General features: G+C 64.9%; 213 protein-coding genes, 4 tRNA genes and 2 pseudogenes (2 of these 219 only partly in view). 163 read left to right on the plus strand and 56 right to left on the minus strand.

The window, feature by feature from the left end; genetic code table 11:
* The 12 genes from JOF48_RS09750 to JOF48_RS09805 form a co-directional block, all read left to right on the plus strand.
* A protein-coding gene (locus tag JOF48_RS09750; RefSeq protein WP_209680187.1) for a DUF4190 domain-containing protein crosses the window boundary here: on the plus strand, positions 1-469 show its 3' portion. The gene continues 104 nt to the left of window position 1, outside the view; 469 of the gene's 573 nt are visible here — the last part of the coding sequence; its start codon lies beyond the left edge, outside the window; it ends in the stop codon at positions 467-469.
* A 581-nt stretch (positions 470-1,050) separates the two neighbouring features.
* Positions 1,051-2,811 (plus strand): nitrite/sulfite reductase, encoded by a 1,761-nt coding sequence (locus JOF48_RS09755; protein ID WP_209680189.1) that lies wholly within the window; start codon positions 1,051-1,053, stop codon positions 2,809-2,811.
* Positions 2,808-3,545, plus strand: coding sequence for a phosphoadenylyl-sulfate reductase (locus JOF48_RS09760; protein ID WP_209680190.1), 738 nt, complete (start codon positions 2,808-2,810; stop codon positions 3,543-3,545). The genes JOF48_RS09755 and JOF48_RS09760 overlap by 4 nt, the downstream gene beginning before the upstream one ends.
* Complete coding sequence (gene cysD / locus JOF48_RS09765) at positions 3,542-4,492, plus strand: sulfate adenylyltransferase subunit CysD (RefSeq protein WP_209680192.1); 951 nt, start codon at positions 3,542-3,544, stop codon at positions 4,490-4,492. The genes JOF48_RS09760 and cysD overlap by 4 nt, the downstream gene beginning before the upstream one ends.
* Positions 4,492-5,883: a sulfate adenylyltransferase subunit 1 gene (locus JOF48_RS09770; RefSeq protein ID WP_209680194.1), complete on the plus strand. Its 1,392-nt coding sequence runs from the start codon at positions 4,492-4,494 to the stop codon at positions 5,881-5,883. Before cysD ends, JOF48_RS09770 begins: the two co-directional genes overlap by 1 nt.
* A gap of 225 nt (positions 5,884-6,108) precedes the next feature.
* Entirely contained in the window at positions 6,109-6,780 is a 672-nt protein-coding gene (locus JOF48_RS09775; RefSeq protein ID WP_342591209.1) for an SDR family oxidoreductase, read from the plus strand.
* Between the two features lie 114 nt (positions 6,781-6,894).
* A complete protein-coding gene (locus tag JOF48_RS09780; RefSeq protein ID WP_209680196.1) occupies positions 6,895-7,350 on the plus strand; it encodes a VOC family protein in 456 nt (151 codons plus the stop codon).
* Positions 7,351-7,561: 211 nt separating this feature from the next.
* Positions 7,562-8,215: a nicotinamide riboside transporter PnuC gene (pnuC, locus tag JOF48_RS09785; protein ID WP_209680197.1), complete on the plus strand. Its 654-nt coding sequence runs from the start codon at positions 7,562-7,564 to the stop codon at positions 8,213-8,215.
* 2 nt (positions 8,216-8,217) lie between these two features.
* Positions 8,218-9,318, plus strand: a complete 1,101-nt coding sequence (locus tag JOF48_RS09790) for an AAA family ATPase (RefSeq protein ID WP_209680198.1) — start codon at positions 8,218-8,220, stop codon at positions 9,316-9,318.
* A complete protein-coding gene (locus tag JOF48_RS09795) occupies positions 9,315-10,052 on the plus strand; it encodes an NUDIX hydrolase (protein ID WP_342591210.1) in 738 nt (245 codons plus the stop codon). The genes JOF48_RS09790 and JOF48_RS09795 overlap by 4 nt, the downstream gene beginning before the upstream one ends.
* 9 nt (positions 10,053-10,061) lie before the next feature.
* Entirely contained in the window at positions 10,062-10,616 is a 555-nt protein-coding gene (locus JOF48_RS09800) for a DUF6882 domain-containing protein (protein WP_209680199.1), read from the plus strand.
* A gap of 166 nt (positions 10,617-10,782) precedes the next feature.
* Positions 10,783-11,769 (plus strand): GTP pyrophosphokinase, encoded by a 987-nt coding sequence (locus tag JOF48_RS09805; protein WP_209680200.1) that lies wholly within the window; start codon positions 10,783-10,785, stop codon positions 11,767-11,769.
* A 672-nt stretch (positions 11,770-12,441) separates the two neighbouring features.
* Here the strand turns inward: JOF48_RS09805 and JOF48_RS09810 are convergent.
* Positions 12,442-12,957, minus strand: coding sequence for a VOC family protein (locus tag JOF48_RS09810; RefSeq protein ID WP_209680212.1), 516 nt, complete (start codon positions 12,955-12,957; stop codon positions 12,442-12,444).
* Positions 12,958-13,048: 91 nt separating this feature from the next.
* Between JOF48_RS09810 and JOF48_RS09815 the strand changes: the two genes are divergently transcribed.
* From JOF48_RS09815 to JOF48_RS09845, 7 genes are all read left to right on the plus strand, one after another.
* A complete protein-coding gene (locus JOF48_RS09815) occupies positions 13,049-13,837 on the plus strand; it encodes a helix-turn-helix transcriptional regulator (RefSeq protein WP_209680215.1) in 789 nt (262 codons plus the stop codon).
* An 86-nt stretch (positions 13,838-13,923) separates the two neighbouring features.
* Complete coding sequence (locus JOF48_RS09820) at positions 13,924-15,102, plus strand: ABC transporter substrate-binding protein (protein ID WP_209680218.1); 1,179 nt, start codon at positions 13,924-13,926, stop codon at positions 15,100-15,102.
* A 188-nt stretch (positions 15,103-15,290) separates the two neighbouring features.
* Positions 15,291-16,457 carry an ABC transporter substrate-binding protein gene (locus JOF48_RS09825; protein WP_209680221.1) on the plus strand — a complete coding sequence of 389 codons (1,167 nt, stop codon included), beginning with the start codon at positions 15,291-15,293 and terminating at the stop codon, positions 16,455-16,457.
* Positions 16,454-17,239, plus strand: a complete 786-nt coding sequence (locus JOF48_RS09830) for an ABC transporter ATP-binding protein (protein ID WP_209680224.1) — start codon at positions 16,454-16,456, stop codon at positions 17,237-17,239. Before JOF48_RS09825 ends, JOF48_RS09830 begins: the two co-directional genes overlap by 4 nt.
* Complete coding sequence (locus JOF48_RS09835) at positions 17,232-18,128, plus strand: ABC transporter permease (RefSeq protein ID WP_209680227.1); 897 nt, start codon at positions 17,232-17,234, stop codon at positions 18,126-18,128. The genes JOF48_RS09830 and JOF48_RS09835 overlap by 8 nt, the downstream gene beginning before the upstream one ends.
* Positions 18,129-18,419: 291 nt before the next feature.
* A complete protein-coding gene (cobA, locus tag JOF48_RS09840; RefSeq protein WP_209680230.1) occupies positions 18,420-19,700 on the plus strand; it encodes a uroporphyrinogen-III C-methyltransferase in 1,281 nt (426 codons plus the stop codon).
* Between the two features lie 33 nt (positions 19,701-19,733).
* A complete protein-coding gene (locus tag JOF48_RS09845; RefSeq protein ID WP_209680233.1) occupies positions 19,734-21,194 on the plus strand; it encodes an FAD-dependent oxidoreductase in 1,461 nt (486 codons plus the stop codon).
* Positions 21,195-21,415: 221 nt separating this feature from the next.
* Here the strand turns inward: JOF48_RS09845 and JOF48_RS09850 are convergent, their stop codons facing one another.
* On the minus strand, positions 21,416-22,717 hold the full coding sequence (locus JOF48_RS09850) for an MFS transporter (RefSeq protein ID WP_209680235.1): 1,302 nt from the start codon (positions 22,715-22,717) through the stop codon (positions 21,416-21,418).
* A gap of 212 nt (positions 22,718-22,929) precedes the next feature.
* Here JOF48_RS09850 and JOF48_RS09855 point away from each other — a divergent pair, with 212 nt between their 5' ends.
* Positions 22,930-24,243 carry a hypothetical protein gene (locus JOF48_RS09855; RefSeq protein WP_209680238.1) on the plus strand — a complete coding sequence of 438 codons (1,314 nt, stop codon included), beginning with the start codon at positions 22,930-22,932 and terminating at the stop codon, positions 24,241-24,243.
* 100 nt (positions 24,244-24,343) lie between these two features.
* Positions 24,344-25,963 carry a hypothetical protein gene (locus tag JOF48_RS19615; RefSeq protein ID WP_245346480.1) on the plus strand — a complete coding sequence of 540 codons (1,620 nt, stop codon included), beginning with the start codon at positions 24,344-24,346 and terminating at the stop codon, positions 25,961-25,963.
* A gap of 124 nt (positions 25,964-26,087) precedes the next feature.
* Here the strand turns inward: JOF48_RS19615 and JOF48_RS09870 are convergent, their stop codons facing one another.
* Entirely contained in the window at positions 26,088-27,536 is a 1,449-nt protein-coding gene (locus tag JOF48_RS09870; RefSeq protein ID WP_209680247.1) for a PucR family transcriptional regulator, read from the minus strand.
* 140 nt (positions 27,537-27,676) lie between these two features.
* On the opposite strand from JOF48_RS09870, the gene JOF48_RS09875 reads away from it, so the two are divergent.
* Both JOF48_RS09875 and gabT read left to right on the plus strand, forming a co-directional pair.
* Positions 27,677-29,107, plus strand: a complete 1,431-nt coding sequence (locus JOF48_RS09875; RefSeq protein ID WP_209680250.1) for a gamma-aminobutyraldehyde dehydrogenase — start codon at positions 27,677-27,679, stop codon at positions 29,105-29,107.
* Between the two features lie 74 nt (positions 29,108-29,181).
* The gene (gene gabT, locus JOF48_RS09880; protein ID WP_209680253.1) at positions 29,182-30,543 is read left to right on the plus strand and encodes a 4-aminobutyrate--2-oxoglutarate transaminase; all 1,362 of its coding nucleotides are present in this window, start codon (positions 29,182-29,184) and stop codon (positions 30,541-30,543) included.
* Positions 30,544-30,660: 117 nt separating this feature from the next.
* Here the strand turns inward: gabT and JOF48_RS09885 are convergent, their stop codons facing one another.
* Complete coding sequence (locus JOF48_RS09885; protein ID WP_209680256.1) at positions 30,661-31,959, minus strand: D-alanyl-D-alanine carboxypeptidase family protein; 1,299 nt, start codon at positions 31,957-31,959, stop codon at positions 30,661-30,663.
* A gap of 154 nt (positions 31,960-32,113) precedes the next feature.
* Between JOF48_RS09885 and JOF48_RS09890 the strand changes: the two genes are divergently transcribed.
* The 4 genes from JOF48_RS09890 to JOF48_RS09905 all read left to right on the plus strand — a co-directional run bounded on the left by JOF48_RS09890 (position 32,114) and on the right by JOF48_RS09905 (position 36,237).
* Positions 32,114-33,187, plus strand: coding sequence for a hypothetical protein (locus tag JOF48_RS09890; RefSeq protein ID WP_209680259.1), 1,074 nt, complete (start codon positions 32,114-32,116; stop codon positions 33,185-33,187).
* Complete coding sequence (locus JOF48_RS09895; RefSeq protein ID WP_209680261.1) at positions 33,168-34,160, plus strand: hypothetical protein; 993 nt, start codon at positions 33,168-33,170, stop codon at positions 34,158-34,160. Before JOF48_RS09890 ends, JOF48_RS09895 begins: the two co-directional genes overlap by 20 nt.
* 151 nt (positions 34,161-34,311) lie before the next feature.
* A complete protein-coding gene (locus tag JOF48_RS09900; RefSeq protein ID WP_209680263.1) occupies positions 34,312-35,298 on the plus strand; it encodes a hypothetical protein in 987 nt (328 codons plus the stop codon).
* Between the two features lie 117 nt (positions 35,299-35,415).
* Positions 35,416-36,237: a universal stress protein gene (locus JOF48_RS09905; RefSeq protein ID WP_209680266.1), complete on the plus strand. Its 822-nt coding sequence runs from the start codon at positions 35,416-35,418 to the stop codon at positions 36,235-36,237.
* Positions 36,238-36,242: 5 nt separating this feature from the next.
* Here the strand turns inward: JOF48_RS09905 and JOF48_RS09910 are convergent, their stop codons facing one another.
* A complete protein-coding gene (locus JOF48_RS09910; protein ID WP_209680269.1) occupies positions 36,243-37,634 on the minus strand; it encodes a dihydrolipoyl dehydrogenase family protein in 1,392 nt (463 codons plus the stop codon).
* A 36-nt stretch (positions 37,635-37,670) separates the two neighbouring features.
* Complete coding sequence (rarD, locus tag JOF48_RS09915) at positions 37,671-38,636, minus strand: EamA family transporter RarD (protein WP_425353712.1); 966 nt, start codon at positions 38,634-38,636, stop codon at positions 37,671-37,673.
* Between the two features lie 317 nt (positions 38,637-38,953).
* Between rarD and JOF48_RS09920 the strand changes: the two genes are divergently transcribed.
* From JOF48_RS09920 to JOF48_RS09940, 5 genes are all read left to right on the plus strand, one after another.
* A complete protein-coding gene (locus JOF48_RS09920) occupies positions 38,954-40,372 on the plus strand; it encodes an FAD-dependent oxidoreductase (RefSeq protein ID WP_209680275.1) in 1,419 nt (472 codons plus the stop codon).
* A 208-nt stretch (positions 40,373-40,580) separates the two neighbouring features.
* On the plus strand, positions 40,581-40,991 hold the full coding sequence (locus JOF48_RS09925) for a hypothetical protein (protein WP_209680278.1): 411 nt from the start codon (positions 40,581-40,583) through the stop codon (positions 40,989-40,991).
* A gap of 255 nt (positions 40,992-41,246) precedes the next feature.
* The gene (locus JOF48_RS09930; RefSeq protein ID WP_209680281.1) at positions 41,247-43,430 is read left to right on the plus strand and encodes a sigma factor; all 2,184 of its coding nucleotides are present in this window, start codon (positions 41,247-41,249) and stop codon (positions 43,428-43,430) included.
* A 130-nt stretch (positions 43,431-43,560) separates the two neighbouring features.
* Entirely contained in the window at positions 43,561-45,051 is a 1,491-nt protein-coding gene (locus JOF48_RS09935) for an amino acid permease (protein WP_209680284.1), read from the plus strand.
* Positions 45,052-45,149: 98 nt separating this feature from the next.
* Complete coding sequence (locus JOF48_RS09940; protein ID WP_209680286.1) at positions 45,150-46,490, plus strand: anaerobic C4-dicarboxylate transporter; 1,341 nt, start codon at positions 45,150-45,152, stop codon at positions 46,488-46,490.
* A 19-nt stretch (positions 46,491-46,509) separates the two neighbouring features.
* Here JOF48_RS09940 and JOF48_RS09945 read toward each other — a convergent pair whose 3' ends face one another.
* Positions 46,510-47,676: an N-formylglutamate amidohydrolase gene (locus JOF48_RS09945; RefSeq protein WP_209680288.1), complete on the minus strand. Its 1,167-nt coding sequence runs from the start codon at positions 47,674-47,676 to the stop codon at positions 46,510-46,512.
* 165 nt (positions 47,677-47,841) lie between these two features.
* On the opposite strand from JOF48_RS09945, the gene JOF48_RS09950 reads away from it, so the two are divergent.
* Complete coding sequence (locus JOF48_RS09950) at positions 47,842-48,618, plus strand: oxygenase MpaB family protein (protein WP_209680290.1); 777 nt, start codon at positions 47,842-47,844, stop codon at positions 48,616-48,618.
* 5 nt (positions 48,619-48,623) lie between these two features.
* Here JOF48_RS09950 and JOF48_RS09955 read toward each other — a convergent pair whose 3' ends face one another.
* Positions 48,624-49,259 carry a DUF2461 domain-containing protein gene (locus tag JOF48_RS09955; protein WP_209680291.1) on the minus strand — a complete coding sequence of 212 codons (636 nt, stop codon included), beginning with the start codon at positions 49,257-49,259 and terminating at the stop codon, positions 48,624-48,626.
* Between the two features lie 151 nt (positions 49,260-49,410).
* On the opposite strand from JOF48_RS09955, the gene JOF48_RS09960 reads away from it, so the two are divergent.
* On the plus strand, positions 49,411-49,878 hold the full coding sequence (locus JOF48_RS09960) for a Fur family transcriptional regulator (protein WP_209680292.1): 468 nt from the start codon (positions 49,411-49,413) through the stop codon (positions 49,876-49,878).
* Between the two features lie 2 nt (positions 49,879-49,880).
* The gene (locus JOF48_RS09965; protein ID WP_209680294.1) at positions 49,881-51,344 is read left to right on the plus strand and encodes a catalase; all 1,464 of its coding nucleotides are present in this window, start codon (positions 49,881-49,883) and stop codon (positions 51,342-51,344) included.
* Between the two features lie 207 nt (positions 51,345-51,551).
* Here JOF48_RS09965 and JOF48_RS09970 read toward each other — a convergent pair whose 3' ends face one another.
* Positions 51,552-51,938 carry an ankyrin repeat domain-containing protein gene (locus JOF48_RS09970; RefSeq protein WP_209680295.1) on the minus strand — a complete coding sequence of 129 codons (387 nt, stop codon included), beginning with the start codon at positions 51,936-51,938 and terminating at the stop codon, positions 51,552-51,554.
* Positions 51,939-52,054: 116 nt separating this feature from the next.
* On the opposite strand from JOF48_RS09970, the gene htpX reads away from it, so the two are divergent.
* The 4 genes from htpX to JOF48_RS09990 all read left to right on the plus strand — a co-directional run bounded on the left by htpX (position 52,055) and on the right by JOF48_RS09990 (position 55,704).
* Complete coding sequence (htpX, locus tag JOF48_RS09975) at positions 52,055-52,918, plus strand: zinc metalloprotease HtpX (protein ID WP_209684406.1); 864 nt, start codon at positions 52,055-52,057, stop codon at positions 52,916-52,918.
* 155 nt (positions 52,919-53,073) lie between these two features.
* On the plus strand, positions 53,074-53,763 hold the full coding sequence (locus JOF48_RS09980; protein ID WP_209680296.1) for a histidine phosphatase family protein: 690 nt from the start codon (positions 53,074-53,076) through the stop codon (positions 53,761-53,763).
* 13 nt (positions 53,764-53,776) lie between these two features.
* Positions 53,777-55,039: a sensor histidine kinase gene (locus JOF48_RS20025; RefSeq protein WP_209680297.1), complete on the plus strand. Its 1,263-nt coding sequence runs from the start codon at positions 53,777-53,779 to the stop codon at positions 55,037-55,039.
* Positions 55,036-55,704, plus strand: coding sequence for a response regulator (locus tag JOF48_RS09990; RefSeq protein WP_209680298.1), 669 nt, complete (start codon positions 55,036-55,038; stop codon positions 55,702-55,704). The genes JOF48_RS20025 and JOF48_RS09990 overlap by 4 nt, the downstream gene beginning before the upstream one ends.
* A 257-nt stretch (positions 55,705-55,961) precedes the next feature.
* On the opposite strand, the gene JOF48_RS09995 is transcribed toward JOF48_RS09990, so the two are convergent.
* Together JOF48_RS09995 and JOF48_RS10000 are read right to left on the minus strand one after the other, a co-directional pair.
* Entirely contained in the window at positions 55,962-56,735 is a 774-nt protein-coding gene (locus tag JOF48_RS09995) for a VOC family protein (RefSeq protein WP_209680299.1), read from the minus strand.
* A gap of 173 nt (positions 56,736-56,908) precedes the next feature.
* Positions 56,909-57,397: a YajQ family cyclic di-GMP-binding protein gene (locus JOF48_RS10000; RefSeq protein WP_209680300.1), complete on the minus strand. Its 489-nt coding sequence runs from the start codon at positions 57,395-57,397 to the stop codon at positions 56,909-56,911.
* Between the two features lie 216 nt (positions 57,398-57,613).
* Between JOF48_RS10000 and JOF48_RS10005 the strand changes: the two genes are divergently transcribed.
* From JOF48_RS10005 to JOF48_RS10020, 4 genes are all read left to right on the plus strand, one after another.
* A complete protein-coding gene (locus tag JOF48_RS10005) occupies positions 57,614-57,934 on the plus strand; it encodes a hypothetical protein (RefSeq protein ID WP_209680301.1) in 321 nt (106 codons plus the stop codon).
* A gap of 126 nt (positions 57,935-58,060) precedes the next feature.
* A tRNA-Tyr gene (locus JOF48_RS10010) sits at positions 58,061-58,145 on the plus strand.
* Positions 58,146-58,260: 115 nt separating this feature from the next.
* Complete coding sequence (locus JOF48_RS10015; protein WP_209680302.1) at positions 58,261-58,923, plus strand: hypothetical protein; 663 nt, start codon at positions 58,261-58,263, stop codon at positions 58,921-58,923.
* A 106-nt stretch (positions 58,924-59,029) separates the two neighbouring features.
* Entirely contained in the window at positions 59,030-59,974 is a 945-nt protein-coding gene (locus tag JOF48_RS10020) for a sunset domain-containing protein (RefSeq protein WP_209680304.1), read from the plus strand.
* 64 nt (positions 59,975-60,038) lie between these two features.
* On the opposite strand, the gene JOF48_RS10025 is transcribed toward JOF48_RS10020, so the two are convergent.
* Positions 60,039-60,275 (minus strand): hypothetical protein, encoded by a 237-nt coding sequence (locus tag JOF48_RS10025; RefSeq protein ID WP_209680305.1) that lies wholly within the window; start codon positions 60,273-60,275, stop codon positions 60,039-60,041.
* Between the two features lie 208 nt (positions 60,276-60,483).
* Here JOF48_RS10025 and JOF48_RS10030 point away from each other — a divergent pair, with 208 nt between their 5' ends.
* From JOF48_RS10030 to JOF48_RS10040, 3 genes are all read left to right on the plus strand, one after another.
* Complete coding sequence (locus JOF48_RS10030; protein ID WP_209680306.1) at positions 60,484-60,993, plus strand: MarR family winged helix-turn-helix transcriptional regulator; 510 nt, start codon at positions 60,484-60,486, stop codon at positions 60,991-60,993.
* A gap of 60 nt (positions 60,994-61,053) precedes the next feature.
* Complete coding sequence (locus JOF48_RS10035) at positions 61,054-62,283, plus strand: MFS transporter (RefSeq protein WP_342591211.1); 1,230 nt, start codon at positions 61,054-61,056, stop codon at positions 62,281-62,283.
* A gap of 130 nt (positions 62,284-62,413) precedes the next feature.
* Complete coding sequence (locus JOF48_RS10040) at positions 62,414-62,791, plus strand: thioredoxin family protein (protein ID WP_209680307.1); 378 nt, start codon at positions 62,414-62,416, stop codon at positions 62,789-62,791.
* Between the two features lie 102 nt (positions 62,792-62,893).
* Here the strand turns inward: JOF48_RS10040 and JOF48_RS10045 are convergent, their stop codons facing one another.
* Together JOF48_RS10045 and JOF48_RS10050 are read right to left on the minus strand one after the other, a co-directional pair.
* The gene (locus JOF48_RS10045) at positions 62,894-63,172 is read right to left on the minus strand and encodes a putative quinol monooxygenase (protein WP_209680308.1); all 279 of its coding nucleotides are present in this window, start codon (positions 63,170-63,172) and stop codon (positions 62,894-62,896) included.
* A 27-nt stretch (positions 63,173-63,199) separates the two neighbouring features.
* On the minus strand, positions 63,200-64,153 hold the full coding sequence (locus JOF48_RS10050; RefSeq protein ID WP_245346482.1) for a DNA-3-methyladenine glycosylase family protein: 954 nt from the start codon (positions 64,151-64,153) through the stop codon (positions 63,200-63,202).
* A gap of 107 nt (positions 64,154-64,260) precedes the next feature.
* Between JOF48_RS10050 and JOF48_RS10055 the strand changes: the two genes are divergently transcribed.
* The 3 genes from JOF48_RS10055 to JOF48_RS10065 all read left to right on the plus strand — a co-directional run bounded on the left by JOF48_RS10055 (position 64,261) and on the right by JOF48_RS10065 (position 65,963).
* Entirely contained in the window at positions 64,261-65,028 is a 768-nt protein-coding gene (locus JOF48_RS10055) for a hypothetical protein (protein ID WP_209680309.1), read from the plus strand.
* Complete coding sequence (locus tag JOF48_RS10060; protein ID WP_209680310.1) at positions 65,028-65,246, plus strand: helix-turn-helix domain-containing protein; 219 nt, start codon at positions 65,028-65,030, stop codon at positions 65,244-65,246. Before JOF48_RS10055 ends, JOF48_RS10060 begins: the two co-directional genes overlap by 1 nt.
* A gap of 147 nt (positions 65,247-65,393) precedes the next feature.
* Positions 65,394-65,963, plus strand: coding sequence for a hypothetical protein (locus tag JOF48_RS10065; protein WP_209680311.1), 570 nt, complete (start codon positions 65,394-65,396; stop codon positions 65,961-65,963).
* A 238-nt stretch (positions 65,964-66,201) separates the two neighbouring features.
* On the opposite strand, the gene JOF48_RS10070 is transcribed toward JOF48_RS10065, so the two are convergent.
* Complete coding sequence (locus JOF48_RS10070) at positions 66,202-67,185, minus strand: LysR family transcriptional regulator (protein ID WP_209680312.1); 984 nt, start codon at positions 67,183-67,185, stop codon at positions 66,202-66,204.
* A gap of 143 nt (positions 67,186-67,328) precedes the next feature.
* Between JOF48_RS10070 and JOF48_RS10075 the strand changes: the two genes are divergently transcribed.
* Positions 67,329-70,781 carry a bifunctional proline dehydrogenase/L-glutamate gamma-semialdehyde dehydrogenase gene (locus JOF48_RS10075; protein ID WP_209680314.1) on the plus strand — a complete coding sequence of 1,151 codons (3,453 nt, stop codon included), beginning with the start codon at positions 67,329-67,331 and terminating at the stop codon, positions 70,779-70,781.
* A gap of 108 nt (positions 70,782-70,889) precedes the next feature.
* Here JOF48_RS10075 and JOF48_RS10080 read toward each other — a convergent pair whose 3' ends face one another.
* From JOF48_RS10080 to JOF48_RS10095, 4 genes are read right to left on the minus strand one after another with little or no spacing between them, the layout of a single operon-like run.
* Entirely contained in the window at positions 70,890-71,291 is a 402-nt protein-coding gene (locus tag JOF48_RS10080) for a VOC family protein (protein ID WP_209680315.1), read from the minus strand.
* Positions 71,292-71,301: 10 nt separating this feature from the next.
* On the minus strand, positions 71,302-71,817 hold the full coding sequence (locus tag JOF48_RS10085; RefSeq protein WP_209680316.1) for a helix-turn-helix transcriptional regulator: 516 nt from the start codon (positions 71,815-71,817) through the stop codon (positions 71,302-71,304).
* Positions 71,814-72,416 carry a P-loop NTPase family protein gene (locus JOF48_RS10090; protein ID WP_209680317.1) on the minus strand — a complete coding sequence of 201 codons (603 nt, stop codon included), beginning with the start codon at positions 72,414-72,416 and terminating at the stop codon, positions 71,814-71,816. Before JOF48_RS10090 ends, JOF48_RS10085 begins: the two co-directional genes overlap by 4 nt.
* Positions 72,417-72,425: 9 nt before the next feature.
* On the minus strand, positions 72,426-72,866 hold the full coding sequence (locus JOF48_RS10095) for an SRPBCC family protein (RefSeq protein ID WP_209680318.1): 441 nt from the start codon (positions 72,864-72,866) through the stop codon (positions 72,426-72,428).
* Positions 72,867-72,990: 124 nt separating this feature from the next.
* Here JOF48_RS10095 and JOF48_RS10100 point away from each other — a divergent pair, with 124 nt between their 5' ends.
* Positions 72,991-74,376, plus strand: coding sequence for a cystathionine beta-synthase (locus JOF48_RS10100; protein WP_209680319.1), 1,386 nt, complete (start codon positions 72,991-72,993; stop codon positions 74,374-74,376).
* Positions 74,377-74,391: 15 nt separating this feature from the next.
* Complete coding sequence (locus JOF48_RS10105; RefSeq protein ID WP_209680320.1) at positions 74,392-75,555, plus strand: cystathionine gamma-synthase; 1,164 nt, start codon at positions 74,392-74,394, stop codon at positions 75,553-75,555.
* A gap of 230 nt (positions 75,556-75,785) precedes the next feature.
* Here JOF48_RS10105 and JOF48_RS10110 read toward each other — a convergent pair whose 3' ends face one another.
* Positions 75,786-76,010: a hypothetical protein gene (locus tag JOF48_RS10110; RefSeq protein WP_209680321.1), complete on the minus strand. Its 225-nt coding sequence runs from the start codon at positions 76,008-76,010 to the stop codon at positions 75,786-75,788.
* Positions 76,011-76,315: 305 nt separating this feature from the next.
* Here JOF48_RS10110 and soxR point away from each other — a divergent pair, with 305 nt between their 5' ends.
* Together soxR and JOF48_RS10120 are read left to right on the plus strand one after the other, a co-directional pair.
* Positions 76,316-76,822, plus strand: coding sequence for a redox-sensitive transcriptional activator SoxR (gene soxR / locus JOF48_RS10115; RefSeq protein ID WP_209680323.1), 507 nt, complete (start codon positions 76,316-76,318; stop codon positions 76,820-76,822).
* A 293-nt stretch (positions 76,823-77,115) separates the two neighbouring features.
* Positions 77,116-77,832 (plus strand): LysM peptidoglycan-binding domain-containing protein, encoded by a 717-nt coding sequence (locus JOF48_RS10120; protein ID WP_209680324.1) that lies wholly within the window; start codon positions 77,116-77,118, stop codon positions 77,830-77,832.
* Between the two features lie 206 nt (positions 77,833-78,038).
* Here the strand turns inward: JOF48_RS10120 and JOF48_RS10125 are convergent, their stop codons facing one another.
* Complete coding sequence (locus tag JOF48_RS10125; protein ID WP_245346483.1) at positions 78,039-79,460, minus strand: amidohydrolase; 1,422 nt, start codon at positions 79,458-79,460, stop codon at positions 78,039-78,041.
* A 98-nt stretch (positions 79,461-79,558) separates the two neighbouring features.
* On the opposite strand from JOF48_RS10125, the gene JOF48_RS10130 reads away from it, so the two are divergent.
* The 18 genes from JOF48_RS10130 (at position 79,559) to JOF48_RS10215 (ending at position 98,241) form a co-directional block, all read left to right on the plus strand.
* Positions 79,559-80,308 carry an SDR family oxidoreductase gene (locus tag JOF48_RS10130; RefSeq protein WP_209680325.1) on the plus strand — a complete coding sequence of 250 codons (750 nt, stop codon included), beginning with the start codon at positions 79,559-79,561 and terminating at the stop codon, positions 80,306-80,308.
* Between the two features lie 512 nt (positions 80,309-80,820).
* Positions 80,821-80,913, plus strand: a complete 93-nt coding sequence (gene kdpF, locus JOF48_RS10135) for a K(+)-transporting ATPase subunit F (RefSeq protein ID WP_342591212.1) — start codon at positions 80,821-80,823, stop codon at positions 80,911-80,913.
* A gap of 13 nt (positions 80,914-80,926) precedes the next feature.
* Complete coding sequence (gene kdpA, locus JOF48_RS10140) at positions 80,927-82,576, plus strand: potassium-transporting ATPase subunit KdpA (RefSeq protein ID WP_209684415.1); 1,650 nt, start codon at positions 80,927-80,929, stop codon at positions 82,574-82,576.
* Positions 82,573-84,708: a potassium-transporting ATPase subunit KdpB gene (gene kdpB, locus JOF48_RS10145; protein ID WP_209680326.1), complete on the plus strand. Its 2,136-nt coding sequence runs from the start codon at positions 82,573-82,575 to the stop codon at positions 84,706-84,708. The genes kdpA and kdpB overlap by 4 nt, the downstream gene beginning before the upstream one ends.
* 1 nt (position 84,709) lies before the next feature.
* A complete protein-coding gene (gene kdpC, locus JOF48_RS10150; RefSeq protein ID WP_209680327.1) occupies positions 84,710-85,306 on the plus strand; it encodes a potassium-transporting ATPase subunit KdpC in 597 nt (198 codons plus the stop codon).
* Between the two features lie 3 nt (positions 85,307-85,309).
* A complete protein-coding gene (locus JOF48_RS10155) occupies positions 85,310-87,844 on the plus strand; it encodes a DUF4118 domain-containing protein (RefSeq protein ID WP_209680328.1) in 2,535 nt (844 codons plus the stop codon).
* 25 nt (positions 87,845-87,869) lie between these two features.
* The gene (locus JOF48_RS10160; protein ID WP_209680334.1) at positions 87,870-88,544 is read left to right on the plus strand and encodes a response regulator; all 675 of its coding nucleotides are present in this window, start codon (positions 87,870-87,872) and stop codon (positions 88,542-88,544) included.
* A 58-nt stretch (positions 88,545-88,602) separates the two neighbouring features.
* Positions 88,603-89,271 carry an MOSC domain-containing protein gene (locus JOF48_RS10165; protein WP_209680336.1) on the plus strand — a complete coding sequence of 223 codons (669 nt, stop codon included), beginning with the start codon at positions 88,603-88,605 and terminating at the stop codon, positions 89,269-89,271.
* 391 nt (positions 89,272-89,662) lie between these two features.
* A complete protein-coding gene (locus JOF48_RS19625; RefSeq protein ID WP_245346484.1) occupies positions 89,663-89,800 on the plus strand; it encodes a hypothetical protein in 138 nt (45 codons plus the stop codon).
* A 350-nt stretch (positions 89,801-90,150) separates the two neighbouring features.
* Complete coding sequence (locus JOF48_RS10175) at positions 90,151-92,100, plus strand: DEAD/DEAH box helicase (protein WP_425353713.1); 1,950 nt, start codon at positions 90,151-90,153, stop codon at positions 92,098-92,100.
* Between the two features lie 402 nt (positions 92,101-92,502).
* Positions 92,503-92,574: transfer RNA gene (locus JOF48_RS10180), tRNA-Thr, on the plus strand.
* Between the two features lie 64 nt (positions 92,575-92,638).
* Positions 92,639-92,712, plus strand: a tRNA-Met gene (locus tag JOF48_RS10185).
* A gap of 260 nt (positions 92,713-92,972) precedes the next feature.
* On the plus strand, positions 92,973-93,635 hold the full coding sequence (locus JOF48_RS10190; protein ID WP_209680341.1) for an NAD(P)H-binding protein: 663 nt from the start codon (positions 92,973-92,975) through the stop codon (positions 93,633-93,635).
* A gap of 10 nt (positions 93,636-93,645) precedes the next feature.
* Positions 93,646-95,220 carry a Na+/H+ antiporter gene (locus JOF48_RS10195; RefSeq protein WP_209680342.1) on the plus strand — a complete coding sequence of 525 codons (1,575 nt, stop codon included), beginning with the start codon at positions 93,646-93,648 and terminating at the stop codon, positions 95,218-95,220.
* 5 nt (positions 95,221-95,225) lie between these two features.
* Complete coding sequence (locus JOF48_RS10200; protein WP_209680343.1) at positions 95,226-95,783, plus strand: GNAT family N-acetyltransferase; 558 nt, start codon at positions 95,226-95,228, stop codon at positions 95,781-95,783.
* 169 nt (positions 95,784-95,952) lie between these two features.
* Positions 95,953-96,825, plus strand: coding sequence for an HpcH/HpaI aldolase/citrate lyase family protein (locus JOF48_RS10205; protein WP_209680344.1), 873 nt, complete (start codon positions 95,953-95,955; stop codon positions 96,823-96,825).
* A gap of 2 nt (positions 96,826-96,827) precedes the next feature.
* Positions 96,828-97,748 (plus strand): DUF2797 domain-containing protein, encoded by a 921-nt coding sequence (locus JOF48_RS10210; protein WP_209680345.1) that lies wholly within the window; start codon positions 96,828-96,830, stop codon positions 97,746-97,748.
* Positions 97,749-97,974: 226 nt separating this feature from the next.
* The gene (locus JOF48_RS10215) at positions 97,975-98,241 is read left to right on the plus strand and encodes a DUF3188 domain-containing protein (protein ID WP_209680346.1); all 267 of its coding nucleotides are present in this window, start codon (positions 97,975-97,977) and stop codon (positions 98,239-98,241) included.
* An 868-nt stretch (positions 98,242-99,109) separates the two neighbouring features.
* Here JOF48_RS10215 and JOF48_RS10220 read toward each other — a convergent pair.
* Together JOF48_RS10220 and JOF48_RS10225 are read right to left on the minus strand one after the other, a co-directional pair.
* The gene (locus JOF48_RS10220; RefSeq protein ID WP_209680347.1) at positions 99,110-99,712 is read right to left on the minus strand and encodes a recombinase family protein; all 603 of its coding nucleotides are present in this window, start codon (positions 99,710-99,712) and stop codon (positions 99,110-99,112) included.
* A 199-nt stretch (positions 99,713-99,911) separates the two neighbouring features.
* On the minus strand, positions 99,912-100,304 hold the full coding sequence (locus tag JOF48_RS10225; RefSeq protein WP_209680348.1) for a MerR family transcriptional regulator: 393 nt from the start codon (positions 100,302-100,304) through the stop codon (positions 99,912-99,914).
* A gap of 188 nt (positions 100,305-100,492) precedes the next feature.
* Here JOF48_RS10225 and JOF48_RS10230 point away from each other — a divergent pair, with 188 nt between their 5' ends.
* Complete coding sequence (locus tag JOF48_RS10230) at positions 100,493-102,016, plus strand: SulP family inorganic anion transporter (RefSeq protein ID WP_209680350.1); 1,524 nt, start codon at positions 100,493-100,495, stop codon at positions 102,014-102,016.
* Positions 102,017-102,178: 162 nt separating this feature from the next.
* Here the strand turns inward: JOF48_RS10230 and JOF48_RS10235 are convergent, their stop codons facing one another.
* Entirely contained in the window at positions 102,179-105,247 is a 3,069-nt protein-coding gene (locus tag JOF48_RS10235; RefSeq protein WP_209680352.1) for a Tn3 family transposase, read from the minus strand.
* Positions 105,248-105,538: 291 nt separating this feature from the next.
* On the opposite strand from JOF48_RS10235, the gene JOF48_RS10240 reads away from it, so the two are divergent.
* The 3 genes from JOF48_RS10240 (at position 105,539) to JOF48_RS10250 (ending at position 108,023) form a co-directional block, all read left to right on the plus strand.
* Positions 105,539-106,657, plus strand: a complete 1,119-nt coding sequence (locus JOF48_RS10240) for a tyrosine-type recombinase/integrase (protein ID WP_104109090.1) — start codon at positions 105,539-105,541, stop codon at positions 106,655-106,657.
* Complete coding sequence (locus JOF48_RS10245) at positions 106,657-106,989, plus strand: helix-turn-helix domain-containing protein (RefSeq protein ID WP_104109091.1); 333 nt, start codon at positions 106,657-106,659, stop codon at positions 106,987-106,989. Before JOF48_RS10240 ends, JOF48_RS10245 begins: the two co-directional genes overlap by 1 nt.
* 326 nt (positions 106,990-107,315) lie before the next feature.
* Positions 107,316-108,023, plus strand: coding sequence for a hypothetical protein (locus JOF48_RS10250; protein WP_209680354.1), 708 nt, complete (start codon positions 107,316-107,318; stop codon positions 108,021-108,023).
* Here JOF48_RS10250 and istB read toward each other — a convergent pair.
* From istB to JOF48_RS10275, 5 genes are all read right to left on the minus strand, one after another.
* Complete coding sequence (istB, locus tag JOF48_RS10255) at positions 108,016-108,840, minus strand: IS21-like element helper ATPase IstB (RefSeq protein ID WP_209680356.1); 825 nt, start codon at positions 108,838-108,840, stop codon at positions 108,016-108,018. The genes JOF48_RS10250 and istB overlap by 8 nt on opposite strands.
* The gene (istA, locus tag JOF48_RS10260) at positions 108,837-110,690 is read right to left on the minus strand and encodes an IS21 family transposase (RefSeq protein WP_209680359.1); all 1,854 of its coding nucleotides are present in this window, start codon (positions 110,688-110,690) and stop codon (positions 108,837-108,839) included. The genes istB and istA overlap by 4 nt, the downstream gene beginning before the upstream one ends.
* Positions 110,683-111,219 (minus strand): hypothetical protein, encoded by a 537-nt coding sequence (locus JOF48_RS10265; protein ID WP_209680361.1) that lies wholly within the window; start codon positions 111,217-111,219, stop codon positions 110,683-110,685. Before JOF48_RS10265 ends, istA begins: the two co-directional genes overlap by 8 nt.
* A gap of 237 nt (positions 111,220-111,456) precedes the next feature.
* Entirely contained in the window at positions 111,457-111,849 is a 393-nt protein-coding gene (locus tag JOF48_RS10270) for a VOC family protein (protein WP_104109093.1), read from the minus strand.
* 410 nt (positions 111,850-112,259) lie between these two features.
* Entirely contained in the window at positions 112,260-113,015 is a 756-nt protein-coding gene (locus JOF48_RS10275; RefSeq protein ID WP_245346487.1) for a phosphatase PAP2 family protein, read from the minus strand.
* A gap of 177 nt (positions 113,016-113,192) precedes the next feature.
* Here JOF48_RS10275 and JOF48_RS10280 point away from each other — a divergent pair, with 177 nt between their 5' ends.
* The 8 genes from JOF48_RS10280 to JOF48_RS10315 all read left to right on the plus strand — a co-directional run bounded on the left by JOF48_RS10280 (position 113,193) and on the right by JOF48_RS10315 (position 122,617).
* Complete coding sequence (locus tag JOF48_RS10280; RefSeq protein ID WP_104109094.1) at positions 113,193-113,510, plus strand: Rv3488 family transcriptional regulator; 318 nt, start codon at positions 113,193-113,195, stop codon at positions 113,508-113,510.
* Positions 113,507-114,781 carry an APC family permease gene (locus JOF48_RS10285; protein WP_104109095.1) on the plus strand — a complete coding sequence of 425 codons (1,275 nt, stop codon included), beginning with the start codon at positions 113,507-113,509 and terminating at the stop codon, positions 114,779-114,781. The genes JOF48_RS10280 and JOF48_RS10285 overlap by 4 nt, the downstream gene beginning before the upstream one ends.
* 292 nt (positions 114,782-115,073) lie before the next feature.
* Complete coding sequence (locus JOF48_RS10290; RefSeq protein WP_209680363.1) at positions 115,074-116,141, plus strand: hypothetical protein; 1,068 nt, start codon at positions 115,074-115,076, stop codon at positions 116,139-116,141.
* Positions 116,142-116,852: 711 nt separating this feature from the next.
* Entirely contained in the window at positions 116,853-119,426 is a 2,574-nt protein-coding gene (locus JOF48_RS10295) for a choice-of-anchor A family protein (protein WP_209680365.1), read from the plus strand.
* A 78-nt stretch (positions 119,427-119,504) separates the two neighbouring features.
* A complete protein-coding gene (locus JOF48_RS10300; RefSeq protein ID WP_342591213.1) occupies positions 119,505-120,989 on the plus strand; it encodes a SpaH/EbpB family LPXTG-anchored major pilin in 1,485 nt (494 codons plus the stop codon).
* A gap of 168 nt (positions 120,990-121,157) precedes the next feature.
* On the plus strand, positions 121,158-122,012 hold the full coding sequence (locus JOF48_RS10305) for a class C sortase (protein ID WP_245346488.1): 855 nt from the start codon (positions 121,158-121,160) through the stop codon (positions 122,010-122,012).
* 49 nt (positions 122,013-122,061) lie between these two features.
* Entirely contained in the window at positions 122,062-122,208 is a 147-nt protein-coding gene (locus tag JOF48_RS10310; RefSeq protein ID WP_209680385.1) for a hypothetical protein, read from the plus strand.
* Position 122,209: 1 nt separating this feature from the next.
* Positions 122,210-122,617 (plus strand): nuclear transport factor 2 family protein, encoded by a 408-nt coding sequence (locus JOF48_RS10315; protein ID WP_209680387.1) that lies wholly within the window; start codon positions 122,210-122,212, stop codon positions 122,615-122,617.
* 93 nt (positions 122,618-122,710) lie between these two features.
* Here JOF48_RS10315 and JOF48_RS10320 read toward each other — a convergent pair whose 3' ends face one another.
* The gene (locus tag JOF48_RS10320) at positions 122,711-124,258 is read right to left on the minus strand and encodes an MFS transporter (protein ID WP_209680389.1); all 1,548 of its coding nucleotides are present in this window, start codon (positions 124,256-124,258) and stop codon (positions 122,711-122,713) included.
* A 79-nt stretch (positions 124,259-124,337) separates the two neighbouring features.
* Between JOF48_RS10320 and JOF48_RS10325 the strand changes: the two genes are divergently transcribed.
* The 9 genes and pseudogenes from JOF48_RS10325 (at position 124,338) to JOF48_RS10360 (ending at position 132,307) form a co-directional block, all read left to right on the plus strand.
* A complete protein-coding gene (locus JOF48_RS10325) occupies positions 124,338-124,919 on the plus strand; it encodes a TetR/AcrR family transcriptional regulator (protein ID WP_209680391.1) in 582 nt (193 codons plus the stop codon).
* 38 nt (positions 124,920-124,957) lie between these two features.
* Entirely contained in the window at positions 124,958-125,407 is a 450-nt protein-coding gene (locus JOF48_RS10330; RefSeq protein ID WP_209680393.1) for an FAS1-like dehydratase domain-containing protein, read from the plus strand.
* A complete protein-coding gene (locus tag JOF48_RS10335; RefSeq protein WP_209680395.1) occupies positions 125,407-125,838 on the plus strand; it encodes a MaoC family dehydratase in 432 nt (143 codons plus the stop codon). The genes JOF48_RS10330 and JOF48_RS10335 overlap by 1 nt, the downstream gene beginning before the upstream one ends.
* Positions 125,835-127,205, plus strand: a complete 1,371-nt coding sequence (locus JOF48_RS10340; protein WP_209680397.1) for an MFS transporter — start codon at positions 125,835-125,837, stop codon at positions 127,203-127,205. Before JOF48_RS10335 ends, JOF48_RS10340 begins: the two co-directional genes overlap by 4 nt.
* Entirely contained in the window at positions 127,202-128,317 is a 1,116-nt protein-coding gene (locus JOF48_RS10345) for a UDP-N-acetylmuramate dehydrogenase (protein ID WP_209680400.1), read from the plus strand. The genes JOF48_RS10340 and JOF48_RS10345 overlap by 4 nt, the downstream gene beginning before the upstream one ends.
* A gap of 304 nt (positions 128,318-128,621) precedes the next feature.
* Positions 128,622-128,729: pseudogene (locus JOF48_RS20165) on the plus strand (type IV toxin-antitoxin system AbiEi family antitoxin domain-containing protein); the annotation flags it as partial.
* A gap of 291 nt (positions 128,730-129,020) precedes the next feature.
* On the plus strand, positions 129,021-129,623 hold the full coding sequence (locus JOF48_RS19630) for a hypothetical protein (protein WP_245346489.1): 603 nt from the start codon (positions 129,021-129,023) through the stop codon (positions 129,621-129,623).
* A gap of 404 nt (positions 129,624-130,027) precedes the next feature.
* Complete coding sequence (locus tag JOF48_RS10355) at positions 130,028-131,152, plus strand: fatty acid desaturase family protein (RefSeq protein ID WP_209680404.1); 1,125 nt, start codon at positions 130,028-130,030, stop codon at positions 131,150-131,152.
* Positions 131,153-131,167: 15 nt separating this feature from the next.
* On the plus strand, positions 131,168-132,307 hold the full coding sequence (locus JOF48_RS10360; RefSeq protein WP_209680406.1) for a winged helix DNA-binding domain-containing protein: 1,140 nt from the start codon (positions 131,168-131,170) through the stop codon (positions 132,305-132,307).
* A gap of 81 nt (positions 132,308-132,388) precedes the next feature.
* On the opposite strand, the gene asd is transcribed toward JOF48_RS10360, so the two are convergent.
* From asd to JOF48_RS10420, 12 genes are all read right to left on the minus strand, one after another.
* On the minus strand, positions 132,389-133,522 hold the full coding sequence (asd, locus tag JOF48_RS10365) for an aspartate-semialdehyde dehydrogenase (RefSeq protein ID WP_209680408.1): 1,134 nt from the start codon (positions 133,520-133,522) through the stop codon (positions 132,389-132,391).
* 226 nt (positions 133,523-133,748) lie between these two features.
* Positions 133,749-134,207 (minus strand): hypothetical protein, encoded by a 459-nt coding sequence (locus JOF48_RS10370; RefSeq protein WP_209680410.1) that lies wholly within the window; start codon positions 134,205-134,207, stop codon positions 133,749-133,751.
* Complete coding sequence (locus JOF48_RS10375; protein ID WP_209680412.1) at positions 134,201-134,512, minus strand: hypothetical protein; 312 nt, start codon at positions 134,510-134,512, stop codon at positions 134,201-134,203. The genes JOF48_RS10370 and JOF48_RS10375 overlap by 7 nt, the downstream gene beginning before the upstream one ends.
* Before the next feature lie 110 nt (positions 134,513-134,622).
* Complete coding sequence (locus JOF48_RS10380; RefSeq protein WP_281067969.1) at positions 134,623-135,207, minus strand: dihydrofolate reductase; 585 nt, start codon at positions 135,205-135,207, stop codon at positions 134,623-134,625.
* Positions 135,204-136,022, minus strand: a complete 819-nt coding sequence (locus JOF48_RS10385) for a thymidylate synthase (RefSeq protein WP_342591214.1) — start codon at positions 136,020-136,022, stop codon at positions 135,204-135,206. Before JOF48_RS10385 ends, JOF48_RS10380 begins: the two co-directional genes overlap by 4 nt.
* A gap of 9 nt (positions 136,023-136,031) precedes the next feature.
* Positions 136,032-136,427, minus strand: a complete 396-nt coding sequence (locus JOF48_RS10390) for a GntR family transcriptional regulator (protein ID WP_209680414.1) — start codon at positions 136,425-136,427, stop codon at positions 136,032-136,034.
* A gap of 4 nt (positions 136,428-136,431) precedes the next feature.
* Entirely contained in the window at positions 136,432-138,096 is a 1,665-nt protein-coding gene (locus JOF48_RS10395) for a hypothetical protein (RefSeq protein ID WP_209680416.1), read from the minus strand.
* Between the two features lie 90 nt (positions 138,097-138,186).
* The gene (locus JOF48_RS10400; RefSeq protein ID WP_209680418.1) at positions 138,187-139,203 is read right to left on the minus strand and encodes an isopenicillin N synthase family dioxygenase; all 1,017 of its coding nucleotides are present in this window, start codon (positions 139,201-139,203) and stop codon (positions 138,187-138,189) included.
* A gap of 141 nt (positions 139,204-139,344) precedes the next feature.
* Positions 139,345-140,310 carry an NUDIX hydrolase gene (locus JOF48_RS10405; RefSeq protein ID WP_209680419.1) on the minus strand — a complete coding sequence of 322 codons (966 nt, stop codon included), beginning with the start codon at positions 140,308-140,310 and terminating at the stop codon, positions 139,345-139,347.
* Positions 140,310-142,553: an RNA degradosome polyphosphate kinase gene (locus JOF48_RS10410; protein ID WP_209680420.1), complete on the minus strand. Its 2,244-nt coding sequence runs from the start codon at positions 142,551-142,553 to the stop codon at positions 140,310-140,312. The genes JOF48_RS10405 and JOF48_RS10410 overlap by 1 nt, the downstream gene beginning before the upstream one ends.
* Positions 142,554-142,625: 72 nt before the next feature.
* On the minus strand, positions 142,626-143,606 hold the full coding sequence (gene mshD / locus JOF48_RS10415) for a mycothiol synthase (protein WP_209680421.1): 981 nt from the start codon (positions 143,604-143,606) through the stop codon (positions 142,626-142,628).
* Between the two features lie 318 nt (positions 143,607-143,924).
* Positions 143,925-144,623, minus strand: coding sequence for a winged helix-turn-helix transcriptional regulator (locus JOF48_RS10420; protein ID WP_209680422.1), 699 nt, complete (start codon positions 144,621-144,623; stop codon positions 143,925-143,927).
* 146 nt (positions 144,624-144,769) lie between these two features.
* Between JOF48_RS10420 and JOF48_RS10425 the strand changes: the two genes are divergently transcribed.
* From JOF48_RS10425 to JOF48_RS10445, 5 genes are all read left to right on the plus strand, one after another.
* Positions 144,770-145,504 carry a permease gene (locus JOF48_RS10425; RefSeq protein WP_209680423.1) on the plus strand — a complete coding sequence of 245 codons (735 nt, stop codon included), beginning with the start codon at positions 144,770-144,772 and terminating at the stop codon, positions 145,502-145,504.
* Positions 145,505-145,677: 173 nt separating this feature from the next.
* Entirely contained in the window at positions 145,678-146,277 is a 600-nt protein-coding gene (locus JOF48_RS10430; RefSeq protein WP_209680424.1) for a nitrobindin family protein, read from the plus strand.
* Between the two features lie 205 nt (positions 146,278-146,482).
* On the plus strand, positions 146,483-147,580 hold the full coding sequence (ygfZ, locus tag JOF48_RS10435; protein ID WP_209680426.1) for a CAF17-like 4Fe-4S cluster assembly/insertion protein YgfZ: 1,098 nt from the start codon (positions 146,483-146,485) through the stop codon (positions 147,578-147,580).
* 270 nt (positions 147,581-147,850) lie between these two features.
* Complete coding sequence (locus JOF48_RS10440; RefSeq protein WP_209680428.1) at positions 147,851-148,462, plus strand: PadR family transcriptional regulator; 612 nt, start codon at positions 147,851-147,853, stop codon at positions 148,460-148,462.
* A gap of 9 nt (positions 148,463-148,471) precedes the next feature.
* A complete protein-coding gene (locus JOF48_RS10445) occupies positions 148,472-149,977 on the plus strand; it encodes a DHA2 family efflux MFS transporter permease subunit (RefSeq protein ID WP_209680430.1) in 1,506 nt (501 codons plus the stop codon).
* Here JOF48_RS10445 and JOF48_RS10450 read toward each other — a convergent pair.
* Positions 149,916-150,647: a GNAT family N-acetyltransferase gene (locus JOF48_RS10450; protein ID WP_209680432.1), complete on the minus strand. Its 732-nt coding sequence runs from the start codon at positions 150,645-150,647 to the stop codon at positions 149,916-149,918. The two genes, JOF48_RS10445 and JOF48_RS10450, sit on opposite strands and share 62 nt — an antisense overlap.
* Positions 150,648-151,243: 596 nt before the next feature.
* Between JOF48_RS10450 and JOF48_RS10455 the strand changes: the two genes are divergently transcribed.
* From JOF48_RS10455 to JOF48_RS10470, 4 genes are all read left to right on the plus strand, one after another.
* A complete protein-coding gene (locus JOF48_RS10455; protein WP_209679124.1) occupies positions 151,244-153,481 on the plus strand; it encodes a putative transposase in 2,238 nt (745 codons plus the stop codon).
* 52 nt (positions 153,482-153,533) lie between these two features.
* Positions 153,534-155,873, plus strand: coding sequence for a VWA domain-containing protein (locus tag JOF48_RS10460; protein ID WP_209680434.1), 2,340 nt, complete (start codon positions 153,534-153,536; stop codon positions 155,871-155,873).
* A 165-nt stretch (positions 155,874-156,038) separates the two neighbouring features.
* Positions 156,039-157,490, plus strand: coding sequence for a SpaH/EbpB family LPXTG-anchored major pilin (locus JOF48_RS10465; RefSeq protein WP_209680437.1), 1,452 nt, complete (start codon positions 156,039-156,041; stop codon positions 157,488-157,490).
* A gap of 77 nt (positions 157,491-157,567) precedes the next feature.
* Positions 157,568-158,461 carry a class C sortase gene (locus JOF48_RS10470; protein WP_209680446.1) on the plus strand — a complete coding sequence of 298 codons (894 nt, stop codon included), beginning with the start codon at positions 157,568-157,570 and terminating at the stop codon, positions 158,459-158,461.
* Between the two features lie 212 nt (positions 158,462-158,673).
* On the opposite strand, the gene JOF48_RS10475 is transcribed toward JOF48_RS10470, so the two are convergent.
* From JOF48_RS10475 to JOF48_RS10485, 3 genes are all read right to left on the minus strand, one after another.
* Positions 158,674-159,699 carry a 6-phosphofructokinase gene (locus JOF48_RS10475; RefSeq protein WP_209680447.1) on the minus strand — a complete coding sequence of 342 codons (1,026 nt, stop codon included), beginning with the start codon at positions 159,697-159,699 and terminating at the stop codon, positions 158,674-158,676.
* A 124-nt stretch (positions 159,700-159,823) separates the two neighbouring features.
* The gene (locus JOF48_RS10480; protein ID WP_209680449.1) at positions 159,824-160,096 is read right to left on the minus strand and encodes a hypothetical protein; all 273 of its coding nucleotides are present in this window, start codon (positions 160,094-160,096) and stop codon (positions 159,824-159,826) included.
* Positions 160,097-160,161: 65 nt separating this feature from the next.
* Positions 160,162-161,799: a PspC domain-containing protein gene (locus JOF48_RS10485; RefSeq protein WP_209680451.1), complete on the minus strand. Its 1,638-nt coding sequence runs from the start codon at positions 161,797-161,799 to the stop codon at positions 160,162-160,164.
* Positions 161,800-161,913: 114 nt separating this feature from the next.
* On the opposite strand from JOF48_RS10485, the gene JOF48_RS10490 reads away from it, so the two are divergent.
* Together JOF48_RS10490 and JOF48_RS10495 are read left to right on the plus strand one after the other, a co-directional pair.
* Entirely contained in the window at positions 161,914-163,188 is a 1,275-nt protein-coding gene (locus tag JOF48_RS10490; RefSeq protein ID WP_209680453.1) for an ATP-binding protein, read from the plus strand.
* On the plus strand, positions 163,185-163,841 hold the full coding sequence (locus tag JOF48_RS10495) for a LuxR C-terminal-related transcriptional regulator (RefSeq protein WP_209680455.1): 657 nt from the start codon (positions 163,185-163,187) through the stop codon (positions 163,839-163,841). Before JOF48_RS10490 ends, JOF48_RS10495 begins: the two co-directional genes overlap by 4 nt.
* 126 nt (positions 163,842-163,967) lie before the next feature.
* Here JOF48_RS10495 and JOF48_RS10500 read toward each other — a convergent pair whose 3' ends face one another.
* Entirely contained in the window at positions 163,968-165,203 is a 1,236-nt protein-coding gene (locus JOF48_RS10500) for a pyridoxal phosphate-dependent aminotransferase (protein WP_209680457.1), read from the minus strand.
* Between the two features lie 257 nt (positions 165,204-165,460).
* On the opposite strand from JOF48_RS10500, the gene JOF48_RS10505 reads away from it, so the two are divergent.
* From JOF48_RS10505 to rplL, 9 genes are all read left to right on the plus strand, one after another.
* Positions 165,461-165,533: transfer RNA gene (locus JOF48_RS10505), tRNA-Trp, on the plus strand.
* A 119-nt stretch (positions 165,534-165,652) separates the two neighbouring features.
* Positions 165,653-165,943 (plus strand): preprotein translocase subunit SecE, encoded by a 291-nt coding sequence (gene secE / locus JOF48_RS10510; protein WP_203312207.1) that lies wholly within the window; start codon positions 165,653-165,655, stop codon positions 165,941-165,943.
* Positions 165,944-166,032: 89 nt separating this feature from the next.
* Positions 166,033-166,797 (plus strand): transcription termination/antitermination protein NusG, encoded by a 765-nt coding sequence (gene nusG, locus JOF48_RS10515; RefSeq protein WP_209680459.1) that lies wholly within the window; start codon positions 166,033-166,035, stop codon positions 166,795-166,797.
* Positions 166,798-166,924: 127 nt separating this feature from the next.
* The gene (gene rplK, locus JOF48_RS10520; RefSeq protein WP_209680461.1) at positions 166,925-167,356 is read left to right on the plus strand and encodes a 50S ribosomal protein L11; all 432 of its coding nucleotides are present in this window, start codon (positions 166,925-166,927) and stop codon (positions 167,354-167,356) included.
* 161 nt (positions 167,357-167,517) lie between these two features.
* On the plus strand, positions 167,518-168,225 hold the full coding sequence (gene rplA, locus JOF48_RS10525) for a 50S ribosomal protein L1 (protein ID WP_209680463.1): 708 nt from the start codon (positions 167,518-167,520) through the stop codon (positions 168,223-168,225).
* A gap of 155 nt (positions 168,226-168,380) precedes the next feature.
* A complete protein-coding gene (locus tag JOF48_RS10530; RefSeq protein ID WP_245346490.1) occupies positions 168,381-168,944 on the plus strand; it encodes a GNAT family N-acetyltransferase in 564 nt (187 codons plus the stop codon).
* A gap of 18 nt (positions 168,945-168,962) precedes the next feature.
* On the plus strand, positions 168,963-170,036 hold the full coding sequence (locus tag JOF48_RS10535; protein WP_209680467.1) for a GNAT family N-acetyltransferase: 1,074 nt from the start codon (positions 168,963-168,965) through the stop codon (positions 170,034-170,036).
* Between the two features lie 342 nt (positions 170,037-170,378).
* A complete protein-coding gene (gene rplJ / locus JOF48_RS10540; protein WP_209680475.1) occupies positions 170,379-170,945 on the plus strand; it encodes a 50S ribosomal protein L10 in 567 nt (188 codons plus the stop codon).
* A gap of 128 nt (positions 170,946-171,073) precedes the next feature.
* Positions 171,074-171,451 (plus strand): 50S ribosomal protein L7/L12, encoded by a 378-nt coding sequence (gene rplL, locus JOF48_RS10545; protein ID WP_209680478.1) that lies wholly within the window; start codon positions 171,074-171,076, stop codon positions 171,449-171,451.
* A 103-nt stretch (positions 171,452-171,554) separates the two neighbouring features.
* Here the strand turns inward: rplL and JOF48_RS10550 are convergent, their stop codons facing one another.
* Entirely contained in the window at positions 171,555-172,034 is a 480-nt protein-coding gene (locus tag JOF48_RS10550) for an aminoacyl-tRNA deacylase (protein WP_209680480.1), read from the minus strand.
* The gene (locus tag JOF48_RS10555; RefSeq protein ID WP_209680481.1) at positions 172,031-173,230 is read right to left on the minus strand and encodes an acetyl-CoA C-acetyltransferase; all 1,200 of its coding nucleotides are present in this window, start codon (positions 173,228-173,230) and stop codon (positions 172,031-172,033) included. The genes JOF48_RS10550 and JOF48_RS10555 overlap by 4 nt, the downstream gene beginning before the upstream one ends.
* 411 nt (positions 173,231-173,641) lie before the next feature.
* Here JOF48_RS10555 and rpoB point away from each other — a divergent pair, with 411 nt between their 5' ends.
* Positions 173,642-177,160 (plus strand): DNA-directed RNA polymerase subunit beta, encoded by a 3,519-nt coding sequence (rpoB, locus tag JOF48_RS10560; RefSeq protein WP_209680484.1) that lies wholly within the window; start codon positions 173,642-173,644, stop codon positions 177,158-177,160.
* Between the two features lie 142 nt (positions 177,161-177,302).
* On the plus strand, positions 177,303-181,205 hold the full coding sequence (locus tag JOF48_RS10565; protein WP_209680486.1) for a DNA-directed RNA polymerase subunit beta': 3,903 nt from the start codon (positions 177,303-177,305) through the stop codon (positions 181,203-181,205).
* 180 nt (positions 181,206-181,385) lie between these two features.
* Here the strand turns inward: JOF48_RS10565 and JOF48_RS10570 are convergent, their stop codons facing one another.
* A complete protein-coding gene (locus tag JOF48_RS10570) occupies positions 181,386-182,384 on the minus strand; it encodes a patatin-like phospholipase family protein (protein WP_209680488.1) in 999 nt (332 codons plus the stop codon).
* 365 nt (positions 182,385-182,749) lie between these two features.
* Here JOF48_RS10570 and rpsL point away from each other — a divergent pair, with 365 nt between their 5' ends.
* From rpsL to tuf, 4 genes are all read left to right on the plus strand, one after another.
* Positions 182,750-183,124 (plus strand): 30S ribosomal protein S12, encoded by a 375-nt coding sequence (gene rpsL, locus JOF48_RS10575; protein ID WP_038464715.1) that lies wholly within the window; start codon positions 182,750-182,752, stop codon positions 183,122-183,124.
* A 1-nt stretch (position 183,125) separates the two neighbouring features.
* Positions 183,126-183,596, plus strand: a complete 471-nt coding sequence (rpsG, locus tag JOF48_RS10580) for a 30S ribosomal protein S7 (RefSeq protein ID WP_038464713.1) — start codon at positions 183,126-183,128, stop codon at positions 183,594-183,596.
* Positions 183,597-183,668: 72 nt separating this feature from the next.
* Positions 183,669-185,783 (plus strand): elongation factor G, encoded by a 2,115-nt coding sequence (fusA, locus tag JOF48_RS10585; RefSeq protein ID WP_209680490.1) that lies wholly within the window; start codon positions 183,669-183,671, stop codon positions 185,781-185,783.
* A 162-nt stretch (positions 185,784-185,945) separates the two neighbouring features.
* On the plus strand, positions 185,946-187,136 hold the full coding sequence (tuf, locus tag JOF48_RS10590) for an elongation factor Tu (protein WP_209680492.1): 1,191 nt from the start codon (positions 185,946-185,948) through the stop codon (positions 187,134-187,136).
* 156 nt (positions 187,137-187,292) lie between these two features.
* On the opposite strand, the gene JOF48_RS10595 is transcribed toward tuf, so the two are convergent.
* Together JOF48_RS10595 and JOF48_RS10600 are read right to left on the minus strand one after the other, a co-directional pair.
* Positions 187,293-187,739: a hypothetical protein gene (locus tag JOF48_RS10595; RefSeq protein WP_209680500.1), complete on the minus strand. Its 447-nt coding sequence runs from the start codon at positions 187,737-187,739 to the stop codon at positions 187,293-187,295.
* Between the two features lie 41 nt (positions 187,740-187,780).
* Entirely contained in the window at positions 187,781-189,436 is a 1,656-nt protein-coding gene (locus JOF48_RS10600; RefSeq protein WP_209680502.1) for a WXG100 family type VII secretion target, read from the minus strand.
* A gap of 158 nt (positions 189,437-189,594) precedes the next feature.
* Here JOF48_RS10600 and JOF48_RS10605 point away from each other — a divergent pair, with 158 nt between their 5' ends.
* Together JOF48_RS10605 and JOF48_RS10610 are read left to right on the plus strand one after the other, a co-directional pair.
* The gene (locus JOF48_RS10605; protein WP_209680503.1) at positions 189,595-190,158 is read left to right on the plus strand and encodes a hypothetical protein; all 564 of its coding nucleotides are present in this window, start codon (positions 189,595-189,597) and stop codon (positions 190,156-190,158) included.
* A gap of 212 nt (positions 190,159-190,370) precedes the next feature.
* Complete coding sequence (locus JOF48_RS10610; protein WP_209680506.1) at positions 190,371-194,762, plus strand: hypothetical protein; 4,392 nt, start codon at positions 190,371-190,373, stop codon at positions 194,760-194,762.
* A gap of 173 nt (positions 194,763-194,935) precedes the next feature.
* Here JOF48_RS10610 and JOF48_RS10615 read toward each other — a convergent pair whose 3' ends face one another.
* Positions 194,936-196,225, minus strand: a complete 1,290-nt coding sequence (locus JOF48_RS10615) for an MFS transporter (RefSeq protein ID WP_342591215.1) — start codon at positions 196,223-196,225, stop codon at positions 194,936-194,938.
* Positions 196,226-196,652: 427 nt separating this feature from the next.
* On the opposite strand from JOF48_RS10615, the gene rpsJ reads away from it, so the two are divergent.
* From rpsJ to glmM, 39 genes and pseudogenes are all read left to right on the plus strand, one after another.
* On the plus strand, positions 196,653-196,961 hold the full coding sequence (rpsJ, locus tag JOF48_RS10620) for a 30S ribosomal protein S10 (RefSeq protein WP_038464699.1): 309 nt from the start codon (positions 196,653-196,655) through the stop codon (positions 196,959-196,961).
* A gap of 17 nt (positions 196,962-196,978) precedes the next feature.
* A complete protein-coding gene (gene rplC / locus JOF48_RS10625; protein WP_209680508.1) occupies positions 196,979-197,629 on the plus strand; it encodes a 50S ribosomal protein L3 in 651 nt (216 codons plus the stop codon).
* Positions 197,630-197,633: 4 nt separating this feature from the next.
* A pseudogene (gene rplD, locus JOF48_RS10630) lies at positions 197,634-198,287 on the plus strand (50S ribosomal protein L4); the annotation flags it as partial.
* Between the two features lie 21 nt (positions 198,288-198,308).
* Complete coding sequence (locus tag JOF48_RS20235; protein ID WP_483414901.1) at positions 198,309-198,473, plus strand: sunset domain-containing protein; 165 nt, start codon at positions 198,309-198,311, stop codon at positions 198,471-198,473.
* Complete coding sequence (rplW, locus tag JOF48_RS10635) at positions 198,470-198,775, plus strand: 50S ribosomal protein L23 (protein ID WP_209680512.1); 306 nt, start codon at positions 198,470-198,472, stop codon at positions 198,773-198,775. The genes JOF48_RS20235 and rplW overlap by 4 nt, the downstream gene beginning before the upstream one ends.
* A gap of 30 nt (positions 198,776-198,805) precedes the next feature.
* Positions 198,806-199,645, plus strand: coding sequence for a 50S ribosomal protein L2 (gene rplB / locus JOF48_RS10640; protein WP_209680514.1), 840 nt, complete (start codon positions 198,806-198,808; stop codon positions 199,643-199,645).
* A 12-nt stretch (positions 199,646-199,657) separates the two neighbouring features.
* The gene (gene rpsS, locus JOF48_RS10645) at positions 199,658-199,939 is read left to right on the plus strand and encodes a 30S ribosomal protein S19 (protein ID WP_018773666.1); all 282 of its coding nucleotides are present in this window, start codon (positions 199,658-199,660) and stop codon (positions 199,937-199,939) included.
* A 39-nt stretch (positions 199,940-199,978) separates the two neighbouring features.
* Positions 199,979-200,344 carry a 50S ribosomal protein L22 gene (gene rplV, locus JOF48_RS10650; protein WP_209680516.1) on the plus strand — a complete coding sequence of 122 codons (366 nt, stop codon included), beginning with the start codon at positions 199,979-199,981 and terminating at the stop codon, positions 200,342-200,344.
* Positions 200,345-201,187: a 30S ribosomal protein S3 gene (gene rpsC / locus JOF48_RS10655; RefSeq protein ID WP_203312229.1), complete on the plus strand. Its 843-nt coding sequence runs from the start codon at positions 200,345-200,347 to the stop codon at positions 201,185-201,187.
* A complete protein-coding gene (gene rplP, locus JOF48_RS10660) occupies positions 201,188-201,604 on the plus strand; it encodes a 50S ribosomal protein L16 (protein WP_038464683.1) in 417 nt (138 codons plus the stop codon).
* 2 nt (positions 201,605-201,606) lie between these two features.
* Positions 201,607-201,930 (plus strand): 50S ribosomal protein L29, encoded by a 324-nt coding sequence (gene rpmC / locus JOF48_RS10665; RefSeq protein ID WP_203312230.1) that lies wholly within the window; start codon positions 201,607-201,609, stop codon positions 201,928-201,930.
* Positions 201,927-202,223 (plus strand): 30S ribosomal protein S17, encoded by a 297-nt coding sequence (gene rpsQ, locus JOF48_RS10670; protein ID WP_209680517.1) that lies wholly within the window; start codon positions 201,927-201,929, stop codon positions 202,221-202,223. The genes rpmC and rpsQ overlap by 4 nt, the downstream gene beginning before the upstream one ends.
* A 443-nt stretch (positions 202,224-202,666) precedes the next feature.
* Positions 202,667-203,035, plus strand: a complete 369-nt coding sequence (gene rplN, locus JOF48_RS10675; RefSeq protein WP_203312231.1) for a 50S ribosomal protein L14 — start codon at positions 202,667-202,669, stop codon at positions 203,033-203,035.
* A 3-nt stretch (positions 203,036-203,038) separates the two neighbouring features.
* Positions 203,039-203,401, plus strand: coding sequence for a 50S ribosomal protein L24 (rplX, locus tag JOF48_RS10680; protein ID WP_038464677.1), 363 nt, complete (start codon positions 203,039-203,041; stop codon positions 203,399-203,401).
* Entirely contained in the window at positions 203,398-203,982 is a 585-nt protein-coding gene (rplE, locus tag JOF48_RS10685; protein WP_209680518.1) for a 50S ribosomal protein L5, read from the plus strand. The genes rplX and rplE overlap by 4 nt, the downstream gene beginning before the upstream one ends.
* 103 nt (positions 203,983-204,085) lie before the next feature.
* Positions 204,086-204,484 carry a 30S ribosomal protein S8 gene (gene rpsH, locus JOF48_RS10690; protein ID WP_209680519.1) on the plus strand — a complete coding sequence of 133 codons (399 nt, stop codon included), beginning with the start codon at positions 204,086-204,088 and terminating at the stop codon, positions 204,482-204,484.
* 22 nt (positions 204,485-204,506) lie between these two features.
* Positions 204,507-205,043 (plus strand): 50S ribosomal protein L6, encoded by a 537-nt coding sequence (rplF, locus tag JOF48_RS10695; protein ID WP_209680520.1) that lies wholly within the window; start codon positions 204,507-204,509, stop codon positions 205,041-205,043.
* 2 nt (positions 205,044-205,045) lie between these two features.
* Complete coding sequence (gene rplR, locus JOF48_RS10700; protein WP_209680521.1) at positions 205,046-205,417, plus strand: 50S ribosomal protein L18; 372 nt, start codon at positions 205,046-205,048, stop codon at positions 205,415-205,417.
* A gap of 26 nt (positions 205,418-205,443) precedes the next feature.
* Positions 205,444-206,124, plus strand: a complete 681-nt coding sequence (gene rpsE, locus JOF48_RS10705) for a 30S ribosomal protein S5 (protein WP_209680522.1) — start codon at positions 205,444-205,446, stop codon at positions 206,122-206,124.
* Positions 206,124-206,336, plus strand: coding sequence for a 50S ribosomal protein L30 (gene rpmD, locus JOF48_RS10710; RefSeq protein ID WP_209680523.1), 213 nt, complete (start codon positions 206,124-206,126; stop codon positions 206,334-206,336). Before rpsE ends, rpmD begins: the two co-directional genes overlap by 1 nt.
* A gap of 1 nt (position 206,337) precedes the next feature.
* On the plus strand, positions 206,338-206,817 hold the full coding sequence (gene rplO / locus JOF48_RS10715; protein WP_209680525.1) for a 50S ribosomal protein L15: 480 nt from the start codon (positions 206,338-206,340) through the stop codon (positions 206,815-206,817).
* A gap of 221 nt (positions 206,818-207,038) precedes the next feature.
* Positions 207,039-208,364, plus strand: coding sequence for a preprotein translocase subunit SecY (secY, locus tag JOF48_RS10720; RefSeq protein WP_209680527.1), 1,326 nt, complete (start codon positions 207,039-207,041; stop codon positions 208,362-208,364).
* Positions 208,361-208,939 carry an adenylate kinase gene (locus JOF48_RS10725; protein ID WP_245346491.1) on the plus strand — a complete coding sequence of 193 codons (579 nt, stop codon included), beginning with the start codon at positions 208,361-208,363 and terminating at the stop codon, positions 208,937-208,939. Before secY ends, JOF48_RS10725 begins: the two co-directional genes overlap by 4 nt.
* Before the next feature lie 115 nt (positions 208,940-209,054).
* On the plus strand, positions 209,055-209,891 hold the full coding sequence (gene map, locus JOF48_RS10730; RefSeq protein ID WP_209680529.1) for a type I methionyl aminopeptidase: 837 nt from the start codon (positions 209,055-209,057) through the stop codon (positions 209,889-209,891).
* 353 nt (positions 209,892-210,244) lie between these two features.
* The gene (locus tag JOF48_RS10735; RefSeq protein WP_209680531.1) at positions 210,245-211,030 is read left to right on the plus strand and encodes a glycerophosphodiester phosphodiesterase; all 786 of its coding nucleotides are present in this window, start codon (positions 210,245-210,247) and stop codon (positions 211,028-211,030) included.
* A 4-nt stretch (positions 211,031-211,034) separates the two neighbouring features.
* Positions 211,035-211,994: a carbohydrate ABC transporter permease gene (locus tag JOF48_RS10740; RefSeq protein WP_209680533.1), complete on the plus strand. Its 960-nt coding sequence runs from the start codon at positions 211,035-211,037 to the stop codon at positions 211,992-211,994.
* Entirely contained in the window at positions 211,994-212,908 is a 915-nt protein-coding gene (locus tag JOF48_RS10745; protein WP_425353714.1) for a carbohydrate ABC transporter permease, read from the plus strand. The genes JOF48_RS10740 and JOF48_RS10745 overlap by 1 nt, the downstream gene beginning before the upstream one ends.
* Before the next feature lie 86 nt (positions 212,909-212,994).
* Entirely contained in the window at positions 212,995-214,344 is a 1,350-nt protein-coding gene (locus JOF48_RS10750) for an ABC transporter substrate-binding protein (protein ID WP_209680534.1), read from the plus strand.
* 160 nt (positions 214,345-214,504) lie between these two features.
* Positions 214,505-215,491, plus strand: a complete 987-nt coding sequence (locus tag JOF48_RS10755; RefSeq protein ID WP_342591217.1) for a P1 family peptidase — start codon at positions 214,505-214,507, stop codon at positions 215,489-215,491.
* 156 nt (positions 215,492-215,647) lie between these two features.
* Positions 215,648-215,869 (plus strand): translation initiation factor IF-1, encoded by a 222-nt coding sequence (gene infA, locus JOF48_RS10760; RefSeq protein ID WP_009358723.1) that lies wholly within the window; start codon positions 215,648-215,650, stop codon positions 215,867-215,869.
* Between the two features lie 29 nt (positions 215,870-215,898).
* A complete protein-coding gene (rpmJ, locus tag JOF48_RS10765) occupies positions 215,899-216,012 on the plus strand; it encodes a 50S ribosomal protein L36 (protein WP_011775570.1) in 114 nt (37 codons plus the stop codon).
* Positions 216,013-216,200: 188 nt separating this feature from the next.
* Positions 216,201-216,578 carry a 30S ribosomal protein S13 gene (gene rpsM / locus JOF48_RS10770; protein ID WP_038464651.1) on the plus strand — a complete coding sequence of 126 codons (378 nt, stop codon included), beginning with the start codon at positions 216,201-216,203 and terminating at the stop codon, positions 216,576-216,578.
* A 46-nt stretch (positions 216,579-216,624) separates the two neighbouring features.
* Positions 216,625-217,026 carry a 30S ribosomal protein S11 gene (gene rpsK / locus JOF48_RS10775; RefSeq protein WP_038464649.1) on the plus strand — a complete coding sequence of 134 codons (402 nt, stop codon included), beginning with the start codon at positions 216,625-216,627 and terminating at the stop codon, positions 217,024-217,026.
* Positions 217,027-217,160: 134 nt separating this feature from the next.
* Positions 217,161-218,171 (plus strand): DNA-directed RNA polymerase subunit alpha, encoded by a 1,011-nt coding sequence (locus JOF48_RS10780; RefSeq protein ID WP_038464647.1) that lies wholly within the window; start codon positions 217,161-217,163, stop codon positions 218,169-218,171.
* Positions 218,172-218,255: 84 nt separating this feature from the next.
* The gene (gene rplQ, locus JOF48_RS10785; protein ID WP_209680539.1) at positions 218,256-218,771 is read left to right on the plus strand and encodes a 50S ribosomal protein L17; all 516 of its coding nucleotides are present in this window, start codon (positions 218,256-218,258) and stop codon (positions 218,769-218,771) included.
* A 179-nt stretch (positions 218,772-218,950) separates the two neighbouring features.
* On the plus strand, positions 218,951-219,859 hold the full coding sequence (truA, locus tag JOF48_RS10790) for a tRNA pseudouridine(38-40) synthase TruA (RefSeq protein ID WP_209680541.1): 909 nt from the start codon (positions 218,951-218,953) through the stop codon (positions 219,857-219,859).
* A gap of 226 nt (positions 219,860-220,085) precedes the next feature.
* A complete protein-coding gene (rplM, locus tag JOF48_RS10795) occupies positions 220,086-220,529 on the plus strand; it encodes a 50S ribosomal protein L13 (protein WP_209680544.1) in 444 nt (147 codons plus the stop codon).
* 37 nt (positions 220,530-220,566) lie between these two features.
* On the plus strand, positions 220,567-221,079 hold the full coding sequence (gene rpsI / locus JOF48_RS10800) for a 30S ribosomal protein S9 (RefSeq protein ID WP_209680546.1): 513 nt from the start codon (positions 220,567-220,569) through the stop codon (positions 221,077-221,079).
* A 405-nt stretch (positions 221,080-221,484) separates the two neighbouring features.
* Positions 221,485-222,831 (plus strand): phosphoglucosamine mutase, encoded by a 1,347-nt coding sequence (glmM, locus tag JOF48_RS10805; protein WP_209680548.1) that lies wholly within the window; start codon positions 221,485-221,487, stop codon positions 222,829-222,831.
* A gap of 89 nt (positions 222,832-222,920) precedes the next feature.
* Here the strand turns inward: glmM and mscL are convergent, their stop codons facing one another.
* The 3 genes from mscL to coaA form a co-directional block, all read right to left on the minus strand.
* A complete protein-coding gene (gene mscL / locus JOF48_RS10810) occupies positions 222,921-223,328 on the minus strand; it encodes a large conductance mechanosensitive channel protein MscL (RefSeq protein WP_209680550.1) in 408 nt (135 codons plus the stop codon).
* Between the two features lie 64 nt (positions 223,329-223,392).
* Positions 223,393-224,400 carry a M15 family metallopeptidase gene (locus JOF48_RS20030; protein WP_209680552.1) on the minus strand — a complete coding sequence of 336 codons (1,008 nt, stop codon included), beginning with the start codon at positions 224,398-224,400 and terminating at the stop codon, positions 223,393-223,395.
* Positions 224,400-225,368, minus strand: a complete 969-nt coding sequence (coaA, locus tag JOF48_RS10820) for a type I pantothenate kinase (RefSeq protein WP_209680554.1) — start codon at positions 225,366-225,368, stop codon at positions 224,400-224,402. The genes JOF48_RS20030 and coaA overlap by 1 nt, the downstream gene beginning before the upstream one ends.
* 142 nt (positions 225,369-225,510) lie before the next feature.
* Between coaA and glmS the strand changes: the two genes are divergently transcribed.
* The 3 genes from glmS to JOF48_RS10835 all read left to right on the plus strand — a co-directional run.
* A complete protein-coding gene (gene glmS / locus JOF48_RS10825; protein WP_209680557.1) occupies positions 225,511-227,418 on the plus strand; it encodes a glutamine--fructose-6-phosphate transaminase (isomerizing) in 1,908 nt (635 codons plus the stop codon).
* A 165-nt stretch (positions 227,419-227,583) separates the two neighbouring features.
* The gene (locus tag JOF48_RS10830) at positions 227,584-227,931 is read left to right on the plus strand and encodes a holo-ACP synthase (RefSeq protein WP_209680559.1); all 348 of its coding nucleotides are present in this window, start codon (positions 227,584-227,586) and stop codon (positions 227,929-227,931) included.
* Between the two features lies 1 nt (position 227,932).
* A protein-coding gene (locus JOF48_RS10835) for a bifunctional ADP-dependent NAD(P)H-hydrate dehydratase/NAD(P)H-hydrate epimerase (protein WP_209680561.1) crosses the window boundary here: on the plus strand, positions 227,933-229,063 show its 5' portion. It continues 432 nt past the right edge of the window; only the first 1,131 of its 1,563 coding nucleotides appear in the window; the start codon lies at positions 227,933-227,935; the stop codon falls past the right edge of the window.

Below are 229,063 nucleotides of genomic sequence, written 5' to 3' on the forward strand. Positions count from 1 at the left end.
CGCCCAGGTCCCTGACGCGCCCGAGTTTGCCACGCCGCAGTACGGCACGCCTGCGTACGGGGCGCCGCAGCCGGGGGAGCAGCCGTTTGGCACTCCTGCGTATGGAGCCCCGCAATATGGAACTCCGCCGTACGGTGCCCAGCCATTCGAAACCTCTCCGTACGGAGCCCAGAAACCGGGCATGCAGCAGCCCTACTACGGTGTCCCGCCTTATGACGCACCCGCGCCCGGCGGCACCAACACGCTGGCCATCCTCTCGCTCGTTTTTGCCTTTGTCTTCAACATTGCAGGAATTGTCCTTGGCCACATGGCGCTGAAGCAGATCAGCCAAACAAATGAGCAGGGACGGGGGCTGGCCGTGGCGGGGCTCGTCATCAGCTATATCTCGCTGGCCGGCTCCGTCCTGTTCTTCGGGATCATGATCCTCGGCTTCATCGGCACTGTAGTCGGCGAGACCTACAGCTACTAGCCCCACGCCTCCGGGCCAGGCCCATTTTTTTGGCGTCAGCCCCGCAGGCCCGCCGCCAGCTGCCAACCTTCCCGCATGCTCCGCGGCGCCACTCACGCTCCTGCGCTTCGTTAAGCTACAACCATGCGCAACTCCAAGAGCTGCGCATGGTTAACAGATATCCGTGCGCAGGAAGCTGAAGCGGTGGCTGCGTTCGGGGTGCAACGAGCACTTTCAAGCTGTTTTGAGTCACTGGGCCGGCTTTTGCGGTGTGAGCGTGCTGTTCTGCGGAGAGCTGCAGCCTGGCATGGCGCATAACACTGTTCTGCGTCACGCCAGCGCCAAACTCTGCGCAGAACGGCACGGTTGGCCCGGCTTCTTGCTGCCGCCGGAGTTTCGTCGGCAGCATGGAATCTTCCGGACGGCCGCCGTCGGACCTGTTTATGGGCAAATGCCGGGCCGGCAGTCGCACCCCGGACGGGGCAGGAAATGCTGCAAGCACATCTTGGACAAAAACTGGCAGTATGACGAAATGTTGCCCAAGGTGAACAAGCGTTGCAAAGTCGATTGGTGCAAGAAGGGGTGCGCCCTAGGCTCATTCCATGACACAGACAGCTCTAGCCGGAGCGGGCGCCGCCGGCACTGAAACCGACGCCCCTGCCAAGCCGGTCCGCACCGCCCGCCCCCGCCCCGCCGCCAAGCCGCACGGGCAGTGGAAGGTTGACGGCAAGGCACCGCTGAATCCGGTGGAGGCATGGAAGCAGGAGGACGACGGGCTTTCCGTGCGCCACCGCATCGAGACCATCTACTCCAAGCAGGGCTTCGAGTCCATCAGCGACGACGACCTGCACGGCCGCTTCCGCTGGTGGGGTCTGTACACGCAGCGCAAGCAGGGGATCGACGGCGGCAAGACTGCTTCCCTGGAACCGCATGAGCTTGAGGACAGCTACCTCATGATGCGCGTGCGCACCGACGGCGGCAAGCTCACCACCGAGCAGCTGCGCGTGATCGGCCAGATTTCCGTGGACTTTGCGCGCAACACGGCAGATTTGACCAACCGCCAAAACATCCAGTTCCACTGGATTGAGGTGGAGGACGTGCCGGAGATCTGGCGCCGGCTCGAGGCTGTCGGCCTGCAGACCACCGAGGCCTGCGGCGACGTGCCCCGCGGCATGCTCGGTTCCCCTGTGGCAGGCATCGCCAAGGCGGAGATCATCGACCCCACCGATTTCCTGCAGGAAATTCGCGACCGCTTCATCGGCAGCCCGCAGTTCTCCAACCTGCCGCGCAAATACAAGACCTCCATCACCGGCTACCCGGACCACGACACCATCCACGAGATCAACGACATCTCCTTCGTCGGCGTGCGCCACCCGGAACTCGGACCCGGCTACGACCTGTGGGTGGGCGGCGGGCTCTCCACCGCGCCCCGGCTGGCGCAGCGCGTCGGGGTGTTTGTGCCGCCGGAGGACGGGCCGGCCGTCTGGGAGGGTGTCACCAGCATCTTCCGCGACTACGGCTACCGGCGCATGCGCAACAAGGCCCGGCTGAAGTTCCTGGTGGAGGACTGGGGCGCCGAAAAGTTCCGCCAGGTCCTCGAGGATGAATACCTGGGCCGCAAGCTGCCCGACGGCATCGCCCCGCCCAAGGCCACCGTCAACGGTGACCACGTTGGTGTCCACGAGCAGAAGGACGGCAAGTTCTTCATCGGCGCCGCCCCGTTTGTGGGCCGCTTCTCCGGCACGCAGATGCTCGCCCTGGCGGACCTCCTGGAGGCCCACGGCTCCCACCGGCTGCGCACCACCCCGCTGCAAAAGGTCATTGCCCTGGACATCCCCAAGGACGAGGTCGAGGCAGTGGTGGCCGGGCTGGACGAGGTGGGGCTGTCCGCCCGCCCGTCGGTCTTCCGCCGCAACACCATGGCCTGCACCGGCATCGAGTTCTGCAAGCTGGCCATCGTCAACACCAAGGACACGGCCATCGACGTTATCGGTGAGCTCGAGGTGCGCCTGGCCGACCTGGTTGATGCCGGCGCACTCAACGAGCCCATCACCCTCTACCTCAATGGCTGCCCCAACTCCTGCGCCCGCATCCAGACCGCTGACATCGGCCTGAAGGGGATTGTGGTTCCCGCGGACGACGGCGGCACAACAGGAGGCTTTCAGGTCCACCTGGGCGGGGGCTTGTCTTCGCACAACCGTGAAGAGGCCGGCCTGGGCCGCACCGTCCGCGGCTTGAAGGTTGCCATCCACGACCTGGCCGACTACGTGGAACGCGTCATCCGCAGCTACGCGGCCAACAAGCTGGCGGATGAGACCTTTGCCGAGTTCGCCCACCGCGTGGATGAGGAGCTGCTGAAATGACCGAAACCCAAGCCGCCGCCGATCCCGCCACGGGCCTGCGTTCGCACGACCAGCTGAAGGCCCTCGCCGAGGCCGGCGCAGCGGAACTGGACTGGAACGCGTCCGCCAAGGACGTCATCGCCTGGGTGGCGAAAAACTTCGCAACCGGTGCGGCCGCCGTCGCCTGTTCCATGGCCGATGCCGTGCTGCCGGCGCTTGTTGCGGACCAGCTGCCCGGCGTGGACGTCCTTTTCCTGGACACCGGCTACCACTTCCCGGAAACGTACGCCACGCGCAACGAGGTGGCGGAGAACCTGCACGTGAACGTGGTGGACGTGCTGCCGCTGAACACGGTGGCGGAGCAGGACTCGCTGTTGGGCAAGGACCTGTTCGCCCGCGATCCGGCCCAGTGCTGCGCGCTGCGGAAGGTGGAACCGCTGCACCGCACCCTGCAGGGCTACGAGCTGTGGTTCACCGGTGTGCGCCGCGATGAGGCGCCCACCCGCACCAATACCCCGCTGGTGGTGTGGGATGAGAAGAACGGCCTGGTGAAGGTCAACCCCGTGGCGGACTGGAGCTACGAGGACCTCATCACGTACTCGGACGACAACCTCCTGCCCGTCAACCCACTGCTCAGCCAGGGCTACCCGTCCATCGGCTGTGCACCTTGCACCAAGAAAGTGGCCCCCGGCGCCGACCCCAGGTCCGGACGCTGGGCCGGAACCTCCAAGACAGAATGCGGACTACACGTATGAGCACCCAAACCATTGACCAAGACCTGAGCCCCGGGACGGCACCGGCCGGCGATGCAGAGCTGAACTCGCTGGACCTGCTGGAATCCGAGGCCATCCACATCATCCGCGAGGTGGTGGCCGAGTTCGAGCGCCCCGCGCTGCTGTTCTCCGGCGGCAAGGACTCGGTGCTGATGCTGCACCTGGCCACGAAGGCGTTCTGGCCCGGCAAGGTCCCGTTCCCCGTGCTGCACGTGGACACGGGCCACAACTTCCCCGAGGTCATCGACTTCCGCGACCGCACCGTTGAGCGCCTGGGCCTGCGCCTGGAGGTGGGCTCCGTGCAGGAGTTCATCGATTCCGGTGAACTCTCCGAGCGCGCCGACGGCACCCGCAACCCGCTGCAGACCGTGCCGCTGCTGGATGCCATTGCCCGCAACAAGTTTGACGCCGTGTTTGGCGGCGCCCGCCGCGACGAGGACAAGGCCCGCGCCAAGGAACGCATCGTGTCCCTGCGCGACGAGTTTGGCCAGTGGGACCCGCGCAACCAGCGCCCCGAGCTGTGGAACCTGTACAACGGCCGCCACACCGTGGGCCAGCATGTGCGCGCGTTCCCCATCAGCAACTGGACCGAGCTGGACGTGTGGCGCTATATCGCCCGCGAAGGCATCGAGCTGCCGCCGCTGTACTACGCCCACGAACGCGAAGTGTACGAGCGCGACGGCATGTGGCGCGCTGTCGGGCCGGTCTCGCAGCCGCGCCCCGACGAGGAAGTAGTCATCAAGCAGGTCCGCTACCGCACGGTGGGCGACATGTCCTGCACGGGCGCCGTGGCCTCCGACGCCACCACCGTCCACGACGTGGTGCGCGAAGTCGCCGCCTCAACCCTGACCGAACGTGGCGCCACCCGGGCCGATGACCGCATCTCCGAGGCAGCCATGGAAGACCGCAAGAAGGACGGCTACTTCTAATGAGCACCATCACCGAAACCCCGCTTGATGCGGCGCCCCTTGAACAGTCCACGCTGTTCCGCTTCGCCACCGCCGGCTCCGTCGACGACGGCAAGTCCACCCTGGTGGGCCGCCTGCTCCACGACTCCAAGGCCATCCTGGCCGACACGCTCGACGCCGTCACCCGCACCTCGGCGGACCGCGGCTTCGGCGGCGAGAACGGCAGCACCCAGAAGATCGACCTCGCGCTGCTGACCGACGGCCTGCGCGCCGAGCGCGAGCAGGGCATCACGATCGACGTGGCCTACCGCTACTTCGCCACGGACCGCCGCAGCTTCATCCTGGCCGACTGCCCCGGGCACATCCAGTACACCAAGAACACGGTGACGGGCGCGTCCACCGCGGATGCCGTCGTCGTGCTCATCGATGCCCGCAAGGGCGTGCTGGAGCAGACCCGCCGGCACCTGTCCGTGCTGCGCCTGCTGCGCGTCCCCAACGTGATCGTCGCCGTCAACAAGATCGACCTCACGGGCTTCAGCGAGGACGTCTTCCGCACCATTGAGACCGACGTCCAGGCCGTGGCCGCCGGCATCGGGCTGGACGACGTCGTCGTCATCCCCGTCTCCGCGCTGGAGGGCGACAACGTGGTGGAGCGCTCAGCCCACACCCCCTGGTACACGGGCGCCAGCCTGCTGGAGCTGCTCGAAACGCTGCCCACCACTGACGAGCTGGAGCGCGGCCTGGAGCCGTTCCGCTTCCCCGTCCAGCTGGTGGTCCGCCCCCAGGGTGCGCTTGCGCCTGAGCTCACCCTCGCTGACGACGCCGGTGCCTCCTTCCGCGATTACCGCGCCTATGCCGGGCAGGTCGCCTCGGGCGCCGTCGCGGTGGGGGACGAGATCACGGTGCTGCCCTCGGGACGGAAGGCCTCCGTTGTGGGCATCGACTTTGCCGGCCGCACGCTGGAGAAGGCGGTGGCACCGCAGTCGGTGTCGCTGCGCCTGAGCGAGGAGATCGACATTGCCCGCGGCGACGTCATTGCCGCCACCGGCACCTTCGGCGAGGTCAGCCAGGACCTGTACGCCGAACTGTGCTGGCTCTCGGACAAGCCGCTGCGCGAGGGCGCCAAGGTGCTGATCAAGCACGGCAGCAAGACCGTTCAGGGCCTGATCCGCGCCGTCACGGGCAAGCTGGAGCTGGAGTCGTTCGCCTACGGGCAGGCCTCCGGGCTCGGGCTGAACGACATCGGCACGGCGCAGATCCGCCTGGCGTCGCCAGTGCCGATCGAGACGTATGCGCGCCACCGCCGCACCGGCGCCTTCCTGGTGATCGACCCGCAGGACGGCAACACCCTGGCCGCCGGCATGGTCCGCGACCACCCGGGCGACCACGAGGACGAGCGCTACGCCATCTAGCGCCGGCCGGAAATGATCCCGATCCCGCCGGTCCGCCGGAAATGATCCCGATGACGCTTTCTGACCCCGGGATCCGGGGATCAGAAGGCGGGATCGGGATCATTTTTCGCAGGTGGTGCCTTGACCTACGTGCGGCCGGTCGCAACGATGGAAAGGCACGGACACTCCGGCGGTCCAAGGAGGTACTGCGGTGAACTCAGCTTTTCGGGTGAATCAGTCCTGCTGGTGGGTGCCTCCCGGGGCCTGGGGCTGGCCATTGCCAGGGAGTACCTGAGCCAAGGCGCCCGTGTGGTTGCCACGGTGCGGGGGCCGGAGCCGACACCGCTGCACGTGCTGGTGGAAGAATATCGCGGGCTGCTGGAGATTGAATCCGTGGACATCACGGAGCTGGACCAGCTGGCTGCGCTGCACGCACGCCTGGCGGGGCATTCCTTCGGCCTGGTGTTCGTCAACGCAGGCGTCACCAACGACGAAGCGGAGACGATTGCAACCGTCAGCGACGCGGAGTTTTCCCGGCTGATGCTGACCAACGCCCTCGCCCCCATGAGGTTCATCGAGGCGTTTGCCGGGCTTGCCTCGGAACGAGCCACCCTGGCCGTGATGTCCTCGGGCCAAGGCAGCATCGAAAACAACACCCGGGGCGGATTTGAAATCTACCGCGCCAGCAAGTCCGCCTTGAACCAGCTGATGCGCAGCTATGCGGCCCGGACCCAGGATGACGGGCACACCCTGCTGCTGCTGGCGCCGGGGTGGATCAGGGGCACGGGTGTTGGCGGGCCGAATGCGCCGCTGACCATCGAGGAGAGCATTCCCCGTCTGGTGCGCACCATTCAGGGCAGCCATGGAAAAGGCGGCCTGCAGTTCCTTGACTACCGCGGGGAAACAGTCTCCTGGTAGTGCACAGGGATCATTTTTTACGGCGTGATCCATTGACGTGGGTCCCGTGGTTCGCAACGATGGAGGGTGCCGGGAAATCCCGGCACCAGCACTGCCCGAGCCAGGGAGATCACCATGTCCACGCAGGTATTCATCAGTCTTCCCACGAACGACCTTGACCGTTCCAAGGCCTTCTACGAGGCCGTGGGCTGGGCAATCCAGCCGAATTTCACCGATGAGAATGCGGCGTGCATCCAGGCGGACGACAACTTCTTCGTCATGGTGCTGAAGAAGGAGTACTTTGCCACATTCACGGACAAGCCCATTGTGGACCCGGGCAAGTCGATCCAGGTGCAAACGGCACTGAGTCAGGACAGCCGCGCTGCCGTGGATGCACTGTTGGAGAAGGCCCTGGCCGCAGGCGGCACCGAGCCCCGCCCGGCACAGGAACTTGGCTTCATGTACTCCCGCGACTTTGAGGACCCGGACGGCAACCTCTTCGGCGCCATCTGGATGGACCCCCAGGCTGCCGCCGAGGGCCCCGAATCGTTCATGGCGGAACAGCAGGAAGAAGGCCTCGGCCACTCCTGAATGTTGGCAGGATGAATCCAGCGTAAGTTCGCTCGAGCCTGCAAAGGGGCTCCTGAAAGTCATAGCCACGGTCTCCTCCGGACCAGGGTGCCCCTGAGGTCCGCCACGGTCTGCCCCTGCCGGCCTGGCCGGAAGCGCTCTGTCCTGCCCCGTGGCGCCTCTGTGCTACAGTTATTATCAAGTTGATAATAACTACTCAAGAGGAGGCGCCATGAACGCCATCATCGACTGGCTCAACGCCACGGCCTTCACCCTTCTGGACAACCCGGTGAGCTGGGTTGAGGTCATCGGCTTCGCCACCGGCGCCGCCTGCGTGTGGGGCGTGGCCCGGCAGAAGATCTGGAACTGGGGCGTGGGCATCCTGAACAACATTGCCTTCGTGATCCTGTTCCTCGGCGCCGGCCTCTACGGAGAAACGCTCCTGCAGGTCATCTTCGCCGCCATCGCCGTCTACGGCTGGATCAAGTGGAGCCGCGGCGCCAGCGGAACGGCCGGCGCCAACGACCTCCCCATCCGCAGCGCCACCCGCACCGAGGCGCTCACGGGAGCCGCCGCCGTCGTGCTGGCAACGGCAGCCATCGCCTGGCTGCTGCACGCCGGGACCGACTCGGTGGTCCCCATTCCCGACGCCTTCGTCCTCGCCGCCTCGCTCGTGGCCACCTACGCCCAGGCGAAGAAAATCTTCCAGCACTGGTACGTCTGGATCGTGATCGACCTCGTCTCGGTCCCGCTCTACTTCAGCCGCGGCCTGGCGCTGACCGCCATCCTCTACATCGGCTTCCTGGCCCTGTGCCTGTACGGCCTGCTTGGCTGGAACCGCCTCCGCAAAACCGCCGCACCCGAACCCGCACTGGCAGGAGTCTGACCATGGAGAACGCACTCGTCATTGGCAAGTTCTACCCGCCCCATGCCGGCCACCGGCACCTGATTGCCACGGCCGCAGCCGCCGCCCGGCACGTGTACGTGCTGGTCCAGGGGAGCCGCTTTGAGTCGCTCACCGCCGCCCGGCGTGCCGCCTGGCTTGAGGAAGAGTTCGACGGCGGAAACGTCACCATTGTGCCGGTCCGCAACGACTGCCCCGTGGACTACGCCAGTGACGAGATTTGGGCCGCGCAGGTGGAGAACATGCGTTGGGCGCTCAAAGCCAAGGGTGTGGAAAAGGTTGACGCCGTGTTCACGTCTGAGGCTTACGGCGAGCGGCTGGCGGACGCGTTTGGTGCCGCCCACATGGTGGTCGACCCGGCACGCAGCACCCACCGCATCAGCGGCACCGCCTGCCGGGAGGACCTGGCGGGAAACTGGGGCCGGCTGGTTCCGGCGGCACGGCGCGGGCTGGCCGTGCGGGTGATCGTGGTCGGCGCGGAATCGACCGGCACCACCACGCTCAGCGAGGCACTGACGGCGCACTACCGCCGGCAATTCCCGGCCATGCGCGACGTCACCGAGCACGGCCGCTTCTACACTTACGAACTGCTGGAGAAGCTGCAGGTGGAACATCGCGGGGCAACCGTGGAGGACCTGGTGTGGACGGATGCGGACTTTGGCATCATCGCCACCCGGCAGACCGCCATGGAGCAGGCCGCCGCGGAGGCCGCACCACTCGTCATTGCGGACACCGACGCACTCGCCACCACCTTGTGGGAGCGGTACTACCTGGGCGATGGCAGCTACGGCTCGTACGAGGCCCTGACCCACCTGCCCCGCCGCGACGTGTACCTGCTGACCGACTTCAACGGCGTGGACTTTGAAGACGACGGCTGGCGCGAAGGCGAGCACCGGCGCCCCGAAATGACCGAATGGTTCAAGGAGGCGCTGACCGAGGAGGGCCACTCGTGGATCCTCGTGACAGGCAGCCATGAACGCCGCATGGCCACCGCCACCGCCGTCATTGATGCCATGCTGGAACAGCAAAACACGTTCACGGCCCCCGCCTGGGCCGGCCGCACAGTGCTGGAAGGAGCGGCGTGAGCAGCAACGGATCCCAGGAGGCCGAGTTCCTGGCCGGCTACAACCCCGCCGAGTTTCCACCCGTCGCGCTGACCGTCGACCTCGTGGTGTTTGCCGTGGCCAACAAGGAACTGCATGTGGCACTCGTGGAACGCGGCGGGCAGCCGTTCCTCGGCAGACTGGCCCTGCCCGGGGGATTCGTGGGGCCCGACGAGGACGCTCTCGCGGCGGCCCGCCGGGAACTGGCGGAGGAAGCCGGGCTGGACCTTTCCGGCCACCGCGTGGCCGTGGAACAGCTGGCCACCTACAGCGCCCCGGACCGCGACCCCCGGATGCGGGTGGTGTCGGTGGCGCACCTGGTCCTGCTGGCCTCCGACGGCGCAAGCCTGCCGGAGCTGCGGGCAGGCACCGACGCCGCCAAGGCACAATGGCGGCCCGTCCATGCGCTGGACACGGGCGCCCTGGCATTTGACCATGCCCAAATCCTGCATGCAGGCTTGGAACGGTTGGCCGGAAAAATGGAATACACCACCATTGCCGCCGCCCTGGTGCCGGAGGAATTCACCGTCTCCGCACTCCGGGACGTCTACACCGCGGTGTGGCAGGTGGAACTTCCGGCCGGAAACTTCACCCGGAAAATGCGCGCCTGCCTGGCCCCCACGGGAGGCAAGGTGCAGGCAGTGGGGGCTCCGGCGTCGCTCTTCAAGGTGGCGGGGCAATGGATCCTGCCACCTCTCAACCGAACAAAGGGATAAACACCGAACATGGGAATCTTTGCGCCAAGGAAGAAGGCGACGCCCGAGGCATACATTGCCGCCAGTGTTGAGGCGATGGCGGAAGTCCAGCAGATCCACATGAACACGTGGGGCATGAACCGTGCCGACTGCCGGTGGGACGTTGACATGAACCTGGGGAAGGTCTCGTTCATGTTCCCGGACAAGCTGGTCACCGCGGACATCCAGGTGGTGGGGACCCTGTTTGACGGCACCTTCATGTGGGGCTGGGACCATCCGTCGGTGCCGGCCCCGCTGCGGTTCGACGCGCTCGCCGCAAGGGAATGGGGCGCACAGAACTCGCTGCCGCAGTACACACAGTTGCAGGTGCCCGCGGACATGGATGCGGCGTGGGAGTTCACGGCGGTTGCGGCCAGGCAAGGCAATGCCGCCGGAACGTACAGCGGACAGGCCGGAACCGCGCGGGTGTTCCTCACGTTTGGGAAACTCACCATGACGTCGTTGTCGGCTGCAGCCGTGCCGGGGGCCGGGAGCCGGGGGCCGGTGCGGATTGGCGGTCCGGGCACGGCCGGACGGAACCGGTGAGCGGCCTGAACCGGGGCGGCAGTTGGAACCGATTCGCACCCCCGGCCGTTGTGCTGGACAAGCCCTGCAAAGCTGGGAGAATTTGAGATAGGCCGGGAATTGACCGGCCGGAACGCGCCAGGGGGACACCATCGAAAGCCAGACCGTGGAAGATGCGGGGCATGCCATGGACGAATCACGATTCCAACAGGCAACCCTCCAGGAGGCCGCGCAGGCCATCCGGGACACCATAGTGGGCAGGCTCCACGATGACGGGCTGAACCACCACGACGTGGAGTTCCGGGTGAAGTCATCGGACTCCGCGGCGGAGAAAATGTCGCGTCGCGACCACGACGGGCTGCTCAAGTACCCCGGCGGCCTTGAGCGGCTGGACGACCTCATCGGCGTGCGGGTCATCCTGTATGTGGAGTCGGACATCGACGCCGTGGCCATTGCCCTCACCAGCCAGTTCATCTGCCATGACGACGAGGACAAGACCGCCATCATGCGCAAGAATGGCGGCATCGGCTACGCCGGGCGGCACCTGACGCTGGAGGTCCCCACGGACCGGCCGCCCACCAACTGCAAGGACTTCGGCGGGTACCGCTTTGAGGTGCAGATCCGCACGGTCCTCCAGCATGCCTGGGCCGAGTTTGAGCACGACATCCGCTTCAAGGGTTCCAGCGGCGACAATGCCGAGATCAGCCGTGCCTTCACCATGGCCTCCACCCTGATTGAGCTGGCCGACCAGCAGTTCGTGAACATTGCCGACATCCTCAAGCGCCAACAGGCCCACCTGGCAGTGGACACCGGCGCCCAGGAACAGCTGCTCGACGCCGGATCCCTCCAGGGAGTGCTGACCCGCGCCTTCCCGAACTACCGCAGCAGCAAGGAAAACCAGTACGACTGGATGGTGCACGTCCTCGCCGCCAACGGGATCGACACGGTCAATGCGGCCGAGGAGTGGTTCCACTCCATCGATTCGCAGCAGGTGGCCAAGCTCATGGAATACCGCTTCAACCCCGGTCAGGTCCGCGTCGCCGACGACCTCTTGCTGCAGACATTCGGGGAGTCGCACGTGGACGCCACCAAGTCCGTGGGCAGCGACCGCAACCGCGAATCCAAGCTCCGCTCCCGCCTGCGCAAGCTCCGCAACGAGCTCGACGGCCACTGACGCCGGCCGCCGGTCTCGGCCGGGCAGGATGGCTTCAGCCTTGCCTGTCGCCGTGTTCCGGCATCCGTTCATGCATAACATGCGTTTGCATGGTAAAGAATTGGCAACAACTGCTGAGCTGTCCTTTTGGACAATGGCGCCGGGAAAATACTGCCCAATCACGCCGAATCGCCGTTGAAATGCGATGAACGGCGCGGTGGCGGTGCGGCGCCCCTGTCCAAAAGAACAGGCAGGGCAGATGCCGCCCGCAGGGCCCGCCTTGATATGGCCAACATGGCCGCAGGCCCCGGGCAGGGCCCGCCATCGTACTGTTAGGCTCCCTTTTGTCTTCACCTGGTGGGGACAGGAATTGGCAGGCAGCCCACAATTTCTTCGCGTGATCTGCCACCGTAAGAAACGGCCGGCGGCCTGCCCATTCCAGCGCACAGCCTTGCACGGCTGGCCGATTCGCAAGGACGGCCGGAGCGGCAACGGCTGAGTAAAGTACGGTTTGGGGGACTTTGCTCTGCTGTTGCCGGTTCGGCCGGGAACCGGGGGGTGTGCCCGGTTCGCGGCCGTCCGTGCAAGGACCCGGCCCGGCACGCCCCTGTCCCTGGGCGGGCCGGACCGGGAACAACCCGGGAACAGGCCCGGCGCGCCCGGGGCCGCCACTGCCGGGTGCGATGCCCGCCGCTAGCCGTTTTGGGTGGCCGCCCATGCCTCGACGCGGGCAGTGCTCTCCTCCTCGGAAAGGTCCTCGACGCGGGTCATGATGGACCACCGCACGCCGAACGGGTCGCGGATGCTGGCAAAGCGGTCGCCGGAGGCAAAATTGGCCACCGGCTCCCGGACGGCAGCACCGGCCCGGACGGCCCGCTCCACCACGGCGTCAACATCCGGGCAGTAAAAGCCCATGGAGTACACGTCGTCTTCCCCGGCGGGCGGCGCCACCAGGTGGTACTGCGGATTTGGCTCGCCCAACTGCAGCCGGCCCTGGCCGAAGTCCATTTCCGCATGGACCACCACGCCGCCAAACTCCATGCTGGAGATGGTGCGGGCGCCAAAGACCTCGGCGTAAAACGCCATGGCCCCGGCTGCCTGGGGGATGGCAAGGAACGGGGTCAGGCTGCTGAACCCGCCGGGAACGCCGTTGCTGGTGTACCGGCCGTCCGCGGCCGCTGTCTTTTCGATCTCTGCTGGCTTGTTCATGGCCTCAACGCTATGGCCCCGCAGAGGCCGCAGGCTTGTAGATTCGCGACATCCCGGACCGGGGGAGGAGCCTGGACCATAGACTGTCCCCGTGGACCACGAATTCAAGGGAATCCTGTACCCCGCACGCCTGCCCGAGTTCCACCGGCTGCCTGCGCCCGCAGAGGTGGCCGAGCTGGTCCAATGGTTCTGGATCCCGGAGTGGGACATCGAGCCCGGGCGGTCTTCGCGGCAGCAGGTGCTGTCTTTTCCCGCCTCCAACCTGGCAATCCAACGCGACGTGGTGGAGTTCGCCGGCCCCACCACCACGGTCTCAAACCAGGACCTTGCCGGGCGGGGCTGGGCAGTTGGCGCCCTCCTGCAGCCGGCTGCGGTGCCGCTGTTTACCGCCAATCCTGCAGGGCTGCGCGACGCCAGGCTGGAGGTTGCGGCACCCGGGCTGCGCGGCGCCGTCGTGCAGGCCATGGAGATTTCCGACGGCGGGAGGCGGCGCGCGCAGGCGGTTGCCGTGGTCGCGGAATGGCTGGCGGAGCAGTCGCCCAAAGTCTCCGATGAGGCGCGGCTGGCGAACGCCATGGCCGCGCTGATTGCGGGGAACCCGGCACTGGTGCGGGTCGAGGACGTGGCGGAGGGGCTGGCGGTGTCTGTGCGGACGCTGCAGCGGCTGGCGAAGAAGTACGTGGGGCTGGGCCCGGCTGCGCTGATCAGGCGGCGCCGGCTGCAGGAGGCAGCGGACCGGGCCCGCAGTCATCCGGAAATGGACCTGGCCGAGGTGGCGGCGGAGTTTGGCTACGCAGACCAGTCGCACCTGGCCAACGATTTCCAGCGGGTCCTGGGCTTTGCGCCCAGCAGCTACCGGCGGCATTCAGGGCAGGGGTGACGGGCTTTGTGACGGCGCGTGAACGCCCGTGACGTACCGCGTCGATTGGCTTCCGCCCGCGTCCCCGGCGTCCCTAGCCTAGGGAAATGACAAAATACACAGCACCCAAAACGCCCGAAGAACCGACCCCCGGAAGCGCCTCGCCGCTGAAGACAACCCGCGTGGAGGCGGGCGCAAAACCCCGGCGCAAACTGCGCGGACTGGAGATCGCGGCGCTCGTGGCCGTGGTGGCCCTGGTGGGAGCCGGGGCGGCAGTGGCCGCCGTGAACGCCGGACGCAACACTGCGCCTGACCAGCCCGCCGCCGCAGCCCCCGCCGCCGAGCTCCGGCTCGGCTACTTTGCCAACGTCACCCACGCACCGGCCCTGATCGGCGTCAACGACGGCATCCTCGCCAAGCACCTGGGCGCCACCGAACTGAAAACGCAGGTGTTCAACGCCGGCCCCTCAGCCATCGAGGCCCTGAACGCCGGGGCCATCGACGCCGCCTACCTCGGCCCCAACCCGGCGATCAACTCCTTCGTGAAGAGCGGCGGCGAGTCCATCCGCATCGTCGCCGGGGCCACGAGCGGCGGCGCGCAGCTGGTGGTCAGGCCCGAAATCACCTCGGCGGCCCAGTTGCGCGGCAAGGTGCTTGCCAGTCCGCAGCTGGGCGGCACGCAGGATGTTGCCCTGCGGTCCTGGCTGGCCGGGGAGGGCCTGGCCACCACGCCCAGCGGCGGCGGCGACGTCACCATCAACCCCACCGACAACGCCAGCACCCTGAAGTTGTTCCAGGAAGGCAAGCTCGACGGCGCCTGGCTGCCGGAACCGTGGGCCTCCCGCCTGGTGTTGCAGGCCGGGGCCAAGGTGCTGGTCAACGAGGCCGACCTTTGGGAGGACGGCGACTTCGCCACCACCATCCTGATTGTCAGCAAGGCCTTCCTGAAAGAGCACCCGCAAACCGTGGACGCCCTGCTGGAAGGGAACAAGGAGTCCATCGACTGGCTCAACGCCCACCCGCAGGATGCCGCGGCCTCTGTCAACGCAGCCCTCAAGACCGCGGCCGGCAAGGAACTGCCCGCCGACGTCATCGACCGGTCCCTGACCGAACTGAAGTTCTCCCCGGACCCTCTGGCACACACCTTCCCGAAACTGCTGGCAGCCGGCGTCACGGCGGGTGTGGGAAAGGACGCGGACCTGTCAGGAATCTTTGACCTGGCACCGCTGAACAAGATCCTGGCCAAGGACGGGGCGCCGGAAGTCTCCGCCGCCGGCCTCGACTGAGCAGCACCATTTCGGACGGCCGGCACCCGGGCTTCCTGTCCGGTGCCGGCGGCCCGGCCACAGGCAAGGGCGCCGTCCATACAAGTGAAGGCTCGAAATATGTCCCGAATGTGACGCCGCATGAACAACCGTGACCTTGGGAGTCCCGTCCATTGAAGCACAGGCCCGGCTTTCCCTACCGTTTAACCATGACTACACGCGCAGACGCTGCCACACCGCAGCCGGCCCAGCCCTTGCGGCTCAAACGCATCGTTGCCGGGGAGAAGCCCCAGGGCACAATGCGCGGCCTGGAAATCCTGCTCGTGACCGCCCTGGTTGCCTTGATTGGCGCCGGTGCGGCCGTGGCAGGCGTCAACGCACAGGACGGCGGGGAGGCCGGGGCACCTGCCGCAGCCCCGGCCGCCGTCGTCAATCTTGGCTACTTTGGCAACATCACGCACGGCCCGGCGCTGGTGGGCGTGGAGAAGGGCATCTTCGGGGCGGAATTGGGGGCCACGAAGCTGAACACCCAGGTGTTCACCTCGGGCCCGGCCACGGTGGAGGCGCTGAACGCGGGCGCGATTGACGCCGCCTACCTGGGCCCCAACCCGGCCTTGAACTCGTACGTGCAAAGCGGCGGCGAATCGATCCGCATCATTGCCGGGGCGGCGTCGGGCGGGGCACAGTTTGTGGTCCGCCCGGGCATCTCCGACGCGGCCGGGCTCCGCGGGAAGACCGTCGCCACCCCGCAGCTGGGCGGGACCCAGGACGTGGCCCTGCGCACGTGGCTGGACGGGCACGGCCTTAAAACCACCCCCTCCGGCGGCGGCGACGTCAACATCACCCCCACCACCAACGCCCAGACCCTGCGGCTGTTCCAGGACGGAAAGATCGACGGCGCATGGGTCGCCGAACCGTGGGCCTCCCGCCTGGTGCTGCAGGCCGGGGCCAAGGTCCTGGTCAACGAGGCCGAGCTCTGGGACAAGGGCGAGTTCAGCACCACGGTGCTGGCCGTGAACAAGTCCTTCCTGGCGGCGCACCCGCAGACCGTGGAGGCGTTGCTGGCCGGGCACATTGAATCCGTGGCCTGGCTGGACAACCATCCCGGCGAGGCGGCCGGGGTGATCAACGAGGCGCTGGTTGAGGCCATCGGGCAGCCGCTCGATGACGACGTCATTGCCCGCTCGCTCGAGGAACTGGAGTTTACCTCCGACCCGCTGGCGGGAACCTTCCCCACACTGCTGGACCACGGGGTCGAGTCGGGCGTTTCCAAGCCCGCGGACCTGAACGGACTGTTTGACCTTTCATTGCTTAACAAGGTGCTACAAGCTGCCGGCGGGGACACCGTGACGGCGGCAGGATTGGGTGCGGAATGACCGAGCTGCTGATTGCCGAAACTGAAAGCCGCGGGGAAGCCGGCAGCGCAGGCCGGGCACCCGCCGTCGTACTAGAAAACCTGGGCAAGCGCTTTGGCTCCGGCGCCCCCGTACTGGAGGACATCAACGCCACCGTCCGCCAGGGCGAGTTTGTGGCGCTCCTGGGAGCCTCCGGGTGCGGAAAGTCGACGCTGCTGAACATCATTTCCGGGCTCGACGTGCCGTCCGCGGGTGCTCTCGAGGTGCCGGAGGAAGGTGCCGCGTTCATGTTCCAGGATTCGTCGCTGTTTCCGTGGCTCAGTGCGCGCGGGAACGTGGAAATGGCCCTGAAGTTGCGCGGCGTGGGGAAGGCCGAACGCCGGGTGCGTGCCGCGGAGCTGCTTGATCTGGTGAACCTGGGGCACTCGATGGACAAGCGTCCGCACGAGCTGTCCGGCGGCATGCGCCAGAGGGTTGCGCTGGCACGGTCGCTGGCGCAGGACCGGCCGCTGCTGCTCATGGACGAGCCCTTTGCCGCGCTGGACGCCATCACCCGCGACCTGCTGCACAACGAACTGGAACGGGTCTGGAAAGAGACCGGCCGGACCATCATCTTTGTCACCCACAACGTGCGCGAGGCCGTCCGGCTGGGGCAGCGCGTGCTGCTGCTCTCCTCCAGGCCGGGGCGGGTGGTGGCCGAATGGGACGTCTCCGACGAGCACCGCACGGATCCCGGCGCCGCCGGTGCCCTCACCGCCGACATCACCGCCCGATTGCGCCAGGAGATCCGCAAACATGCCTGAAACAGTAACGTCGCCCATGCTCAAGAGCGGCACGGAAGAAGAGATGCGCTCGCTCGAGGCGGGCCTGGATTCGCTGCAGTCAGAGGCCGCTGAACGGCGCAGTGTCGACTGGTCCCGGGTGCTGCTGCCGCTGGCCGCATTTGTTGTGGTGCTGCTGGCCTGGCAGTTCTACGTTTCGCTGGGGCTCCGCCGCCGCGACCTGGTGCCCGGCCCGCTGGACGTGCTGGGGTCGCTCGGCTCCCTGTGGTCCGAGGGCACGGCGTGGGAGGCCGTCTGGACGTCGCTGCAGCGCGGCATCATGGGCTTCGCCATCAGCATCGTGGTGGCCACCCCCATCGGCCTGCTGCTCTCGCAGGTCCGGTTGCTGCGGCGCGCGTTTGGGCCGCTGATTTCCGGGCTGCAGGTGCTGCCGTCGGTGGCCTGGGTGCCGGCCGCCATCATCTGGTTCGGCCTGACCGACGCCACCGTCTACTTCGTCATGTTCATGGGCGCCATCCCGTCCATCATCAACGGGCTCATTGCCGGCGTGGACCAAATCCCGCCGCAGTACCGCCGCGTGGGCCAGATCCTGGGCGCTTCACGCTGGGAGATGGCTACACACGTGGTCCTGCCGGCCGCACTGCCCGGCTACGTTGGCGGCCTCAAGCAGGGCTGGGCGTTCTCATGGCGCTCCCTCATGGCCGCTGAAATCATTGCCATGGGCGGCTCGCTCGGCTTCGGCCTGGGCTCGCTGCTGGAACAGGGCCGCCAGCTCTCCGACATGGGCATCGTCATGTCCGCGATCCTGATCATCCTCTTCGTGGGCATCCTCGTGGAGCTCGTGGTGTTCGCACCAGTGGAAAAGCGCCTCCTGCGCGGGCGCGGCCTGCTCGCCGGCAGCACGCGGTAGCCCCGCCGCCCCTGAACCGGCAATTTATGCCATTGAGGCGTCGCCGGCGCCAACACTGCGGGCCCACGCACGTCGCGCGGACAACGGCTCGCCTCGGCGCGCGGACAAAGGCCCCCTCGACGCCTCGAAACCACAATCATGGCCCCCAAAAAGCTGAATTTTTTTGGGGGTCATATTTGTCTTGTGTGGGCTCGTTGGCACGGCACCCAATTGTGACTCCACATGACGCCGCATGAACTGGTGTAACGCGCCCCTTGTCCGCAGATATTGCACTTCTCTAAGGTCTCTCTTATGGCAATTGTGGATCTTTACCCAACGTCGCTCCGGCTGCTCGGCCGCCCCGTCCTGGTGGTGGGCGGCGGCACGGTCGCGTCCCGCCGCGCCAAGGCCCTGCTCGACGCCGGAGCCCAGGTCACGCTGGTGGCGCCGGTTCTCAGTGCCCCGGCCCGCGCACTGGCCGACGCCGGCCTGCTTACCTGGCACGCCCGCGGCTACGAAAGCGCCGACATGGCCGGCGCCTGGTACGCGGTGGCCGCCACAAACAACAAGGGCGTCGACGCACAGGTCGCGGCCGATGCCGAAGCCAACCGCACCTGGTGCGTCAATGGCTCCGATGCACAGGAATCTGCAGCATGGACCCCGGCCGTTGCGACGGTCCAGGACATCAAGGTGGCCGTCAACGCCGGGGGAGACCCGCTGCGTGCCGTGGCCATCCGCAACGCCATCGCAGCATCACTTGAAACAGGGGAGCTGCCTCTGGGAAGGTTCCGGGACACTCCTGCGGCGCAGCCCAGCCGCAGCCGGGACCGCAGGGGAAGCGTTGCACTGGTGGGCGGCGGCCCCGGCGCCGAGGACCTCATCACGGTGCGCGGGCGCAGGCTCCTGGCCGAGGCCGACGTGGTCGTGGCAGACCGGCTCGGCCCACGCGGCCTGCTGGAAACCCTGGGCGCACACGTCAAGGTCATCGAGGTTGGCAAGACGCCCGGCCACCACCCCGTGCCGCAAACGGAAATCAACGCGATCCTGGTCCGTGAGGCCCAGGCCGGCAACAGGGTGGTCCGGCTCAAGGGCGGGGACCCCTACGTCCTGGGCCGCGGCGGTGAGGAAGCCATCGCCTGCCGTGAGAACGGCGTTGACGTGGAGGTCGTCCCCGGCGTCACCAGCGCCGTCAGCGTCCCGGCCGCCGCCGGCATCCCTGTCACGCACCGCGGCCTGGCCAAGGCGTTCACCATGATCAGCGGCCACGAGGAACTCGAGAACGTCCCGCACGGCAGCGACCACACGGTGGTCCTGCTCATGGGCGTGGGCACCCTCAACCGTTCCATGCCGATCCTCGAGGCGGCCGGCCGCGGCAGGGACTGCCCGGTGGCCATCATTGAGAACGGCTACGCCAAAAACCAGCGCGTCACCATCGGCACGCTCGGCACCATTGCAGCCCTGGCCCAGGCGGCGCAGGTGCGCAACCCGGCCGTCGTCGTCGTGGGCGACGTGGTGCGGGTCAGCCCGCTGGCACCGGCCGAACTCGCGACCGACTTTTACGGCACGCGGGAAACTACCAGAACTCTCTCCTAGACTTATCCCTAAGCCCCTTTGAAACCCAAAGAAATGAGCACAGCTGTGTCATCAACCACTTCAGCAACGCCCGGAACGCAGGACCGCCCGCTGCGCATTGCCGTCATTGGCTCCGGCCCGGCAGGCGTCTACGCGGCGGACATGCTGACCAAGAGCGAGGAAGTGCGCGACGGCCTGGTTGTCAGCATCGATCTCTTTGACCGCTACCCGGCGCCGTACGGCCTGATCCGCTACGGCGTGGCACCGGACCACCCGCGCATCAAGGGAATCGTCAACGCCCTCTACAAGGTGCTGGACCGCGGCGACATCCGCTTCTTCGGCAACGTGGACTACGGCACGGACATCTCGCTTGAGGACCTGCAGCACCACTACGACGCCGTCATCTTCGCCACCGGCGCCATCAAGGATGCGGACCTGAACATCCCCGGCATCGAGCTGGACGGCTCCTACGGCGGCGCCGACTTCGTCTCCTGGTACGACGGACACCCGGACGTCTCCCGCGAATGGCCCCTGACGGCCAAGGAAATCGCCGTGATCGGCAACGGCAACGTCGCCCTCGATGTTGCCCGCGTCCTGTCCAAGCACGCTGATGACATGCTCGTCACTGAAATTCCCGACAACGTCTATCAGGGCCTGTTGGCCTCGCCCGTCACTGACGTGCACATCTTCGGCCGCCGAGGCCCCGCCCAGGTCAAGTTCACGCCCATGGAGCTGCGCGAGCTCAGCCACTCCAAGGACGTCGACATTGTCCTGTACGAGGAGGACTTCGACTTCGACGAGGCTTCCGACGCGGCCATCAAGACCAACAACCAGGTCAAGACCATGGTCAACACGCTCACCAACTGGCTGGTGGAGCAGGAAGACGACGCCGCCAACCCCGCCACGGGTGCCTCGCGCCGCCTCCACCTGCACTTCCTGCACAACCCGGTCGAGATCACGGGCACGGATGGCAAGGTTTCAGGCATCAAGTTTGAGCGCACCGAGCTCGACGGCACGGGCAACGCCCGCGGCACCGGCGAGTTCATCGACTACCCCGTCCAGGCCGTGTACCGCTCCGTGGGTTACTTCGGCTCGGCCCTGCCGGACGTTGAGTTTGACCACCAGCGCGGCGTTGTCACGAACGACGGCGGACGCGTCCTGGGCGCCGACGGAACCCACGTGCCGGGCATCTATGCGACGGGCTGGATCAAGCGCGGTCCCGTGGGCCTGATCGGCAGCACCAAGGGCGACGCACTGGAAACCATCACCCACCTGCTCTCCGACCGCGACGGGCTGCCACTGGCTGCCACCCCGGCCGCCGACGCAGTGGTTGAGCTGCTCGATTCACGCGGCGTGGAATTCACCACCTGGGAAGGCTGGCTGGAACTCGACGCACACGAGAAGGCACTCGGTGCCGCAGCGTCCGAGGACGGCCCCGTGCAGCGCGAACGCATCAAGGTGGTCCCGCGTGAGGACATGGTCAACGTCTCCCGCGGCGCCTCCATCGTCGGCTAGCTTCAGCCGGATCCACCAATGCCGCCCCCAGCGGGCCGTGCCGCCGACATTTCGGCGGCACGGCCCGCCACGGGCGGCATTTTTTATCGACGCCATCGCAGCAATGGCTGGTTTTCCATGGACGCCATCGCAGCAACGGCAATGGTGGCATTTTGCCGAACGCCATCGCACCTGATCTCTCGAAGGGACGCGGCGGGAGTGCCGGGCATTGCCAGGGGCCGTCAGTCCAGCGGAACCGGGGTGACGGCGCCGGTGTTCCGCCCGCCAAGGTCGCGGGATGCGCTGGCGGGTCCGGTGGCCGTCAGCAGCCATGCCAGCACCACCTGCACGGCAGCCACCGCCACCAGCAGCATCAGCGGCACAGTCCAGCCGCCGCTGAGGGTGTGCGCCAGGCCCAGTCCGAACGGCCCCAGCGTCCCCAAAAGATACCCTACCGACTGGGCGACGGTTGACATGGCGGTGGCCTCCGCCGTCGTACTGCCGCTCTTGCTGATGACCACCAGGACCAGCGCAAACACGCCAAAGCCAAATCCGAGCAGCAGCGCCGGGCCCACGGCGGCCTGGGCGGGGAGCACAAGAAGTGCGATGGCGCCGAGCAGGTAGGAGCCGCTGGCGAGCATGAACGCCAGGCGCAGGCCGCCGGGCCGTGCCGCGATGGCGAGCAGTCCGATGTTTGTCACGACGGTGACCACCTGGGCCAGGCCCAGCATCAGCCCGGCGGTGGCGGGGTCGAGCCCGCCGTCGATCAGGATCAGCGGCAGCCAGCTGATGATGGAGTAGGCGGCGATTGCCTGGATGGTGAAGAAGGCGGTGATGAGCAGGCCCTGGCGGGTTTTCAGCAGCTTCCACGGGGAGGTGGCCGGGCTGGGCGCCTGTGCGGGGCGGCGGTGGGCGGCGAGGGCGACAGGGATGAACGCCAGCAATGTGACCACGGAGAGGATTGCCCAGGCGGCCAGGCCCAGCGACGGCGAACCGAGTTTCATGGCGAGCGGGACGCTGACGGCGGCGGAGGTCGTGGCGCCCAGCGACATTGTGATGGTGTAGACGCCGGTCATGGCGGCGGTGCGGCTGGCGTAGTGCTCGCGGATGAACGACGGCATGGCCACATTGCACACGGCCAGGCCGGACATGCTGACCACTGTGCCCAGCAGCAGCATGCCCACGCTGGGGACGGCGCGCAGGGCCAGGCCCGCCGTCAGCGTGGCCAGGGCTATGGCGATGGCCTTCTCAACGCCGACCAGCCGGACCAGCCAGGACGTCGCGGCGCCGGCAATGGCGAAGCTGAGCGTGGGGATTGAAGGAAGGAGTGCCGCGGTGAGCGGGCCGTATCCGAGGACCAGCTGGAGGTCGTGGTACAGGGCCGAGGCGCTGGAAATGCCCGCGCGCAGGTTGAGCCCGATCAGCACAATGGCAACAATTCCGACCACCGCCACGAGCTTTTTTCCGGGTGCGGGAGCCGTTGCGGACTGACCGGTCTTGGGTGCGGAGGAAGCGGGCTGGGGGTGCTGGAAAGGTTGCGACATTGCTTTAACCGTAAGACGTCCCATGTCTAAGGCTCCGGAATTAGTAAAAACAGAAAATTGGTTTTAATGGTGGAATTTCTTGCCAAGGCGTCGTAATGTGGGGCTCAGGTGCCTTTGTGTTGTGATACATGGCACGGTCTCGATTTTTTGGATTGCCGTTGGGGGTGAGCGCGGTGGACAGTGGGCAGGCTACATTGCCGCTGGCCGGTTCCTTGGCGCGCGCAGTCCGCATCGCCTTGGGCGTTTCCCTCTTTCTGGCGTTGTTTGTCCTCCTCGGTTCCACCGGCGCATCTGCCTCGACCACATCGGATCCCCAGCCCGCCCCGCGTCACGGCCTCCTCTCCGGAATCCTGAACCCCGTTGTGGGCGTCGTCGACCAGACGCTGTCGCAGGTTCCCGTGGTCAAGGACATCACCGGCCCCGGCACCGTGGGCAAGATCACCGCACCCGTCACCGGGCTCACGGACCACGTTGAAAACACCCTCACCCAGGTGCCCGTCGTTGAGAACGTTGTGTCCCCGGTCCGTGAGGTCGCCACAACTGTTGTCCCGCCCGTAACCGACGTCGTTTCGGCCGTCACCACACCCGTCCTTGGCGCCGTCGGGCAGGCAACCGCCCCCGTCGTTGAGGTGGCGGCGCCGGTCCTGGACCCCGTCACCACGGCAGTTGCCCCCATCGTTGGCGGCGTCACCGACACCGTGGCCGGCGTTACCGGAGGGACCTCCGGCGTGGTCGTGGAGGTCGTCGACAACGTCGTTGCCCCCGCCATCCCGGCCATCCCCGGCGTGACCGTCCCGCCGGTTTCCCCTGAGAGCCCGACGCCGGCCACTCCCGTCACGCCTGCTGCTCCCGTTGCGCCTGTGGTTCCGCAGGAGCCCGGAACCCCGGGTGCACCTTCGGTCCCTGGGACGCCGGCCAGCCCGGACGCGCCCGCTGCCGTTCCCTCAGCCCCTGTGATTTCCGGCGAGGCCGGTGCTGTTGTGCCTGGCAGTGTCCCGCAGGGTGCCGACGGCCTCACAGGCCAGCAGAATTCTTCCCCACAGCAGGATCAGGCTGTTGATTCCGAGAAACTGCCAAAGGGCAACCGCACCGAGGCCGCTGGCCAGGATGCATCCGCCGAGGCAGTGAGCGTGCATGCTCCGGCCGCACCGAGCAGCCGCGACGTACTGGCCCGGTACTTTGCTCCATCCGCCATGCCGGGCACTTCCACTGCAACAGCGACGCCCGCCCAGACGGTGCTGGCAGTTCCGGGCGGCAGCGCCCCCTCAGCAGTGTGCGGCGCGGATGACAGCCGCACGTCCGTGGGACCGTGCGCGCCTGCCGTGGCCACCGGCCCCGCATCAGCCCCGTCGTCAGGCGTGTCATCGGCCGGTGCCGGCGGTTCAGGCGCCACCGGCGGAGCCGCCGCTGCCCACGAAAACACCTCCGAGCTTTTTCTACTTGCAGGAGGGCCCGCGGCGTTGCCCAACGTCGACTGGCCACTCCCTGCCTCCCAGCCCTCCGACCCGGGCTCAACACCTGACTAGATGACCTCTGCCCTCCCGCCTATTGCCGGGACGGCCACGGTCTTACCTTGGACTGCGCACGCAGACAAGGCCAAAAAATCTTAGTCAGGAGTTGGACATCATGCATGTCATTATTCGTCGATCGCTGTGCTCAGCGGTCTTTGCCGGAGGGCTGCTCGCCCTCGGCGCTGGTGCGGCAAGTGCCGCAGACCAGCCAACCACAGACACCACCCCGGCTGCGCAGTCCGCGGTTTCGCAGACCTCATCACAGGCCGACACTGCCAGCCAAGGCTCCAAGGGCCTGCTGGGCGGGCTGCTCACCGGCGTGGTTGGGGGCGCGCTGGACAACGTCCAGGTTGCGGTGCCCGTGACGGTTCCGGTGAACGTATCGGGCAACGCGGTTGGTGTTGCCGGGAACGCTGTTTCCAAGAACTCTGCGGCAAGCAACACCACCGCGGCGCCTGCCGTTGAGCAGTCGGCGGCACCGGCTCCCGTTCCCGGGCCGGCCGACACCAGCCTCCTCGGCGGGTTGGCCGGCGACATCCTGGGCAACGTCCAGGTCTCGGTGCCCGTGACTGTACCCGTGAATGTATCCGGCAATGCTGTCGGCGTTGCCGGAAACGCCGTTTCCGCGGATTCCGCAGCGAGCAACACCACCGCGGTGCCTGCCGCTGAGCAGTCGGCGGCACCGGCACCCGCTGCACCGGCACCGGCCGACACGAGCCTCCTCGGAGGGATCGTTGGCGATGTTCTGGGCAATGTCCAGGTGGCCGTTCCCGTCACGGTTCCGGTCAATGTTTCCGGCAACGCGGTGGGCGTTTTGGGCAACGCCGTTTCCTCGGATTCGGCAGCAAGCAACACCACCACGGCACCTGCCGTTGAGCAGGTTGCCGCACCGGCACCCGCTGCTCCTTCGCCCGCTGACACTGGCCTGCTCGGAGGGATCGTTGGCGACGTTCTGGGCAATGTCCAGGTGGCCGTTCCCGTCACGGTTCCGGTGAACGTTTCCGGCAACGCGGTGGGCGTTTTGGGCAACGCAGTTTCCAAGGACTCCACGGCAACCAACACCACCACGGCACCTGCCGTGAACCAGGAATCCACAACCGGTGGCGCTGCCGCAGCGCCTGCCGGTGACGGAGGCCTGCTCGGCGGGCTCGTTGGCGACGTTCTGGGCAACGTCCAGGTGGCCGCTCCGGTCACGGTTCCGGTGAACGTTTCCGGCAACGCGGTGGCTGTTCTGGGCAACGCAGTTTCAACCGGATCGACGGCCGTCAACGTGGTGGTCCCCGGGATCCCGGCCACGCCGCTGACTCCGGCAACGCCGGTTGTGCCTGCCACGCCCGTCGTCCCGGCTACGCCAGTAACTCCGGCGACGCCGGTGACCCCGGCTACCCCGGCCACGCCTGCCACCCCTGCCACCCCTGCGACGCCTGCCACTCCCGCGACGCCGGCAACCCCGGCCACGCCTGCGACGCCCGCTACCCCGGCGGTCGTCGTGCCGGTAGGCATCACGGCACCTGCAGGCACAGTGGTTGTTGCTGAAGCAGTTCAGGTGCACCCCATGGGATCGGCTGTCCAGCCCCTGGCATCAGCCGTCCAGCCGGTGGGAGCAGCGCTTCCTGCCCAGCTGGCCTACACCGGCACCGGTTGGTGGCCGATCCTGTGGAGCGTGCTCGCGTTGTTCGCAGGGTTTGTGCTGCTGCGCCTGCGCAAGGTGCAGCCGACAGTCGCCCGCATCTAGGTGACGCGCCACGGTTGGTGCGGGAAGCGGCACAGCAGCCGGTTCCCGCACCAACAGGCATGCCGTCCCTGGACGGGGAGAAGCAATCCCCGTCCAGCGGGGAGAACGATCCGCCCAAGTACTGTCAGGACGGCGGGGAAATCCTGCGCACCGCGAGGGCCAGCCACAATTGGACGCGGTCCGGCGTCAGCGCGGGGTCGTATCCGGTCAACTCGGCAATCTGCGTCAGCCGGTACCTGACGGTGTTCCTGTGCAGGGACATGGCGTCAGCCACGGCGGCCACGGAACCGTTGAGCCGCAGGTACGTTTCCAGGGTGTCCAGCAGCTCGGCGCCATGGGCGGCGTCGAAGGCAGCCAGCGGACCCAGCGCCTCGGCGGCCATGTCTGCCATCGGCACGTCCTCACTGGCCAAAAGGAGGGAAGTCAGGCTCAACCGCTCCGGAACGTTGACTTCCAACCCCCGGGTGGCCGCCTCACGCGCCTCAAAGTAGCTCCAGCGCAGGCCGTTGGCCTGTGAGTAGGCGCCGCCGATCCCTACCGGGGCGGTGACACCGATGTTGTGCATTTGGTGGTTCAGGGCCCTGCCGAGGGCTGCCGGGTCTCCGGCCCCGGTCGGCACCACCAGCAGCAGTTCCTGCCGCCCTTCGGACTGGATGGTGGCAGTAACGGCTTCCTCCAGGCCCGCGGGCAGGCTGATGGTGGCCAGTGTGGCAAACCTGTTCTCGTCGCAGCTTGCCAGCAGCACAAAGTTCTTTGCCGAGGGGGAGATGCCGAGATTTTCCAGCCGGGCGGCGGAGTCGGCCGGTTCCAGCGTGCCCCGGATGACGTCGGAGATGACCTGCCCGGCGATCTGCCGTGCCGCCTGGCGCCGCTGCATCAGGTTGTTCAGCTCGATGCTGATCAGCCCGCGTGCATAGTCAACGATCCCGTCGTCGTGAAACGGCTTGCGCAGCCAGAGCGTGCTGGCATCCCGCTTGCCTGTCGACAGCGCAACCGCATGCCAGGCGCCGTCGTCCGGAATGGTGCCCGGATCCGTGGAGGAGACCACGCCGCCGTACTGGGTGATGAGCAGCTCCGAGCCCACCATCGCCGAGAGCTTGGCCAGCAGCGCCGGCAGCCCGCCGCCGGTCAGCAGCGCCCGCGCCAGCACCTGGTGCTCACGGAGCAGGCGCTCGAGCTTGATGTAGTGGTCGGATGAAAGGGCGTCGGCCACGAGCTTGCCGATGGCGATGAACGGGGTGCCATACGGGACCTCCACCACAGGCACGCCCCAGCGGTTGGCCTCCGCAATGAGGGCAGGCGGCACCGCGGCGTGTTCAAAACCAATGCCAAAGCCAATTCCGACGGCGCCCGCCCGCTTGATCTGTCGGACAAAGGAACGCTGTGCATCGGCGGTGCCCTGCCGGGCCCCCGTGGTCAGCACCAGTTCCCCGCCGCTGAGGAACGATTGCGGATTCTCCAGCTCGGTGACGGCCACCCAGTCAATGGCGGCGGTCAGAGGTGTGCGGCTGGAACCCATGTTCTTGAGCGACAGTGTGGGTGTGCCCAGGAGGTCCGCCAGTGAAAGTGCCATGCATCAACTATACAAACGCACTACAGCGAACGGGTGCGGTGGTGCAGATGGCTATTCGGTTCGACTGGGTGCTCAGCCTAAGCTGTCGCATACGCGGTTCATAGGCCGCACATCACATCTAGCTAAAGAGGTTGAACACTGTGGTCCAGACCTTGCAGAACTTTATCAACGGCGAATTTGTCCCTGTCACGGGCACGGAATCACTGGATATCGTCAATCCCACCAATGGTGAGGTGGTGGCGAAGGCGCCCATCTCCAGCCAGGCTGATGTGGATGCAGCCATGGATGCAGCGGCCACCGCGTTCCAGACGTGGAAGCGCACCACCCCGGGCGAGCGCCAGCGGCTCCTGCTCAAGCTGGCCGACGCCGTCGAGGCCCGCAGCGACGAACTGGTCGAGGCCCAGCACCGCAACACCGGCCAGGTCCGGCAGATGATCGCCGATGAGGAAGTTGGTGCCGGTGCGGACCAGTTGCGCTTCTTCGCCGGTGCCGCGCGCCTTCTTGAAGGCCGCTCGGCCGGGGAGTACATGGAGAACTTCACCTCCTATGTGCGCCGCGAACCGGTGGGTGTCATCGCCCAGGTCACCCCGTGGAACTACCCGTTCCTCATGCTCGTCTGGAAGATCGGCCCCGCGCTCGCGGCCGGCAACACCGTGGTTCTGAAGCCCAGCGACACCACGCCCGAAAGCACGCTCGTCTTCGCCGATATCGCCAAGGACATCCTGCCCGCCGGCGTGCTGAACTTTGTCCTGGGCAATGGCGCAACCGGGGCCTCCATGGTGGACCACCCGACGCCGGCCATGGTGTCCATTACGGGTTCCGTGCGTGCCGGCATCGCCGTTGCCAGCGGAGCAGCCAAGGGTCTCAAGCGTGCGCACCTCGAGCTGGGTGGCAAGGCGCCCGCCGTCGTGTTCGCTGACGCCAACCTGGGCCGCACCGCCCAGGAGATCGCCGAGTACGCCTTCTTCAACGCCGGCCAGGACTGCACCGCCATCACCCGCGTGCTGGTGGAGGAATCCGCCCACAAGGACTTCCTGGCGCTGTTGGCCACCGCCTCCGAAGGCCTGGAGACCGGCAACGAGGACGACTCCAAGAACTACTACGGCCCGCTGAACAACATCAACCACTTCAACCAGGTGGCCGGCGTGGTGGCCAACATCCCCGAGTACGCCACCGTCGTCACCGGCGGCACACAGGTGGGCGACAAGGGATTCTACTTCGCACCCACCGTGGTGGACGGCGTGAAGCAGAGCGACGACATCGTCCAGAAGGAAACGTTCGGACCTGTCATCACGGTCCAGACGTTCAAGACGGAGGAGGAAGCGGTGGAGATGGCGAATGACGTCGACTACGCCCTCGCCTCCAGCGTCTGGACCTCCAACCACGGCGTGGCCATGCGCCTGGCCCGGGACCTCGACTTCGGCGTGGTGTGGATCAACACCCACGTCATGCTGACCGCCGAGATGCCGCACGGCGGTTTCAAGCAGTCCGGCTACGGCAAGGACCTCTCCATCTACGGCGTGGAAGACTACACGCGCATCAAGCACGTCATGAGCAACCTCGACGCCTGAGCCACGCGCGGCCCCACAACCCCTTCGCGCGGTACGACTGATCGCGTTTGAACACCATTGAAAGGAACCCCACCATGAGCGACATCCAGTACCGCCTTGCCCAAAAGCGCGAAATCAGCGGCGCATTCCCCGGCCCCAAGTCACAGGCTTTGAACGAGCGCCGCAAGTCCGTCGTCGCAGGCGGCGTCGCCTCGACCGTGCCGGTTTATGTTGCAGACGCCGACGGCGGCATCATCACCGACGTTGACGGCAACTCCTTCATTGACCTCGGCTCAGGCATCGCCGTCACCTCCGTCGGCGCCTCTGACGCCAACGTCGTTGAGGCCGTCCGCGAGCAGGTCGGCCACTTCACCCACACCTGCTTCATGGTCACCCCGTACGAGAGCTACATCGAGGTCGCCGAGGAGCTCAACGCCCTGACCCCCGGCACCCACGAAAAGCGCACCGTGCTGTTCAACTCCGGCGCCGAAGCCGTGGAGAACGCCGTCAAGGTTGCCCGCCTGGCCACCGGCCGCGACGCCATCGTCGCCTTCGACCACGCCTACCACGGCCGCACCAACCTGACCATGGCGCTGACCGCCAAGGCCATGCCGTACAAGACCAACTTCGGCCCGTTCGCACCGGAAATCTACCGCGTGCCCATGAGCTACCCGTACCGCGAAGAAGCAGACATCAAGGGTGAAGAGGCCGCACGCCGCGCCGTCACCATGATCGAGAAGCAGATCGGCGCAGGCTCCGTCGCCGCGATCCTGATCGAACCGATCCAGGGCGAGGGCGGCTTCATTGTCCCGGCCGACGGCTTCCTGCCCACCCTGGCCGCCTGGGCCAAGGACAACGGCGTGGTCTTCATCGCCGACGAGGTCCAGTCCGGCTTCTGCCGCACCGGCGAATGGTTCGCCACCCAGCACGAAGGCGTTGTCCCGGACATCATCACGATGGCCAAGGGCATTGCCGGCGGCCTGCCGCTCTCCGCCATCACCGGCCGCGCCGACCTCATGGACGCAGTGCACCCCGGCGGCCTCGGCGGCACCTACGGCGGAAACCCCATCGCCTGCGCCGCAGCCCTTGCTGCCATCAAGACCATGAAGGAACACGACCTCAACGCCCGCGCCGCCAACATCGAGCGCATTGTGACCGACCGCTTCAACGCACTCGTCGCCGAAATGGGCGAGGCCGGCATCATCGGTGAAATCCGCGGCCGCGGCGCCATGCTGGCGATCGAACTGGTCAAGCCCGGCACCGCAAACACCACCAAGGAAGTCAACGCCGAGGCCGCCAAGGCCATCGCAGGCGCCTGCCTCCAGGCCGGAGTCATCATCCTGACCTGCGGCACCTACGGCAACGTCATCCGCCTGCTCCCTCCGCTGGTCATCAGCGACGAGCTGCTCAACGACGGCCTGGACGTCCTCGCCGACGCCATCCGCGCAGCAGCCTAAACGCGAGCGCGGGGCCCGCCGCGAACTTGTGAGCGGTGGGAAGGCGTGGTGATGTACGACGGCGGCACCCGGGTTGGCCTTTGGCCCGCCTTGGGTGCCGCTTTTGTCTGCGTTGTGTCAGTAGCTGGGTGCCGCGGCGAGCCCGAAGTACTGCTCGAGGGTCTGGTAGCCGCGGTTGTGCATGTCGGTGGCCGTCCGGACGCCGATGTAGCGCAGGTGCCAGGGCTCGTAGGTGTAGCCGGTGGTCCAGTCCTGGCCCCATGGGTATCGGATGATGAAGCCGTACCGCCAGGCATTGTTGGCGGCGAATTGTCCTGCCGGCGTGTTTTCAAAGCAGGCCTGCAGCGAGCAGGCGCCGTTCGGATTGCCAATGTCCATGACGAGCCCGGTCTGGTGCTCGCTGTAGCCGGGGCGTGCGGAAATGGTGTCTGCGACGGCCTGCCCGTATTGGGAAACGTATGAGTTGTACAGCCCCACCTGCGTGTCATAAGACCGGAAGCCGCTGACAGGGGTGAGTGCAACCCCAGCTGCTGACGCCCCGGCGACCAGCTGTGAGTATTGCCAGGACGCCTCGCTGCGCATGAGCTGGGAACCGACCCAGGCGAGATCCGGCGGTGTCTGGTTGATGGGTGAATTGGGCCGCCTTTTGTTGACCACCACCCCGGTGCTGCCGGCATAGGGGTTGACGCTGACGCCGGCGAACGTGGGCCAGTTGATGGTGCCGCCCTGGAAATACTGGACGCAGCTCAAGGGGGAGCCGCCGCACTGCTCCTCGCTGGTGGGATATCCCAGCGGGCTGCGTTCGTAACCCATCTGGACCCACTTGGCGCCGATGGCGCCGTGGACGGAATGGGAGCCCACCGACGGCTGCCAGTACACGTAGCCGCCCTGGAAGTTTTGCACGCAGCCGCCGGAAACCAGGGTGCAGTTTTCCCCGGAGATGGGGTATCCGAGGACGCCGTGCTCGGCGCCCATTTGGTCCCAACGGGCCCCGATGCCGCCCTTGACCGGATTGGCACCGGCGCTGCGCTGCCAGTACATGCGCCCGCCCTGGTACTTCTGCACGCAGCCGGAACCGGCCAACGTGCAGCTTTCATCCGTGGTGGGGTAGCCCAGGAATCCCCGCTCCCAGTTGAGCGAGCCCCACCGCCCAAGGATGGCGCCGACGGCCATGTGCGCACCTGTTCCCGGCGACCAGTAGATGCTGCCGTTCCGGTAGCCGCGGTAGCAGCCGCCTTGGGCAAGGCCGCAGCGCAGCGGCGTGATGGCAGCCCCCAGTTGTGGATTCTTCGCATACTTCGCGGCAATCGCGTTGTTGTCGGGCGTTGCTGCCGTGGCAGGCCCGGGCCCTGCCGTGAAGACCCCCAGCAGGGAAAACACCGCCAGCACCAGGAGCAATAATCGTCTGGTCTTCATGGCAAAGCCGCCTTGTCCAGTCAACGTTGATTTTTCGACCATAAATCGAATCGCGCGGCAGGACAAGGGGCGGCCTGTCATGGATGCGTGGGGGAGCGCTTCGCTGGGTAAGCTGAAGGGATATTTTCCTTCCGGCACGGCATATTGGGGTGGCATGGGCGAGCAGCAGTTTGATGAACGTTATCCGGCGATGTTCCAGCCGGGCGGCGAGGCAGCTCCAGCCCACCTGCAATGGCCGGTGACGTCGGAAACTGCTCCCACAACCATCCGGGACCACACTGCTTCCGGTCCGCCGGCGGCCGTTGGGGGATTCTCGCCGATCGGCCACGAGAGCCCGAACCGGCCGGCCCTTGCCGACGAAACTGCATCGGAGCCGGTCGCGGCGCCGGCGTCGGCTCCGGCGGCTGCGGGGGCCCGGTTGGCCGGGTGGGTGGCGGCCTGTGTTGCTGTGCTGCTGGTGGCTGCCGGAATCACGATCGCGGCGATTCCTGCGGTGATGTCGCAGTCACAGATGAACTCCCAGGGCTACGACCCGATCATGATGTGGGTGTACACGGCCGGGCAGGCGGGCGCCCCCATGGTTGGGGTGGGGCTGGGCACCCTGGCTGCCATATTGCTCCTGAACATCCTCCTGCATCCGCAACGTGCGGAGGGGCTCCGGCGGCTCTTTGCCATCGCCACAGCGGCTGTCCTTTTTGCCGGATTCTATGCCCAGTTCGCCGTGTTCTTCATGCAGCCGGTGCCGCAGAAGATGTACGACTCCTTCGGCAACGAAGGCTACACGGTCATCTCCACGCCGGTGGCGGCGACGGCCATGTCGTTGGTGGCATTTGGTCCACTGCTGGTCGGTTTGCTGATGTTGGCCGTTGTCGCGGCGGGACGGCAGCTCTCGCCGCTCCGCTTGTCACTTGTGGGGTTGGCAATGCTTGCCGCGGCGGTTGCGGCTCAGTTTGCTCCGGCAATGTTCCCGGATTCATTAATGGCCGCCCAGACATTCGAGCCAGGGGCCCAGCCCATGGTGGCATGGCCGTACTGGCTGCCCGGACTCACGCCGTCGCTGGTGGCAGCAGGGGCGTCGGTCCTTGCCGGGGCCGCGCTGATGCCCGTGCTGGTGGCAGCGCTCCGCCTGACCAAGGCGCACGAGCTGCGCGGCGATGGCCAAGGCTCCACTGAATCCCCAGCCACAGCCCACGAGCAGAAAGCCAACAATGCCCAGCAGCAACTTTGACGAGCGCTACCCCGCGATGTTCCAACCGGGCGGTGAGACGACGGGAATGATCGTTGAGGACCCCACCGCCTACCATTCGGAGCGCGCCCAGACGCTGCACGTCATGCCGGAACCCATCATGCCGGAGCACGTCCCCCCGCTGCATGAGGGGCACGAACCCACCCGCGGCGGGAATGCGGAGGCAGCGCCATGGCCGTTTTTGACATGGCTGGGACCCTTGCTGGTGGCATTCGTCTTGCTGGCCGGGGGAGTGTTCTCCTTGAGCGCTCAGTATTGGCTGCCATCAGCCACGACATTTGACCCGTCGAAGTTTCAGGGTGTGGATCTGCAGCCGTGGGGCTATGCCGTTGTGACGGCCGCGGCGCCCCTTTTCATGGCTGGATGCGGCATTCTGGGCGCACTGGTGTTTCTCGCCTCGCGCCGGGACGCGGACCGAGAGGCCTCCTTCAGGCGTGGCTTCGGGGTGCTGGCGGCGGCGATTGGCGTGGCCGGCTGGGTGGGCATGTTCGCCCCGTCGATGTTCCCGCAGGCCCTGTCCAACTTCGGTGACAACAGCGGCGGCTATGCCGCAATGCCATGGACGTACTTGGTGGGCGGCAGCGGGTTGTGGCTGTTCATCTTGGCACTGTCCATGACAGCGGTGCTCACCGTGCTGCCACCGGGGCAGGGGCGGCCGCGCCCTTTGCGCGGCCTGGGTCTTGGCGCGGTGCTGTCGATGGCCGGAACTTACGCCCTGTTGGCCCCCTACCTGCACCCCACGGCGACGGGCACCGTTATCGTCGAGCTGGCCAACGGCGCCCAGGCCACCAGTCAGGGTTGGGCGGCACTGGCGCCGACGCTGGCCGCCCCGCTGCTGCTTGTCGGGCTCGCAGTCATCGGCTGGGCCGTGCTCTACCTTGCCGCCACTGCCCGCCGCGGCCCGGCAGCGGAAGGTGGGCCGTCCGCCGTCGAGCCTGAAAACGAAGAATCCTAGGCTGCAGCAGGACACATTCCCGCCTCCTCATTGTCATGGCGGGCATGGAGATTTAGCCTTTCAGTAGGAAGGCCCGCCGGCATGCCGGAAGCGCGGCGGGAGCGGGCCTGCCAGGGGGAGAAGGACAACTCCGTCGATGAGGAAGTGGACCATGTCCAGCCGGAACTTTGACGAGCGGTTCCCCGCCATGTTTCAGCCCGGCGGGGAGGACGCCGCTGAAGACTGGCCGCCGCCCGCCATGGAATTTGTCGCCCCGCAGGCGGCCGGCGCGCAGGCGCACATCGCGCAGGGTTCGGGAGGGCAGGACGCCGGCACCGCGCTTGCGGGCACGCCGCAGCGTTCACCGCAATCTTCCCCGGTGCCAGCCTGGCCGCGCCGGGGCTGGCTGGCCCCGATGGCGGCCGCCGTGGCCATGCTGTGCGCCGGGGCGTTCGCCCTGGCGGCGCAGTACTGGATGCCTTCATCCATCGAGTTCGGCAGGGCCGCGTTCCAGGGCGTCGAGCTGCAGCCGTGGGGCGAGATTGTCCATGCCGCGGCGCCGCCCCTGTTGGCAGCGGGCACGGGCATCCTGGCGGCGCTGCTGTTCCTCGCATCCCGCCGCACTGCTGCACGGGAGCGCCCGCTGCGGGTGGTGTTTGCAGCGGCGGCGGTTGTGGTTGTGCTGTCCGGATGGACGGGCATGTTTGCGCCGGTGCTTTTCCAGGACGCGGCGGTGCAGTCGACGGGCGGCGGCACACACGCCTATGTGCGTCCCTGGACCTACATGGTGGGCCCCAGCGGCACCTGGTTGTTTGCGGCCGGGTTGCTGATGCTCGCGGTCCTGGTTGTGGTGCCCACCGGGGGCCGCCCCCTGCCCGTCCGCGGCCTGTGGCTGGGGGCAGCCATGGCAGCCGCGGGACTGTGCGCCCTGTTCGTGGAGTACCTGGCGCCCCTGCTGGCCGGGGTCGTCATTGTTGAAGTCTTTCGGGGGCAGGTGGTCACACACCAGGACTGGGCGTTCCTGGCCCCGTTGCTCGTCGCACCGCTGCTGCTCTCCGGCCTCGCGGTCATCGGATGGGCCCTGCTTTGCCGGGCCGCCTCACCCCGCCGCGGCCCGGCATCGGCAGGCGGGCCGTCCGCCGTCGAACCTGGCCAGTAGCATCCCCGGCCGGGCCCGGAATGCCGCAGCACTGTTCCGCGCACGGCGGCGGGCGGTACAGTCAGTGCTACCAACGCCCCTCACAACGACGTGCCGGGGCCTGCCGAAGGGTGCAGCATGAAATATGTAGTGGGATACAGGCCGGATGAGCGCGGCGCCGATGCCGTGGCGCTGGCGGGTGTGATCGCGTTGACGCAGGGCGCGGCGCTCCACCTGGTGAACGTGGTGCGCGGGAACAAGCCGGCAGATCCGGAGCAGGAACGCCGGGCCCTCGCCATGGTGCCCGACGGCGTGGAGGCCGCCTTCTCCGTGAGAAACGCCGACTCCTTTGCCCACGGACTGATCGCCGCGGCGCAGGAGGACGGTGCGTCGCTGATTGTGGTGGGAGCCGCCAGCAACGGGCTGTTCAAGCGTTTCACGGTGGGTTCGGTGGCCAACGGGCTGCTGCATGCCTCGCCCCTGCCCGTGGCGCTGGCGCCGCGCGGCTACAACCGCCGCGATCCGCTGACCCGGCTCACCGTCATGACCGGCGTGCGGGAGGGCTGGCAGGCCGTGCTCGACGTCGGCACCTCCGCTGCAGCGCGCCGGCATGTTCCGCTCCGGCTGGTGTCGGTGGTGGAGATCGACCAGACCTCGCAGACCGATTTTGAGCTGTCCAACGCGCTGAGCCCGGCCCGCCAGCACGTGAACACGGTCCTGGCGCAGGCGGCGGCGACGCTGCCGGAGAACAAGGTCACCGTCACCCTGGCCCATGGGCGCACCATTGAGGAGGCCATCGACGGGATCGGCTGGAAGTCAGGCGAGCTGGTCATAGTGGGTTCCAGCCGGCTGGCCGAGAACCGCAAGATCTTCCTGGGCTCCACGGCGAACAAGATCCTGCGCTCGCTGCCGGTGCCCATGGTGGTGGTCCCGCGCGACTACACGGAACCGGGCATCTAGCGGCTTCACGCCTCCAGGAATGCGTCGCTGAACAGCAGCTGCAGCCCTTCGGCCATGGTGGGGTGGGCAATCACGGCGTCGCGCACCTGCTGGTACGGCAGCCCGCCCAGCATGGCCATCTGCACCACGGCAATGACCTCGCTTGATTCGTGCCCGAGCAGCGAGACGCCAAGAATCCTGTCCGTGCCGCGTTCCACCACGGCCTTCCACATGCCCTCAAGCTGGCCCACCGTGCGCGCCCGGGGGATGGCCGTGACGGGCATCTTCGCAATCCGGACGTCGTGCCCGGCAGCCCGGGCCTGCGCCTCGGACAGGCCCACGCGGCCCAGCTCCGGCGTGGTGAAAACACAGTACGGGATGAGCCTGTCCCGGGTGCTGTGCAGCGCCACGCCGGGGACGGCGGCAAGGTTGGCCTTCAAGATCCGGTAGTCGTTCCACGACGCATGCGTAAACTGCGGCGTGCCCGCCACATCGCCCGCCGCCCACACGCCGTCCGCCGTGGTGCGCAGGAACTCGTCCACCGCCACCAGCCCGCCCGGGGCAAGATCGACGCCGGCCGCCTCTAGTCCCAGCCCTGCCGTGACGGGTTTGCGGCCCAGCGCCACCAGGACCTCTGCCGCCTCCACCGTGGTTCCGTCCGCCAGTGACACGGTGACCGTGCCGTTGGTGCGGACCACCGATTCCGCAGCGGCACCCAGCCGCACGGACACGCTGTCGGACTCCAGGGCGGACGTGACGGCGGCGGAAACGTCGGTGTCCTCGCGGGGGAGCAGGGACGCGCCGCGCTGCACCAGCGTGACAGCGACTCCCATGATGGACAGCATGGAGGCGAACTCGCAGCCGATGTAGCCGCCGCCCAGGATGACGATGCTTGCCGGCAGTTCGGCCAGGGTCAGGATGCTGGTGCTGGTGAGAGGCTGCGCGGCCCGCAGGCCGGGAATGTCCGGAACCGCAGGCACCATCCCGGTGTTGACCACAACGCCGGTGCCGGACAGCGAGCGGGGAGTGCCGGCGTCGTCCACCACTTCAACGGTGCGCGGGCCGGTGAAGCGCGCCTGGCCGATGACCAGGTCCATCCCGGAGGCCAGGAACGACTTGCGCTGGCCGGCCACCATGGTCCCGACCACGTCTTCCTTGCGGGCGCGGAGGAGGTCGAGGTTGACGGCGGGGGTACCGGCGTCGATGCCGAACTCGGCGGCGCGGCGGGTGGCTGCCAGGAGGCGGGCGCTGTTGACGAGGGTCTTGGTGGGGATGCAGGCGACGTTGATGCAGGTGCCTCCGATCATGCCGCGCTCCACCATGGCCACGCGCTGCCCTGCCGCGGCGAGGTCCATGGCCAGGGACTTGCCTGCCTTGCCGCCGCCGATCACGAGGAGGTCGAAGTGTTCAGTTTCCATGGTGTGCCTTCCGTGTGGGGTGGCGGTTGTGCGGGGTCAGTGGGCCATCTTGCGAAGGCGTGCGGTGCGGCGGTAGCTGATGAGCATGTCGGCGATGAGAAGTCCCAGCGCCGCCCAGACAATGATGAAGCCGATCCAGCGCTCGGTGCTCATGGGCTCGCCGAGGATGGTGATGGCGATGATGAACTGGACCACCGGGGTCATGAACTGGAGCAGGCCGATGCCGGTCATGGACAGCCGGCTGGCCGAGGCGCCGAAGAACAGCAGCGGCACGGCCGTGATGATGCCGGACGCGGCCATGAGCCAGAAGTGGCCGGCGCCCATGCTGAAGAGCGTGGCCTGGCCGGCGAGGGACATTGCCACCATGGCGGCGACGGCGAACGGGGTCAGGACGGCTGTTTCAATGCTGAGGCTGGTGATGGCGTCGACCTTGCCGCCCACCCGGTTCTTGACGAAGCCGTAGCTGCCGAAGCTGAAGGCCAGGACCAGGGCGATCCACGGCAGCTTGCCGTAGCTCATGGTCATCACGACGACGGCGGCGAAGCCCACACCCACGGCTGTCCACTGCAGCGGGCGCAGCTTTTCCTTCAGGACGATCACGCCGATCAGCACGGAGACCAGCGGGTTGATGAAGTAGCCCAGGGACGCCTCGACGGTGTTGCCGGTGGTGACGGCGAAGACATAGGTCAGCCAGTTGATGACGATGAGGACGCCCGCCACGGCCAGGGTGCCGAGAATGCGCTTGTTGCCGGCCGCGGTGCGGATCTTGCCCCAGCCGCGCGCCACGGTGATGATGATGGCGCAGAAAACCACCGACCAGACGACGCGGTTGGCCACGATCTCGATGCTGTTGGCCGGCAGCAGCAGGATGAAGTAGAGCGGCATCATGCCCCACCAGCCGTAGGCGCCGACGCCGTACATCACGCCCTTGGCGCCTTCGGAACGGGCGGGGCGCGCCGGCCTGCCGGTGGACTGCTGTGTCTGCGGGTTGCCTGTGGTCACTACCCCATCAGAGCACTGATGCGACGCAAACGCCATGTCCACCTGCCATCCGGTGGACCGTGGCGGGCGGCGTTGCAGGGCCCAGCCGGTGTGCGCGCCGCCGTGCGCCCCAAGGCCTGCGGGCCGCGCCCGGCCCGCAGGCCTTGGTGAGTGGTTCCTCACTTTCGCCTGCCCGTCGCGCCGGAACGCAATTAGACTAGGAAAGTAGCGCTTAATTTGCGCTGTCGTGTGCAACAGTTGATGTGTCGGGACCATGGAGTGTCCTGACGGATGATGTGTCTTGATGTTGCGATTCACAGTTCGGAAGGACTTCTTTCTTGGCTAACTCGAACGCCGCCCGCCCATTCCGCGTCGCCATCGTCGGCTCCGGCCCGGCAGGCGTCTATGCAGCGGACATCTTGACGAAGTCCCAGGAAGTCGCCGGCGGCGACGTGCAGGTGAGCATTGACCTCTTTGAGTCGCACCCGGCACCCTACGGCCTGATCCGCTACGGCGTGGCGCCGGACCATCCGCGCATCAAGGGCATCATGAACGCCCTGCACAAGGTGCTGGACCGCGGCGACATCCGATTCTTCGGCAACGTCAGCTACGGGCGTGACCTGACCATGGCAGACCTGCGCGCCCACTACGACGCCGTCATCTTCGCCACCGGAGCCACCAAGGACGCCGAGCTGGACATTCCCGGCATCGGGCTGGACGGCTCCTACGGCGGGGCCGACTTCGTCTCCTGGTACGACGGCCACCCCGACGTCCCGCGCGAGTGGCCGCTCAATGCCAAGGAGATTGCCGTGATCGGCAACGGCAACGTGGCCCTGGATGTTGCCCGTGTGCTGTCCAAGCACGCGGAGGACATGCTCGTCACCGAGATCCCGGACAACGTCTACCAAGGCCTGAAGGCTTCACCCGTCACGGATGTCCACATCTTCGGCCGCCGCGGCCCCGCCCAGGTCAAGTTCACGCCGCTGGAACTGCGCGAACTGTCCCACTCCCGCGACGTGGACATTGTCCTGTACGAGGAGGACTTCGACTTTGACGAGGCCTCGGATACGGCCATCAAGACCAACAACCAGGTCAAGATCATGGTCAACACCCTGACCAACTGGCTCGTTGAGCAGGACGACGACGAAGGCCGGGTTCCGGCGTCGCGCCGCCTCCACCTGCACTTCCTCCATACGCCCGTGGAAATCGTGGGCGAGGACGGCAAGGTTTCGGGCATCAAGTTTGAACGCAACGAGCTGGACGGCACCGGGAACGCCCGCGGCACCGGCGAGTTCATCGACTACCCCGTCCAGGCCGTCTACCGTGCCGTGGGCTATTTCGGTTCAGAGCTTTCCGAGGTTGATTTTGATGCCCGCCGGGGCGTCATCCCCAACGACGGCGGACGCGTGCTGGGTGCCGACGGAACCCACGTGCCGGGCCTGTATGCGACAGGCTGGATCAAGCGCGGCCCTGTTGGCCTGATCGGCAGCACCAAGGGCGACGCACTGGAAACCATCGGCTGCCTGCTGGAAGACCGGGCGAACCTGCCCGTTGCCGAGCACCCGGGCGAACAGGAAATTGTGGACCTGCTGGAATCCCGAGGCGTCGAATACACCACCTGGGAAGGCTGGAACAAGCTGGACGCCCATGAGAAGCACCTGGGTGAGACGTACGTTCCGGAGCCCGGGATCGAGGTGGTCCGCGAACGCGTCAAGGTTGTGGATCGCGAGCAGATGGTAAATATTTCCAAAAAGTAGCGGCGCCTGGGAAGGCCGGTCGGCACCTGCCGGCCGGCCTTTTGCGTGCCCAAAAACTTTCTGCAAAAAGTTTCCCGTTTTCGCGTCATGAATCGGGACCTGCCCTCTCTCATCTTGTGTAGGCAAAAAACATATGGTTCAAGGGCAGGTGGGTTTAGTGGTTCGCAGTGCAGCGTTCTTTCAGGGTGAGGCGATTTTGCTGGCAGGCATGCCGTGGGCCAAACCGCCCGTTGCCCTGCCCGGCCTGGCTGTAGCCAGCAGCCATGCCTTGATTGGCGCCGGGGACTTGCTGACGGTCCATGTCTATGTCTTCAACAGCACTGCCAGCCCCTTGTCCGGGCTGGTGCTGCAATCGCAGTCGCTCACGAACGCCGGCATGGAGAACCTTCGCTTTGCCAGCTGCCCGAGCGTGGAGGAACTGGCCCTGCCCGAACTGGAACCAGGAGCCTTCGAGTCCCGGACGTTCACGTATCGGGTGACAGAGCGGGACACCAGCCATGGCGGCCTCATCATCGCGGCTCTTGCCGTCCTGATGGACACCCCGGAGGGGCTGTTCAAGGTGGCCGAAGCGGATGCCCTTGCAGAGGTGCACACCATGGAGTTGGCAGGGTCTAGCTAACACCCTGCCTCTGCCCCTCCCCGGCATTGCCAACCGTCAAATTGGGGGATTTTCCACTCGTTGGGGGAGTGGAAGGTCATTGACGGTTGGCAGTGGCGGGCCATGCACCGGCACCACGTTGAAAGGCTCCCGGCCACGCGGCCGGGAGCCTTTCGGTCCCTCCAGCGCGTCAACGCTGATCTCCGGGTGAACCACTGGAAATTCGCTTTTTCAGCCGGGATATGATGGCAGGCGTGGCAATCTTAAGGAGGGGCGTTGTCAAGACAACCGGCCGATGAGTTGTTGGCGTCGCAAAAGAGCGACGAAGCGCTCATCCTTGAAGTGCGCCACGGATCTTCAGGCGCCTACGGCCTTTTGTATGAACGCCACGTCGACAGTGCCATGGCCACGGCATCACGCTATGCCGGAAACCACAGCGACGCTGCTGACCTTGTGGCGGAAGCCTTCGCCAACGTGCTGCAGGTGCTGCAGAACGGCAAGGGCCCCGACGTCTTTTTCCGGGCCTACCTGCTCACCACCCTGCGCCGCCTGGCCTCAGCCAAGCGAAGTGCAGACGAGAAGCTCTTCGTGCTGGACGACCTTGAACGGGTTGCCCCTGCGGTGCCATCCGCCAACACCGTCGTCGTTGCCTTTGAAAATGAAACTGTCGCCCGCTCGTTTCGCAACCTCCCCGAGCGGTGGCAACTGGTGCTTTGGCACACTGAGATCGATGGATTGGCTCCGGCGGCAGTCGCTCCCATCCTGGGCATGAGCGCCAACGCAGTGTCCGCCCTTGCGGTCCGCGCCCGTGAGGGCCTCAAGCAGGCATACCTGCAAAACCACCTGTCCGGGACCGGCACCCCGGGCTGCGAGAAGTACGCCGACCAGCTCGGTGCGTACGCCCGCCACGGCTTGACCGCCCGACGCACCAAAACTGTCCAAGCCCACGTCGACGGCTGCCTCAAGTGCACCGAGAAGCTGCTGTACCTGGAAGACGTGGGCGTTGGCATGCGCGCCATCATTTTCCCCGCGCTGCTGGGGTTGGCCTTTGCCGGCAAGGGTGCGGCCATTGTGGGCGGCGGCCTTGGCCTCGGACTGAACCTGGGCGCTGCCGCAGACCTTTCCGCTGCAGGTGCCCAGGGAGCGGGGGCCAACGGAGCGGGTGCCGGTGCTGCCGGTGCTGCCGCGGCGGGGCTCGGCCTTCCAGCGGTGAGTGCCCTGGTTGCTGCATCAGTCGCCGCCCTGGTCATGGTGGGCGGCGTGGTCGCCGCAGCCGTAGGGGTGCCGTTCTTTGGCGGGCCGTCGCAGGAGCCTGCCGCTGCGCCCCAAACAGGCAGCGCCGTCACTCAGGTGGCGGGGCAACTGCCCCCGGCCGCCGGCGCAACGCGCAAGGTTGCCGCGTCGGCCACCCCTGCCGCCGTTGCCGCAGACGATCCGGAAAGCCTGCCCCCAGCCGCGGGCCTCCTGCCTCCGGCCGCGGTCCCGTCACTGGACTATGCCGGCGAGCCGGATCCGGGACCCCTGCCTTCCGAGACGACCGGCCAAGTCACGGGGCCGTCTGCCACCGCGGACCCTGGGCAGCCAGCCACCCCGGGCCCCGGCCCGACGCCGGTGCCCACGCGGGCGCCTGCCGTTGCGCCAACAGCAGTCCCGACTCCGACTCAAGCCCCAAGTCACGTGCCGCCAGTTGCTCCCACTTCGAGCGCAACGCTGAAACCAACGCCGCAACCGACCCCAGCGCCGCCCTCGGCTGCCCCCACCTCGATGCCGACGGCCATGCCTTCCCCAACTCCCACCCTGGTGCCGTCGGCCACACCTACGCCGAGTCCGTCGGTCGTCCCCACCCCAACTCCGACGGCCAAGCCGACGTCGGACCCCACGGTGGCTCCAACTCCCACACCCACGTCGTCGGCTGCTCCCAGTGCGGGCCCCACGGGTGAACCCACTGACGAGCCCTCGGTTCAGCCGACCGATGAACCTACGGAAGTGCCCACGGTTGATCCGACTGTGGATCCCACGGCCGAGCCGTCGGCGACCCCAACACCGGAACCGTCTGCGACACCCACTGCGTCACCTACGGCCGAGCCGTCACCGGAACCTCCAGCAGAGAAAACACAATTCTCGGTGGAGACAACTGATTTGTCCGCCAGTGGATACGGCGCCAGGATCCAGATTGATCTGACGGCCTCTGGCCCGGCACAAGTTTCCGCTCCCAGGGTCGCTTTCAGCAGCTCGTCGTGGCTGCTCCATCTGGGGCTTACGGTGCAAGCTCCATCCGGGTGGACCTGCGATAAGTCCGCAATCCTCACGGAACCCGAGTGGGTCTGCACGGTAGAGACATGGGCAGGTGAAACGTCGGCTTTCGTCCTGGCCCGGAGCAAATGGACGAGCGAAGCATCCCTGACAATGACCGTGCAGGCCGACGAATCCGACGACTTCATTAAGAAGCTGCAGTTCTAGCCTCAGTTCATGACGAAAAGTGACGAAGCAAAAATCTCATAATTTGAGACAAACTATTTGAGATTCAAATGATCTGGTAGGGCTTCGCTAGTGTTGTCTGGTTGAAAAACCCCAAGACGAAGTGGCTGGCATGAACCTGTTCCGAACCAAATCCATCGAGCACTCCCTTGCCGATGCTGACGAACCGGGGCGCGGGCTCAAGCGGTCGCTGAGCACGTGGGACCTGATGATCATGGGCATCGCCGTGGCCGTCGGGGCCGGAATTTTCTCCGTGGGTGCCGAGGCTGCTGCCAACCATGCCGGGCCGGCGGTCTCCATCTCCTTCATCCTGGCCGCCGTCACCTGTGCCCTGGCCATCATGTGTTACGCCGAGTTCGCCACGGCCATACCGGTGACGGGCAGCGCCTATGTCTTCACCTACGCCACGGTGGGGGAGTTGCTGGCGTGGATCATCGGCTGGAACTTGATCCTGGAACTGCTCATGGCAGCCTCCGTCATCGCCAAGTACTGGGGCATCTATCTCAGCAACTTCTTTGAGGCGGTCAACCTCGACGTTCCCTCACACTTCGAGCTCGGCCCGCTGACCGTCTACTGGGGCCCGCTCGTGGTTGTTGCGGTGTTCACCTTCATCCTGGTCATGGGCACCAAACTCGCGGCCCGCATCAACAACGTCTTCACGCTGATCAAGATCGGCATCGTGCTGTTCGTGATCGTGGTGGGATTCTTCTACGTCAAGATGGAGAACTACCAGCCGTTCGTGCCGCCGGCCCAGCCGGCACCCGTCACGGACACGGCGTGGCAGGCGCAGCCGTTCCTGTCCCTGCTGACCGGGGCCGAGCCGTCCATGTACGGCTTCGTCGGCATCATCTCCGGTGCGGCACTGGTGTTCTTCGCCTTCATCGGCTTCGATGTGGTCGCCACGAGCGCGGAGGAAGTCAAGAACCCGTCCAAGACCCTGCCCCGGGGCATCTTCGCGGGCCTTGCGGTCACCACCGTGCTGTACATTCTGGTCACCCTGGCCGTCACCGGCATGGTCTCCTATGCTGACCTGGCCAATGCGGATGAGCCTTCCCTGTCGACGGCGTTTGCCCTGGTGGGCGCCGACTGGGCTGTCGTTGTAATCTCCCTGGGCTCCCTGATTGGCCTGACCACCGTCATCATGGTGCTGCTGATGGGCCTGGCCCGGGTCGTGATGGCCATGAGCCGTGACGGCCTGCTGCCGCGCTCGCTCTCCAAGACCTCCGACAAACACGCCACCCCGGCCCGCACCCAGATCCTCAGCGGCGTGTTCGTGGCCGTGCTTGCAGGGTTCACCCCGGTGGAACTGTTGAGCGAAATGATCAACATCGGCACCTTGAGCGCATTCGTCATGGTCAGCATCGGCATCCTGGTCCTGCGCCGCAAGCGCCCGGACCTCAAGCCCGCCTTCCGGGTGCCGCTTGGCCCGGTCATCCCTGTGCTCTCGGCGCTGCTGTGCATCTACCTCATGCTGAACCTGGCCACGCTCACCTGGGTGTTCTTCGCCGTCTGGTTGGCCGCCGGCCTGGTCTTCTACTTCAGCTACGGCCACTGGAATTCACGGTTGCGCCGCGAGGGACCCGCTGGCATCAAGCAGCCGTAGCGGTCCGAACCGCGAACAGCAATTGGCTTAATGAACCCAAATCCGCCGTCCCATCCGGTATCGTTTTGACGAAAATTGGATATCGCTTGGTGGACTAATTGGAGACTGTTCGGTTCATCATTGAGTTGCTGGTGGTCTTGGCCGCCATCGTCATGGGCACCCGGTCCAGCGGCGTCGGGCTGGGCCTGTGGGGCGGTGCAGGTGTTGCTGTGCTCGTCTTCATCATGGGCCTTCCTGTGGGCTCGCCCCCGGTGGATGCCCTGCTGATTGTCATGGCGGTCATCGTGGCCAGTGCCACCATGCAGGTGGCCGGCGGCATCGACTGGATGGTCTCGATTGCCGCGAAGCTCATCGCGGCCAACCCGAAGCGGATCACCTTTGTGGCGCCGCTGGTGTCCTTCCTCTTTGCCGTCGGTGCGGGAACCAGCAACATCCTGTACCCCCTGTTGCCGGTGATTTCAGACCTTTCCTACCGCAACGGGGTGCGGCCATCGAGGCCCCTCTCCCTCTCGGTGGTTGCCACGGGCGTGGCCCTGGCCTGCAGCCCGGTCTCGGCAGCCATGGCCGCCATGGTGACGCTGACCGCCGTGGGGCCCTACAACTTTGAGCTCATCGACATCATCAAGGTCACCTTCCCGGCGGCCCTGATCGGCATTGTTGCGGCCGCGTTCGTGGTCAACAAGCTCGGCAAGGAAATCGAAAACGACCCCGAAATCCAGGCCAAGATTGCCGCCGGCGTAATTGCCGCACCGAGTGCAGGCGGCCAGACGGCCGAGGTCCAGGTGACTGTCACGAAGGAGGGACGCAACGCCGCCATCATCTTCTTCATTGGTGTTGCCGCCATTGTCGTCTTTGGCCTGTGGAAGGGCATCCGGCCCCTCGATGCCGATGGGAATCCCATGGCCATGACGCCCATGATCGAGGTCATCATGCTCCTGGTGGGCACCCTGATCCTGGTCATCTGCAAGCCCAAGATGTCCGAGGTCCCCAGCACCACCGTGTTCAAGGCGGGCATGGTCTCGGCCATTGCGCTCTTTGGCCTGGCCTGGCTGACCGACACCTTCCTGAGCGCGCACACGGAGATGATCGCATCTGGCGTGGGCGCCCTGGTGCAGCAGGCCCCGTGGATCTTCGCCCTGGGCGTGTTCCTGGTCTGTGTGCTCACCACCAGCCAGTCCACGGCCACCAGGACAGTGGTGCCCATTGGCCTGGCCGCCGGCATGGCCCCGGCACTTCTGTCGGGCATGTGGGCAGGAGCCTTTGCCGGCATCTACCTTCTCCCCACCAACGGTTCACAGATTGCCGCGGCAAACTTTGACACCAGCGGATCCACCAAGCTGGGCACCAAGCTCTACGACCACTCCTTCTTCATCCCCACGCTGGTCCTGGCCGTGGCGACGCTGATTCCCGGAGCCATCCTGGGCGCCATTCTCAGCTGAGGCGGGTTCCAGCCCGCGCCTACTCGGGGCGGGCGGCCAGGTAGGAGCGGAACTCATCCCAGCTGGTCTTGCACGAGCGCGCCAGCTGGGCGGTCCAGGCCGTGTCTTCCTCGGGCCAGCCCGTGCCCGGCTGCTGCAGCGCGGCCGTTGCATCAGGGCCCAGCAGGTACTCCCGCAAGAATTCCGCCTGGACCGCACCGAGCGCAACATGGGAGGCCCCGGCGCGCTTGCGGAACGTTGAGTCCGTCAACTCGCGGAACAAGGCCCCCGAAGCGATGATCTCCTGGCTGCCCAGGTATGGCTTGTTCAGCGCAACAGCCGCGGGATCGCCGACCTTGAAGCCCAGCCTGTGGCACTCGGCCAGGATCCGCAGCATTTCAGGATCCATGGTGATGACCTCGCTGCCGCGGGGCTCACCCTTCTGGTCCCCCCGGTTGGACAGCGAAACCACGTCCGGGAGCCTGTCGGCTTCTGCCCGCTCAACGTTGACCGCCCCGTCCCGCGTGGTGGTGTGGTTCATGGTGTCGTGGAACGAGAATGCAAAGACGTGCCCCGGAGTGCCGCTTGCGGCCGCGCGGGCGGACGCGGCCTCGACGACGGCGTCCCGCAGTGAGTCGCGGGTGGACTCGTAGACGCCCAGGCCGCGTTCGGCAACCTCCTCGAAGGCCGCCACCATGCGGTCAAGCTCGGCATCGCTGCCTGGAACCTTGAGCAGGGGGTAGAAGGAGAAGGTGACGGGGCGGATGGTGTCCACCCCGCCCAGGTCCACCTTGTTCCAGGCGCCGGCTTCGCGCATCCGGACAAATGCCTCACGCAGTTGGGCGCCAAGGTCCTCTGGCCGGGCCCGGTTGGGGTCCCGGAGCAGGCGGGGGTGTGGGTTTTCGACGTAGACAATGCGGGGATCCTGTTCCGCCCAGGCCCGGCAGACAGGGGCCGTGGTGCGGTCGCTGTAGTCGAACTGGAGGCGGTGGGTGAATTCCGGGGCCAGAAATTCCACCAGCTCTTCGGGGACGGCGTCACCGGCATGCGGCGTTGACACCACAAGGTCGGCTTCGGCGATGGCCTCCTGCAGGGTCCGGCCGGAGTCCTTGCCCTGGTAAAACGTGATGTCCGAACTGGAGAAGCTGGTCCCGGCCGGAATGACCACGGGTGCGCGATCGGCGTTGGAGGGGGTGTGCGTTGACATGTGCAGTTCCGGGCCTTTCAAGAGGGGCGGGGAGAAATGGTTTGAGCCTACCTGTGCGCCATGGACCGTTGAAGCATTTGGGCATCTCACAGCCTTTTGTGTCAGGCTGGCGTTGCGGGCATGCAGGATGCACGCACAAACAAAGCCAAGAACCAGGGTGGGCGGATGGCGCAGCACAAAGGCATTGGCGACATTGCACCGGAAGCGGTCATGCTGGCCGGGGCCGGCCGCGCCATACTATTGCAGCTGGCCAACCCGGCCGTTGGCTACGGGGTGGCCCGGCATTCCAGTTTCGCCACCGATCCGCTGAAGCGGCTGCATGGCACGCTCAGCTACATCTATGCACTGACCAACGGAACTCCCCAGCAGCGGGCCTCCGTCACGGCCCAGGTTCACAAGGCGCACCGTCCCGTCACGTCGCAGCGGGCGCCGGACCACCCGGCCTATGACGCCCAAGACCCCACGCTGCAACTATGGGTGGCGGCAACCCTTTACGATTCAGCCATGCTCGTCCACCGCGAGGTGTTTGGGCCGCTGCCACCGGAAGATGCCGAGGCCCTTTACCGTGACTACGGCATCCTGGGCATGGCGCTGGGCATGCCCGCCACGCTCTGGCCCGCCACCACGGCCGACTTCGCAGACTACTGGAACCGGCAGGTTCAGCAGCTCAGTGTGGACGACACCATTCGCAAAGTCGCCGGGGAACTCCTAGCCGCAAGAGCCGCACCGTGGTGGATCAAGATGCTCATGCCTGTCGCCCGATTCCTCACCGCCGGACTGCTGCCCGCCAGCGTCAGGGACATGTTCGGCCTGGCATGGTCGCCGGCCAGGGAACGCGCCCTCGCGGTGTTCTTCCGTGCCGCCCGAATCCTGGTCAACGTGCTGCCGAAGCGGATCAGGCATGCGCCCATGCACTTCTACCTCAAGCGCATCCCCGGATAGCACGGCTACGGGGCCGCATGCCGGGTCACCCATTCAACCAGGGGCCGAAGGTGCTCCCAATGGTCCGCAATTTGCTTTTCCGCCCTGCCGGTTTCCAGCCAGTCAGGCCTGCCCAGCTCCAATGAGGCGCTCAGCGTCTTGTGCCGCAACAGCTCCGCCCGGGGGTGGTCCCTGGGGAAGCCGCGCGGGGCGGACTTCAAGTCCGGCGGCGACAGTGCGTAGCCGTCGGCTTCCAGCTGCCGGGCAATCTCCTCCAGGGCTGCGCCGCTGGAAGGGGCATCCACGGCGGCCCGGAACCTGGCCAGCTGGGCCGGGGCTGCGGAGCGATAGCCTCCGCCCACACTGAGGCCGTCGGCGTCCAGGTGGAGGTAGTACCCAACATCCTCGTAGTGCGACAAGAACATGCCCTGCGCCGTCTTGTAAGGCTCGCCGCGGGCGGCAAACCTCATGTCCCGGTTGGGCCGGAAAATCCTCCCCGGGCCAAACCTGGGTTCCAACTCACTGCGGAGGGCGGAAAACGGAGCCAGCACATCGGCGTCGTATTTGTCCTTGTTGGCCAGCCACCACTCACGGTTGTTGTTCTCTTCAAGCGCGGCGTAGAACTCAAAGGCTGCCGCGGGAAAGCCGGTGAAAGTGTCCATGGGCCGAGCATATGGACGCGGAACCCTCTGCGCCAGAACCCCAAACGCAATTGTGGAAAAGCGGCGGTGCCGTGACACCTGTGGAGGGATGAAGGCACGCCCGGAGCGGCCTAAATTGGACTCAGTCCAGTTTAGCTGGCACAATGGACCCATGGACAAGGGACATACAACCGAGGAAATGCTGCGTGCCGTTTCACTGCGCGTGACGCGTCCCCGGGTGGCTGTCCTGAATGCCGTCAGGGCCAACCCGCATGCAGATGCAGACACCGTCATTGGTGCCGCGCGGGCTGTGCTGGGAAGCGTTTCAAAGCAGGCGGTGTATGACGTTCTGGCTGCACTGGTCGATGCAGACCTGGTGCGCCGGATTGAGCCCCAGGGCTCGCCCGCGAGGTTTGAAACGAGAGTGGGGGACAACCACCACCACGTCGTGTGTCGCCTGTGCGGAGACATCGCCGATGTGGACTGCGCCCTCGGTGAAGCCCCCTGCCTGCACGCCTCCAACAGCCACGGATTCAGCATTGATGAGGCCGAGGTCATTTATTGGGGGACCTGCCCTGACTGTGCCGCCAAAAAGCTTGTGACTGACCAAGAACTGACTACACCTAGGAGCGATAAGTAAAGATGACTTTCGAAAACACCGCACCCCTGACCACGGCTGCTGGCGCGCCCGTCGCCAACAACCAGGACAGCCTGACGGCCGGCCCCCGCGGCCCCATGCTCCTGCAGGACGTCTGGTTCCTTGAGAAGCTGGCCCACTTCAGCCGCGAAGTCATCCCTGAGCGCCGCATGCACGCCAAGGGCTCCGGCGCCTTCGGCACCTTCACGGTGACCAACGACATCACCAAGTACACCAAGGCCAGCATCTTCTCCGAGGTCGGCAAGAAGACCGAGCTGTTCACCCGCTTCTCCACTGTTGCCGGTGAGCGCGGCGCCGCCGACGCCGAGCGCGACATCCGCGGCTTCGCCGTCAAGTTCTACACCGAAGAAGGCAACTGGGACCTGGTTGGCAACAACACCCCCGTGTTCTTCTTCCGCGACCCGCTGAAGTTCCCCGACCTGAACCGCGCCGTCAAGCGCGACCCCCGCACCAACATGCGCAGCGCCGAGAACAACTGGGACTTCTGGACCAACCTGCCCGAGTCCCTGCACCAGGTCACGATCGTCATGTCCGACCGCGGCCTGCCGGCCAGCTACCGCCACATGCACGGTTTCGGCTCGCACACCTACTCGCTGATCAACGCCGAGGGAGAGCGCTTCTGGGTCAAGTTCCACCACGTCACCCAGCAGGGCATCAAGAACCTGACGGACGAGGAAGCCGCAGCAGTAGTTGCCGGTGACCGCGAGTCCAGCCAGCGCGACCTCTTCGACTCCATCGAGAACGGCGACTTCCCCAAGTGGAAGCTCATGGTCCAGATCATGCCCGAGGCAGACGCCGAGACCTACAAGTACCACCCGTTCGACCTCACCAAGGTCTGGTCCAAGAAGGATTACCCGCTGATCGAGGTTGGCGAGTGGGAACTGAACCGCAACGCCGAGAACTACCACGCAGATGTTGAGCAGGCCGCCTTCACGCCCTCCAACGTTGTCCCGGGCATCAGCTTCTCCCCGGACCGCATGCTGCAGGGCCGACTGTTCTCCTACGGCGATGCACAGCGCTACCGCCTGGGCGTCAACCACCACCAGATCCCGGTGAACGCAGCCAAGAACCCGGTCAACACCTACCACCGCGACGGCCAGGGCCGAGTCGATGGCAACCAGGGCCGCACCCCCGGCATCGAGCCGAACTCCTACGGCCGCTGGGCCGAGCAGCCCGCCTACGCCGATCCCGCACTGGCTGTCGGCGCCACCGCGGACCGCTTCAACTACCGCGAAGACGATGCCAACTACTTCGAGCAGCCCGGCATCCTCTTCCGCGAGAAGATGACGCAGGAGCAGCGCCAGGTGCTCTTCGAGAACACCGCCCGCGCCATCGACGGTGCCTCACAGGCCACCATCGAGCGCCACATCTACAACTGCACCCAGGCCGACCCGGCCTACGGCGAGGGTGTCCGCAAGGCCATCGAGGCCCTGCAGGCTTCCAAGTAATACCTGAATAACGCACGACGGCGGCACCCGCCTTTCGCATCAAGCGGAAGGCGGGTGCCGCCGCCGTTGGTTGACGACGTCCCGGTCCCGACGGCCCATCACCTAACCGGACCCGACGCCGCATCACTTAAGGCCGTGTTTTTTGGAAACGCTGTCGCACTGGGTGCGGACGCGTTTGGGAAAAGTGGGCGTTATGTGATGCGGCGTTTAGGGGAGGAGGTGTTCGCGGCCGAACATCGCGGCGGCGGCGCGCGCGGTGGGGGTTCCGGCGTCGAGATCGGCGCCTGCGGCAATGAGGAGGCCTGCGATGGTGTCCTCGCCCTTGAACAGGGCGCCGGCCAGCGGGGACTGGTCGCGGCCGTTGCGGATGTCGACGTTGGCTCCGCGCCCGGTGAGCATGGCCACGGTGTCCACTTCGCCATTGTAGGCGGCGAGCATGAGCAGCGTGTTGCCTTCGGCGTCCTGTGCGTCGATGGGCAGGCCGTGGTCCAGGAATTCAGCCAGTTCCGCGGTCTTGCCTGCACGGGCAAGGTCCATGGCGAGGGCAACAACCGCGGCCGACTGGTCTTCATTGAGGGGTGCGTTGGTGGTCATCTCTCCACACTAGGCGATGGCGGCGGACTCAGGAACAACTGGGAATTGCCACACGTTTAATCATTTGCCGGCATGGGAACCGCCGGCATGGAACGACAGACATGAAGGAGACGAACTTGCACAACCATTTCAATGGGCTCAAGACCGTGGCACTCTTTGGGGTGCTGTGGGCGGTGTTGCTGGGCCTGGGCGGCTTGCTGAGCGCCGGAATGAACAGTGCGGCGCCGTTGTGGATCTTTGCCCTCATCGGCGTTGGCACCACGGCATACGGCTACTGGAACAGTGACAAGATTGCCATCCGGAGCATGCAGGCCTACCCCGTGGCAGAGGAGCAGGCCCCGGGCATTTACCGGATCGTCCGGGAACTGTCCGCCAAGGCCAACCAGCCGATGCCGGCCATCTATGTATCCCCGACGCAGTCGCCGAACGCCTTCGCAACGGGCCGAAACCCCAAGAACGCGGCCGTCTGCTGCACCGAGGGGATCCTGAACATCCTGGACGAACGGGAACTGCGCGGCGTGCTGGGCCATGAACTCATGCACGTCTACAACCGCGACATCCTGACGTCGTCGGTCGCGGCGGCAGTGGCCGGGGTCATCACCTCCGTGGCGCAGATGATGCTGTTCTTCGGCGGCGACCGGCGCAGCCAGAACCCGCTCGCCATGATCGCGATGGCACTTCTGGCCCCGCTGGCGGCGTCCATGATCCAGCTCGCCATCAGCAGGACCCGCGAATACGATGCCGACGAAGACGGTGCCAAGCTGACGGACGATCCTCTGGCGCTGGCCTCGGCCCTGCGCAAATTGGAGATGGGTGTCCAGCGGGCGCCCCTGCCGCAGGACCAGAAACTGGTCAATTCCAGCCACCTCATGATCGCCAACCCGTTCAAGTCAGGCGGCGCCGCCAAGCTCTTCGCCACGCACCCGCCCATGGCGGAGCGGATCTCGAGGCTGGAGAAGATGGCCGGCCGGCCGGTCTGACCCCTTGCGGCGTCCGGCTGTGGCAGCTGGCTGCCTCCCCGGCGTCGTCCTCCGGCCGGCCACGGGCCCCGGCCCGGCACCCGGGCCGGGGATTCGCCGTCGGGCATGGGCATTGCCCGCCCCGCACCCGCAGCAAGTAGGGAACAATGGGAACCATGCGATTGATCTTGATTCGACACGGCCAGACACCCAACAACATCCGCGGGCTCCTGGACACGGCGGTGCCCGGTCCGGGGCTCACAACGCTGGGCCTGCAACAGGCTGAGGCCGTCCCGACGGAGATCGGGGGGCAGCGCATTGACGAGCTGTACACCTCGAACCTCACCCGCACCCAGCTGACGGCGGCGCCGCTGGCCGGTGCGCGGACGCTGGAGCCGCTGGTGCGGGACGGCATCCGCGAGATCAGCGCCGGGGACCTTGAAATGAAGGGCGACGAAGCTTCCATCATGGCTTACCTGAAGGTGCTGATGTCGTGGTTCGGCGGTGACCTGTCCGCCCGCATCCCGGGCGCCGACAACGGCTTTGAGGTGCTGGAGCGCTTTGACGCGGTGGTGGAGGAGGCAGCGGCGCACGAGTCGGTGGCCATGGTCAGCCACGGCGCCATGATCCGCTTCTGGGCCGCGCACCGCGCCCGGAACGTGGACTGGACGGACCCCAAGTACCGCATGCTCGGCAACACCGGCATCGTCACCCTGGAGGGCGAACCCACGGGCAGCGATGCACCCGGCGGCTGGTCGCTGCTGGACTGGCATGCGGAGGCAGCTGGCGGGCTGCACGGTGAGGACATTGCCGACCCCACCGGCGGGGCCGCCGAGGCAGCCTTCGGCGGGAAGCCCAATAACTAAGGGCCAGCCTTCCGTGTCCGACGGCGGTGAGCCGCCGGCGCCCTTCAGCACCGTGACCCTGTGGCGGATGAAGGGCATCAGCTGGGTGTGGCTGGGAACTGCGGCCGTGTGCATCGCACTCATGGCCGTGGGCGCGCCGCTGAACATGGTTTTGTACCACATGCCGCTGCCGTTTGCGCTGGGCATGGCCATCCTGCATTCGGCGTCCCTGGGCCTGACGGCCGCGCGGCCCATGGCGGGGACCCTTGTGTCGCTGCTGCCGCTGGCGATCATGCCGCTGGTGTCCAGCCCGGTGGGTGCGGCCCCGATGCCGTTCAGCGTCGTGGCCATGATCACCCAGGTCTTTGTCATCTGTGTGGCCGGGCTCCGGGCCCGCTGGCAGCTGGCCGCCGGCGCCTGGCTGGCCAGCGTGGTGGTGGGCGTGCTGGCGAACTACGTGACGATGCCGGACGGGCAGTCGGAGGGAGCGCAGATCAATGTGGTCATTTTCGCGGCGGTCTCCGGCGGGCTCATGGTGGCGGCCGTGGTGGCGCAGCAGTGGCAGAACCTGCGTGTGGAACTGGCTGCGGAGCGCACCGTCAGCGCCGAGGAGCAGTCCCGGCGGCGCCTCGCGGAGGAACGCACCCGCATCGCCCGCGAACTCCACGACGTCGTGGCCCACGGGATGTCCGTGGTGGTGGTTCAGGCAACCACTGCCAGCTACCGGCACCCGGGCCTGAGCGACGAGCTCAAGCAGGAATTTGACGACATTGCGGCCAACTCGCGCCGTGCCATGACGGAGATGCGCAGCATGCTCGGCTCCCTCCGCAATTCCGGGGCCGGACGCCAGCTGGGACCGCAGCCCGGCCTCTCGGACCTGCCGCAGCTCTTTGCCTCGGCCCGTTCGGCAGGTGTGCGGATCGCCGAACCCGAGCTGTCCGGCGTCGAAAGCCATGACATCGGCGAGGTCATCGCCCTGACCACCTACCGGATCGTCCAGGAGGCGCTGAGCAATGTCATCCGGCACGCGCCGGGCGCCACGGTCAAGGCCGAATTCGTCATTTCGGGCGGGCAGCTGACCATTTCCGTGGTCAACTCCAGCTCTGCCGTGGGCGCGGTCATGGCGCAGCTGGACCGGGGGCAGCACCTCGGCCAGGGGCTGATCGGGATGCGCGAGCGGGCCGTCATTGTGGGCGGTTCCGTGGTGTGCGTTCCCCTGTCCGACGGCGGATTTTCAGTCACAGCTTCGCTGCCCCTGAGTGCGGCGAACCAGGCCAACGGAAGGAGGCAGCCGTGAACATTCGGGTACTTGTGGTGGACGACCAGGCCATGGTGCGGGAGGGGTTTGCCGCGCTGCTGGGTGCGCAGTCCGACATTGAGGTGGTGGGCCAGGCCGAGAACGGCGCCGTGGCCGTGGAACTCGCGGCCGAGCACCACCCTGACGTGGTGTTGATGGACGTGCGCATGCCTGTCATGGACGGGCTTGAGGCGGCGCGCCGGATACTGGCACTGCCGTCCGAGGGGCCCGGACCGCATGTGCTCATGCTGACCACCTTTGATGTGGACGACTATGTGTACGACGCCCTGCGGCTCGGCGCCAGCGGATTCCTGCTCAAGGACGCGCTGGCGGACGAGCTGCTCGCGGCTGTGCGCGTGGTGGCGTCCGGGGATGCGCTGCTCGCCCCGTCCGTGACGAAGCGGCTCATCGAGCAGTTCGCGCAGCAGGGCGTCAGGCCGGCGCTCTCCCGCGGTCCCCTGGAGGGGCTGACGGAGCGGGAGCTGGAGGTCATGACGCTCATCGGCCGCGGCATGTCCAACCAGGAGATCGCGGCGGATCTGTTCATTGCCCAGCAGACGGTCAAGACACACGTCAGCAAGATCCTGGCCAAGCTGGGGCTGCGCGACCGGGTGCAGGCCGTGGTGCTCGCCTACGACACCGGCCTCGTGGAGCCCGGCGGGTAGCTCCGCCCAAGGATGCTGTGCCGGGTCCGGCAGGCAGGTTTGCGCCGGCAGGGACCGGGCTAAGCGTGCTGTTCTGCGCAACGCCACGGTCTGTCCTGGCGCAGGACACTGTTCTGCGTCACGACAGCAGCAAACTATGCGCAGAACAGCACGCTTGCGCGGTCTGGCCCCGCTGGGGCCGCATGCCGGGTCTGGACAGCACGACGGCGCCCGGCCCACCAAGGCGGGCCGGGCGCCGTCGGGCGTGGCAGGAAAGATCAGGCCGGGGGCTGGACCAGCTTGAACATGGCGCCGGTGCAGTCGGTCAGCCCGGCGACCCGGCCGTAGGGGGAGTCCTCGGCCTCGTTGATGATGGTGGCACCCAGGGTCAGGGCCTTCGCGATGGCGGCATCGACGTCCTCCGTCTGGAAATACACCTGCCAGTTGGAGGGTGCGTCCTCGGGGAGCCAGGCGCTGGCATCCATGATCCCGGCCAGCTCGCGGCTGTCCTGCACCAGGTTGGTGTAGCGGAACTCGGGGGTGTCCGACATGACCGAGGTTTGCAGGCCGAAGACGTCGCGGTAGAAGCCGACGGCGGCGGGGTAGTTCTTGCTGTGGAGCTCATGCCAGGCCGCGGCGCCGGGCTCCTCATGCGACTGGAAGCCGGTGTGGCCGCCAAATTCCCACAGGCCGATTGATGCGCCGCTCGGATCGCCAAGCATGGCCATCTTGCCCTGCTCCGGAACGTCCATGGGCTCGAGGTGGACAATTCCACCGGCGTTTCTGGCGGCGTCCGCGGAAGCAGCAATGTCGTCGACGCGCAGGTAGGTGCTCCACACGTCCGGGTAGCCGCTGTCCTCCTGGCTCTGCATGAGGCCGGCGACGGACTTGCCATCCTTGAAGGCCATGACGTAGCCGCCGTACTTTTCCTCGTCCCCGGTTTCATAGGTCCAGCCGAAGAGGGCCGTGTAAAACTCCTGCGACCGGGACATGTTTGAGGTCATCAAGTCAATCCAGCACGGTGCGCCTGCAGGGAAGGTCTGGGCGTTCATGGCAGCTCCAATTCTGGTGGGGGTGGCGACAGGGTTCGTCGGCAGAATACAGGGAAGACTATGCCGGATGCTGCGTGCGGGCAAGAGAAAAAAGCGCCTGCCGGCTGAAAGTTTCGCCATAGTTCTCAGGGAGTTTCAGCGGCAGGCGCTTTTAGTGCGGAAGTGGTTGCGGCCTAGCGCAGGTTGACGAACTGGAGGTCGGCGTCCTCGAACTTGCGCAGCAGGGCCATGACGTCCTGCAGATCATCGCGGCTCTTGGAGCTCACGCGCAGTTCGTCGCCCTGGATGGTGGACTTGACGCCCTTGGGGCCCTCGTCGCGGATGAGCTTGTTGATCTTCTTCGCCACATCCTGGGCGATGCCTTCCTTGATCTCTGCTTCCAGGCGGTACTCCTTGCCCGAGGGGTACGGCTCTCCGGCGTCCAGGGACTTCAGGGAGATGCCGCGCCGAATCAGCTTGGATTCGAAAACATCCATGATGGCCATGACGCGCTCTTCCGAGTTGGCCTTGAGCATGATCTTTTCACCACTGAAATCAATCTCGGCACCGACGTTCTTGAAGTCGTAGCGCTGCGCCACTTCCTTCTGGGCCTGGTTCAGGGCGTTGGCGACCTCCTGCTTGTCGACTTTGCTCACGACGTCGAACGTTGACTCGCTGGCCATGTTTCCTCCATAAACTCAAAAAGTTGGATCGATCGGTTTGGATCTAAGCTTAGCGCCAGGGGTCCCGAAGCGAGCGAAGCGAGGTTCTGGGGGAGGTGGCTAAGCGTTGGCGCCAGGGGCGGTTCGCTCACAGAGTTCTTGGAGGATTCGTGGGGTGCTTGCACAGTTGCGGTTGAAACAGTGGGAGTTGTTGAGACCACCATTTCAGGAGGACCCATGAGCACCGAACCAAACAACGCGCCGGCATCCACAGTTGCGGCCAACATCCGCAGCGGCAGGAAGGCTGTTGGCACTGCCGTGGCCGCAGTGACACTGGCTGCCGTCACGGTGTTGGGTGCCTCAGGCATGACGGGGGGAACCGGGCTTGATGCCGCGAGCATCATCACCTCCCCGCCGAACTCTGCATCGTCCCGCATCGCCGGCGTCCAGGAGGACATGGCCCGCGCAGTCCAGCTTCAGCAGATCACCCCGGAACAGGCGGCATTCCTGGAGAGGCAGCTAGTGCGGCGGATCCAAAACGACACCGGAGCAGTGTGATTTAGCTCCCGTTTTGCCCCTCAAACCCGCTCGATTCGATTCTTGGGCGATTTCCTTGTATTGTTTTACTGCTTCCACATGTTGGGGGCGAAAAGCAGAGTCCGATGTTTGGGCGATGCTGGCCATGGCAGATTACCCGAGTGGCCAAAGGGGGCTGACTGTAAATCAGCTGGCAACGCCTTCACTGGTTCGAATCCAGTATCTGCCACCAACCGGAGACCCGGATCCACACCTGTGGATCCGGGTCTTCTTGGTTTTGTGCGCGGGCGCGGACTGGCTGCGGCCAGTGCGAGCCATCCGTGCCCGCGGCGAACTACAGTTAAGCCATGGAATATGTGGTGCCGCTGGTTATTGTGCTGGTCATTGTCGTGGTTGTCATCGTCGGGTCCCGTCTGCTGGGACGCCGCACGCCACCCACATCGGCGACCGATCCGGCGTCGACCCTGGCAAAAGGCAGGCCTCAGGCGCGCGCCAGCCGGGCCATCACCCGCGAGGCCGCTCAGCAGGCCAGTGCACGGCTCACCCCGGAAACCCACCAGCGCGTCTACTCGTACATTGCCCAGCGGCAGGTCATGAACGCCGTGAAGGAGTACCGCAAGGCCACCCACATGGGCCTCGGCGATGCTGCTGCCGCCGTCGCCGCGCTCGCCGAATTCCCGCAGCCCACGCCCGAGCCTGCGCTCCCGGAGCCCGTCGTTCCGCCCGCCGATGCGCCGCTGACGGTTGAGGACATCATGAAGGCCGCACCCGCTCCCGCCCCTGCACCCAAGCCGGCTCACGGCGCCTACCGATACCGGGCCATCGTCTCGCAGGGAGATGAGGTCCGCGAGGTCGCCAGCACCCGACTCAATGCGGAGATTTACGGCCGGATCCGCCAGCTTGCGCTCTCCGGAAATTACGACGGCGCAGCCCGCCTCCTGCTCGACCACGCCGACATCGGGGCAGCCGAGGCTCACGAGTTTGTGGCCATGATCGGTCCGGAAGACTAACCGCCCGGGCCCGGCAGGGCAAAAACGGCCCGGCACCGATAATCTTGGTTCTTTACGGTCAATCTTCGCCGCGCCTGCCTGGCGGCCGTCACTCTTTGGGGAGAGCATGAACACGTCCCGCACCGCGCCGCAGCTGCGCCGAATCCTACTTGCCGCACTGGCGGCCCTGGCCCTCATGCTGCCCGTGCTTCTGGCGCCTGCCCCTGCACAAGCGGCAGCCACGATCGCCACGCGCGTCAGCGGCTTTGCGGCCGGCCCGGCAACCGTCACCAAGGGCAAGGCAGTCACCTATTCGGGCCAGGTACAGCGCGCGTCCGGCAAGTCCTGGGTGAAGACCGGGGCGGTCTCCGTCCACGTCTACTTTGACCCTGACGGCACGGCGCCGAAGAAGTATGTGCGGACCATCAAGACCAGCGCCACCGGCTATTTCAAGTCCGCCACGGCATCCACGGTTTCAGGCAAGTGGTCTGTGACTGTGCCGGCACGGGGAACCTACAAGGCGTCATCGTCAGTCACCAAATATGTGAAAGTTGTTCGCGCCAAGGTCGCCACGCGGGTGGGCAGCTTTGCGGCCGGCCCGGCAACGGTGACCAAGGGCAAGGCGATCACGTATTCGGGCCAGGTGCAGCGTGCGTCCGGATCGTCGTGGGTGAAGACCGGGGCCGTAACGGTCAACGTGTACTTTGATCCTGACGGCACGGCACCGAAGAAGCTTGTCCGAAGCCTCAAGACCGGATCCACTGGCTATTTCAAGGCATCGGCCACGTCCTCGGTTTCGGGCAAGTGGTCCGCTCACGTGCCTGCCCAGGGCAACTACAACGGCTCCTACTCGGCAACAAAATATGTCAAGGTCGCGGCCGCACCCAAGCCCGCCGTGACCACGCCGATCAACAAGACCACCTGCCCGTCGTGGGCGCCCATCAAGGGAAACCGGTCAAGCATGATCTACCACATGCCGGGGCAGCGCTACTACAACATCACCAATCCGGAGGCCTGCTTCGCCACCGAGACCGCCGCCGTCAAGGCCGGATACCGCAAGGCCAAGGTCTGAGCTTTAGCCCCTGAAGGCGGCAGCGCTGCGATCCGCAACGTCTGAACGCGGGGATGCCGGGCCGTCAGTGTGCGGTGTTCTCCAGAACGAAGCCGTCCTGGTGGTGGATCAGCTGGCGGCCCATGCCTGCATCCAGAAGGATCCACAGGCACTGGCGGTCGTTGGACAGGGTTTCCACCCTGCCGGAAAGGCGCCAGCCCCGGTCGTTGATCAGGGCCACCGGGTCATTCTTGGCCAGCACGGGCCAGACCTGGTGGTTCTCGGGGTTGATGAATGCGTGGTGGTGAACGGGGCGTGCCATGGGATCTCCTTCTATGAAAGTCATCGCTGCTTCCTTTTTACGTTTGGTTGATACGGCTAGCATGCGCGTGCCCGGTTAATTCGCTGTGAACTTCAGGCGTCCGGTTGCCCAAGACCCGGTGAAACCGCGCCCGTGCCCTTGGCGATTGGCAGTGCACGGAGACCTGCAGCTTGACTGTTAGGGCACCTAATAGTTAGGCTGACTAACTATGACAAGTGATATTCAGGAATTGGCCGGTCGGTACCGCGACATCCTCCGCCAGGCCGTGTTCCTGGTCCGGTCCATGGATGCCGAGGGCGAGCTGAGCATCGGCCACCTGAGCACCTTGAACATGGTTGCCGTTGGGCCGATGCGGGTGGGTGCCATCGCCCGCAATGCCGGCATCAAGGTGCCCAGCGCCACCGAGCAGATCATCAAGCTGGAATTGGCGGAACTGGTGGAGCGCGTCCCCGACCCGGCCGACGCCCGCGGAGTCCTGGTCCGGCTCACCTCCAAGGGGCAGGATGTGCGCGAGGCGGCCAACACCCGCCGCAACGGCTCCATGGCGCGGGCACTGCAAACCCTCAGCGGTGAAGAGGTCCAGGCCATCGCCGCAGCCCTGCCCGCGATCGCCAAGCTCAACGAAGCACTGGCCGGCGGGCACGGCACCGGCACGCAGCAGGACCAGCCGGCACAGGGACACAATCCCGCGCCGGCGCCCCAGCCAACCAAAGACTAAAGGCGGCGCGGGGCGCACAAGGCGCGCTCCGGCGTCGAACATCAAAAACAGGAGAAACAAGTGCAGGCCAATGCCGCAGCGGACACACGCCACCAAACGGGCGGGGCGCTCCAAGCCGAAAAGCAGTCCATGCTCAAGCAGCCCAAGGCGGTGTGGGCGGTGGCGTTCGCGGCCGTGTTCGCGTTCATGGGGATTGGGCTGGTGGACCCGATCCTGCCGGCGATCGCCGAAAACCTGAAGGCCACCCCGAGCGAGGTGTCGCTGCTGTTCACCAGCTACTTCCTGGTGACAGCCATCGCCATGCTTGTGACGGGGTTTGTGTCCTCGCGCATTGGCGGGAAGAAGACGCTCCTGATCGGCCTGGGCATCATCGTGGCGTTCTCAGCGCTGTCGGGCATGTCCAACACGGTGGATGCGCTGGTGGGATTCCGCGCCGGCTGGGGCCTGGGAAACGCGCTGTTCGTGGCGACCTCGCTGGCGGTCATGGTGGGCGTGGCGTCCGGCGGCGCGGCAACCGCCATCATCCTGTACGAGGCGGCGCTGGGCCTGGGGCTCTCGCTCGGCCCGCTCATGGGGGCGCTGCTGGGCGGCTGGCAGTGGCGCGCGCCGTTCTTCGGCACGGCCACGGCCATGGCGATCGCGTTCATCCTCGTCATGGTGCTGCTGCCGAAAACGCCTGTCCCGGCCGTCAAGACCCGCCTGCGCGACCCGCTCCTGGCCCTGGGCCACAAGGGCCTGCGCACCACGGCCGGCAGCGCCCTGTTCTACAACTACGGCTTCTTCACGATCCTGGCGTTCGTGCCGTTCATCCTGGGTTTTGACGCCTACGGGATCGGCGCCGTGTTCTTCGGCTGGGGTGTGGCCGTGGCCGTCTTCTCCGTCTTCGTGGCGCCACTGGTGCAGCGCCGCTTCGGTGCCACCGGGGCCCTGACCGCCTCCCTGCTGGGGCTCATGCTGATCTTGGTCGGCCTTGCGCTGGCCGCCGGCCATTCCATAGCTGTGATCGTGGTGCTGACCATCGCCTCCGGCGCGCTGCTGGGCATCAACAACACGCTCTTCACCGAGATGGCCATGTCCGTCTCGGATTCGCCCCGGCCTGTGGCCAGCGCCGGCTACAACTTCGTGCGCTGGATGGGCGGGGCCCTGGCGCCGTTCCTGGCCGCCAAGATCGCCGAGCATTCCTCCGCCTCCGTCACCTTCCTGGTGGCCGCGGCCATGGTGCTGGTCAGCGCCTGTGTGATTCTTGGCGGGCGGAAGTTCCTGGTGGCCCACGAACCCGCCGGCGTGTAGCTTCCTCCCCGGCACCTTGGGCGGGCCGGCGGCGCAGGCTGCGTTCCGCCGTCGTGCACGGCACTATTCCCGCTCACGCGCTCAGCGAAACAGGTAGCCACGGTTTCTGCACTCACGTAGCGTAGAGACCATGGCTACAGTTGAAATCACCACTGAATCTTTTGGACCGACCATTGAGGGCAACGACATTGTGATCGTTGATTTTTGGGCGGGATGGTGCCAGCCCTGCCTGCGGTTTGCCCCCACGTTTGAAGCTGCCTCGGAAAAGCATTCCGACATTGTCTTCGGCAAGGTGGACACGGAGGCGCAGCAGCAGCTGGCCGCGGAAGCCAACATCACCTCCATCCCCACGCTCATGGCGTTCCGTGAAAAGGTCCTGGTCTTCGCCCAGCCCGGCGCGCTGAGCGGCACCCAGTTGGACTCCGTCATTGACGCCGTCAAGGCCCTGGACATGAAGGAAGTCCACGCGGCAGTCGCCGCCAAGCAGGAGGAAACCGCCGCAGAGTAGCCAGTACCCTGAACTCGCAGATATGGCCCCCACATCACTGATGTGGGGGCCATATCCGTATTTTTGCGGTGTCCCCGGTGGGGCCGGCCGCGGGTTCCGCTGTTAGAGGCGTTCCAGCTTGACCGGCTCGGCGAGCAGGGCGCTCAGGGACTCGTTGAGGTCCTGCACGGCGATGCCCTTGCTGTGCTTGTCGAGGTCTTCTTCGGAAGCCCACTGCTCGGTCAGCACAATCTTCTCTTCCGATTCCTCGGTGATTTCGTACTGGATGCAGCCGGGTTCCTCGACGACCTGCTCGATGGCAATGTCCAGGGCGAGCTTCACGCGGAAGAATTCGCCCTCGTTGGGGATGAAGGTGGCTTTTAGGTTGATGATCTCGCTCATGGAACAAGCCTACCGGGCGCGGCCGGTTCAGTGCCCGCGGTGGTCCTGGATGGTCATGCGCGGCCCGAACGAGGGCTTGCGGAATCCGCTCAGCTGCAGCATCCGCACCACGCGCTGCCGGTGCCCGCGCCACGGTTCCAGCAGCTCCAGCATGCCGGCATCATCCACAGGCCTCCCGGCCAGCGCCCAGCCCACATAGGCGGCCAGGTGGTAGTCGCCCACGGCAACCTGGTCGGCGTCGCCGTGCGTGCGCTGCGTGACTTCCGCAGCCGTCCATACCCCGATGCCGGGGATGGATTGCATTTTCCGTCCTGCCTCGTCCGCGGGGAGTTGGCCCAGCCGTTCCAGGCCCGACGCCGAGCGCAGCATCCGCTGCACCGTCGCCGAGCGCTGTGGTCCAACACCCGCCCTGTGCCATTCCCACGAGGGGATGGCGGCCCACTGCTCTGGTGTGGGCGCCACCCTCAAGTCTTCCGGCATGGTCGGATGGGCTCCGGTGCCGGGCGCGCGGGTGCCAAACTTCCGCAACAGCGTGGCGTAGCCCCGCTGGGCCTCAATCGCGGTGACCTTTTGCTCAAGGATGGCCGGCACCAGCGCGTCAACCACCCGCCCGGTGGAAGGCAGGCGCACTGCCGGGTTTCGCCGTCGTGCTTCCCGGATGCGGTGGGGGAGCGATGCGGCAAAGGCGGGGGAGTCAAAGTGGGACCAGTCGTCTTCGATGCCGAGCAGCGCCGGCGCACCGACCAGCGCGTGGTCCGCGCCGGGGCCCCAGACGCGGGCGTGCAGCTCGGCGCCGCGCTGGGTGATGCCCAGGGTGGCTGGGCCGGCGGGGGTGTTGAACGCCAGCCAGGCGGCGCCGGGTGAGAGGCGGATGGTGGTGTCGCCGGGGCCGCGGGCCAGGATGCCCAGTGTTTGGGGGAGCGAGTACGGGCCGCGGGCATCCCAGACCGCGGCGGGTGCGGTCAGGGCTGCGGCTGTCATGGTTCCATGGTCGCATGCGGAGCTGACATCGGGGCTTGGCGGAGAGGCAATGGGATGATAACTTAACGTTTATCGTTATTATCGATCAACGTTAAGGTGTGGGGCAGATGGTCTTTTCAACATGGTGGTCGTGGCTGCTGGTGATTCTTGTTCTTGGCACTGTAGCCATGATCCTGTTCGCCGGGCGCCGCGGCGTCAAGGCTCCCGGGGCGGTTGCCGGCCACGGCATGGTGCGGACCACCCGCCGGATTGCGTGGATCTTTGTGGCGGTTTCTGCCATCGCGGGGTTGGCCGAGATCATTCGCACCATCTGGCAGGACGTTGTCACGGTGAAGCTGCCCGTGCAGCAGTTTTGGCCCACTTTGCCAGACAACGTGACCATGGAGACGCCGCTGGCTCCTGTGGAATACGGCGGTTTCACCTGGGCAATGGTTGGTGTCAGCGGCCTCGAGCTGGATGCCAGGCTCATGTTGGCCGGCGCAGTGCTGTCACAGGTGGCCCTGGCCGTGGTTGTGGGCCTTACGGTGGTGCGGCTGTGCAGCAGCCTCCTTTGTGGCACGCTTTTCGCGCCACAACTCGTGCGCACCATGCAGCAATTGGCCGGTGTGACCTTGCTGGCGGGTATTGCGTGGCAGGTTTTTCAGATCATTGGAGGCTCAATCGCTTCTGAGCAAGTCCTTGGCGCCGCGGGATGGCGGCTCAGCAGCGAAACAATCACGTACACGGACATCCAAAGCATCATCGGCCTGCCCTCGGTCTCGTACGCGTGGGAATTTAACTTCTGGCCGGTCGGGGCCGCGCTGGCGCTCATAGTTCTGGCCGAACTGTTCCGCCAAGGCAACAAGGTGCAAAAAGACACCGCGGGGTTGGTCTAATGCCCGACGAAGAAGAATCCGGCATCCACTGCCGTCTCGACGAGCTCCTCGCCGAGCGTGGAATGACGTTGACCCGGTTGGCTGAGTTGGTGGACATCAGCATCGTGAACCTCTCCGTGCTGAAAAACGACCGCGCGAAGGCCATCCGCTTCTCTACCCTCCTGGCCATCTGCCGGGCCCTCGACTGCGAGGTGGGGGAGCTGCTGGAGCTTGCGTAGCGCGCCGATCCAGCAGCAGCCTGGACCTCTATCCAAAGTTAGACGGCGGACCTAGGCTGGGCGGAACAGGGGCGCGAAGAGAACGGGAAAGTCATGCAACGGGTTGGGACCTTGTGGGGCAGGAAGGCGGCTCCGGCAAGTTGGCAAATGGGTGAGGAACTGTCGTGGCCGCTTACCGTGGCCCTGTACATTCGTGACGTGTTGAAGCTGCCGGCCACCGATCCGTTCTTCATTCCGCCGCTGGTTCCGCCGGTGCCCGAGCGCATTCCGGTAACCGGGCCCGAGCTCGACATCGTGTTGGCCGGTGAATGGACGGCCTGGTTCTCGGGCCTGCTGGCGGACCCTCATGCCATTCCGCGCGGCGGGTCCATCGACTACTTTTCGCTCGAGGGCCGCGCCCCGAGCTTCCGTGACATGGCAGCCCGGTATTTTGATGAGGCAGTGGCGGCGGCCGACATCGCGCACGATGGCCACTTCAAGCATTTCCACAACAACCTCAAGGCGGAGGGCGGCTACCCGGCGAAGCTGGTGCGCTCGATTGAAAAGGAGCTTGGCCGGAAGGCGGCCCCTTTCACGCTGAACCTGGCGATCCTGCCGGTGGAAGGGTTCTGGCTGTACCGGACAGCGCCGACCGAAGTGCTCATGAGCGCAGCTGCCCGCCGAGATCCCGAGCAGCTGCGGCGCCTACTGGGCCCCGTGGTCAGGGAGTTGGCCTAGCCAAGCCGTCCGTCCGCCGTCGTGCTTCCCCAGCCCCCAACGCTGCATCACATAAGTGCCACTTTCCACCATCCCCGCACCACATAACGCCATGTTTTTGCTGACGCCGCATCTTTGATGCAGGCGCGGTCAGGAAAGCTGGCTGTCCGGCCATGAAGTCCCGCTGGCTGCCTCTCGGACAACGCTGGAGGAGTCACGGTCCATCCGCATGTGATGCGGCGTTCGCCGAAAACGGTCTTTAAGTGATGCGGGGTTCGCCGAAAATGGGTGTTATGTGGTGCGGCGTTGGGGCTGGGGTGTCGGCGGAGAGGCCCTCGGCGGCTTGGGTCAGGATTTCCCGGCAGGCGAGGATGGCCGGGCGGAGGCGCGAGGCCAGGCGTGCCGAGGTGAACACGGTGCGGCGGGGCAGGTCCGGCAGGTCCAGCAGCGTCAGTGCGGGCGGGCGCCCCGTCCACATGAGGTCGGGCATGAGGCCCACGGCGTTGCCGGATTCGATGAGGCGGATCTGGGCCTGGAGGTCGGCGGTTTCAAAGCGGACGTCCGGTTCAAAGCCGGCCTGGCGGCAGGTCTGCTCGGCCCAGTGGCGGGAGGCGGCGCCGTGCGGCTCCATGACCCAGGGCAGGCGCGCCGTGTCCTGGATGCCGGTGATGGGCCCGGTCAGCAGCCGGGACATGCCTCCGGCGACGCCCTCATTGGGCACGGCGAGGCGGATGGCGTCGGTGGTGAGCGTGGCGCGGTCCAGTTCGGGGTGCAGCGGGGCAGCGTGGCCGGGGTACTGCTCGGCGACCACGAGGTCAAAGTCGCGCGCCCAGGTTTCGTAGAGGGCGGTTTCGGGTTCACGCTGGACCACTTCGATGCGCACCTCCGGGTAGCTTTGCGCCATGGCGGTGAGCATGTTGGGCAGCAGGGCCAGGGCCGCGGACTGGAACACGGCCAGCTTGACCGTGCCGGTCACGGTGGACAGCGACGCGGAGAGGTCGGCCTCCGCGCGCTCCAGGGTCTCCAGGATTTCGGCGGTGTGTGCCACGAGGATCTCGGCCTGGGGCGTGAGCTGCACGCGCCGGCCCACCTTGCGCAGCAGTTTTGCCCCGGCTTCCTTCTCCAAGAGGGCGAGCTGCTGGGAGACGGCGGAGGGGCTGTATTGCAGCGCCGCGGCGACGTCCGCCAGGGTTCCGCGCAGGTGCAGTTCACGCAGCATGCGCAGCCGTTTGAGGTCCAGCATGGACGCCTCCAGACAGTTTAGAAAAAGTGATTAATATACATCATAAATCACCACTTTTGCTAAATGAATATTGGTCTCATACTGGTGATGAGAACCATTGTTCCAGCAGCTCCCCAACAACAGAAAAGAACGCACCAGCAGCCATGACAAGCACCGCCCACGCGGCCACCGCCGCCAACATTCCGGTCCCCAGCGACGATCTCGCCGACGAGACCGTAGCCCTGGTCCGGCACTGGCTCACCGAAGCCGCCAAGTTCCCCGCCGACCTCTCCGCCCAGCGCCTCGCCGGTGTCCTGAAGGACCCCAACGGGCTGGACTTCACCGTGGGATTTGTGGACGGCGTGATCCGCCCCGAGGACCTGGCCGTGGCCGGACGCAACCTGGCGGCACTGGCGCCGAAGGTCCCCGCGTTCCTGCCCTGGTACATGCGCGGCGCCGTCCGCCTCGGCGGCGTCATGGCCCCCGTGCTGCCGCAGATTGTCATCCCGATCGCCCGCCGGGTGCTGCGCGAGATGGTGGGCCACCTGATCGTGGACGCCACCGACGCCAAGCTGGGCCCGGCCATCGCCAAGATCCGCGCCGGCGGCGTGGACCTGAACATCAACCTCCTCGGCGAGGCCGTGCTGGGTGAAAAGGAAGCCGACCGGCGCCTGAGGGGAACCCTCGAACTCCTGGCGAGGGACGACGTCGACTACGTCTCCATCAAGGAATCCTCCACCGTGGCCCCGCATTCGCCGTGGGCCTTTGACGACGCCGTCAGCCACGTGGTGGAGAAGCTCACCCCGCTGTACACGCTGGCCAACTCCTTCCCCAAGGCCAAATTCATCAACCTGGACATGGAGGAATACAAGGACCTCGGCATGACCATCGCCGTGTTCAAGCGCATCCTCGACAAGCCGGAGTTCAAGCACCTCGAGGCCGGCATCGTGCTGCAGGCGTACCTGCCCGACACCCTTGCCGCCATGATCGACCTGCAGGAGTGGGCCGCAGCCCGCCGGGCAGGCGGCGGCGCACCCGTGAAGGTGCGGATCGTCAAGGGCGCAAACCTGCCCATGGAGCAGGTGCAGGCCTCCGTCAACGGCTGGCCGCTCGCCACCTGGGGCACCAAGCAGGACTCCGACACCAACTACAAGCGCATCGTGAACTACGCGCTGACCCCCGAACACATCAACAACGTCCACATTGGCGTGGCCGGGCACAACCTCTTTGACGTGGCCCACGCCTGGCTCCTCGCCAAGCAGCGCGGCATCAGCTCCACCTCCGGCCAGCTGGAATTTGAGATGCTCCTGGGCATGGCCACCGGCCAGGCCGAGGCCGTCCGCCGCGACGTCGGATCCCTGCTGCTCTACACGCCCGTGGTGCATCCTGCCGAGTTCGACGTCGCCATCGCCTACCTGATCCGCCGCCTGGAAGAGGGCGCCAGCCAGGACAACTTCATGTCCGCCGTGTTCGAGCTCTCCGAAAACGAGGCCCTGTTCGAGCGCGAGAGGCAGCGCTTCCTGGCCTCGCTCGCAGACCTTGACGACGCCGTTCCGCCCACCAACCGCGTGCAGGACCGCACCGCCGCTCCCGCCGCCGCCCCGGCCGGCGGATTCGCCAACACCCCCGACACCGACCCCGCCCTGGCCCCGAACCGTGCCTGGGGCGCGGACATCCTGGCCCGCATCCCGGGTTCCGAATTGGGCGTCAGCCTCGTCGCGGAGACCACCGTCACCGACGCCGCCGCGCTGGAGCGGATCGTGGCAGCCGCCGTCGACCATTCAGCAGAATGGGCCGCACTGGGCGGGGCCGGGCGCGCCGCCATCCTGCACCGCGCCGGCGACCTGCTGAATGAGCGCCGCGCCGAACTGCTCGAGGTCATGGCCTCCGAGACCGGCAAGACGCTGGACCAGGGTGACCCCGAGATCAGCGAGGCCGTGGACTTCGCCCACTACTACGCCGAGCGCGCCAAGGACCTGGAAACGGTCGACGGCGCCACGTTCGTCCCGGCGAAGCTCACCGTCGTGACGCCGCCGTGGAACTTCCCCGTGGCCATCCCGGCCGGGTCCACGCTGTCGGCACTTGCCGCGGGCTCCGCCGTTGTCATCAAGCCGGCACCGCAGGCGCAGCGCAGCGGCTCCCTCATGGTCCAGGCCCTGTGGGACGCCGGCGTGCCGCGCGAGGTCCTGGCACTGGTGCAGCTAGGCGAGAACGAACTGGGCCAGGCGCTGGTGGCGCACCCGTCCGTGGACCGGCTGATCCTGACCGGCGGCTACGAGACCGCCGAGCTTTTCCGCAGCTTCCGCCGCGACCTGCCCCTGCTGGCCGAGACCTCCGGCAAGAACGCCATCATCGTCACGCCCAGCGCAGACTTTGACCTGGCGGCCAAGGACGTGGTGCAGTCCGCGTTTGGCCACGCCGGGCAGAAGTGCTCCGCAGCCTCGCTGGTCATCATGGTGGGCTCCGTTGCGAAATCCACCCGCTTCCGCAACCAGCTGCTCGACGCCGCCTCCAGCCTGAACGTTGGCTACCCGGCCGTGGCCACCTCGCAGATGGGCCCGGTCATCGAACCTGCAGCCGGCAAGCTGCTGGGCGCGCTCACCACGCTGGACGCCGGCGAGGCCTGGGCCATCGAGCCCAGGCAGCTCGACGAATCCGGCCGGCTCTGGTCTCCCGGCGTGCGCACCGGTGTCGCTGCGGGCTCCCACTTCCACCTGACCGAGTTCTTCGGCCCCGTCCTGGGCATCATGACCGCCGACACCCTGGAAGAAGCCATTTCCATGGTCAACGCCATCGACTACGGCCTCACCTCTGGCCTGCACTCTTTGGATTCCGCGGAGATCGGTCTCTGGCTGGACACCGTCCAGGCCGGAAACCTGTACGTGAACCGCGGCATCACCGGCGCCATTGTGCAGCGCCAGCCGTTCGGAGGCTGGAAGAAGTCGGCTGTTGGCCCGGGCACCAAGGCCGGCGGGCCGAACTACCTGATGGGCCTGGGCTCCTGGGCATCTGCCGAGGCTTCCGCGACGGCTCCGCTGGGCGATGCCGTCCGCAAGCTGCTCTCCGCCGCATCATCACTGTCCGACGGCGAGCAGGCCTTCCTGACGCGTTCGCTGCACAGCGACGCCGCCGCCTGGGCCGCCGAGTTCGGTGCCGCCAAGGACGTATCCGCACTGTCCGCGGAGCGCAATGTGTTCCGCTACCGGACGCTCAACCCGCTTGTGCGCCTGGCCGAGGGCGAGTCCCTCGCGAAGCTGCTGCGCGTGCTGGCGGCAGGAATCCTGGCCGGGGCAACACCGGAAGTCTCCACCGCCGTCGCACTTCCAAGCGAGGTTCAGGCGCTGCTGTTCAGCCTGCGGATCCCCGTGGCCAAGGAGAACGACGCCGACTTCCTCACCAAGGCGCGGCGCTTCGGTGCCGGGCGCATCCGCCTCATCGGCGGGGATGCTGCCTCCGTGTATGAGGCGACCGGCGGGCGCCCCGACCTGGCGATCTACCACGGTGAGGTCACCGAGGCCGGGCGCGTGGAGATGCTGCCGTTCCTGCACGAGCAGGCCGTCAGCATCACGGCGCACCGCTTCGGCACCCCGAACCACCTCTCAGACGAACTGATCTAGCCCTTCGCAGCCGGTAGAGGCTGCCGGGACGAGAAATGCGCCCGTTCCCCACTAATGCGCCCGCTCTCCGGGGCGCATTAATGGGGAACGGGCGCATTTTTGCCTGGGTTAGACCTGGGCGACGCGGACCATGTTGCCGGAGGGGTCGCGGAAGGCGCAGTCCTTGGGCCCCCACGGCTGGTCGATGGGTTCCTGGAGCACCTCGGCGCCGGCGGAGACCGCCTGCTCGAAGGTGGCGTCGAGGTCTGAGGCCGTGAAGTTGATCATGGGCAGGACGCCCTTTGCCAGGAGGGTGGCCAGCGCGTCGCCGTCCTCCTTGGAACGCCCGGCATGCGGTTCCGAAAGGACGATCCCCAGGCCCGGCTGTGTGCCGGTGCCCATGGTGACCCAGCGGAACTCGCCGTTGCTGACGTCGTTCTGGACCTCCAGGCCCAGTGCGTCACGGTAGAAGGCGATGGACTCGTCGGGGTCGTTGACTGTCAGGTGCGTGTACTGAAGTGAAATAGTCATGGCACTTACGCTAGTGCCGTGCAGGCGCCGGGGCTTCTTCAATCCTGCTCGAGTTCGCGGTGCCGCCGGCACCCGTTGCCGCGGCCTTCGCGGACGCCCCGTTGCGGGACGGCCGCGTGGTGACCTTGACGAAGCACGGCGGCATGGCCTCGATGGCGCTGTGGTCGCGGGACTTGTAGCTGCTGGGCGTCTCGCCCATGATCTCGGTGAACCGCGAGCTGAAGGAACCCAGGGAGGTGGCGCCCACGGCCATGCACGCATCCGTCACGGACATGCCTGCGCGCAGCAGGGCGGAGGCCCGCTCAATGCGCCGGGTCATGAGGTAGGAGTACGGGGTCTCGCCGTATGCCGCCCGGAACTTGCGGGAAAAATGCGCGGGCGACATGAACGCTTTCGCCGCGATGGTTGCCACGTCCAGCGGCTGCGCATAGTCCCTGTCGATCAGGTCCCGGGCCTTCCGCAGCAGGGTCAGGGTGGCCAGGTCCTGAACCTCCTGGCCGTGCGGGGCAGTCTCTGCGGCGTTCATGCAGCATTGCTTTCGGCTTTGCCAGCGGCATCGGCACCGGAAGTGGCTGGCTCCGCCAAGCCGCGCAGCCACACGTCCACATCGCGTTGCGACCGCATCCGAACCACAGTTAGTTGCGGAAACTTGTCCTCAAGGGTGGGGACGAGCTTGCGTAGTTTGTGCCGTGTCCGCCAGCCCCAACGAATAATGTGGTCGCGGTCCGTGACCATGCCCCACAGCGGGCCTTCGAAGTTGCCGTTCCACAGTTCCACGCCCCGCAATCTGCGCGAAACGGTCCGCCGGATGAGCCGGGACATGGAGTGCCAGACAGGATAATCCAGCCAAATGAGGATGTCGGCCCGCTCCGCCAGAACGGGCCGGGCGGAGGAATACTGCCACTCCGTGACCCATCGCGGCTCCCGGGTGAGACGGTCGACGTCGCACATGAAGTCCGCGCGCGGCTCCCAGTTGGGCCCGTGGAACAAGGAATCGATTTCCGTATGCGGCAGCTGGAGAATTTTGCTGAGCTGTGCAGCCAGGGTGGTCTTGCCGCTGCCGGAGACGCCCGCAACCAGGACCCGTTGCGGACGGCTGGGCAGGGGATCTGCGGCGGTGAGCATCCTTCAATTCTAGGGCGTGCGGTTTTCGGCGAAGTCCTTGAACGCCTGCATGGTCTCCAGGGTCTGCTTCCGGAACATGGAGCCGAACAGCAGGCCGACGATCTTCATAAAGCCGGTCATTTCGAAGATGTTGTGGGCCACCCAGCGTGTGGAGATTCCGTCGATGTCGATGAACTGGTTGTTGGAGATGTTGTGCACGCCCTTGGCTTCGTAGACGCCGTCGAAGTGCTCCGGCAGCTGGCGGCGGGTGATGGTTTCCACCATTTCCAGCGTTCCGCGCCCGCGCCTGTACGTCAGCCGTGAGGTGGCACCCTCCTGGCCGGGCACACCCGTCAGCGGTTCGAACCTCAGCAGGCCTTCCATCCACTCCGGCATCAGGTCCGGGTTGTCGAACAGCTCGATGAACCGCTCCCGCGGCACGTTGACCACGATGTCCTGGGTGTATTCCATGAGCGAATTCTAGCCGGGATACGCCGGCTTTGGGTGGTGGCTGCTGCCCGGAACCAGGGCAAAAAAAGCCCCACAAGGTAATGTTCATTGGCCCGGGCGCCGCCGCGGGTCTACCTTGGGACTTATGAAGTATGCCAATTCCGTCCTGGACCTGATCGGCAACACGCCGCTGGTGAAATTGAACAAGGTCACCGATGGGCTGGCCGCCACCGTGCTGGTCAAGCTGGAATACCTGAATCCCGGCGGCTCCGCGAAGGACCGCATCGCCGTGAAGATGCTCGACGAGGCGGCGCGGGAGGGCAAGATCCTGCCCGGCGGCACCGTTGTGGAGCCCACCAGCGGGAACACGGGCGTGGCCATGGCCCTGGTGGCGCAGCAGCGCGGCTACAACTGCGTGTTCGTGGTCCCCGACAAGGTGGGCGAGGACAAGCGCGCCGTGCTCCAGGCCTACGGTGCCGAGGTGGTGGTGACGCCCACGGCGGTCGCCGCCGATTCCCCGCAGTCCTACTACGGCGTCTCCGACCGCCTCGTCAAGGAGATCCCCGGCGCCTACAAGCCTGACCAGTTCTCCAACCAAAACGGCCCGCTCAGTCACTACGAAACCACCGGCCCCGAGATCTGGCGCGACACCGACGGCCGCGTCACCCACTTCGTGGCGGGAGTGGGCACCGGCGGCACCATCACCGGCACGGGCCGCTTCCTGCGCGAAGTCTCCGCCAACCGGTCCAAGGACGACGGCGGGGAGGTCCAGATCATCGGGGCGGATCCCGAGGGCTCTGTCTACTCGGGCGGCACGGGGCGTCCCTTCATGGTGGAGGGGGTCGGGGAGGACATCTGGCCGGAATCCTACGACCCCACCGTCCCGCACAAGGTCATCGCCGTGTCCGACAACGACTCCTTCGCCATGACCCGCCGCCTGGCGCGCGAGGAGGGCCTGCTCGTGGGAGGTTCCTCCGGCATGGCCGTGGTGGCCGCGCTGGAAGTGGCCAAGGGGCTGGGAGCCGGGGACGTCGTCGTCGTGCTGCTGCCGGACAGCGGCCGCGGCTACCTGGCCAAGATCTTTGACGACAAATGGATGCAGTCGTACGGCTTCCTGAAGGCCACCGACCAGCCCGCCATCGGCGACGTGCTCAAGGCCAAGACCGGGCAGCTGCCGGACCTGGTGCACATCCACCCGAATGAGACCGTGCGCGACGTCATCAACCTCATGGCCGAGTACGGGGTCTCCCAGATTCCCGTGCTGACGGCCGAGCCGCCCGTGGTGATGGGCGAGGTGATCGGCGCCGTCGACGAGCGCACCCTGACCGGTAAGCTGTTCCGGCATGAGGCCAAGCTGACGGACAAGATCACCGAACACATGCAGCCGCAGCTGCCCATCATCGGCTCGCTGGAACCCATTTCCGCGGCGCGCGCCAAGCTGCAGGACGTGGACGCGCTCATGGTCACCTTTGTGGGTGCGCCCGTGGGTGTCCTGACCCGCCACGATTTGCTCAACTACCTCAACGACTGACTTTAGGAGCATGACATGACCGAAGGCTTCAACACCCGCGCCGTCCACGCCGGGCAGACCCCCGACCCCACCACCGGCGCCGTCATCCCGCCGCTGTACCAGACCACCACGTTCGCGCAGGACGGGATCGGCAAGCTCCGCAACGGCTACGAATACGGCCGCGGCACCAACCCCACCCGCGACGCCCTCCAGGCCCAGCTCGCGGCGCTCGAGGGCGGGACGCACGCGTTCAGCTTCGCCTCCGGCCTGGCCGCCGAGGACGCCCTCATCCGCGCCCTCCTCGTGCCGGGGGACCACATCGTGATGGGCAACGACGTCTACGGCGGCACCTACCGGCTCATCAACCGGGTGCTGTCCGTGTGGGGCATCAGCAACGCCGCCGTTGACATGTCCGACGCCGGGGCGCTGGCTGCCGCTGTTGCCGCTGGCGGGCCGGAGGGTGCGACGAAGATGGTGTGGGTGGAAACACCGTCGAACCCGATGATGAAGATCACCGACATTGCAGCGCTCGCGCAGGTGGCTCACGAGGCCGGGGCGCTGCTGGTGGTCGACAACACCTTCGCCTCGCCGTACCTGCAGAATCCCCTTGCCCTGGGCGCCGACATCGTGGTGCACTCCACCACCAAGTACATCGGCGGGCACTCGGATGCCTCCGGCGGCGCCATCATCCTCTCCGACGCCGAGGCCGCCGAGAAGATCGGCTTTGTGCAGTTCGCCGTGGGTGCTGTCTCCGCGCCGATGGAGGCGTGGCTGACAACGCGCGGGCTCAAGACGCTGGGCGTGCGGATGGACCGGCACTGCTCCAACGCCCAGGCTGTTGCCGAGTGGCTGCTCACCCGGCCGGAGGTGTCCCGCGTGCTGTACCCGGGGCTGCCGGACCACCCAGGGCATGCCCTGGCCGCGCAGCAGATGCGCGGTTTCGGCGGCATGATTTCGGTGCAGTTCAAGGGCGGAGAGGCAGCCGCGCGCAAGGTGGCCGAATCCACGAAGGTGTTCACGCTGGCGGAATCACTGGGTGGCATCGAGTCGCTGATGAACTACCCGTCGGAGATGACGCATGCCTCCGTCAAGGGGACCGAGCTGGCCGTGCCGGTGGACCTGATCCGCCTGTCGGTGGGCATTGAAGACATTGAGGACCTGATCGCCGACCTGGACCAGGCCCTCAACACCCTCGCCTAGAGCGGCTCCCCGGTTCTGACGCGGCATCAGATAAGCGCCCCTTTTTACCGACGCCAGCGCAGCAATGGTCACTTTATCCGAGGCCCGATCGCAGCAATGGCGGGTCTTCCCGCAACGCTGCCGCACCGGGTGCGACAGCGTTGCCCGACGAGTGGTCAGTGCTGCGATGGCGTCGCGCTTTAGTTGTTCATTGCTGCGACAGCGTCCTGTGGTGAGCGGGGGTGCTGTGGCTAGCCCCTGCCCGGGGTGGCTGCCGGCTTGCCGTTTCCGGCGGCCGCGACGACCACGGGGACCGCCGGGGCGGAGACGTTGCCGGCAGCGTCGATGGCCCGGTACTCGATCACGGCTGCATTCTTGCCCACTGTGATGGGCCGCGTGTAGGGCAGCCAGGTGGAGCCGCCGTCGTCAGCGGACGCCCATGAGGTGCCCGCCCCACATGAGGGCTGCGGATTCATGCGGGCGCATCTCCGGGAGCGGGCAGGCTGCGGGCCGCGCTGCCCGCGAGGCGCGGCGCAGCACCCGCAGCAGCACTCGCTGCAGGGGCCGGGATCCTGACACCGCAGGGGAGGTGAGTGGAATGTCGGGTGCGGGTGCGGGTCGGCATCCGCACACCGGGGCGAGGCGCAACTGAGGTGAAAGCGGGGACGGTGCAGGCAGGGTTGTGGACATGTGAACTCCTGGGGTTGGGGACCGGACACCCACCACCAAACTAGCTCAAGCTAACTTGAGGTCAAGCCGCGTCCGTGGCAGCATTCAGGCCATGACCCGGATTGCCCCGAATGAGATGCTCGCGATCGGCGAGATTGCCCGCCGCGCAGGCATCAGCGTGCCCGCCGTCCGCTATTACGAGGAACGCGGGCTCATCCGCTCCGAACGCACCTCCGGCAACAAGCGCACGTTTCCGCGACACACGCTCCGCAGGCTCGCCGTCATTGCCGCCGGGCAGCGTGTTGGCCTGACCCTGGCGGAGCTGACGACGGCGCTCGGCTCGCTTCCCGTGGACCGGGCACCGACCCAGCGGGACTGGACCCGGCTGAGCACCAGCTGGTCGGAGCTGGTGGCGCGGCGGATCCGCCAGCTCGAGGTGCTGCAGGGCTCGCTGGACAGCTGCATTGGCTGCGGGTGCCTGTCCCTGGGCAAGTGCACCTTGTTCAACGACAAGGACGAGGCGGCCGCGGAAGGGCCCGGTTCGCGCTGGGTGCGGCGGGCGGAAAATGCCCGGAGCAGGCCCTCCGGGGCATTGGATCCGGGGGATGCAGCCGGCTGACCGGCCGCCCGCGAAATGGTGTCGACGGTTAAAGTACACCATTTGGCTGACAAAATATATGTCAATAAGGTTACAGTTAGCTGATTTGTATATCGATTCAGCATCGTTTTAGGCTTGGCTATGCCCTGCGGGGCCGGCGGCATCTCTGGCCGCCACGATTGCCCGGGCCCTCCCACACCGCACACCGTCATGCGGAAGGCCACGGAAACAACCTCCATGTCTATGGGTTGGACGGTGGCGCGACGATGTCCGGGGACGGATGGAGCGAAGGTGGCCTTCGGGAGAACGCATCGATGAAAAACTCCAAAATCACCCGCAACATTGGCCGTTTTCTGGCCATCGGCGCCCTTGCCGGCGGCGGAATGGCCCTGGCCGGAACCGGCGCCAACGCAGCCGACGGCGGCACCTGGGATGCGATCGCGCAGTGCGAAAGCGGCGGCAACTGGGCCATCAACACCGGCAACGGCTACTCCGGCGGCCTGCAGTTCAGCCCCGGAACCTGGGCGGCCTACGGTGGGACGGGCGCTCCGGAAAACGCCTCCCGCGAGCAGCAGATTGCCGTGGCTGAACGCGTGCAGGCCGGCCAGGGCTGGGGCGCATGGCCGTCCTGTTCCGCCCAGCTCGGCTTGAGCGGCGGAGGCGGAACGGCCTATGCCCCCGCAGCACCCGCACCCGCACCCGCCCCGGTTGCTGCGGCGCCGCAGGCTGCAGCCGTGGTGCCGCTTGAACAGGCGCCCGCGGAGCAATACACCGCGCCGCAGGCACCTGTGCAGCAGTATCCCGTGGCGCAGGCGCCCGTGCAGCAACTCGCTGAGACCCCGGCGCCCGCACCCGTCACCGTTGCGCTCAGCGGGGAGACCTACACCATCGAATCCGGCGACACCTTGGACCGCATTGCCACGAAGCTCGGCATCCAGGGAGGCTGGCAGGCCCTCTACCAGGCCAACACCGACACTGTCATCCACCCGGACCTCATCTTCACCGGAGCGGTCCTGAACCTCCCCGCCTGATACTCCAGGGCAATCATTTCGGGGCAACCAAAAAAGCTGCCCCATGACCTGACCCCCATTGAAAACGCTCTCGCAGCAATGGCAGCATTTTCGTGAACCCTGTCGCACCCAGTGCGAAAGCGTTCCGGAATAACCTGCCATTGCTGCGAGAGCGTTTGGGTTGGGGGTGGGGAGGACGGGCGCTGCAGGCCCGGCGCCCGGCGGGGCTACACTCGGGAGGCCGAGACGCCCAGGCGGGTGGCGGCGTCGTACGTGTAAACCGGCTTGCCACCGATGAACACCTGCGTTGCCCGCTGCATGACGTCCAGCGGGTCCCCGCTCCACAGCACCAGGTCCGCATCCTTGCCCACCTTCAGCGAGCCGATCCGCGCGTCCAGGCCCAGTACCTTGGCAGGGTTGATCGTGATGGCGCGCAGCGCAACATCGCGGTCCAGGCCCTCGCGCACGGCGAACGTCGCCTGGTGGACCAGGAAGTTGATCGGCACCACGGGGTGGTCGGTGATGATGGAAATTTCGACGCCGGCTCCCGCCAGCCTGCCCGGGTTGGCGATGGAGCGGGCGCGCAGCTCCGGCTTGGACTTGCTGGTGAACAGGGGCCCGATCAGCACGGGCGTGCCGCGCTCGGCCAGAACATCGGCGAGCACGTGCGCCTCGGTGCCGTGGTCGATCACCAGGTCGTAGCCGAACTCGTCCGCGAGGCGGATGGCCGTGGCGACGTCGTCCGCGCGGTGGCAGTGCTGGCGCCAGGGAATCTCGCGGCGCAGCACCATGGCGAGCGCCTCCATCTGGGCGTCACGCGGGCGCGGCTCCGGCAGTGCCATCCAGTTCTGCGCGGCCATGAACGCCTGCCGGATCACCAAGGCCGTGCCCAGCCGGGTGGAGGGGGTCTTTTTCTTTTCGCCGTAAACACGCTTGGGATTCTCGCCGAGGGCAGACTTCAGGCCGCTGGGGGAGCGCAGCACCATTTCCTCGATGTAGCGCCCGTGCGTGTGCATGGCCACGGCCAGCCCGCCGATCGGGTTGCCGGAGCCCGGGTTGACGTTGACCGCGGTGATGCCGCCGGCCAGTGCGTCGTCAAAGCCGGGGTCAAAGGGGTCCACGGCGTCAATCGCCCGGACCGCCGCCATGACGGGGTCCGTCATCTCGTTGACGTCGCTCGTGGAGCCTAGCTCGCCCTCGGGGTCCATGCCCAGGTGCACGTGCGCGTCGATGAAGCCCGGCAGCAGCCACTGGCCCTTCGCATCGAGCACGTCGGCACCCTCCGGGACCTGGACGGAGGCGCCCAGACCAAGAATCTTGCCGCCTTCCACCAGCACTGTGCCCTCAAACGGTGCACCTTCAACTGGCACCACATGGGCGTTGGTGATGGCGAGGACACGCTTCTTTGCCGCGGCCGCGGCTTCGCGGATTGTGGCGCTGATGGTTGCCGTGTCAGGCTTCTTGGCCGCGGCGGGGACGGGCTTTTTGCCGCCCTTGACCGGTTTCGCAGCGCCGGCACCGGCACTCCCGGCGGCAGCTCCGGCCGGCTTCATGGGAATCGAACCCGGCTTTCCCGCTGGAGCAGCGGCCCTGCGCGTCACCCGACCAGGGATAAATCCGGGGGTGGGGGTGGGCTGTGAGCTGCTCATGATTGCCTTTCGCGTGCCAATAAAGCGGACCTTTCCAAGTTATCGCGTTTGCCGTGCCAAGGTGACGGGGCACACCGGTGCTGGCATAGGCTGGGGCGATGCACAGCAAAACAGCATTGATCACAGGGGTGGGCCGCACTGTCGGGATCGGCGCCGCCATCGCCCGCGCGCTCGCAGCCGACGGCTGGAACCTCGTCCTGAACTATTGGCAGGCCTACGACGAACGCATGCCCTGGGGCATCCAGCCGGACGACGTAGGCACGCTCACCGCCGAGCTCGAGGGGGCCGGCGCCAAGGTGTGGTCCCTGCCCGGCGACCTCGGTGACCCGACCGCCGTCGACCGTTTGATGAACCAGATCGCGCAGGAGGCGGGGCCGCTGGAGGGGATGGTGCTCTCGCACTGCGAATCGGTGGATTCGGCCATCCTGGACACCTCGGTGGAGGCCTTTGACCGCCACTTCGCCGTCAACACCCGCGCCGCCTGGCAGCTGATTGCCGCGTTCGCCCGCCAAGCCACGCCCGACGGCGGCGCCATCGTTGCGCTGACAAGCGACCACACAGCGTTCAACCTGCCGTATGGGGCGTCCAAGGGTGCACTTGATCGGATCGTGATTGCGGCCGCGCGCGAGCTGGGCGGGCAGGGCATCAGCGCCAACGTCCTCAACCCCGGCCCCGTGGACACCGGCTGGATGGATGAAGCCACCCGGGAAACCATGGCGGCGCTCCAGCCGGGCGGGCGCCTGGGCACCCCGGAGGACGTGGCGCCGACCGCAGCGTTCCTGCTCTCGCCGGGCGGGCGCTGGGTGAGCGGCCAGCTGATCAAGTCCGACGGCGGTTTCTCCTCCTGACGCTTCTCCGCGCAGCGGGTTGGTGCTGTGGTCCAGCTGCCATCTGGGACCTGTTTTGCCTCGTTCCGTCACGGCTGCGCACGGTTATTTGTTAACCATGTGCAGCTCTTGGAGTTGCGCCTGGTTACGGATTAACCGTGCGCAGGCCCGTCATTGAGGCGGCGGAACGCGGCGGTGGCGGCGCGTCGATCGCTGCGGACGTGGCGAATTCATGGAAACCCCATACGGGGTGCCACGGCATGCATTGAGTTCTGGCTGTTGCGCCCAAATGCACTTCCATAAGTGCGCGTCCCGGTGCAGGAGCCAGAACCCTGGTACCAAGGCCAGCGCTCGGCGCAAGAGGTCAGAAGCCCATTCGACCGGGAGCCGGGATAGCCGCCGCGGGCCGGATCAGGAAGCCGTCAAAATTCCCTGCGGCGGCGTCAAGAAGCCGTAAAAACAGCTGCCGGCAGCCCTCCCCGGGTGTGCGATTGAGAAAGACATCAACGCACATCGAAAAAGGGGACAAAAACGTGGAACTTCTGACCTGGCTCATTCTGGGGCTGGTGGGACTGGGGCTGCTGGTGTACCTGCTGGCCGCGCTCATCCGCCCGGAAAAGTGGTGAAGCGGCCATGGAACTGAACACCGCCTCGCTCATCACCCAGCTGGCCATCCTGGTGGTGGCCCTCGCCGCCGTCCACCAGCCGCTCGGCGCCCACCTCGCCAGGACGTTCACGGGCCACAAGCACCTGGCCGCGGAACGCGGGCTGTACAGGCTCACCGGCGTTGACCCGCAGACAGACCAGCACTGGAAGGTGTACCTGCGCTCGCTGCTGGCGTTCAGCATCGTCTCCGTCGTGGTGCTGTTCCTCGCCCAGTTGCTGCAGGGTGCCCTGCCCTTCAACCAGGGCATGGGCGCCGTGGACCCTTGGGTTGCCATGAACACGGCCGTCTCCTTTGTCACCAACACCAACTGGCAGACATATGTGCCGGAGACAACCCTCGGCTTTGGCATCCAGATGATGCTGCTGGCCGTGCAGAACTTCCTCAGCGCCGCCGTGGGGCTCGCTGTTGTGGTGGCCCTGATCCGCGGCCTGGTCCGGGCCCAGACCAGCAACCTGGGCAATTTCTGGGTGGACCTGGCCCGCGGCACCCTGCGTGTCCTGCTGCCGCTGGCCGTGGTTGGCGCCGTGGTCCTGATGGTCACCGGCGTCATCCAGAACTGGGGCGGGACCAGCATCCACACCCTTGTCACCGGTGCCGTGCAAACAGTGCCCGGCGGCCCCGTTGCCTCGCAGGAAGCCATCAAGCTCCTGGGCACCAACGGCGGCGGCTACTTCAACGCCAACTCGGCCCACCCCTTCGAAAACCCCACCGCATTCAGCAGCCTGTTTGAGGTGTTCCTGATCCTTCTCATCCCGTTCTCCCTGCCGGCCATGTACGGGCGCATGGTGGGCGACAAACGCCAGGGCTACACGGTCCTCACCGTCATGGTGGCGTTCTGGCTCATCTCCACCTCCCTCATGGCCTGGGCCATTGCCGCCTTCAGCGGCAGCGGCACCGGCGTGGGCGAAGGACTTGAGCAGCGCCTGGGAGTTGCCCCCAGCGCCTTGTTCGCAACAGCCACCACCCTGACCTCAACCGGGGCCGTGAACGTGGCCCACGACTCCCTGCCGCCCCTGGCCGGCGGGCTCGCCATGCTGAACATGATGCTGGGCGAGATCGCCCCCGGCGGGGTGGGCTCGGGCCTGTACGGGATGCTGGTCCTGGCCGTGGTGGCGGTGTTCATTGGCGGCCTCATGGTGGGGCGCACCCCGGAGTTCCTGGGCAAGAAGATCGGCGCACCCCAGATGAAGCTGGTGGCCCTGTACATCCTTGTCACCCCCGCACTCGTCCTGCTGGGCACGGCGATCACCGCCGCAACGCCTGCGCTCGCGGCAGCGGCGCCCGCGGAGGGCCCGCACGGCTTCAGTGAAATCCTGTACGCCTTCACCTCCGCCGCCAACAACAACGGCTCAGCCTTCGGCGGCATCACCAGCTCCGGCCCGGGGCTGGCCACCATGCTGGCGGTGGCCATGTTCATTGGCCGCTTCCTGCCCATCGCACTGGTCCTGGCGCTCGCAGGCTCCCTGGCGAAACAACGCAAAATCCCCGCCACCACGGGAACCCTGGCCACGCACGGACCGCTCTTTGCCGTGCTGCTGGGCGGCATCTCCCTGATCCTGACCGCACTCACCTACTTCCCCGCGCTCGCCCTGGGCCCGGCTGCTGAAGGACTGCTCAAATGAACCCCACCAACACCCTTGCCGCACTGCCGCTGGCGTTCCGCAAGCTGAACCCCCGCCAAATGGTCCACTCGCCCGTCATGTTTACGGTGCTGATCGGCTCCATGGTCTGCACAGCCGTGAGCATCCAGCAGCTGGCCACGGGCTCAACCACGGCCGTCTTCTCCATCATCGTCACGGTGTGGCTCTGGCTGACCGTGCTGTTTGGCAACCTGTCCGAGGCCATTGCCGAGGGGCGCGGCAAGGCGCAGGCCGACAGCCTCCGCGCCGCCCGCACCTCGGTCATGGCACGACGCCGGACCCGGGCCCTGATGCCGGCCGGTGGGTCAGGCGCGGGCCGGGACGGTGACGCCGAGGCCGGGCATGACGAGGAGCTGGTCCCCGGCACCGACCTCAAGGTGGGCGACATTGTCATCTGCGAGGCGGGGGACCTCATCCCCGGCGACGGGGACGTCATCGAAGGCCTGGCCAGTGTGGACGAGTCCGCCATCACCGGCGAATCCGCGCCCGTCATCCGCGAATCCGGCGGGGACAGAAGCTCCGTCACGGGCGGCACCATGGTGCTCTCGGACCGGATCGTCATCCGCATCACCGCGGCCAGCGGCAAGACTTTCCTGGACCGGATGATCTCCCTGGTGGAGGGCGCCACCCGGCAAAAGACGCCCAATGAGATCGCGTTGAACGTGTTGCTGGCCTCGCTGACCATCGTGTTCGTGGTCTGTGCCATGACGCTGGCCCCCATGGCGAACTTCGCCAACGCCCTGCCCACCCCCGTGGTGCTGGTGGCGCTGCTGGTCTGCCTGATCCCCACCACCATCGGCGCCCTGGTTCCGGCCATCGGTATCTCCGGCATGGACCGGCTGATCCAGCGCAACGTCCTGGCCACCTCCGGCCGGGCGGTGGAAACCGCCGGTGACATCACCACCCTCCTGCTCGACAAGACCGGCACCATCACCTATGGCAACCGCCGTGCCGTTGCCTTCCTGGCGGCCGACGGCGTGGACCGCCAGCTGCTCATCGATTCGGCACGCCTGTCCTCGCTGGCGGACGAGACACCCGAGGGCCGCTCCATTGTCGACCTGGCAGTGGAGCTGGCCGGGGGCGCCGGGGAGGTGCCGGGCCTGGACGCAACGGCAACGCTCACACCGGAGGTGGAGGTCATCGAGTTCAGCGCCGTGACCCGCATGAGCGGGCTGAACCTGCCCGCGGGCCATCCCGCCAACCCAACCCCGGCGGTCCTTGAGGTGCGCAAGGGGGCGGCGTCCGCCGTCGAACGCTATGTGAAGGAGCGCGGCGGGTTCCTGCCGCAGAAACTTCAAGAGGCGGTCCTGAAGATTTCCGGGACCGGCGGCACCCCGCTGCTGGTGTCCACGTACGGCGGCGGTCGTGCGCAGGTTCTTGGCGTCATCCACCTGGCGGATGTGGTCAAGCCCGGCATGAAGGAACGGTTCGCCGAACTGCGGGCCATGGGTATCAAGACCATCATGATCACCGGCGACAACAAGATCACCGCCGCCGCCATTGCCGCCGAAGCCGGGGTGGACGACTTCGTTGCCGAGGCCACCCCGGAGGACAAGCTGGCAGTGATCAAGGCCGAACAGGAGGCCGGGCGCCTGGTAGCCATGACGGGGGACGGCACCAACGATGCGCCCGCCCTGGCCGCGGCGGATGTAGGTGTGGCCATGAATTCGGGCACCAGTGCGGCCAAGGAAGCGGCCAACATGGTGGATTTGGATTCGGACCCCACCAAGCTCATTGACATTGTGGGCATCGGCAAGCAGCTGCTGATCACGCGCGGATCGCTGACCACTTTTTCGGTGGCGAACGACGTGGCCAAGTACTTTGCCATTGTGCCGGCCCTGTTTGCCGCAACGTTCCCGGGGCTGGGGCTGTTGAACATCATGGGGCTGGCGTCGCCCGAGAGCGCCATCCTCTCCGCCGTCATCTTCAACGCCGTCATCATTGTCCTGCTGGTGCCGCTGGCGCTGCGCGGCGTGAAGTACCGGGCGGTCTCGGCGGCCAAGGCACTGTCCCGGAACCTGCTCATCTTTGGCCTGGGCGGCGTCATTGCCCCGTTCATTGGCATCAAGCTCATCGACCTGCTGGTCTCCCTCATCCCCACGATTGGTAACTGACATGAACGCCTACGGACGCCAACTCTTCACGGCTTTGCGGTTCCTTCTCTGCACCACCCTGCTGCTGGGCCTGGCCTACCCTGCCCTGGTCTTTGGCCTGGGCCAGCTCGTGGCCCCGGCCCAGGCCAACGGCTCCATCGTCACCTCCGGCGGCAAGGCTGCAGGGTCGTCACTGCTGGCGCAGCCGGTCACGGGGGACAAGTTCTTTTACCCGCGGCCCTCGGCTGTGGGCTGGGACCCCGCGACGTCGTCGGCCAGCAACCTTGGCCCCAACCAGGCCGCCCTGGTGGAGGCCATGGCCAAGAACCGGGCAGAAGTGGCGGCCAGGGAGAAGGTTGCCCCGGACGCCGTGCCCATCGACGCCGTCACGGCCAGCGGTTCCGGGCTGGACCCGGACATCTCCCCGGCCTACGCCGCCTTGCAGGTGGCGCGGGTTGCGGCCGCCAACGGCCTCAGCGAGGCTGCCGTGAAGGAATTGGTTGCACAGAACACGAGCACAGGGGTGAACGCCTTCCTGGGCCAGCCCTCCGTCAACACCACAACCCTGAACTACTCCCTGGAAGCTGGGCGGAAATCAGCCGCCGGCCTGCGAGAATAAAGCATGGCGCGCGGCATATTGCGGATCTTCCTGGGGGCGGCCCCCGGCGTGGGCAAAACCTACTCCATGCTGGAGGAAGGACATGCCCAGGCCGCGGCCGGCGTGGACGTGGTGGCCGGGATCGTCCTGGACCACGGACGCGAGGCCACCCGGGCGCAGCTCGACGGGCTGGAAACCATTCCGGCCAGGGCCCTCTCGTACCGCGGCGCAGACTTTGAGGAGCTCGACGTTGCAGCGCTCCTTGCGCGCAAGCCTGCCCTTGCGCTGGTGGACGAATACGCACACAGCAACATCCCGGGGGCGGGCAACGCCAAGCGGTGGCAGGACGTGGAGGAGCTGCTCGACGCCGGCATCGACGTGTACTCCACCGTCAACGTCCAGCACCTGGCCTCCCTGGGAGACGTGGTGGAGGCCATCACCGGGGTCCGGCAGCAGGAAACCATCCCCGACGAGGTGGTGCGCCGGGCCGAACAGATCGAGCTCGTGGACATCCCGCCGGAACTGCTGCGCCAGCGCATGAGTGCCGGCAACGTCTACTCCGCCGACAAGGTGGATGCCGCGCTGGCCAATTACTTCCGCCTGGGCAACCTCACCGCCCTGCGCGAACTGGCCCTGCTGTGGCTGGCAGACCGGGTGGAGGAAGGCGTGGCCGCCTACCGGGCCAGCCACGGCATCGCCGAGAACTGGCCCACGCGCGAACGTGTGGTGGTGGGCCTCTCCGGCGGGGCTGAGGGGGAGGTGCTGCTGCGCCGGGCGGCCCGCATCCTCAGCCGGGTCAGCGGCGGCGAACTGCTGGCCGTGCACGTCCCGCGCGCCGACGGCGTTGCCGGGGACACGCCGTCGGCCCTGGAAGGGCAGCGCCAGCTGGTGACAGACCTGGGCGGCAGCTACCACTCGGTGGGCGGGGATGACCCCGCCGAGGCGCTGCTGGACTTTGCCGGCAACGCCGGGGCCACACAGATCGTGATTGGCTCCTCGCGCCGGAAGCCGCGGCTGGGCTTCCTCATGGGGCCCGGCGTGGGAACCCGGGTGGTGCGCGGGGCCGGCGACATGGACGTGCACATGGTCCCGCACCCGCACAGTGCCGCCGGGGCAGCCGTGCGCAGCCGGGGTGAACTAAACAAGAAACGCGTCGCGGCCGGATTTGTGCTGGCCGTCCTGCTGCCCGTGCTCGTCCAATGGGGCACGGGGCCGCTGAACCTGCAGACCACCATGGTCATCCAGCTGGCCGCAGCCATCGCCACCGCCCTGGTGGGCGGGCTGTGGCCGGCCGTCCTCGCCGCCGTGTGGGGGACGCTGCTGCTGAACTACTTCTCCGCCCCGCCCGTGGGCACCCTGACCATCAACGACCCCGAAAACCTGCTGGCCCTGTTAGTATTCCTCGTGGCAGCCGTGGCTGTGGCGCTCGCCGTGGACCAGTCCGCGAAGCGCTCGCGGGAGGCAGTTCAGGCCGGGGCCGAGGCCGCCACGCTGAGCGAGCTGGCCCGAGGCATTCTTGCCTCACAGGACACCGTCCAGGTGTTCCTGGAGCAGCTCCGGGAACATTTTGGCATGCGCGCGGTGGTGCTTTTTGCGCAGGACGGCGCACCAGGGCGCTGGCGGGTCGAGGCCGCGGCGGGGGAGGACCCGCCGCAGGAGCCGGGGCAGGCAGACACCGTGGAGGAAGTGTCGGACCACTGGGTGCTGGGGCTGTCGGGGAAGGTGCTGCCGGCCCGGGACCGGCGGCTGCTCAGTGCCTTTGCGGCCCACCTGCTCGCACTGGAACAGCGTGAGGCGCTGAGCCAGACGCAGCGGGAGAACCAGCAGCTGAGCCAGGACAACATCATCCGCACCTCCGTGCTGCGGGCCGTCTCCCACGACCTCCGCACCCCGCTGGCCGGGATCAAGCTGGCCGTCAGCAGCCTGCGCCAGACCGAGGTGACGTTCAGCCCCGAGGACGAGGCCGAGCTGCTCGCCACCATTGAGCACTACGCCGACCGCATGGATGCGCTGGTCGGAAACCTGCTGGACATGTCCCGGCTCAGCGCCCAGATGGTTCGGCCGGTTGTTGGCCCGGTGGGCTGGGCGGAAGTGCTGCCCGCGGCGCTGCACGGCGTTCCGGCCGCCCGCGTCCGCCGGGACCTGCCGCCCAACATGCCTCCCATCGACGCCGACCCCGGCCTGTTGGAGCGCGTCATCGCCAACATTGTGGAGAACGCCGTAAAGTACGCCCCCGAATCCGACATCCTGCTGGTGGGTTCCGTGGGCGGCAGCGGCAGCGCCACCATCAGCGGCCACCCCGCCAGCGAACTGCGCATCATCGACCACGGCCTGGGCGTCCCGGCGTCGGAGGTGGTGGCCATGTTCCGTCCCTTCCAGAGGCTCGACGACGTCTCCTACGGTCCGCATGGCGGCTCCGGGGTGGGCCTGGGGCTGGCTGTTGCGAAGGGGTTCACGGAGATCATGGGCGGCGTTCTTGAGGCCGAGGAAACCCCCGGCGGCGGGCTCACCATGACCATCCGGATGCCGCTGTCCACCGGAATTTCCCGCACACTGTGAGGACACCACCTTTGAGGATGCCACGATGACCACCGTGCTGATTGTTGACGACGAACCCCAGATCCTGCGCGCCCTGCAGATCAATCTGCACGCCCACGGCTACACAGTCGTTCCGGCGCCCAACGGGACCACCGCCCTGGCCGCCGCGCAAACACAGGCGATTGACGTCGTCGTGCTTGACCTTGGGCTGCCGGACATGGACGGGCTGGACGTCATTGCCGGGCTGCGGGGGTGGACCGAGGTGCCGATCATCGTGCTCTCGGCCAGGCACGGCAGCCACGACAAGGTGGAGGCGCTCGACGCCGGTGCGGACGACTATGTGACGAAGCCCTTTGGGCTCGACGAGCTGCTGGCACGGCTGCGGGCTGCGACGCGGCGGGCCGGGCCGCAGACTGCCGAACCCCTGGTGGAGACGGCGGAGTTCACGGTGGACCTGGCCAACAAGCAGGTGCTGCGGGCAGGGGAGGCGGTGCGCATGACGCCAACGGAGTGGAGCGTGCTGGAGCTGCTGGTGCGCAACCCGGGTCGCCTGGTCAGCCAGCAGCAGATCCTCACCGAGGTGTGGGGGCCGGCGTACGCGAAGGAGACCCACTACCTGCGCGTGTACATGGGGCAGCTGCGCCGGAAGCTGGAGCGCGACCCCGCCGCGCCCGTGCACCTGCTGACGGAGGCGGGCATGGGCTACAGGTTTTCGCCCTGACCGGTGATGCCCGCGTCCGGGGCGTTTTCCGCGGCCTGCACTCACCTAGAGTGGAACCATGACTGAACTGACGTCTCCGGACGGCACCCTCCTTGCCATCTGCCGGGTCCACCAGCTGATCACCACCAAAACGGGCTTCGGCGTGACCGGCATCGACAAGCGCCCGGCCGAGGGGCAGGTGAAGTTCAAGCGCTTTGGCGTGTTTGGCGACGCCGTGGGCGACACCGAACACCACGGTGGCCCGGACCAGGCCGTCTACGCCTACTCGCAGGAGGACGCAGACTATTGGAGCGCCGAGCTGGGCCGGCCCATCCCGGCGGGGCTATTTGGCGAGAACCTGCGCACGCAGGGCATCGCCACCACGGAGGCCGTGATCGGCACGCGGTGGAGGATCGGCAAGGTGTTGCTGGAAGTCACCTCACCGCGCGTCCCGTGCGCCACCTTTGCCGAGCGCATGGGCGAACCGCAGTGGGTCAAGCGGTTCACGCAGGCAGGCCTTGTGGGCTGCTATCTGCGGGTCCTGGAACACGGAAAGGCGCAGACAGGGGACGCCATCGTGGTGGACCACGTCCCGGCCCATGGCATCACGGTCGGAAAGTTCTTCAGCAACCCCACCATCGAAGACGTCCGGGCTTTGCAGGCACTTGAAGCGTCTGGTGAGCTCGTGCTGTCCCGGCATTTCCACTCCCGCTTCCCCAAGATCCTGGCCGGCAGCGTCAGCACCTAGGCGCCGTCGAGCTTCACCACTCCTGCGGACCGTTCTTGATGAACCACGCGCAACTCCAAGAGCTGCGCGTGGTTAGCGGACAACCATGCGCAGGCGTGGTGGGTCCGTCCCGGCGCATGTCCAAAGCGCAACTGACTCTCAAGCCGTGGCGGGCCGCTTGGCTGGTTCTTGTGGGGTGAGCCTGCACTGCCCAAGTGGATGCCGGCCATCGACTCGATGACGAACGTCAAGGGCCTGGTCCGGGGCTTCCTGCTTCGGCTGTGAACCCGAAGAACCTCATCATGGCGGCCCGTGCAGGCGTGATCATCGGGGCCAGCACCATCTCCGACGGGAAGAAACCATCGCCATCATCGTCTTCACGGTTATTGCAGCCTGCTCAGTCGCCATTCCCGTGATCGGCTACCTGTTGGCGGCCCAGAAGATGGCCGGCTCGCTGGAGTCCCTGCGCGGCTGGCTGGTCCATAACAACGCCACCGTCATGTCCGTGCCCCGCGGTCCCGCCGCGGGGTTCGGGCGCATGGGCGCTTAAGGCGCCAAACGCCGTCGGGCATGGCGGCTGTGCGCAAGCTCACTGCCCTCCGTGGACGTTGTCCATGGTCCGGCGGTAGGCTATGCCCTACAATTTAAATATCCCCCACTCCGGTATCTCCTTTTATTTTCTGCCCAATTTTTGAGGCAGGAGCCTGAAGTGTATGGGGCCCGCAAGTTCTTGAGCGGGCAAGTAGCGTTCATAGGGGATTGCCGGCAAAGAAACGCCATGCGGTGTTGTTTTCAACATTGGCGGCCGTGCATACGGCTTGTTCATGGCGCGAGATCCTGCCCGGGATGCCCTGTAGCGGCTGGATTTCTTGTTATGCGGCATTCCCGCCGCCCGGCCCTATGAATGAGGACATTTTGACCATGCCCGAAAACTTGACCGACAACGCACCTGCTGTCGAAGAAGAAGAAAACACCACAACTTTTGCCGATCTGGGCATTGACGGCCGCGTGCTGTCCGCCCTGAGCGACGTTGGCTACGAGAAGCCGTCCCCCATCCAGGCCGCAACCATTCCGTTGCTGCTGGAAGGCCGCGACGTTGTTGGTTTGGCCCAGACCGGTACCGGTAAGACGGCAGCATTCGCCGTTCCTGCCCTGTCCCGCATGGCCGAGCTGATGGACCTCAACGGCCCCACCAAGGACACCCAGATCCTGGTTCTGGCCCCGACCCGTGAGCTGGCCCTGCAGGTTGCCGAGGCCTTCACTTCGTACGCCAAGTACATGGACAACTTCTCCGTGCTCCCCGTTTACGGTGGCTCGGCCTACGGCCCGCAGCTGGCTGGCCTGCGCCGCGGCGCCCAGGTTGTTGTCGGTACCCCCGGCCGTGTCATCGACCACCTCTCCAAGGGGTCCCTGGACCTGTCCAACCTGCAGTACCTGGTGCTGGATGAGGCTGACGAAATGCTCCGCATGGGCTTCGCCGAAGACGTTGAGCAGATCCTGTCCCAGACCCCGGCCGAGAAGCAGGTTGCCCTGTTCTCCGCCACGATGCCTGGCCAGATCCGTCGCATCTCCAAGCAGTACCTGAACAACCCGGCAGAGGTTACGGTCAAGTCCAAGACCACCACCGGCGCCAACACCCGCCAGCGCTACCTGCAGGTCATGGGCCCGCACAAGCTGGATGCACTGACCCGCGTCCTCGAAGTTGAAGAGTTTGAAGGCGTCATCGCGTTCGTGCGCACCAAGATGGCCACCGAAGACCTTGCCGACAAGCTGAAGGCGCGCGGCTTCCAGGCTGCCGCCATCAACGGCGACATCCCCCAGCAGCAGCGCGAGCGCACCGTTGAAGCACTGCGCAGCGGCAAGATCGACATCCTGGTTGCCACGGACGTTGCCGCACGCGGCCTGGACGTTGAGCGCATCACCCACGTGATCAACTACGACATCCCGCACGACACCGAGTCCTACGTGCACCGCATCGGCCGCACGGGCCGCGCCGGCCGCTCGGGTGACGCGATTCTGTTCATGACGCCCCGTGAGAAGTACCTGCTACGCGCCATCGAAAAGGCCACCCGCCAGCCGGTTGACCAGATGCACCTGCCGTCCGCAGAGACCATCAACTCGCTGCGCCTCGGCAAGTTCGCCGAGAAGATCACCGAAACCCTGGCCAGCCAGGACGTTGCCAAATTCCGCGACCTGATTGCCTCCTATGAGGAGGAGCACGACGTTCCGGCTGCAGAAATCGCAGCAGCGTTGGCCGTCATGGCGCAGGGCGGGCAGCCGCTGCTGGTCAATGACCTGCCGGCAGCGCCGGAATACCAGAAGCGCGAACGCTCCAAGGACGGCTTCGGCTCACGCGGCCCGACCCGCGCCCTGACCGAGGGCAATGCCACCTACCGCATCTCGGTGGGTCGCCGCCAGCGCGTCATGCCCGGCTCCATCGTGGGTGCCATTGCCAACGAAGGCGGCCTGTCCTCCTCGCAGATCGGTGGCATTGACATTCGCTCCGACCACACCCTGGTTGAGCTGCCCGCCGAGCTGAGCAAGGACCAGTGGCGTGCCCTGAGCAAGACCCGCATCAGCGGCGAGCTCATCAACCTCGAGCTGGACAAGGGCCGTCGCCCCTCCGGCGGCGGTGCTCCGTACAAGGGCCGTGAAGACCGCGGTGACCGCGGCCAGGGCGGTTTCAAGAAGAAGTTCGACGGCGACCGTGGCGGCTTCCGCCCGGATCGCGGTTCGGACCGCGGCCAGGACCGCAACGACCGCGGCCAGGGCCACACCGGCCACGGCGGCGGCGACCGCCGTCCCCGCCACGAAGGCGGCTCGAACTACAACGCCAAGGGCAAGTGGTAACAACCACCGCTTTGCACAAGTAAGCGTTTGAAGCAGTGACGGCAGGGCCGGTTTCCTTCGGGAGGCCGGCCCTATCGCGTTAACCCCCGCCCGGTCCTCCGCCGCCGTCCTGGGCACAGCAGCAGGCGCGGGGCGGCTGGGAGCCGCCGTGCGCCGTCGTGCGCGGGGAGATGCTGGCCACAAGTCTTGCCCGTGACAGGCGCCCGGGAACCGCCAATTCCACCTTGTGAGCTAAGTCATGGTTGGCTGTGAGATCCCGAAAGTTCCTTGATTTGGCGCGGTTTTTTGACGGGATTTGTCGTGTTGGGAAGTGAAAAGGTGCCGTGGTGAGCCAGTCGTCCAGGCGAGTGGCAGTTCTCGATTTCGCATCGGACAAAACCACTGGTAGAGTATTTTCTCGTTGCCCCCCTAGCTCAGTGGTAGAGCGCGTTCTTGGTAAGAACGAGGTCACCGGATCGATTCCGGTGGGGGGCTCGCAAATGAGAAGGCTCGTGTCGAGACGGTTTTGTCCGGGGCGGCACGGGCTATTCTTATTTGGGGCGGCATAGCTCAGTTGGTTAGAGCGCACGACTCATAATCGTGAGGTCCCGAGATCGAGTCTCGGTGCCGCTACCGAAAAAGCAGGCCAGAAGCACCTCGGCGCTTCTGGCCTGCTTTTGGTTTAACGGTCCAGCGGATCGGTCAGGTGTCAAAGTCCTTGTCGACTTGATTCCGGTTCAACCCCTTCAAGTTATGTAGCCTAAAACTTGAACCACCACTGTGTGGTTCAAGTGAACTTGAAGACTGGAAGCATCCCGGACCGTCACGCCCAGCCAATCATCCGGGCCCGTGGAGTAGGCTGCCAACAACATCAACCACACCGGGGAGCATTCATGAAGAAGGTTGTCATCATCGGCGGGCACGGAAAGGTGGCCCTGCTGCTGGCGCCGCTGCTCAAGGACGCCGGCTGGGAGGTCACCTCGGTGATCCGCAACGCCGCCCACATCAACGATGTTGCGGCCGCGGGTGCCACGCCTGTGCTGCACGACGTCGTTTCCTCCTCCCATGAGGAACTCACCGGGCTGCTGGCCGGCCATGACGCGGTGGTCTGGTCGGCGGGTGCCGGGGGAGGGGACCCGGAGCGCACCTACGCCGTGGACCGGGACGCAGCGATCGCCTCCATGGATGCAGCCGTTGCCGCAGATGTCCAGCGCTACGTCATGGTCTCCTACCTCGGAGCAGGCCCGGAGCACGGAGTGCCGCCGGAGAACAGCTTCTACGCCTACGCCGAGGCCAAGGCGGCGGCAGATGCGCACCTTCGCCGCACGTCCCTGGCCTGGACCATCCTGGGCCCGGGTGCGCTCACCCTGGATGAACCCAGCGGCATGGTCAACACCACCCCGGCTGCCGACAGGGCGCCGGGGGCCTCCGGCAACACCTCCCGCGCCAACGTGGCACTCGTGGCGGCCGCCGTCCTGGACCGGCCGGACACAATCTTGCGCACCATCGAATTCAGTGACGGCCAAGTCCCCATAGCGCAGGCCCTCGCCCCGTAAAGTAAGGTCCGTGGAACAGCTCATATTGATCATCGGACTTCTCTTCGCGACAGTGGTTGCCGTGGGCCTGGGCGACAGGCTCAAACTGCCCTACCCGGTGCTCATGCTGATCATGGCCGGGGCCCTGACATTCATCCCCGGCTTTCCGGACCTGCGGATCGAACCCGAGCTGATCCTGCCCATCTTCCTGCCCCCGCTGCTCTTTGCGACGGCGCAGAAAAGTTCCTGGGCTGTCTTCCGGATCCGCTGGCGAACCATCCTGCTGCTGGCCGTGGCCCTGGTCGTGGTTTCGACGGCGGCCGTGGCCGGAATCGCGTGGCTGCTCATCCCCAGCATCGGCATCCCGGCCGCCATCGCCCTCGGAGCCATGTGCGCCCCGCCTGACCCGGTGGCGGTGGAATCCATCGCGGGCCGTGTCCACATGCCGCGCAGGCTGACCACGGTGCTGCAAAGCGAGGGCCTGTTCAACGACGCCGCCGCCATCGTCATCTTCCAGGCGGCCGTGGCCAGCGCCATGGACGGGCAGCCGTTCGGGCTGGGCGTCGTGGGGAAGTTCCTGCTCGGTGCGGCCATTGCCATCGTGGTCGGCATGCTCTTTGGTTGGCTGACGCGGGTCATCACCAAGCTCATCAGCTCTTCGGTGGCCCGCAGCGCGGTGACCCTGGTGGTCCCCTTCGCGGCCTACATCCTGGCTGAGGAGGTGCACGCCTCGGGTGTCATCGCAGTCGTCGTCACCGCCCTGGAAATCAAGCGCCACGCCCGCGCCGAGGACGCCACCGAGCGCATCACCCGCGCCGCCTTCTGGGATGTGGTTGAACTGCTGGTGACGGGGCTGGCCTTCGGCCTGGTGGGCTTGGAAGTCCGCGAGGTAATCAAGGTTGAGGGCTCCGCGATCTGGGGCATGCTGCCCATGGCGATCGCCATCAGCGTGCTGGTCATCGCGGTCCGCTTCCTGTGGTTCGGCATGCTGGCCCTGCTGTCCCGGAAGAACGACGGCGACCTCCCGCCCACCGGCCTCAAGGACGTCGTGATCCTCACCTGGTGCGGCATGCGCGGGCTGGCCACCTTGGCACTGGCCCTCGCGCTCCCAGTGATGCTGCCCACCGGCGAGGCGTTCCCCGGCCGGCATGAGATCATCGTCGCGGCCTGCGCCGTGCTGCTGACCACGCTGGTGCTGCCGGGCCTGACCTTGCCGTGGCTGATGCGCGTGCTGAAGGCAACGGACGACGGAGCCGAGGAACGTGAGGCTGCCAAGGTCCTGGCCCTGCGCGCCCAGGAAGCAGCCGTGGCCGCCTTGCGCGACCACGAGCTGATCCGGAGCCTGCCGCCCGAGAAGATTGCCTTGGTCAAGGAGAAGATGAAGCGCCTGCATGCGGAACTGCTGGACGGCAGCCTGAAGGATGAAGGCATGGAGGAGCGCCGGCGCCGTGGCCGGGAACTGGCCATCACGGTCCAGACCATTGCGCTGGACGCGGCCCGCACGGAGGTGCTGAACGCCCGCAATGAAGCCGACGCCGACCCCGAGGTTGTGGACAGGGTGCTGCGTCAATTGGACCTGCGAACCATGATCACCCCGGAAAGCTAGGGAACATGACTGATTCAGCCACCTCCACCCAGACGGCCCGCCTGCTGCTGTCCCGCCCCGTGCCCGGAGACCTGGACGGGATGTACGCCATTTGCAGCGACCCCCGCGTATGGACCCATTTCCCAAGCCTGCGGCACACCGATCCGGCGCAGACTGCCGCCATGTTGAAGGCCTTCATCACCAAGTGGGAGCAGGACGGGCTGGGGCCGTGGATCGTCCGTGCCCTCGGAGGTGAAACGATCATCGGCCAGGGTGGCTGTTCCATCAAGGACGGTGTTTTCTGGAATCTCGGCTACCGTTTCTCCGCCGACGTCCACGGCAGGGGCTTCGCCACAGAGCTGTCGCTTGAAGCCCTCCGGCAGGCGCAGGCCCGCCGCCCGGAGCTGCCAGTCGTTGCCTACCTGCTGGAGCACAACGTGGCCTCGGCCAGGGTCGCGGTGAAACTTGGTTTCAAACTCATTCTCAGGGCGCCCGACGCCGGAAACCCCGACCCGGCAGCCATCCGCCTTGTGTACGCCGACCGCCCGCTGACCCCTGCGCAACTCGCTGCGACCCTGACCTGATCCTTCCCCGACGCATCGTCCGCGCGGGGTCCTGTCCAACACAGCCGTTCCGAACCACCCACTGGTCTAGACCAGTGCCTGAAAATCTGGTGCAATCCGCCAGTGTCTCCCGCAAGGCTTTGTAGCTCGGCACACATCACAGACTCGATTTGGCGTATACGGTAGATGTATGTCTAGCACCGTCGGCAACGAAGCCACTCCCGCACCCGTCCGCACCCGCAACATCCCCGCCGAGATCGCCCGCTCGTGGCTCCTTGTGCCTGCCACGCGCCCCGAGATTTTCGACGAGGCAGCCAACTCGCGCGCCGATGCGATCGTGCTGGACATCGAAGACGCCGTGGACCCCAAGAAGAAGGACGAGGCCCGCGCCGACGTCATCAACTGGCTCCGCAACGGCGGCCAGGCATGGGTCCGCATCAATGACGTCCACTCCAAGTTCTGGGCGGACGACGTCGCCGGCCTGCGCAACGTTCCCGGCCTCCTTGGCGTCATGCTGGCCAAGACCGAACAGGCCGAGCAGGTGAAGGAAACCTACCACCGCCTCGACGGCAAAACCCGCGTCCTGGCACTCGTGGAATCCGCCCTCGGCATCGAGGAAGCCAACAACATCGCCCGCGCCGAAGGCGCCTTCCGCCTGGCGTTCGGCTCCGGCGACTTCCGCCGCGACACCGGCATGGCCGCCGACCGCGAGGCCATGGCCTACCCGCGCGCGAAGCTCGTCGTCGCCAGCCGCGTCGGCAACCTGCCCGGCCCCATCGACGGCCCCACGGTCGGCACCAACCACCCGATCTTGCGCGAACAGTCGGCCATCACGGTCTCCATGGGCATGACCGGCAAGCTTGCCCTCGCCATGGACCAGACCACCATCATCAACGAGGTCATCAGCCCCACGCCCTCCGACGTCGCCTGGGCCACGGACTTCATGAACGACTTCAACGCCCGCGGCGGCGTCATCCGCGACGGCTCCGACCTGCCCCGCCTGGGCCGCGCCGAGAAGATCATGAAGCTGGCCGTCGCATACGGCGTCCAGCCCGCGCTCTAAACGTGAATCCGGACGGCGGGCTGGTCCGCGGCATTTCCTGGTCGAATGAGGGCCCTTCGCTGTCCCTTCTGACGGACGACGGCGGGGCGCGGCTGCCTTTGCTGCCTGGGCAGTGGCTGAGGTTTGAGGTGCTTTCCGGCGATGGCGTGCCCGCCCGGTTCTGCCTCGGGTTCACCCGGGTGGAGGAATCGGGGCAGCCGGAGCACTTCCCCTGCCCGTCCGGACAGCCCGCCGAACGCGGCTTCCAGTGTGGCGCCTGCTTCGCGAAGGACCAGATGCGGCTCATGCACGACTTCCACCGCAGCGGCCAGGGCTCGCCCGGCCTGAAAGCGTACCTGTCCCAGCAGCACTGGCTCTACATCGCCACCTTTGCCGACGGCACCACCAAGGTGGGCACGGCCTCCGAGCGCAGCAAGTGGAGCCGCCTGGCCGAGCAGGGAGCGCTCGTCGCCCGCTATGTGGCCCGGGCTCAGGACGGCTCTGTTGTCCGGCACCTGGAAGACTCAGTGTCCACGAACCTGCCGCCCACACAGTTCGTGCGCGGCGCCGCCAAGTTTGCCGCGCTTTTGAATCCCCGGCCGCCGCTGCACCTGGAGCAGACGAACAAGGCGATGGCCGACGTCGTGCGGGGCTACATTGCCGGGCTGGCGCTCGAGGGCTTTGAACCGGCGGAGGAACAGTGGGCCCGCAGTGAAATGTCGGAGGCGGTGGCTGTTCCGAGCAACCGGACCGCCTACCCGCAGCCGCTCGATTCCGGACAGCACGGCATCCGGCTCGACGCCATGCTCGGACCCACAGCACTGGCAGGGCTGGACACCACCGACGGGGAATTCCTTGTGGATCTCGGAGCACTCAAGGGGCGCAAGATCCGTTTCGGCAGCTACCAAACAGACGTCCCGGCACTGCAGGAATCACTCTTCTAGCACCCGCCGGGGTGCCCACCCCGTCGCCCACCCCCGACGCTATCGCACCAATGGCGGCTTTTTCCTCGACGCTATCGCAGCAATGGCTGAAAAATGCGGATCCCTATCGCAGCCAAGGCGGGCCGCCCATGCGCGTGGGCCTGGCCGGAGGCTTCACCGGAGCAGTCTCCCGGCCTCCCAAATCTCGCCAGCTCGACTTGGGACCCTCGGCCGGTAGACTTAGGCCGTGCTTAATGACTTTTGGGAAACCGCTCCGCCCGCCTACAAATACGCCGTTTTTGGCGGCATGGGGCTGACCTTCATCGGCATCGTCATCATCATCCTCGGCGCCATCACCACCACGCCGTCCATGCCGTTCATCGCCCTGCCGTTCATCGGCGTCGGCCTCCTGGCCCACATGGCATCGCTGGGCCTGCGCGGCCACAACATCCGCAAAGAAATGAAGGCCGCAGAAAAGCGCGACGCAGCCCGCGAGGCCGGTAAGAAAAAGTAGACTCCGGCCCCGGCCGCCATGGACTTGGCGCCAACCAGGTTGGCACCGCCTGCGTCCCGGCCCCGTGCTCTGCACACTTCCGGAAAGACCGCATTGACGCGGGCGCCGATGGCTGGCCCGCGCGCTCCGGCCCACGCCGGCCAGCCCGAGACGTACCGTCCCGCCTGAAGCAACCGGCACTGTTGCCGCCCGAAATCCCCGTCCCGGGCCGGCAGTCAGTTGTCCGGCCCTCCTCTACTGGTTGGTTAAAATCTTTGGACGGACGACGGCGGCCACTGGATTCGGTTTCCGGCCCGCCATCCGCTGAAGTACAAGATGACGCCGAGGATGCCGGAAATTCCGCATTGCTTCGACTGCCGGCAGATTGGCCGTTTGGCTAAAGTGGGTGGCCGAGCGTCTTGAGTGTGACGAAATGTTACGTTGACGCATTTTCAAAATCGCTTGCCAAGGACGGGCGCCAAGTGCGCGAGCTGCCGCAACAAATGACGGATCATGATCGAATGCGGAGAAAGATGCCACCAATGCGTCATTGGCGGCTCCGTGCCGCCGACCGGGGCTCCGGGCCGGGTGGGGGTTATGCCATGTGCCAGGTCACTTAATCTGCATTTTTCATGCAACTTAAAGCGTCGATTTGTTGGCAGGCTCGCGGATTTGCCCCGCTCCCCGCCCGTGGGGCGCCCATCGGGAAATTTGAATTTCACGCATTTGCGGCATTTTCACCGCATTTGGGCCTTTGGGGGCGCCAAAAAAGGTTTGTTAGGACTCTATGCAATACTTCAGTTTGCCTCGTCCGAAGGGACCAACGGCCCCCAACGGAAGTCCCCGAGGGCGAGGCGGGGTCTTGGTAGTAACGGGGACGGATTGAGCGCTAAGCCTCCAGGGTTGATTTGGCGGTGGGGCGCCGTCCGATACTTGCCTTGTTGAGGTGCCCGTAGATGGTGGAGCGCGGGACCTGGAGGAGGTCGGCGATGCGTTGGACCGTATGGGTCCCCGCGTCGTAGAGCTGCTGGGCGTGGTGGGCCTGATCGGGGGTGAGCTTCGGGCGTCTTCCTCCTGTTCGCCCACGGGCGCGGGCGGCGGCGAGTCCGTCGCGGGTGTTGGCGACGATGAGTTCTCGTTGGAGTTCGGCCAGGACGGAGAGCATTCCGAACATCGCGCGTCCTTCCGCGGTCGTGGTGTCGATGCCCTGCTCGAGGACACGTAATCCCACACCACGCTCGCGGAGGGCCGCACCGAGGGTCACCAGGTGGAGCACCGAGCGTCCGAGCCTATCCAGGCGGGTGATGACCAGCTGGTCGCCGGCGCGGTTGGCCGAGGTGAGGGCCTTATCGAGCTCGGGCCTGCTGGCCTTGGCACCGCTGGCATGGTCGAGGTAGATGTTTGCCGGGTCGACACCGGCGCGGGCCAGGGCATCCGTTTGGTGGTCAGGGTTTTGGCCCGCGGTGGAGACCCGTGCGTATCCGATCAACATGTGTCGATAATACCGGTGCTTCATGGTTTGACGACGTTGATTTCCGGCACGGGTTTCCGACATGGTTTCAGAGGCGTTTCGCCGATAGGTTCGGGATGTCGTCAAATGACCGTTATTCGACATGCTGCGTCCAGCTGCAGTGTGTGTACCGGTTAGCCATCCGCAGGTCGGCTTGATCGATCAGCAGCAGTCGATGAGGCTACTTGTTTTGCAAATCTTGAATGAATGCATCGGCCCGACTGAGGTTAAGGGCCAGCTTGTCGCGCTTCGCGTTGGCTTGGTCAATGAAGTCCGTCAACCTGGCCCGGCCGTCAGGGTCGGTCTTGTTGGCGGCCAAGGTATCGACCGTATCCAGCAGCTCGCCCATTTCCTCCAGGGTGAATCCCAACGGTTTCATGGAGCGGATCACGAGCATGCGCTGCAAGTCGGATTCGGTGTAGATCCGAAAGCCCCCTTCGCTGCGCGTGGTCGCGGGCAAAAGACCCACCTCGTCATAGTGGCGAATGGTGCGCTGGGACAAGCCAGTGGCTTCGGCCAGGTCTCCGATGTGCATCGTCTGGCCAACCTTGATGGGTTCGGTTGTTTCGTCCATGGGTCTCCTTCTCCCTCGAATTTCAACCTTACCCTTACGTTAGGGTAGATTTGAAATCACTTGATGCGCTGCTACGACCATTCCTAGTCGCCGCCATGCATTGCACAACGCAATGGTGCGCACATCCCACTGATTCTAAATAACTGAGCACCTTGGCGCTCACACTCACCTTCGAACGGAGCCATTTAATGGCCGCTGAAACAACAACGGACCACCCGGTCCCGACCCCGGAAGAACGGCAATCCGTTCTCCGCACCCTCAAATCCCCGCGCCTGCTCAAGACCGAAGTGCTTGCCGGACTGGTCGTGGCCCTGGCCCTGATCCCCGAGGCCATCGCCTTCTCCATCATTGCCGGGGTTGACCCCCGCATCGGCCTCTTCGCCTCCTTCACCATGGCCGTGTCCATCGCTTTCCTCGGCGGACGCCCGGCCATGATTTCCGCGGCCACCGGAGCCATTGCCCTGGTTATCGCCCCCCTGGTCAAAAGCCACGGCGTGGACTACTTCATTGCCGCCGTCATCCTCGCCGGGATCTTCCAGGTCACCCTGGCCCTCTTGGGCGTGGCTAAACTGATGCGCTTCATTCCCCGGCAGGTCATGGTCGGATTCGTCAACGCCCTGGCCATCCTGATCTTCATGTCACAAGTCCCCGAACTACTCGGCGTCCCCTGGCTGGTCTACCCGCTCACCGCACTGGGCCTGCTGATCGTCTTCGGCCTGCCCAAGATCACCACCGCCGTGCCCGCGCCGCTGGTCGCCATCGTAGTCCTGACGCTCATAGCCGTTCTCGCATCCATGGCCGTCCCAACCGTCGGAGACAAGGGCGAAATGCCCGAGAGCCTTCCGAGTCTGTTCCTGCCGAACGTGCCGATGAACCTAGAGACCCTGCAAATCCTCTTCCCCTATGCGCTGGCCATGGCCTTCGTGGGCCTGCTCGAATCCCTGATGACCGCCAAACTCGTTGATGACGTCACCGACACCCGTTCGAACAAGACCCGCGAATCCTGGGGCCAGGGCGCGGCTAACATCATCACCGGCTTCTTCGGCGGCATGGGCGGCTGCGCGATGATCGGCCAGACCATGATCAACGTCAAGGCCTCCGGCGCCCGCACCCGCATCTCCACCTTCCTGGCCGGGGTGTTCCTGCTGATCCTGGTGGTCGCCCTGGGAGACATCGTTGCCCTGATCCCGATGGCCGCGCTGGTGGCCGTGATGATCTTCGTGTCCGTGGCCACCTTCGACTGGCACAGCATCAAGCCCTCCACCTTGCGGATGATGCCCAAGAGCGAAACCACCGTCATGCTCGTCACAGTCATTTTCACCGTGTGGACCCACAATCTGGCCATCGGCGTCGGCGTTGGGGTACTCACCGCGATGGTCCTTTTCGCCAACAGGGTCGCCCACCTGGTCACCGTGGAACGACGTATCGAGGAGCATTTCGGCGTCAAGATCGCCAAGTACGAAGTCAATGGGGAGCTGTTCTTCGCCTCGTCGAACGACCTCTACACCCAGTTCGATTACGCAGATGACCCCGACCGCGTCGTCATCGACATGTACAACTCGCATTTGTGGGACGCCTCCACCATCGCCTCGTTGGACGCCATCACCGCAAAATACGAAAAGTACGGCAAGACCGTCGAAATCGAGGGCCTGAACGCGGCCAGCCTGAACATGCGCGAACGCATGGGTGGCAAACTCGGAGCCGGGCACTAACCGACTAGCGCCGTGCAGCTAAGTTTGGGGCTTCCATGCAAGGGCGGAAACCCCAAACGAAAGTGACCGTCATAGCTTCCCGTTCCAAGGTTCCCCTTACGGGACGGATTTCGTTCAGAACAATTTCGTTCTGGCCCAGTATCAGACCCCGCTACCTATGGTTCATTCAGTGCTATCAGGGGAGATACGCAGGGGGCGGAGCCCGCTTGGTGTGGTGGTGGTGAAGGCGTAGCGACCGAGCATGTTGACGTGTTGATCGCCGAGCGGGGACAGCCGGGCGATATCGGCGTCATCCACGAGGTTGCCGGCCTCACGCAGTGCATTGATGGAGGCATCGGTGTAGCGGGTGTTCCAGAGCACGACGGCGTTGAGCACCAAGCCGAGTGCACCAAGCTGGTCCTCCTGGCCTTCACGGTAGCGCTGGTAGATCTGCCCGCGCCGCCCGTGGAAGATCGCGCGTGCCAGACGGTGGCGTGATTCCTGGACGGTCTGCTGCGTATGGGTCGTTCGTCGGTATGTTTCCTCAAGTGGGTCGATGAGGGCGAGCAGGTGGATGGTCTTGTCCATGCGCCCATATTCGGTGATCGCGGCACCCAGTGGGGACGGGCTGCCATCACGCGAGAGCATGCGCAGCAAGTCGTAGGCACGAACCGTCCCTGTCGCCAGAGACGCAGCGACCCGGGTCATGTCATCCCAGTGTGCGATGATCCTGGATAAGTTGATCCGGTTGCGGGCGACATCGTTCAGCGACCCGTAATCGGAGTCCGTGGTGCCACGCGGCGTTGCGCGCCAGAGGCGCTGGTCGGACAGATTGGCGATCCGTGGCGAGAACCGGTAACCCAGAAGGGCGAAGATCCCGAAGACCATGTCGGAGTAGGAAGCCGTGTCCGAGGTGATCGTTTCCGGTCGGGGACCGCCGTCGAGGTTCAATATCGTGTCCAGCACGTAGAGTGAATCACGCACGGTGCCGGGCACGACAGTGGCACCGATGCCGGCCACCTGGTCGTTGACCGCGTTGAACCACGTCAACCCGCGTCCTCGGCCGAAATACTTCGGGTTCGGGGCAGCGTTGATCGTGCGTACCGGGACCACGAACCGCAGACCATCGACGGAGGCCAGCAGCCCACCGCCCCACACCTGGGCGACAGGGATCTCGCCCTGGGCCTTGATCAGGGTCGCGTTCGCGGCGGCGTGGGTCTCGCTGCGCAGGTAGTTGGCATCCACGTGTCCAAGCCGAGCGCGCGTCAGAGACGGGTGTCCCTCGGCAACCACGGGTGTCAGGCCAACGTTGCAGGCCTCTGCGACCAGCAGCGCCGCAACCGAGCGCGGCAGATCATCCATGCGGGCCTTGGACTGCCCGATGTGGGTGTAGGCGTCAAGGAACCCGGTCCAGGAATGAACCTCCAACAGCAGCTCGGGAAGATCCACCCGTGGCAGCATCGAGGCGACCTGCCCACGGAGTTCACGCAGCGAGTCCGGGATCTCCAAGGCATCCAGACGGTCAACCTTCAAACGTGTGCGCCCGTCCGTACTTGAGGGTTCCACCCGTACTGAACCGTTCGGGCCGGCTTCCTCGAGGCTTGCCGTCAAGCTCTTCCAGGCCGTATCCAGTACCTCAACACGATCGTTCAGGTGTTCAGCAGCCGGCCCTTCCAGGCCCAAGCTGGTCAGCGCCCGATCACGTACCTGTTCCCACTGATCACCGTCGAGCAGCTGGGCGCGTGGGTCGCCCCACCGGGTCGATGGTGTGGCGAACACGTCCCGACGGCGCAGGCAAACGCGTAGCTGCTCCAACACGCACAGAACCCATGCTTCCCGGTCAACTTCTACCCCGTCGCGACCGAACACCGCCGCGCGCCAGGCAGCCGGTACCAAGGCCTCGGTAACGTCGTCCCTGTTGAGCTGCCGGCGGCCACGCAGGAATTCCAATCCGGCCAGGGCATCAAGCACAGGCTGTCCCGTTGCCGTTGCCCGCAGAGGCAACACGGTAGCCAACAACCCCAGGAACGGGGCAACCGTCCGGTAGCGGCGGGCCACCTGCACACGCATCGCGCCCTCCAGTCCCGAGGCATCCGGGATGAGAGCACCGACCGTGTCGGCATACTGCGAGATCTGATCCCTTGCGGCGACCTTCTCCAGCCGGGCCCATACCGTCGCTACATCGACTTGCTCGCCCGCTTCCTCCAGCAGACAGACCAATTCACGGCCGACACGGGCAAGAACAGCCGAGGCCTTCTCCAGCTCCGGCAGTGTCTCCAACCGTGCCGCGACCGCAGCCCTCTTCGAGGGTCCCAATACCTTCGATGCCATCAGTGCATCGAACAAATCCAACGCATCATCGACCGCCGCCACTGACAACGCTTCCACTGTCGCAACCAACGTGGCCGTGCGGCGCGGCTCCGCCAACCGGCGCAGCGACTGCGCCTTAGCTTCCACCCCGTACCGTGCCAGCGCCCGTAACCGGGATGCCGGCATTCCTGAAGTCTCCACCGCGCCAATCCCCAGGGCACTGACTTGCCCGACCCGCGCCAGGGCCTTGTTCAACGCAGGCCCGGACAACCTCACAGGCCCAGCGCGTAACACTTCTAAACTGGACCCACGGGCACCCTCATCAACGGCCAGCAATCCAAACAAACGTCCCGGCAACTGAGGATCAGCGACCATTGCTGCCCCAGCCAGTCGCTCGTACAGCTCCGACACTGCACGTTCACGAGCAGCCTGAACCGACTTCAGCAGTCTCGTCACGCCAGGAAGGAGTACCTGTTTCCGACGCAACCAGGCCACCGCATGGGCGAACAACGCCTTCGGCCCCTCACCATGCGTCCAGGCGCGCGAGTAAACGAACTCGCTCAGATCCTCGACCGCAGCTCCCGTAAAGTCCTTGTAGTCATAGAGCCGGCGGATCTCCCGCGCATGAGCGTTCGGAGTCGCAACGCGCTCGGGGTACCGCTTGATCACCGAGGGATCAGTGATTCGGAGCTGTGCGGCCAAATATTCCACCACGGACCACGGAACATCCAGCGGATCCGACAGGAAAGCACCCAAGAACCGCACTGTCCCAACCTGAAGCGCAAAACCGAGCCGATTATGGTCACCGCGACGCTCAGCAATCCCTTCCAGGTCAGCCGCGTCGAGATAGAAGAACTGCTCCAGCTCCGCCTGAGATGGTTCGCCTACGAACCGCCCGAACACCACCGCTTGTTCCTCAGTCAAATATTGATCAGTAGACATATCACCACGCTACCTCGCGCCCTCGCAGGGCTTAGCGCTCAATCCGTCTCCGTTACTACTTCTGATCGCAATTTCATCTAATGCTCTATTGCGATCAGTTGTATTAGTCCAGGGTTTGGCGGCATTTATGCAGGTCAGGGCTGTACTTCAGGTCTGGAGTCCTGCTGGTGAGTGTCTCGGTTCGGACTCTGCGTGGCGGTGGAAGGCCTTCTGACCTGCACTCTTGCAATCAGATTGCATCTGATGAAAGATATGTTCATCGGATGTAAGTGGTGGAGGGGGTGGTTTTGGATGGTTGGGAACAGCTTTGCACCGGGGACTGTGGGTTTGCATTTGATCGGTGATCTGCCTTTGTTGCGGCCAGAGGAGCAGGTTTTCACGGCCATGTTGGATGGCTGGCGTAACCAGCAGTTGGCCCGCAATCTGGCGTTCTCCACGATCGAGGGCCGTGAGAAGGCGGTGCGGGCGTTTGTCCTCCATGCCGACGCTTTCCCGTGGGTCTGGACGCCGCAGATGGTTGATGAGTGGATGGGCGATTTGCGGTCGGTCCGGAACCTGCACCACTCCACGCTGCGGACCTACCAGGGGACCATTCGCGCTTTCTGCGGGTTCGTGACCGACCCGGGCTATGGTTGGGCAGCCATCTGCCAGGATCGCTTCGGCACCCACCCGGTACAGGTGATCCACGAGTGGAACGCGGCTGTGCATGTTCAGGAGGCAGAGGCGGGCCCGATCAAGCGTGCTTTCACCCGTGATGAGCTGCAGGCGTTCTTTGACTATGCCGATGAACAGGTCGGACAGGTGCGCGGGCGTGGACGCAAGGGCTGGCTGCCGGCGTTCCGTGACGCGATGCTCTTCAAGACTGCCTACGCCTTCGGGCTGCGCCGCAAAGAGGCGCGGATGCTTGATGTTGTGGACTTTGGCCGCAACCCTAGGGGTCCGGAGTTCGGGGACTACGGTGTCCTCTACGTCCGCCACGGCAAGGCCATGAAGGGATCCCCACCCAAGCGCCGCAGTGTGTTGACGGTCTTTGACTGGTCGGCAGAGATCTTGCAGCAGTGGAATGAAGAGGTCCGTCCCTTGTTCTCCACGGCCGGTTCCGGGGCACTGTGGCCGTCAGAACGTTCCCCACGGGTCGGATTTACCCAGATGAATACCCGCTTCAGTACCTATCGGGACAGTCTTGGCCTAGATAGGGGTCTGGATTTCCATTCCTTTCGGCGCTCCTACGTCACGCACCTGATCGAGGACGGCTGGGATGCGAGGTTCGTTCAGGAACAAGTCGGACACGAACACGCTTCCACGACCTCGATCTACACCTGTGTCTCTTCCGACTTCCGCACCAGAACGCTCCGTCGTGCCCTGGACACCACGCTTACTGCTGCCCTTCAGCTGGAAAGGAAACCTTAATGAAACGCCAGGTAAGTTACCAATGGAGGCTGCGGGAAGTCATGGCCACCCGGGGAATTTTCAACGCCACCGATCTATCCCCGTTACTATTCCGGCGCGGCATTGAGCTGTCCTCGGTGCAGGTCTGGCGGCTGGTCGCCCAGGTCCCGGAACGGCTCTCCCTGCCAGTTCTTGCCGCGCTTTGCGACATCTTAGACGTGACACCTACAGACCTGATCGCCACCAGGGCAGAGGCCGTGACCCCGCGCCGCACCGCCGACGGTGGTGCCGAGATCGTGGACCTCGCCACCACTATCAGGCCCAAGCGTGCCAGGATCACCCCCGAACGGTGAGTCCTTCCTACGACAGCCGTGAAAAGTATGAACGATGGCATGTACGCACGTGTGCTCGCTGCGGCCGACAAGCTGCCAAAGCGGCGAACTGGTCAGATGGGCCAATCTGTCGGAACTGCCTGGATAAGGCCACCCGCACCTACGGTTCCTGCCCCAGCTGCGGTACGGAGCGTCTGTTGCCGGGCCGGGACAGCACTGGCCACCCGGTTTGCCGGGATTGTGCAGGAATTACCCGCGATTTCTTCTGCGATCGTTGCCGCTTTGAAGGACGTTTGCTCGGTGGAAGGCTGTGCGAACGCTGCACCCTCACCGACCGCCTGCGGTCAGTGCTCGATGACGGGACCGGCCGGATTCATCCACAGTTGATCCCGCTGTTTGATCAATTGCGGACCATGCCGAAGCCAGTCTTGGGACTGAGCTGGCTCCAAAGCGCCCAACCCAACACGATGCTCAGAGATCTTGCCGCCGGACGACTCACCCTGACCCATGAAGCGTTCCAGCACCTACCCAATTGGAGAACTGCTGCCTACCTACGCGATCTGCTCATGCAAAGCGGTGTCTTGCCCCTCAAAGACAGACAACTCCTCCTCTTTGAACGATGGCTGGAGACCCACCTGGGTGCCGTGGCTAATCCCGAACACGCCAAGCTGCTGCACCGTTTCGCCACCTGGCACCAACTGCGCAAACTACGGGCCAAAGCAGCCAAAGCCCCTTTGTGCGATTCGACAACCCGGGAAGCCCACGAGCAACAGATCCAGGCTTTAGCGTTCCTGACCTGGCTCAACCACCGCGGCACCGCCGTCAACGACACCCGGCAAGCTGATCTAGACGCTTGGCAAAGCGAGAACTACTTCACGCGCCGGGCATCCCACGCATTCCTGACCTGGTGCATGAACACCGGCAATATGCCCGCCCTAACCATCCATTTCCGCCAGGCGGAGCGCCAGGCGCCGATGAGTCAACACTGTCGCTTGCCAGCGGGATGGGACCACCGCTTTGCCACGAGTATGGGACCACTCGTTAGTGTTATTTAGCATTGCGGGTCTCCTTGTTTTCGTCAAGGGTCATGCGCCGGTTTCCTGTGGCGCGTTGGCGCCATGAGGGGCCCTCGATGACGAGGGTGTGGGCGCCTTGAGTGAGCCGGTCGATCGCTGATTGGGCCAGCAGGGTGTCGGCGGTCATCGCCATCCATTCAGCGGGTTCCCGATTGGAGCTGATGATCGTGGATTTACGCCGGTGGCGTTCAACAACGATTTCGTAGAAGTCGTTGGTCTCGGTGGCGTCGAGGGCCTTGATGGCAAAATCATCGATGATCAGCATGTCAACAGCGGCGATCTTGCGCATCTCGGCCGCGAGGCTGTTGTCGAGCCGGGCGGCCCGCAACCGGGTGAAGAGCTTGTCGGCGCGGGTGAAATGCACGCTCATTCGCCGCCGGATCCCGGCGTGGCCCAGGGCGGTGGCGAGGTGGGTTTTCCCGACCCCGACCGGGCCCAGCAGCAGCACGGAATGCCCGGCCTCGGCGAACGCCAGGGTGCTCAGGTTCGAAAGGAGCATCCTGTCGTAGCTCAGGTCCTCGGCGTCATCCCATGCCTCGAGGCGCATCATGGGGTCCAGGCCGGCCCGGGCCGCGCGCAGGGTCGCGGAGCGGGAATCCCGCCGGGAGAGCTCATCGGCGAGCAGGAGCTCCAAGAACGCGGCATGGCCCATTTTCTGTTGCCTGGCCAGCACGAGGCGTTCGGGCAGGGTGTCCTTGAGCCCGGAGAGTTTCAGGGCCCGCAGGATCCCGGCGAGCTCGCTGCTCAACGGATCCACCGGCCCCGCCGCGGTAGCGGTGCTGCTTTGCTGGTTCATCGCTGTTCCTCCTGTAAGTTGTGGGTTTGCTCGGAATGGGAAAAGACCAGATGCAGTTGAACGCCGCGGCCATACGCGGGACCGGCACCGATCCCGAGCTCCCCGGCGGTCCCTGAACTGTCCGCCTCGGCGGTCCCTGCACTGACCAACATGGTCCCTGCAGTGGCCAAACCGGTCCTTGTACTGGCTACGGTGGTCCCAACGTTGGCCAGGCTGGTCCCTTGACTGGCATTACCGCCGGTCCCGGTACTGGCCAGGGCGGTCCCAGTGCTGGCAGGGTGCCCCGCCGCCGCGGTTCTGGCGGCGTGGTTGGAGTATTCGGCAGGATCGCGGGCGAAGCGGGAGGTCCCGGCCGCGGCGGCGATCGGCATCAGGGTCGGGGTGTTCTCCACGGCCTTGGCCAGCATCGAGTCGATCTTGCCGACCGCGATGACATCCAGATCCAGGGCCTTGGAACACGCCGCCTCCACCGCGGACGACCCGTACTGGCGCACCAATCCGATGAGCCGGTAGACGGCGCGCATCCTGGTCCAGGGCAGCGGGTCATCCAGGATCCGTTCGGCGTAGATACCGATGTTCTCTCCGTGTCCGGCGCAGAGCCCGATCAGCTTGGTGATGTCCCGCAGCGCGTAAGCGCTCTTGTGTTCGGGAAGATCTGACGCGTCGGTGGAGCGGGTCCCGGGCCGCATCCTCGGGTGGGTCTTGATCAGTTGCCCGCGGTGGTAGATCTTCACCAGCTCGCTGTCGGCACGCACATCGACTTGGGAACCGATGTAGTCCCCGGGCACCGAGTACAAGGCCTTGCCGACCTCGATGTGGTGGTCACGGTGCACCTTCGCGTCCTTGAAAAGAGGTACGTCGTAGTTAGCCGGGGCCGGCAACAGTTCCGAGGCTTCCTCGGCGGCAAAGACCTCCGCCGGGTGGGCCTGCGTCGTGCCATGAACACGCATCCCGGCCTTTTCCTGGCACCAGAACACGGCCCGCACCTGGGCATCCTCGAGATCGGCGAAGGTCTCGCCGGCGAAGAAATTCCCGCGCACATACTGCACAACCCGCTCAACGCGGGGCTTGTCGAGCGGTGTCCGAACGCGGGCGGCATCGGTCGCGAACCCGGCGTGGGCGGCGTAATCCAGCCAGCCCGTGGAGAAACGCGGGTTTACAGGTTCCGCGGCCGTGACCACCGGCTTCATGTTGTCCGGAATCAGGACCTTGAAGACCCCGCCAAAGAACGCCCACGCCATCTCGCACCCGGCGATCACCGCCGCGAGGGTCTGGGTGTAGGTGAGCCAGACGAACATGTGCCTCGAATACACGGCGGTGAAGATCAGGGCGTGCACCTTCCGGTCTTTGCCCGTGTGCGCGTCCTTGATGGTGCCCATGTAGGCGAAGTCGATCTGGCACTCCACCCCTGGCTCCCCGTCGGCGACGCGCACCGTGGTCGTTTTCACCCGGTACCCGCACCGCTCCGTCGCGAACCGGTGCAGCGTCCGATACGGCACCTGGCAGCCCTGGCGGGACAGCAGCTCGTGGACCTTCACCAGATTCAACGCCCGGCCGGCCTTCCCCGTCCCGGTGCCTGTGACCCAGGCCCGGATCTGCTCCTCGTGCCCGGCCAACGCTTCCCACGCCGGCCCGTGCCCGTTCGGCCGTGACGGGCGGACCGCGGCAACCACAGCACCGACGAGCTCGTCGGTGACCGCGCCGGGTCCGGCGTCGCGCACCAGCCCGGCAGCCTCGGCGGCCTGCACATAGCGGCGCGCCGTTTTCCTATCCACACCGGCCCGCTCGCCCACGGTGCGCAACCCCGCACCATCAAGCCATGCCCGTAAAACTTCCCGAATCTCAACCACGCTGACCTCCCTGAAAACCATCCCTGTTGACCTCCACGCCGAGAACGCTGACGCGATGATCAAACAAGGAAACGAAGGACGCCCCGGCGCAACACGCCGAACGGTCCCATGACTGGCTAAACAGGTGGTCCCATGAAGGTGGCAAAAAACCGGCTACAACGGTCCCATCCTCCTGGCAGGCGACAAACACCACAGAATCCGCGCCATTCAACGACTTCTCACCGAGGAGAGCATCCCGCTGCACGCCAGAATCGCGGGCCTGCTGGTCCTGCTCTACGCCCAACCGGCAACACGCATCGTCAGGCTCACGATCAGCGACATAATCGTCAACGACGGCACCACGACAATCTGTTTTGGCGATCCGCCGACACCGGTACCCGACCCGGTGGCCCGGCTCCTGCAGGACTACCTGACGAACCGCATCAACCTGGACGCGGCAACCAATCCCGGATCCCACTGGCTCTTCCCGGGACAACGCGCCGGTCAACCCATTCACCCGGTCACCCTCCGGGCCTTCCTGCGCAAACAAGGCATCCCACCCCAACGCGGACGAACCTCCGCACTACGACACTTGGTGCTCCAAGTCCCAGCCCCCGTGCTGGCCTTGGCGCTCGGCTACCACCACACCAGCACCACCAGAATCGCCGCAGAAGCCGGATCACCCTGGGCCGGCTACGCACCAGGGACCCACGACACACCAACCGCAGCCGTGGCCCCGACACAGCACGAAAAATGGCCACTTGAATGATGGCCGCTACCCGTACCCCTACTTGGGTAAGAAGAATTCCAGCGCGATGCCGTCTGGGTCCTTGAAGTTCAGTGCCGTGCCATACGGGGCTTCGATGAGACCGCTGTGGGCTACGCCGAGACTATCCAGATGCGCGGCCCATTCGATGAGTTCCGCTGGGCTGGCTACGGAAAACCCGACATGGTCCAGGCCCGGATTGTGTTCATCGAAGCGGCCCCCGCCGGAAGCTGTTCGATGCTCTGTCAGTCCCAGTGACGCCCCTCCACCGAGATCGAATTTACGTCGGATAAACGGGCCATCGAGCATCGTACCCGAGGGCTCTGTACCCCACAGACGGGAGTAAAAAGCGACGCTGACCTCAACGTCAGTCACGGTGAGAGCAAGATGGTCAATGGCGGGCAACGCAGGCATCAGAACTCCTAAAGGGGAAGGTTGGCACGTAGTAGGGAAGTCGGGCACGAGCCTGCCAAAGTGTAGATCCACATCGTCTCACAGGCCTACGGATGCAGATTTCATCCCGGCGGTCACAACTCCCCACAACGCACGCTTACCTGCGTCTGATCCACGCCACAGCCACCGCACGCCGGCGACCTGTTTAGCCGTCGGCCTTTGAAGAGGCACAAGTATCCAAGGAGCACGGGATTTATGCTCTGTCGCCTGAACCATCATTACCGTACGCGCCGATCTTATGAGTCGAATGCCTCACTTCATCTACGGCGGCCCGTGGGCCCTGGCAGCACTTTGCCAGCGTCGGATTCTTCGGTCAGGACGACCCGAGCTATTTCTCAGATGGACGCGCGCGTCTGGATATCCGAAGGAGGTCAGCGCGGCGCGGGCACGGGCCCAAACCGTTGCAGTATCCGAACCCGGGCAAGGATCGCCATCGCGTATCGGTTCCACACCCCCGTGAAGAACAAGACAGCGGCGGAGGCGGCAATAACGGAGGCCAGTACGTCTGTGGGGTAATGCACCCCGATATACAGTCGCGAGAGGCCGACCACCACCACCATGAAGATTCCGAATACCACGGCCAGCTTTTCCCGCCCGGTGCCCCAGGCCAGATAGTACAAGGCGAAAGCCAAGGCAACAGCGAGGCAGACATGACCGCTGGGGAAACTATCAGAAGCAGATTCCGGTGCCAATGGATTAGCCAAGAGGGCCGGGTCGGGGCGATGGCGTCCCACAATGACCTTGAAGATCTGGCAAGAAAGCCACCCCACAGCGGCGACCGCTCCGAACGCAATCGCGTTCACCGGGGCCCGGCGCACGAGTAACAGGAACAGACAAACCACGGCCACCAAGATCACCCCTCCCAGGGGTCCGAACACCGTATTCAAGGCAAGAGCCACCGTGTTCAGGAAGCCGTCATGGTGGGCGCTAATGTTTTGATCCACCACCAGTTCCGCGGGCGTGTACCCGGGAATGAATTTGGCACTGAATCCCAGCGCCAAGACGAAGACAGCCATCACCGCCGGCCAGAGCACCCAGGACCCCATCTGCGGCAGGTGGGCCATGCGCATGCGTGCCTGGGCCAGCGGATCGGCTGGCGGCTCGGGGGGAGGCTGTTCAGAGGTCATGGGTGGTCTCGTTTCTAGTTCAGTGGATGTCCGCAAAGTTCCGGGATGATCCTAGCGGGCGATTTGGAGTGTTTGCCGAGAATTCTTCCTGTAAGAACAACCCGGATGAAAGTAGTGCAGTATCCTTGACTTAGGATATCAACTTCCGATATCCATCTACGATACTTGGGGATGCTAATGCGTGAATTGATGCGTGCGGCGGTTCGGCTGCATATCTTGCACCATGCCGCCGAGGAAGACATCCACGGGGCCTGGATGTCGGCGGAACTGGCGAATCACGGATACACCATTTCCCCTGGAACCCTGTACCCGACGCTGCACCGGATGGAGGACGAGGGCTTGCTGCTCTCCCGACCAGAAGTGGTCGACGGGCGCCCGCGCCGGGTCTACCGGGCCACGGAGGCCGGCTTGAACGCACTGGATGAGGGCCGCCGGTCCATTGCCGAACTTGCCGCCGAAGTCCTCCCCAAACCTCCAGAAAGAGAACACCCATGAGCAACCCCCAAGCCCTGGCTCGCCGGCTGGGCACTTTCGACGCCGTCGTGATCGGCCTCGGATCCATGATCGGGGCCGGAGTGTTCGCAGCCTTCACCCCGGCCGCGGCCGCGGCCGGTTCTGGCCTGCTGATCGGGCTCGTCGTTGCGGCCGTAGTGGCCTTTTGCAACGCGACGTCTTCCGCGCAACTCGCAGCGATCTATCCGACCTCGGGCGGGACATACATCTACGGCCGCGAACGTCTGGGGCCCTGGTCCGGCTTTCTGGCCGGGTGGGGATTCGTGATCGGCAAGACCGCCAGTGCAGCAGCCATGGCGATGACGTTTGCCGCCTATGCCGCCCCAGCCGGCTGGGAACGGCCGGTGGCGATCGCCGCCGTCGTGCTATTAGCAACAGTCAACTACCACGGAGTTACACGGACCGCGGGGCTGACACGGATCCTGATCATTGGCGTCATCGTAGCCCTGGCCATAGCCGTTGCCGCCAGTTGGGGCGGCTCATCACCAGATCCAGGGAAAATGCTGGGGGACGGGTTACTGGCACACGGCTGGTACGGGATCCTACAGTCCGCCGGGCTGTTGTTCTTCGCGTTTGCCGGCTACGCGCGCATCGCAACGATGGGCGAGGAGGTCCGCAACCCCAAGCGCACCATCCCACGCGCGATCGGGATCGCCCTGGCCATCACAGTCGTCATCTACGCCATCATCGCGGTGACGCTCCTGGCAACCATCGGACCCGAGGGAGTGTCCGGGAACCCCACACCCCTGGCAGCGGCCGTCGCGAACGGGTCCTGGGCCTGGGCTGCACCCATCGTCCGCGTGGGTGCGGCAGTGGCCGCACTCGGGGCGTTGCTGGCCCTCATTGCCGGGCTTGGCCGGACCAGCCTGGCCATGGCCCGCGAGCACGACCTACCGCACTGGCTAGCCGCCGTCCACCCCCGCTACAAAGTCCCGCACCGGGCCGAAGCCGCCCTAGCCGTGGTGATCTGCGCAGTCATAGCCGTCGCAGACCTGCGCGGCGCGATCGGATTCTCCTCCTTCGGCGTGCTCATCTACTACCTAGTAGCCAACATCGCCGCCTTCACCCAGCCCACCACGGACCGCCGCTACCCCAAAGCCCTCCAAGTGATCGGCGCACTGGCCTGCGTGGTCCTCATCGCAACCCTTCCGGCACTGTCGGTAGGGCTGGGCATCCTCATGTTCGCCGCCGGCATCATCCTGCGCCTCATCAGGCTGCGCAAAAACCATCACCCAAACATCCAAGCCCCCTGAGAACGCCCAACGGCTCGGAGCCCGGCAACCAAGCGGCGTCCCAGGCAGGTCCCGATTAAGAACCAACCAAACCAAACCCCGCAAAACACCAACGAATACAGACCACTTGAATAACGGTCCCTACCAGTAAGCCACCCCTGGTCCGTCCTGCGTCTTAGAGCCGTTGGGCCTGGCATACTTCCTGCAAGCTCCCGCGTAGCTCGGCCGCACACAAGCTGGTCAGTGGAAACACTAAGAGGAGCTGGCTACTAAGAAATCGGTCTATGTCGCCACAATCAAGCAGAATGGTGTTATGGCATCCCACGAAAGCTCTGAGGATATTTCTCCGCGTCCATCTGCGCCGCCGCGAACCCGAAGCGCCGCAGCCAACAAGACTTCCGCGCTGTACGACCTCGCCAAAATCGACGTCAGCCCTATGATCTCCGCCATCGCCGCAGCCAACAAGACTTCCGCGCTGTACGACCTCGCCAAAATCGACGTCAGCCCTATGATCTCCGCCATCGCCGCAGCCAACAAGACTTCCGCGCTGTACGACCTCGCCAAAATCGACGTCAGCCCTATGATCTCCGCCATCGCCGCAGCCAACAAGACTTCCGCGCTGTTCAACCTCGCCAAAATCGACGTCAGCCCTATGATCTCCGCCATCGCCGCAGCCAACAAGACTTCCGCGCTGTACAACCTCGCCAAAATCGACGTCAGCCCTATGATCTCCGCCATCGCCGCAGCCAACAAGACTTCCGCGCTGTACAACCTCGCCAAAATCGACGTCAGCCCTATGATCTCCGCCATCGCCGCAGCCAACAAGACTTCCGCGCTGTACGACCTCGCCAAAATCGACGTCAGCCCTATGATCTCCGCCATCGCCGCAGCCAACAAGACTTCCGCGCTGTACGACCTCGCCAAAATCGACGTCAGCCCTATGATCTCCGCCATCGCCGCACTTGATTTCAGCTCCATACTGTCCAGTCCTGGAACACAATCGTTTCTGCGAAGTTCACAATTCCGCGATGATTTGGATGAGCAATTTTCCCAGCTGCCAAACGGGGAAACCCTCCTAGACGAGGCCGCTGATGGTCTGATTCAACTCATCTCTTTTGAGCACAACGAGACGGTGAGAAGATTTCTTCAAGTGCTTATCGTTGCTATCTTTCACACGTTCCTAACCGGTGCATACATGATTCCCTTTGTGGCTGGACCCCTCTCGGCCTATGGGACACCGAACGCCAAACAAACATGGAAAGCTACGGGGGCGGCCTACGATCGGCTCTACGGGAACAAGAACTACCATCCAAACAAGGCCTTGGGAAAGGGAATACCCCCCACCCATCACGGTAAAGCCCCTCGCACCACACGGCATTAGGAAGAGCGAGCACTGGGCCTACTAGCGGGAGGTGCTGCACGACAGAGTCTTTATCGCTAAAATGCGATCCTCGGCGTGATACCTGAATAGCACTGTTATTGGGGTATCTACGCCAAATGCTCTCACGCTTGGGAAGATCGTAGTTTCGCACAACCCTTCAACCCGTGCTCTTGATGCCTCGATCTGTTGGGGTGCCCTCGAGAGGTCAGCTCCGGGAGATACCTGTAACTGAACGCGATCTCGGCATGCCAGACCACGGCGGGCGTACCGTCGGAAGGACGATTCCGAGTCTCATTCACCGGCTCAAATCTCCCGTCGATGGTCATCTCGGAATAGATGCCGGCCAGGGTTGTTGCCATCAGGTTCGGAACCGTAGCTTGCTCTGCCTTTATGTAGGCCTGCAGCGCGTCTCGCTGTTCCTGACTAGGCATCGTTTCACGCAACGACGATGCAGGCGCCGACTTGGTGGCAGCGGGCGCAGTCGTAGTGGTCGGAGCACAGCCGGTCAATGCCAGCAGCACAATGGCAGTAATCCCCCAAAAACGTTTCACAAAACGATTCAACCATTACCGCCGGCCCACGGCCAGTCGGCAACAGCCGAGACGCCGCATGAATACAGACCACTTGAATAGCGGTCGTTACCAGTACAAGACCCCGAGGCAGCCCCCGGCTCTTGTGACATGGAAGCGAACCGACACCCCTATGAACTACATGCGTAAATCGCGCCTAGGCTCAGTGCTTGGTGCGTCCCTCGTCGCGGCAGTTGCCGCCATGGGGCTGTTGGCGGTCCCTGCCACGGCCGGCCCGGCCCAGACTTTGCACCCGTTGATTGTGCCGGCCGTTGTCCCCGAGGGGTGTGAAGCGCTGCCTGAGGGCGGGTTCAGTGACGCACCCATCGGTTCCGACAGCTCGCCGTCAGTTGTCGTGGGCAGGAACTTCACCACCGTCCCAGGCGCTGCCGAGGCGGAGGGTGTCATTCTGGTGGGCGGGGATGCCTCCTTCGACCCCGGACCCACAATGTCCGGGGGTGGAGGCAAGGCCGCGGGCGGCATCTACAACCTGGGTGTCGTGGGCAAGGGCTCCGGCATCGGTGCACCCGCAGGATCCGACGCATTGATCACCGGCGTTTCCGTCTCGGTGCGTTCAGGCCGCCTGGCCATCAACGAGATCCACGACCCCAAATATGAAGGCGGGGACATCTTGGCTGGCGGAGCCATCAACAACAAGGCAGACATTTCCAGAAACCTGGCCCCGGAAGGTGAGCCCCAGCCGGAGTGGAAGGAAAATCGGTCCGATGCCCTTGACGAGTACCAGCCCTGGCTGAAGGCCATTGACAGCTACTCGGACTTTTACAAGGGACTGGATGCCGTCGGCACTGTGGCAAAGGAACAAAATCGCCTGACCCTGACCGGCGACAACACCGCCAACCGCCAGGTGTTCAACCTTGATGCCGGCCAGCTGAGCCAGGACAGGGCGCCCATTGAGCTGCACTTCAAGGACATCCACAAGGACGCCGTCATCATCATCAACGTCACCGGCAAGAACGCCCAGGTGATCCCCAACTATGTCGGCTTGAACGGCGTGCAGGCCTTCACTGTGGGCGGGGCGCCCGGAAACGTCCAGGCGTTTGTCCAGCTGGCAACACACCTTATGTGGAACTTCGTCGACGCGCAGAGCGTGTACCTGGGCAAGTCGGACCAGTTCCTCGGCTCGGTCCTGGTGAAGAACCCGGAAAGCACCACAACCCTGGGCACCAGCACCAACGGCCGCATATTGGTCGCCGGCAACCTGCAGCACGGCGAAGGCCTCAAGGGCCAGGCGGGCGAGGCGTCCAAGGGCCTGGAGATCCACAACTTCCCGTTCGTTCACGGTTTCGGCTGCGGCATCGTGCCCGGCGAGCCGGGACCGGCCAAGACTTTCGCCGTCGGCGACGTCGTCTGGATTGATGCCAACAACAACGGCATCCAAGAAGCAGGCGAAGAAGAGTTCCTGGAGGGCGTCACCGTTGAACTCCTTGACGGGGAAGGCGCAACCGCCGCCTCCACGACCACGGATGCCAACGGCCGGTATCTCTTCGACAAACTCCCTGCCGGCACGTACCAGGTGAAGTTCACCCTGACTGAGGCGCAGGCCGCAAGCTACAACTTCACCGGCTACAAGGCCGCCGTCGACGGCTCGAGCACCGCAGCGGACTCGGACGCCCAGCCGGGTGAGAATTCCGCCGTCGGAGTCTCAGGGATTTTCACGCTGGGCGAGGACAGTCAACTGGTCCAGGCAGCAGGCTACGATGGCCTGCCGTTTGAAGCCACCGGCGGCATCGACCCCACGTGGGATGCCGGCGTCGTCTTCAAGGACGGCACCCTCTCCATCGCCAAGACGGCGGACCCCGCCTCCGGCACCACCGTCAATCCGGGCCAGACGGTCAGCTACACCGTGACCGCCAGCGCCCAGGACGGCCGAGCCGCAAATGTGCTCATCTCGGACGACCTCAGCGACGTCCTGGACGACGCCACCTTCGTCCCCGGCTCCGCGAAACTGGTCATCGACGGTGGCACCCCCGTTCAGGTGGCCGACCCCGCCGAGGACCAGGCCAGCCCCGGCAACTACACGCTGACCGCCGGGCCCTTCGACCTCCCCGCAGGCAGGACGGCTGTGCTGAGCTACTCCGTCACGGTCAACACCGACGCCTGGTTCCGCACGCTCAACAACTCCGTCACCGGCACCACCGGCGGCACGCCCACCGACGGCTGCGGCCCCTGCACCACCACGCACCCCACCCCCGGCAAGCTCTTCATCGAGAAGCTCGGCGAAGACGTGAACTCCGAGCTGGTGCGCATGGACGGTTCAGCCTGGAATGTTTACGCGGACGACGGCGGAACTCCCGGTGCGCTGTTGACCGATCCCGCCGTTGTGGCTGTGGATGGAGACACGGGACTGTTTGTCCTCGCCTTCATTGAGCCGGGCACCTACTGGCTGGAGGAGTCCGCGGCGCCCGAGGGATTCAACCTGCTGGCTGAACTGGTGAAGTTCACCGTCGCCGCGGACGGCAGGGCCACCCTCGAATCCGGAACCGGCGGCGGGGTGGTCACCGTCTCGCAGGCGGGTGCACTGCCGCTCATCAGCGTCCGCGACGTGCCTGCCCTGCAGCTGCCAGCAACCGGCGGAGGCGGAACGGCCATGTTCCTCACCGGGGGAGTGCTGCTCCTCATCGGCTCGGCAATCCTGGCCCTGCGCCAGCGGCGTGCCACCCAGCCCTCCGGCGCCGCTCAAACCACAAGTTTTTAGCCCGTGCAGGGGCGCTCCCGCCCCCGCACAACTTCCACCCGTTCACCCATGCTCCACCATGAAAGAGGAAATTCCACCGTGTCTACTCCCAACAAGGGGCGCCTTTTGCGCGCCACCGCAACAGCCCTGACAGGGGCTGTCCTGGCCATGGTTTGCGCCGTGGCCCCGGCCTCCGCGGCCGACAACTCGCTGGTTGACGCCACCCAAAAGGGTTCCATTACCGTCCACAAGTTTGAGAAGCCGGAGGCCGCCACGGGCCTGGCCAACAACGGCACCCAGTTGGACGCTGCCGCCACCGCCGCACTGAAGCCCCTTGACGGTGTCACCTTCAGCATCGCGCAGGTCGGCGGCATCGACCTGGCCACCAACGAAGGCTGGAAAACGGCCAACGACCTGCTCGGAAAGTTCGATGCCAAGGATTCCGCAGGGTCCATCACGGGTGCCGGCCACACCCTGAGCCAGGCCGTCACTGCTGTGACTGGCAGCGGCGGCAAGGCAGGCGAGGCATACTTTGGCGAGCTGGGACTGGGACTCTACCTGGTCACGGAAACGGTTGTTCCCAACGGTGTCACCCCCTCCGCACCGTTCCTGGTGTCCGTGCCCCTGACGGATCCGAACAACCAGAAGAACTGGCTCTACAACGTCCACGTCTACCCCAAGAACTCGGTGAGCACGGCCAACAAGACCGTGGCCGATGCCGACAGCGTCAAGCTCGGCGACAACGTCACCTTCACCATCACCGGCGGCATCCCGAACGAGGACATCCTCGACGGCTACAAGGTTGTTGACGTGCTCGACGCCAAGCTGACGTACGTGTCAACGGAAGTCGCGCTGGCCAACGGTGCAGCCCTGGAGTCCGGCGACTACACAGTCACCCCTGACGGCAACACCGTCACCGTAGAATTCACCGAACCCGGCCTGTCCAAGCTCGCAGCCAACAAGACCAGCCAGGTCCAGGTTGTTATCACCACCACGGTCAACACCATCGGTGAGATCAAGAACCAGGCGCTGGTCTACCCGAACAAGTTCAGCATCGACTCCAACACCTCCCCGATGGAGACCCCCGAGGTTGAAACCAAGTGGGGCGCCATCACCCTCAAGAAGACCAACAAGGCTGACGGCGAGCCGCTGGCAGGCGCCAAGTTCTCCGTCTTCACCACGGAGGCAGACGCCAAGGCCGGAACGAACCCGGTTGAGCTGGGCGGGGAAACCGTCTTCGCCACTCCGGCCAACGGCGAACTGACCATTGCCGGCCTGCGCTACTCCAACTTCGCCAACGGTGTGCTTGTCGCCGAAGGCGAAGCCGGATTCCTGAACTACTTCCTCGCCGAAGTTGAGGCCCCGGCCGGCTTCGAGCTGCTGGCGGCCCCCATCAAGTTCCAGGTCACGCAGGCAACCACCGCCGTCGGCGTGGACCTTGATGTTGTCAACGTACCGTCCAACAGCGGCTTCGAGCTGCCGCTCACCGGTGGCACCGGCACCACGCTGCTCTACGCCGGCGGACTGTTGCTGGTTGCCGGAGCAGTCCTGCTGCTGGTCCGTTCACGCCGCACGCAGAGCTAATCCGCACCCCCAAGCACAGAATCACGGTGGGCAGCATTCTCAACGCAGAATGCCGCCCACCGTATTTGGTGGTTTCAACACCCAAGAGAAAGCACGCGTCCGCAGGACACCATGACACAGTTGGACAGGCCGGCACTGAGGCGCCCCAGAAAGTCAAAGCCCTGGACGATGCAGCGACTGCTGATCGTCCTGGTGGCGCTGGGCGGCATCACCCTGCTGTTGTACCCCACCGCTGCATCGTGGTTCTCGGACAGGGCCCACGCCACCGAGATCAGCGGCTACGGCGAAATGACTGCCGCCCGGGACGACGGTGAGATTGACTCCATGATCCAGGAGGCCAAGGCCTTCAACGCGGCACTGCCGGGCGGCCCCATCCGCGACCCCTACGTCCTCAACGCCAATGGCCGGCAAACGTCCATAGGCCCCGGCTCGCAGGAATACAAGGAGCTCCTGGGAATGGGCGATGACGGAATGATCGGCCGCATTTCCATCCCAGCCATCAACGCCCAGCTGCCCATCTTCCACGGGACCGGCGACGACACCCTGGCGAAGGGTGTCGGGCACCTCTTCGGATCCGCCCTGCCGGTGGGCGGCGAGAGCACGCACAGCGTCATGACCGCGCACTCCGGGTATGTGAACTCAACGCTGTTCGACGACCTCAAGAAGGTGGCAATCGGCGACGTCTTTAACATCACCGTCCTCAACCAAACCATCTATTACAAGGTGGACCAGATCCTCACCGTCCTCCCCGACGAGACCGACGACCTGCGCAAGGCCAACGGCAAGGACTACGTCACCCTCATTACGTGCACGCCCACGGGCGTCAACACCCACCGCCTCCTGGTCCGCGGCGAACGCATCGAAGCCCCAGGAGAAGAATCTGAACAGGCACAGGTCATGGCGGCAAACGCCGTGGACCCCGGCTTCCCGTGGTGGGCCCTGGCCATCGCCGGTGCCGGGCTCGGCTCCGTGCTCGTGACCCGGCCGCGACGCCCCGGCCGCTTGCGTGCCCCTGTAGCCTGATGGTGACCGGGGTGGTTTCCCCGGCGCGAGACCAAGGAGGCAGCTGCCCATGGTGGAACGCAGCGCCATGGCTCCGGCGGTCGTGTTTTGGTGGTCGGCCTCCGTCTGGCTTGCGCCGGTGCTGGCCACCCCTCCACCGCGGTTTGCCGACTACTTCCCGGTGGAGCAGATCTCGCCCGTCCGGACGGTGTCCTGACATGCCGGTGCAAACCGCCGAAGCCGCCCAACGATGGGCCCGGACCTGGGCCGCCGCCTGGCCGCTCAGGGACATTGACGCCATCGCAGCGCTGCAGTCCGAGGACGGGGACCACTGGGCGTCCCTGTTCCGGCCGTACCGCGGACGCGCCGGGCTGCGCCGCTACCTTGAAGAGTCCTTCGCGGAGGAAACGGGGCCCGCAGAGGCATGGTTCGCCGAACCCGTTGTCGACGGCGCGTCAGCCAGCGTCGAGTACTGGGCCGTCATTTGCACCGAGGCCGGGCCGCTGACCATTTCAGGCTGCACGGTCCTGGCCTTCGACAGTGCAGGGCTCGTGACGCTGGCACGGGACTACTCCAGCGTCCAGCGCGGGCGCCTCGAGCGGCCCGCCATGGCGTTCACCCGCTGATTCCCCGCCTTCCCGGCCACAAACAAAAGGAGGGACGACGGCGCCAGGCAAGTGGCGCCGTCGTCCTTCCTTTGCAGGTGGCCGGGACTGCGGTCAGTGGTCCACGGGCTCTGGGGCGCTGACGGCGGTGCGCAGGGCGAAAGCGCACATCACGGCGGCGGCAAGCATGAGGACCACGCTGACAAGCGCGACCGTGCCGGAGCCGGAATCGAAGGCGTGCTTGGCCGACTCCAGGAGTGCCTGGCCCTGTTCGGCCGGCAGGGTCCCGGCAACCTCAATGGCGCCGCCGAGCGTCTGGGACGCCGTGTCCTGCCCGGCAGCGGAAACGCCGGCGGGAACCGTGACGTTCATGCGGTAGGACGCGGCGAGGATGCTGCCCAGGACCGCCGTGCCCAGCACCGATCCGACCTCGTAGGCCGTCTCGGAAATGGCCGAGGCGGCTCCGGCCTTGGCCGGTGGGGCTGCGGAGAGGATGAGGTCGTTGGAGATGGTCTCCGCGGTCCCCACACCGGCACCGAGAACGGCGAAGGCGATGATGATGCCCATGACCGAGCCGCTGGTGTTCAGGAAGACGATCAAAAATGCCGTGGCGTTGAGCAGCAGCCCGGCCACCACCAGGTGGGACGGCCGGAAGTGGTTGGCCAGCTTGGCTGCGAGCAGCCCGCACACCACCGTGATGGCCAGTCCGGGCACCAGCACGTAGGCGGCGGTGGTGGGGGAGAGGCCCACCACCAGCTGCAGGTGCTGGGTGATGAAGTACAGGAAGCCCACCAGTGCAAAGATGCTCAGGAGGTTGGCGCTGACGCTGCCGCTGAACACGGGGTTCTTGAACAGGGATACGTCCATCATGGGGTCGGCGCGGTGCATCTGGCGGCGCACAAACACCACGGCCAGGGCCACGCCAACCACGATCAGGCCAAGGTTGAGCAGGGAGAAGCCGGATTGGGCAATTTCCTTGATGCCGAAGATTGCCGGAACCATGGCGCCGAAGGACAGCAGGATGCTCCAGACGTCGATTCTGCCCGGGTTCGGGTCCTTGGACTCGGGCACGAAGATCGGCGCCAGGATCAGCAGCGGGACCAGCACGGGGACGGACATGAGGAACACCGCACCCCACCAGAAGTGCTCCAGGATGAAGCCGCCCACGATGGGGCCGAGCGCCGCGCCGCCGGAGAAGCCGGCAGCCCAGATGGCGATGGCCGTGCGTCGCTGGGCGGGGTGGAGAAACAGGTTGCGGATCAGCGACAGTGTTGCCGGCATCAGCATGGCGCCAAAGAGGCCCAGCAGGGCGCGGTAGCCGATCAGGGCGCCGGCGGTGGGGGCGAAGGCTGCGAACGCGGAGACCACGGCGAAGCCGGTGCTGCCGATCAGCAGGAGCTTGCGGCGGCCAAACCTGTCCGTCATGCTGCCCATGGGGACCAGCAGGGCCGCCAGGACAAGCGGGTAGATGTCGATGATCCACAGCAGCTCGGACGCGGACGGTGTCAGCGCCAGCGAGATGGAGGGGATGGCAAAACTCAACACCGTGTTGTCCACGGAGATCAGCAGGACGGGCAGCATCAGCACCGCCAGGGCGATCCATGAGCGTGTGCCGGCGCGGGGGGTGCTGTCCAAGGTTGGGGTGGTCAGTGTTGAAGCCATGACACTAATTCTATACCGTCTGGACGGTTTACTGTACCGACTGGACGGTGTACTTCATCACGTCTTGTAGGCTGGTCGAATGACTAAACAGCCCTCGGCGCGTGAACGGGTCCTCACCAGCTATATCGACCTCTTGATCAGCGACGGCCCGCAGGCGGCAACCCTGGATGCCGTGGCCGCCGCGGCCGGCGTCTCGAAGGGCGGGCTGCTGTACCACTTCAAGAGCAAGGAAGCACTGACGGACGGGCTGCTGGCCCAGCTGCGTGAATACGCCGAGCAGGACTTTGCCGAGATGGCCGAAGACCCCGAAGGATGCGCCGTGTACTACCTGCGCACGAGCGTCTTTGGCGGGAGCCCCTTCGACCGCAGCATCGTCGCCGCCCACCGACTGATCCAAAGCGATGACGACACCGTCCGACAGGCCTTCATTGAACTGCATGCCCGGTGGTTTGAACTGATCCTCAGCGACGTTGCCGACCTCGCCGTCGCCCGCGCCATCATGCTCCTGGGCGACGGCATGTACTACAACGCGGCACTGTTCGGCTTCCCCGTCCCCACGAAAAAGGGCAGCGGCGGTCCGGCCGGTGGGGAACAGGAAACCATGGACCTGGAGTCGCTCCTTGCCATCGTGGCACGCATGAGGTCCACGCCAGCGCCTTAGCGTGCGCGTGCGGGCCCCCGACCTATAGGGTTAAGGGCATGACCATCAACCCAGAGCTGCAGGGGCGCAGCTACGCATTGAGCGATCCGTACAGTGTCGGCCGGGAGTCCGTCCGCGACTTCGCCAGAGCCGTCAAGGCCACCAATGCAGCCCACTTTGACGTTGCCGCCGCGCAGGCCCTGGGCCATGCCGACCTCGTGGCGCCGCCCACCTACGCCATCATCGTGGCCCAGCGTGCCGACGCCCTGCTGATCAACGACCCCGATTCCGGCATCGACTTCTCCCGTGTCGTCCATGCGGAGCAGAAATTCACGCACCACCGCGCCATCACGGCCGGCGATGAGCTCGTGGCCGAATTGCATGTAGATGGCGTCCGCGGCATGGGAGGCGGGGCCATGATTACCACCCGCGCAGAAATTTCCACCGTCGGCGGCGTTGCCGTCGCGACCACCGTTTCCGCCATCCTGGTCCGCGGGGAGGGGCAGTAATGAGCATCAACATTGCAGATTTGGCCGTGGGCACCGAGATCGGCTCACGCACACTCGAGATCTCCCGCGCGGACCTCGTCAAGTACGCCGGCGCGTCCGGGGACTTCAACCCGATCCACTGGAACGACCGCTTCGCCCGCGAGGTTGAGCTGCCCGGCGTCATCGCCCACGGCATGTTCACCATGGGTGCCGCCGTGCAGCTGGTGACCGACTGGATCGGCGACCCCTCCGCCGTCGTCTCCTATGGAACGCGCTTCACCAAGCCCGTCCCCGTGGCCGACGTCGCCGGCGCCCCGGGTGCCGTGGTGGAGGTTTCCGGGGTGGTTGGTGCGCTGGATTCCGACGCCGGGACCGCACGCATCGATCTCACCGTCACCCTGGAGGGACAAAAAGTTCTGGTCAAGGCCCAAGCCGTGGTCCGCCTGACGTGAACCCTGGCCCCGCAAGCCAGGTAACCGCCTGGCGCAACGGCGTTGTCACCGCATATGCCGGTTCCGGACTGGTGTTTGCCAGCTGGGTTTCCCGCATCCCGGCCATCCGCGACGACCTGGGCCTGACGCCCGGGCAGGTGGGGCTGCTGCTGCTGTCCATGTCGCTGGGCTCCTTTGTGTCCGTGGCCATGTCGGGGCTGGTGGTGCTGCGGCTCGGGTCCAAGCTGACCTCGCGGCTGGGCACCGTCATCCAGACCATTGGCGTCATCGTCATGGGGCTCGGGGCCACCGTCTTTGCCGAGACGCTGGTGGTGGGTGCCGGACTGGTCATCCTGGGCCTGGGCACCGGAAGCTGGAACACGGCCTCCAACATTGAGGGCGCGGCAGTGGAGCGCGCGCTGGGCCGGCACATCATGCCGCGCCTGCACGGCTCGTTCAGCATCGGCACCGTGGCCGGCGCCGGGCTCGGGGCCCTGGCCGCATCCATGCACATTCCCGTGGCCGTCCACCTTTCGGCGATTGCCGTCATCGTGTGCACGGCCGTGCTGATCGGCACCAAGTACTACCAGGCGGACAAGGCAGGGACCGAGGCCACCGAAGTGGACCTCGGCGAGTCCGGCGCCGTCCCGGGCACCGGACCCATCCCGGTCATCACCGCCGCTACAACGGCGCCTGGCTCCGGATCTGCCGGCACGGGCCGCAAGGCCGACAAGAAGGCAGGGCAGGCAAAGATCGCCGCCGCCTGGCGCGATCCCCGCACGCTCATGCTCGGCGCCCTCGTGCTCGGCCTGGGCCTGGCAGAAGGTGCGGCGGGGGACTGGGTGGCCCTGGCGATGGTGGACGGCTACGACTCCACCGCCGCCATCGGCGCCGTCGGCTACGGCATCTTTGTCTCCGCCATGACCATCGGCCGCTTCGCCGGCACCGTGGTCTTGGACAAGTATGGCCGGGTGGCCGTGCTGCGCGTTGGGGCCGCCCTGGCCGTCATCGGCCTGGGGCTGTTCGTGTTCGCGCCCAGCGCCCCCGTGGCCCTGGCCGCTTTGGTCTTCTGGGGCCTGGGCTCCGCGCTTGGCTTCCCCGTGGCCATGTCTGCAGCCTCCGACGACCCCGAACAGGCCGCCGCGCGCGTCTCGGTTGTCTCCACCATCGGATACGGCGCGTTCCTTGGCGGCCCGCCCCTGCTGGGCCTGCTGGCCGAACACGTTGGCGTGCTGCACTCCCTGCTCGCGGTCCTCGGCCTGCTCGTCGTGGCATTCTTCCTCACACCGGTGGTGCGCCGCCCCGCAGCGCTGGATGCCCCGCCGGCTGCCGGCGCCGCCGGCCACGCGGACACGGCAGTTCCGGCAGGCGATAGTGTGGAAGGGTGAACGCGCAAACATCCCTCAGCTCCCTGACCACCCTTGAAGTGGGCGGCCCCGCACGCAACTATGTTGTGGCTACCACGGAGGCGGAGATCATTGCCGCCGTCAAGGCAGCGGACGCGGGGGGCGAGCCGCTGCTGATCATTGGCGGCGGCTCCAACCTGGTCATCTCGGACGAAGGCTTCGACGGCACCGTCCTGAAGATCGCCAGCCGGGGCTTTGTGGCCAACTCGGAAGACTCCTGCGGCGGGGCGTCCGTCGTGGTCCAGGCCGGCCACGACTGGGACGACTTTGTCCACCAAACCGTCCTGCACGCATGGAGCGGGCTCGAGGCACTGTCCGGCGTCCCCGGCAGCGCAGGGGCCACCCCCGTGCAGAACGTGGGCGCCTACGGCTGCGAGGTGGCCCAGACGATCGCCGCCGTCCGCACCTGGGACCGCGAGAAAAACGCTGTCCACACCTTCACCAACTACGAACTCAACTTCGGCTACCGCGACTCCCTGCTCAAGCAGACCACGGTCAACGGCTCTCCCCGCTACGTGGTCCTGACCGTCGAGTTCCAGCTGCTGCTCGGCCGGATGAGCGCCCCCGTCAAGTACGCCGAGCTGGCCCGCCGCCTCGACGTGGAGGTCGGCAAGCGCGCCAACTCCCTCGAGCTGCGCCGCACTGTCCTGGCCCTGCGCGCATCCAAGGGCATGGTCCTGGACCCCGCCGACCGCGACACCTTCTCCACCGGCTCCTTCTTCACCAACCCCATCGTCCCCGCCGAGGTCGCCGCCACGCTGCCCGAGACCGCCCCCCGCTGGCCAGCCGGCGACCTCGTGAAGCTCAGCGCCGCCTGGCTCATCGAGCACGCCGGGTTCTCCAAGGGCTGGGGCCTGGCCGGCGAGCTGTCCGCCGCCACCTCGGGTGCCGCTGGAACCGCTGCTGCCCAGCCCGACGCCGGGACCCCGCCACGCGCTTCCCTTTCCACCAAGCACACCCTCGCCATTACGAACCGTGGCGGCGCCCAAGCCGAAGACATTCTGGCGATTGCGCGGCAGGTGCGCTCCGGCGTCGAACGCCAATTTGGCATCACCCTGGTCCCCGAGCCGGTCCTGGTGGGCTGCTCCCTCTGACGCGCCACGGACAGTCCTTGGGAGTCGGTTTGAGCCGCTGCCACGAGCTGTCCGCGCGGCCGCCGTCCATATTGGCCAATGCCGCTGTTATTCCACCGGCAGGGATCAATATGGGCTGCGTGAGCCACGATGACCGGCGTGGACCAATTTCGGCGGCGTCGGGCTAGACCGGGTTTCATACCTGCGCGTATTCGTTTCACGCCAGAGAGTCATCATTGCTCCACAGGCATGGCTGCACACCACGACATCCACATTGTCTCGAATTTCCGCCATGTCACCGCCCTGACAGTGCGAGGCTGGGGGCATGAAATATCCTCGACTCATTCGGGCAGCGGACGTGCGTCGTCTGGGGCAGGACCCCGCCACCTTGGCCAGACGGTGCCGCCAAGGCGAACTGGAACGGGTCTACCATGGCAGCTATGTCACCGCTGTTGAATGGCAGCAACTGTCAAGGGTTGAGCAGTACGGACTTGGGGTGAGCGCATTCAATGAGGCGGTGACGCGGCCCGCAGTGTTGTGCCACGCATCAGCCGCCCTACTATGGGGCCTGTGGATCGTGGGTGTGCCGGGGAGAACACACGTGGTGACGGAGACCCGGACCAGTGGACGGAGCACCAAGAACATAGCCCGGCATGTCGGCTCCCTGTCAGAGAGCATCGTGAGATGCGGTCCATTTCTGCTGACCGACAAACTGAGGACCACCATGGCCCTCATCAGTGAACTGGCCTTTCCCTATGCCGTAGCCATTTGCGATTCCGCACTGAGGCAGCCGGTAGCCAGACAGCAGGTCAACGCATTTAGGCCTATTGGCACTTTGCCGGGCGCGGAGGAGCCATCGTGGACCACGGACGGGCCACAGGGGCCGGCCCTGTCAGTGGACGAGTTGCGCTTGGCTGCCGCCAAACTGCCTACCCGGGCTGCCCGGAATCGCGTGAATGCAGTTATCAACTTTGCCTCGGGCTTGTCTGGGTCGGCCGGTGAATCCATTAGCCGGGCAAAGATGTATGAGCTTGGTTTTCCTGCGCCGGTGCTGCAAAAGGAGTTCACCCTACTCACTGGGAAGTCCGCCAACGTTGACTTTTGGTTTGAGGAACAGAACGTTGCCGGCGAGTTTGATGGCAAGGGAAAATACCTGCGCGGCGACTGGTCCGGCGGATCGATGGAAGAACGGGTGTGGGCCGAAAAATGCCGCGAAGACGATATTCGCAGCCAAGGGGTGAGGTTCGTCCGATGGACCTGGCGGGATATGAGCGACCGTGGCACCTTTGCCGCCTTGTTGCGCAGGGCAGGCCTGCCCCAGCGGTAGGCCTGCGTCAGGTGCCTCAGCCAGATGTGGCCCGCAGCGGACGACGCCGCCCATATTGGCCCCTGCCGCTGATATTTCACCGGCAGGGGCCAATATGGGCGGCAATCTTCGAGTGGGTGGGCCATTTTGGGCGGCAGCGGCCATTATGAGCGGCACGGCGTGCAGCCCCGGGCGTTTCGCCGCTGCCGCATCGACCGTTCCACCGCATAGCACCGCCCCGCTCGCACCGACACCGCCCAGTACCGCCCGCACCGACCCCACCAACCCGCACCCCGTACCGGGGTAGGGGGGCAAGACGGCTCCCGGGTGTGATGTGTGCCGCGGTGGATCTTCATAGTGTTAATGGAAAGATCAGACTTTTCTATTAACCTGGCGCACTTTGGCGGGCCAGGGCAAGGAGCCCCATGTCGTCGGCAACACTTGACAGCCCGGAAGTACTCGAAGACAGCGCCACTACGAAGCCGGTGCGGAAACGCCCGGAGCGTGACCGGCACGTCACGGACTTCATCAAGCTGACCGAACAGGTGCGCGCCGCCGGGCTCATGGAGCGCGACATCAAGTGGTACGTCACCCGCATCGTGCGCCAGAGCCTCGGCTACCTGGCCGTGTTTGCGCTGTTCCTGACGCTGGGCCAGTCCTGGTGGCAGCTGGTCACCGCCGTCCTGTTTGCTTTCATGTGCACGCACACCGCCTTCCTCTCGCACGACGCCGCCCACCGCCAGGTCTTTGCCTCCGCCAAGAAGAACGCCTGGCTGGCCCGCATCGCCGGCAACCTGTTCGTGGGCCTGTCCTACGGCTGGTGGATGAACAAGCACGGCAAGCATCACCTGAACCCGAACAAGATCGGCGTGGACGGCGACATCGATCCCGGCGCCCTCGTGTTTGATCCGGACAGCGCCGCCAAGCGCAAGGGCTTCGCCAAGTGGTTCGCCGCCCGCCAGGGGTACTTCTTCTTCCCGCTGCTGACCCTTGCCGCACTTGACCTGCACTTCTCCGCAGTCGGCCGGGTGCTGGACCGCAAGCAGGTAGTGCCGCAGCGCAAGACCGAGATTGCCTTCCTGTTTGTGCGCCTCGTGGTGCTCCCGGCATTCACCATCTGGTACCTGGGCTGGGCCATCGGCCTGGCGTTCATTGCCGTGCAGATCATGGCGCTGGGGCTCTACATGGGCGGCTCCTTCGCCCCGAACCACAAGGGCATGCCGCTGGTCCCCAAGGACGTCAAGATCGACTTCATGCGCCGCCAGACCCTCATGAGCCGCAATATCTCCGGCGGCTGGTGGGTTGACGCCGGCATGGGCGGGCTGAACTACCAGATCGAACACCACCTGTTCCCCACCATGTCCTCAAAGAACCTCAAGGCCGTCCAGCCCATGGTCATCAAGTACTGTGCAGAGCGCGACATCACCTACACGGAAACCACGCTCTGGAGCTCCTACATGATCGTGATGCGCTACCTGAACCGCGTCGGCCTGGGCCAGCGTGACCCCTTCGAATGCCCCGTCACGGCGAATTTCCGCTCAGCCCGCTAGTCGTAAAGTGGGGGCATGGCACATAACCCCACGCCCGCCACCATCGCCCGGCTCCGGCTCGCCGCGCAGGGAATCCTGCCGGCACTGCCCGCAACGTCCACCAGTCCCAGCCCGGGGCCGGTGGACGTTGTGCGTTCACTGACAGCACTGCAGGGCCAGGACTTCCCCGGCGCCCTGTGGTCGATCGGCCTGCGCTCCGGCAGCACCCGCACCGCCGTCGAGGCCGCCTTCAACCGCGGCGAGCTGGTCCGCTCCAACCCCCTCCGCGGCACCCTCCACGTCACCGTGGCCGAGGACCTCGGATGGGTGCTCTCGCTCACCGCCGAACGCATGCTGCAGGGCCAGGCAACGCGCCACCGCCAATTGGGAATTTCGACGGCGGACCTCGCCCAGGTGCGCACCATCTCCCTTGCGCTGTTGGAACAGTCGGGCGGCCGCACCACGCGTGAGGCATTGTTTGCTGCATTCGAGCTGGCGGGGCAGGGGACCAAGGCGCAGCGCGGCTACCACTTCCTGTTCCTGCTGTGCCTGGAGCAGACGCTCGTGCAGGGGCCCATGAACGGCAACAACCAGTTCTACGTCAGCTCGCAGGAATGGATCAAGAACCCGCGCACCCTGGACCGGCCGGATGCCCTCGCGGAACTGGCGCTGCGCTACTTCCGCAGCCACGGCCCGGCCACAGTCCAGGATTTCCAATGGTGGTCCAAGCTGACACGCAAGGACATCCGGGCAGGGCTGGACGCGGTGAAGGGGCAACTGGAAACGGTGGAGTGCAACGGCACTCAGTACTGGCTGGCCCCGGAAACAGCCGCGCTGCTCGGTGGCCCGGAGGACAAGAAGGCCCTCCCCGGCGCCCGCTCCGTGCTCCTGCTGCCGGGCTTCGACGAATACCTGTTGGGCTACACGGACAGGTCCGCGGCGCTGGCCCCGGAACACGCCCCGCTCACCGTGCCCGGCAATAACGGCATGTTCAAGGCCACGGTGGTCGCAGGCGGCCGGGTGGCCGGGACCTGGCGGAAGGCGCAAGGCACGGCCGACTGCGAAAGGCAGCTGGCCGGCGTCGTGCTTCCGGAGTTTTTCACGGAGCTGGGCCCCAACCAGCACAAGGCGCTGGACAAGGCGGCGAAGGCCTACGCGAAATTCCTGAACCCTTAAACGTCTATGACGCAGTAGTTGCAGCAAAAACACCGAAGTAAGCGTTTTCCAATGCAACTACTGCGTCATAGACGGGAAGGGTTAGAGCGTGCCGACCGCGATCTTCAGCATGCGGCGCAGCGGCTCCGCGGCACCCCAGAGGAGCTGGTCGCCCACGGTGAAGGCGCTGATGTATTCCGGGCCCATCTCCATCTTGCGGATGCGGCCCACGGGGACCTCCAGCGTGCCGGAGGCCGCCACGGGGGTGAGGTCTGCCATGGAGGCTTCCTTCGTGTTGGGCACCACCTTGGCCCATTCGTTGTCGTTGGCCAGCAGCGACTCGATCTCGGCGACGGACAGGTCCTCGCGCAGCTTCAGGGTCAGGGCCTGTGAGTGTGAACGCATGGCGCCGATGCGCACGCAGAGCCCGTCCATGATGACCCGGTTCTCGGCTGAGGTGCCCAGGATCTTGTTCGTCTCAACCCCGGCCTTCCACTCCTCGCGGGACTGGCCGTTGCCCAGGTCGGAGTCGATCCAGGGGATCAGGGACCCGGCCAGCGGAACGCCGAACTGCGCCGCGTCGATGCCTTCGCGCTGGTGTGCCAGCACCTTGCGGTCGATTTCCAGGATCGCGGATGCCGGGTTGTCGAGCTCGGAGGAGACCTCGGAGTTGAGCGTGCCGAACTGGTTCAGCAGCTCGCGCATGTGGCGGGCGCCGCCGCCGGAGGCAGCCTGGTATGTCATGGACGTGCCCCACTCGACCAGGCCGTTCTTGAACAATCCACCCAGGCCCATGAGCATGCAGGAGACGGTGCAGTTGCCGCCCACGTAGTCCTTCACGCCGCCCGCCAGCCCCGCATCAATGACGTCGCGGTTGATGGGGTCCAGCACAATGATCGAGTCGTCGTTCATGCGCAGCGTCGAGGCGGCGTCCATCCAGAGCCCGTCCCAGCCGCGGTTGCGCAGCTCGGTGTGAACGCGGGAGGTGTAGTCCCCGCCCTGCGCGGTCACAATAATGGGCAGCTTGGCCAACGTGTCGATGTCAAAGGCGTCTTCGAGCTTGCCGGTGTCGCCGCCGGTAATCGCCGGGGCAGCGCCGCCGGCGTTCGAGGTGGAGAAGAAGACGGGGTTGATATCGCCGAAGTCGCCTTCGTCCTGCATGCGCTGCATCAGGACGGAACCGACCATGCCGCGCCAGCCGACAAGGCCGACGGAAGGAACATTGTTATTGGTCATGTCCCCAGTTTAGTCGGCGGGGCAAATCGGCCGAAGTTCGTTTCACCCAATGAACAGGCACGACGCCGGTTGGCACCCTTGCGGCCCGGTCCGCCTTGGGCTGGCGGTGCTTCGTGCGGTGCACCCGTGCGGGCTCAGCCGACTGGCCGGGGGATGCCATGCTGACTGCGTACCTGGCAGCGGCCAGCCTTTCTGTCTGCCGCTGTTTTTTCACGCGCGCATCTCGCTACCTTCCGTTGGACGGACGGTCCCTGGTCCACTTGCTTTCAATGGTTTGTGAGGTTGGAGCCGGCAGGCCGCGCTTGCGGCGCAGGCCTACTGCACGCGATTCCTTCCGGGCCTGCCAAGCAAAGTAGCCGGCGAGTGGCAGGAGAATGAGGATGGGGGCGATCCACAGCCAGGGTGAAGGCGTGCCCGCGCTGGGAGACAGGCGCAGGGTGACCGAAACCGGAAGCCCCACCGTGAGGGCCACCAGGAGCCCCGCCATGACCCAGTTGCCGGCAGCCGAGGTGATGGGGCTACCGTAGGTCATGCGGGCCACACCGTATTCTTCCGGCAGGTAGCTGACCAACTCCCCGTTGACGGCCCGGACCAGCATGCGTTCCGTTTGCCCCGCCGCCACGGCTTGCTTGTGCCACGCTGTGGCTGCTGCGTCGCGGGAATCCTGTTGGGGATCGTTCACCATGCCTGGTCCTGCCTGATCTGCCGAATTGTCTCCAGCGCGTTGTCGTCGGAAAGCCCTGTAATCGCAGGGTTGTCCTGCAGATGTTTGTGCACGACTCCGAAGTTTCCCTCTGCTGCCGTGATTCCGGGCTTGTGAGCCATGGCAAACCAGGTGAGGCAGGCGTGCGGTTGCAGGATGACGGCATACTCGGGGGAGTCCACCGTGATCACATTGTCCGCCGCCAGCATCAGCTTTTGCGCGTTGCCGGAATAGTCCCGGGCCAGAGCCTGGAGGTCTTCAAGGTCGGCACCCAGCATGTCATTCATGGCGGCTCCGGTGCGGCAGGGGCAGGAAAGGTGGTGCAAGTCTGGACAAAAACCCAGCCTGTGCGGCGGCTCATGACGATGTGCCGTTCTCGCCATCGCCTGCCTGCCCCCTATTCGGGCGCCTCGAACTCGGTGTCGCCCTTGGCCCACATAGTGATGCGGTACTCGGTGCCGTTCTTGGAGGTATGCCAGCCCTCCAGCGGCGACGCGCCGCGGAACATCCACTCCGGGCCCAGCGCCGGTGCCTGCGTGTCGCCCGCGGCATCGGTGTTGATGACCGTCACCACGGCAACATTGCAGTCATCCATGGCCTGCTCAAAAATCTGCCCGCCGCCAATGACCCACACCTCGTTGCCGCCGGGGGAGAATTGGGCCTCCACGAGCGCCTGGTCCAAGGAGTCGAGTACGACGGCGCCTCTCGCCTCAGGCGTGGACCCCCACCCCTCCTGCCGCGTCACCACAATGTTGGTGCGGTTCGGCAGGGGGCGGAACTTGTCCGGAAATGAGTCCCACGTCTTGCGGCCCATGACCACGGGATGGCCGGTGGTCACGCGCTTGAAATGGGCCATGTCCTCGGGCAGGTGCCAGGGCATGCCGCCGTCTGCCCCGATGACGCCGGTGTTGGTCTGCGCCCAGATCATGCCCACGATGGGCTGGCTGAAGGTGTACGCGGGCAGGGACTCAGGGGTGCTCATACTGCGATCGGTGCCTTAATCGTGGGGTGGTGCTGGTAGTTGACGATCTCGAAGTCGTCGAAGCTGTAGTCAAAAATCGAGTCCGGCTTGCGGGTAAAACGCAGCCGCGGGTACGGGTACGGTTCCCGGGAAAGCTGCTCGGCCACCTGCGCCACGTGGTCGTCGTAAATGTGAACGTCGCCGCCGGTCCAGATGAATTCGCCCGGCTCCATGTCCAACTGCTGCGCCATCATCATGGTCAGCAGGGCGTACGAGGCAATGTTGAACGGCACGCCCAAAAACGTGTCGGCGGAGCGCTGGTACAACTGGCAGCTCAGCTTGCCCCGGCCGTCCTCGGTGGGGGCAACATAGAACTGGAAAAAGGCGTGGCACGGCGGCAGCGCCATGTTCTTCAGCTCGCCAACGTTCCAGGCCGAAACAATGTGGCGGCGCGAATCAGGGTTCTCCCGCAGCGACTCCATGACCTGGCTGATCTGGTCGATGTGCTCGCCGTCCGGCGTGGGCCACGAGCGCCACTGGACGCCATACACGGGACCCAGCTCGCCGGCGTCGTCCGCCCATTCATTCCAAATCTTGACGCCGTTTTCCTGCAGCCAGCGCACGTTGGAATCGCCGCGCAGGAACCACAGCAGCTCCATCGCGACCGACTTGAAGTGCACCCGCTTCGTGGTGATCAGCGGAAAACTCTCGCTCAGGTCGAAGCGCAGCTGGCGGCCAAAAACACTGCGCGTTCCTGTGCCGGTGCGGTCCGATTTCGCGGTGCCGTTCGCCAGCACGTCGCGCAGCATGTCCTCGTAGGGGGTCTCGATAGTCACGCCAACAGTCTACTTGCCGCGCTGGTTCAGGCGGCCCTGCAGCAGTGTGAGAAGCATCTTTGAATCCAGCCCGGCCTTTTCGCCCTCCACAATGAGATGCTCGACGGCGGCCATCACCCTGTGCGGTGGTTCAACAGCACCGGCTTTTGGCATGGTGGGCACTGACGCCGCCACAACGGTGCCCTGGCGCCGGTTTGTAACAACCAGCCCGGCCGCCTCGAGCTCCTTGTAGGCGCGCGCCACGGTGCCGGCGGCAACGCCGAGGTCTGCGGCGAGGCTGCGGACGGTGGGCAGGCGGGTGCCGGGCTGGAGCGCACCAACGGCGATCAGCGAGGAGATCTGGGATTGGACCTGTTCGTATGGCGGGGTCGCCGTTTCCAGGTCGATGAAAATCCGGGCGTCCATGGTGCTATTTGCTCATGCTTGGCTTGTTCGCATCCGGGACGTACATGTCCTCCGGCGTGTAGGCCCTGACCGGGAGGAACAAGACGATCGCGCCCAAGGCGAAACACAAAGCGGAAACGATGGACAGGTCGAGCTGCATGGCGGGCGGATGGCTGACGAGAGGCGGCGCGGCCATGGAAAATACGACTCCGGCCAAAGCGAACCAGCAGCTGGTGACTGTTCGGGCGATCCGAAACAGCGACCTGCGGCGCAGGGTTGCATCCAATGCCTCTGGCACGTTGTTCAGTTGCGGGCGGGCCAGGGCAAACCACATGGCCGCAAGCCCCGCCAGCAGGATGGCAGCAGCCAAAATGCACGGGACCACATATATTGCCCACGGTGCGGGGAAACCGTCCCACCTGCGGGGCGGCAGCGATGTTGAGGATGCCGCGGCATAGCCGATGGCCGCGGCCAGTCCGAGTGCGCTCAGGCCGAAACCACCATAGACCCACCTGGGCAGGGGCGCCTTCAACGGCGGCCGGCCTCCACTGCGCAATCTAACCGGTGCTCCATAGTTGCGGGCCAGAACCATCTCGAGGGCCAGATAAGCCAAAACCATGAAGGCCAGGGACAGGGCGATGGTGCCCATCCAGCCCAGCCAGTAGCGCAAGCCATACCCGAGCAGGACGCCGGCTGCAGCAGCCGGAACCAGAACAACGGCCGTGGAATCCATGAGCTTCGTGGCGCCGAAGCTGGCCTTGCCGGGACGGGCTGCCGCCGACAGCGAGGCTCCGGAATAAGGTGTGTCCGGCTGAAGGGCCGGAGGTTTCCAAAAGAACATCGTCACCAACACGGCCATGTTCACCAGTCCCAGCCAGTTTGTCCACGAGGTGTCGACGGAGGCGGGTGCGGGCTGTGCCAGGTAGTTCCCTGCGATGGCGGCCAGCCCGGACGCGACCGTGGCGGAAACGCGCAGCAGCCTGTTCATGCCGATGGCGCGCAGCGTCTTGTTCTGTTCGGGATTCAGGGCTTCGAGGGAGCGGCGAGAGGCAGTGAGCCGCATGACCAGCAAGGTGCCGGTGGCAAGAACCACGAGCGCCGCGCCCAGGACCGTAGCCAGCATCCACCCCGGGATGCGCCCGTCGAGGGGGAGGAGGGTCATTCCTTCCCCGGTCCGCCCGGCCGGACGTGCCGGGAATCCGGGGGCGCAGGCCAGGATGATCAAGACAATGGCAGTGGCCGCGAAGATGCAAAACACGCTCCATCCAAGCAGCGGCTGGACGTAGTCACGCACCTTGCGATACTCCAAGACCGCAACGCGCCTGGCGGACTTTGGGGCCGGCCAGGACAACTGGCCGATCAAGTGGACCAACAGGACCGCCACGACCGGACCAATGAGCCAGGAAACTGGAATCGTGGACCACGGGTCAACAGGGACAACAACATTCGGGGCCAAGGGATCGGACATTTGGTGGGGCGAATAGAGTCCCGCCCGGTTGGCACCTGCCAGGCTGCTGAAAGCCCATGCAATGAAGCCGGTCCAGAAGGCGTGCTTGCTGATGCGCTCGAGGGACTTCGATTCGGCCTTGTTCCACACGAACATGCGCAGGACCAGGTAGATCAGAACGGCGGCGCCAACTCCGCCTGTCCCCACGAGGACCAGCAGTTCCATCCAGTTCGGTGCAAGCATCTTTCCCCCAAGGCGCGATCATCTTTGTATCGAGTGTACGGTACAAAGGGTGTCGGTGGAATGAGGGTGCGGCTTCCTGCCGTTCGGGAATCAGGGTTTCAGCAGGTCCGGGTGCTGGGCGGCAACAACGTTCGGGTGGGCCCGCAGCCGGTAGCGCAGGGCATTGTCGCCGTAGGTTTCCAGGATCGGGCTGTTGGTGGGGTCGACCGAGAGCCCCCGCGCCTTTGCCTGGAATTCGGGGCTGGCGGCCAGCCGGGGCATGGTGGCATCCAGTGCGGGGTTGAAGAAGAACGGCAGCGAGATCCTGTCGGTGCCGCGGCGCGGTGAGATGACGCGGTGCAGGGTGGCCTTGAGGTAGCCGTTGGTGGCCAGTTCCAGCATCTCGCCGATGTTGACCACAAAGGTTCCGGGCACCTGTGGCGCGTCGATCCACGAGCCCTGGTACTCCACCTGGAGCCCGCCCTTGTCCGGTTCGACCAGCAATAGTGTGATGACGCCGCCGTCGCGGTGTGATCCCACGCCCTGGACGGGGTCGGGGTTGGATTCGCCCGGGTATCGGACGATCTTCAGCACGGGAAACGCCCGCTCGGCAAACGCGGCGTCGAAGGTGTCTTCCGGCGCGCCGAGGGAAACGGCCAGGGCCCGCAGCAGTTCCAGCGAGATGGAGCTGAGCCGCTCCGTCCACTCCGAAACGACGGCGCGCATCCCAGGCAGTCCCTCGGGCCAGAGGTTGGGGCCCTCCAGGCGCCAGTAGTCGGCGACGCCCTCACCGGCCGGAACGGCCTCCCGTTCCACGCCGATGTCGATTTGTTCACGCCAGTCGACGGCCCCGTCCGTCAGCTCGCCGCCCATTCGGGTGTAGCCGCGAAACTGCGGGCTGTGGATGTTCTCCACGGCAAGTTTTACGTCCTCCGGGAGCTCGAAGAAGCGGCGGGAGATGTCCAGCATCGCGTCGGTCAGTTCCTGCGGCACCCCGTGGCCGGACAGGTAGAGGAAGCCAACTTCGTGCATCGCATCCCGCAGGTCACTGCGGAACGCGGCAGCTTCCGCCGGCCCTGCACTGAGGCGGGAGAAGTCCAACACGGGCAGTGAATCGAGCGAAGCCATTGCATATATCCTTTGCGGCACCATTTCAAGCGAAAACCCTTATTCGCTTCAATGTTACGCATGGGGTGCCGGAACGGTCTCACAATATTGCGAAATGCTACGTGGGGCACAGCCGCCCGGGCCAGATTGCAGCGCCGGGGTTCAGTCCTCGTAGGGTTTGTGCTGCTCCAGCGCCACGATCCGGCCCGGATCGGCGAGGGAAACGTGGGCCACCAGCACCTCGCCGGGTGCCAGATGGGGATCGCTGAACGGCAGCAGGGCGCCCAAGTCCTCGGACATGTGGCCGCTGAGGGTCTCCAGCACGGTGGGCAGGACCGGCCGGTGCGTGCACAGGGCTGTGGCGCTGGTGCGGGTCAGCATTTTCTCCACGACGGCGGCCACCTTGGCCGGGTGCCGCTTGTGGTCCGCCTCGGTCAGCCACGGCACCACCTTCACCTTGGCCTTGGTGGCCTGGGCGTAGGGGGAGATGGTGGAGATGCAGCGCATCCACCCGCTGGTCTGGATGCGGGCGGGGTGCCAGGACATCAGCAGCCGCTGCAGGTACAGGGCCTGCCGCTTGCCGGTGGCGGCCAGCGGGCGTTCGCCCTCGGCCCGGGTCCATGAAGCGCGCGGCTTGGCCTTGGCATGGCGGATCACCAGCAGCGGCCAGGTTTCCAGCGTGCCGGCTTCATGGGCTGCAAGGAGCGCTTCCAGCGGTTCAATGTCTGAGGGGTTGGACAGCAGCCCCCGGGCCTTGTTGGGGCTGCACCAGACGGCCGCGTCAACCTCCTTGCCGTCCGGAATGGGAGGCATGTCATCCACCGCGGCCGCCCAGTAAAAGACTTCCTTCAAGCCGGGCTTGACGGCGTAGCGGATGGACGGCAGGGGGATGCCGAGGGTGATGGGCAGGCCCACTTCCTCATACACTTCACGCACGGCGCACTCAGCGAGGGTTTCGCCCTTGTCCAGCTTGCCCTTGGGCCAGGACCAGTCGTCGTAGCGCTGTCGGTGGATCAGGAGCAGTTCAAGTTTCTTTTTCTTGATCCGCCAGCACAGTGCGCCGGCGGCCTGGATTGAAACTTCCATGCCGTCGGCCACGCCATCTTCGAGATGCTCGGAATTGCGCATTAGCGGTGGATTGCGGATCCGGGCCGTGAACGGCTGGCCAGCAGCCAGGACTGGATGTCGAGCAAGGGGTTTCCTTCGTTGTCGAGATGGTGGCGTGCCCAGACGCCTTCGTTGTCGAGGTGCCAGCTGGCGGTGCCTGGGTCCAGGTACCGGTCCAGCAGCGAATTGACCTCGGCAATGTCCTCCTTGTTGGAGAGCTGCACCAGGGCCTCAACCCGGCGATCCAGGTTGCGGTGCATCATGTCGGCAGAGCCAATGTACACCACGGGCTCGCCCGCATTGGCGAAGGTGAAGACACGGGAGTGTTCCAGGAAGCGGCCCAGGATGGAACGCACCGTGATGTTTTCGCTTAGGCCTGGGACGCCGGGGCGCAGCGAGCAGATGCCGCGCACCACCACGCCCACCTCCACCCCGGCCTGGGAGGCGCGGTACAGGGAGTCGATGATGGCCTCGTCAACCATGGAGTTGACCTTGATGCGCACCCGCGCCGGCAGTCCTGCCCGCTTGTTGGCAATCTCGGCGTCGATGCGCTCAATCAGCCCGGAGCGCACGGAGCGGGGGGCCACCAGCAGGCGGTCGAACGAGGTCTTGGGCGCGTAGCCTGAGAGCTGGTTGAACAGCTTGGACAGGTCCTCGCCCACCTGGTTGTCGGCCGTCAGCAGTCCCAGGTCCTCGTAGTAGCGGGCCGTTCGCGGGTGGTAGTTTCCGGTGCCGATGTGGCAGTAGCGGCGCAGTCCGTCCTGCTCCTGGCGCACCACCAGGGACAGCTTGCAGTGGGTCTTCAGGCCCACAATTCCGTACACCACGTGCACGCCGGCCTGCTCCAGCTTCCGCGCCCAGGAAATGTTGGCCTGCTCGTCAAAGCGGGCCTTGATCTCCACCAGTGCCAGGACCTGCTTGCCGGCCTCGGCCGCATCAACCAGGGCGTCCACAATGGGGGAGTCGCCGGAGGTCCGGTACAGGGTCTGCTTGATGGCCCGCACCTTGGGGTCCGAGGCGGCCTGTTCAAGGAATGCCTGCACCGAGGTGGAGAAGGAGTCATACGGGTGGTGCAGCAAAATGTCACGGCGTCGCATGGCGGCAAAGACGTTCGCCGCCTTGGAGGTCTCAGAGGCGTTCAAATCGCGGGATGTGTGGGCCACGTGCTTGGGGAAGCGGAGGTCGGGCCGGTCGATGCCGCCCAAGATGGAGAGCCCGCGCAGGTCCAGCGGGGCCGGCAGCGAGTACACCTCGGTGTCCTCCACGTCGAGCTCGCGCACCAGCAGCGCCAGGATGCTGGGGTTGATGTCGGTGGCCACTTCGAGGCGGACGGGCGGGCCGAACTTGCGGCGCAGCAGTTCCTTCTCCAGTGCCTGCAGCAGGTTCTCGGCGTCGTCCTCTTCAACCTCAAGGTCCTCGTTGCGGGTGACGCGGAAGGTGTGGTGCTCCACAATCTCCATGCCCGGGAACAGCTGGTCCAGGTGCTCGGCGATGACCTCTTCGAGCGGGATGAAGCGGGCCACCCGCCCGGGGACCGTGCCGGCCCGGTTTCCGTCCAGCGCCAGCAGGCGCGGGAGCAGGTCCGGGACCTTGACGCGGGCAAAGAGTTCCTTGTCGCTGACGGGGTTGCGGACCACCACGGCCAAGTTCAGGGACAGTCCCGAGATATACGGGAAGGGGTGCGCGGGGTCCACGGCCAGCGGCGTCAGGATGGGGAAGATCTTCTCCGCGAACATCTGGGCCAGCTGCACCTTGGAGGGATCGTCCAGCTCGTCCCAGTGAACCAGGTGGAAGTGCTCGTACGCCAGGGCGGGGCGGATCTGGCTGGCAAACACATGGGCATGCCGTGACTGCAGCTCGTGCGCGGCCTCGCTGATCTGCTCCAGGACCTCCAGCGGGCTCAGCCCGGCGGGCGACGGCACAGCCAGGCCCGTGGCGATCCGCCGCTTCAGCCCGGCCACCCGGACCATGAAGAACTCATCCAGGTTGGAGGCAAAGATGGAGAGGAAGTTGACCCGTTCCAGCAGCGGCAGATCGGGGTCCTCTGCCAGTTCCAGCACGCGTGCATTGAAGGCGAGCCAGCTCAGCTCGCGGTCCAGGAAGCGGTCGGGGCTGATGTCGCCCTCGGGAATGAGCGTCGGTTCAAATTCGGGGATTTCAATCCGGTCCTGCGTGGCGCGTGAGGCCGGCACCTCGCCGGAAACAAAACGTTCCCGGCCGGTGGCCGCCAGCGTATTCACGGAACCCTTGTATTCGCGCTTCATCAACAAGTCCTCATCGTCGTCTAGTGCCTTTAAACAACCTTACAAGCCACAGCGGCTGCCGCGGCGCAGGGGTCAGGCGGAGACGGGCCCGTACATGACGTCCGAATCCCACTTGGTGAAGCCCAGCTTCCGGTACAGGGCCACGGCAGCCTCGTTGTCGGCATCCACGTAAAGCATGATGGCGCGCAGTCCGGCGTCCTGCAGGTGGTCCAGCCCCTGCCGGGTCAGCGTCCTGCCAAGACCCATGCCCTGCGCTGCCGGGGTCACGCCCACCACGTACACCTCGCCCATGGCTTCCTGTCCGGCCCGGCCCGGGTGCACCTTGGTCCAGTGGAAGCCCAGGATCTCGTCCCTGTCATTGACCGCGAGGAAGAATCCTGCCGGGTCAAACCAGGGCTCGGCCATGCGGGCCTGGAGGTCGGCCAGGGTCAGCTGGCCCTGCTCCGGGTGGTGGGCGAACGCCGCGGCATTGGCCGCCAACCAGGCGCCCTCGTCCTGGTGAGGGACAAATGTCCGCAGGCTCACGCCGTCGGGCACCTCATAAACGGCGGCCTCCCGGGATTCCAGGTCCGACGGCGCCTGCCGCACCAGGCGCATGCGCCACAGTTCGCGGATGGCCCGGTAGCCGTAGCTGGCGGCGAGGTCGGCGGCGGCTTCATGGTCGCCGTGGGACCAGGCCTTGATGCCCTGCAGGCCCCTGACTTCCACAAGCTTGTCGGCCAGGACGGCGCCAACCCCGTCATTGCGGTAGGCGGGATGGACAACGATCTCCAGGACGCCCTCATCACCGTTGAGCACCACCACGGCCACGCCGGCCAGGTCCTCGCCCACCGTGGGGGAGGCGTCTTCGGGTGCGTAGGTGAGCAGCACCAGGACGCTGTGCGGGCCGGCCTCCCTGGACTTCAGCTCCACCAGCGTCTGTTCGGAGAATGGCGGGTTGCCGTCGGCATCCTCGGCGGCGTCAATGACCGCCTGGATTTCCTGCAGGATCTCCGGGGAAGGGGCGCCGTTGATGACTGTGACCGGCCAGTTCTCAATATGTGCGGGGCTCATGACCACAGCCTAGTGGGCGGGCCCGGGACATTGCGAGAGGTGGCGCCGGTTTGCGCCGGGGTGCGCCCTTGGCATAGAGTCTGTGGAGCAGATCCGCGGAACTCCAGTTCCCGTGGGTTGGCGCTGGGGGGATGCACCAGTGGGGTGTCCTCGATACGTTCGACCCGTATGTCCTCCACTTTTTCAACCGGCCCGCAGAAACAGCGACCAGGCGAATTCCGCCTGATTTTCGTTCGTTTACTGCGGGCCGCTTGCGTTTAACGCAGCTTGGCCGCGGCGTTGCCCGACGGCGCCCGGCCCGCCGCCGGCGGCGGGCTGCTATGCGTCGGCGAGTTCGCCGTCGGGCGTCTTGGCAACGGACAGCAGGTAGCCCACGTTGCGCACAGTGCTGATCAGGTTCTCATGCTCGGCGCCGAGCTTGGCGCGCAGGCGGCGGACGTGGACATCAACCGTGCGCGTGCCTCCGTAGTAGTCGTAGCCCCACACCTCGTTGAGCAGCTGGGCGCGGGTGAACACGCGCCCCGGGTGCTGGGCCAGATACTTCAGCAGCTCAAATTCCTTGTACGTCAGGTTCAGCACCTCGCCGTGGACCCTGGCCGTGTAGCTGTCCTCGTCAATGGCGATGCCCGAGGCCTGGATCTCCTGATGGACGGTCTCCCCGGACTGCTCGGCACGGGTCAGCGCCAGCCGGATGCGGGCCTCCACCTCGGCCGGGCCGGCGGTGTCCAGGACAACGTCGTCGGCGGCCCATGAAGCGGACACCGCAGCCATGCCGCCCTCGGTCAGGACCAGAAGGAGGGGCACGCTGATGCCTGTGGCGCGCAGCAGCTGGGTGAGGGAACGCGAACCGGCCAGGTCCCTGCGGGCATCCACCATGATCAGGTCGGACGGCTTGGCTTCCAGCAGCGCGGTGGGCACGGCGGGGAGGATGTGGACGGTGTGGCTGAGAAGTTCCAGTGCAGGCAGGATTTCCACGGAACTTCCGCGGTCGTTGGTCAGCATGAGAATCTGCGACATGTCTTCCTAACAAAGCACTTCTAGATCGCGCATCTTTGAGCGGTGAACCGATGGCCGGCCCGTGAAACTGTGCGCTGCGACGATTTGCGACGCTCCAATTCAAGGGTGATCCACAGTGTACCGGCAGAATAAGGCAGGATTGATGTGTGAAGTCATCAACAGCCGGACTAATTGGAATCATCTCCGTTGCGCTCCTCGTGGCCGGGCACCATCTCGGCGACGCCTGGGCGGTGGCCATTACCATCGCGCTGGCCGTGGTTTTTGGCTATGGCTGGCCGCATTACCTCAACATTCCGGCGAAGAAAACGCTTGGCACCGTCCTGGCCCTGACCGGGGCAGCCGCGGCGCTGACCGCAGGCCTGACCACCAGCAGCGAATACCTGTCCTGGACGCCCATCTACCTGGCGCTGGGCTTCGGCGCCGTCATGGTCGTCCAGATCATCCGGGGCACGGGGCAGAAGAGGCGGCTCGAATCAACCCTCGGTGCCGGTGCCGGCGTGGCGATTGCGGGATTCGCCTGCGGTTGGGTGGCGTCCAACAGGTTCCTTGGCGACCCCGGCATGAGCTACATCGTGGCCATCAGCGCGGTCGTGGCGCTCCTGGCCGGCATGCTCAACTGGCCGGACAGGGTGGTGGGCCCGCTCGCCGTCGTCCTGGCCGGGCTGGCAGGGCCGCTGGCCGCCCTGCTGTTTTCCGACGTCCGCATTCTCACCTCCGCCATCCTGGGCCTGCTCGTGGGTGCTGTCATCGCCGCGTACCGGCGCCTGCGCACCCTGACGGGCCCGGCGAAGTCCATGACAGGCCGGATCGCGGCGGCCCTGGCACCGATACTCTCCCTCGGCGCCCTGGTGTATTTCGTGGAGAAACTGATCCTCAGCTGAGGCCCGCGCCGCGCCCGTCGGAAAGCGTGCGGTGGACATTGTAGGATGGCAGCATGAGCGTACTTGCCTTTGAAATCTTCTTCATCTGTCTTCTGGCGCTGGCCGGCGTGGCCATGGCCTGGTTTGCCGGGCTGGTGGTGTGGCGTCTCTTCAAGGGCCAGCAGTAACCTGCCATGGCTATTGAGATCCCCACAGACCTGACCCCCGAGCTGGTCCCCCTGTCCTGGCTGCTTGGCACTTGGACCGGCACCGGACGCCTCGGCGCCGGCGAGTCTGAGGACGAGCACTTTACCCAGACGGTGACCTTCAAGGCCAACGGCCTGCCGTACCTGCAATACACGGCGGAGTCGTGGCTGAGCGACGAAGAGGGCACCATCCTGCGCCCGCTGTCCGTCGAGACCGGGTTCTGGCAGCTGGACCGCAAGCTCAATGATTCCGACGGGGGCCCCGGCCTGATCCCGGCCGAAATCGTCCCCGCACTGCGCACCGCAGAGGACGTCGAGGCATTGCGCAACGCCGACGGAGGCTTCGACATCATGGCGAACATCGTCCACCCCGGCGGCATCTCCGAGCTGTACTACGGCTCCATCAAGGGCCCGCAGATCCAGCTTTCCACCGACGCCGTCATGCGCGGTGCCGGCTCCAAGGACTACACCGCCGCGACCCGCATCTTTGGGCTCGTCAACGGCGACCTCTACTGGCGCTGGGACGTTGCCGCGGACGGCAATGCGCTGGACGCCCACGCCTCGGCCGCGCTGCGCAAGGTCGCCTAGCACCCAGTTCGGAAGCTGACCCGCAGGCGACGCCGGGAACCGCGGTTTTTTCGCGCGTTTCCGCCGGTTTCTGCGGGTCGGTCCTGTTTAAGGGTTTTGATCAAGCACGACGCCGGCCCTCGCGCCTGCCGCTGTTGCCCGCACCAGCGTGGGCGCCCGGCGGGCACCTTGGAATAGGCCGCCAATAGAAGGAGTTGCACCCGTTATGAGCTATTTGAGTCCTTTCCTTAACCGTTCCGGTGCCGTGCAGGCAGGCGGCCTCGACGCCGGGGTTGCCGCCCACTACGGGGATCCGAACAAGGAGCAGCGCCTGCTGGCCGGCTACCTCGGGAAGCCGGCAAGCGCCGTCGTCGACCTCTCCCACCGCGGCGTGGTGACGGTGGCGGGGCCGGACAGGCTCAGCTGGCTCAACACGCTATCCTCGCAGGACGTCACCAACTTGGCACCACGCGTGGGTACGGAACTGCTGCTGCTCACAGTCCAGGGGCGCATCGAATTTGACGCCCGCGTCGTGGACGACGGCGAAACCACCTGGCTCATCGTGGAAGCGGAGGAGGCCGCACCGCTGGCCGACTGGCTGAACCGGATGAAGTTCATGCTGCGCGTTGAGATTGCGGACGTTTCCGCGGACTGGGCGGTTGTTGGCTCCGTCGTGGACATCCCCGAATGGGCCGAACTCCTGGCCTGGGTCGACCCGTGGCCGCACCTAGGCGCCGGCGGCTACAGCTACTCCGCAATTCCGGAGGAGCAGCATCCCGGCCTGGAGCGGCCGTGGCGTGAATACCTGGTCCCGGCCGTGGACCTGGAAAAGACCGTAGGGGACCGCCCGCTGGCCGGCGTCTGGGCGGCGGAGGCCCTGCGCCTGGCTGCCTGGCGGCCCCGCCGCGGGGCAGAGACGGATGAGAAGACCATCCCACACGAACTCGACCTGCTGCGCACCGCCGTCCACCTGGACAAGGGCTGCTACAAGGGCCAGGAAACCATCGCCCGGGTGCACAACCTGGGCCGCCCGCCCCGCCGGCTCGTGTTCCTGCAGCTGGACGGCTCGCTTCACACGCTGCCGGCGCCCGGCAGCAGCGTGGTGCTTGAGGACCGCACGGTGGGAACCGTGACCTCGGCTGCCCAGCATTTTGAAATGGGGCCCATCGCGCTGGCGCTCATCAAGCGTTCCGTTGACCCGGACGCCGTGTTGATGGTGGACGACGACGGCGAAATGTACCCTGCCAACCAGGAAATCATCGTGGCCACCGACGCCGGCCAGGTGGTGGGGCGCCAGACAGGCTTCCTGCGCGCACCACGGTAGTACCCGGTTCCTCCCCAATTTGGCTCGCGTGCGGGCCAAATTGGGCCCCTCGGGGCGGGGCAGCCGCTGGCGCCCGGCCGTTGGCTCCCTCGGGGGTGTGGGCCCACACCTAAATATTGTTGCCATGTGAAACCAGTCTCAGAAAGAGCCAATGTCTGGGCATCAGCTATTCCACGTGGAATACTTCATGTGGAATAGCGCCCGGCCTGGACTGTGATCCCGGCACGGGACATCGCAAGGAACGGCACCCAAGAGCAGGAAGGAGCGGTCGTGGCACATGCACCAAAGCTTTCCGCCCTGGCAATGGCGGCACTGGGCCTCTTGGCGGAACGGGACATGCACCCCTACGAGATGTACCAGGTGCTGGTGCACCGCCATGAGGACAGGCTGTTGAAGGTACGCCCCGGCACGCTCTACCACGCGGTGGGAAGGCTGGCCGATTCCGGGCTGGTCGAGGCCACAGGCACCGTCAAGGACGGCAACCGCCCGGAGCGAACCAACTATGCCATCCTGCCCGCCGGACGGGAGCGGCTGAACGCCGCGCTGCGTCAGCTGCTCGCGGAACCCGTCGAGGAGTATCCCCGTTTCCCGCAGGCACTCTCGGAGGCGCACAACCTGCCGCCCGGCGAGGTGGTTGAGCTCCTGGACCGGCGCCTCGCCGCACTGGCCGAGGAGCTGGCCGATCTGGACAGCCACGGCAGGACGGCCCAGTCCCGCAACGTACCCGAGTTCCTGTGGATTGACGTGGGCTACAAACAGCACCTGCTGCGCGCAGAAATGGCGTGGCTGCAGGACCTCAACGCCCGGATCGCCGACGGCTCCCTGCCGTGGGTCTTCGCGGCCGCCGAGAAGCAAAAACTGATCGAATCTTTTCAACCGTAAGGATCACCCATGGAAACCGTGGCAAAACCGTGGCCCGCATTATGGGCGCTTGTTCTGGGATTCTTCATGATCCTCGTGGATTCAACCATTGTTTCGGTGGCGAATCCCAAGATCATGGAAGGGCTCCACACCGACATCAACTCCGTCATTTGGGTGACGAGCGCCTATCTGCTGGCCTACGCCGTGCCGCTGCTGGTCACCGGGCGGCTGGGTGACAAATACGGGCCCAAGAACCTCTACCTCGTCGGCCTGACGGTCTTCACCCTGGCCTCACTCTGGTGCGGGTTCTCCGGCGACGTCGGCACCTTGATCCTGGCCCGCGTGGTCCAGGGCCTCGGTGCCGCCATGATGACGCCGCAGACCATGGCCATCATCACCCGCATCTTTGCCCCGGACAAGCGAGGCCCGGCCATGGGACTGTGGGGCGCCACCGCCGGTGTCGCCATGCTCGTCGGCCCCATCATGGGCGGTGTCCTCGTTGACGGACTGGGCTGGGAATGGATCTTCTTCGTCAACGTCCCCGTGGGAATCCTCGCCTTTGTCCTGGCCTGGCGCCTGGTCCCCAAGCTGAAGACCCACGAGCACAAGTTCGACCTGCTCGGTGTTGCCCTCAGCTCCGCAGGCCTGTTCCTTTTGGTCTTCGGCATCCAGGAAGGTGCCACCTACGACTGGGGAACCATTGCCGGACCCCTCAGCGTGTGGTCAATGATCATCGCCGGCATCGTCCTGCTCGTCGCCTTCGTCGGCTGGCAGGCAGTCAACAAGGGCGAGCCGCTGCTGCCGCTGCACCTGTTCAAGGTCCGCAACTTCTCCCTGGCCAACATTGCCATCACCACCATGGGCTTCAGCGTCACCGCGATGAGCCTGCCGCTGTTCTTCTACTACCAGCTGGTCCGCGGCATGACGCCCACGCAATCGGCGCTCATGATGGTTCCTATGGCCTTGTTCTCCGGTATCCTGGCGCCGTTTGTCGGCAAGCTGGTCGACGCCGTCAATCCCCGCTATGTGGCCTGTACCGGTTTTGTGCTGATGTCGATTTCGCTCGCGTGGACCGCCTCACTCATGGGGCCGGACACCGCCATTTGGCTGTTCCTGCTTCCCAGCGGGCTGCTGGGCATTGCCAGCGCCGGGATTTGGGCGCCGCTATCGACGACGGCCACCCGCAACCTTGGGCCGCGCGAGGCCGGTGCTGGGGCAGGGGTGTACAACACTACGCGGCAGATTGGTTCGGTCCTTGGCAGTGCGGCTATCGCGGCCCTGATCTCCGCCCGCCTGGCCGCCGAGATGCCGGCAGGGGCCGAAGGGGGCGTCTCTGGCGCATCCGGGCAGCTGCCCGAATTCCTCCATGCGGGCTTCTCCACGGCCATGGCGCAGTCCACGATGCTGCCGGCAGCCGCCGTGCTGCTGGGCGCTGCCGTGGCAATCTTCTTTGCCAAGCCACGCGACGTGAAGGCTATTTACGCGTACTTTGACGGTTCTGCAGAGAAATCCGAGTCAGAAGCCCTGTCACAGTAAACCCCGTAGAAACTGCCAGCCGGTGGGCGGCGGCATTGTTGATGTCGGCCTGCCACTGGACAATCAACCCGGCGGCCAGGGCCTCATGGGCCGCTATGCTCGTTGCGAGGCCGCCCAGGCCCCGGCGCCGGGAAGCGGGCGGCACCAGTGTGCCCAGCTGCGCCAGCAGCCCCTGGTACTCGGCGTAGGCACTGCAGGCGAGCGGTCCGGCGTCGGGCGTGCCTGAATCCATGACCGTGAACTTGTGTTCCCGGTCCATGAGAAACGCATCATGGACATCGTCCGGCGGGCACAGCGCCTCCAGAGCCGCAGCCTCCGCGGCCCCGGTCGATACATGGACGGTGTGCGCGGGCTGGTGCAGTTCGAGCTCGTCGGCGTGGTAGAGGGCCTGCGTGCCCAGCCCCCGGCCGCCGTCGGACTTGGTCAAGCCCAGCATGGTGGCATGGTTGCCCAGCTCGTCGTCGTCAAATTCCCCGGCGGCCGCGATGAGGTGGGCCGGGCCGGTCAGGACGGATCGGTCTCCCAGCCGAAGGAATGTCAGTTCGGGTGAATCGACTTCATGGGTGAGCCTGCCGTTGCGGGTCTCCGACACAAGCGAATCAGCAGGCAGCCCGAGTCCCCGCTCCCAGGCGAGAAGAACAATGGGCGCGGAGCCCTGGTCAAAGGTCATTGTTCAACGCTAACGCCCCGCAGCACTAAATGCTGCGGGGCGTACTTTTTTGCCCGAATGAAGTGGTTGTCCACATTGCGGACAACTTTTCGAGTGTTTCCGGCGCCACTCGAAATGTCTGGCGTGAGCTGGCTCATAAACAGAGTGGCTTCACAAGAATTTTCGAGTGGATGGTGCCCAAAAAGAGGGGTGTCTGCCACTCGCGTCCCGGTGGCCGTGCCTCCCTAATGGTGTTGATGCGCACCTCTGCGCCTACAAACATTTCTCTGGGGGAGTTGTTATGCGTTTATCCACGCCTGTCCGACGCCGGCACCGAAGCCGGTCTCAAACCGAGAGGGCTGGGACCTCCGTACGGTTGCGCCTGGCCGCCGGTTTGGTGGGCCTGGCAATGGCGGGAAGCCTGGGCATTGGCTCCATTGCTTCCGCACAGGCGGAGGAAGCTGCCCCCAGGCCTCCGGACATGGTCAGTGCGCGGTTTTTGTAGTTTGTTGAATTGCCGCGGTTCTTATGTTGGTTCGGGCTGTTAATTCCACGCCTGTTGTGAGATAATAAAGGCGTGATGATTTCTTGTGTGGGTGGGTGAAACAATGGTTTCAATGACTACCCAAACCGCCCTTCCCGTACTTCCGGACCTTGGCGCTGTGCTCATGGGCGAGCGTGCGGCCCTGCTGGAAAACGCCTCTGGTGGCAAGGTCTTCATTAACGGGCAGCTGGCCTATGTGTGGGGTGCGGGCCAGGACGGTCTGCGCCGGTTGGCGGCCTCTCAACTGGTCGATACCGGTGCCGCCCAGGTCAACGAGGTCGCCGCAGCTTTCGGCGTCAACACGGAGTCGTTGCGGCGCTGGCGCAAGTCCCTTGAAGGCACTGGCCTGATGGGCCTGGCACCGGTAAAGAAGGGACCCAAACGCCCCTCCCTGCTCACGGAAGCCAAAGCAGCAGAAATTCGTGCTATTCGTGCCGGCGGTTTGAGCCTGCGGGCCACCGCTGAAGCGACGGGGGTTTCCACCGACACGGTCCGGCGCGCCATGGCCATGACCACCACGGCAGAAGCACCGACCACTGATGCTGCCCACGATTCTCTGGTACCCCTTGAAGCAGCGGGGCAGCGTGCACTGCCGCTCTTACCAGCCCCGGTGGCCCGCGATGCCGAGCGGGCCGCTGCCGGCCTGCTCGAGGCTGCAGCGCCTTTGTTTGCCCCGGCCGCCAACGTTCGCCACGCCGGCTTGTTCCTGGCCTTCCCCGCACTGGAATCCACCGGTCTGATCAGCTGTGCGAAAGAGGTGTACGGGGCGTTGCCGAATGGTTTCTACGGCCTCGAGACCGTCCTGATTGATAGCGTGCTGCGAGCACTGGCCGGGGAATCTAGGGCTGAGGGCGCGACGCGCTTTGACCCGGGTGAGCTCGGGCGGGTGTTGGGGTTGGATCGGGCCCCGGAAGTAAAAACCATCCGCCGCCGGATCAGCCAACTCGCCGAAACCGGCAAGGCCGGGGAACTGATTGCCGCCCTGGCCAAACACCATCTGACAGGCACCGGGCCTGGCGGGGAGGACCTGGCTGCGGTGCTTTATGTTGACGGGCACGTGCGCGCCTATCAAGGCACGAAAAAGATTGGGAAGATCTACTCCACGAGGCTCAAGTTCCCAGTCCCGGCGACCGAAGAAACCTGGGTCACCGACGCCCATGGTTCACCGGTCTTCGTTGTCATGGCCGCACCCGGCGCGTCCCTGGCCGCCGAACTGCGCGACCTCCTGCCCGAGCTGCGCACAGCCGTTGGGGATGACCGGCGCGTGTTGGTCGGCTTCGACCGCGGCGGCTGGTCACCGGCATTGTTCAAGCACATGGACTCAGCCGGTTTTGATGTGTTGACCTGGCGCAAAGGCGTTACGGAGGACATCAGCGAAGATCTCTTCACAGAGGTCACGCACACCGACGACCACGGGCAGAGACGCAAATGGTCGGTGGCGGACACGCTCGTTGATCTGCCCCTGGCAACGACCAAGACCAGCGGTGAAGTCTTCACGATCCGGCAGATCAGCAGGGTCGTGGGCACCACCGGTGACGGGAGCAGGCAAATCCATATCCTCACCACCGACCGGACCATGAGTGCCGGGGAGGTTGTGTATCGCATGGGCAATAGGTGGAGGCAGGAAAATCAGTTCCGCTACGCCCGGATGCACTTCGATCTTGACTCCCACGATTCCTACACCAGCACCGGTGACGATGAGGAGCGGATGGTGCCGAACCCTGCCAAGGCCAAGGCGTACCAAAAAGTCGTTGCCGCCCGGAATGCTCATGCCGAGGCCGCTGCGATCGCCGAGACGAACCTGATGGCGCTGAAAACCCCGGCAGAAGGCTCCACGGAACTGGCTGTCACGGTCACCAGCGCCATGCACAACCAGGCCATGGCACCGCTCTGGGAAGCAGAAACGGCGCTGATCGCGGCCGAGAAGGCTCACAAAGCCATTCCGGCAAAACTCCGTCTCGGGGAACTGAACCCGGGCCAGCAAGTCCTGGATACCGAGGTCAAGCTCATCCATACCGGCATCCGCATGGCCGCCTACAACACCGCGATGACCATCGCCCGCGAGATCCGCACCAACACCGGCTACCGGCGCGCCAGCCAGGAAGCCCACGCCCTCATGCGTCAGATATTCAACCAGCCCGGCGACATCGACACCACCAAGCCCGGCCTCCTCACCATCACCCTGGACCCGCTACCCACCAAGGCCAAAACCGCGGCCGCCGCCCAACTATGCGAGCACCTAAACAGCGCCGAAACTCGCTACCCCAGCACCGAGCTCATCCTGCGCTACAAAATCAAGAACACCACCTAGCACCCCACAGCAATTACCTCACCATGACCGGAGCCCTGGCCCCTGGACTGGCGTGGCCGCCACGGAAGCCGGCACCGAATCCCCTGAGTTGGCAGATGCAGCCACAGATGCCAACCCGCCGGCCGCCGGCGGGGATGCAGCTCCTGTTGAGGTCCCTTCAGACGCCGGGGAGGCCACGGACGGCGAGGATGCTGCCCCTGCCGGTCCGGTCGCCGATGCCCCGGCCGCCGAGGAAGGCGTTGACGATCCCGCAGCACAGCAGCCCGAGGGTGAAGAGGCCGCCGGCGAGGATCCGAGCGGTCCGGCCGTGTTGGACCTGGATGCCCCCAGCAGCCAGAGGTTCGCAGCCGCGGCTGCCCGGAGCAACCCGGTGCTTCCCAACAAATGTGGTTTGAACATCGCCGTGGTCCTGGACCTTTCCAACTCGCTGTCGAATTCAGAGGTCACGGCGTCGAAGAACGCGGCCAAGAGTGTTGTGGACACCCTGGCCGGCACGCCGTCGTCGGTGGGCGTCTACACGTTTGGCACGTTCGCCCCGGACGGGACCAACGCATCCATTGCAAAGACTTCGCTGTCCACGTCAAGCGATGCTGATTCCGTAAAAACCAAAATTGGAAACATCAAGCGTGTTCCCGAAAGCGTCGGTGGAACGAACTGGGATGCGGCACTGCGCCAGATTCCCTCGGCCCAATATGACATAGCCCTGTTTGTCACCGACGGCAACCCCACTGCCTACGGGACACCGGGAACCGGGGGCAATTCCGACTACGGATCCGCGTTTGACTCCATCGACCTGACAAGAGCTGTTACTGCAGCGGACGCCTTGAAAACTTCCGGAACTTTCGTCATGGGCCTCGGCGTCGGCAGTGACCTGAACATTTCCAACATCAAGGCGATATCCGGCGATGTGTCGGGGACCGACTATTTCAAGATTGACAACTACGACAAGCTGACGGCCAAGCTCAGTGAAATTGCCTTGAAGAACTGCCAGGGAACCGTCAGCATCGTGAAGCAGGTGCGGGACCTGGACGGGACACTCGTGCCGGCAGCCGGCTGGACCTTCAACGGCCGGGAGGCAGACAATGTTTCACCCTCCAGCGCCGTCACCGGCAGCAATGGCGCCGTGAACTTCAAGGTCAACAACCTTCAGGCTGCCGGCCGGACCGTTCAATTCGCGGAACTGCAACAGGCCGGACATGCGCTGGAAAAGCAAAATGGCGTCAATGCCAAGTGCACGAACAACTCCACGGGCAAGGCCATATCCGCCGTCAACGCAGGGGACCTCGGGTTTTCGGTGTCTGTAAAGCGGGCCGACGCCATCAGCTGCACAGTCATCAACGCCAAGATCCCCGTACAGGTCAAGGTCACGAAGACCTGGGTCAACGCCGTCGATGGCGACAAGGCAAGCTTCACCGCGAACGCCAAGACAGGAACCTCCGCAGCTCCGGCGAAGGGTGATGTCCTCACGGCCTCCTTCGCCCAGGGGACCACCGTAGTGGTCGAAGAAATCCTGGCATCCAGCAACAAGGGTGTTTACACCACCGCCCTCCAGTGCACCGACACCACAGGAACAACCGTGACCGAGGGAACGCTGACTGGCAGCTTTGTCCTTGGTGCCAATAGCGTCACCTGTGCGTACACCAACACGAACACCGTGGCCACCGTGGCCGTCGAGAAGAAGTGGATCGTAGACGGCATCTCCTACAACAACGGAGACCAGCCCGACGGCATCTCTGCCGCACTGTCCCTCACCGAACCGGTTGCAGGAGGCGCCCTCGCCCAGAAGTGGGCGGAAACGCGCAGCGGATACGCCGCCGGCGGCACCGTGACCATTGCGGAGACAACGGCCTTCGAACCCGGGATGAACTGTGAGCTCACCGGGGCGGCCGTCACACTTGCCAACGAGACAAAGGCGTCGGAACCCGTCCCCTACGTTGCCACCGTGGCCGCCGGTGCCAACACGTACACCATCACCAACACCGTCACCTGCAAAACCCAGCTGACACTGCTGAAGTTCATCGACGGCAGCAACGGCGGAACCCTGGTTCCCGGCGACTTCACCCTGACGGCAACGCCGGACACAGGTGATGCCTTGGACGTTGACGGTGCAGATGCTGTGGGCGTGGAGAACACGATCGGGGTGGCAGCCGGAACGAACTACACCATCAGCGAGTCAAGCGCACTCAATACCGCGTACCTGCAGCTGAGCCTGCAGCGCTACACCGGCACCATCAACCCCGACGGCAGTCTTGCCGACTCCGGGGCCTGGGCTGATGCAGCCTCACCGACAATCGCCGTCGCCACCGGCCACCACGAGGTTTACCGCTTCGTCAACGCCAGTGCCCCGGCCATGACACTTCCGCTCACCGGCGGCACCGGTTCGATCGCCTAACTGTTGATTGGCGGAGCCTTCCTGTTGCTGGCACTGCTGGTCACGGCCTGGATCTTGGCAAGGAGGGTCAGAGCAAACCGAGCATGACCTGGGGGACGGCATGACATGCCTCCACTGAACCAATATTTTCACTGATCGTCATTTACCACCGATAGGAATCATCACATGTCCACTGCAAGGACCCCGTTCAAGCGGCGCATCACGGCAGGGATCGGCATCGCCGCCCTGGCCACCTCAGCCCTCTTCGGAAGCATGCTCCCGGCCAACGCCGCCGACGTAGGAAACATCAATGCGGATACACCCACGTCACTGACCATCCACAAGCACGCGCAGCCGGCGGGCCCCGGGGCCGAGCACAACGGAACCGAGCTCGAAACCGCTCCTGATTCGGCAGGACTCGTGGGTGTCACTTTCAAGATCGAGAAAGTGACCAACATTGACCTCGCCAGCAGCGAAGGGTGGGCGGCCACGGTCGGTCTGACCCCGGAAGGTGTCAAAGACAGCCTGGAGTTTGTGGACGAAGCGCCCACGGGCGCCGGCGGCATCCTGACGTTCGACGGCCTACAGCAGGCTGTCTACCTGGTCACCGAGACGGGTGCAGGCGACAACAACGTCGCCTTCGCCGCCAAGCCGTTCCTGGTGACGCTGCCGCTGCCCAACAAGGAAGACAACACCTGGATCTACGACGTCCACGTGTACCCGAAGAACTCACTGGCTTCCATCACCAAGGACGTCAACGATTCCGCAGCCACCAGCCTCGGCGACACCGTCAACTGGAAAATTGCAGCCAAGGTCCCCAACAAGTCCGCTGACGCGCCCTTGACCAAGTTCGAAATCACCGACCAGCTTGACCCCCGCTTGACGTTCCAGAACGCCACCGCAACGCTGGCGTCGGGAACTGCCATCGTTGAACCCACCGACTACACGGTTGACGCTTCCAGCGGCACCGTCAAGGTCGTCTTCACCGCCGAGGGCCTGGCCAAGTTCGCAACAGATGAGACTGTCAACGTTGCCCTGGCCACCACGGTCACCACGCTCACCGGCGATTCAGGCATCATCACCAACAATGCCACGGTGTTCACGAATGAGAACTCCTTCACTTCCGACACGGCCCAGACCAACTGGGGCAAGGTCATCATCCGCAAGACCGATTCCGTGGACCAGACCAAGAACCTCAAGGGTGCAGAGTTCCAAATCTACGCAACTGAGGCCGACGCCAAGGCAGGGAACAACGCACTCTCCGTCACCTCCAACGGGGTCAAGTCCGCAGTCGCCACTTCGGGTGAAAACGGCATCGTCACCATCGACGGCCTGCGGGCAACCGTAAACGGCACCGACGAAGCCATCACCTACTGGCTGGTTGAGACCAAGGCACCCACCGGCTACACCATCTCCACAGACGCGAGCAAGACCAAGCCGCAGTCGTTCACGGTTGACAGCGCCATCGACACCACCGTTGACATCACCATCAAGAACGCCCAGACCCCGCCGTTCATGCTGCCGCTCACCGGTGGCTCCGGCACGGCCATGTTCATGATGGTTGGCCTTGGCATCCTGGCAGTCGCCGGCGGTGTGGCAATGCGCAAGCGCAGCACCCGCCGCACGTCGCAGGCCTAGCCGCCACCCGTTGTTCCCCGGCGGGGAACGCATTGCGCGTTTCCCGCCGGGCCCTCGATTTCAGGAACCTGCAACACATGGGACGACACTACAGCCGGGCTCCGGCCGGTCGAAAAAGCGGCCCCGGGGCCAGTGCACCTGCCTCGGTGGTGTTCATCGCCGTGCTTGTGCTGCTTGGTGTCAGCGTCCTCCTGTACCCGTCCGCTGCCAGCTGGTTTTCCGAAGTCCAGCAGTCGCGGGACCTGGACACCTACGGCAACAGCGTTGAAATCCTGGGACCGGTTGGCCGCAGCGAAGCCCTCGAGGCGGCGCGGGACTACAACAGGACACTGACCGGCGGGATCCTGCTTGACCCGTTCAGCCATGAACCGGCCGGGGAGCGCAGCAAGGCCGGAACGGATTACCGCAAGCAGCTTTCACTCAGTCCTGACGGGGTCATGGCCCGCTTGAACATACCCTCGATCGGGGCCGACCTGCCGGTCTTCCACGGCACCGACGACCTCACACTGCGCCGCGGCGTGGGGCACCTGTTCGGAACCGCCCTCCCGGTGGGCGGGGCAGGCACCCACGCCGTCCTGACCGGGCACTCGGGAATACCCGAATCGACCCTCTTCACCGATCTTGAAAAGGTCAAGGTGGGCCAGCAGATTTCCATGGAGGTCTACGGGGAAGTTCTGGCCTATACCGTCACCAGTGTTGAAACCATCTTGCTCACCGACACTGAATTGCTACGGCCGGTGCCGGGCAAGGACCTCATCTCGCTGATCACCTGTACCCCGATCGGTGTCAACACTCACCGTCTGGTGGTGACGGGCGAGCGCACCACGACCCCGTCGGAAGAAGCCGCAGAGAGACTGACGATGGAGGTGGGCTTCCCCTGGTGGGCGGCAGGCATGGGGGCAGCTGTCCTTGCCTCAGCCACCATTGTGTTCGTCGGCAGCCGCCGAGAACGTGCACGCAAAGACTCCTAGGACCTCCCCCAAGGTCCTGGGACCGTCCGGGCCTGCTGCGCCCCCAAGCCGCAGGACCGGGCAGCAATACAGAAAGGGACCCCGCCTTCCCCCGGCGCGGGTCCCTTTTTGGTGTCCGGCGTGGCCGGGCAAACCGGCGCGGATTGGGAAAACAGAATTAAGAAAAAACACCCCGCAGCACCAAGTTGCTGCGGGGTGTCATGAAACGTTGCTTAGCCGAAGAGGATCGCGGCCTCGTCGTAGCGGTGCTGCGGGACCGTCTTGAGGTTGCCAAGTGCCGCCTCGAAGGGAACGTGCTCAATTTCGGTGCCCTTGAGCGAGACCATGGTGCCCCAACGCTCCTCCACAACGGAGTCGACGGCGGCCATGCCCAGGCGGGTGGCCAGGACGCGGTCGAAGCTGGAGGGGACGCCGCCGCGCTGGATGTGGCCCAGGATGGTCGCGCGGGTTTCAATGCCGGTGCGGGCCTCGATCTCCGGGGCCAGCTGCTCGCCGATGCCGCCGAGGCGGGGACGGCCGAAGGTGTCCAGGCCGCGCTCGGAGTGGGCTGAGTCCTGGTGGTCCGGGACGAAGCCTTCGGCCACAACAACCAGCGGCGCGCGGCCGCGGTCGTGGGCTTCCTTCACCCATTCGACAATCTGGTCCATGCTGGTCTTCTGCTCGGGGATCAGCACGGCATGTGCGCCGGTGGCCATGCCAGCGTGCAGGGCGATCCAGCCCACGTGGCGGCCCATGACCTCCGCGATCATGCAGCGGTGGTGGGATTCGCCGGTGGTGCGCAGTCGGTCGATGGCCTCGGTGGCGATCTGCACTGCGGTGTCAAAGCCGAAGGTGTAGTCGGTGGCATCCAGGTCGTTGTCGACGGTCTTGGGCACGCCCACGATCTTGAGCCCGGCATCGGTGAGCCGGCGGGCGGCGGCCAGGGTGCCCTCGCCGCCGATCGCGATCAGGGCGTCAACGCCGAGGCGCTCCATGTGGGCCTTGATGACCTCCGGGCCGCCGTTGCCTTCAAAGGGGTTGGTGCGGGAGGTGCCCAGGATGGTGCCGCCCTGCTTGGAAATGCCGCGGACCATCTGGCGGGGCAGGTCCATGACATCGCCCTCAACCACGCCGCGCCAGCCGTCACGGAAGCCAACAAATTCATGGCCGTAGCTCTTGATGCCCTTGAGTACGATGCCGCGAATAACCGCGTTCAGTCCGGGGCAGTCGCCGCCGCTGGTGAGAATACCAATCTTCATGAGTATTTGGGTCCTTCGAGGGATGGAGTCAATGTGGATTGAGCGCATCATTGAGCTCCTCAAGAGATCATTCTAGACGTTCGTGTGATCTCGGCAACCCGATGCCCGGTCCGTGGACGTCCGGTTACTTGCGCTGCAACAGATTCACAGCCCCGCCGGCGACCATCGCAACCCCCGCGCCGAGCAGCAGCCACATGGCCGTTTGTGCGGCGTCGAGGTTTAGTCCGGCCTGGTTGACCACGATCACCAGAATGCCCAGGGCAACCACGACGGCGCCCCACACCATCGTGCCGACCCTGAGCGTATGCCCAGCTGGCCGGGTGGCCGGTTCCTGCCGTTCGGCGGCAGGGGTGCCGGGTGCGGCGTGGCTGTTGAACGGCTCAGTTGGATGTTCCATGAGATGCTCCAAGATTTCTGCTGGGGGGATGGCGGGGTCGCTGGCGGGTTCGTGTGCCGGGGCGCTCATTGCCCTGCCACCGTTTCAAAGTTGATGTTGCTGGCCACACCCTCCAGGGTGATCACCAGGCCGCTGCCGGTGGCCTTGGGGTTCAGCTCGGTCGTGCCCTGTTGGGCGAGTGCACCGCCGTCGTCCTTGCCGTTGATGGTGAGGGAGGCGGCTGCGATTTCGCTGTTGAGGGTCACGGGGAGGCTCGCCGGCACCTTGACGGTGACGTTTGAGGCGACGGACTTGATGGCAATGGCGACGTCCGTGTCCAGGGGAGTCTCGTCGTCGATCTTTGTGAGGTCAAGGGTGCCGTTGCTGAACACTACCGTCCGGCCCGCCTCGGCAGCTTCTGCGGTCAGCGGTGTCCAGGAGGTCTGGTTGACGGCGGAGAACGGTCCTGCCTGGGCGGGCAGGCTGGCCAGGCCGGCCACGATGAGCATGATGACCGAGGCGGTGCCCAGCCCGCCGGCCGTGCGGCCCAGGGCGCCGGCGGCCATGATGGCGGCGCCCGTGGTGATGGCGGCGGCCGCAGCGGCCACCCCGGCCTGGTAGCCGTGCAGGTCCAGGATGCCGGAGGCGTCCAGGATCAGTACTGCGGCGCCCACGATTGCAGCCAGCCCCAGGGCCAGCAGGCTTGCGGGTGCGCCGAGGCGGGGCTTGGGGTGCCGCGGCTTGACCATGGTCTGCGCTGCGGGCGTGTACGGTTGTGCCGCGTAGTTCGGTGGGGCGGCAGGTGCGGGACCGTTGCCGTAGCCCGGCATGGGGGCCTTGTCGTGAGCGCTGCCGGGGTTGCCGCTGCCGGACCATCCGGCCGGCTGGTTGGTGCCGGTGTCAGTTCCGGGGGTTCCGGCTCCGGGCTGCCAGTTCCAGCCGTACCAGGACTGGCCCGGGACGGATATGCTGCCCGCGCCCTGGGACGGGTTCTCCTGGCCCTTCTTGTCCAAGGTGACCCTGCCCTGGCCGGGAGCCTGGCCTGCGCTCTGCCCGGGGTTGTCCTTGCATGCATTGATCTTGTCCCGGTTGACGTACCAGTAGATGACGCCAACAATGCCGGCAACCCATACCAGCGGCCAGACGACCCAGCCGTCGTTGCCGCCGAATCCCGGTCCGGCCATGCCAAGGATGGACATGATGGTGGCACCTGTCATGCCGCCGGACCAGTTGCCGCGGCCCACTTCCTCAGCATGGATGCGTCCGTCGGGTTCGGGCAGGAGCGCCCAGGCCACGCCGTAGGCAAGGAGTCCCACGCCGAAGAAGAGGGTGAGAACCACGGCGGCGCCGCGGACGATCACGGGGTCGATTCCCCATTTGTCTGCGAGTCCGCTGCAGACGCCTCCCATCCACCGGTTGCTCCCGCGCCGGATTCCCAGGCCCCGCAGCCATTGGAAGAACCTGGCCGAATCACGGCCGGCCTGTGGCGGGGGAGCCGGGTAGCCGAAAGGCTGGCCGGGGTTGGGCATTCCGGATGCCGGCTGCTCTGTAAAAGGGAAGCCCGGGGCCGGCTGTTCCGGTGCTGGCTGTCCGGCGGCGGGCTGATGGGGTTCGGGCTGTGCCGGCTGGCCCGGCACGGCCGGCCCTTCGGATACGGGCTGCTCCGGTTTGCCCGGTTGTTCGGGCTGTTCCGGCTGGTCTGGGAGGTCATGGGAAGTGTTCATGGTTCAATCCTGCCGCCAGGCCAGGGCAGCAACCATCGGGGGTGACCCTGAATGAACCCTGAAGAACCCCCGGGAACCGCTGCGGGAGGGCCCTGGGCGTGTTTGGATTGAGTCATGAGCGCAAAGATGTACCGATCGCAGGACCGCATCATCGCCGGAGTGTGCGGCGGACTGGCCGAACACCTCGGGGTCAATGTGGGGGTGGTCCGCGCCATCATGATCGGCACAAGCTTCCTCTTCGGCGCCGGGCTCGTCTTTTATGGCTGGCTGTGGCTCCTGGTGCCCATGGCGGGGGAGCAGTCCGCGGAAGGCGGCAAGCTGCTCGACGCCGACGGGAACCCCCGGCTTGCCCTCTTTCGCCCAGCCCCGGGAGCCACCGCCGAGGCAGTGGCCGGAGGACAGCGCAGGCCTCTGTCCGTGGGGTTCCGGGAGGTGGCCGCCGGCGGGGCGCTGGTCATTGCCGCGGTGGTCATTTTTGGCCAGCAGCAGGGCTGGAATCTTCAGCTGGGAACACTGATCCCCCTATTGGTGATCGTCCTGGGCGCCGTCCTTGCCTGGATGCAGCTGGACGACACTCGGCGCATCGGGCTGCTCAGCGCCACCAAAATGAACACTCCCGTCTCGATGCTGCGCCTCGGCGGCGGGCTGGCCCTGGTCGTCACCGGCGTGATCGTCATCGTCGCCGGCTCCGGCTCGTGGACGCTTGTCTGGTCCTCCGTCGTTGCCGCCCTGGCCGTGCTGGCCGGAGTCGGCTTGGTGCTGGCCCCCTGGGCGCTGAAGTTCTGGCGGGAGTTCCAAAATGAACGGGCCGGTCGCATCCGCGAAACCGAGCGCGCCGAAATTGCGGCCCACTTGCACGATTCCGTGCTGCAGACGCTCGCCCTGATCCAGAAGAGCGCGAACTCTCCGGCGGACGTCACACGGTTGGCCCGGGCGCAGGAGCGGGAACTGCGGGAATGGATCTACCAGGACAATGAGCACGACGCCGGCGCCCTGGTCGAGCGGGTCAAGGCAGTCTGTGCCGAGGCCGAGGACCTGTACGGACAGGCAGTCGAGGTGGTTGCCGTGGGCGACGCCGAACTGAGCGATCGCGGAAACGCCCTGGTCCAGGCCGTCCGCGAGGCTGTCCTGAATGGCGTGCGCCACGGCGGCACCACCGTTTCGGTGTATGTGGAGGCCGGGCCCAAGGGCGTCGACGTGTTCATCAAGGACCGCGGCCCCGGCTTCGACGTGGATGCCGTTCCGGCGGACAGGCTGGGAGTCCGGGAGTCCGTCGTCGGGCGCATGCAGCGCAACGGCGGCACGGCTGAGATCATTAGTAGCGAAGACGGCACCGAGGTGCGCCTTCACCTGCCGAGCGAAACACCAGCCAGCGAGGACGCCAAGTGACCACATCTGCCACACCCATCAGGGTTGTCATTGTCGACGACCACGCGATTTTTCGTTCGGGCCTGAAGGCCGACCTTGCCCCGGACATCCACGTCCTGGCGGAGGCAGCCACGGTCGAGGAGGCCATTGCTGCCGTCACCGCGGCGGCGCCGGACGTCGTCCTGCTTGACGTGCACCTTCCCGGCGGGCGCGGCCAGGGCGGGCGCGAGGTCATCGCAGGGTGTGCGGGACTGCTCGGCACCACCAAGTTTTTGGCGCTCAGCGTCTCGGATTCGGCCGAGGACGTGGTGTCCGTCATCCGGGCCGGCGCTCGCGGTTACGTGACGAAGTCGATCTCCGGCGCCGAGATTTCTGACGCCGTCCGACGCGTGGCAGGAGGCGACGCCGTCTTCTCGCCACGGCTGGCAGGCTTTGTGCTGGACGCGTTCGGCACAGCCGAGGTGGCGGTGGAGGACGAGCTGGACAAGCTCTCCGCGCGCGAGCTGGAGGTCATGCGGCTCATCGCCCGCGGCTACTCCTACAAGGAAGTGGCGAAGGCGCTGTTCATCTCGATCAAGACCGTGGAGACCCACGTGTCGGCCGTGCTGCGCAAGCTGCAGCTGTCCTCGCGCCACGAACTTACCCGTTGGGCCGCCGACCGCCGCCTGTTGTAGGCGCGGAGGGACGAGTTCCACCAATCACGCACAGAAATGCCGCCGTTGGGAACAAATGCCATGGACCAAGCCATGGCATTTGTTGCGAAACGGCGGCATGTCCGCTCGGTGGCGCTTAAACGGCGGCTATGCCTTGGCGGAGCCCAGGAATTCCTGCAGCCGGCCGACGCCGACGGCCAGGTCGTCGTCGCCCAGGGCGTAGGACAGGCGGATGTAGCCGCTGGGGCCAAACGCCTCGCCCGGAACAACGGCAACCTCGGCCTTGTCCAGGATCAGGGCTGCCAGCTCCGCGGAAGTGGCCGGGCGGATGCCGCCGATCTCACGGCCCAGCAGGCCCCGGACATCCGCGTATGCGTAAAAGGCGCCGTGAGGGGTCGGGCATTCCACACCGTCGATCGAGTTCAGTGCCGAAACCATGGCCTTGCGGCGGCGGTCAAAGGCAACCTTCATCTCTTCAACAGCCGTCAACGGGCCGGACACGGCCGCCAGGGCCGCAATCTGGGACACATTGGCCACGTTCGAGGTGGCGTGGGACTGCATGTTGGTTGCCGCCTTGGCGACGTCCAACGGGGCGATCATCCAACCCACGCGCCAGCCTGTCATCGCGTAGGTCTTGGCGACGCCGTTGAGGACCACCACGCGGTCGCCCAGCTCGGGGACGGCGGTGGCAATCGAGGTGAAGGGCACGCCGTCGTAGGTCAGGTGCTCATAGATCTCATCCGTGATGACCCACAGGCCCTTGGCAGCGGCCCACAGGCCGATCTCGCGGACCTGCTCCGGGGTGTAGACGGCGCCGGTGGGGTTGGACGGGGACACGAACAGCAGCACCTTGGTGCGGGGCGTCAGTGCGGCCTCGAGCTGGTCGACCGTGACGAGGTAGCCCTGTTCCGGGCCGGCAAAGACCTCGACCGGGACGCCGCCGGCCAGGCGGATGGCCTCGGGATACGTGGTCCAGAAGGGCGTGGGCACAATGACTTCGTCGCCCGGATCCAGCAGCGTGGCGAAGGATTCGTAGACGGCCTGCTTGCCGCCGTTGGTTACCAGGACCTGGGCCGGGTCCACGGCGTAGCCGGAGTCACGCAGGGTCTTCTCGGCAATCGCACTGCGCAGTTCGGGCAGGCCGGCCGCGGGGGAGTAGCGGTGGTACTTGGGCTGGCGTGCGGCGGCAACGGCGGCCTCAACAATGTAATCGGGCGTGGGGAAGTCCGGCTCACCTGCGCCGAAGCCGATGACGGGGCGCCCGGCAGCCTTGAGGGCCTTGGCCTTGGCATCAACGGCGAGGGTGGCGGATTCGGCAATGGCGGCGATCCGTGCGGAAACGCGGCGGGCGGAGACTTGGTCAGCGCTCAGTTCGGCAGACATCAGGATTCTTTCTTCGAAGGCGGGAGGCCACAAACATGTGCATCGTCAAGGTCTACTTTAGGCGCATCGGAGCCCCGGTTCGACGAACCGGCTTAATGATGCGTAGAATGGATAACCGGTGTTCAGACACCATGATGGTTCACGCCTTGAAGTCGGTTTGAAAAGACCGCCCTTGAGACTGTAGGTTGTTCATGGTTATTTTCACCGAAGGGGATAATTTGGTCCGAAGCCCAGCGCTTCACACGGCCGGATTCCAAAGGGTAGTGGCGCAATTGGTAGCGCAGCGGTCTCCAAAACCGCAGGTTGCAGGTTCGAGTCCTGTCTGCCCTGCGCATGGATGTAGCGGGTGTAATGCACGTTTGATTTTGTGCAGGCCCACGCATTCAAGCGAATAGTTTGTACAACGCACGGCCCGAATCGTACGGACCTGCGGGCATCCCAACTAATTGATGAGTGAGGCACTGGTGACCGACACTGCGGCAAGCAGCTCCAAGGGCCCTGCCAAGAAGGCTTCCAAGCCCGGCAAGCCCGGCATCTTCAGCCGGATCGCCACCTTCCTTCGCCAGGTCATCGGCGAACTGAAGAAGGTTGTCACCCCCACTCGCAAAGAGTTGATCAACATGACCGCCGTTGTATTGGTGTTCGTTGTCATCGTGATGGGAATTGTTACTGTCCTGGATCTTGGGTTCGGCCGTGCCGTGCTTTGGGTCTTTGGCGGAAACATCAACATCGAGCAGTAAAACGCTCAACGTGGCCGACCCCGCCGAAGCAGTATGGCATGGGGTCGGTTTGAGCCATTTAAGAAACGCACAAGGAAAGCAGGAAATTCGTGTCTGAGCTGGAGCCCGAGGCAACACACAGTGAGCAGGACCAGGACACTGTGGTTGCTGATGCTGCCATCAATGCCGACCTTGATGCCGTTGCGGAAGATACTGCCGTAGCCGCGGAAGAGACAGCACCGGAAGCGGATGCAGCCCCCGCCGAGCCCGAGGTTGACCCGGCAGAGGAATTCAAGGCCAAGCTGCGCCGCCAGGAGGGTGACTGGTACGTCATCCACTCGTACGCAGGCTACGAAAACCGCGTCAAGGTCAACCTTGAGTCCCGCAGCCTGTCGCTGAACATGGAAGATTACATCTTCGAAGTCCAGGTCCCCATGGAAGAAGTCGTGGAGATCAAGAACGCGACCCGCAAGGTCGTCAACCGCGTGCGCATCCCCGGCTACGTGCTGGTCCGCATGGAACTGACGGACGCTTCGTGGGGCGTTGTGCGCCACACCCCCGGTGTCACCGGCTTCGTGGGCAACGCCCACAACCCCGTGCCGCTGCGCCTGGACGAAGTCTTCTCCATGCTCGCCCCGATCTTCGAGGAGCAGCAGGCCGAAGAGACCGGTGTTCCGCTGCGCCACGACCCCGTTGACGCAGAAATCGACTTTGAAATTGGCGAGGCAGTCATCGTCAAGGACGGTCCGTTCGAGGGCCTGTCCGCGTCGATCTCCGAGATCAACCCGCAGGCCGGCCAGCTCGTTGTGCTGGTCTCCATCTTCGAGCGTGAAACTCCCGTCACCCTCGCATTCAACCAGGTCACCAAGATCTAGTTGCCACAAGTTTCGTTCCGCAGGGGCTGGCTTAGCCCCCGCGAAACGTTCGGCCGGACGCCATCCGGCCACCCACCATGGACGCGCTCCGTCGTCCACGGAAAGATATTGAGAGAAGGACCCTACATTGGCTCCCAAGAAAAAGGTCACCGGCCTTATCAAGCTGCAGATCCAGGCAGGCGCCGCCAACCCGGCCCCGCCCATCGGTCCCGCACTTGGCCAGCACGGTGTCAACATCATGGAATTCTGCAAGGCGTACAACGCTGCAACGGAATCCCAGCGCGGAAACGTCATCCCCGTTGAAATCACGGTTTACGAAGACCGTTCATTCACCTTCATCACGAAGACCCCGCCGGCTGCCGAGCTCATCAAGAAGGCTGCAGGCGTTGCCAAGGGTTCAGCTACCCCGCACACCGTCAAGGTTGCCCAGCTGACCAAGGCACAGGTCAACGAGATCGCCACCCAGAAGATGGTTGACCTCAACGCAACCACCATCGAAGGCGCCGAGAAGATCATCGCCGGCACCGCCCGCTCCATGGGCATCACGGTCGAGGCCTAAGCCTTCACCCCCGCCGGTCGCTCAAGTCGTGACCAGCAACGCATTACCAATAAACATTAAGAACGACGCCGGACTTCTCACCTTGGGTGGGTGGCTGGCGGACGTAGTGGCAGGGCCCGCGCGGTCCTACATGACCACAACTGCACAAGGAGAAACGCAGCATGGCAAAGCGCAGTAAAGCATATGAGGCAGCTCAGGCGAAGATCGATGCGGACAGCACGTACGCACCCTTCGACGCCATCAAGCTCGCCAAGGAGACCAACCCCTCCAAGTTCGACGCCACCGTTGAGGTAGCCTTCCGCCTGGGTGTAGACCCCCGCAAGGCCGACCAGATGATCCGTGGCACGGTCAACCTGCCCCACGGCACCGGCAAGACCGCCCGCGTCCTGGTTTTCGCAACCGGTGAGCGTGCCGAGGCTGCAATCGCAGCCGGCGCCGACTTCGTTGGCACCGACGACCTGATCGAAAAGATCCAGGGCGGCTGGACCGACTTCGACGCAGCCGTTGCCACCCCTGACCTCATGGGCAAGGTTGGCCGTTTGGGTAAGGTTCTGGGTCCGCGTAACCTCATGCCGAACCCGAAGACCGGCACCGTCACCAACGACGTCGCCAAGGCTGTCAACGACATCAAGGGCGGCAAGATCGACTTCCGCGTCGACAAGCACTCCAACCTGCACTTCATCATCGGCAAGGTTTCCTTCGACGCCGTCAAGCTGGCTGAGAACTACTCGGCAGCCCTGGAAGAGGTGCTTCGTTTGAAGCCGTCCGCTTCCAAGGGCCGCTACCTGCAGAAGGCCACCGTCTCCACGACGTTCGGCCCCGGCATCTCGGTTGACCCCGCGGCAACCAAGGTTGTCATCGAGGATTAATTCCTCCATGTTTGTCTGAAAAAGGACCGTTGCAGCACTATGCTGCAACGGTCCTTTTCATTTGCCGGACCAAACCGCCAGCGCGGTGCTTTGTCCCGGTACGGGCTGTTTGTAAGCTGGGTGCATCAGGAAACCGCAGCCAAGGGAGCATGGGCATGGAAATTGTCATCCGGGACGCGCAACCCGGCGACTCCGCGGCGCTGGCGGTACTGGCGGCCGCAACCTTCCCCTTGGCCTGCCCTCCCGGATCGGCGGAGGCAGACATTGATGCCTTTATTGCCGAGCACCTCAACGAACGGGCCTTCGCCGGCTATCTCTCCGATCCTGCCAGGAAGCTGTTTGTTGCGGAAGCATCCGTCACATCGGGCATGGACCGCCTGCTGGCCTATAGCATGTTGGTGGACGCGACGCCGTCGGATATGGCAGTGGCAGCCGCCCTGGCTGCCATGCCGGCAGGGGCCAACGCGATTGAGCTGAGCAAATGCTATGCCCTTCCCGATGTGCACGGCCAGGGTGTCAGTGCCCGGCTCATGCAACACACCCTCAACTGGATATCCCGGCAGGGAGGGCGGACCGCCTGGCTTGGCGTCAACTCAGAGAACTTGAGGGCGCAGGCCTTCTACGGCAAGCACGGCTTTTCAGTGGCCGGAACGAAGACTTTTCAATTGGGGAACAGGGTCGAGCATGACTATGTCATGGTGCGGCCTGCGAAAAATTAGCAACGGGGTAGGGAAGCCATGAGCGAGACGACCATTGAACAGCTGCGGATTCCGGATTCGCTGGAAGGCGATGGGGCGGCCGACTTCCTGCAGGCCGTGGAGGTGTCCCGACAGGTCCGCATCCACACGTGGGGCAACGATGAGCTGGCCTACACGGCACAGGAGCTGTTCGAACAGTGCCACGACCCCTTCGAGTGGTACGTCGTGCTCGTGGGTCGCAGGGACGGGGTCATCGTGGGGAGGGCAGGCATTGCGCTGCCCTTGGACGACGACACAGACGAGGCGCACGTGACCCTCGACGTGCTGCCGGCCGCTGAGGGCATGGGGCTGGGACGAAGCCTGCTCGAGGCAGCCGAGTTGTTTATCAAGGGCGAGAACCGCAGGATTGCGGTGGTGGAGACGAACCACCCGGCGGCAGCGCTGGGTGACATCACGGCCGACCCCATCGCAGCCACCCACGGCACCGGGGTGCTGCCTTTGAGCAACCGGGAAGCCCGCTTTGCGTACAGCGCCGGCTACGACCTCGACCAGGTGGAACAGTTCAGTTCCTGTGCACTGCCGCTGGACGGGGAACTGGTTTCCTCGCTTGCGGCGCAGGCCGCCGCTGCTCACGGTTCCGCGTACACGGTGCACCAGTGGCTGGACCGGTGTCCGGATCGCTGGGCCGGGGAAATTGTCCGCCTTGAACAAGGACTCAGCCGCGGCGAGTCCGGGCAGGACTGGGATGTGGCCAAGTTGCGCCAGGCGGAGGAACTCTCCGCCGGTTCCGGCCGCAGGACCATTGTCACGGCCGCCGAGTGCGTGGAATCGGGGCGCCTGGTGGGCTTCACCTCCATTTCACTGCTGGTCCACAACACCGGCGTCGCCTTCCAGGACGACACCGTAGTTGAAGCGGAGCACAAGGGAAAGGCTGTGGGGCTGCTCATCAAGGTGGCCAACATGAGCCTTCTGATGGACCAGTTCCCGCAGGCAAAGACCATCTACACATGGAACGCTCCGGAGAGCTCTCACATGTTGGAAGTCAATGCGCTGTTGGGATTTGTCAGTGCAGGGGTGACCGGCCAGTGGCGCAAGGATTTTAACGCCCTGTAGTGCTTGTGCGCCTTCACACACCGCCCAATTTGTGATCCGCACGGACATTCCTGTAATCTGGAGGAACCAAAGACCGTCGGTCGATGGCAACCACCCCCAGTCTGGCGCCGCACCATGCGGATGTCCGTGTTGGAACCGGGCGGGTTGACATCCGAAAGTCCCAGCAGGGACGGCCAGCGCAGGTGCACAAAGCTTATTGAGCAGTGTTGAACCCGGCAATAGCCGCGGAACCGCTGTGAAAAACGCCCCGTACATCTGTGCGGGGCGTTTTTGTTTGTCCGGCCAGCTTGCTGGCAGGGCAGGACAAGGTGCAGACCGGCACCAATTCCCGGAAGGAGTGTTATGGCAACGCCAACAAAGGTGGCTGCAGTTGCAGAAATCACACAAGATTTCAACGATTCAACCGCAGCAGTCCTAACCGAATACCGTGGGCTCACCGTAGCTCAGCTCAAGGAGCTGCGCGTTTCTCTCGGCCAGGACACCAAGTTCGCGGTCGTAAAGAACACCCTGACTGCCATTGCGGCCAAGGAAGCTGGTGTTGATGCTTTCGAAGGTCAGCTCTCCGGCCCCACCGCCATTGCATTCATCAAGGGTGACGCTGTTGCAGCAGCAAAGAGCCTGACGGATTTTGCAAAGGCCAACAAGCAGCTGGTCATCAAGACTGGCATCTTCGAAGGCAAGGCTCTCGACGCTTCTGAGGTTGCAGCCCTGGCTGCCCTCGAGTCTCGCGAACTGCAGCTGGCCAAGGTCGCCGGCATCCTCAAGGCTCCGATGGCCGCCGCTGCGCGCACCCTCGACGCCCTGCGCCTGAAGCTGGCCGAAGGTGCTCCCGTTGAGGAAGCACCGGCCGCCGAGGAAGCTCCCGCTGAGGAAGCTCCCGCCGCTGAAGCCGAGACCACCGAAGCGTAGCGGACTGCGTCCATCGGACGCGTTTGCCCGCCGCTGGTCATCAGCACTTGTTTTTCCCTAGTTCCATCAGGACTTAGGTTTATAGATTCGGCCCCCACGGGGCCAAAGACACAGAAGGAGCGCCACTCATGGCTAAGCTCACCAACGACGAGCTGATTGCAGCTTTCAAGGAACTGACCATCATCGAGCTCTCCGAGTTCGTCAAGCTCTTCGAAGAGACCTTTGAAGTTACCGCTGCTGCTGTTGCAGTTGCAGGCCCCGCCGGTGGCGGCGCAGCTGAAGAAGCCGCAGAGCAGACTGAATTCGACGTTATCCTCGAAGCAGCCGGCGACAAGAAGATCGCAGTGATCAAGGAAGTTCGCGCAATCACTTCCCTGGGTCTGAAGGAAGCCAAGGAGGTCGTTGACTCGGCTCCCAAGGCCGTCCTCGAAGGCGCCACCAAGGAAGCTGCAGAGAAGGCAAAGGAAGCCCTCGAGGCTGCCGGCGCCACGGTTACCCTCAAGTAATCACCCCGCATTCCAAAAGAAGCCCCGCACCGGTTGGTGCGGGGCTTCTTTGCGTTCAGACACTCTTTGCGGCCGGACCAGCGGGCAGCGGAACGCTTGTGGACTATTCCGGCACCGAAATGTCGGCCACGGTGGCGCCGAACGCCGCGATAAGGGCGTCCGCCTCAACGAACATGCTGTAACCGTGCTCTCCTGCGCCCATGGCGACCCGGCGCCCGGGGATGCTTTCGTCAACGAAGACGGGCCACGCCGTCGTGCTTCCCAGGGGAGTGATGGTGCCGCGCTCATATCCGGTCGCGGCCAGTGCGACGTCAGCCTGCGGCATCTGCAGTTTGTTGACGCCCACCACGGCACGCAGCTTGGGCCAGGAGATGGAGCGCCCGCCCGGTACAAGGGCGAACAGGAATGTGCCGTCGCTGCGCTTGACCACCAGCGACTTCACAATGTCGGATGGAGTGATCCCCATGAGCGCAGCAGCCTCGCCGAGCGAGTTGGCGGCGTGCCGGGGAAATATCTCCACCGCGAGCCCTCGGGCGGCCGCGTCGGCGGCGACCCGGCCGTGCCCGGAAGGCTTCGTGCTCACTCCGCGTCCCGGAACAGCAGGAGCGCCTCGCCCTGGCCGCCGCCGCCGCACAGCGAGACGGCCGCCTTGCCGGAACCGCGCCGGCCAAGTTCCATGGCCGCCGTCAACGCCAGGCGCGCACCGGAGGCGCCGATCGGGTGGCCCAGGGCGATTGCGCCGCCGTGGATGTTGCACTTCTCCAGCGGGTAGTCCAGATCCCTCAGCGACTGCACGGCCACTGAGCCGAAGGCCTCGTTGATCTCGATGAAGTCCAAGTCCCCGACGGCCCACCCGGCCGTCTTCAGGGCCTTGGTGATGGCGTTGGAAGGCTGTGAATGCAGCGAATTGTCCGGCCCTGCCACCTGTCCCGGGGCGCCCACCACGGCCAGCCATGGCAGGCCGTGTTCCTCCGCATAGCCGCGCGAGGCGAGCACCAGCGCACTGGCACCGTCTGAGAGGGGAGAAGAATTGCCTGCGGTGATGGCGCCGTCGGCTGTGAAGGCAGGGCGCAGGCCCGCGAGGGTCTCCACAGTGGTGCCGGGGCGGATGCCTTCGTCCGCTGTGAGCACCAGGGCCTCGCCCTTGCGCTGCGGGACATGGACGGGCGTGATTTCGCTGTCAAAAATGGCGGCCTCGACGGCGGCTGCGGCGCGCTGGTGGGATGCGGCCGCCACCTCGTCCTGGGACGCACGGGAAATGTTGAGCCGAATGTTTCCACGTTCGGTGGACAGCCCCATGGAATCGGCGTCAAAGGCATCGGTCAGGCCGTCGTGGGCGGCAACGTCGAGGGCCTGGACGGCGCCGTAGGTCCAGCCCTGGCGCGAGCCGGGCAGAATGTGAGGGGCGCGGGTCATGGATTCCTGGCCGCCGGCCACCACTACGGACGCCTCACCGCTGCGGATGAGCCGGGCGGCGTCGATCACGGCCGTCAGCCCTGACAGGCAGACCTTGTTGACGGTCACGGCGGGGACGTCCCAGCCGATGCCCGCGCCGACGGCGCTCTGGCGGGCCGGGTTCTGGCCGGCACCCGCCTGCAGCACCTGGCCCATGATGACCTGGTTGATGTCGGCGGAGTCCACGCCGGAGCGGGTTACAGCCGCGGCAATGGCCTTGGCGCCCAGTTCGACGGCGGAAAAGGGCGCCAACTGTCCGTTGAGCCTGCCCTGCGGAGTGCGGGCCCCTGCAAGAATTACCACATCATTTGCTTGTGCCGTCATGGCTGAGCTGCTCCTTGAAATTCATGCCGTCCGGCTCCTCGTTGAACCGACGGTCCCTCTTCATAGAATCTAACAGCTTTGACTGGCAGGAAATTTCTTGAAGCGCCCAAATCCGCAGGAATCCGCGGGTGTTGGATCAATACTTGCAGTTTTCTGGATCCTGGGGTAGACACGCGGGCACTTAAGGCTGTAGTGTAGTTCTTTGCGTATCCCTCTTAACCTTCAGCCTTCATATAGCGGTGGGCTTTGTCTAGGTCAAGAGTCACGGACAGCATGCACAACGGGACGGCACCGCCGAACCCGGATGCAACTGCCACGGCTTTTGACCAGCGTTCGTCCGGGTTTGATGACCTGGGACGGATCGGGTGGGGGTCGCATGAACAAGCCTGCAGGTCTGTGGAAGGATCCCTCTTGGTCGCCTCGAGCACCTCTAATGTAAATAACGCTGCAACCGCTATCGATTCAAACAGCACTGACGGTGCAAAGAGTCGCCTCTCATTCGCAAAGATTCACGAGCCGCTTGACGTGCCGAATCTGCTTGCCCTCCAGACCGAGAGCTTTGACTGGCTCGTAGGCAACGAGCGCTGGCAGAACCGCATGCAGAAGGCCGTGGATGCCGACGATGACAGTGTGGCCGTCACCTTTGGTCTGGCCGACATCTTCGAAGAAATCTCCCCGATTGAGGACTTCCAGGGCACCATGTCCCTGTCCTTCGCCGAGCCGGAATTCTCTGACCCGAAGTTCACCGTTGACGAGTGCAAGGACCGCGACGCCACGTACGCGGCACCGCTGTACGTCAAGGCCGAGTTCATGAACAACTTGACCGGTGAAATCAAGCAACAGACTGTGTTCATGGGTGATTTCCCGCTCATGACCAACAAGGGCACCTTCGTCATCAACGGCACCGAGCGTGTTGTTGTCTCCCAGCTGGTCCGTTCCCCGGGCGCCTACTTTGAGCGCACCGCGGACAAGACCAGTGACAAGGAAATCTTCACTGCCAAGATCATCCCCTCACGTGGTGCATGGTTCGAGCTGGAGATTGACAAGCGCGACCAGGTTGGCGTGCGCCTTGACCGCAAGCGCAAGCAGTCGGTCACCGTGCTGCTGAAGGCCCTCGGCTGGACCGAAGGCCAGATCCTGGAGGAGTTCGGCGAGTTTGACTCCATCCGTGCCACCTTGGAAAAGGATGCCACCACCGGCCGTGAAGATGCGCTGCTGGACATCTACCGCAAGCTTCGTCCGGGCGAGCCGCCGACCGTTGACGCCGCCGATGCGCTGTTGAACAACTTGTACTTCAACCCCAAGCGCTACGATCTGGCCAAGGTTGGCCGTTACAAGATCAACCGCAAGCTCGGCATCGACCTGCCGTTGAGCGATGAGAACGCCTCGGTCCTGAGCGTGGACGACATCGTCGCCATGATCAAGTACCTGGTGACGCTGCACGCCGGCGGCAAGACCACCAAGGGCATGCGCGACGGCGCCGAGGTTGACCTTCGCGTTGACGTCGACGACATCGACCACTTCGGCAACCGCCGCATCCGCGCCGTCGGCGAGCTCATCGAGAACCAGGTCCGCACCGGCCTGTCCCGCATGGAGCGCGTCGTCCGCGAACGCATGACCACGCAGGATGTCGAAGCGATCACGCCGCAGACCCTGATCAACATCCGCCCCGTTGTGGCTGCCATCAAGGAGTTCTTCGGAACGTCCCAGCTGTCACAGTTCATGGACCAGAACAACCCGCTGGCCGGTTTGACGCACAAGCGCCGCCTCTCCGCGCTGGGCCCGGGCGGTCTCTCCCGTGACCGTGCAGGCATGGAAGTCCGTGACGTTCATCCGTCCCACTACGGCCGCATGTGCCCCATTGAAACCCCTGAAGGCCCCAACATTGGTCTGATCGGTTCCTTGGCTTCCTACGGCCGCATCAACCCCTTCGGCTTCATCGAGACCCCGTACCGACGGGTCAAGGGTGGCGTTGTCTCCGACGAGGTCGACTACCTCACGGCAGATGACGAAGTTGAGGTTGTGATCGCCCAGGCCAACGCGCCGCTGGACGACAACAACCACTTCACCGAGGAAATGGTGCTCGTTCGTGAGCGCGGCGGTGGCGGCGAGCCCGTCCTGATCCCGGCCAACGATGTCGAGTACATGGACGTTTCTCCGCGCCAGATGGTGTCTGTGGCAACCGCCCTGATTCCGTTCCTCGAGCACGATGACGCCAACCGCGCCCTCATGGGTGCGAACATGCAGCGCCAGGCTGTGCCGCTGGTCCAGTCCGAGGCCCCCTTCGTGGGCACCGGCATGGAGCGCGCCACTGCTGTTGACGCCGGTGACGTTGTCATCGCCGCCAAGGCCGGCGTCGTGTCGGAAGTTTCCGCAGACCTCGTGGTCATGCTGAACGACGACGGCACGGAGATCAAGTACCCGATCGCCAAGTACCAGCGTTCCAACCAGGGAACGGCCTACAACCAGCGCGTCCTCGCCTCCGAGGGCCAGCGCCTGGAAGTTGGCGGCATCATCGCCGACGGCCCGGCAACGGACCTGGGCGAACTCGCCCTGGGCAAGAACCTCCTGGTTGCCTTCATGTCCTGGGAAGGGCACAACTACGAGGATGCCATCATCCTCTCGCAGCGCATTGTTGCCGAAGATGTGCTGTCCTCGATCCACATTGAAGAGCATGAGATCGACGCACGCGACACCAAGCTCGGTGCCGAGGAAATCACTCGGGACATCCCGAACGTTTCCGAGGAAATCCTGGCGGGTCTCGACGAGCGCGGCATCATCCACATCGGTGCTGAAGTTGAAGCCGGCGACATCCTGGTTGGAAAGGTCACGCCCAAGGGCGAGACCGAGCTGACCCCGGAAGAGCGCCTGCTGCGCGCCATCTTCGGTGAGAAGAGCCGCGAAGTCCGCGACACCTCCCTGAAGGTTCCCCACGGCGAGTCCGGCACCGTCATCGGTGTGCGCGTCTTCGACCGCGACTCCGAAGACGACCTGCCCCCCGGCGTCAACCAGCTGGTTCGCGTCTACGTTGCCAACAAGCGCAAGATCACCGACGGTGACAAGCTTGCCGGCCGCCACGGCAACAAGGGCGTCATCTCCAAGATCCTCCCGATCGAAGACATGCCGTTCCTTGCCGACGGAACCCCGGTTGACATCGTCCTGAACCCGCTGGGTGTTCCGGGTCGAATGAACGTCGGCCAGGTCCTGGAAACCCACCTCGGCTGGGTTGCCAAGACGGGCTGGAAGATCGAAGGCGAGCCTGAGTGGGTCAAGAACCTGCCGAACCTGCCCCGTGAAATCGGCCAGACCCGCGTTGCCACGCCGGTGTTCGACGGTGCCCGTGAAGAAGAAATCACCGGCCTGCTCGACTCCACCAACGTGACCCGCGACGGCGACCGCCTGATCGACTCCTCCGGTAAGACCATGCTGTTTGACGGCCGCTCCGGCGAGCCGTTCCCGGACCCGATCTCCGTTGGCTACATGTACATCTTGAAGCTCCACCACTTGGTGGACGACAAGATCCACGCCCGCTCCACGGGCCCGTACTCCATGATCACCCAGCAGCCCCTGGGCGGTAAGGCGCAGTTCGGTGGACAGCGCTTTGGTGAGATGGAAGTTTGGGCACTTGAGGCCTACGGCGCGGCGTACACGCTGCAGGAACTGCTGACGATCAAGTCCGATGACATCCATGGCCGCGTGAAGGTTTACGAAGCCATCGTCAAGGGCGAGAACATCCCGGAGCCCGGTATTCCGGAATCCTTCAAGGTTCTCATCAAGGAAATGCAGTCGCTTTGCCTGAACGTGGAAGTCCTTTCCACCGACGGCACCACGATTGAGATGCGTGACTCGGATGAAGAAGTCTTCCGGGCCGCGGAGGAGCTGGGCATCGACCTGTCACGGGCCGAACCCAACTCTGTCGAAGAAGTTTAGGCGGGACGACGGCGGCAGCCAGCGCCGCCGCCGTCGCACCTTCCACTTCCTCCCGTACCCCGGGGCCTGGGGTCGAGCACAACCCGACCCCAGGCCTGTAGAGACATTCAGACTTTAGAGAAATAGAGAGAACAGGACCCATATGTCCAGCGAATCCTCCTTCGGCCTCATGCAAATTGGCCTGGCCACCGCGGAAGACATCCGCGATTGGTCGCACGGCGAAGTCAAGAAGCCGGAAACTATCAACTACCGCACGCTCAAGCCGGAAAAAGACGGACTCTTCTGCGAGAAGATCTTCGGCCCGTCCCGCGACTGGGAATGCTACTGCGGCAAGTACAAGCGCGTGCGCTTCAAGGGCATCATCTGTGAGCGTTGTGGCGTTGAAGTCACCCGCGCCAAGGTGCGCCGCGAGCGCATGGGCCACATCGAGCTTGCTGCTCCCGTAACCCACATCTGGTACTTCAAGGGCGTCCCCTCGCGCTTGGGCTACCTGCTGGACCTGGCGCCGAAGGACCTCGAAAAGGTCATCTACTTCGCCGCCTACATGATCACCAGCGTTGACGCGGACGCCCGCCACGAAGAACTGCCGAACCTCCAGATCGAGCATGACCTGGAAAAGAAGCAGATGGTGGACACCCGCGACTCCGACATCGCCACGATCGCCCGCGACCTCGAGGGCGAGCTTGCCCGTCTCGAGGGCGAAGGTGCCAAGGCTGCCGACAAGAAGAAGGCCCGCGACTCCGCCGACCGCCAGATGGCGAACGTGCGCAAGCGTGCCGACGCCGACATCGACCGCCTCGAGCAGGTCTGGGACCGTTTCAAGTCACTCAAGGTCGCCGACCTTGAAGGCGACGAAGCCCTGTACCGCGAACTGCGTGACCGTTACGGCATGTTCTTCGAAGGTGCCATGGGTGCCGAAGCCATCAAGAGCCGTCTCGAGACCTTCGACATGGCCGGCGAAGCCGAGATCCTGCGCGACATCATTGCCAACGGCAAGGGCCAGCGCAAGACTCGTGCACTCAAGCGCCTGAAGGTTGTCAACGCGTTCCTGACCACCAACAACAGCCCGCTTGGCATGGTTCTGGATGCCGTCCCGGTGATCCCGCCGGAACTGCGCCCCATGGTTCAGCTCGACGGTGGCCGTTTCGCCACCTCGGACCTGAACGACCTCTACCGCCGCGTGATCAACCGCAACAACCGTCTCAAGCGCCTGCTTGACCTGGGTGCTCCGGAGATCATCGTCAACAACGAAAAGCGCATGCTGCAGGAAGCTGTGGACTCGCTGTTCGACAACGGCCGCCGCGGCCGCCCGGTCACCGGGCCGGGCAACCGCCCGCTGAAGTCGCTCTCTGACATGCTCAAGGGCAAGCAGGGTCGATTCCGCCAGAACCTCCTCGGCAAGCGTGTCGACTACTCCGGCCGTTCGGTCATTGTTGTCGGTCCGCAGCTGAAGCTGCACCAGTGCGGCCTGCCCAAGCAGATGGCCCTGGAGCTCTTCAAGCCGTTCGTGATGAAGCGCCTGGTTGACCTCAACCACGCTCAGAACATCAAGAGCGCCAAGCGCATGGTTGAGCGTTTCCGCCCGCAGGTTTGGGATGTTCTTGAAGAGATCATCACCGAGCACCCTGTGCTGCTGAACCGTGCACCTACCCTGCACCGCTTGGGCATCCAGGCGTTCGAGCCGCAGCTTGTTGAAGGCAAGGCCATCCAGCTTCACCCGCTGGTTTGTGGCGCCTTCAACGCTGACTTCGACGGTGACCAGATGGCAGTTCACCTGCCGCTGAGCCCCGAGGCCCAGGCTGAGGCACGCATCCTGATGCTGTCCTCGAACAACATCCTGAAGCCGTCCGACGGCCGCCCGGTCACCCTGCCTTCGCAGGATATGATCATCGGCCTGTACCACCTGACCACCAAGCGTGAAGGTTCGGTGGGTGAGGGCCGTGTGTTCTCCACCCCGGCTGAGGCTGTCATGGCGTTCGACGCCGGTGAGCTGCACTTGAACTCACAGGTCAAGATCCGCTTGGACAACTTCGTGCCCGGTGCAGAGCGTCCCGGTCCGGAAGGCTACGAGGCTGGCGATTCCGCCATCATCGACACCTCACTGGGCCAGGTGCTCTTCAACGACACCCTGCCTGCCGACTACCCCTGGGTTGAAGCAGTTGCAGACAAGGGCCAGCTCTCGGAGATCGTCAACGACCTCGCCGAGCGCTACCCCAAGGTCGTTGTGGCAGCAACGCTGGACAACCTGAAGGATGCCGGTTTCTACTGGGCAACCCGCTCAGGCATCACCGTTGCCATCTCCGACATTGAGGTCCCTGCCGAGAAGCCCGCCATCCTGGAGGGCTACGAAGTCAAGGCCGCCAAGGTCCAGGCCCAGTACGACAAGGGCTTGATTGCTGACGACGAGCGCCGCCAGGAGCTCATCGACATCTGGAACCAGGCAACCAACGAGATCGCCGATGTCATGCGCGCCTCCTTCGCCGCATCCAACACCATTAACCGGATGGTTTCTTCCGGTGCACGTGGTAACTGGATGCAGGTTCGCCAGATTGCGGGTATCCGCGGCCTGGTGGCCAACCCGAAGGGTGAAATTATCCCCCGTCCCATCAAGTCCTCCTACCGTGAGGGCCTGTCGGTTCTGGAATACTTCATCGCCACGCACGGTGCTCGTAAGGGTCTGGCCGATACGGCCCTCCGTACGGCAAACTCCGGTTACCTGACCCGCCGCCTTGTGGACGTCTCACAGGATGTCATTGTTCGTGAAGACGACTGTGGCACCGAGCGCGGCCTGACCCTGCCCATCGCAGTGGTCACGGACTCCGGCGAGATCGTCCTGCACGAAGAGGTTGAGAACAGCGTTTACGCTCGTACCTTGGCCGCTGAAGTTGTGGACGCATCAGGCACCGTTCTGGCTGAAGCCGGCGACGATGTTGGCGATGTCCTCATTGCCAAGCTGTTCGCAGCAGGCATCGAAGAGATCAAGGTCCGCTCGGTCCTCACTTGTGAGTCAACCGTTGGAACCTGTGCACTTTGCTACGGCCGTTCACTGGCCACCGGCAAGACCGTGGACATCGGTGAGGCCGTGGGCATTATTGCTGCACAGTCCATTGGTGAGCCCGGCACGCAGCTGACCATGCGTACCTTCCACACCGGTGGTGCTGTTTCCGCCAGCCGTGGCGAGGACATCACCCAGGGTCTGCCCCGTATCCAGGAGCTCTTCGAAGCACGTACCCCCAAGGGTGTGGCTCCGATCGCAGAAGCTGCCGGCCGCATCAACATTGATGAGTCCGAGAAGACCATGCGTTTGATCCTGACCCCGGACGACGGCACGGAAGAGATCGCTTACCCGGTTCTGCGACGCGCCCGCCTGCAGGTTGCTGACGGCGAGCACGTTGAAGTTGGCCAGAAGCTCATTGTGGGTGCTGTTGACCCCAAGCAGGTTCTGCGTATCCTCGGCCCGCGCGCCGCTCAGAAGCACCTCGTTGAGGAAGTTCAGGGCGTTTACCGCAGCCAGGGTGTGGGTATCCACGACAAGCACGTCGAGGTTATCGTCCGCCAGATGCTGCGTCGCGTCACTGTCATTGAGTCCGGCGATTCAAACCTGCTGCCCGGCGAGCTCGCCGAGCGCGGCCGCTTCGAGACGGAAAACCGTCGCGTCGTGTCCGAGGGCAAGAAGCCGGCATCGGGCCGTAACGAGCTGATGGGTATCACCAAGGCTTCCTTGGCCACCGAATCATGGCTCTCCGCCGCATCCTTCCAGGAGACCACCCGCGTTCTGACGCAGGCGGCCATGGAAGGCAAGTCGGACCCGCTGCTGGGTCTGAAGGAGAACGTGATCATCGGTAAGCTGATCCCCGCCGGCACCGGCCTTCCGCGCTACACCAATGTAACGGTGGAGCCCACGGAAGAAGCCAAGGCCAACCTGTTCACCGGTCCGAGCGCGTTCAGCGACTTCGACTACGTGGGCGGCGTGGGAGACCTCGGCAACGAGTTCCGTGCCATCCCCCTGGATGACTACGATCTCGGCACCAACTTCTCCGGCTAGCATTTAGCCAACTGAAGTTCGACGGCGGTTGGTGGGTTCCAAACGGAACTCACCAGCCGCCGTCGTCCGTTAACAACCCCCTCGCAGCAATGGCCGGTTATTCCCTGACGCCATCGCAGCAATGGCTGGTTTCCTCGCAACCCTGTCGCAGCAGTGGAACCGCCTGCAGGATTTGTCGGCTCAGTCCTTCTTGTCGTAGTCCCCGGCCTGCCAGCGTTCCCAATCCCAGCTGGCCAGGAAGTTTGTGCCTGCGGCGAGGCCCTCGGCATACATGGCTTCCTTGTCGCCGGCAGTGAGATGGAAATCTGTGGCCCTGTAGTTGGAGGTGTCCACGAAAATAGTCCGGGACGAGGCCTGCGGATCACTGATATACGCGCGGTCGTGGGCGCCCATCATGGTGGAAAGCAGGGATTTGGCCAGTTGCAGGTTGGTATTGTCCGGGCGCCAGTCCTGGCTCCGGATGTTGCTCTTTCCCGACAATTTGACACCGATGGTGGGCCAGCGTGCAGGGCGGCCGTCATCCCGGTCGAAGATGGACATGGGGAAGTTGGAGAGCAGGCCGCCGTCGGCGCAAACGATGTGGTCGTGGCCTGTCACCGCAGGGTTTGCCGCCATGATCCAGGGCCGGAAGAAGAATGGGATGGATGCGGAGGCCCTGATGGCATCAGCCACCAAGACGCTGTCCGGGTCGATGCCCAACCACTCTTCGTAATCCCATGGCAGCCGCAGCATGAGCCCGCGGGAAACATCTGAGACGATCACCACAAGCTTGTACCGCTGAGACGGCGGAAGCGCGCTGCGGGGGTCGTCCTGTTTCAAGTCGCCCCAGGTGTGCACGCCCCGGTCGGCGAGCGAATCCACCAGCCAATGATGCAGAAAGTCGCCGGCATACAGGCCCTGGTGGAAAAGCAGCCCAGCCAGCGGCCCGAGAGCCGGAACATGGGCAAGAAACCCTTTCTCGTCCTCAAAGCGGGTGAAGTCCAACTCCGCCATGAGGTTCCTGGCCCTGGCCACATCATGCCCTGCTGCCACAAGGCCTGCAACGATGGCACCGGCCGAGGTCCCGGCAATGCGGTGAAAAGCATACGGGTCCGGGGCGTCGGCCAGGGCCGCCATGGCTCCGATCAGGGCGGAAGCCTTCACTCCGCCGCCTTCCAGGACCAGATCTGCGTGTGCCATGGCGTGCCTCCCCTTTGCCCGGTGCTTCTGACAATGGGCCATGCGCAGCACAGTGTCAAGGGCGGCTGCACCGGGGGAGCGGGGCCGATTTCGAGGCAGCCCCTAACCCGTGGTAACGTAGTTAGTAATTGTTAGTGTGGCAGTGGATAAGAGTGTCAATTTTCCTCGTTTAGTCGATGAAAGTGGATGCGGGTCCGGGTTGTACGGTTCTTGTACAGCGAATGCCACATTTTTGCATGCCTAGGCGCTGTGAAGTCGCCGAGTCTGCGACTACCAGTAAACAGCTTTTCCCGTTGGGCACCGCGTGTGCCGGGCGGGGCAGGCAACACGAGAAGACTCTCGAGAAAACAACGGAGAACACGAAAGTGCCTACGATTAACCAGCTGGTCCGAAAGGGCCGGACACCCAAGGTCACCAAGACCAAGGCTCCCGCACTGAAGGGCAGCCCCATGCGTCGCGGCGTTTGCACGCGCGTTTACACCACCACCCCGAAGAAGCCGAACTCGGCTCTGCGTAAGGTCGCACGTGTGCGCCTCAACGGCGGCGTGGAAGTTACCGCTTACATCCCCGGTGTAGGCCACAACCTCCAGGAGCACTCCATCGTGCTCGTCCGCGGAGGCCGTGTTAAGGACCTTCCCGGTGTTCGTTACAAGATTGTCCGCGGCGCATTGGATACCCAGGGCGTTAAGAACCGCAAGCAGGCTCGCAGCCGCTACGGTGCAAAGATGGAGAAGAAGTAATATGCCTCGCAAGGGTCCGGCCCCCAAGCGGCCGCTAGTAGTAGATCCCGTATACGGCTCCCCCCTGGTCACTCAGCTGATCAACAAGGTTCTCGTTGACGGCAAGAAGTCCACCGCAGAGCGCATCGTTTACGGTGCACTCGAGGGTGTTCGTGAGAAGACCGGTGCTGATCCCGTAGTTGCCTTGAAGAAGGCCATGGAGAACATCAAGCCGAGCCTTGAGGTCAAGTCCCGCCGTGTTGGTGGCGCCACCTACCAGGTTCCGGTTGAGGTCAAGCCGGGTCGTCAGACCGCACTTGCCCTGCGCTGGTTGGTTGGTTACTCGAAGGCTCGCCGCGAGAAGACCATGACCGAGCGTCTGCGCAACGAAGTTCTGGATGCCTCCAACGGCCTTGGTGCCGCTGTCAAGCGTCGCGAAGATACCCACAAGATGGCAGAGTCCAACAAGGCCTTCGCACATTACCGCTGGTAACTAGAGCCATGAGGATGTCGGCGGCAACCCCGCCGGCATCCTTCCAGCTCATCTCTAGATAAGGGAGAAACCGTGGCACAGGACGTGCTTACAGACCTTAACAAGGTCCGCAACATCGGCATCATGGCCCACATTGATGCTGGCAAGACCACTACAACTGAGCGCATCCTGTTCTACACGGGTGTGAACCACAAGCTCGGCGAAACGCACGATGGTGCTTCGACGACTGACTGGATGGAACAGGAAAAGGAACGCGGCATCACCATCACGAGCGCCGCCGTGACCTGTTTCTGGAACAACAACCAGATCAACATCATTGACACCCCTGGCCACGTTGACTTCACGGTCGAGGTTGAGCGCTCGCTTCGCGTGCTCGACGGCGCCGTTGCTGTTTTTGACGGCAAGGAAGGCGTGGAGCCGCAGTCTGAGACTGTTTGGCGTCAGGCTGACAAGTACAACGTTCCGCGCATCTGCTTCGTCAACAAGATGGACAAGCTCGGCGCTGACTTCTACTTCACCGTTGACACCATCATCAACCGCTTGGGTGCCAAGCCGTTGGTCATGCAGCTTCCCATCGGTGCCGAGAGCGAGTTCGTCGGCGTTGTCGACCTGCTCACCATGAAGGCATTCGTCTGGGCCGGCGACTCCAAGGGTGATGTCACCATGGGCGCCAACTACGAAGTCCAGGAGATCCCCGCGGATCTGCAGGAAAAGGCTGAAGAGTACCGCGCAGCCCTCGTTGAGGCCGTTGCAGAGTCCTCCGAAGAGCTCATGGAGAAGTACCTCGAGGGCGAAGAGCCTTCCATCGAGGAACTCAAGGCTGGCATCCGCAAGCTGACCGTGAACTCGGAAATCTACCCCGTGTTCTGTGGCTCCGCCTTCAAGAACCGCGGCGTTCAGCCCATGCTCGATGCTGTCATCGAGTACCTGCCGAACCCGCTGGACGTTGGCGCCATGGTTGGCCACGATCCCCGTGACGAAGAAGTTGAGCTCACCCGTGAGCCCAGCGAGGATGCACCGTTCTCGGCGCTGTCCTTCAAGATCGCCGCACACCCGTTCTTCGGCCAGTTGAACTTCATCCGCGTGTACTCCGGAACGGCAACGTCCGGTACGCAGCTGCTGAACTCCACGAAGCAGAAGAAGGAGCGCATCGGCAAGCTCTTCCAGATGCACGCCAACAAGGAAATGCCGGTGGATGAAATCCACGCAGGTCACATCTACGCCGTTATCGGCCTCAAGGACACCACCACCGGTGACACCTTGTGTGATCCGGCAAACCCGATCGTTCTCGAATCGATGACCTTCCCCGATCCCGTGATCTTCGTCGCCATCGAGCCGAAGACCAAGGGTGACCAGGAGAAGCTGTCCACCGCTATCCAGAAGCTCTCCGCTGAGGACCCGACGTTCACCGTCAACCTCAACGAAGACACCGGCCAGACCGAAATCGGCGGCATGGGCGAGCTCCACCTGGATGTTCTGGTTGACCGCATGCGCCGCGAATTCAACGTTGAAGCCAACGTTGGCAAGCCGCAGGTTGCATACCGTGAAACCATCAAGCGCGGCGTAGCCAAGCATGACTACACGCACAAGAAGCAGACCGGTGGTTCCGGCCAGTTCGCCAAGATCCAGATTGCCATTGAGCCGCTGGATACGCACGACGGCGAAATGTACGCGTTCGACAACAAGGTCACTGGTGGCCGTGTTCCCCGCGAGTACATCCCCAGCGTTGACCAGGGCATCCAGTCCGCACTGCCTGACGGCGTGCTGGCCGGCTACCCGATGGTCGGCATCAAGGCCACGCTGCTTGACGGCGCGTCCCACGATGTTGACTCCTCCGAAATGGCCTTCAAGATCGCCGGTCGCATGGCGTTCAAGGAAGCCGCTCGGTTGGCCAACCCGGTTCTGCTCGAACCGCTGATGGAAGTTGAAGTCCGCACCCCTGAGGAATACATGGGTGAAGTTATCGGTGACATCAACTCACGTCGCGGCCAGATGCAGTCCATGGAGGACGCAAGCGGTGTCAAGGTCATCAAGGCCCTGGTTCCCCTGTCCGGCATGTTCGGTTACATCGGTGACCTGCGTTCCAAGACCCAGGGTCGCGCAGTTTACTCGATGAAGTTTGACAGCTACTCTGAGGTTCCGAAGGCAGTCGCCGACGAAATCATCCAGAAGGCCCGCGGCGAATAGTCGCAAAATTGCCCGGTGTGCGGGCAGGCCCCAGGCAGGCCCGCACACTTGGTTGCACGAAATTTCTTAAATATCAAAAGCCCCCAGTAGACTTACTTTGGATTTCAGCAGCGAACAGCGCCGCTGAGAGTAAGTCATCTGAAAACGTTCTAGGAGGACCCCGTGGCGAAGGCAAAGTTCGAGCGGACTAAGCCGCACGTTAACATCGGTACCATTGGTCACGTTGACCATGGTAAGACCACGTTGACGGCTGCCATTTCCAAGGTACTGTACGACAAGTACCCCGATCTCAACGAAGCACGTGACTTCGCGACTATCGACTCGGCTCCCGAGGAGAAGCAGCGCGGTATCACGATCAACATCTCGCACGTTGAGTACCAGACCGAGAAGCGCCACTACGCACACGTAGACGCCCCCGGTCACGCTGACTACATCAAGAACATGATCACCGGTGCTGCCCAGATGGACGGCGCTATCCTGGTGGTTGCTGCGACTGACGGCCCGATGGCCCAGACCCGCGAGCACGTTCTGCTGGCCCGCCAGGTTGGCGTTCCCTACCTGCTGGTCGCACTGAACAAGTCCGACATGGTTGATGACGAAGAACTCCTCGACCTGGTCGAAATGGAAGTTCGCGAACTCCTGTCCTCACAGGGCTTCGACGGCGACGAGGCACCTGTTGTCCGCGTTTCCGGCCTGAAGGCCCTGGAAGGCGACCCCGTATGGGTCAAGTCCGTTGAGGACCTGATGGAAGCCGTTGACAACAACGTTCCGGACCCGATCCGCGACAAGGACAAGCCGTTCCTGATGCCGGTTGAAGACGTCTTCACCATCACCGGCCGTGGCACCGTTGTTACGGGCCGCGCCGAGCGTGGCACGCTTCAGATCAACTCTGAAGTTGAAATCGTTGGTATCCGCCCGGTCCAGAAGACCACGGTTACCGGTATCGAAATGTTCCACAAGCAGCTCGACGAGGCATGGGCCGGCGAGAACTGTGGCCTGCTGCTCCGCGGCATCAAGCGCGAAGACGTAGAGCGTGGCCAGGTTATCGTGAAGCCGGGTTCCATCACCCCGCACACCGATTTCGAAGCCAACGTCTACATCCTGGCCAAGGACGAAGGCGGGCGTCACAACCCGTTCTACTCCAACTACCGCCCGCAGTTCTACTTCCGCACCACGGATGTTACCGGCGTCATCACCCTGCCCGAGGGCACGGAAATGGTCATGCCTGGCGACAACACCGAAATGTCAGTCGTGCTGATCCAGCCGATCGCCATGGAAGAGGGCCTCGGCTTCGCTATCCGCGAAGGCGGCCGCACCGTTGGTTCAGGTCGTGTCACCAAGATCCTCAAGTAGTCTTTAGACTTTCTTGATTTTCTAAAAGGAAGGGCCCCAGCTTCGGCTGGGGCCCTTCTGGTTTTAAATTGTTTCTTCAATGCCAGGCACGACGGCGCAGCCCGCCTCCCGGCAGGCCGGCGCCTTTGGTTGCCGGCCGGCCGGGAGACGGACCCGCTATTCGGTGACGGCCAGGCCGTCCACGAGCGACTGGACCAGCTGCACATCCAACGGCTGGCCAAGGTTGGTGGTCAGCAGGGTGATGCCGATGAACGCCCCGCCATCGAGCAGCGTGCCAATGAGCGTGGCTCGGCGGGGCCATTTTTCGTTGTCGGAGAAGGCCACGCTGTAGGCGAAGGCCTGCTTTCCGGGGCTCTGGATGGCACCCTGCATTTCTTCGGCGGCACCAAAGGAAGCCACATAGTGTTCAGCCATCTGCTCGGTCCATCCGATGGCGTCTGCCAGGCTGGCGGCGGCGGCATCGTCGCGCACGACGGACACTATGCTCGCGTCTGCGAGGCTGAATTGGCGGCTTTGCGGCCCTGCACTGGATTCCTCAACGGGGGCGGCGCCGTCGGGCAGGGTGATCTCAAAGCCAAGGTCTGTGGTGAATTTCGTGCTCAAGGTGTGGGCCTTTCAAGGTCGTTGGTCGGCGTGCTCACGGCTTACTGCTGTACTTCCGGGCGGCTCGGCCCCTGTACCCCGGTCACTGTCTCGAAGCCGTTTGCGTAGGGGGTCTTGTAGAGGGTCCCGCCATTGATGATGACTTCATTGGATCCGCCAATCTTTACGCTGGCAACGCCCGAGTCAAAGTCAACGAGGTTGGTCTCGGATGATGCGACGGAGTTGGCCTGGAGGGTCACCGCCGAGGCGTCCATGATTTTGACCATGTCAACTGCCGCCGCCGCGTTGTTTCCGGTGGCGACGTTGCCCAGGTAGCTTTCCACGAGCTGCTTGTTGTCTGGGGTTACATACAATTCAAGCCGTGCCGTGCCTTGGACGCCCACGGTTGAGGATGCGCTGGGGCCTTCGCTGGGAACCCCTTCCGGCAGTTTCCCTGTGAAGGGGTCCACGGGGTTGGGGTTGTCCTGGAAACCGACGGAGCTGTCCACGGTGCCCTTCAGGTCAATTGTCAGCTTGCTGAGGTCGCCTTCGGGATCCATGTTGAGCGTGAACGCGCCTTCACCGCTGCCGCCGAACTTCAAGCCCTCACCCATGTCCAGGGAGCCGTCGAAACTCAAGGCGGCGCTGGCGGTTGATTCCTGGGTGTCCAGGTTCCTCTCGTAGGCGAGTTCCAGCTTCGCCGATGCTTCGGCGTCCTTTGTCAGGCCTCCGTGGGCACCGAGCGAGACGGTGCCCTTGGCGCTCATGGATTGGTGGGACGAGCCGTTGTCGTCTGCGGCACCGTCGAGGGTTCCTTCGATGTACTCGCCGGGGTTCTTGATGGCATCGGCAGCGCGGCCAAAGGTATCCGGCGGCAGGTCGTTGAGCATTTGCTCCCGGGCCGCCATGGCGTCCTCAATGCTGTCGAAGGTGTAGCTCTTGCTGAGCTCACCGGTCATCGTCGCATCTACACCGGCCTTGGTGCTGGGCGTGTTGACTCCGCCTCCCACGTCGCCGCTAACCTTCAAGGTCACGGAGCCGTCGGCGTTTTGGGTGATGACGCTCTGCAGGTGGGCGCCTCCGTGCACCCAGGCGACCTGGCCGTCAACACCCACCTTGTCGGTGATGGTGTAGATCGGAATCGTGCCGAGCCCGCTCTTGATGGCCATCGCGTGGACGAGCTTCTGCACGTCCTCGGGCAGCTTGTCCTCAAGCTGCGCCAGGTAGACCAGGTTGGGCACATCGTTGTCGTCCGTGCCGGCGAGCAGGGCCGCCTGTTCATCTTCGCTGAGGCTGTTCCACCATGCCTGGACTTCCTCGGCCGAGCGGTTGTTCATGTCCTCCAGGATTTCCTGGTTGGGGTCTTTGGCCGGGCAGAAGGGCAGCTCCGGCTTAGTCCCGCCGGTGCCGGGCCCCAAGATTTGCGGTCCGCCTCCGCCGGTATCGTTGGCGGCTGAGGCCTTCTCCTGCTCCACGGCCTGGGCATTCACCAGCTTCGAGGCGTCCACCAGCAGGCCGCTCACAGTGCGCAGCTGCGGGCGCATCCGGGCATTCCAGTCGTGGCGGAATCGTTCAGCGTCGGGACCGCCCCACCGTGCGTTGGTAATGGTGGGGTGGAGGTTGGTGGCGGCAAAGTCGAGCTTTCCTGAGGACTCGCTCAAGAGCTTCGCGAGATCCTTCAGCTGCTCCGGGTTGGCACCGAGCATTCCTTCGTTCATGTCTATCCGTTCTTCAGGTGCCGGCCATCACCGGTGGCAGGGTTGTTTCTTGGCATGCGTGTCACGTGAGCTTACGGAAAGCGTAAGTGACAGGCGCCCATTTGCCGATGGGCAGCACTACCCATGGTACGAACTATGGACGCCGCTAGGGTAGTTGTATGACGCAACCCCGCCCTGCCCTGCCCGCCACAACCCTGCGGACGGCATCGATCGTCATTCTGCTGTTCGCGGCGATGCTGCTGCTGTTCGGCTACTCCACGTTCCGTGCCGGAAACAGCGATGCCAGCACGGCCCAGGAACTGCAATCCTCGGGCCTGCCCGGGATTGTAAACGATGCCAAGGTCAACGTGGGCCGTGGGTCCAGCCGTCAGTGGCATGCCTCGCACGTTGAGCTCACCTTCACGGGAACCGACGGCAGCCAGCACACGATGCAAACGGACCATTTCCCCCACTTCACGCCGCCGGTCGATTCCACCGCCGGGTGGTTCAGCGACTTCCCCACAAAGAACGAAATCGTCGGACAGCCGGTGCTTTACCGCCTGGGTGAGAGCCCCGCCGTTGAACTTTCCAGCGAAATCCCGGCTCTGGCCAGCACCGGCTGGAGCTTCCCCAACTACCTTGGGCTGGCCATCATGGCCATGGGTGCCGCCGCCGCAATCGGCGGATCCGTCAGCCTGGTCCGCTCCGTCCGCAGACTCCGGGCTGGAAAGCCCCTGGGCTAATGCCTGGCCTGGCGGCAGCGCATGCCGCGCACGACGGCGATGCCCGGCTGGGGCTGGATCGGCAGGAGATTTGCGGGCCCTGAAAACGGAGGGCTGCGGCATACGGACCGGCACAGCGAATGTGACGCCGGCCTGTGGATAAGTTGCCCCATCTGAAGGGCAGACATAATTGCCGGCCCTAAGATGAGTACACCAACTGGAGGGGGATTCGCATGAGCCAGCACTGGGGGACCCCGGAGCGGTCTGGAGCGCCGGGTGCCGACGCACTTCAGGATGCCTACGGCAAGGGGTACCTTGACGGGCACCTTGCAGGATGGCGTGACGCCCAGGCCGCACAGGCCGCCATGGAGCAACAGCCTGCAGGGAGTGCCGGACCCCATGCGGGGCCCGCCGCCCCGTCCCGCCCGGAAACCCGTGAGAGGCAGCAAATGCAGCCCGGCACGGATGCCCGGCCACCCGCGACGGGAAACCCGCCCAACATCATGTCGCAACCTGTGCAGCGACTGTCGGCGGGCACTCCCTGGAGCGCCCCTCCGCCACGGTTTTCCGGAGTGCACGCCGGGACTCCCTCCCCACCGCCAGCCGGGACGGTTCCAGACCTGCCGCCTGCGATGCCTGCCCCGCAAACGGGGACGGCTCCTGTCCCGCCGCATGCCATGGCTGCCGGGCCGGCAGCGCACCAGGCTGGACCGGGGCCCTACCTTCCAGGGACGGTGTATCCGGACCCCGAAGCCCTGGCTGCCAGGAAGGCCCGGCGGGAGTCCCAGAACATCAACATCACCCTGTACGTGGCGAGCCTGCTTATGGTGGCAGCCGCAGCCCTGTTCATTGGCAGCAGCCAGCCGGTTCCTGTCCGGCTCGGCGGCGTTTGGCTTGCCACCGGACTGTTCTACGCCACGGGCCTGGTGCTGCACAGCCGTGTTGCAAGGCTCAGGCAGGCTGCCGTTGCCTTCACCGGCACAGCCCTTGCCATCATTCCCTTCGCCGGACTGGCCACGTACAACCTTGGCTTCCCCGATGCGCCTGCCGTGTGGTTTGCCACGTCCCTGATTGGCACGGCAGCCTACATTGTCGCGGCACTCAGGCTGCACAGCCGGCTCGTGGTGTACTTGTCGCTGGCCTTCGTCCTGTCCACGGCATGGTCGTCTGTTGCCGTGCTGGGCGCTGCACTCGCCTGGTACTTCGCCGCGCTCATCGTGGTCTCGGCACTGCTGTCGCTGGCTGGACACCTGCTGCGCCGGCAGGAAGGCGGCGACAGTCTCTACGCCAAGCCGCTGTCGGACCTGGGGCCGTGGTTTGCCCCCGTCGGCCTGGCCGGTTCGCTGGTCTTTTCACTCTCGCTCAACGCAGCCGACCACCTGTTGGTCCTGGTGGCAGGCACCATCTATTACGCCGCCATGACCGCCCTGTGCGCCCCGGTATTGCGCCGCTGGAACTATTTGGGACTCAGGCTCTCGCTGACGCTGGCTGCTCCATTCCTGGGCTGGCTCGTCCAACCCGACCTGGCCGGGTGGGCTGGCGCCTTCACGGTTGTCCTGGCTGTGCAGGCCCTCGCCGTTGCCCACCGGCGCCGGCACCTGTCGGCGTTCCTGCGATCCGGGCGGTGGGTTGAATGGGATGTCACGGCTTCGGCCTGGCTTCTGTCGGCAGTCGCGCTGGCCTGGACCCTGGGCCGCGCAGAGAACGGGTCCGCGTTTGCCAGCCTGGGACTGGCTGTGGGGCTGGCCGCCACCATGGCCATGGTTCCGGCCCTGCTGCCCAAGGGGGAGTGGCTGCCGCTTCCATTGGCGGCGTTGGCTGTCGTGTGGGCACCGGCATTGTCGGCACTGGATGCGATGGTGCTGACCGCACTTGGCACGGCCTACTGCGTCCTGCGGCACATGCTCGCCCGAAACACGGCCGTGGGCCATGCCATGCTCGTTGCGGCGCGGGTGCTGGCCACGGCCTTTGTTGCCTCCACCCTGGTCCAAGCGCTGCCGCCGGAGCCGGGCAAGGCACACTTCGTCGTCGCAGCCATGGGCGTCGTTGCTGCGCTGCAGCTTCTGGCCGACACCCTGCTCGGCAGGTTGGGGGCCGCCAATGTCGCCACAAAGTACTCGGCGGCCAGCTGGGCGGCGGCTGGCACGGTGCTGGTCGTGCTGCTCGCCGGTGCGTATGCGGACCCGGCCAACTTTGCCCTCCTTGGCACGGGCGCCCAGGGCCATCCCGGCGCGGCCCCGCCTGCGCTGCTGCGCATGGAGTTCCTGGTGTCGGCGGCGGCCATGGGGCTTGCGACGGCAGCCTACTCCCTCTCGAAGCTGCACCGCGTCCGGGGATGGTCGCGCGCAGAAGCGGTGGCACCTGCGTACCTGGCCACTGGTGCGCTGTGCACGGGGGCTGTTTTTGGGGCTGGCGGCAGCAGCACGTCGTGGGGAATTGTTTTTGGCTATCTGGTGGTCGCCGGCGTCATGCTGCGCGGCCAGGAAGGCTTCCTTCACCGGTGGGTGTACTGGTGGGCGGCCCGTGCCGCATCCCTTCTGCTCGTGGCGGCACTTTTCACACTGTGGCACGGGCACGACCCAGCCACGGTCCTGCTCGGTTCCACAATGGGCGTCGGGTCGGTCCTGCTGTTGGCGCTGGTGCCGCAGCTGGTGGTCCTTGCCGTCGCCTCGGTGCGCCGTTGGGCTGTTCCGGGCTTGTCAGTGGATGTTGCCGTGACGCTGGCGGCCGCTGCCTTTGTGGCGGTGCCCGGGATTCTGGCGCCGGAATCCGGGCTTTGGACGGCGAGGGCCGCCGTTGTCCTGGCGGCACTCGCCATTGCCGCCCTCGCCATTTGTGGAACACTGGGCAGCTCCGGCATGGTGCTGGCATCTTGGGCTGCGCCCGGCGCCCTCGCATTGGTGTCGCTGTTCCAGTGGGCCGACCGACCGCTGGCCGCGGTGGTGCTGGCGGTCCTGTCCGCCAGCTCGGCGTGGCTGGCGGCCAAGGCGGAGGGCGGACTGCTGCGGGCCATGCACTTCCTGATTTCCCGGGCGGCCGTGACGCTGCTGGCCATTGCCGTGGTCCGCGAACTGAGCGCCAGCCCTGAGCTCAATTCACTGGCGCTGTGCGGGGTCCTTCTGCTTCAGCTGGCGCTGTCCCGGCTGGCAGCCCGGCCCGGGCGGCTGCAAGCCGCTGTGGGGGAGCCGGGACTGCTGAAGGTCGCGTTGTGGCTGGTCCTGGGGGCCCAGGTGTTGCTGCCGGTCACTTATGCCTCGATGGGAGGGGGCTTTGTCCCCGGCGGGCAGGCCCTGCGGTGGGTGGTTGCCGTGGAGCTTGTTGCGCTGGCCGGGTCGGCCGTGGCGGCGCAGTTGTGGATGGGGCAGCGCGGGGCGTCCTACCTGGCAATCCTCGCCGTTGCCGGCGGGGCCGCCGTCATCGCACCAGTGCTGCTGCCGGGAACCACGGCCCTGATTCTGCTGGGCCTGTCACTCGCCGTCATTGCATGGCGGTGCGTGCACGTACCGGCTGAGCCGGAGATGCGCTGGTACTGGCTGGTGGCGGGCGGCAGCTTCCTTGCCACCGCTGTCGTTGTGGACAGGGATGCGCCGGCGGCCGTCTTTGGCTCCGTGTGGCTGGTGGCGGGTGCGGCGTTCCTCGCAGCCGCGCATGTTGTCAAGGTGCCGCGCCTGACGTTGCCGGGTTCGCTCATGGTGCTGCTGTCGGCGTTCTTGTTCCGCATCCAGGTGCTGGACGCCGTGGCGCACGACGGCTACGCGAGCCTTGTGGGGTTCGTGGTGGTGGTTGGTGCCCTGTACCTGGTGCGGTTGTTCCTCGTGGGCCGTGTCGCGCAGCCATTTCTGCAGTGCAGGGTGCTGGCTGGCGTGGCCCTGGGCGGTGGCGCGTTGTTTGCCGTATGGGCCATGCTCGACGACCACACGGTCTTCTGGGGAGCAGCGGCGTTCACGGCTGTGGCCGCATTGGCCTGCGTAGAGGCCCCTGCCCGGTACAGGGGAATCGCTATGGATGGTGGCGTGCTGGCCTGTGCACTGGTCTGGTACTGGGCATGCAGCCGCTACGTGGACCTGGGCGTGTACTGGTTTGTCCAGTGGTGCGCACTCGCCCTGGCCGGCCTTGCTGTCCGCCGCTACAGGGCCAGGCTCGGTGTTTCCGGCAAGCGACTGCTCATGGCGGCGGCAGCCGCAGCCAGCGTCGGCGGAATCCTGACCATTGCCAGCGGAGACACCGTCCAGCAGCTCGTGTCCCTGTTGGTCTTCGCGGCGCTGCTGGCCGTGGGCATGACGCTCGACGAACGGGTCTTCACCATCTGGGGAGCCGTGGGTGTTGCGACGGCCGTCATCTGGTATCTGCGCGGCTACACGTACATTCTGCTCGCGCTGCTGGCCCTGGGACTGATCGGCCTGGTGATCTGGCGGCTCAACCGCAAGAAGCCACAGGATGTTCCGGCATCCCCGCTTCCTGTGCCCCAAGCAGGGCCCCAAGCCCAGGCCCCGCAGCCAGGAGCACAGCAACAGCCGGCGCCCATGGCGGGTCCGCGCCAGTGGGCCATGCCCGCACAGCCACAAAACCTGCCTCCGCAGCATCCAGGTGCACCGTCCCAGGATCCCCCGCCACCGCCGGTGTAGTCTCGGAGGGTCCACCGGAGATCGTCCGAATCTAAGGGACTAGGGCAACCGGGCCCACGGCAACTTTCGCGCACCATTGGTATTCGATCGGCGGCTGCCAATGGGGGCCAGCTGCCCGGACAGTGTTCGAGGGTTGGGGCCGTGGCCCCGGACGGTGATGCAGGGGCGGCCAGCTACCGCACGCCCTTGACCTGGGCCACCGCGAGGGCGCCGGCCAGCGCCGTCGCCCCGGACACCAGAAACAGCAGCGTGAAGCCGCCCACGGCGCTGACCAGGAGCGCGCCCAGCATGGGCGCGAACGCCTGGGGCACGGTCAGGGCGATGTTCATGATCCCCAGGTCCTTGCCGCGGGAGAGCTGGTCTGGGAGAACTTCGGTGGCCAGTGCCTGGTCAACGGAAAGGAAGCAGCCGTAGCCCAGGCCCAGCAGCGCGGCACCGACGGTCGCGGCACCCATGGTGGGGATGAAGGCCAAGATCAGGGCAGCGGCGGCCTGCAGCACGGAGGCGCCAAAAACGAAGGCGCGGCGGCGGCCCAGCTTGTCGGAAAGCCGGCCCAGCCACAGCGAGGCGATGATGACAAACACCATGTACACCAGGGTCAGCAGGATCAGCGAGTCCTCGGCGTTGGGCACCTGCAGCCCGTACATGAGGAAATAGAGCAGCAGGCTGGTGCCGAAGGCGTTGCCCAGGTTGACCAAGATGCGGCTCAGCAGGGTCCAGCCGAAATCGGGGAACTTGCGCGGGCTGATCCACAGGCCCTCGAGCAATGACCGCCAGGTGAGGGGCGGAACCACACCCGGCGGCAGCACGGCGTCGGGAATCAGCAACAGGAACGGCAGCCCCAGGACCACGAGAAGCCCGGCCATGAGCGCATATCCGCCAAAGGTGCTCAGGCCCAGGGTTGTCACAAGCACCAGCCCCGCAATGATGCCGATGGCCTGCGGGGCCGAGATCCAGCCGGACACGTAGCCGCGCTGGTTCACGGGGACCTGGTCGGAGATCGCTGCCGTGAGGGCTGCCGTCAGGACGCAGAAGAAGGTGCTGGCGGCGACCCAGCAGATGCCGATCCCCAGCAGCGAGGTTTGCAGGCCCAGGACCACCAACGATGCGGCGAATCCGGCCGTGCCTGCGGCAATCCATGGGCGACGGCGGCCGAAGCGCGATGTGGTGCGGTCGGAGAGGGCTCCGGTGAGCGGGTAGGCAACGAGTGCAAAGAGGCCGGCGACGCCCGAAATGTAACCGAACCCCAGGACGTTTTGAACCCAGTCGGTGGTGTTGAGGTACTTTTCGACTTGGAGCGGAAGCAGCAGCTGCACAGGCGTCAGCTGGGCAATCCATACGCCAAACCAGCTCAGTGCGAAGAAGAAGATCCAGCGCCCGCCCACCCGAACGGTGGGAACTGCGGCCAACGATTGAGTTGCCGGGGGAGTGGACACCCCGTTCGGTCCAGTGACTTTGCTCACCACAAAAGCTTCTCACGACCGTCAAGAGGGGTGCCGAGTGCCGCCGCCGCGGCACATTGGGGCGCCCTGTTGGCAAGGCCACATGGAGGGGGATTGGTAATCAGGGGTGGAATCCGGCATACTTATTGAGTTGTTCAAGTGCTTTTTCGTGTCCCGGTCGAGATAATGCTCGATGCAGGGTCCAAGCTAAAGCCCAAACATAACCCAACCTTCCAAAAATGGAGCGGGTACGTGCGTGATTTATCGCGACACGCCCGACCGCGGGGGTCGGAGCTTCGATGGATTGAGGAACCCGGAAATATCCGGATTCAGTTCATTGGGAGCGTGGCTGTGAGTGCCACATTTGAACAGGAAAAGTAAACAGCGTTTACGTCAACAGCATCGCTCCTACAGGGTGCTTCGTTACAGGAAAGAGAGTCACGACGCCATGGCGGGACAAAAAATCCGCATCCGGCTGAAGTCATATGACCACGAGGTCATTGATGTTTCAGCTCGGAAGATCGTTGAGACGGTCACGCGCGCAGGCGCAACGGTAGTCGGCCCCGTGCCGCTGCCCACCGAGAAGAACATTTACTGCGTAATTCGTTCACCTCACAAGTACAAGGACAGCCGCGAGCACTTTGAAATGCGCACGCACAAGCGTCTGATCGACATCATTGATCCCACGCCCAAGGCAGTTGATTCGCTCATGCGTCTCGACCTGCCGGCCGACGTGAACATCGAAATCAAACTGTAGGGAGGTGCTGAGAAACTATGACCGCGACCCGAAACACTAAGGGCATCCTGGGCACGAAGCTCGGCATGACCCAGGTCTGGGACGAGAACAACCTGCTTGTTCCCGTAACTGTTGTCCAGGCCGATTCCAATGTCATCACCCAGCTGCGCAACGCAGAGGTTGATGGCTACACCGCCGTTCAGATCGGCTACGGCCAGATCGATCCTCGCAAGGTGACCAAGCCCCTGGCTGGCCACTTCGAGAAGGCTGGTGTCACCCCCCGCCGCCACGTCGTCGAGCTGCGCACTGCAGACGCTGACAGCTACACCCTCGGCCAGGAGCTCTCCGTTGAGATCTTCGAAGCCGGCCAGAAGGTCGACGTCGTCGGCACTTCAAAGGGTAAGGGCTTCGCCGGTGTCATGAAGCGTCACGGCTTCCACGGCGCCCCGGCTTCGCACGGTGCTCACAAGAACCACCGCAAGCCCGGTTCCATCGGTGGCGCGTCCACCCCTGGCCGCGTTTTCAAGGGTATGCGCATGGCAGGCCGTATGGGTGCCGAGCGCGTAACCACCGTGAACCTGACGGTCCACGGTGTTGACGCCGAGAAGTCGCTGCTGCTGATCAAGGGTGCCGTCCCCGGCGCCCGCGGCTCGGTCGTCCTGGTACGCACCGCCGTGAAGGGAGCATAAGTAAATGGCTACTGTAAAAGTTGACCTGCCTGCAGAGATCTTCGACGTACAGACCAACGTGCCCTTGCTGCACCAGGTTGTCGTTGCACAGCTCGCTGCTGCCCGCCAGGGCACGCACAAGACCAAGACCCGCGCCGAAGTATCCGGTGCCGGCCGCAAGCCGTTCGCACAGAAGGGCACCGGCCGCGCCCGTCAGGGTTCCATCCGCGCCCCTCACATGACCGGCGGTGGCGTTGTCCACGGTCCGACCCCTCGTGACTACAGCCAGCGCACGCCCAAGAAGATGAAGGCTGCTGCACTGCGCGGCGCCCTGTCTGACCGTGCACGCAACGGCCGCATCCACGTCATTGCTGAACTGGTTGCCGGCTCCACGCCGTCCACCAAGGCTGCAAAGGCCACCCTCGCCGCTGTCACCTCACGCAAGAGCGTTTTGGTTGTCATCGAGCGCGCCAACGACGTTGCCGCACTGAGCGTTCGCAACATCGAGAACCTGCACGTCATCTACGTTGACCAGCTCAACACCTATGACGTACTGATCTCCGACGACATCATTTTCACCCAGGCAGCCTACGAGATCTTCGTCTCCGGCCGTGCCGCTGCTGAAGCTTTCGCTTCCAGCCTCCTGGTTGTTGAAGAAGTCGTCGTTGCCGAAACCGCTGCTGCAGGTGCCGAAGGCTCCATCAAGGGCAACAAGGACTCCATGAAGTACCACGTGCCTGGTTCACGCTGGTACGAGGCCACTGAGGCCGAAGTTTGGTTTGCAACGGTAGAGGACGCCAAGGCCGCAGGCTTTGTTCCCGCCGGCGGCGAAGCTGCCCAGACCATTAAGGAGGACGGCAAGTGAGCGCCGTTACCATCAAGGATCCGCGCGACGTAGTGCTTGCACCGGTCGTCTCGGAAAAGAGCTACGGCTTGATCGACGAAGGCAAGTACACCTTCCTGGTTGACCCCCGCTCCAACAAGACCGAGATCAAGCTGGCCGTGGAGAAAATCTTCTCCGTCAAGGTCGACTCGATCAACACCATCAACCGTGCCGGTAAGCGCAAGCGCACCCGTTTCGGCTGGGGACAGCGCAAGAACACCAAGCGCGCCATTGTCTCCCTGCGCGAAGGCACGATCGACATCTTCGGCGGTCCGCTTTCATAAGCGGAGACCACTTTAACGAGGAAATAAACTATGGCAATCCGTAAATACAAGCCGACAACCCCGGGCCGTCGTGGCTCGAGCGTTGCCGACTTCGCAGAAATCACGCGGTCGACTCCGGAGAAGTCTCTGGTCCGTCCCCTGCCCAAGAAGGGCGGCCGCAACAACACCGGTCGTATCACGACGCGTCACAAGGGTGGTGGCCACAAGCGCCAGTACCGCCTGATTGACTTCCGTCGCCACGACAAGGATGGCGTCAACGCCCGCGTAGCTGAGATCGAGTACGATCCCAACCGCACGGCGCGCATTGCCCTCCTGCACTACGTTGATGGCACCAAGCGCTACATCATTGCCCCCAACAAGCTCAAGCAGGGCGACTTCGTAGAAGCCGGCCCCGCAGCTGACATCAAGCCTGGCAACAACCTGCCGTTGCGCAACATCCCCGTGGGTACTGTTATCCACGCTGTGGAGCTGCGTCCCGGCGGCGGTGCCAAGATGGCCCGTTCAGCTGGTGCTTCGGTTCAGCTCGTCGCCAAGGAAGGCAAGTTCGCCCAGCTGCGTCTGCCCTCCGGCGAAATCCGCAACGTCGATGCGCGCTGCCGCGCGACCGTCGGCGAAGTTGGCAACGCTGAGCAGTCCAACATCAACTGGGGCAAGGCTGGCCGCATGCGCTGGAAGGGCGTTCGCCCGACCGTCCGCGGTGTTGTCATGAACCCTGTTGATCACCCGCATGGTGGTGGTGAAGGCAAGACCTCCGGTGGACGTCACCCGGTCAACCCGAACGGTAAGCGCGAAGGCCGCACCCGCCGTCCCAACAAAGAGAGCGACAAGCTGATTGTTCGTCGCCGCCGTTCTGGCAAGAACAAGCGATAGGAGCCTGGAGACATGCCACGTAGCCTGAAGAAGGGTCCTTTCGTTGACCAGCACCTCTTTGTCAAGGTAGCTCGGGAGAACGAAAAGGGCACCAAGAACGTAATTAAGACCTGGTCCCGCCGCTCGATGATCGTGCCCGATATGTTGGGTCACACGATTGCCGTGCATGACGGTCGCAAGCACATCCCCGTGTTTGTTACCGAGTCGATGGTCGGGCACAAGCTCGGCGAATTCGCCCCCACGCGGACATTCCGCGGCCATGTCAAGGACGACCGTAAGGGCAAGCGCCGCTAAGGCGCTTGACTTTACGGCTAAGACGAGAGAGAGATAGCAATGGAAGCCAAGGCAAGTGCGCGTCATCTGCGCGTAACGCCTATGAAGGCCCGGCGCGTCGTCAACCTGATTCGTGGCAAGCAGGCGAATGAGGCATTGGCGATTCTGAAGTTTGCCCCCCAGGGCGCTTCTGAGCCGGTATTCAAGGTAGTCCAGTCCGCAGTGGCTAACGCCCGCGTTCTGGCAGATCGCGACAGCATCGCGTTCAACGAAAATGATCTGTACATCAGCGAGATCTTCGTCGATGAAGGCCCCACCATGAAGCGGTTCCAGCCGCGGGCACAGGGCCGTGCATTCCAGATCAAGAAGCGCACCAGCCACGTCACCGTGGTTGTCGCTACACCCGAGAAAGAGGAGGTTCGCTAAGTGGGACAGAAAGTAAACCCGCACGGATTCCGTCTCGGGATCACCACGGATCACCGTTCACACTGGTTCGCGGACAGCAACAAGCCGGGCCAGCGTTACAAGGACTTCGTAAAAGAAGACATCCAGATCCGCGCACTCATGTCCACGGGCATGGACCGCGCCGGTATCTCCAAGGTTGAAATCGAGCGCACCCGCGACCGTGTTCGTGTGGACATCCACACGGCACGTCCGGGCATCGTGATCGGCCGCCGTGGAGCCGAAGCAGACCGCATCCGCGGCGAGCTCGAGAAGCTCACCGGCAAGCAGGTCCAGCTCAACATCCTGGAAGTCAAGAACCCGGAAGCTGATGCTCAGCTCGTTGCCCAGGGCATCGCCGAGCAGCTGACTTCACGTGTGGCATTCCGCCGCGCAATGAAGAAGGCCATGCAGTCCGCACAGCGCACCGGCAGCGTCAAGGGCATCCGTGTCGCTTGCGCCGGTCGCCTGGGTGGCGCTGAAATGTCGCGCACCGAGTTCTACCGTGAAGGTCGTGTGCCCCTGCACACCCTGCGCGCCAACATCGATTACGGCTTCTTCGAAGCCAAGACCGTGTTTGGCCGCATTGGTGTCAAGGTCTGGATCTACAAGGGCGATGTCACGAGCAAGGAACTGGCTGCCCAGGCAGCTGCTGCTCCTGCCCGTGGCCGTGGCCCGCGCCGTGACGGCGATGACCGCGGAAACCGCGGCCCTCGCGGTGGCGGACGTCGCAACGACCGCAACGAGCGCACCGAGGCAGCTGCCCCGGTTGAAGCTCCTGTAGCTGCAGAGGTTGCAGCTCCGGCAGTAGAAGGAGGAGAAGCGTAAATGCTTATCCCACGTCGAGTAAAGCACCGTAAGCAGCACCACCCCGGCCGCTCGGGCCAGGCAACGGGCGGCACCACGGTATCGTTCGGCGAGTGGGGCATTCAGGCCCTCTCCCCGGCATACGTGACCAACCGCCAGATCGAGTCCGCTCGTATCGCCATGACCCGTCACATCAAGCGTGGCGGTAAGGTGTGGATCAACATCTACCCTGACCGTCCCTTGACGAAGAAGCCGGCCGAAACCCGCATGGGTTCCGGTAAGGGTTCACCCGAGTGGTGGATCGCAAACGTCAAGCCGGGCCGTGTTCTCTTTGAACTCTCCGGTGTATCAGAAGAGGTAGCACGCGAGGCCCTGCGCCTGGCAATCCACAAGCTGCCGTTGAAAGCACGCATTGTGCGTCGCGAAGGTGGTGAGTAGAGATGTCAGTTGGTTCCAAGGAACTTGCCCCTGCACAGCTTGACGGGTTTGACAATGCACGTCTTGTTGAAGAACTCCGCAAGGCTAAGGAAGAACTGTTCAACCTGCGCTTCCAGTCGGCCACCGGCCAGCTGGAAAGCCACGGCCGTCTGCGCGTTGTAAAGCGCGACATCGCCCGCATCTACACGGTGCTGCGCGAACGCGAGCTGGGCATTCGCCCGGACGTGGTTGCCGCTGCACCCGTGGAGAAGGCCTCCAAGAAGGCTGACAAGGAAGCCAAGAAGGCCTCCAAGAAGGCTGAAACATCTGAGGAGGACGCCAAGTGAGCGATTCTGTAAACAACACCGAAACTGGCGCTGAGACGACAGTACGCAACGAGCGCAAGAAGCTCCGTGGCTACGTTGTCTCCGACAAGATGGACAAGACCATCGTTGTTGAGGTTGAAGACCGCGTAAAGCACGCTCTTTACGGCAAGGTCCTGCGCCGCAACAAGAAGTACAAGGCTCACGATGAAGAGAACAGCGCCGGCATCGGCGACCTGGTCATCATCTCCGAGACCCGCCCGCTCTCCGCAACCAAGCGCTTCCGCCTGGTTGAGATCGTTGAGAAGGCCAAGTAAGCATTCCCGCCCCACGGCTGGACTTGTGAACTGAAGCGTTGGGCCCGTTGCCACTTGTGGCGGCGGGCCCAACTGCTTTTAAGCACGACGGCGGAGCCCGGCAATAGTGGGCGAGGTAACGCCCGCGGCGGGCCGGCAGCGCTCGGCGGGGCCACGCCGTCGTGCTAAGATTATTTATTGCTGCGCTTTTTCTGTGCCACCAAACGGTTGGCTGCAGTGGGTGCGCAATTACCTCGTAAATGCTTCGTGCCACTACAAACTGCCGTCTGGCGCGTGATTCTTCACGCAATGGGCCGGAACGGAAAGTGCAGTTGGCATGAAATGTTTAGGCGCGTTGTGGCAAAATCCAGGCGCGTCGAGAGACATCCCGAACAATACGTTCCGCAAGGCTTGTCCACAGATGGCTTGTGTCCAAGAACCGGCGCGACGAACAGGAGATACTAGTGATTCAGCAGGAGTCGCGGCTTAAGGTCGCCGACAACACGGGTGCCAAGGAAATCTTGACCATCCGCGTTCTCGGTGGATCCGGGCGCCGCTACGCAGGCATTGGCGACACCATTGTCGCAACCGTCAAGGATGCTATTCCCGGCGGTAACGTAAAGAAGGGTGACGTCGTCAAGGCTGTCATCGTTCGCACCAAGAAGGAACGCCGTCGTCCGGACGGTTCCTACATCAAGTTCGATGAGAATGCAGCTGTCATTCTCAAGGCTGACGGGGACCCCCGCGGTACCCGTATCTTCGGCCCGGTTGGACGTGAACTTCGCGACAAGAAGTTCATGAAGATCATCTCGTTGGCTCCGGAGGTGCTGTAACTTATGGCAAAGATCAAGAAGGGTGACCTGGTTCAGGTCATCACAGGCGCCAAGGCTGAGCGTGGCGGCGACCGTGGCAAGCAGGGCAAGGTCCTGAAGGTGTACACCGAAACCAACCGCGTGTTGGTTGAGGGCGTAAACCGCGTCACCAAGCACACCAAGGCCGGCCAGACCGATCGTGGCACCAACACCGGTGGCATCGAGATCGTCGAGGCCCCGATTCACATCTCCAACGTTGCTGTAGTGGACCCGTCCACGAAGAAGCCGACCCGTGTTGGCTACCGCATCGAAACCGTTGAGCGCGATGGCCGCGAGCGTCAAGTACGCATCCGCGTTGCCAAGACCTCGGGGAAGGACCTGCCATGAGCGCCGTAGTTGCAGAGAACACACCGAAGATCACACCCCGCCTGAAGACCCGCTACGCAGCGGAAATCAAGGCTACCCTGATCGAGGAGTTCAAGTACGCAAACGTCAACCAGGTTCCGCGCCTGGTGAAGGTTGTTGTCAACATGGGTGTTGGAGATGCCGCAAAGGACTCCAAGCTCATTGACGGCGCCGTTCGCGACCTCACCGCCATCACCGGCCAGAAGCCCCAGGTTTCCAAGGCCCGCAAGTCGATCGCACAGTTCAAGCTGCGCGAAGGCATGCCGATCGGCTGCCACGCAACCTTGCGCGGCGACCGCATGTGGGAATTCGTGGACCGCTTGGTCACCCTCGCACTGCCCCGTATCCGCGACTTCCGCGGCCTGAGCGGCAAGCAGTTCGACGGCAACGGCAACTACACCTTCGGTCTGACCGAGCAGGTTATGTTCCACGAGATCGACCAGGATTCCATTGACCGCCCCCGCGGCATGGACATCACCGTCGTGACCACCGCCAAGACAGATGACGAAGGCCGCGCGCTGCTCAAGGCGCTTGGCTTCCCGTTCAAATCCGAAGATAAATAATCTACGTAAAAGGTCCGTTCTGCGGAGCCTGCACACTGGAAGTTGATTCCATGCTGCCGGCAGTCCGCGAAGGAAACCGTTACGAGGAAGGGCAAGCGCCCAAATGACAATGACAGATCCTGTCGCAGACATGCTTACGCGTCTGCGCAACGCAAACTCGGCACACCACGACACCGTGTCCATGCCGTTCAGCAAGCTCAAGGGCCACGTCGCCGACATCCTCAAGGCAGAGGGCTACATCTCCGCCTGGAAGGTTGAAGACGCCGAGGTTGGCAAGAAGCTGACCATCGACTTGAAGTACGGCCCCAGCCGCGAGCGTTCAATCGCCGGCCTGCGCCGCATCTCCAAGCCCGGACTGCGCGTTTACGCAAAGTCCACCAACCTGCCCAGCGTTCTGGGTGGGCTGGGTGTCGCCATCCTGTCGACGTCTTCCGGTCTGCTGACCGACCGCCAGGCTGCCAAGAAGGGCGTGGGTGGGGAAGTCCTCGCCTACGTCTGGTAGCAGAGAGAGAAGGGAAAGAACTATGTCACGTATTGGACGTCTCCCCATCTCCGTGCCTGCCGGCGTCGAGGTCAAGGTTGAAGACAACCTGGTTTCCGTCAAGGGCCCGAAGGGAACGCTGCAGCACACTGTTGCCAGCCCCATCACGGTAGCTCTCGAAGAGAACACCATCACCGTTAGCCGCCCCAACGATGAGCGCGAATCACGCTCACTCCACGGTCTGACCCGCACCCTCATTGACAACCTGATCATCGGTGTCACTGCGGGCTACGAGAAGAAGCTGGAAATCGTTGGAACCGGTTACCGCGTAGTTGCCAAGGGCTCCAGCCTTGAGTTCGCTCTCGGCTTCAGCCACCCGGTAGTCATCGAGGCTCCCGAAGGCATCACACTGGCAGTTGAGAGCCCCACAAAGCTCTCCGTGTCAGGCATTGACAAGCAGCAGGTGGGCGAAGTTGCTGCCAACATCCGCAAGCTGCGCAAGTCCGACCCGTACAAGGGTAAGGGCGTACGCTACGCCGGCGAAATCATCCGCCGCAAGGTCGGAAAGGCTGGTAAGTAACCATGGCACTGTCCGTAAGAGGAAAGTCCAAGGCCGCAGCACGCGGCCGTCGTCACCTGCGTGTGCGCAAGCGCATCAGCGGAACCACTGTGCGTCCGCGCCTGGTGGTCAACCGTTCGGCACGCCACGTATTCGTGCAGGTCATTGATGACACCCAGGGCCTGACCCTGGTGTCGGCATCAACCCTGGAAGCCGACCTGCGCGCATTTGACGGTGACAAGACCGCCAAGGCCAAGCGCGTTGGCGAGCTCGTTGCAGAGCGCGCCAAGGCTGCAGGCATTGAAGCTGTTGTCTTCGACCGTGGCGGCAACCGCTACCACGGCCGTGTCGCAGCCATTGCCGACGGCGCACGTGAAGGCGGTCTGGCACTGTGACCGAAAACATCAACAAGGAGAACACTGTGTCAGAAGCAACTGCAGCTGACGGTGCAGCCGCGAAGACTGAGACTGCTGCAGGCGCCGACAGCGCCCGTGGCCGTGGCGGTCGCGACGGTGCTCGTGGAGGCCGCGAAGGCGGTCGCGACGGCGGCCGTGGCCGTGGTCGCGACGGTGGACGCGAGGCTGAGAAGAGCCAGTTCATCGAGCGCGTAGTCAACATCAACCGTGTTGCCAAGGTTGTCAAGGGTGGTCGTCGCTTCAGCTTCACTGCGCTCGTCATCGTTGGTGACGGCAACGGCATGGTTGGCGTCGGCTACGGCAAGGCAAAGGAAGTTCCTGCCGCAATCGCCAAGGGTGTTGAAGAAGCCAAGAAGTCCTTCTTCCGCGTCCCCATGATTGGCAAGACCATTCCGCACCGCGTGCAGGGCGAGGCCGCTGCCGGCGTCGTCATGCTCCGTCCGGCTGCTGCTGGTACCGGTGTTATTGCCGGTGGCCCGGTTCGCGCCATCCTGGAATGCGTTGGCATCCACGACGTTCTGTCGAAGTCACTGGGTTCCTCCAACGCCATCAACATTGTTCACGCAACTGTTGCTGCCTTGAAGGGCCTGGAAGACCCCAAGGCTGTCGCGGCACGCCGCGGCCTGCCTTTGGATGAAGTTGCTCCGGCCGTCCTGTTGCGCAACATGCAGAAGGCAGGTCTGTAATGACTACACCGAAGAACATTCAGCCTTCTGACAAGAAGCTGGAAATCACGCAGATCAAGGGCATCATCGGTGCCAAGCAGAACCAGAAGGACTGCCTTCGTTCACTCGGCCTCAAGCACATCGGCGACTCTGTTGTCCGTACGGCTGATGCAGTGACCGCCGGCATGATCAACACGGTTTCGCACCTGGTCAAGGTCGAGGAGGCGAAGTAAAGTGGCTGAAAAGAACACTGCCGAAACTGCTGAGAAGCAGAATGCACTGAAGGTCCACCACCTGCGTCCCGCACCGGGTGCCAAGACGGCTAAAACCCGTGTTGGCCGTGGTGAGGCATCCAAGGGTAAGACCGCCGGTCGCGGTACCAAGGGAACCAAGGCACGCTACCAGGTAAAGGCTGGCTTTGCCGGCGGCCAGCTGCCGCTGCACATGCGCCTGCCCAAGCTGCGCGGCTTCAAGAACCCGTTCCGCGTCGAGTTCCAGGTTGTCAACCTGGACCGCATCAACGAACTGTTCCCCGAAGGTGGCGCTGTCACCGTTGAGGCACTCGTTGAGAAGGGCGCCGTTCGCAAGAACCAGCCCGTGAAGGTGCTCGGCACCGGCGACATCACCGTCAAGGTTGATGTTGCTGCCGACGCATTCTCCACAAGCGCAGTAGAGAAGATCACTGCTGCAGGTGGCACCACCACCGAACTGTAAAAAGTTCATAAATGCGCACATCTAGCGACTAGACTCTTGGTGGGCGGAGCTCATGTTCCGCTCACCAGGGGTCTTTCGTTTTATGTGCACGGGTCCGTATCCACCCGCTCATTTGTTGTGGCCGTCCGTCACAGTTTCAATGAGAGTGAGATCACCCATTAGACTCTGTCCTTGGGCTTCACTACGAAAGCCACTCCAATTACTACACTTCAGGAGGACGCTTGCTTTCCGCATTTGGCCGCGCCTTTCGCACGCCTGATCTGCGACGCAAGTTGTTGTTCACGCTGGGAATTATCGCCATCTTCCGCATGGGTGCCTTCATCCCATCGCCCGGTATTGATTACCGCAACGTTCAACAGTGTGTGAATGCTGCCGACACCAGTCAGGGCATCTACCAGCTTGTCAACTTGTTCAGCGGCGGCGCCTTGCTGCAGGTTTCCATCTTTGCGCTGGGAATCATGCCGTACATCACCGCGAGCATCATCGTCCAGCTGCTGCGTGTAGTCATTCCCCGCTTCCAGGAACTGCACCTCGAAGGTGCCCAGGGTCAGGGCCAGCTCACGCAATACACGCGCTACCTGACCATCGCCCTCGGCCTGCTCAACGCCACCACGCTGGTGACGCTGGCCCGTTCCGGGCAGCTCTTCGCCGGCTGTGGCGCCGCAGGCACCCCCGGCGCGCTGATCCCCAATGACAACCTGGTCACGATCCTGCTGCTCATCATCACCTTGACGGCCGGTTCCGGCCTGATCATGTGGATGGGCGAGCTTGTCACCGAAAAGGGTGTCGGCAACGGCATGTCCCTGCTGATCTTCGTTGCCATTGCAGCACAGTTCCCCACCTCCCTGGGCGCCATCCTGAAGACCCAGGGCTGGGGCACCTTCCTGATCGTCATGGTGGTCGGCCTGCTGGTTGTGGCACTCGTGGTGTTCGTTGAGCAGTCGCAGCGACGCATCCCCGTGCAGTATGCCAAGCGCATGGTCGGACGCCGCACCATGGGCGGCACCAGCACCTACATCCCCATCAAGGTCAACATGGCCGGCGTTATCCCGGTCATCTTTGCTTCCTCCATGCTTTACCTCCCGGCACTTATCGCCCAGTTCGCCACTCCGGCCAACGGAGCGGATGTGCCGCTGTGGATCGAATGGATCAACAACTACCTCACACGCGGCGATCACCCGATCTACATGCTGCTCTACTTCCTGTTGACCATTGGATTCACGTACTTCTACGTTGCGATCACCTTCAACCCTGAAGAAGTCTCCGACAACATGAAGAAGTACGGCGGGTTCATTCCCGGCATCCGTGCCGGGCGGCCCACGCAGGATTACCTGCAGTACGTCATTTCCCGCATCACGCTCCCGGGCTCCATGTACCTGGGTATCGTCGCCCTGATTCCGCTGATCGCCTTGGTGATGGTGGGTGCCAACCAGAACTTCCCGTTCGGCGGCACCTCGATCCTGATTGTGGTTGGCGTTGGCTTGGAGACGGTCAAGCAAATTGATGCACAACTCCAGCAGCGTCACTACGAAGGGCTATTGCGATGACAAGAATGCTGATCATTGGACCCCCCGGGTCAGGCAAAGGAACACAGGCGGAACGCATCACGGCAGATCTGGGCATCGTAGCCATCTCCACCGGCGATATTTTCCGTGCCAACGTCAAGGGTGAAACGCCCCTTGGCCTCGAGGCCAAGAAGTACATTGACAAGGGCGATTTCGTGCCGGATAGCGTCACCAACAACATGGTGCGCGCCCGCCTGGCCGAGAGCGACGTCGCGGACGGTTTCCTGCTTGACGGCTACCCGCGCACCTCTCCCCAGGTGGACGAGCTTGACGACATCCTGGCCTCGGCCGGCGTCGAACTCGACATTGTGGTCCAGCTGACGGCCGACGACGAGGAGCTCGTCAAGCGCCTGCTGGGCCGCGCCCTGGAAACCGGGCGCACGGATGACACCGAAGAGGTCATCCGCCACCGCCTGGACCTCTACCGGGAACAGACCGAGGTTGTGGTGGCCCGCTATGCGGAGCGCGGCATCCTGGCCAAGGTTGACGGACTCGGCGAGATGGACGATGTGACCGCCAGGGTCATGGACGCCATCAACAAGCGCAAGGCAGCCTAGCCTCCAACCGGGCATTCAAGCAGGCGGGCCCACAGGTGCCGCCGCTTGTGAAGGAGGGCTCCTTCCCGCACCATGGGGAGGGGCCCTCAATTATTTTTAGGGAAAGGATTCTTTCATGGCATTCGGCCAGCAAAGAATTGAATACAAGACCATCGACCAGATGCGCATCATGCGCCGCAGCGGACTCATCCTCGATGCCGCACTGAAGAAGACGGTGGCCGCAGTAGCCCCCGGCGTCACCACTGGCGACCTCGACGCCATCTTCGCCGCCGAGCTGAAGAAGGCCGGCGCCACCTCCAACTTCCTGGGCTACCACGGCTTCCCGGCCACCATCTGCACCTCGGTCAACGAGGAGGTCGTCCACGGCATCCCGGGCAAGCGCGTCCTGGAGGCGGGCGACCTGATCTCCATCGACGGCGGTGCCATCGTTGAAGGCTGGCACTCCGACTCCGCCCGCAGCGTGATCGTGGGCGGCCCCGCCGACGAGGACCCCGCCGACCGCCGCCTTTCCGACATCACGGAGGAGGCCATGTGGCGCGGCATTGCCGCCATGGCCTCCGCCAAGTACGTGGGCGACATCGGCGACGCCATCGACGAGTACGTCACCTCGCAGCCCGGGAAGGAACTGGGCATCCTGGAGGACTACGTGGGGCACGGCATCGGTTCGGCCATGCACATGCCGCCGGATGTGCTCAACTACTCATCCAAGCACCGTGGCCCCAAGCTCAAGCCCGGCATGTGCCTTGCCCTGGAGCCCATGCTGGTCCGCGGCGGCCTGGAAACGGTCACCCTGGAGGACGACTGGACAGTTGTCACCACCGACAAGGCCCGTGCCGCGCACTGGGAGCACTCGGTCGCCGTCCATGCCAAGGGCATTTGGGTGCTCACCGCGGACGACGGCGGTGCGGAGCGGCTTGCGCCGTGGGGCGTCACCCCGGTGCCGCTGGACTAGGATCCCGCACAACCCGCGCCACCCTGGCCGACCCGCCAGTGGCCTTGTAGGCCCGCAGCAGCGGCTGTGGAAACGACATGCTTTTTGCGTTTCCACAGCTGTTGCAGCGGGCCTTTTTTGTGTTCGCGGCCTTTCGGCAGCGGCCAGCCGGGAGACATCCGGGACGCGGCCACCACCCTTGGTGTGGCCTGCTGCACAGGGGCGGAAACAGCCTTCGGCGGGAGTTTGCCTGGGGTACACCCAGAGGCCACGCATAGGGCAGATAGCCTCCGTAGCTTGGTGGTTGAAGGCGAGGGCCGGATCGTGAAGAACCGGCGGTGCCTGTAGACAACTGCCACAAGGAGTGCCGGAACATGAAACTATTTGCCCACCGGGGCGTCTCAGCCCACCTGCCGGAGAACACCATGGCTGCGTTCGCGCGGGCCGTTGAACTCGGCGTCGCAGGCATTGAACTGGATGTCCAGCTCTCGGGGGACAACGTGCCGGTCGTCATCCACGACGACAGCGTGGACCGCACCACCAACGGCACCGGCGCAACGGACGAATTCACCGCGCACCAGCTGGGACTGCTGGATGCAGGATCCGGCGAAGGCGTGCCCACGCTCGCGCAGGTGCTGGGCCTGGCCGCCGGCAAGCTGCGCGTCAACATTGAACTCAAGGACGGGCAGGCAGTGGGCCCCGTCGCCGCTGTCGTGGCCGACATTCCGGGGCTCGACTGGTTTGCCTCCTCAGCCGACTGGAACGCCTTGGCGCAAATGGTCCGGCAGGTGCCGGGCGCAAAGGTCTACCCGCTGTGTGTCGGCACCTTTGACAAGTTCCGGGCTGTGCTCTCCGACGGCGTGGACGGCGAGGACTTCGCCAGCCGCGACCTGCAGGCGGCGGTTGACTTTGCCGTGAGGCACGGGGGAGAGGGCGTGTCCGTCTGGGAGGCCGGACTGGATGCGGCCGACGTGGCGGCCATTCATGACGCCGGCCTGCAGGCATGGGTGTGGACGGTCAACGACTCAACCCGGGCCGCCGAGCTGCTGGCTCTGGGCGTGGACGGGATCTGCACGGACGACCCCGAACTGCTCCGGGGCGCCTCCGGTGCGGGCCGGGCCGGGATTCCTGACGGCGCCTTGGCCGGCGTGGGCGGTTAGGCCCATGCCGCAACTGGCTCACGCTGCCGTCCCCGTGGCGAGGACAGCACCCGCAGCACCCTCCGGGCACCCACCGGCCGGGCGCAGGCGCCGCGTGCCGTGGAAATCATGGCTGCTGTTCCTGCTCTTTGCCGGACCCAACGTGGTCCTGCTCCTCGTTTTCACCTACAAGCCTCTTGTGCAGTCACTGCAATATTCACTGCTGCAGTGGAACATCGGCTCCGCCACCGCGCGTTTCGTGGGGCTCGAGAACTATGCCAGCTGGCTTGCCGACCCCGCCACAGCCAACGTGGTGCGGGTGACCCTCGTGTTTACCCTCGCCACGGTGGCCGGCGGCATGGTCCTGGGCCTGTCCCTGGCACTGCTGCTGAACCGGAAGCTTCGCGGCACCGGCGCCGCCCGCACCGTGGTCGTCGCCCCCTACGTCCTGTCGGGAGTCGCCGTCGGCCTGCTCTGGCTCTTCGTTTTTGACCCGAACTTTGGCGTGATCGGTGCGCTCCTGAAGTTGGTGGGGGTCAAGTCCCCGGACTGGTACAACGATCCGGCCTGGGCGCTGCCCATGATCATCATCGTGTACCTGTGGAAAAACGTGGGTTATGTGGCGCTGATCTACCTCGCGGCGCTGCAGGCTGTACCCAGGGACCTGACCGAGGCGGCGACCCTGGACGGCGCCGGGCCGTTCGCATCCTTCCGCCACGTGGTGCTGCCGCTCCTGGGGCCCACCACCTTCTTCCTGTCCGTCACCACCCTGCTGAGCTCGCTGCAGTCCTTTGACATCATCCAGGCGATGACCCGGGGCGGGCCGTTGGAGGGAACCACCACCATGATGTACCAGATATACCAGGAAGGCTTTGCCACCGGCCGGGCAGGGTACTCCTCCGCCATTGCAACAATCCTCTTCCTGGTCCTGCTGGTGGTCACCGCCGTGCAGATGCTGTTCATCCAAAAGAAGGTCCACTACTGATGAGCCTCGACGCCAAAAAACTCAGTCCCGTCAAGGTGGCGGAAATGCCGCCGTGGCCCGGCGGTGCGGCCGGCGGCACGCCGCAGGAACCTGCAAGGCGCAGGATACAGGCCGGCGGCTACCTGATGATGCTGGCGGCCGTGGCCGTCATGGTCCTGCCGTTGGTGTGGATGATGCTGGCCAGCTTCAAGGAACGCGACGAAATCTACACCGTCCCCATCCAGTGGCTGCCGGAATCCTTTGACCTGTCCAACTATGCCGCCGCCCTGGCGGCGGTGCCATTCGGCAACTTTTTCATCAATTCCCTCATCACCACCCTGGTCGGGGCCACACTGAAGATCGCGCTCGGGCTGACCACCGCCTACGCCGTCGTGTTCCTGGAGTTCCCCTTCAAGAACCTCATCTTCGGGCTGGTGGTGTTCGCGCTGCTGGTGCCGCAGCAGATTGTCATCATCCCCAACTACACGCTCGTCTCCGACCTGGGCTGGATCAACACCTACCAGGGGCTCATCCTGCCGGGGCTCGCCAGCGCCTTTGGCACCTTCCTGTTCCGCCAGCATTTCCTCACACTGCCGGTTTCCGTCCTCGAGGCGGCGGCGCTGGACGGCGCGAGCCACTGGACCCGGCTCTGGCGGTTTGTTGTGCCCATCTCGGCGCCCACCATTGCCGCCGTGGCCCTGGTCTCCATCGTCTCCGAATGGAATGAGTACCTCTGGCCGCTGCTGGTGGTGGACAGGGCGGAGATGATGACCCTGCCGGTGGGGCTGACCCTGCTGCAGAACAACGACGGCGTCACCAACTGGGGCGTCCTGATGGCCGGCACCGTATTGATCACCGTGCCTGTGCTGCTCGTCTTCTTCCTGCTGCAGCGCAGGATCGTCTCCGGGCTCACCTCCGGCGCCGTCACCGGCTGATCCCCACCACGTCAACAACCCAGTCCCACAAGTCCCCAGCAACCTCCGCCTGCCGCCGTGCAGGCACAAACAACCAGGAGTGAACCATGAATGCCTCACCTTTTGCCACCATGAACCGCCGGCAGCTGCTCCAGCTCGCAGCCCTCCTTGGCGGGGCCGGTGCGCTGGCCGCCTGCGGGGGGCCCGCCGTCGGCGGTGCCGGCGGGGCCGCAAGCGATGCAGCCACCGACTGGGCGGCAGTGACCCCGGCCCAGGAGATCACCTGGTGGTCCAACCACCCCGGCACCTCCAAGGACATCGAGTCGGAGATCATCAAGCGATTCACCGCAGAGACCGGCATCAAGGTCAACCTCGTCACTGCAGGCGCCAACTACGATGAAGTCGCACAGAAGTTCCAGGCCGCCTCCGGTTCCAGCAACGTCCCGGACCTGGTCATCGCCAGTGATGTCTGGTGGTTCCGCTACATGATCAACGGCCAGATCCTGCCGCTGGACCAGCTGGCGAAGCACCTGGAATTTGGCACCGACGACTTCAACACCACCCTCTACAACGACTATGGGTTCGCCGACTCGCACTGGGCCGTCCCCTACGCGCGCTCGACCCCGCTGTTCTACTACAACCGTGCCGTGTGGGAAAAGGCCGGACTGCCCGACCGTGCACCGAAGACCTGGGCGGAGTTTGACGAGTGGGCACCCAAGATCGCGTCCGCAGGGGAGGTCATGCCGCTCGGCCTGGGCAAGGGCACGTCCTGGACGGCATGGTGGTTCTGCAACATGCTGTGGGGCGCCGGCGGCGCCTACTCCAGTGACTGGACCATGACGCTGGACACCCCCGAAGCGCTTGCCGCCGCCAACTACCTGCAAACCATCATCTACGACAACAAGACGGCGGCCGTCACCTCCAACGACCATGTGGCTGATTTTGGTGCGGGACTCACAGGCTGCACGATTGCCTCGACAGGCTCACTGACCGGCATCCTTGGCGCCGCGAAGTTTGAGGTGGGCACCGGCTTCCTGCCCGAAGGCGTCAAGGGCCCCGCCTGCCCGACGGGTGGCACCGGCCTGGCCATTCCGGCCGGCAAGTCACCCGAGCAGCAGCTGGCGGCGGGCATGTTCCTGAAGTTCCTCACGAATGCCGAGAACACGGCCTACTTCTCCTCCAACACCGGATACATGCCGGTGCGGACCTCCGCAGTTGAAGGCGAAACCATGCAGGCCGTCTACGCAAAGATGCCCCAGTTCCGCACGGCCGTGGACCAGCTGGCCGGCACACGGGTGCAGGACTGGGGACGGGTGTTTGTGCCCAACGGCGACAAGGACCTGACCACGGCGCTGGAAAAGATCATGCTGCAGCAAGGGGACCCGGCCGAGGCCTTCGCCACCGCATCGGCCTCCATCACCAAGTCGTACGAGGAAAACGTGAAGCCCTACCTGTAGGCCACTGCCCCGATATGACGCCCGCGGCGGCGCCCGTGAAGTCCCAACGGAAGGGGTTCACGGGTGCTTCCGCGGGCCGCCTGCGTTCAGGCGCAGTTTTGACCTGGTTGGGGAGACAATGGTTGGGAACCACACGTCAAGCGGCGAAGGAGCCCACACCGTGCCAGACAAGCAGGCAGCACCGAACGGGAGCCCGTCCGGTTCCATCACAGATGTCCCAGGGATCCGCGTGGGACAGGCCCAGCGGCGCACCGGCGGCTGGCTGAGCGGGGTCAGCGTGGTCCTGCCTCCGCCGGGCACGGTCGGATCCGTGGACGTGCGCGGCGGCGGTCCCGGCACACACGAGACCGACGCCCTGGACCCGACCACCATGGTGCCAACGGTGGACGCCGTCGCGCTGACGGGCGGCAGCGCCTACGGCCTCGCCGCGGCCGGGGGAGTGCAGCGCTGGTGCGAGGAGAACGGTCGCGGATTCGCGGTGCCGGGCGGGGTGGTGCCCATTGTTCCGGCCGCGGCCATCTTTGACCTGGGACGGGGCGGGGACTTTTCGGCCCGGCCCACCGCCGACATGGGTTATGAAGCGGCACTTGATGCCGCCGGCTCGGCGGAAGGGGCCGCCGTCGAGCGTGGAAATGCCGGTGCCGGTACGGGCGCAGCGATAGGTGCCGGCCAGTTCAAGGGCGGGTTGGGCAGTGCCTCGGTGCGGCTGTCGGGTGACAATGCCCATATTGTGGTCGGTGCGCTGGCGGTGGTCAATGCGGCCGGGGTGCCATGGACTCCGGGCGCGCCGGCGGCCATGCCGGGGGAGGGGCTGAACACGACCCTGGCCGTGGTGGCCACCAATGCGGTGCTCACCGTGGCCGAGGCCAAGCGCACCGCCACCGCAGCCCATGCGGGGATGGCCCGGGCCCTGAATCCCGTGCACACACTGGCCGACGGCGACACCATCTTCACGCTGGCGACATGCGCGGATGAGCTGGTGCCCCACCCGGTGGTGCCGGTAGCGTCGCTGATCGAACTGCAAAGTGCGGCAGCCGAGGCGGTCAGGCTGGCCATCCTCGACGGTGTGGCCGCGGCGCAGGCGGTGGAAACGCCGTCGGGCATCCTCCCGGTGTTCCCGTCGGCGGGGGCGCAGGGGCCAATTTAACATATTTGCCCATTTGCATTAGAGTAGGTTGTTGGTTGTCTATGCCTGCCCAATTGCGGCGCGCAGCAGACGAACAACAATCAGTAGTAAATCCAATGCCGAACCGCGACTGCCACGATGGCGGCCAGCGTCGGCGCAACAAAGTTAGCGGAGGATATGGCCAAGAAAGACGGGGTCATTGAGATCGAGGGCGTTGTGACGGAAGCGCTGCCCAACGCGATGTTTCGTGTTGAGCTGACGAACAAGCACATCGTTCTTGCCCATATCTCAGGAAAAATGCGCCAGCACTACATTCGTATCCTTCCTGAGGACCGAGTTGTGGTGGAGCTGAGCCCGTACGACCTTACCCGTGGTCGTATCGTCTACCGCTACAAGTAACCACAACTGCAATCACGCAAAGGAATGCCATGAAGGTCAAGCCGAGCGTCAAGCAGATCTGCGATAAGTGCAAGGTGATTCGCCGTAACGGTCGAGTCATGGTGATCTGCGAGAACCCGCGCCACAAGCAGCGCCAGGGCTAATTTCTCCCTCTGGAGAAAACCCGGGCTGTTGCTCACGCAAGTAAATTAATAAGGCAGCACAAGTTGGACGAAGGCGGAAGCGATTCCGCAACCGGACAATGGACCCCTGGTCGGAGGCCAGGGCCGCATTCACAAAATGTGCGGGTGTACTGTCTACGACCTCCGGTTTACACAAGGAGCAGCCAAATATGGCACGTCTCGCTGGCGTAGACCTTCCCCGCGAAAAGCGGCTGGAAGTAGCGCTTACATACATCTACGGCGTGGGCAAGACCCGTGCAAAGAAGGTCTTGGCAGACACGGGTATCTCCCCGGACGTCCGCGTTAAGGACCTTTCTGACGCTGAACTCGTTCAGTTGCGTGACAACATCGAGGGTAACTACAAGGTTGAGGGTGACCTTCGCCGCGAAGTAGCAGCTGATATCCGCCGCAAGGTTGAAATCGGCAGCTACCAGGGTATCCGCCACCGCCGCGGCATGCCCGTGCACGGCCAGCGCACGAAGACCAACGCACGCACCCGCAAGGGTCCGAAGCGTACCGTCGCAGGCAAGAAGAAGGCCGGCCGCTAGAAATAGCGTGTGCCGACCCCTTATCAAACTTTCGTAGGAGAATAAAATGCCCCCAAAGACTCGTGGAGCGGTTCGTAAGCCGCGTCGCAAGGATAAAAAGAATATTGCGCTGGGCCAGGCGCACATCAAGAGCACCTTCAACAACACCATCGTGTCCATCACGGACCCGAACGGTGCAGTCATCTCATGGGCATCTGCCGGTGAAGTTGGCTTCAAGGGCTCGCGCAAGTCGACTCCGTACGCTGCTCAGATGGCTGCTGAGGCAGCTGCCAAGCGCGCACAGGAGCACGGGCTGCGCAAGGTTGACGTTTTCGTGAAGGGTCCGGGCTCGGGCCGCGAAACGGCAATCCGTTCGCTGCAGGCTGCTGGTCTTGAGGTTGGCTCCATCTCGGATGTCACCCCCAGCGCCCACAACGGCTGCCGTCCGCCCAAGCGCCGTCGCGTCTAACAAGACTTGAGTGCAGCAGAATTGGCCTTCACCGCAAGGTGGAGGCCAATTCCGCCGCCACTAGTACTTGTCAGTCGTCATTTCCACTACCTGTGTTGCGTCATATAGCGGATGCTCGCTGAAAGGAAAACCCAGTGCTCATTGCACAGCGCCCCACCCTATCTGAAGAAGTAGTTTCCGAGAATCGCTCACGGTTTGTTATCGAACCGCTGGAGCCGGGCTTCGGTTACACCCTGGGAAATTCCCTGCGTCGGACCCTGCTGTCCTCCATCCCTGGCGCTGCTGTCACCAGCATCCGCCTCGATGGCGTCCTGCATGAGTTCACCACGGTTCCCGGTGTCAAGGAAGATGTCACTGAGATCATCCTGAACATCAAGGGACTGTCCGTGTCATCGGAGCATGACGAGCCTGTCGTCGCCTACCTGCGCAAGCAGGGTCCCGGCGTTGTCACGGCCGCCGACATCGCTCCTCCGGCCGGTGTGGAATTCCACAACCCTGACATGCACATTGCCACGCTGAACTCGAAGGGCAAGTTCGAACTCGAGCTGACCATCGAGCGCGGCCGCGGCTACGTTTCAGCAGCCCAGAACAAGAACGTTGACCAGGAGATCGGCCGCATTCCGGTTGACTCCATCTACTCTCCCGTTCTGAAGGTGACCTTCCGCGTGGAGGCAACCCGTGTTGAACAGCGCACTGACTTTGACAAGCTGATCGTCGATGTAGAGACAAAGCAGGCCATCTCCCCGCGGGATGCCATTGCCTCTGCCGGCACCACGCTGGTTGAACTGTTCGGATTGGCCCGCGAGCTCAACACCGCGGCTGAAGGCATTGAGATTGGCCCGTCCCCGACGGATGCAGCTCTTGCCGCAGACATGGCCCTGCCGATCGAGGACCTGGACCTGACGGTTCGTTCCTACAACTGCCTCAAGCGTGAGGGCATCCACTCCGTGGGTGAACTCGTTGCTCGCTCCGAGGCTGACCTGATGGACATTCGCAACTTCGGTGCAAAGTCCATCGACGAGGTAAAGGCAAAGCTGGTTGAGCTCGGTCTGTCCCTGAAGGATTCCCCTCCAGGATTTGACCTGGCCGCCCGTGCCGCAGCCCTTGATGAGAACGACGACGCATTTGGCGACGACGAACTCTAAGTTCGAACAACAAATTTTTTAGCCGGCCCGGCGGGCACAGTTAATGTGCCCGTTCGGTGCGGCTGACACTTGAGGAGAAACACCATGCCTACACCCGCCAAGGGTCCCCGCCTCGGAGGCGGAGCGGCTCACGAGCGCCTGATGCTCGCGAACCTGTCCGCTTCGCTCTTTGAGCACAAGCGGATCACCACCACCCTGACCAAGGCAAAGCGCCTGAGCCCCTACGCAGAGCGACTGGTAACTTTCGCAAAGCGTGGCGACCTGGCCTCACGCCGCCGCGTCCTCGGCCTGATCAGCGACAAGGGCATTGTCCATGAGCTGTTCACCGACATCGCCAAGGCTGTGGAGAACCGCGAAGGCGGCTACACCCGCATCACCAAGATCGGCAACCGCAAGGGCGACAACGCCCCCATGGCTGTCATCGAGCTTGTTCTGGAACCGGTCAGCCCCAAGCAGGCCGTCGTGAAGGAAGCAACCGCTGCCGCCGCCAAGGCTGCCCCGGTTGAAGAAGCTCCGGTTGAGGAAGTTGTCGAGACCGAGGTTGTGGCTGAAGAAGCCGCTGCCGAGGTTGAAGAAGCTGCCGCTGAAGAAGCCAAGTAAGGCCTAAGCCTCGCGCTTTGACTTACAGCAAGAGGCCCGCCGCCCCGCATGGGGAGGCGGGCCTTTCGCTTGCCCGGATCCGGTGCCTTCATCGGGGCTCTGCCACATCCCATGATCGCGTTGGCCCGGTACCTGAATCCGCTCCGGCGGGCCGCACGACACACCCATAGAATTGAGCCATGCAGACACCCCACCTCTCCCCGGAAGAACGCGGCCTGGTGCGCATCCGCCTGGACATTGCCTACGACGGCGGTCCGTTCAGCGGGTGGGCCGTGCAGCCCGGGCGCCGCACCGTCCAGGGTGAGCTGGAAGCGGCACTGGCGCTCATCCTGCGCCGGCAGGCCCGCCTCACCGTTGCCGGCCGCACCGATGCGGGGGTGCACGCCCGCGGGCAGGTTGCCCATCTTGACCTCACACGGGAGGAGTGGGACGGGATCAGCCGGGGACACGCCGTCGAGCCTTCCCTTGCCCTCCATCGGCGCATCAACGGGGCCCTGGGCCGGATCCTGGGGGATCTCACCGGTGCCGTGCAGGTCCAGGCCGTGGCTGCGGCGCCCGAGGGGTTCGACGCCCGGTTCTCGGCCCTGTGGCGCCGCTACAGCTACCTGATTGCCGACGGTTCCACCCGCCGCGACCCGCTGGCCCGGGCACAGACGCTCTGGTTCAACCACGACCTGGACGTGGCGGCGATGAATGCCGGGGCTGCGGAACTGCTGGGCTTGGGCGATTTCAAGGCCTTCGCGAAGCCGCGGGAGGGGTCCACCACGATCCGCACGCTGCAGCGCTTTGATTTCACCCGGCAGGACGACGGTGTGATCAAGCTCAACATCAAGGCGGACGCCTTTTGCCACAACATGGTGCGTGCCTTGACGGGCGCGGCGCTGCGGGTGGGCCGCGGCGTGGAGGGACCGCACTGGATGCGCGAACGGCAGCTGGCTGGCGTTCGCGACGCAAAATCCGTGCTGGCAAGCGCACATCCGCTGGTTTTCGAGGAAGTCCGCTACCCGGATGCGGCCGGCCTCCATGAACGAGCCGCCCTCACCAGGGCTCGCCGGGTGGCTGCAGATACCCCCGGAACCCCGCTTTGACCGGAGGGGATTATTAAAGGTATCGTTGATAGTCGTTGTGCGTGTCCTATCTCGATACCACGCGCCCGTTACAGGTCCGGTTGCAGGACTACCACTGAGCGGGCGTTATCGGGAAGTGTATGGATGACTGGTGTTAGAGCCCTCACCTCTGTTCCGGTAAACGCATAGATAGCAGGTGTCAACCATCTGTGACACCACCTAAGAACAAGAAACGAAGGCAAAAACCGTGCGTACGTATACCCCGAAGCCCGGCGATATCGACCGTCAGTGGCACATCATTGATGCCAACGACGTTGTCTTGGGCCGTCTTGCCAGCCAGACCGCAACACTGCTGCGTGGAAAGCACAAGCCGACCTTCGCTCCCCATATGGACATGGGCGATTTCGTCATCATCATCAACGCCGAGAAGGTTGCCCTGACCGGCGCCAAGCTCGAGCAGAAGCGCGCTTACCGCCACTCGGGTTTCCCGGGCGGCCTGTCAAGCGTCAACTATGCAGAACTGCTGGAAAAGAACCCGGTTCGCGCCGTGGAGAAGGCCGTTGCCGGCATGCTCCCCAAGACCAAGCTGGGCAACGCCCAGATCAGCAAGCTGAAGGTCTACCGCGGTTCCGAGCACCCTCACGCAGCTCAGCAGCCCAAGACTTTCGAAATTACCCAGGTCGCCCAGTAGTCCTGGCCACCGCCTAAATCATTAACCAAGGAGAATCGTGGCTCAGAACACTGAAGAGCTGAACACCGAGGCCGTTGTGGCCGAGGAAGAAGTTTTGACCAGCTACACCAGCGAAAGCTCAGCTGCAGAAGCAGCTCCCAAGAAGGAGCGCCCGGCACTGACCGTTTCCGGCGCTGCTGTTGGCCGCCGCAAGCAGGCAATTGCCCGCGTTCGCGTCGTCCCCGGCACCGGCAAGTGGGTCGTCAACGGCCGCGAGCTGTCCGACTACTTCCCGAACAAGCTCCACCAGCAGGAAGTCAACGACCCGTTCACCGTCCTCGACCTCGAGGGCGCTTACGACGTCATTGCACGCATCCACGGTGGCGGCCCCTCCGGCCAGGCTGGCGCACTGCGTCTCGGCGTTGCTCGTTCCTTGAACGAAATCGACGTTGAGAACAACCGCCCCACGCTGAAGAAGGCAGGCTTCCTGACTCGTGACGCACGCGTCATCGAGCGCAAGAAGGCGGGTCTGAAGAAGGCTCGCAAGGCTTCGCAGTACTCGAAGCGTTAATTTCAACGCTTTCACAGGAATCCCCGGTTCGCTTTTGCGAACCGGGGATTTTTTGTGCCCTCTTCCGTCTCCGACGCTCTCGCACCAATGGTCGGGTTTTCCCGGACGCCAGCCCACCATTGGCCGGTTTTTCATGGGTCCTGTCGCACCACCCAACGTGAACGTCTGTTGAGATGGGGTGGAGCGCAGCCAGGTGCGACAGGGGCCAGCCGGAAGCGGTCATTGCTGCGACGGCGTTGGCTGGAAAGCGGTCATTGCTGCGATGGGATCGGCTGGAAAGCGTTTCTTGCTGCGACAGGGTCGGGGGGGGGGGGGGGGGGTGAATAGCGTGCAGGAGGGGCCCTGTGGGGCAATGCATGACCCCTGCGGGCGGTTTTCCCGGGTAGATGATTTAGACTGAACGGGATGTCAAGATTATTTGGAACAGATGGTGTCCGTGGTTTGGCCAATGGCCTGCTGACGGCTGAGCTGGCGTTGTCGCTGGCCCAGGCCGCTGCAGTGGTTCTTGGGCATGATCAGATGAGTGAAGGCAAGCGGCCCCGCGCCGTAATTGCCCGCGACCCCCGTGCGAGCGGTGAATTTATTGGCGCCGCCGTGGAGGCGGGACTGGCAAGTGCCGGAGTGGATGTCTACGACGCGGGCGTCCTGCCGACGCCTGCCGCGGCATTCCTGATCGCGGATCTCGGTGCAGACTTTGGCGTGATGATCTCCGCCTCCCACAACCCGGCGCCGGACAACGGGATTAAGTTCTTCGCCCGCGGCGGCACCAAGCTGCCCGACGAGGTTGAGGACGCCATCGAGGCGCAGCTCGAGCGGGCAGCGTTCCGCCCCGTGGGCGTTGACGTCGGCCGCATCCAGCGCTTTGCCGACGCCGAGGACCGTTACGTCCTCCACCTGCTGGGGACGCTGCCGCACCGCCTGGACGGGCTCAAGATCGTCCTGGACTGCGCCCACGGTGCAGCCAGCGGGTGCTCACCGCAGGTGTTCACGGATGCCGGTGCAGAGGTCACGGTGATCGGTGCCAACCCGGACGGCCTGAACATCAACGACGGCGTGGGATCCACCCACCTGGAACTGCTGCAGGAGACCGTCCTCTCCACAGGGGCGGACCTCGGCATTGCCCACGACGGTGACGCCGACCGCTGCCTGGCCGTGGACCACGAAGGCAACATCATTGACGGCGACCAGATCATGGCCGTGCTGGCCCTGGCACAGAAGGCAGCCGGCGAGCTCAAGGACGACGTGCTGGTGGCGACCGTCATGAGCAACCTCGGCCTGAAGATCGCCTTGCGTGAGGCCGGCATCACCATCCGGGAAACGGGGGTCGGCGACCGTTACGTGCTGGAGGAAATGCGGCGCGGGGACTACACCCTGGGCGGCGAACAATCCGGCCACGTCATCTTCTCCAAGTACGCCACCACCGGTGACGGCCTGCTGACCGGCCTGCAGCTGGCAGCCCAGGTCGCCAAGACCGGCAAGCCGCTGAAGGAACTGGCCAAGGCCATGACCAAGCTGCCGCAGGTCATGATCAACGTGAAGAACGTTGACAAGAACCGCGCTTCCTCCGTCCCCGCCATCAACGCCGCCGTCGCGAAGGCAGAGGCGGAACTGGGTGACACCGGGAGGGTCCTCCTGCGACCGTCCGGCACCGAGGCGCTGGTGCGGGTCATGGTTGAGGCCGGCGACACCGAGACCGCTGAGCGCATCTGCAACGACCTCGTGAGCGTGGTACGCGCAGAACTGTCGCTGTAGCCGCACTCCGAGAACAACGGCGCACGGCACGTGCCATGAAGAAGGCGGCCTCCCCGGTGGGGAGGCCGCCTTCTTCATGTAGTTTGGTGCTAGTGTTGGCCGCCCGTGGGCTGTGCCTTGAGCGCATCGCGGATTTCGGTCAGCAGCTCAATCTGGGGATCCACTGCGGGTTCTTCTTCCTTGATGCCCAGCTTGGCGTTGCGGCGGGCGATGATGTGGTTCATGGGAACCACCACCACAAAGTAGATGGCAGCGGCAACCAGGATGAAATTCACGAGCACGGTGAGGAACATGCCAAACTTGACGTCCACACCGTTGATGCTGAGGACAGCAAAGCTGTCAAAGTTGGGCGAGCCAACCAGTGCTGCAATAAGCGGCATCAGTATGTTTTCCACGAACGAGTTCACAACTGCCCCGAAAGCGGCACCGATGACGACGGCCACGGCAAGGTCTACGACGTTGCCCTTCATGATGAAATCTCTAAATCCCTTTAGCATGCACCCAAAGTACCGCACTCAGGTCGTTCATAGTGGATTTGGGCTCATCTTCTCGCTGAAGTTCTTAATAGTCAGGGGCGCCGGAGATGTCCAAAAATTCCTCATAGCTGTGATACCCCCGAACAGCCATCTCCTTCGCCACGGCAGGTCCCACGAAGCGAAGGTGCCACGGCTCGGGCAGGTATCCGGTCATGGGCTCCTGGCCGGGCTGGTACCTGACAATGTATCCGTAGTCGGCGCCATGTTCCGCCACCCACTGTGCAGCCGCTGTGTCGGCAAAACATGAGTTAAAGTCGCAGGCCGTGCCCGCGTTGGCATCCCCGATGTCCACGGCGAGGCCGCTTTGGTGCTCCGAGTAGCCGGGCCGTGCCGAGGTGGTATCCGCCGCGGCCACGCCCTTGGTGGCCACATAGCCGTTGTAGACGCTGAACTGGGTGTCGTAGGAACGGTAGCTGCTCTTGAGCGAGATGGACACGCCCTCGGCGGCTGCATCGGTGAACATGCGCTCCAGCTCGGCTGCTGCTTCGGCCCGCAGCAGCATGGGTTCAGCCGATCCGGACTGCACAGCCGGGGTCACAAGGTCAGACGGGGCAAAGTCCGCCGGGACCAGCGGCCGCTGCTTGTTCACCAAGACCAAGGGGCTGGCCGCGTTGCCGATGTCCAATAAGGCAGGGTCGCCAACCCCGGTGGTTCCGGCAGCTGCCAGGCCCTGGATGGCGGAGTCGGCGCCTGCGCCCGCCACGGGCTGCGCCGAGGTTGCAGCTGCGGCAGTGGGTGTGGCGTCTGGCTGCGCAGGGGAGGCAGATGCGGTTGCGGGGGCAGGGGCGCCGCTGCCTGCTGTGGGAGTGGCGGGAGGCTGGACGGAAGCGCTGGCAGCGTTCGTCGTCGTCCACTCCTCAAAAAACGTGGTCCAGGGGTCTGCCTTCACCGGTGCAAAGTTCAATGCGGCGCTGAACACCAGCGCGGCACCGGCCAGCGACACGATGACCCCGCCGGGGCGGGGCCATGACAGGACCTGAAACAGGCCGGAGGCAGTGGAGGGGCGGGGCCGGTGCCTTCTTGGGGCGGGCACTAGACCTTCCTCAGCAGCATCCGGCGGATGGAGTGGTCCGCATCCTTGGTCAGCACCAGCTGGGCGCGGCCGCGGGTTGGCAGGACATTTTGCAGGAGGTTGGGCTCGTTGATGTTTTTCCAGATCCGGGAGGCCGTGGCGGTGGCCTCCACATCGGAGAGGTCGGCGTAGCGGCGGAAGTAGGAGTCGGGGTCCGAGAATGCGCCAGAGCGCAGGGAGCGGAAGCGCTCGATGTACCACTGCTCGATATTGCTGGTTTTCGCGTCGACGTAGATGGAGAAGTCGAAGAAGTCGCTGACAGCCAGACCGGAGCGGCCGTCGGTGCGGGGGCGTGCGGCGGCCAGCACGTTCAGGCCCTCGACGATGAGCACGTCGGGGCGGCGCACGACGACTTCCTTGTCGGGCAGGATGTCGTACGTCAGGTGGGAGTACATGGGGGCGCGGACTTCCTCGGCACCGCTCTTAACCGCGCTGACAAAGCGAAGCAGGGCGCGGCGGTTGTAGGACTCGGGGAAGCCCTTGCGGCCCATGAGCCCCCGGCGTTCCAGTTCCGCATTGGGATAGAGGAAGCCGTCGGTGGTGACGAGCTCAACGTTGGGTGTGTCCGGCCAGCGGCGCAGCATCTCCCGGAGCACGCGGGCCGTTGTGGACTTGCCCACGGCCACGGAGCCAGCCACGCCGATGACGAAGGGGGTGCGCGAGCCGCGCTCGCCCAGGAACGTGGTGGTGGCGCTGTGCAGGTGGCCCGCGGCGGCGACATAAAGGTTCAGCAGCCTTGACAGGGGAAGGTAGACGTCGTGAATTTCACGCATGTTGAGTTGGTCACCCAGGCCACGGAGCCGCTGGACGTCATCTTCGTTGAGTGGCTGTTCAATCTTGTTGGCCAGCCTGGACCATGTTTGCCGGTCCAGTTCCACGAAGGGGGAGGTGCTGGCGCCGTTGCCGGACTCGATTCTTTGCGCTGTCACACCTGCAATTCTGCCTTGTTTGGTGTGGAGAGCGAAACGAGGGCGTTTCAGGCTGCGGTGTTTTCTGACACTTTCTCACGGGCACTTCCGCGGGAAGACGTAGAACGTCCTCTCAATGGTGCGGGGTTTATGATTGTTTTTCATGTGTGGAATTGTGGGATACGCCGGTACCGCCCCGGCTCAAGACGTAAATGCAGCTGCAGGCCAGCGTGCCCTCGAGGTGTTGGTGGAAGGCCTGCGCCGCCTCGAATACCGCGGCTACGACTCCGCCGGGATCGCCGTTGTTGCTGCGGACGGCATCGCCATGCGCAAGAAGAGCGGCAAGCTGGCTGAATTGCTGGACGAGCTCTCCCGCAACCCCGTGCCGGACTCGGTGACGGGCATTGGCCACACCCGTTGGGCCACGCACGGCGGACCCACGGACGTCAACGCCCACCCGCACATTGTGGACGGCGGCAGGCTGGCCGTGATCCACAACGGAATCATTGAAAATTACTCACCGCTGAAGGCCCGCCTGCTCGAGCGCGGCCACACCTTCCTTTCCGAAACCGACACCGAGGTGGCCGCAACCCTGCTGGGTGACATCTACCGCGGACTCGGCGATGGTGAAGGCTCGGGGTCCGGCGGCCGCCTGGCCCTTGCCATGCAGCAGCTTGCCCAGCAGCTTGAAGGGGCGTTCACGCTCGTAGCCACCCATGCCGACCAGCCAGGCGTGGTGGTGGCCGCCCGCCGCAACTCGCCCCTCGTGGTAGGCCTGGGCGACGGCGAGAACTTCCTCGGCTCGGACGTCTCCGGCTTCATCGACTACACCCGCCGCGCGGTGGAACTGGGCCAGAACCAGGTTGTCACCATCACGGCCGACGCCGTCGAAATCACCGACTTCCTCGGAGGTCCGGCCGAGGGCCGCGAGTACCTGGTGGACTGGGATGCTGCCGCAGCCAAGAAGGACGGCTTCGCCTCCTTCATGGAGAAGGAAATCAACGACCAGCCGGACGCCGTGGCGCAGACCCTCCTGGGCCGCAACGACGGCAACGGCAACCTCACCCTCGATGAGCTGCGCGTCGACCCCGAGGTCCTGAAGACCATCAACAAGATCATCGTGCTCGCCTGCGGCACCTCCGCCTACGCCGGCCAGGTGGCCAAGTACGCCATCGAGCACTGGTGCCGCATCCCCACCGAGGTGGAGCTCTCCCACGAGTTCCGCTACCGGGACCCCATCGTGGACGAGAAGACGCTCATTGTTTCCATCTCCCAGTCCGGGGAAACCATGGACACGCTCATGGCCGTGCGCTATGCGCGGGAGCAGGGCGCCAAGACGGTGTCCATCTGCAACACCAACGGCTCCACCATTCCGCGCGAATCCGACGCCGTGCTCTACACGCACGCCGGACCCGAGATTGCCGTGGCTTCCACCAAGGCCTTCCTGGCCCAGATCACCGCAACGTACCTGCTGGGCCTTTATTTGGCACAGCTGCGCGGAAACCTGTTCCAGGGCCAGATCAAGGACATCCTGGCAGAACTGGCCAAGACTCCGGCCAAGATCGCCACCGTCATTGCCAATGCCGGCCAGATCAAGGACCTGGCGCACAGCATGGCCGAGACCCGCACCGTCCTGTTCCTGGGACGCCACGTGGGCTACCCTGTGGCCATGGAAGGGGCGCTCAAGCTCAAGGAGCTCGCCTACATCCATGCCGAGGGTTTTGCCGCCGGCGAACTCAAGCACGGCCCCATCGCCCTGATCGAGGAGGGCCAGGCCGTCATTGTGGTGGTCCCCTCGCCGCGCGGCCGCGACTCCCTCCACGCCAAGGTGGTCTCCAACATCCAGGAGGTCCGGGCCCGAGGCGCCAAGACCATCGTGATCGCCGAGGAAGGCGACGAGTCCGTGCGTGAATTTGCCGAGCACGTCTTTTACATTCCCGAGACCAGCACGCTGCTGGCGCCCCTGCTGGCCACTGTGCCGCTGCAGATCTTCGCCCTGGAGCTCGCCACGGCCAAGGGCTATGACGTTGACCAGCCGCGCAACCTGGCCAAGTCGGTGACGGTGGAGTAATCCGTCCCCTGTCCCAAGCTCGACGGCGGCCGGCGCCTTCCCTGTGAAGGTGCCGGCCGCCGTCGTGCTTGCGGGGCGGGGGAGCGGCTGGGTGGGGCCACGGTCGCGAGGGTCCCCTCGGCGAGCTTGCGAGGCGGGGGAGCGGCTGGGGAATAGGCTGTAGGCATGATCATTGGCATTGGTGTGGACGTTGTTGATATTGAGCGCTTCGGCCGGCAGCTGGAGCGCACGCCCGGCCTGCGGGACCGGCTGTTTGTCCCGGCCGAGCGCGGCCTGAACACGCAGTCGCTCGCGGCCCGCTTTGCCGCCAAGGAGTCCGTTGCGAAGGCACTCGGGGCGCCGGCAGGCATGAACTGGCAGGACTGCTGGATCGGTCTTGACGAGCACGGGCCCACCATCAACGTCAAGGGAACCGTGGCCGCCGTCGCCAAGTCCAAGGGCATCAAGCGCTGGCACCTGTCCATGAGCCACGACGGCGGGATTTCCACGGCCATGGTGATTGCCGAGAGCTGACATGCTCCGCGCCCACGCTGCCGCCGCCGTCCGCGCCGCCGAACAGCCGCTCCTGGCTGCCGGCCGGGGCCCGGATTTGATGCGCAAGGCTGCGCTGGGCCTGGCCCACGGCGTCGCAGGTGTCTTGCGCGCCCGGGGACGCGGAGTCTACGGCGCACGTGCGGTGCTGCTGGCGGGCTCCGGCAACAACGGCGGGGACGCGCTTTATGCGGGCGCCTGGCTGGCAGCCCGCGGAACACGCACGACGGCGCTGCTCGCCGGTGCGCGCACCCACCCCGAGGCGCTGGCCGCCTTTGTGCAGGCCGGCGGACGCTGCCTGGAGCTGGGAGCTACGACCGGGGCCGCTGGTTCCGATGGTGATGCAGTGGCGAGTTTTCTCGCCGAAGCCGGCCTGGCCGACGTCGTGGTTGACGGGCTGCTGGGAACCGGCGGGCGGGGCGGGCTGCGCGGGGTGGTGGCGGACGTGGTGGCCGCCCTTGACGCCTTGGCCGGTCCGGACAGGCCGGCCGTGGTGGCGTGCGACCTGCCCAGCGGCGTGGATGCCACCACCGGCGAGGTCCACGGCCCGGTGTTGCGGGCCGACCTCACCGTCACCTTTGGGGCCCTGAAGACCGGGCTGCTCGCCGCACCGGGCGAACAGTATTGCGGCGCCGTGACCTGCATCGACCTCGGGATCAGCGCGTTTCTGGGCGCACCCGACGTGCTTCGCCTGGAGCGGGACGACGTCGCAGCCCTTCTTCCCCGGCCCGGAGCCGCGGACCACAAATACACCCGCGGCGTGGCCGGGATCATCGCCGGCTCCGCCCAGTATCCCGGGGCCGGGCTGCTGGCCGTGGCGGCGGCGTCGGCCTGCGGGCCGGGCATGGTGCGGTACCTGGGGCCGGACCAGGTGGCGGCGGCCGTGCACGTGCGCAACCCCGAAGTGGTGTGCTCAACCGGGATGCCCGGTGACGTGCGGGTCCAGGCATGGCTTGCCGGGCCCGGGATCGACGGCGACGGCGCGGCCATGGCTCGTGCCGCCGCCGCCATGGCGGGCGGGGTCCCCACCGTGGTCGACGCCGCGGCCCTGGCCCTGGTGCGGCCGGCAGGTGGTTCCGGTGCGGAAGCCGGCAACTCCCGCCTGGTCCTGACC

Source organism: Arthrobacter stackebrandtii (assembly GCF_017876675.1).
Lineage (GTDB): Bacteria > Actinomycetota > Actinomycetes > Actinomycetales > Micrococcaceae > Specibacter > Specibacter stackebrandtii.

Coding starts and splice junctions, on each gene's coding strand:
- JOF48_RS10535 (WP_209680467.1), top strand. CDS start 168,963: ATGAGCGAGACGACCATTGAACAGCTGCGGATTCCGGATTCGCTGGAA.
- JOF48_RS10085 (WP_209680316.1), bottom strand. CDS start 71,817: ATGAACGCCGCAGAGACTGCCCCGCACGGCCAGGAGGTTCAGGACCTG.
- rpsH (WP_209680519.1), top strand. CDS start 204,086: ATGACAATGACAGATCCTGTCGCAGACATGCTTACGCGTCTGCGCAAC.
- JOF48_RS09965 (WP_209680294.1), top strand. CDS start 49,881: ATGACTTTCGAAAACACCGCACCCCTGACCACGGCTGCTGGCGCGCCC.
- JOF48_RS10725 (WP_245346491.1), top strand. CDS start 208,361: ATGACAAGAATGCTGATCATTGGACCCCCCGGGTCAGGCAAAGGAACA.
- istB (WP_209680356.1), bottom strand. CDS start 108,840: ATGAACCAGCAAAGCAGCACCGCTACCGCGGCGGGGCCGGTGGATCCG.
- JOF48_RS10005 (WP_209680301.1), top strand. CDS start 57,614: ATGAGCACCGAACCAAACAACGCGCCGGCATCCACAGTTGCGGCCAAC.
- JOF48_RS10070 (WP_209680312.1), bottom strand. CDS start 67,185: ATGCTGGACCTCAAACGGCTGCGCATGCTGCGTGAACTGCACCTGCGC.
- JOF48_RS09910 (WP_209680269.1), bottom strand. CDS start 37,634: ATGGAAACTGAACACTTCGACCTCCTCGTGATCGGCGGCGGCAAGGCA.
- JOF48_RS09890 (WP_209680259.1), top strand. CDS start 32,114: ATGGGCGAGCAGCAGTTTGATGAACGTTATCCGGCGATGTTCCAGCCG.
- JOF48_RS10355 (WP_209680404.1), top strand. CDS start 130,028: ATGTCGTCGGCAACACTTGACAGCCCGGAAGTACTCGAAGACAGCGCC.
- JOF48_RS10450 (WP_209680432.1), bottom strand. CDS start 150,647: ATGACCTTTGACCAGGGCTCCGCGCCCATTGTTCTTCTCGCCTGGGAG.
- glmS (WP_209680557.1), top strand. CDS start 225,511: ATGTGTGGAATTGTGGGATACGCCGGTACCGCCCCGGCTCAAGACGTA.
- JOF48_RS10420 (WP_209680422.1), bottom strand. CDS start 144,623: ATGTCGCAGATTCTCATGCTGACCAACGACCGCGGAAGTTCCGTGGAA.
- JOF48_RS19615 (WP_245346480.1), top strand. CDS start 24,344: ATGCATGTCATTATTCGTCGATCGCTGTGCTCAGCGGTCTTTGCCGGA.
- JOF48_RS09905 (WP_209680266.1), top strand. CDS start 35,416: ATGAAATATGTAGTGGGATACAGGCCGGATGAGCGCGGCGCCGATGCC.
- JOF48_RS10280 (WP_104109094.1), top strand. CDS start 113,193: ATGCGTGAATTGATGCGTGCGGCGGTTCGGCTGCATATCTTGCACCAT.
- JOF48_RS10200 (WP_209680343.1), top strand. CDS start 95,226: ATGACTGATTCAGCCACCTCCACCCAGACGGCCCGCCTGCTGCTGTCC.
- JOF48_RS09835 (WP_209680227.1), top strand. CDS start 17,232: ATGCCTGAAACAGTAACGTCGCCCATGCTCAAGAGCGGCACGGAAGAA.
- JOF48_RS10075 (WP_209680314.1), top strand. CDS start 67,329: ATGACAAGCACCGCCCACGCGGCCACCGCCGCCAACATTCCGGTCCCC.
- JOF48_RS09935 (WP_209680284.1), top strand. CDS start 43,561: ATGAACCTGTTCCGAACCAAATCCATCGAGCACTCCCTTGCCGATGCT.
- JOF48_RS10740 (WP_209680533.1), top strand. CDS start 211,035: ATGCCGCAACTGGCTCACGCTGCCGTCCCCGTGGCGAGGACAGCACCC.
- JOF48_RS09830 (WP_209680224.1), top strand. CDS start 16,454: ATGACCGAGCTGCTGATTGCCGAAACTGAAAGCCGCGGGGAAGCCGGC.
- rpmC (WP_203312230.1), top strand. CDS start 201,607: ATGTCAGTTGGTTCCAAGGAACTTGCCCCTGCACAGCTTGACGGGTTT.
- JOF48_RS10100 (WP_209680319.1), top strand. CDS start 72,991: ATGAAGTATGCCAATTCCGTCCTGGACCTGATCGGCAACACGCCGCTG.
- rpsJ (WP_038464699.1), top strand. CDS start 196,653: ATGGCGGGACAAAAAATCCGCATCCGGCTGAAGTCATATGACCACGAG.
- JOF48_RS10130 (WP_209680325.1), top strand. CDS start 79,559: ATGCACAGCAAAACAGCATTGATCACAGGGGTGGGCCGCACTGTCGGG.
- gabT (WP_209680253.1), top strand. CDS start 29,182: ATGAGCGACATCCAGTACCGCCTTGCCCAAAAGCGCGAAATCAGCGGC.
- rpmJ (WP_011775570.1), top strand. CDS start 215,899: ATGAAGGTCAAGCCGAGCGTCAAGCAGATCTGCGATAAGTGCAAGGTG.
- JOF48_RS09770 (WP_209680194.1), top strand. CDS start 4,492: ATGAGCACCATCACCGAAACCCCGCTTGATGCGGCGCCCCTTGAACAG.
- JOF48_RS10555 (WP_209680481.1), bottom strand. CDS start 173,230: ATGACGGCACAAGCAAATGATGTGGTAATTCTTGCAGGGGCCCGCACT.
- JOF48_RS10375 (WP_209680412.1), bottom strand. CDS start 134,512: ATGAATGACATGCTGGGTGCCGACCTTGAAGACCTCCAGGCTCTGGCC.
- soxR (WP_209680323.1), top strand. CDS start 76,316: ATGACCCGGATTGCCCCGAATGAGATGCTCGCGATCGGCGAGATTGCC.
- JOF48_RS09995 (WP_209680299.1), bottom strand. CDS start 56,735: ATGAACGCCCAGACCTTCCCTGCAGGCGCACCGTGCTGGATTGACTTG.
- JOF48_RS19630 (WP_245346489.1), top strand. CDS start 129,021: ATGGCCCTCATCAGTGAACTGGCCTTTCCCTATGCCGTAGCCATTTGC.
- rplQ (WP_209680539.1), top strand. CDS start 218,256: ATGCCTACACCCGCCAAGGGTCCCCGCCTCGGAGGCGGAGCGGCTCAC.
- truA (WP_209680541.1), top strand. CDS start 218,951: ATGCAGACACCCCACCTCTCCCCGGAAGAACGCGGCCTGGTGCGCATC.
- JOF48_RS10030 (WP_209680306.1), top strand. CDS start 60,484: ATGACAAGTGATATTCAGGAATTGGCCGGTCGGTACCGCGACATCCTC.
- JOF48_RS10390 (WP_209680414.1), bottom strand. CDS start 136,427: ATGGACGCCCGGATTTTCATCGACCTGGAAACGGCGACCCCGCCATAC.
- JOF48_RS10400 (WP_209680418.1), bottom strand. CDS start 139,203: ATGGCTTCGCTCGATTCACTGCCCGTGTTGGACTTCTCCCGCCTCAGT.
- JOF48_RS10430 (WP_209680424.1), top strand. CDS start 145,678: ATGGCTATTGAGATCCCCACAGACCTGACCCCCGAGCTGGTCCCCCTG.
- JOF48_RS10220 (WP_209680347.1), bottom strand. CDS start 99,712: ATGTTGATCGGATACGCACGGGTCTCCACCGCGGGCCAAAACCCTGAC.
- JOF48_RS10605 (WP_209680503.1), top strand. CDS start 189,595: ATGACGCAACCCCGCCCTGCCCTGCCCGCCACAACCCTGCGGACGGCA.
- JOF48_RS10530 (WP_245346490.1), top strand. CDS start 168,381: ATGGAAATTGTCATCCGGGACGCGCAACCCGGCGACTCCGCGGCGCTG.
- JOF48_RS10480 (WP_209680449.1), bottom strand. CDS start 160,096: ATGGAACATCCAACTGAGCCGTTCAACAGCCACGCCGCACCCGGCACC.
- JOF48_RS10055 (WP_209680309.1), top strand. CDS start 64,261: ATGGTCTTTTCAACATGGTGGTCGTGGCTGCTGGTGATTCTTGTTCTT.
- JOF48_RS10245 (WP_104109091.1), top strand. CDS start 106,657: ATGAAACGCCAGGTAAGTTACCAATGGAGGCTGCGGGAAGTCATGGCC.
- rplP (WP_038464683.1), top strand. CDS start 201,188: ATGCTTATCCCACGTCGAGTAAAGCACCGTAAGCAGCACCACCCCGGC.
- JOF48_RS09950 (WP_209680290.1), top strand. CDS start 47,842: ATGGCGCAGCACAAAGGCATTGGCGACATTGCACCGGAAGCGGTCATG.
- JOF48_RS10600 (WP_209680502.1), bottom strand. CDS start 189,436: ATGAACGAAGGAATGCTCGGTGCCAACCCGGAGCAGCTGAAGGATCTC.
- rpsG (WP_038464713.1), top strand. CDS start 183,126: ATGCCTCGCAAGGGTCCGGCCCCCAAGCGGCCGCTAGTAGTAGATCCC.
- rplV (WP_209680516.1), top strand. CDS start 199,979: ATGGAAGCCAAGGCAAGTGCGCGTCATCTGCGCGTAACGCCTATGAAG.
- JOF48_RS09945 (WP_209680288.1), bottom strand. CDS start 47,676: ATGTCAACGCACACCCCCTCCAACGCCGATCGCGCACCCGTGGTCATT.
- JOF48_RS10230 (WP_209680350.1), top strand. CDS start 100,493: ATGGCCGCTGAAACAACAACGGACCACCCGGTCCCGACCCCGGAAGAA.
- rplR (WP_209680521.1), top strand. CDS start 205,046: ATGGCACTGTCCGTAAGAGGAAAGTCCAAGGCCGCAGCACGCGGCCGT.
- JOF48_RS10020 (WP_209680304.1), top strand. CDS start 59,030: ATGAACACGTCCCGCACCGCGCCGCAGCTGCGCCGAATCCTACTTGCC.
- JOF48_RS09980 (WP_209680296.1), top strand. CDS start 53,074: ATGCGATTGATCTTGATTCGACACGGCCAGACACCCAACAACATCCGC.
- ygfZ (WP_209680426.1), top strand. CDS start 146,483: ATGAGCTATTTGAGTCCTTTCCTTAACCGTTCCGGTGCCGTGCAGGCA.
- JOF48_RS10090 (WP_209680317.1), bottom strand. CDS start 72,416: ATGCTCACCGCCGCAGATCCCCTGCCCAGCCGTCCGCAACGGGTCCTG.
- JOF48_RS09810 (WP_209680212.1), bottom strand. CDS start 12,957: ATGAACAAGCCAGCAGAGATCGAAAAGACAGCGGCCGCGGACGGCCGG.
- JOF48_RS10315 (WP_209680387.1), top strand. CDS start 122,210: ATGCCGGTGCAAACCGCCGAAGCCGCCCAACGATGGGCCCGGACCTGG.
- JOF48_RS09790 (WP_209680198.1), top strand. CDS start 8,218: ATGGAGAACGCACTCGTCATTGGCAAGTTCTACCCGCCCCATGCCGGC.
- JOF48_RS10080 (WP_209680315.1), bottom strand. CDS start 71,291: ATGACTATTTCACTTCAGTACACGCACCTGACAGTCAACGACCCCGAC.
- mscL (WP_209680550.1), bottom strand. CDS start 223,328: ATGCTAAAGGGATTTAGAGATTTCATCATGAAGGGCAACGTCGTAGAC.
- JOF48_RS10125 (WP_245346483.1), bottom strand. CDS start 79,460: ATGAGCAGCTCACAGCCCACCCCCACCCCCGGATTTATCCCTGGTCGG.
- JOF48_RS10335 (WP_209680395.1), top strand. CDS start 125,407: ATGAGCATCAACATTGCAGATTTGGCCGTGGGCACCGAGATCGGCTCA.
- rplJ (WP_209680475.1), top strand. CDS start 170,379: ATGGCAACGCCAACAAAGGTGGCTGCAGTTGCAGAAATCACACAAGAT.
- JOF48_RS10165 (WP_209680336.1), top strand. CDS start 88,603: ATGACTGAACTGACGTCTCCGGACGGCACCCTCCTTGCCATCTGCCGG.
- JOF48_RS10060 (WP_209680310.1), top strand. CDS start 65,028: ATGCCCGACGAAGAAGAATCCGGCATCCACTGCCGTCTCGACGAGCTC.
- JOF48_RS09900 (WP_209680263.1), top strand. CDS start 34,312: ATGTCCAGCCGGAACTTTGACGAGCGGTTCCCCGCCATGTTTCAGCCC.
- JOF48_RS10000 (WP_209680300.1), bottom strand. CDS start 57,397: ATGGCCAGCGAGTCAACGTTCGACGTCGTGAGCAAAGTCGACAAGCAG.
- glmM (WP_209680548.1), top strand. CDS start 221,485: ATGTCAAGATTATTTGGAACAGATGGTGTCCGTGGTTTGGCCAATGGC.
- JOF48_RS09805 (WP_209680200.1), top strand. CDS start 10,783: ATGGACGAATCACGATTCCAACAGGCAACCCTCCAGGAGGCCGCGCAG.
- JOF48_RS09820 (WP_209680218.1), top strand. CDS start 13,924: ATGACAAAATACACAGCACCCAAAACGCCCGAAGAACCGACCCCCGGA.
- JOF48_RS10175 (WP_425353713.1), top strand. CDS start 90,151: ATGAATGAGGACATTTTGACCATGCCCGAAAACTTGACCGACAACGCA.
- JOF48_RS10485 (WP_209680451.1), bottom strand. CDS start 161,799: ATGAACACTTCCCATGACCTCCCAGACCAGCCGGAACAGCCCGAACAA.
- secE (WP_203312207.1), top strand. CDS start 165,653: ATGAGTGAGGCACTGGTGACCGACACTGCGGCAAGCAGCTCCAAGGGC.
- JOF48_RS10490 (WP_209680453.1), top strand. CDS start 161,914: ATGAGCGCAAAGATGTACCGATCGCAGGACCGCATCATCGCCGGAGTG.
- JOF48_RS10015 (WP_209680302.1), top strand. CDS start 58,261: ATGGAATATGTGGTGCCGCTGGTTATTGTGCTGGTCATTGTCGTGGTT.
- JOF48_RS10290 (WP_209680363.1), top strand. CDS start 115,074: ATGGCATCCCACGAAAGCTCTGAGGATATTTCTCCGCGTCCATCTGCG.
- JOF48_RS10275 (WP_245346487.1), bottom strand. CDS start 113,015: ATGACCTCTGAACAGCCTCCCCCCGAGCCGCCAGCCGATCCGCTGGCC.
- JOF48_RS10395 (WP_209680416.1), bottom strand. CDS start 138,096: ATGCTTGCACCGAACTGGATGGAACTGCTGGTCCTCGTGGGGACAGGC.
- JOF48_RS10565 (WP_209680486.1), top strand. CDS start 177,303: ATGTCCAGCGAATCCTCCTTCGGCCTCATGCAAATTGGCCTGGCCACC.
- JOF48_RS10325 (WP_209680391.1), top strand. CDS start 124,338: ATGACTAAACAGCCCTCGGCGCGTGAACGGGTCCTCACCAGCTATATC.
- JOF48_RS10305 (WP_245346488.1), top strand. CDS start 121,158: ATGCAGCGACTGCTGATCGTCCTGGTGGCGCTGGGCGGCATCACCCTG.
- JOF48_RS10190 (WP_209680341.1), top strand. CDS start 92,973: ATGAAGAAGGTTGTCATCATCGGCGGGCACGGAAAGGTGGCCCTGCTG.
- rplA (WP_209680463.1), top strand. CDS start 167,518: ATGGCAAAGCGCAGTAAAGCATATGAGGCAGCTCAGGCGAAGATCGAT.
- pnuC (WP_209680197.1), top strand. CDS start 7,562: ATGAACGCCATCATCGACTGGCTCAACGCCACGGCCTTCACCCTTCTG.
- JOF48_RS10360 (WP_209680406.1), top strand. CDS start 131,168: ATGGCACATAACCCCACGCCCGCCACCATCGCCCGGCTCCGGCTCGCC.
- asd (WP_209680408.1), bottom strand. CDS start 133,522: ATGACCAATAACAATGTTCCTTCCGTCGGCCTTGTCGGCTGGCGCGGC.
- JOF48_RS10465 (WP_209680437.1), top strand. CDS start 156,039: ATGTCCACTGCAAGGACCCCGTTCAAGCGGCGCATCACGGCAGGGATC.
- JOF48_RS10155 (WP_209680328.1), top strand. CDS start 85,310: ATGGCGCGCGGCATATTGCGGATCTTCCTGGGGGCGGCCCCCGGCGTG.
- JOF48_RS10445 (WP_209680430.1), top strand. CDS start 148,472: ATGGAAACCGTGGCAAAACCGTGGCCCGCATTATGGGCGCTTGTTCTG.
- JOF48_RS10120 (WP_209680324.1), top strand. CDS start 77,116: ATGAAAAACTCCAAAATCACCCGCAACATTGGCCGTTTTCTGGCCATC.
- JOF48_RS10500 (WP_209680457.1), bottom strand. CDS start 165,203: ATGTCTGCCGAACTGAGCGCTGACCAAGTCTCCGCCCGCCGCGTTTCC.
- JOF48_RS09780 (WP_209680196.1), top strand. CDS start 6,895: ATGTCCACGCAGGTATTCATCAGTCTTCCCACGAACGACCTTGACCGT.
- JOF48_RS10470 (WP_209680446.1), top strand. CDS start 157,568: ATGGGACGACACTACAGCCGGGCTCCGGCCGGTCGAAAAAGCGGCCCC.
- JOF48_RS10570 (WP_209680488.1), bottom strand. CDS start 182,384: ATGGCACACGCAGATCTGGTCCTGGAAGGCGGCGGAGTGAAGGCTTCC.
- JOF48_RS09800 (WP_209680199.1), top strand. CDS start 10,062: ATGGGAATCTTTGCGCCAAGGAAGAAGGCGACGCCCGAGGCATACATT.
- JOF48_RS09755 (WP_209680189.1), top strand. CDS start 1,051: ATGACACAGACAGCTCTAGCCGGAGCGGGCGCCGCCGGCACTGAAACC.
- rpsM (WP_038464651.1), top strand. CDS start 216,201: ATGGCACGTCTCGCTGGCGTAGACCTTCCCCGCGAAAAGCGGCTGGAA.
- rplL (WP_209680478.1), top strand. CDS start 171,074: ATGGCTAAGCTCACCAACGACGAGCTGATTGCAGCTTTCAAGGAACTG.
- JOF48_RS09845 (WP_209680233.1), top strand. CDS start 19,734: ATGAGCACAGCTGTGTCATCAACCACTTCAGCAACGCCCGGAACGCAG.
- JOF48_RS10050 (WP_245346482.1), bottom strand. CDS start 64,153: ATGACAGCCGCAGCCCTGACCGCACCCGCCGCGGTCTGGGATGCCCGC.
- JOF48_RS10270 (WP_104109093.1), bottom strand. CDS start 111,849: ATGCCTGCGTTGCCCGCCATTGACCATCTTGCTCTCACCGTGACTGAC.
- JOF48_RS10045 (WP_209680308.1), bottom strand. CDS start 63,172: ATGAGCGAGATCATCAACCTAAAAGCCACCTTCATCCCCAACGAGGGC.
- JOF48_RS09925 (WP_209680278.1), top strand. CDS start 40,581: ATGCCGTGGGCCAAACCGCCCGTTGCCCTGCCCGGCCTGGCTGTAGCC.
- JOF48_RS10745 (WP_425353714.1), top strand. CDS start 211,994: ATGAGCCTCGACGCCAAAAAACTCAGTCCCGTCAAGGTGGCGGAAATG.
- JOF48_RS10370 (WP_209680410.1), bottom strand. CDS start 134,207: ATGGTGAACGATCCCCAACAGGATTCCCGCGACGCAGCAGCCACAGCG.
- JOF48_RS10310 (WP_209680385.1), top strand. CDS start 122,062: ATGGTGGAACGCAGCGCCATGGCTCCGGCGGTCGTGTTTTGGTGGTCG.
- rplB (WP_209680514.1), top strand. CDS start 198,806: ATGGCAATCCGTAAATACAAGCCGACAACCCCGGGCCGTCGTGGCTCG.
- JOF48_RS10285 (WP_104109095.1), top strand. CDS start 113,507: ATGAGCAACCCCCAAGCCCTGGCTCGCCGGCTGGGCACTTTCGACGCC.
- rplF (WP_209680520.1), top strand. CDS start 204,507: ATGTCACGTATTGGACGTCTCCCCATCTCCGTGCCTGCCGGCGTCGAG.
- JOF48_RS10750 (WP_209680534.1), top strand. CDS start 212,995: ATGAATGCCTCACCTTTTGCCACCATGAACCGCCGGCAGCTGCTCCAG.
- JOF48_RS09760 (WP_209680190.1), top strand. CDS start 2,808: ATGACCGAAACCCAAGCCGCCGCCGATCCCGCCACGGGCCTGCGTTCG.
- JOF48_RS10095 (WP_209680318.1), bottom strand. CDS start 72,866: ATGGAATACACCCAGGACATCGTGGTCAACGTGCCGCGGGAGCGGTTC.
- JOF48_RS10320 (WP_209680389.1), bottom strand. CDS start 124,258: ATGGCTTCAACACTGACCACCCCAACCTTGGACAGCACCCCCCGCGCC.
- JOF48_RS10295 (WP_209680365.1), top strand. CDS start 116,853: ATGCGTAAATCGCGCCTAGGCTCAGTGCTTGGTGCGTCCCTCGTCGCG.
- JOF48_RS10830 (WP_209680559.1), top strand. CDS start 227,584: ATGATCATTGGCATTGGTGTGGACGTTGTTGATATTGAGCGCTTCGGC.
- JOF48_RS09895 (WP_209680261.1), top strand. CDS start 33,168: ATGCCCAGCAGCAACTTTGACGAGCGCTACCCCGCGATGTTCCAACCG.
- JOF48_RS09955 (WP_209680291.1), bottom strand. CDS start 49,259: ATGGACACTTTCACCGGCTTTCCCGCGGCAGCCTTTGAGTTCTACGCC.
- JOF48_RS09825 (WP_209680221.1), top strand. CDS start 15,291: ATGACTACACGCGCAGACGCTGCCACACCGCAGCCGGCCCAGCCCTTG.
- JOF48_RS09850 (WP_209680235.1), bottom strand. CDS start 22,717: ATGTCGCAACCTTTCCAGCACCCCCAGCCCGCTTCCTCCGCACCCAAG.
- JOF48_RS10160 (WP_209680334.1), top strand. CDS start 87,870: ATGACCACCGTGCTGATTGTTGACGACGAACCCCAGATCCTGCGCGCC.
- JOF48_RS09970 (WP_209680295.1), bottom strand. CDS start 51,938: ATGACCACCAACGCACCCCTCAATGAAGACCAGTCGGCCGCGGTTGTT.
- rplE (WP_209680518.1), top strand. CDS start 203,398: ATGAGCGCCGTAGTTGCAGAGAACACACCGAAGATCACACCCCGCCTG.
- JOF48_RS10475 (WP_209680447.1), bottom strand. CDS start 159,699: ATGAAGATTGGTATTCTCACCAGCGGCGGCGACTGCCCCGGACTGAAC.
- rpmD (WP_209680523.1), top strand. CDS start 206,124: ATGACTACACCGAAGAACATTCAGCCTTCTGACAAGAAGCTGGAAATC.
- JOF48_RS09885 (WP_209680256.1), bottom strand. CDS start 31,959: ATGAAGACCAGACGATTATTGCTCCTGGTGCTGGCGGTGTTTTCCCTG.
- mshD (WP_209680421.1), bottom strand. CDS start 143,606: ATGAGCCCCGCACATATTGAGAACTGGCCGGTCACAGTCATCAACGGC.
- JOF48_RS10110 (WP_209680321.1), bottom strand. CDS start 76,010: ATGAATCCGCAGCCCTCATGTGGGGCGGGCACCTCATGGGCGTCCGCT.
- JOF48_RS10610 (WP_209680506.1), top strand. CDS start 190,371: ATGAGCCAGCACTGGGGGACCCCGGAGCGGTCTGGAGCGCCGGGTGCC.
- JOF48_RS10040 (WP_209680307.1), top strand. CDS start 62,414: ATGGCTACAGTTGAAATCACCACTGAATCTTTTGGACCGACCATTGAG.
- cysD (WP_209680192.1), top strand. CDS start 3,542: ATGAGCACCCAAACCATTGACCAAGACCTGAGCCCCGGGACGGCACCG.
- kdpC (WP_209680327.1), top strand. CDS start 84,710: ATGAACGCCTACGGACGCCAACTCTTCACGGCTTTGCGGTTCCTTCTC.
- JOF48_RS10065 (WP_209680311.1), top strand. CDS start 65,394: ATGGGTGAGGAACTGTCGTGGCCGCTTACCGTGGCCCTGTACATTCGT.
- JOF48_RS10330 (WP_209680393.1), top strand. CDS start 124,958: ATGACCATCAACCCAGAGCTGCAGGGGCGCAGCTACGCATTGAGCGAT.
- map (WP_209680529.1), top strand. CDS start 209,055: ATGGCATTCGGCCAGCAAAGAATTGAATACAAGACCATCGACCAGATG.
- JOF48_RS10205 (WP_209680344.1), top strand. CDS start 95,953: ATGTCTAGCACCGTCGGCAACGAAGCCACTCCCGCACCCGTCCGCACC.
- JOF48_RS09870 (WP_209680247.1), bottom strand. CDS start 27,536: ATGGCACTTTCACTGGCGGACCTCCTGGGCACACCCACACTGTCGCTC.
- JOF48_RS10240 (WP_104109090.1), top strand. CDS start 105,539: ATGGTTGGGAACAGCTTTGCACCGGGGACTGTGGGTTTGCATTTGATC.
- rplC (WP_209680508.1), top strand. CDS start 196,979: ATGACCGCGACCCGAAACACTAAGGGCATCCTGGGCACGAAGCTCGGC.
- JOF48_RS10455 (WP_209679124.1), top strand. CDS start 151,244: ATGACTACCCAAACCGCCCTTCCCGTACTTCCGGACCTTGGCGCTGTG.
- JOF48_RS10380 (WP_281067969.1), bottom strand. CDS start 135,207: ATGAGCACCCCTGAGTCCCTGCCCGCGTACACCTTCAGCCAGCCCATC.
- kdpB (WP_209680326.1), top strand. CDS start 82,573: ATGAACCCCACCAACACCCTTGCCGCACTGCCGCTGGCGTTCCGCAAG.
- rplX (WP_038464677.1), top strand. CDS start 203,039: ATGGCAAAGATCAAGAAGGGTGACCTGGTTCAGGTCATCACAGGCGCC.
- JOF48_RS10735 (WP_209680531.1), top strand. CDS start 210,245: ATGAAACTATTTGCCCACCGGGGCGTCTCAGCCCACCTGCCGGAGAAC.
- JOF48_RS10410 (WP_209680420.1), bottom strand. CDS start 142,553: ATGAAGCGCGAATACAAGGGTTCCGTGAATACGCTGGCGGCCACCGGC.
- rpsK (WP_038464649.1), top strand. CDS start 216,625: ATGCCCCCAAAGACTCGTGGAGCGGTTCGTAAGCCGCGTCGCAAGGAT.
- infA (WP_009358723.1), top strand. CDS start 215,648: ATGGCCAAGAAAGACGGGGTCATTGAGATCGAGGGCGTTGTGACGGAA.
- JOF48_RS10225 (WP_209680348.1), bottom strand. CDS start 100,304: ATGGACGAAACAACCGAACCCATCAAGGTTGGCCAGACGATGCACATC.
- JOF48_RS10405 (WP_209680419.1), bottom strand. CDS start 140,310: ATGCGCAATTCCGAGCATCTCGAAGATGGCGTGGCCGACGGCATGGAA.
- JOF48_RS10025 (WP_209680305.1), bottom strand. CDS start 60,275: ATGGCACGCCCCGTTCACCACCACGCATTCATCAACCCCGAGAACCAC.
- rpsS (WP_018773666.1), top strand. CDS start 199,658: ATGCCACGTAGCCTGAAGAAGGGTCCTTTCGTTGACCAGCACCTCTTT.
- JOF48_RS10105 (WP_209680320.1), top strand. CDS start 74,392: ATGACCGAAGGCTTCAACACCCGCGCCGTCCACGCCGGGCAGACCCCC.
- cobA (WP_209680230.1), top strand. CDS start 18,420: ATGGCAATTGTGGATCTTTACCCAACGTCGCTCCGGCTGCTCGGCCGC.
- JOF48_RS09960 (WP_209680292.1), top strand. CDS start 49,411: ATGGACAAGGGACATACAACCGAGGAAATGCTGCGTGCCGTTTCACTG.
- JOF48_RS10235 (WP_209680352.1), bottom strand. CDS start 105,247: ATGTCTACTGATCAATATTTGACTGAGGAACAAGCGGTGGTGTTCGGG.